The following is a 230,686-nucleotide window of genomic DNA, read 5'->3' on the forward strand; positions in this document are numbered from 1 at the left end:
TTGACCGATGACCCCGGTTCAGGCTTCACCACAGTGTGGAACGCGGTCGTCTCCGAACTTAACGGCGACCCTAAGGTTGACGACGGACCCAGCAGTGATGCTAATCTCAGCGCTCCGCTGACCCCTCAGCAAAGGGCTTGGCTCAATCTCGTCCAGCCATTGACCATCGTCGAGGGGTTTGCTCTGTTATCCGTGCCGAGCAGCTTTGTCCAAAACGAAATCGAGCGCCATCTGCGGGCCCCGATTACCGACGCTCTCAGCCGCCGACTCGGACATCAGATCCAACTCGGGGTCCGCATCGCTCCGCCGGCGACCGACGAAGCCGACGACACTACCGTGCCGCCTTCCGAAAATCCTGCTACCACATCGCCAGACACCACAACCGACAACGACGAGATTGATGACAGCGCTGCGGCACGGGGCGATAACCAGCACAGTTGGCCAAGTTACTTCACCGAGCGCCCGCACAATACCGATTCCGCTACCGCTGGCGTAACCAGCCTTAACCGTCGCTACACCTTTGATACGTTCGTTATCGGCGCCTCCAACCGGTTCGCGCACGCCGCCGCCTTGGCGATCGCAGAAGCACCCGCCCGCGCTTACAACCCCCTGTTCATCTGGGGCGAGTCCGGTCTCGGCAAGACACACCTGCTACACGCGGCAGGCAACTATGCCCAACGGTTGTTCCCGGGAATGCGGGTCAAATATGTCTCCACCGAGGAATTCACCAACGACTTCATTAACTCGCTCCGCGATGACCGCAAGGTCGCATTCAAACGCAGCTACCGCGACGTAGACGTGCTGTTGGTCGACGACATCCAATTCATTGAAGGCAAAGAGGGTATTCAAGAGGAGTTCTTCCACACCTTCAACACCTTGCACAATGCCAACAAGCAAATCGTCATCTCATCTGACCGCCCACCCAAGCAGCTCGCCACCCTCGAGGACCGGCTGAGAACCCGCTTTGAGTGGGGGCTGATCACTGACGTACAACCACCCGAGCTGGAGACCCGCATCGCCATCTTGCGCAAGAAAGCACAGATGGAACGGCTCGCGGTCCCCGACGATGTCCTCGAACTCATCGCCAGCAGTATCGAACGCAATATCCGTGAACTCGAGGGCGCGCTGATCCGGGTCACCGCGTTCGCCTCATTGAACAAAACACCAATCGACAAAGCGCTGGCCGAGATTGTGCTTCGCGATCTGATCGCCGACGCCAACACCATGCAAATCAGCGCGGCGACGATCATGGCTGCCACCGCCGAATACTTCGACACTACCGTCGAAGAGCTTCGCGGGCCCGGCAAGACCCGAGCACTGGCCCAGTCACGACAGATTGCGATGTACCTGTGTCGTGAGCTCACCGATCTTTCGTTGCCCAAAATCGGCCAAGCGTTCGGCCGTGATCACACAACCGTCATGTACGCCCAACGCAAGATCCTGTCCGAGATGGCCGAGCGCCGTGAGGTCTTTGATCACGTCAAAGAACTCACCACTCGCATCCGTCAGCGCTCCAAGCGCTAGCACGGCGTGTTCTTCCGACAACGTTCTTAAAAAAACTTCTCTCTCCCAGGTCACACCAGTCACAGAGATTGGCTGTGAGTGTCGCTGTGCACAAACCGCGCACAGACTCATACAGTCCCGGCGGTTCCGTTCACAACCCACGCCTCATCCCCACCGGCCCAACACACACCCCACAGTCATCGCCACCGTCATCCACAACTCCGACCGACGTCGACCTGCACCAAGACCAGACTGTCCCCAAACTGCACACCCTCTAATACTGTTACCGACATTTCTTCGTCGTTTGTTCTTGGAAAGACAGCGCTGGGGATCGTTCGCTGCATACCACCCGCATAACTGGCTCGTCGCGGTGGGTCAGAGGTCAATGATGAACTTTCAAGTTGACGTGAGAAGCTCTACGGTTGTTGTTCGACTGCCGTTGCGGCCGTCGTGGCGGTTCACGCGTCATGGGCGTTCGTGGTTGGCAGTCCCCACGCTAGCGGGGCGCTAGCCACGGCATCGAACTCATCGTGAGGTGAAAGGGCGCAATGGACGCGGCTACGACAAGAGTTGGCCTCACCGACTTGACGTTTCGTTTGCTACGAGAGTCTTTCGCCGATGCGGTGTCGTGGGTGGCTAAAAATCTGCCAGCCAGGCCCGCGGTGCCGGTGCTCTCCGGCGTGTTGTTGACCGGCTCGGACAACGGTCTGACGATTTCCGGATTCGACTACGAGGTTTCCGCCGAGGCCCAGGTTGGCGCTGAAATTGTTTCTCCTGGAAGCGTTTTGGTTTCTGGCCGATTGTTGTCCGATATTACCCGGGCGTTGCCGAACAAGCCCGTAGACGTTCATGTCGAAGGTAACCGGGTCGCATTGACTTGCGGTAACGCCAGGTTTTCGCTACCGACGATGCCAGTCGAGGATTATCCGACGCTGCCGACGCTGCCGGACGAGACCGGATTGTTGCCTGCGGAATTATTCGCCGAGGCAATCAGTCAGGTCGCTATCGCCGCCGGCCGGGACGACACGCTGCCTATGTTGACCGGCATCCGGGTCGAAATCTTCGGTGAGACGGTGGTTTTGGCCGCTACCGACAGGTTTCGCCTGGCTGTTCGAGAACTGAAGTGGTCGGCGTCGTCGCCAGATATCGAAGCGGCTGTGCTGGTCCCGGCCAAGACGCTGGCCGAGGCCGCCAAAGCGGGCATCGGCGGCTCTGACGTTCGTTTGTCGTTGGGTACTGGGCCGGGGGTGGGCAAGGATGGCCTGCTCGGTATCAGTGGGAACGGCAAGCGCAGCACCACGCGACTTCTTGATGCCGAGTTCCCGAAGTTTCGGCAGTTGCTACCAACCGAACACACCGCGGTGGCCACCATGGACGTGGCCGAGTTGATCGAAGCGATCAAGCTGGTTGCGTTGGTAGCTGATCGGGGCGCGCAGGTGCGCATGGAGTTCGCTGATGGCAGCGTGCGGCTTTCTGCGGGTGCCGATGATGTTGGACGAGCCGAGGAAGATCTTGTTGTTGACTATGCCGGTGAACCATTGACGATTGCGTTTAACCCAACCTATCTAACGGACGGTTTGAGTTCGTTGCGCTCGGAGCGAGTGTCTTTCGGGTTTACGACTGCGGGTAAGCCTGCCTTGCTACGTCCGGTGTCCGGGGACGATCGCCCTGTGGCGGGTCTGAATGGCAACGGTCCGTTCCCGGCGGTGTCGACGGACTATGTCTATCTGTTGATGCCGGTTCGGTTGCCGGGCTGAGCACTTGGCGCCCGGGTAGGTGTACGTCCGTCATTTGGGGCTGCGTGACTTCCGGTCCTGGGCATGTGTAGATCTGGAATTGCATCCAGGGCGGACGGTTTTTGTTGGGCCTAACGGTTATGGTAAGACGAATCTTATTGAGGCACTGTGGTATTCGACGACGTTAGGTTCGCACCGCGTTAGCGCCGATTTGCCGTTGATCCGGGTAGGTACCGATCGTGCGGTGATCTCCACGATCGTGGTGAACGACGGTAGAGAATGTGCCGTCGACCTCGAGATCGCCACGGGGCGAGTCAACAAAGCGCGATTGAATCGATCATCGGTCCGAAGTACACGTGATGTGGTCGGAGTGCTTCGAGCTGTGTTGTTTGCCCCTGAGGATCTGGGGTTGGTTCGTGGGGATCCCGCTGACCGGCGGCGCTATCTGGATGATCTGGCGATCGTGCGTAGGCCTGCGATCGCTGCGGTACGAGCCGAATATGAGAGGGTGTTGCGCCAGCGGACGGCGTTATTGAAGTCCGTACCTGGAGCACGGTATCGGGGTGACCGGGGTGTGTTTGACACTCTTGAGGTATGGGACAGTCGTTTGGCGGAGCACGGGGCTGAACTGGTGGCCGCCCGCATCGATTTGGTCAACCAGTTGGCACCGGAAGTGAAGAAGGCATACCAGCTGTTGGCGCCGGAATCGCGATCGGCGTCTATCGGTTATCGGGCCAGCATGGATGTAACCGGTCCCAGCGAGCAGTCAGATACCGATCGGCAATTGTTAGCAGCTCGGCTGTCGGCGGCGCTGGCGGCCCGTCGGGATGCCGAACTCGAGCGTGGGGTTTGTCTAGTTGGTCCGCACCGTGACGACCTAATACTGCGACTAGGCGATCAACCCGCGAAAGGATTTGCTAGCCATGGGGAGGCGTGGTCGTTGGCGGTGGCACTGCGGTTGGCGGCCTATCAACTGTTACGCGCCGATGGTGGTGAGCCGGTGTTGTTGCTCGACGACGTGTTCGCCGAACTGGATGTCATGCGCCGTCGAGCGTTGGCGACGGCGGCCGAGTCCGCCGAACAGGTGTTGGTGACTGCCGCGGTGCTCGAGGATATTCCCGCCGGCTGGGACGCCAGGCGGGTGCACATCGATGTGCGTGCCGATGACACCGGATCGATGTCGGTGGTTCTGCCATGACGGGTTCTGTTGACCGGCCCGACCAGAATCGCGGTGAGCGATCAATGAAGTCACCAGGGTTGGATTTGGTCAGGCGCACCCTGGACGAAGCTCGTGCTGCCGCCCGCGCGCGCGGACAAGACGCCGGTCGAGGGCGGGTCGCTTCCGTTGCGTCGGGTCGGGTGGCCGGACGGCGACGAAGCTGGTCGGGTCCGGGGCCCGACATTCGTGATCCACAACCGCTGGGTAAGGCCGCTCGTGAGCTGGCAAAGAAACGCGGCTGGTCGGTGCGGGTCGCCGAGGGTATGGTGCTCGGCCAGTGGTCTGCGGTGGTCGGCCACCAGATCGCCGAACATGCACGCCCGACTGCGCTAAACGACGGGGTGTTGAGCGTGATTGCGGAGTCGACGGCGTGGGCGACGCAGTTGAGGATCATGCAGGCCCAGCTTCTGGCCAAGATCGCCGCAGCGGTTGGAAACGATGTGGTGCGATCGCTAAAGATCACCGGGCCGGCGGCACCATCGTGGCGCAAGGGGCCTCGCCATATTGCCGGTAGGGGTCCGCGCGACACCTACGGATAACACGTCGATCGGCCCAGAACAAGGCGCTCCGGTCCCGGCCTGAGAGCCTCGAGGACGAAGCGGATCCGTATGCCGGACGTCGGGACGCACCAGGAAGAAAGATGTCCGACGCACGGCGCGGTTAGATGGGTAAAAACGAGGCCAGAAGATCGGCCCTGGCGCCCGATCACGGTACAGTGGTGTGCGACCCCCTGCGGCGACTCAACCGCATGCACGCAACCCCTGAGGAGAGTATTCGGATCGTGGCTGCCCAGAAAAAGAAGGCCCAAGACGAATACGGCGCTGCGTCTATCACCATTCTCGAAGGGCTGGAGGCCGTCCGCAAACGTCCCGGCATGTACATTGGCTCGACCGGTGAGCGCGGTTTACACCATCTCATTTGGGAGGTGGTCGACAACGCGGTCGACGAGGCGATGGCCGGTTATGCAACCACAGTGAACGTAGTGCTGCTTGAAGATGGCGGTGTCGAGGTCGCCGACGACGGCCGCGGCATTCCGGTCGCCACCCACGCCTCCGGCATACCGACCGTCGACGTGGTGATGACACAACTACATGCCGGCGGCAAGTTCGACTCGGACGCGTATGCGATATCTGGTGGTCTGCACGGCGTCGGCGTGTCGGTGGTTAACGCGCTATCCACCCGGCTCGAAGTCGAGATCAAGCGCGACGGGTACGAGTGGTCTCAGGTTTATGAGAAGTCGGAACCCCTGGGCCTCAAGCAAGGGGCGCCGACTAAGAAGACGGGGTCAACGGTGCGGTTCTGGGCCGACCCCGCTGTTTTCGAAACCACGGAATACGACTTCGAAACCGTCGCCCGCCGGCTGCAAGAGATGGCGTTCCTCAACAAGGGGCTGACCATCAACCTGACCGACGAGAGGGTGACCCAAGACGAGGTCGTCGACGAAGTGGTCAGCGACGTCGCCGAGGCGCCGAAGTCGGCAAGTGAACGCGCAGCCGAATCCACTGCACCGCACAAAGTTAAGAGCCGCACCTTTCACTATCCGGGTGGTCTGGTGGACTTCGTGAAACACATCAACCGCACCAAGAACGCGATTCATAGCAGCATCGTGGACTTTTCCGGCAAGGGCACCGGGCACGAGGTGGAGATCGCGATGCAATGGAACGCCGGGTATTCGGAGTCGGTGCACACCTTCGCCAACACCATCAACACCCACGAGGGCGGCACCCACGAAGAGGGCTTCCGCAGCGCGCTGACGTCGGTGGTGAACAAGTACGCCAAGGACCGCAAGCTACTGAAGGACAAGGACCCCAACCTCACCGGTGACGATATCCGGGAAGGCCTGGCCGCTGTGATCTCGGTGAAGGTCAGCGAACCGCAGTTCGAGGGCCAGACCAAGACCAAGTTGGGCAACACCGAGGTCAAATCGTTTGTGCAGAAGGTCTGTAACGAACAGCTGACCCACTGGTTTGAAGCCAACCCCACCGACGCGAAAGTTGTTGTGAACAAGGCTGTGTCCTCGGCGCAAGCCCGTATCGCGGCACGTAAGGCACGAGAGTTGGTGCGGCGTAAGAGCGCCACCGACATCGGTGGATTGCCCGGCAAGCTGGCCGATTGCCGTTCCACGGATCCGCGCAAGTCCGAACTGTATGTCGTAGAAGGTGACTCGGCCGGCGGTTCTGCAAAAAGCGGTCGCGATTCGATGTTCCAGGCGATACTTCCGCTGCGCGGCAAGATCATCAATGTGGAGAAAGCGCGCATCGATCGGGTGCTAAAGAACACCGAAGTTCAGGCGATCATCACGGCGCTGGGCACCGGGATCCACGACGAGTTCGATATCGGCAAGCTGCGCTACCACAAGATCGTGCTGATGGCCGACGCCGATGTTGACGGCCAACATATTTCCACGCTGTTGTTGACGTTGTTGTTCCGGTTCATGCGGCCGCTCATCGAGAACGGGCATGTGTTTTTGGCACAACCGCCGCTGTACAAACTCAAGTGGCAGCGCAGTGACCCGGAATTCGCATACTCCGACCGCGAGCGCGACGGTCTGCTGGAGGCGGGGCTGAAGGCCGGGAAGAAGATCAACAAGGAAGACGGCATTCAGCGGTACAAGGGTCTAGGTGAAATGGACGCCAAGGAGTTGTGGGAGACCACCATGGATCCCTCGGTTCGTGTGTTGCGTCAAGTGACGCTGGACGACGCCGCCGCCGCCGACGAGTTGTTCTCCATCCTGATGGGCGAGGACGTCGACGCGCGGCGCAGCTTTATCACCCGCAACGCCAAGGATGTTCGGTTCCTGGATGTCTAACGCAACCCTGCGTTCGATTGCAAACGAGGAATAGATGACAGACACGACGTTGCCGCCTGACGACTCGCTCGACCGGATCGAACCGGTTGACATCCAGCAGGAGATGCAGCGCAGCTACATCGACTATGCGATGAGCGTGATCGTCGGCCGCGCGCTGCCGGAGGTGCGCGACGGGCTCAAGCCCGTGCATCGCCGGGTGCTCTATGCAATGTTCGATTCCGGCTTCCGCCCGGACCGCAGCCACGCCAAGTCGGCCCGGTCGGTTGCCGAGACCATGGGCAACTACCACCCGCACGGCGACGCGTCGATCTACGACACCCTGGTGCGCATGGCCCAGCCCTGGTCGCTGCGCTACCCGCTGGTGGACGGCCAGGGCAACTTCGGCTCGCCAGGCAATGACCCACCGGCGGCGATGAGGTACACCGAAGCCCGGCTGACCCCGTTGGCGATGGAGATGCTGAGGGAAATCGACGAGGAGACAGTCGATTTCATCCCTAACTACGACGGCCGGGTGCAAGAGCCGACGGTGCTACCCAGCCGGTTCCCCAACCTGCTGGCCAACGGGTCGGGCGGCATCGCGGTCGGCATGGCAACCAATATCCCGCCGCACAACCTGCGTGAGCTGGCCGACGCGGTGTTCTGGGCGCTGGAGAATCACGACGCCGACGAAGAGGAGACCCTGGCCGCGGTCATGGGGCGGGTTAAAGGCCCGGACTTCCCCACCGCCGGACTGATCGTCGGATCCCAGGGCACCGCTGATGCCTACAAAACTGGCCGCGGCTCCATTCGAATGCGCGGAGTTGTTGAGGTAGAAGAGGATTCCCGCGGTCGTACCTCGCTGGTGATCACCGAGTTGCCGTATCAGGTCAACCACGACAACTTCATCACTTCGATCGCCGAACAGGTCCGAGACGGCAAGCTGGCCGGCATTTCCAACATTGAGGACCAGTCTAGCGATCGGGTCGGTTTACGCATCGTCATCGAGATCAAGCGCGATGCGGTGGCCAAGGTGGTGATCAATAACCTTTACAAGCACACCCAGCTGCAGACCAGCTTTGGCGCCAACATGCTAGCGATCGTCGACGGGGTGCCGCGCACGCTGCGGCTGGACCAGCTGATCCGCTATTACGTTGACCACCAACTCGACGTCATTGTGCGGCGCACCACCTACCGGCTGCGCAAGGCAAACGAGCGAGCCCACATTCTGCGCGGCCTGGTTAAAGCGCTCGACGCGCTGGACGAGGTCATTGCACTGATCCGGGCGTCGGAGACCGTCGATATCGCCCGGGCCGGACTGATCGAGCTGCTCGACATCGACGAGATCCAGGCCCAGGCAATCCTGGACATGCAGTTGCGGCGCCTGGCCGCACTGGAACGCCAGCGCATCATCGACGACCTGGCCAAAATCGAGGCCGAGATCGCCGATCTGGAAGACATCCTGGCAAAGCCCGAGCGGCAGCGTGGGATCGTGCGCGACGAACTCGCCGAAATCGTGGACAGGCACGGCGACGACCGGCGTACCCGGATCATCGCGGCCGACGGAGACGTCAGCGACGAGGATTTGATCGCCCGCGAGGACGTCGTTGTCACTATCACCGAAACGGGATACGCCAAGCGCACCAAGACCGATCTGTATCGCAGCCAGAAACGCGGCGGCAAGGGCGTGCAGGGTGCGGGGTTGAAGCAGGACGACATCGTCGCGCACTTCTTCGTGTGCTCCACCCACGATTTGATCCTGTTCTTCACCACCCAGGGACGGGTTTATCGGGCCAAGGCCTACGACTTGCCCGAGGCCTCCCGGACGGCGCGCGGGCAGCACGTGGCCAACCTGTTAGCCTTCCAGCCCGAGGAACGCATCGCCCAGGTCATCCAGATCCGCGGCTACACCGACGCCCCGTACCTGGTGCTGGCCACCCGCAACGGGCTGGTGAAAAAGTCCAAGCTGACCGACTTCGACTCCAATCGCTCGGGCGGAATCGTGGCGGTCAACCTGCGCGACAACGACGAGCTGGTCGGTGCGGTGCTGTGTTCGGCCGACGACGACCTGCTGCTGGTCTCGGCCAACGGGCAGTCCATCAGGTTCTCGGCGACCGACGAGGCGCTGCGGCCGATGGGTCGTGCCACCTCGGGTGTGCAGGGCATGCGGTTCAATATCGACGACCGGCTGCTGTCGCTGAACGTCGTGCGTGAAGGCACCTATCTGCTGGTGGCGACGTCAGGGGGCTATGCGAAACGTACCGCGATCGAGGAATACCCGGTACAGGGCCGCGGCGGTAAAGGTGTGCTGACGGTCATGTACGACCGCCGGCGCGGCAGGTTGGTTGGGGCGTTGATTGTCGACGACGACAGCGAGCTGTATGCCGTCACTTCCGGCGGTGGCGTGATCCGCACCGCGGCACGCCAGGTTCGCAAGGCGGGACGGCAGACCAAGGGTGTTCGGTTGATGAACCTGGGCGAGGGCGACACACTGTTAGCCATCGCGCGCAACGCCGAAGAAAGTGGCGACGACAATGCCGTGGACGCCAACGGCGCAGACCAGACGGGCAATTAGCCAGTCAGGCTCAGCGGCCGGGTACGAGTGTTAGGAGTCGGGGTGACTGCACCGAACGAGCCGGGGGCGCTTAGCAAGGGCGACGGCCCGAATGCGGATGGCTTGGTCGACCGTGGGGGTGCACATCGGGCAGCGACCGGGCCAGGCCGCATACCAGATGCTGGGGACCCGCCGCCGTGGCAGCGTGCTGCGACTCGGCAATCCCAAGCGGCGCAACGTCAGCCGCCGCCTGTATCACACCTTGAGGGGCGCCCGACCAACCCGCCCGCCGCCGCCGATGCTCGGCTGAATCGCTTCATCTCCGGTGCGTCTGCCCCGGTGACCGGCCCAGCCGCCGCGGTCAGGACCCCGCAGCCGGAGCCCGACGCTTCGCTGGGGAGTGGCGACGGTCCCCCCGCCGAGACCTATGCCAGCGAGCTGCCCGACCTATCCGGCCCGGCTCCGCGGGCCCCGCAACGCAACCCCGCGCCGGCGCGTCCCGCGGAGGCTGGCGCGGGATCGAGAGGGGATTCGGCCGCCGGTTCGAGCGGCGGTCGTTCGATTACCGCTGAGGGCAGAGAAGCCCGTGTCCAGCTGTCGGCGCGGCGAAGCCGCGGGCCGGTTCGAGCCAGCATGCAGATCCGACGGATTGATCCATGGAGCACGTTGAAGGTGTCGCTGTTGCTGTCGGTGGCGCTGTTCTTCGTCTGGATGATCACGGTCGCGTTCCTCTACCTGGTGCTCGGCGGTATGGGCGTATGGGCCAAGCTCAACAGCAACGTCGGTGACCTGTTGAACAACGCCAGCGGCAGCAGCGCGGAACTTGTCTCCAGCGGCACCATCTTCGGCGGCGCGTTCCTGATCGGCTTGGTCAACATCGTCCTGATGACCGCGCTGGCCACCATCGGTGCGTTCGTCTACAACCTGATCACCGATCTGATCGGCGGCATCGAAGTGACGCTGGCAGACCGGGACTAATGTTTTGAGAGTCGGGCGCCGGTTGCGGTAGTCTCGTCGCTCGGCCGTACGCGAGTACGGGCCTATAGCTCAGGCGGTTAGAGCGCTTCGCTGATAACGAAGAGGTCGGAGGTTCGAGTCCTCCTAGGCCCACGACCATGTGCCCGTCACGATGTTGGGTGAGGATCGCATTGCCACTGGCCGCGATCGCTGTGGCGGCTGTCGTCGTGCGGTTCCGACGCGGAGCCGATGTCTGGCATGTGGCCGGCGATCCACCTCCTGATCACATGACGGGTGACGAAGAGGGGCCTTAGCTCAGTTGGTAGAGCACCGCCTTTGCAAGGCGGGGGTCAGGGGTTCGAATCCCCTAGGCTCCACAAGTGAAAAGCGTAGCTCGGATACTTCGAATGACCACGTTTGATCACAATCGCGAGTGAAGAGGGCGTTGATGGCCACTCCGACGGCCTCGACACCCGACCCGTACAGGTGGCCGTAGCGGTCCAAGGTCAACCCGGCGGAGTCGTGTTCGAGCATGTTCTGAAGTGCCTTGAATTCGCCCCGGCCTGGATCGCCAACGACGCCGGGTGTGCCGAGCTCATGCAGTTTTGAACTCCTACACCACCGCCGGCTTCCCGGTAGCGTCCATCACAGTCTGAGGGAACAGCTGCGCCGCGGTCACCGCCTGCGACCACCACCGGCGCCGCACATGGCTGCCGCGCATGTAGCCGCCCGCCGAGTCCGGGAACGCTAGAAGCTCAGCAACCCATCGAACGCGGTCGGCCGGTTGTCGGCGTCCACGAGCACGCACCCTAGAGCGAAAGTCATGGATCCGCCGTTGGCGGGGTCTCCGGTATTGCCGGACTCGTCTATGTAAGCGACCAGCACGCGACGATGCTGGCACGATTCTTGGGCGATTGACCACAGTTACAGATAACTACTGTTAACCGCAGTTGTGTCCTTTCGCAGGTGGACTGAGTTGTAACCCATTGATCTGCATCATGATTCGCCTGTGCAAGGCGGGGGTCAGGGGTTCGAATCCCTAGGCCCCACCGTGTGACGACCGGCCTCAGGGGCGCGGTTGCACCTCGACGCTCGGTGGTCGGGGCGACGGCTCCGGTCGCGACGAGCGCCGGACGATGCTGAAGGCGACGGCACCGCCGGCGAGGATGGCCGCCGCGATCCCCGCGAAGATCCAGAGGTGGTGTTTGCTGCGACGTTGGGTCCGGGCGTCCTGTAGGGCCTGCGGTAGGTTGGCCACCACGTCCTGGGCAGCGGTCAGCTCTTGAGCGAGCGTCTCTTGGGCGGCAGCGACCTCGCGGGCCAATCGGCCTTCCCGGTAACGGCGGCGAAGCCCGGCCGCGGTCGACCGGGCGGACTGAAGCCCAAGTCCGACCCCGAGTTCGAGGAGGCCTCGGGTCACGTCCACCGGACCCACCGCAGAGTAGGCCAGACCCCGGGTCAGCCGCTCGCGTGGGGTCAACCGGGTTTCCACCTGCTCACTCATTTTGCCGCCTTTCTGTGTCCGGGCCGAGGCTTGCGCTCAATAACTCGGTCAAGTTCCTTCACAGACTGCCATCACTGGCCCGTCGGCGGGCTCGTTGCGGGTGCGCCGCGTGCGGGTTTGTGTTCCGGGCACCGGGTGGGGGCCCGCCCGGGCGTAATGGCAGACTGTGATTCCGTGACTAACAGCCCCCTTGCGACCGCCACCGCCACGCTGCACACTAACCGCGGCGACATCAAGATCGCCCTGTTCGGAAACCATGCGCCCAAGACCGTCGCCAATTTTGTGGGCCTTGCGCAGGGCACCAAGGACTATTCGACCCAAAACGCATCAGGTGGCCCGTCCGGCCCGTTCTACGACGGCGCGGTCTTTCACCGGGTGATCCAGGGCTTCATGATCCAGGGTGGCGATCCAACCGGGACGGGTCGCGGCGGACCCGGCTACAAGTTCGCCGACGAGTTCCACCCCGAGCTGCAATTCGACAAGCCCTATCTGCTCGCGATGGCCAACGCCGGTCCGGGCACCAACGGCTCACAGTTTTTCATCACCGTCGGCAAGACTCCGCACCTGAACCGGCGCCACACCATTTTCGGTGAAGTGATCGACGCGGAGTCACAGCGGGTTGTGGAGGCGATCTCCAAGACGGCCACCGACGGCAACGATCGGCCGACGGACCCGGTGGTGATCGAGTCGATCACCATCTCCTGACCCGAAGCTACGTCGGCTCGTCGCTCGAATACACCTTGCGGACCCGCCAGGGCACGTGGCGGTACACCGACACGCCGTTGGGGCCGTTCAACCGGACGCCCTCACGCCAAGTCCGCTCACCTTTGGCCGCGACCGGCGTAACCGGCAGCGGTAAGCGCATCGAGCACCTCCACTGGGTCGGTGCCGAGATCCCAGCGGGACAAAATCAGCAGCCCCCCGCTGACCGTTTCGATCTCGAGCAGGCGCACCAGGCGGCCGTAACGGCGAAACTCGTCGATTCGGATGATCTTGATATTGGAATGTCGTAATAGCTGCGTCCGGAACCAACCTCGGATCGCCAGGCCGTCGGGGGTAATTGCCAGCCTTGGACGTGCGCGCCAAGTGGCGCTCGCAAACAAGATCAGACCCAGCGCGGCAACTCCGGTCAACACCCGCCCGGGCGTGTCTGTGACTAAGGTCACAGACGCAATAGCCATCACGACTCCCCCGGCTCCGCAACCAGCGATTCCCGAGGTGCGAGGCGCCCATGCTGTTTGCTGCATGTATTCCTTAGACCCTCTCACCACTGCAGACAAAGTTATCCACAGACGCTATCAACAGTGGGGATGAATCACATGCGTGTGATTGAGTGACCAAAAGGTTGCTGGCACAGTAACGACCCGACCAGAATATGAATTCATTCTATCGGCGGCGTGGATCAATGCCAGCGCATCGTGAGCAACAAACCGGTGATCATGAAAGCGAACGCGATCGCATAGTTCCAGGGACCGAGTTGCGCCATCCAATTGAGCGCTGTGGGGGCTTGGCTGCCAATGGCTGCCAACTGAAACACCATTAACCAGATGAGTCCGATCAGCATCAGACCGATGAACAACGAGACGAACCATACGCTCGACGGTCCGACCTTCACCTTCATCGGCGTGCGGCTCACCGCGCTGACGGTGAAGTCGTTCTTCTTGCGGACCTTGGACTTGGGCATCACTTTCCTCGGGATCTGGCGGGACTACCTCGACAAGACGACGAATGGCCCGGGGTGCAACGATAGAAGTTGCAGCTGCAGGCATACCTTGTTATGAGACTAACCCACCCAACACCCTGCCCGGAAAACGGAGAGACCATGATTGATCGGCGCCGATCGGCGTGGCGTTTCAGTGTCCCGTTAGTGTGCTTGCTGGCGGGGCTGCTGCTGGCCGCCACGCATGGGGTGTCGGGCGGCACCGAGATCCGCCGCAGCGATGCGCCGCGACTGGTCGACCTTGTCCGTCGGGCGCAGGCATCGGTGAACCGTCTCGCCACCGAACGCGAAGCGCTGACCACCAGAATCGACTCGGTGCACGGCCGATCTGTCGATACCGCGTTGGCGGCCATGCAGCGGCGGTCCGCCGAGCTGGCCGGTGTGGCGGCTATGAATCCGGTCCATGGGCCGGGCCTGGTGGTTACCCTGCAAGACGCGCAACGCGACGCCAACGGCCGGTTTCCGCGCGACGCGTCCCCGGACGATCTGGTTGTGCATCAGCAAGACATCGAGGCTGTCCTCAACGCGTTGTGGAATGCCGGTGCTGAGGCGATCCAGATGCAGGACCAGCGCATCATCGCGATGTCGATAGCTCGTTGTGTCGGAAACACGTTGCTGCTCAACGGGCGTACCTATAGCCCGCCCTACACGATCGCCGCGATCGGAGACGCCGCCGCCATGCAGGCTGCTCTGGCTGCGGCTCCCCTGGTGACGCTCTACAAGCAGTACGTGGTCCGGTTCGGCCTCGGGTACCGCGAAGAAGTCCATCCTGACTTGCAGATAGTCGGCTATGCCGATCCCGTCCGGATGCACTTCGCGCAGCCTGCAGGCCCCTTGGACTACTGAACGACTGCCGGCAGGGTCAGGCGGTAGCCTGTCACGATGCGGATCCTGGTCGTTGACAACTACGACAGCTTCGTGTTCAACCTGGTGCAGTACCTCGGCCAGCTCGGCATCGAGGCCGAGGTGTGGCGCAACGACGACCACCGGCTATCCGATGAGGCCGCCGTCGCCGGCCAATTCGACGGTGTCCTGCTCAGTCCCGGTCCGGGTACCCCGGAGCGCGCGGGCGCGTCGGTGAGTATGGTGCACGCGTGTGCGGCAGCACACACCCCTTTACTGGGGGTCTGCCTTGGGCACCAAGCCATCGGCGTTGCGTTCGGCGCCACCGTGGACCGTGCGCCCGAGCTATTGCACGGCAAGACCAGCAGCGTATTCCACACCAATGTCGGTGTGCTACAAGGGCTTCCGGATCCCTTCACGGCCACTCGATACCATTCGTTGACAATTCTGCCTAAGTCGCTGCCAGCGGTGCTGAGGGTCACGGCCCGCACTAGCAGCGGTGTGATCATGGCCGTGCAGCACACCGGGCTGCCGATCCACGGTGTCCAGTTCCATCCGGAGTCGATTCTCACCGAGGGCGGGCACCGCATACTGGCCAACTGGCTCACCTGCTGCGGATGGACGCAAGACGACACCCTGGTACGTCGGCTGGAAAACGAAGTGCTCACCGCCATCTCACCGCACTTCCCAACTTCAACCGCTAGCGCGGGCGAAGCTACTGGCCGAACCTCAGCGTGATGATGCCGTCCCGGTTGACGCCGGTCCCCGCCGGCGGGTTTTGATAGACGACCCGGTTGTGTTGGGAGCCACCGGCGTCGACGTCGGCCCCTTTGTCGAGCATCCCGGTCCAGCCCAGCGCGCGCAATCGTGGTTCGGCGTCGACCCAGAACATGCCGGATAGGTCGGGCATGACGAATTGGTTGCCCTTGGACACCTGTAGTTCGATGACTGAATCGACCGGAACTGTGGTGCCTGCGGGTGGATTGGTGCCGGTCACCTCGCCGGCGGGACGGGGGCTGTCCACCGAGGCCTGACTGAATTTGGTGAAGCCGTAGACGTTGAGGTTCTTCTGCGCCACGTCGACGGTCTGGCCCGCGACATCGGGAATGTCTTTGGTCGCCGGACCAGAGCCAACGATGATGATGACCACATTGGTGATGGCCGACGTCTGGTTGGCTGGCGGGTTGGTCCCGATGACCTTGCCCACCAGTTCCGGGGTGGACGGCGAATTCGCTTGCTTGAAGCGGCCGAATCCGGCGGCAGTCAGTTTCTTGACCGCTTCGGCGTATGTCAGCGTGGAGACGTCGGGTATTTCGCGTTGCTCGGGTCCGGTGGACACGTTGACTGTGATCTCGTCGCCTGCACTCACCGACGTGTTGGCGGCCGGGTCGGTGCCGATAACGTGGTCCGGTGGGATTGTCGAGTCCGGCTTCTGCAAGGTGCGGATTTTGAAGCCCCGGTTTTGCAGTGTGGCGATGGCGTCGGCGGAGGATTGACCCCGAACGTCGGGAACTTGAACGTCGCGGGTGATGCCGCCGAACGTGTTGATGGCGATGGTTACCACGACGGTCAGCACAGCGAGCACGGCGACCACCGCAACCCAACGGCCCACCGAACCGATGCTGCGGTCACGGTCGGTGTCGTCTAAGTCCTGGCGTGGTAGCGGATCGGTGCGCGGACCGCTAAGGTTGCCGGCCGCAGACGACAGCAGCGAGGTCCGCTCGGCATCGGTGAGCACTTTGGGCGCCTCGGGCGGCTCACCGTTGTGCACGCGGACCAGGTCGGCGCGCATCTCCGCCGCTGTCTGATAGCGGTTTTCCGGATTTTTGGCCAGCGCCTTGAGAACGACGGCGTCCAGGTCGGCGGAGAGGCCTTCGTGCCGCGCCGAAGGTGGGATCGGGTCTTCGCGCACATGTTGGTAGGCAACCGAGACGGGTGAGTCGCCGGTGAAAGGTGGCTCCCCGGTGAGGACTTCATAAAGAACACAGCCCAAGGAATAGACATCGGATCGGGCGTCGACGGAATCACCCCGGGCCTGTTCGGGTGACAGGTACTGCGCCGTGCCGATCACTGCTGCGGTCTGGGTCACGCTGTTGCCGCTGTCGGCAATGGCGCGGGCGATGCCGAAATCCATCACCTTTACTGCATTGGTCGCGCTGATCATGATGTTCGCCGGCTTGACGTCACGGTGGATGATTCCGTTCTGATGACTGAAGTTCAGCGCTTGGCAGGCGTCGGCGATGACCTCGATGGCGCGTTTGGGCGTCATCGGCCCTTCGGTGTGGACAATGTCGCGCAGGGTAACGCCGTCGACGTATTCCATGACGATGTAGGGCAATGGCCCGGCGGGCGTTTCGGCTTCACCGGTGTCGTAGACCGCGACGATTGCAGGGTGGTTCAATGCCGCGGCGTTTTGCGCCTCACGCCGGAAGCGAAGGTAAAAACTGGGATCGCGGGCCAGATCAGCGCGCAGCACCTTGACCGCAACGTCGCGGTGCAACCGGAGGTCGCGGGCCAGGTGGACCTCGGACATGCCCCCAAATCCAAGGATTTCGCCAAGTTCGTAGCGGTCGGACAGGTGGGAAGGGGTGGTCATTGCGCTATCTCGTATCGGGCCAGCGACGCGCGCGAATGCGGTGTCGGCGGGACAACCCAGCTTTGCAGTCCAGAATGACGTGTTTCCCCGCGTTCCGTCCAATTGAGTCGCGGGCTAGCATCAGTCCCGCCAGTGTTGCTGGCCGGAGGGTTCCCGGTGGTGGTCACGGTCGGCGTCGGTGCCTGCTGCGGGCTGTTGTCCCCGGGCGCTTTGATGACGAGCAGCACGGCGATGATGATTGCCAGCGCCCCCAGCACCCCCGCGGCCCAGAGCAGCGCACGCTGACCGGACGAAAACGTGCGCCGCGGCGGCCGGTGACCACCCGTGGCCGGGCGGGATCGACGGGATGCCGCAGTCCGGCCAGCAGAGTTGGCCGCGACCCTGGCTGTCGTACCCGACGGAATGGCCGCCGGGGCGGCCCGGCCAGGGGGGGGTGTCTGGCTGGGCCGCGGGGGCCGGCGGCCGGCGCGCACCGCTGCCACCGCGTCGGCGAACGGTCCCCCACTGCGATAGCGCATCGCGGGGTTCTTCACCAGAGTTATCTCGATGAGTTCTCGCACATTGGGCGGCAGGTCGGGAGGCAGCGGCGGCGGCGGCTCCTTGATGTGCTTCATTGCCACGGTCAGGGCACCATCGCCGGCGAACGGCCGTTTACCCGAAACCGCTTCATACCCAACAACTCCCAGTGAATAGACGTCGCTGGCCGGGCTGGCGTCGTGACCGAGGGCCTGCTCCGGCGCGATGTATTGGGCGGTGCCCATCACCATGCCGGTCTGGGTCACGGGCGCTGCATCGACGGCTTTGGCGATGCCGAAGTCGGTGATCTTCACCTGCCCGGTGGGGGTGATCAAGATGTTGCCCGGTTTGACGTCGCGGTGCACCAGGCCAGCGGCATGCGCGATCTGCAGAGCGCGGCCGGTCTGCTCGAGCATGTCCAGTGCGTGCCGCAACGACAGCCGGCCGGTGCGTTTGAGCACCGAATTTAGTGGCTCGCCGTTGACCAGCTCCATCACCAGGTAGGCCGTGCGACCCTCCCCGTTCATCTGGCTTTCGCCGTAGTCGTGCACGCTGGCGATGCCCGGATGGTTCAGCATCGCGGTGGTGCGCGCTTCGGCCCGGAACCGTTCGATGAACTCCGGATCGGAGGAGAACTCGCTCTTGAGCACCTTCACCGCAACACGCCGGCCCAACCGGTTATCCACGGCCTCCCAGACTTGGCCCATACCACCGGTGGCGATGAGGCGCTGCAGGCGGTATCTGCCCGACAGCGTCACGCCAACTCGGGGGCTCATGGTTCCCCCTGCAGTGCGGCTTCGATCACCGCCCGCCCGATCGGTGCCGCGAGGGCACCTCCGGTGGCGGACAGCCGATCAGCCCCGTTCTCCACCAGCACGGCAACAGCCACCTTGGGCGCTTGTGCGGGCGCAAAGGCGATGTACCAAGCGTGCGGTGGAGTGTGACGAGGGTCGGTGCCATGTTCGGCGGTGCCCGTCTTGGATGCGATCTGCACGCCGGGGATTGCCCCTTTCTGCTGTGCGACTTTCTCGGCGCCGACCATCAGCTCTGTTAGCTTAGCGGCGACCTGCGGTGACACCGCGCGGCGCTGCTGGTATCCGACGGTGGTTGAGATATTGGCTAGGTCCGGTCCCTTGAGGCTGCCGACTAGATAAGGCCTCATCGTAATGCCGCCGTTTGCGATGGTCGCGGCTATTTCTGCGTTCGCTAGCGGGGTCAGCGCAACGTCCTTTTGGCCGATACTGGTCATCCCTAGTGCGGCGCTGTCCGGGATAGGCCCGACGGTTGATTCCGCCACTTGCAGCGGAGTTGGGCGCGGTGGGCTATCGAGACCGAACGCGCGCGCCATGCTGCGCAGGGCGTCGGCGCCGGTGCGGATGCCCAGCTGGACGAATGCGGTGTTGCATGATTTGACGAATGCCTCACGCAGCGACACGGTGGGTTCGTCCCCGCACGGCGCGCCGCCGTAGTTCTCTAGCTGGGCGGTGCTGCCTGGCAACGGAATTGTGGGCGCCGCAGTCAGCTGTTCGGTCTCGGTGGCCCCGGCGGCCAGCGCGGCCGCAGTGGTGATCACTTTGAAAGTCGAACCCGGTGGATACGTCTCAGAGATGGCACGGTTGGTCAGTGGAGAGGCGGGATTGTCGCCAAGCCGCTGCCAGGCTTGCGCCTGCACCTCGGGGTTATGCGACGCCAGCAGGTTGGGGTCGTAGGACGGAGAAGACACCAACGCCAAAATCTTGCCGGTTGATGGCTCAAGGGCGACCACCGCTCCCTTACAGGGCCCGTAGCAGCCTTGCTGCATCGCGTCCCAGCCGGCTTGCTGAATGCGCGGGTTGATCGTGGTATCGACATTACCGCCGCGTGGGTCGCGACCGGTGAAGAAGTCGGCCAGCCGGCGGCCGAACAGACGGCGGTCGGACCCGTTCAATATCGGGTCCTCGGCTCGTTCTAGGGCGGTGCTGGAATAGCGCAGGGAGTAGAAGCCGGTAACCGGCGCGTACACCTCAGGATTGGGATAGACCCGCAGGAAACGAAAGCGGCCGTCGGTGGCTACCGAGTACGCCAGCAGTTGGCCACCAGCGGTGATCTGGCCGCGCTGCCGTGAATACTCGTCGAGCAACACTCGCTGGTTGCGGGGATCGGCACGCAGCCCGTCGGCGGTGAAGACCTGCGTCATGGTCGCGTTGAGCAGTAGCAACACGATCAACGCCATCACGGTCACCGATATTCGGCGCAGAGAGGCGTTCATACGCGTTCGATGACCTCGGTGCCGGCCGCCGTAATCGGCGACTTATTTCGTGGGCGGGTGCGCAGTGGGCGGCGGGCTCCGTGCGAGATGCGTGCCAGGATGGCCAGCAATATGTAGTTGGCCAGCAGTGAAGACCCGCCGTAGGACATCCACGGTGTGGTCAACCCGGTCAGCGGAATGAGTCGGGTCACACCGCCGACGACGATGAACAGCTGAATGGCTAGCGTCGATGAGAGGCCGGCGGCCAGCAGCTTGCCGAAGCTATCGCGGGTGGCGATGGCCGTGCGCAAACCCCGGATGATCACGATGGTGTAGAGCATCAGGATGGCCGTCAAGCCCACCAACCCAAGCTCTTCGCCGAACGCGGCGATGATGAAATCGGTGGATGCCGCGGGCACGGTGTCGGGTTGACCATTACCGAGCCCGGTGCCGAAGATACCGCCGGTAGCGAAGCTGAAAAGCGACTGCACGATCTGATATCCGGTGCCGTCTGGATCTGCGAACGGATCCAGCCAGGTCTGTACGCGGAGCCGGACGTGCTCAAAAATGAAGTACGCCACCAAGGTTCCTGCCGCGAACAGAGTCAGGCCGATGACGACCCAACTGAACCGCTGGGTGGCGAGGTAAACCACCACCAGAAACGATGTGTACAGCAGCAGCGAAGCGCCGAGGTCTTTCTCGAAGACCATCACACCCACCGAGATGACCCAGGCTGCCAACAGTGGCGCGAGGTCTCGCGGGCGCGGCAGGGTCATTCCGAGCAAATGTTTGCCGGCGCTGGTGAACAGGCCGCGTTTGGCCACCAGTACCGCCGAAAAGAAGATCAGCAGCAGAATCTTTGAAAATTCGGCGGGTTGAATCGAGAAGCCGGGCAACCGGATCCAGATCTTGGCGCCGTTCTGTTCGGACAGTGCTGCCGGGAGCAGCGCGGGAACTGCCAAGAAAACCAGACCCGCGAGCCCGCAAATGTAGCCGTAGCGTGCGAGCTGTCGGTGGTCCTTGAGGAAGGTCACCACGAGCGCGAAGGCAGCTACGCCCACCAGCGTCCACAGCATCTGCTGGTTTGCGCTGGGGTGCCGATGCTCGCCGATCTCGTTGTCCACCAGATCGAGGCGGTGGATCATTACCAGGCCAAGTCCGTTGAGCAGTGCCACCACCGGGAGCAACAGCGGGTCAGTGTAGGGGGCGAAGCGCCGGATGGCCAGATGCGCGGATCCGAACAGGGTCAGGAAGGCCAGTCCGTAGCTAGTCAAGTCCCAGGGCACCCCCTGGTCTTGATTGGCCTGCACGATCAGCAGTGCGGCAAACGTGATTACGGCGGCAAAGCACAGCAGCAGCAGTTCAGCGTTGCGCCGAGTCGGCAACGGGGGCGTTACGGCCACCGGCGCTTGCAGTCGTGTCGTCATGCCGCCGCCCGGCAGTCGATGCCCGGCTGAGGCGGGGGTGGCGGAAGTGCGGCCATCGTCGGCGAGCTGGTGACGGGCCAAGGCGTCGGCGGCGACGCGGGCGCTGCCGGGGAGGCACTCGTGGGGATGGCAGGAGTAGTTCCGGTGGGGGCCGACGCGGAGGTGGTGGGTGATGGAGCGGCTGGCGAGGAGGTGACGTTTGGTTCGGTTGTCTCGCTGGTGGTGGGTGGGGCCGGGCGCCCGGGCGGGGACGTGGCACGCGGCGCCGGGCAAGGCGGCAGCAGGGAGTTGGCCGCCAGTTCGCGCAACTGCCCGATGGCGTCATCGAGAGTGCCGGCCGGGAGACCGGCCCGAACCTGTGCGCGCTCCGGCGGTCGCAGATCCTCCAGTTTCATCAGATGGCAGTCGAGAGGGCCCCCAGACTGTCCGTAGCTGATCTGCGACAGCTCGTTACGCGGGCTGAGGCAGCCCATCAGGTAAGGCTGGTGCAGGGACATGCCCAGTAGCGACCCTTGAATCCCCCGCATGATGGACACGCTGCCGGCGTAGTCCGCTACGTAGTAGTTGCTGCGGATGATCGCGCGACCAATGAGCAGGCCCGCAGTCATCAGCACGGTCACCAGTGCGACAACGAATGCTAGCCGTCGGCCCGACCACCGTGGCCGACTGAATGTATCGGCCTGTGGCGGAACGCGTTTAACGATCTCCTTGCGCTGGCTGATGGCAGAGGCCCGGCCGGCGGCGGTGTTGGGCAGGGTCAGTTGGTCGTCGTCGCCTGAGACCGCCCCGGCCAGAATCGGTTGGGTCTGGCCGTAGTCGTAGTCGACGACGTCGGCGACGACGACAGTGACGTTGTCGGGGCCGCCGCCGCGCAGCGCCAGTTCAATGAGGCGGTGAGCGCTCTCGGCAACCTCGGGGATCTGCAGGGCCTCGAGGATAGTTTCATCGCTAACCGGATCGGACAACCCGTCCGAGCACAGCAGGTAACGATCACCGGCGCGGGCTTCTCGCATGGTCAGCGTCGGTTCGACCTCATGGCCGGTCAACGCCCGCATGATCAACGAGCGTTGCGGGTGGCTGTGCGCCTCCTCCGGGGTGATCCGGCCTTCGTCGACCAGCGTTTGGACAAACGTGTCGTCCTTGGTGATCTGCGTCAGCTCACCGTCGCGCAGCAGGTAACCGCGCGAGTCACCGATATGCACCAGGCCGAGCCGGTTGCCCGCGAACAGGATTGCGGTGAGCGTGGTACCCATGCCTTCGAGATCGGGCTCCATCTCGACTTGCGCTGCGATAGCCGAGTTGCCGGCGCGCACCGCGGCATCCAGCTTGGCCAGCAGATCGCCACCGGGCTCGTCGTCATCGAGATGGGCCAATGCGGCAATCACCAACTGGGACGCCACCTCGCCGGCCGCATGCCCACCCATGCCGTCGGCCAGGGCCAATAGCCGTGCCCCAGCGTAGACTGAGTCTTCGTTGTTGGCGCGTACCAAGCCGCGATCGCTGCGCGCCGCGTATCGCAGGACCAGGGTCACGAGCGCCACTCTCCCCCGCAAGCGGGTGGGGGTACCCCCCACTTGTGGGGGCGCGCCCCCACCGCTTCTCTGCGCTCTGCATCGTCGCCAGCGCGGGTCACGGGCGCAACTCGATTGCAGTTTTGCCGATGCGAACCGGCGTTCCGATCGGAACTCGTACCGCAGTCGTCACCTTCGCCCTGTCCAGGTAAGTGCCGTTGGTCGATCCTAGATCTTCGACGTACCACTCGGAGCCGCGCATAGACAGCCGAGCGTGCCGCGTCGAGGCGTAGTCGTCGGTCAGCACCAGGGTCGAGTCGTCGGCGCGCCCGATCAACACCGGCTGTTCGCTCAGCGTGATACGCGCGCCAGTCAACGCACCTTCGGTCACCACCAGGTAGCGTGCAGCGTGCCGGCGCTGACGCGCGCCTAAGAGCGTCCCTCGCAGCGCCAGGCCGCGGCGCATCATGACCGCGCCGGTCGGCGCATAAATGTCGGTCTTCAAGATCCGTAGCACGGACCAGATGAATACCCACAACAACATCAAGAATCCGGCACGCGTCAGTTGCAGTACCAACCCCTGCATCTGGCGTCCTTTCCGTCCTGCACCGTCTGCTCCGGCCCCGCGCTGCCGAGCACGTCAGCAAAGTCACGATACTTTGACGGTGGTCGGCGCGGGTCAACCCCGGCAGCTTCGAGCCCAGTAGGTTCAGTGCATGCGGACGATGATCTCGGAGTGTCCCAAGCGGATCACATCACCGTCGGCCAACTGCCACTCTTGTACCGGTGCATTGTTAACAGTGGTGCCGTTGGTGGAGTTCAGGTCTGCGAGCAATGCGACCTGCCCGTCCCACCGGATCTCCAAGTGACGGCGTGACACACCGGTGTCGGGCAGCCGGAACTGGGCGTCCTGTCCGCGACCGATGATGTTGGAGCCCTCGCGGAGCTGGTAGGTGCGTCCGCTGCCGTCGTCGAGCTGCAGCGTAACCGACGTTCCGGCGGACCCATAGCCGCCCTGCCCGTAACCGCTGTAGCCACCGGGCGCTGGCTGACCGTAGTCCGGAGCGCCTGATTGGCCGTAGTCGTAGTCTCGGCCGGCGGGTTCGGCGTACCCGCCACCCTGAGGAGCGTATCCCGGGACCCGCGGGGATTCGGTGTAGCGGGTGTAGTCAGCGCCGCCGCCATAGTCTTGCCGGCCGTATGTCGTGGCGCCTTGCTGGTAGCCCTGGTCGTAACCGCCTTGGTCGGGGTAAGCCGGTCGTTGCTCGGGCGGGCCCGGAGGGCCAGAGGGCACATAGCTGCCCTCCTCGTGGCGAGCCGGGCCACGCCCGTACTCCCCGTACCCGCCGTAGCCGGGCTGGCCGCCACCGGGTGAAGGGCCGTAGCCGCCGCTTTGGCGATAGCCCTGGTCGTAGCCGGGAGCGCCGTAGCCGGCAGCCGGGCCGGGAGAAACAGGAGGGCGTTGCTCGTAGGGCGGCGGATAGCCCCCCTGCCCTTGGTCGGGGTAGCCTCGACCCTGGTCCTGGTACCCGCGCTGGTCGGGGTAGCCGCGTTGCTCGGGGTAACCGCCCTGGTCGGGGTACCCGATTTGCTCGGGGTAGTCGCCCTGGTCCGGGTGGCGCGGGCGTGGGTAGCCCGGCTGGGGCGGGTAGCCGCCCGTCTCGGGTGGATACCCCCCGCGGGGGTCAGGTCCGCCTTGCGGATCCGGGCCACCACGCGGATCCTCTTGCGGACGCGCATAGCGGTCGTCGTAATACTCGTCGGGACGCCCCTGCCCCTGACCGCCACGGTAGCTCGAATTGTCACTCATTGGTGCTACTCCTGGTTCTGCGCCAAACGCGTGGTTTGATTGTGGCCGGGCGCAATCGATGACCGGCGGGTGGGTCTCAACGTCGGGGTTAACAGTGCCGCGGGCGCGGAACTGGCCGGTATGCAGGTTCGACGACTGCTCGAATCGGACGACCACATCACCATACGTTTGCCACCCCTGTTCTTGGATATAGTCCGCCAAGTCCCGAGCAAAACCGGTTGACTTCAGCTCAGGATCAGCGCCCAACTTCTCAAAGTCGTGCACACCGAGGGTAATGATGTATTCGTTGGGCGCCAAAAGGCGATTTCCCTGCAGCGACTGGATGCCGTCGGCCGCCTCGCGGCGCAGCAGGGCTTCGACCTCTTGCGGGACGATCGAGCCTCCAAAGATGCGGGCAAACGCATCGCCAACCGTCTGCTCGAGTTTGCGCTCAACGCGCTGAACCAGCCTTTTCTGGCTACCCATCTTTCAGCGCTCGCCTCACTGTTCTGGTGCATCGTCGGCGCAAGGCAAACGACTCGCCTGTATGTCGTGTCAATCAATCATGGTATCGGGACAGTGTGAGCGAGCGGAAAGGGCCGGCCACGCCCACTGAGCCCGCCGGCGCCCCTGGCAGCGGATGGGGCCTGCGGCTACTACAGTGGTATGGTCCTCCGGTTGTTGCGGGCGAGTGGCGGAATGGCAGACGCGCTGGCTTCAGGTGCCAGTGTCCTTCGGGACGTGGGGGTTCAAGTCCCCCTTCGCCCACCGTACTGTGAGACGAGTCGTGACCGACATCGTCGTCGAAACGGCCGCCATGGGCGTGGTTGGAACGGCTAGCGCACGCCCACGGCCAGCCCAGGGCAACCCCGGTATCGACGTGACTATCGCCGGCGCTGTCCGGTTCAGCTCGGTCGCGGCCGCAGCCGGGTGGCGGGGCGCCTCGGTACCCTTTTACACGGCGCGCATCGCGGTCAGCGTCCTCGCCGCTTGTTGCGCCATACCGGTTATCACGTCGGCGGCTGGCAGGACGGCATTGACCAGGCCCGCGGCTTGACCGGCGGTGACATTGGCGATGCTGTAGTCACGCGCAGCAACGGCTCGCCAATATCTGGCCATGGCTTCTTCGCGATGGAGAATGTCGAGTTCAGTGTCCTCGAATTGGTCGGTGAGGGCGTTGCTTAGCACGCTCATCGTGTGTCCTTGCGGCCAGGGATAGCGCCGTAGCTGATCGTAGATAGTGGTGCGGCACATGTCGTCGCCAGTCGCCGCCAGCAGCCGGTCCCGCGCCTGCGGTGTGGATAACGCTTCGACCGTGGCGTAGAAGCGCGTACCGACCAATACCCCGGCGGCGCCCAACATCAACGCGGCGGCAAGGCCCCGGCCGTCGGCGATGCCCCCGGCGGCGATCACCGGGATATCAGTTCCCCGCGCGGTGACCAGGTCGACGATTTCGGGTACCAAGGTCAGGGTGGAACGTGGACCGTGGCCGTGCCCACCGGCCTCGGTGCCCTGAGCCACCAACACATCGGCGCCGACCTGCAGGGCTCGCTCGGCCTGGGTCCGGTTTTGGATCTGGCAGACCAACCGCGTTCCGGCGGACTTGATGGCGTCAGCGAAAACCGCGGGGTCCCCGAACGACAGCATCACCGCCACCGGCTCATACTGCAGCGCGAGGTCGAGCAGCTGCGGTTGGCGGGCCAAAGACCAGGTGATGAACCCGCAGCCCACCGGCGCTCCAGCGGCGAGATCGAACTGCCGGGCCAACCAATCCCGGTCCCCATAGCCGCCCCCGATGAGGCCGAGTCCCCCTGCGCCACTTACCGCGGCAGCCAGCTCACCGCCGGCGATCAAGTCCATTGGCGCGGACACTATCGGATAGTCGATTCCGAACATCTGGCTAAAGGCCGTCGATAGCACCACAACAACCTCCTTGGCGAGCGTCGTGATGACACGCAGATCCTGGCCGATGGTAGGTGATCAGGCGAGCCACTTCTTCGGCGAACTCGCGAGCCGAGCCTGATCACGCTGGGTTTGGCAACTGCCGGGCTTGCCGACCGGGCATCAAGCGGCCGGTTGTGGGCCAACCTGTGCGATCGGCAGGTGCACCACGACCCCGGGCACCGGGGTGACCTCGAGTCCTTCGTTGCGGGCCAGCAGAGCCGCATTGTCCGGGAGCTGCCTGGAATTGATCTCGCCGCCGGCAATCCGACGCAGCACGTCGTGGGCTGCCGCGAGCTGTTCGCGCTTTCGGTACTGGCCGCCGGGAAGCTTGATGCCGGCCCATACGCCGTACTCCACCCGATGCTCGACCGCGTGTTGAGCACACCGGCGCTGCTGTAGGAGCGGGCACCGGCGCAGGCATTGGATCCGCGCTTGGGTGGCCGACCGCTCATAGGCGCGTGCCTTAGCGGCGCCGTCGCTGCCGTCGTCATCGGGGTACCCGAACCATAGTTCCGGGTCGGTTGCGCAGGGGTGTGCCATGTGCCGGCCTCCTTGTTGAACGAAACGTAGGCAAAAGCGTATATGTCTGTGGCGGGCTCTGCAAGAGAATCGCGATAAAAACGTATATACATAAGGGGTGGCCGCGGCCGAGTCGTATCCGGGTAGTATCCGGCTTATGGCCGGAGCGTGCGGTGAGCCGTGAGTCGGCCGGCGCGGCCATTCGCGCACTTCGCGAGTCGCGTGACTGGTCCCTCGCGGACCTGGCGGCCGCCACTGGCGTAAGCACCATGGGCCTGAGCTATCTGGAGCGCGGTGCCCGCAAGCCACACAAAAGCACAGTTCAGAAGGTCGAAAATGGCCTCGGCCTGCCGCCTGGCACCTACTCGCGGCTGTTGGTCGCCGCTGATCCCGATGCGGAGCTGGCCCGACTGATCGCCGCACAGCCGTCCAACCCGACGGCTGTCCGCCGCGCCGGTGCGGTCGTGGTGGACCGCCACAGCGATACCGATGTGCTGGAGGGCTACGCCGAAGCACAGCTCGATGCCATCAAATCCGTCATCGACCGATTGCCTGCGACGACCTCAAACGAATATGAGACGTATATTCTCTCTGTGATCGCGCAATGTGTGAAGGCGGAGATGCTGGCCGCCAGTTCCTGGCGGGTGGCGGTGAACGCCGGCGCCGACTCGACCGGCCGGCTCATGGAGCATCTGCGGGCGCTGGAAGCCACGCGCGGCGCTCTCCTGGAGCGGATGCCGACAAGCTTGAGCGCCCGGTTCGATCGGGCATGTGCGCAGTCGTCGTTACCGGAGGCGGTCGTGGCCGCGCTAATCGGCGTCGGCGCCGACGATATGTGGGATATCCGCAATCGGGGCGTCATCCCTGCGGGCGCGCTCCCCCGCGTCCGAGCCTTCGTCGACGCAATCGAGGCAAGTCACGACGCGGATGAGGGGCAGCAGTGAATTACAGCGAGGTCGAGCTGTTGAGTCGCGCTCATCAACTGTTCGCCGGAGACAGTCGGCGACCGGGGTTGGATGCGGGCACCACACCCTACGGGGATCTGCTGTCTCGGGCTGCCGACCTGAATGTGGGTGCGGGCCAGCGCCGGTATCAACTCGCCGTGGACCACAGCCGGGCGGCCTTGCTGTCTGCTGCGCGAATCGATGCCGCGGCGGGGGTCGTCATCACCGGCGCTCAACGGGATCGGGCATGGGCCCGGCGGTCGACCGGAACCGTTCTCGACGAGGCTCGCTCGGATACCGCCGTTACTGCGGTTGCGCCGATGGCCCAGCGCGAAGCCATACGCCGTCGTGTGGCGCGGCTGCGTGCGCAACGAGCCCATGTGCTGACGGCGCGACGACGGGCACGACGGCACTTGGCGGCGCTGCGTGCGCTGCGGTACCGGGTGGCGCACTCCCCGGGGGTCGCGCTGGCCAAGCTTCGGCTGCCGTCGCCGAGCGGTCGCGCCGGCCTCGCGGTCCACGCCGCGCTGTCGCGACTTGGCCGTCCCTATGTCTGGGGCGCAACGGGGCCCAACCAGTTCGACTGTTCCGGTTTGGTCCAGTGGGCCTACGCCCAGGCGGGTGTTCACCTGGATCGCACCACCTATCAACAGATCAACGAGGGGATCCCGGTGCCGCGCTCACAGGTCCGGCCGGGCGATCTGGTCTTCCCGCACCCCGGGCACGTGCAGCTGGCGATCGGCAACAATCTGGTCGTCGAGGCGCCCCATGCGGGCGCGTCGGTTCGGGTCAGCTCGCTGGGCAACAACGTGCAGATTCGGCGACCGCTGAGTGGCAGATAATCGCCCAATCAGACGGGCAGGATGAGAAGGTTGAACCATGTCGGAGCAAGCCGGGTCTTTGGTAGCTGTCATCCAGGAGCGTCAGGCTTTGCTGGCAAGGCAACACGACGCCGTGGCCGAAGCCGACCGTGAGTTGGCCGACGTGCTAGCCAGCGCGCATGCGGCCATGCGGGAAAGCGTCCGTCGGCTGGATGCTATCGCGGCCGAACTCGACCGCGCGGTTCCGGATCAGGATCAGCTTGCCGTCGATACGCCCATGGGAGCGCGTGAGTTTCAAACGTTCCTGGTCGCCAAGCAGCGCGAGATCGTAGCGGTCGTCGCCGCCGCGCACGAGCTCGATCGCGCAAAAAGCGCTGTGCTAAAGCGCCTGCGGGCACAGTACACGGAACCGGCCCGTTAGCTGCGGACCGGATACGCGGGACCCGCAGGCGTTGGGTGAATTGTCGGCGACTACACACCTAGGTACTGTCACGCGGCATGGAAGCGCCGGGGACAGGGCCCGCAGTGGGTCGCAGTGGCGTTTGACGCGGCGATGTCCACGCACGAAGATCTCCTTGCCACGATCAGGTACGTCCGCGACCGAACCGGTGACCCGAACGCGTGGCAGACCGGGTTGACACCGACCGAGGTGACCGCGGTGGTCACGTCCACGACACGTTCCGAACAGCTCGATGCCATTTTGCGTAAGATCCGCCAGCGGCATTCGAACCTGTACTATCCAGCACTGCCCGATCGGGAACAAGGAGACGCCGCCCGTGCCATCGCGGATGCGGAAGCAGCTCTGGCACATCAGAATTCGGCTACCGCGCAGCTCGATCTGCAGGTCGTCTCGGCAATTCTGAACGCGCATCTGAAGACTGTCGAGGGTGGCGAATCGCTGCACGAGCTTCAGCAAGAGATCGAAGCCGCGGTACGCATTCGATCCGATCTGGACACTCCGGCCGGCGCGCGTGATTTCCAGCGTTTCTTGATCGGCAAGCTCAGGGATATCCGGGAGGTGGTTGCGACCGCGAGCCTGGACGCTGCGTCGAAATCCGCTCTGATGGCCGCCTGGACATCGCTGTATGACGCATCCAAGGGCGACCGTGGCGATGCCGATGACCGCGGACCGGCGTCGGTCGGCTCGGGCGGCGCGCCCGCACGTGGTGCCGGTCATCAGCCGGAGTTGCCGACAGGAGCCGAACCCGATTGCCTCCTCGACTCGCTGCTGCTCGAGGATCCGGGTTTGCTGGCCGATGACCTACAGGTGCCGGGCGGCACATCCGCGGCAATACCATCAGCGTCGTCGACGCCAAGCCTGCCCAATCTTGGCGGAGCAACGATGCCGGGTGGCGGAGCAACACCGGGCTTGGTCCCCGGTGTGAGCGCGCCGGGTGGGCTTCCGCTCTCCGGCCTGCTGCGCGGCGTGGGTGACGAACCGGAGTTGACGGGCTTCGACGAACGGGGACAAGAAGTCAGGGATCCGGCCGATTATGAGCGTTCCAACGAACCGGATGAGCGTCGCGCCGACGACCGAGAAGGCGCCGACGAGGACGCCGGGCTGGGCAAGTCAGAATCGCCACCGCAGGCTCCGACGACCGTGACGCTGCCCAACGGTGAGACGGTGACCGCGGCCAGTCCCCAGCTCGCCGCGGCGATCAAGGCGGCGGCCGGCGGCACACCGATCGCAGATGCGTTCCAACAACAGGGAATTGCCATCCCGCTACCGGGAACCGCGGTCGCCAACCCTGTCGACCCCGCCCGGATCTCAGCGGGAGACGTGGGTGTGTTCACCGATCGTCACGCCCTTGCCCTTGGCCCTAGCAAAGCTTTACTGGACGGCCAGATTCAACACATCTCGGCCGTGCGTGGGCCAAACTTTCTAGGCTGGATGCATCCAGCGGCGACCGCGACCGCGCCGGCGAGGACCGAAGGACCGACACCAACCAGGCCGGCGGCCGCTCGATAGGTACTGACCGCCCGGTCACAACAAGAGGAGAAAGCGGATGGCAGATCGAATTCACGTGCAGCCTGCACATTTACGTCAGGCCGCTGCCCATCACCAGCAGACCGCCGACTACCTGCGGACCGTGCCGTCGTCGCACGACGCGATCCGCGAAAGTCTGGACTCGCTGGGGCCGATTTTCAGTGAGCTCCGCGACACCGGGCGTGAGCTGCTCGAGCTCAGAAGGCAGTGCTACCAGCAGCAAGCCGACAACCACGCCGATATTGCCCAGAACCTGCGAACGTCGGCCGCGATGTGGGAGCAGCACGAGCGAGCGGCGTCGCGCAGCCTCGGCAACATCATTGACGGGAGCCGATGACAGGGCGATGACCGACGCCAATCCCGCTTTCGACACGGTCCACCCCAGCGGGCACATTCTTGTTCGGTCCTGCCGCGGTGGATACATGCATAGCGTCTCGCTGAGCGAGGCGGCGATGGAGACCGACGCAGAAACCCTGGCGGAAGCCATCCTGCTCACCGCCGACGTGTCCTGCCTTAAAGCGTTGCTGGAAGTACGCAACGAGATCGTGGCGGCGGGCCACACCCCGTCCGCTCAGGTTCCCACGACCGACGACCTGAACGTCGCGATCGAAAAGCTGCTGGCGCATCAACTGCGCCGCCGTAACCGTTGACGCGCTAGATGAGCCAGGTCTTGGTGCTGTCGGGATCGGGTGCGATGTCGGTGGGCGGCTCGATCGGATTGGGGCCGAACAATTCTCGCGCTCGAGTGAGCAGAGCCCGCACCTCGTCGAGTTGCTGCTGCAGCGCAGAATCAGCCATGACCCCACGCTACCCAGGCCCCGTCTGACACACAATTCACCACCCGCTCACCGCCTGCGCGGGCCAGATGATGCCGGTACGCTTACCCGGTGGCGATCTTCGGTCGATGGAGTGCGCGCCAGCGACTCCGGAGAGCGACCCGGGAATCCCTCACGATTCCGACGTTTAGCTCCTCGCTGGATTGCACCACACGGGTAATTGGCGGGCTTTGGCCCGCTGAGCTTTCGTCGAACACCGCCGAAACCGCCACGCTTGCAGAACATCTGAAAGCGGATCTGCATCGGATAGTTGGTTCTGCCAACGACGAGCTGATGGTCATCCGGCGTGCGGGGATGGCTGATTCGACGCGACGCGCAGAAGAAGACAGAGTGATCGACCGCGCCCGCGCGTCGGCGATGCGTCGCGTCGAGTCGGCGATGCGCGAGCTTCGGCAGATAACGGGGCGCGTTCCCGTGGAAATTCCGCGTATGCGCGGTGCCGGCGGCTCGGATCTGGACACGACACGACTCATGCCGGCCGTCACGGTGGTTCAGCCCGCTGACCAGGCCTGTACGGATTGGCCGGTTGCCGCCGCCGAGGATGACGAAGCCCGACTGCAGCGCCTCCTGGCGTTCGTGGCTCGTCAGGAGCCACGGCTGAACTGGGCGGTCGGCGTTCACGCGGACGGCACGACGGTCCTGGTCACCGACGTTGCCCATGGTTGGATACCTCCGGGCGTCGCCCTTCCCGAAGGCGTGCGATTGTTGGCACCGGCGCGACGCGCCGGCAGAGCCCCCGAGTTGGTCGGTATCACGACGTGTTGCAAGACGTACACCCCCGGTGACTCGCTGGGTCGGGTGGTCGATTCGACCGCGCCGACGTCCTCGGTGCAGCCGCGAGCGTTGCCAGCGATCGCCGGCCTGAGTGTGGAGCTGGGCATAGCGACCCAGCGGCGCGACGGCTTGCCGCGGATCGTGCACGCCCTGGCCACGGCGGCCGGCAACGGCGCCGCCGCCGAGGAAGTCGACCTGTTGCGGGTGCACGTCGATACCGCGCTCCACCACGTCTTGGCCCAGTATCCCCGGGTCGATCCGGCGTTACTGCTCAACTGTATGTTGTTGGCTGCCACCGAGGGCAGCGTCACGGGAGACCCGGTCGCGGCGAACTATCACTTCGCGTGGTTCCGGGAACTCGGTTCACGCCGATAGCTTTCTCGAATCCCCACGGCAAGCGTCCGGCGATGAATTGACGCTGGTGGGGGGCGTGGACATACTGTCATGGTGTCGGGGTCGGACAGTCGCAGCGAACCGAGCCAGCTGAGCGACCGAGACCTCGTCGAATCGGTTCTTCGTGACTTGAGCGAGGCGGCCGACAAGTGGGAGGCGCTTGTCACGCAGGCTGAAACTGTTACCTACAGCGTGGACTTGGGAGACGTTCGCGCTGTTGCCAATTCGGACGGGCGGTTGCTCGAGCTGACGTTGCATCCGGGCGTGATGACCGGCTACGCGCACGGGGAGCTGGCCGACCGAGTGAACCTGGCGATTACGGCCCTGCGCGACGAGGTTGAGGCCGAGAACCGGGCCCGGTACGGCGGCCGCCTGCAGTGACATCGGTATCTGCGAGGATCAAGCCCATTTGCTGGCAAGGCATTTCGGCGCGGGGCGCAAGGCCCACAGCCGGGCCGTGGCCACCCTGAAAGCCGATATCCAAGCCTGGCACCCGGCTGGCATCCAGACCCCGAAGCCGCGATGCGAATCGGATGTGTTTGCGCGAATCGGTCACACGAGCCACCCATCAACTCGGAAGAGCCGGGTGGGGCCGGGAGCATCCGAGGCACCGCTTGCCTGACATAACAGCGTAACCGCCCCGGCATTGTCGCTGTGATGGACATGCCCCAGCCATTTGTCGGCTAGCTATACAGCGAACGTCAATTTTTCGTGAATCAGTCGGAGGCTATTGATAATTCACGGCGGCACGTCCTACTCTTAGCGTCGCTATGCGACCCAATGCGCGTGCGATGTTGCGTTTGGTGCATTGTGGTGCCGGTGCTGGTGGGCCGGCGATAACGTCGAAAGGTGCGGTATTGGGTGATCGTGTCGGCGCGTTGTCACTGTGCCGATCGGCGGAGCGCTGAGTCGATTCGACTTTGCACCCCGTGACTTTGTTCCCACCGCCACCTTCGGTGGTGGATGCGCTTTCAGGTCAACCAAGATGGCTAGCTGTTTTCGATCGGTGTGTTTGCTTAGGGGGTGAATGTGGATACGGACAATGACAGGCCCACGCTGGCGAGGGTTTACCGCAGCTTGCGGGACATTTGTCCGGACAGCTGGAATCTTCCGGGCGGTCGGATGCCCACTGGCTTGGGCTATGACTTTCTGCGCCCTGTCGAGGAGTCGGGGATCAACGACCTGAAGCACTATTACTTCATGGCGGATTTGGCCGATGGGCACCCGCTAGGCCGGGCAAACCTCTATAGCGTCTGTTTCGACCTGGCCACCACCGACCGCAAGCTCACTCCGGCCTGGCGAACGACCATCAAACGGTGGTTTCCGGGGTTTATGACGTTCCGTTTCCTCGAGTGCGGGTTGCTCACCATGGTGAGCAACCCGCTGGCGTTGCGGTCCGACACCGACTTGGAGCGGGTATTGCCTGTGCTGGCCGGCCAGATGGACCAGTTGGCGCATGACGACGGGTCGGATTTCTTGATGATCCGGGACGTGGACCCGGAACACTACCAGCGATACCTTGACATCCTGCGCCCGTTGGGCTTTCGGCCTGCGCTGGGCTTTTCCCGGGTAGACACGACCATCAGCTGGTCGAGCGTGGAAGAGGCACTGGGCTGCCTGTCTCACAAAAGGCGCCTGCCGTTGAAGACGTCGCTGGAGTTTCGTGAGCGGTTCGGTATCGAGGTCGAGGAACTCGACGAGTATGCCGAGCATGCGCCGGTATTGGCCCGGCTTTGGCGCAACGTCAAGACGGAGGCAAAGGATTACCAGCGCGAGGACCTGAACCCTGAGTTCTTCGCGGCGTGTTCTCGGCATCTGCGTGGACGTAGCAGACTGTGGTTGTTCCGCTACCAGGGCACGCCAATTGCCTTCTTTTTGAACGTTTGGGGTGCGGATGAGAACTACATACTGCTTGAGTGGGGCATCGATCGTGATTTTGAACATTATAGGAAGGCGAATCTGTACCGGGCGGCGCTGATGCTCAGCCTAAAAGATGCGATCAGCCGAGATAAACGGCGAATGGAAATGGGTATTACGAACTATTTCACAAAACTTCGCATTCCGGGTGCCCGAGTCATACCGACCATCTATTTCCTGCGTCACAGCACGGATCCGGTGCATACGGCAACGTTAGCGCGAATGATGATGCACAATATTCAACGGCCAACGCTACCCGACGATATGTCGGAGGAATTCTGTCGCTGGGAAGAGCGAATACGTCTGGACCAGGACGGGCTGCCCGAACACGATATCTTTCGCAAGATCGATCGTCAGCACAAATACACGGGGCTCAAACTCGGCGGAGTCTACGGTTTTTATCCCCGATTCACCGGACCGCAGCGATCCACGGTCAAGGCCGCGGAGCTGGGCGAGATCGTGTTGCTGGGCACGAACTCGTATCTGGGCCTGGCCACCCATCCAGAGGTGGTGGAGGCCTCGGCGGAGGCCACGCGACGGTACGGCACCGGCTGCTCGGGTTCGCCGTTGCTGAACGGCACGTTGGACTTGCACGTCTCGCTTGAGCAGGAACTAGCCTGTTTTTTGGGCAAACCCGCCGCCGTGTTGTGCTCCACCGGATATCAGAGCAACCTGGCGGCGATCAGCGCGCTATGCGAATCCGGGGACATGATCATCCAAGACGCGCTGAACCACCGCAGCCTGTTCGACGCCGCCAGGTTGTCCGGGGCCGACTTCACCTTGTACCGGCACAACGACATGGACCACCTGGCGCGGGTGCTACGCCGCACCGAGGGGCGCCGCCGGATCATCGTCGTGGACGCGGTGTTCAGCATGGAAGGCACCGTCGCCGACCTGGCCACCATCGCCGAGCTTGCCGACCGGCACGGCTGCCGGGTCTATGTGGACGAGTCCCATGCGCTGGGCGTGCTGGGCCCCGACGGGCGAGGAGCTTCGGCCGCGTTGGGTGTCTTGGCGCGCATGGACGTGGTGATGGGCACGTTCAGCAAATCCTTTGCCTCCGTCGGCGGGTTCATCGCCGGGGATCGGCCCGTCGTGGACTACATCCGGCACAACGGTTCAGGTCATGTGTTTTCCGCCAGCCTGCCGCCGGCCGCCGCGGCTGCCACCCACGCGGCTCTGCGCGTCAGTCGGCGTGAACCCGACCGGCGGGCTCGGGTGCTGGCCGCGGCCGAGTACATGGCCACCGGCCTGGCACGGCAGGGCTATCAGGCCGAGTATCACGGCACCGCGATCGTGCCGGTGATTCTGGGCAACCCGACCGTGGCGCATGCGGGCTATCTGCGGCTGATGCGCTCCGGGGTGTATGTGAACCCGGTGGCCCCCCCAGCCGTGCCGGAGGAGCGTTCGGGATTCCGCACCAGCTACCTAGCCGACCACCGACAATCCGACCTCGACCGGGCCTTGCACGTGTTTGGCGGCCTTGCCGAGGACCTGACCCCGCAAGGAGCCGCGCTATGAAAGAGGCCATCAACGCCACCATCCAACGGATCTTGCGAACCGACCGCGGCATCACCGCGAACCAGGTACTCGTCGACGACCTGGGTTTTGACTCGCTCAAGCTGTTCCAGTTGATCACCGAGCTAGAAGACGAATTCGACATCGCCATCTCTTTCCGCGACGCACAGAACATCAAAACAGTGGGAGACGTCTACACCAGCGTCGCGGTCTGGTTCCCCGAAACCGCCAAGCCGGCCCCACTTGGGAAAGGAACAGCATGACCGACGACGCCGATCTTGATCTGGTCCGAAGAACTTTCGCCGCGTTTGCCCGCGGCGACCTCGCCGAGCTGACGCAATGCTTTGCGCCCGACGTGGAGCAGTTTGTCCCGGGCAAGCACGCCCTGGCTGGGGTGTTCCGCGGCGTGGACAACGTGGTTGCGTGCCTCGGCGACACCGCGGCCGCCGCCGACGGCACCATGACGGTGACGCTTGAAGACGTGTTAAGCAACACCGATGGCCAGGTGATCGCCGTGTATCGATTGCGGGCCAGCAGGGCCGGGAAGGTCCTCGACCAGCGCGAGGCGATCCTGGTTACCGTCGCCGGTGGTCGGATCACCCGACTTAGCGAGTTTTACGCCGACCCGGCGGCGACCGAAAGCTTCTGGGCATGACGGCGGCCTTGCTTTCACCAGCCATCGCCTGGCAGCAGATCTCGGCTTGCACGGACCGCACGCTGACGATCACTTGCGAGCATTCCGAGGTAATCAGCTATCAGGACCTCATCGCGCGCGCGGCGGCATGCATCCCCCCGCTACGGCGTCTTGACCTCAAACGCGGTGAACCCGTGCTGATCACCGCCCACACCAACCTGGAATTCCTGTCCTGCTTTTTGGGCCTCATGCTCCATGGCGCTGTGCCGGTACCCATCCCGCCGCGGGAGGCACTGAAGACCACCGAGCGTTTCATGACTCGGCTCGGCCCACTGCTGCGCCATCACCGCGTGCTGATCTGCACACCGGCCGAACACGACGAGATACGCGCTGCCGCCAGCACCGACTGCCAGATCAGCAGATTTACTGCCCTAGCCGAGGCTGGCGACGAGCAGTTCGGCCGCGCCACGGCCCAGCAACTCGCCGACACCGCCACCGCCGACTGGCCGCTATGCACCCTCGACGACGACGCCTACGTCCAATACACCTCTGGCAGCACCGCAGCACCACGCGGAGTGGTCATCACCTACCGCAACCTGCTGTCCAACATGCGCGCAATGGCCGTGGGCTCACAATTCCAGCACGGCGATGTCATGGGCAGCTGGCTGCCCTTGCACCATGACATGGGGCTGGTGGGCAGCCTATTCGCCGCACTCTTCAACAGTGTCAGCGCGGTATTCACCACGCCACACCGGTTTCTGTATGACCCGTTGGGATTCCTCAGACTGCTCACCAGCTCCGGGGCTACCCACACGTTCATGCCTAACTTCGCTCTGGAGTGGCTGATCAACGCCTACCACAGGCGCGGCGCCGACATCGAAGGCATCGACCTACACAAAATGCGCCGCTTGATCATCGCCTCCGAACCCGTCCATGCCGAGGGCATGCGGAGATTCGCCGCCACCTTCGCCGGCGTCGGACTTGCCCCCACGGCCCTGGGTTCGGGCTATGGCCTGGCCGAAGCGACCGTCGCCGTGTCGATGTCAGCGCCCAACACGGGATTCCGCACCGAAACCCACGCCGCCGCGGAGGTCGTCACCGGCGGCCGAGTGCTGCCTGGCTACGAGGTGCGCATTGACGCCGCACCAGGTGCCCGGGCCGGAACGATCAAACTGCGCGGCGACAGCGTGGCCGCCAAAGCCTATGTGGGCGGGAAGAAGCTGGACGCGCTCGACGAGGAAGGCTTCTGCGACACCCACGACTTGGGTTTTCTTGTAGACGACGAAATCGTCATCCTTGGCCGGCAGGACGAGGTGTTCATTGTTTACGGAGAAAACAGATTCCCCTACGACATCGAGTTCATCATTCGCAGGGAATCCGAGCAGCACCGGACCAAAGTCGCATGTTTCGGGGTCAACGAACGCGTCGTGGTTGTGTTGGAAAGCCAATTGGACAGCATCATCGACGAGGCCGAAGCCGACCGACTGAGATGTCAAGTCGTTGCCGCGACTGGGCTGCAGTTGGATGAACTGATCACGGTTCGGCGCGGCGCGATTCCCACCACCACCAGCGGCAAGCTCAAACGACGCGCCGTCGCGCAGGCTTATCGAGACGGCACACTGCCCCGTCTTGCCACCCACGCGTGGACGGCGGATCCCGATAGCGCTCCCAAAACGACCCGGTCCAGCCTGGAAGGCGCCCACTGATCTTCCACTGACGTCTCATCAAACCCCCGGGGCGCTCGCGCGCTGGGCGCGCTCATCGACCGGGGCTTGGGTTGATTGGGCCCCGGCTCTCTTCGCGCGCTGGGCGCGCTCATCGACCGGGGCTTGCGTTGATTGGCCCCGGCTCTCTTCGCGCGCTGGGCGCGCTCATCGACCGCGGCTTGGGTTGATTGGCCCCGGCTCTCTTCGCGCGCTGGGCGCGCTCATCGACCGCGGCCGGGTGGCCCGGCGAAAGCTTGGGCGATCGTCAGCCAGCGTTGTGCGTCCTCCCCTACTGCGTTGACGTCAAGAGTGCTCAGCGCGCGCCGCTGGGTGACCAGGAAGCAGAAGTCCTCGGCGGACCCGGTGACCCGCTGGGCCGCATCGGATGGCCCCCAAGACCAAGTGTCGCCGCTCGGTCCCCGCAGCTCGACCAGGAACGGCTCGGCCGGAGGGGTTAGGTTGTTGACGATGAACGCGTAGTCGCGGGTGCGGACACCGAGATGCGCAATAGACCGCAGTCGCTGGGTGGCGGGCCGGATGACGCCCAGGGCGTCGGCGACGTCCAGTCCATGTGCCCAGGTCTCCATCAACCGCGCTGTTGCCATCGACGCCGCGCTCATCGGTGGCCCGAACCAGGCCAATTTGCGGCCATCGGGAACCGCCAGCAGTTCCTCGTGCAGCCGCCCCCGAGTGACCCGCCAGTCTGTGAGCAGTTCGGCAGGTGAAACGGCCGCCAGTTCTGTCGCGGCGTCGTCGACGAAGCCGGCCGGATTGGCCGCGGCGGCGGTCATCAGCTCGGCGAACCCGGCCTCGTCGGTGACCGCCGTCAGCGCCACTCGATCGGTCCACAGCAGGTGGCCGATCTGGTGTGCGATGGTCCAACCCGGCGCAGGTGTCGGATCGGCCCAGCGATCCGCTGGCAGGTGCGCCACCAGCGCGTCGAGGTCGTCGCTTTCGGCACGCAGGTCTGCCACGAACGGCCCAGGATCCGCCATCACCACCTCCTGAGGTAACAGTTCGTCGGGAAAGGCATGTTTGTACCCTAGCGACCGATCACAGGCTGGCCGCGGCGCCCGACGATGGTGTGCACCACCAGCCCGGCTAGGTAGATCGCCGACCCGAACAGCACAAATACGGGCGCGTGCCCGTGCTCGGGAATCAAGGCTGCGGCCACGGTAATCGAGAGGATGTATGAGACCCAAAACAGTGCATCCTGCACGGCGAACACGTGCCCGCGCAATGCGTCGTCGACGTCCATCTGCATCGCCGAATCGGCGCACAGCTTGACCACCTGGCCGGCCACACCTAAAAGGAAGCCGCATACCACCATCACCGGGACCAGCAGCCCGGCGGCCACGACCTGGATAGTGGCGGCCGCAGCCAACGCGCCATTTGCCGTGGCGTAGCGTCCCCAGCGCCGGATCGCGGTCGGAGTCAAGACGTTGGCCAGGAAGGCTCCCAGCCCGGTGGCCGCGAAGAACAGCAGTGCGGTACCCAACCCCCCAACGGCCCGGGCGGTCACGTGGCGGACCAGGAGCAAGATCAGCAGTGAGTTGATACCGACCACCATCCGATGCGCTGCCAAACCGGACAGGCCGGCAGCGACGGTCGGAAGTTGCACCACGGTGCGCGCTCCATGTAGCCAACCGGTGACCACGGCGTAGACAGCAGATCCGTGGATCGCGCGTTCGGTGTCGTCCGGGCCGAGTACCCGCGGGCCGAACCGCAGCGACCAAAGCAACGCGATCGATACGGGGATCGCCACCAGGAAGACGATCGCGGAGGCCCCCTCGTCGCCGCTGCCGAGCAGCCAACGAGGCAACAGCATGAAGTTGGCGCCCAGGAACGCGGAGACCGCCCCCGACGCGATGGCCACCGAGTTCATCGTGACCACCTGTTCGCGCGGCACCACGTGGGGCAGTGCCGCCGACAGTCCCGAGGCGACGAATCGTGCCAAGCCGTTGGCGACCAGCGCTCCGACCAACAGCGGCACGTCGCCGGCTCCGACCGCGAGTATCGTGCCGACCCCGGCGATCAGGGCTAGCCGGCCGGTGTTGGCGCCAACCAGCACCCACCGCCGATCCCACCGGTCCATTAGGGCCCCGGCGAAGGGCCCCAGCAGCGAATAGGGCAGAAACAGCACCGCGAAGGCCCCCGCGATGGCCATCGGGTCGGCCGCCCGGTCCGGGTTGAACAGCAACGCTCCGGCCAGCCCCGCCTGAAACAACCCGTCGCCGAACTGACTCGCAACCCGCACCTGCAGCAGACGCCAGAAGTCGGGCAAGCTGCGCACCGACCGCCAAACGTCGACGGGTGCGCGTGCGTGCATCCGGGAGTGAATCACTAAACCCACTTCCACCCTGGGCACAGGCAAGGTTCGGTCCACCCCGTGCCGCCCCAACCACAGTACAAATATTCGCCGACCCTGCTTGTTCGCCCCGGGCGATGCGACGGTGGTGCGATGATGGTGTGGTGGCGCCGCACGAAGACCCCGAGGACCATGTCGCACCCGCCGCACAACGGGTGCGAGCGGGCACCTTATTGTTGGCCAACACCGATCTCCTTGAACCGACATTTCGCCGCAGTGTGATCTACATCGTGGAGCACAACGACGGCGGCACCCTCGGTGTGGTCCTCAATCGGCCCAGCGAAACCGCGGTCTACAACGTGTTGCCGCAGTGGGCCAAACTCGCGGCCAAGCCAAAGACAATGTTCATCGGTGGGCCGGTGAAGCGCGACGCGGCGCTGTGTCTGGCGGTATTGCGGGTTGGCGCTGACCCGGAAGGCGTGCCGGGCCTAAGGCATGTCGCGGGCAGGCTGGTGATGGTCGATCTGGATGCCGACCCCGAGGTGCTCGCAGCGGCGGTGGAAGGGGTGCGCATCTACGCCGGGTACTCCGGCTGGACCATCGGTCAGCTCGAAGGTGAAATCGAGCGCGACGACTGGATTGTGTTGTCGGCGTTGCCATCTGACGTTTTGGTGGGGCCGAGAGCCGACCTGTGGGGGCAGGTGCTGCGACGGCAGCCGCTGCCGCTGTCGCTGCTGGCCACCCACCCGATCGATCTGAGCCGGAACTAGGCTACTCCGCCGCCGAGCTTGCCAGAGCAGCGCGTCGCGTCGCCGCGGTCGAGCCAGGCGATCCGGCCCAGCCTAGTGGGCCACAGGCTGTTCAATGACAGGCCTGGGTGCAGACCGCGCAGCTGCCAACGCAGTTGGCGGTGGGGCTAGCGGTTTCACGGCGCAGCGCGTACTGGGCGCTCTGCCACGACCCCGCGGCCAGCGTGCCGACCGCGCCCGCAATGCAGACGATCACCACCATCAAGGCGGTGTGCCCGGGCGCGGCCACCGCCACCACTCCCCCGGCGGCCAGCATTACTGCGGCTGCCAACTGCGTGGGCGCCATCGCGCGCAGCGCCAGCGCCGTGGGGTCGGCAGTGGGCGTATGGAACAGCGACCAGCTCCCGAACAGGGCGGACGCCGCCGCCGCACACATGCACAGCACACCCGCGAGGAACATTCGTTCACCATACGAGGCCGCCGCCGAATCCGCTCACCGAGCTCCATGCGGGCCCGTGTTTCTGCTCGGCCTCATCGTGACCTAGCGCGGCGGGACTGGTGTCAGGGTGCCCGCGGGCGGATACCCAGGCGCCTGCCCGGGTAGTCCCACCGGTGCCGAACCGGGTGCCGGGGCAGGCGCCTGAGCGGGCGCCGCATGCGCAACCACTTGGAATCCGTTGACAATCGCATCGGTGGCCGGCCCGTCGGTGACCGCCTGCGACAGCGCGGTGGTCACCGACAGCGAAACCAGGTACTTGTCGGCTCCGGAGGTGGCGATGACGTGGCGCCGGGAGGTGTTGAGGGTCATGTCGTTTTCGCGGTAGGTGCCCTCGATGATTGATGACGGAAAGCCGTCGAAATTGGCCATCGAGGCGTTTGTGGTCTGCCATGCGAGCAATTTCTGGCTGTCAATGTAGCCGTGTGTAATGGCCTCAGCGGGATCGAAGTCACCGATCAGCTTGTACACCACCAGCTGCGCATTCGACGTGTAGACGCTGTTGCCCAACCGGTCGGCGATCACCACGAACGCGTCGGGCACGTTGGGGTCGGGCACCTGAGTCCAGCGCGGCGGCATCGGCAGTGTGATGTCGAGCGCCTTGAATCCGTGCGGTCGCTCTGCCTCCAGCTTGACGCCCTTCTCCCGGAGGTGGTCCCGAAGTGTGCCGCTGATCGCGGGAGTCACTGGCGGCGGCAGCGGGGGCACAGCGGTGGACCCCGGTGCTCCGACCGGAATCGGCGACGCGATCGGTGCGGGTGCTGGCGCCGGTGAGAACCTGTTGCTGCTCCCGCCCGGAAGCGCCGTGAGGTTCTGCACGGGCGGGACTGTTGCCGGCGCCGAGACTGGGGCAGGGATAGGCGGCGGTGGCAGCAGGGGATCCGCTGAGGCCTTCCCGGCGGTGACCAGCACCACGCCGATGAAACCGGTGGCCATGCCGCCTGCGAAGACCCGCCAGGTGCGCGCGATCTGGATCATTTGCGTCGGTCCCTCCGAATGGCCGGGCGACGGTGCCCGTCGTCGAGGCTGAATGTAACCAGCGCTCCATGGCAGTGCACAGGCTTGAAATGCAGCTGGAATGAACCTCTGATCGTGGTGCAACGGAACCGAGACCAACCCGTGGCCGGTAGCGCGGCCCCGGAGGTTCCCGGGCCACCCTTATACCCTGTTGGGCGTGACCGAATCGCCAACCGCTGGGCCTGGCGGCGTGCCCCGTGCCGACGACGCGGACTCCGACGTGCCACGGTACCGCTATACCGCCGAGCTCGCGGCTAGGCTGGAACGGACCTGGCAGGAAAACTGGGCCCGGCTAGGGACGTTCAACGTGCCCAACCCGGTCGGCTCGCTGGCCCCACCGGATGGTGCCGCGGTGCCTGACGACAAGCTCTTCGTGCAGGACATGTTCCCCTACCCCTCGGGTGAGGGACTCCACGTTGGTCATCCCCTCGGCTACATCGCGACCGACGTCTATGCCCGCTATTTCCGGATGGTGGGACGTAATGTGCTGCATGCGCTAGGGTTCGACGCGTTCGGGCTGCCCGCCGAGCAATACGCGGTGCAAACCGGCACCCATCCGCGTACCCGGACCGAAGCCAACGTCGTCAACTTTCGCCGCCAGTTGGGCCGGCTGGGCTTCGGCCACGACAGCCGACGAAGCTTCTCGACCACCGATGTCGACTTCTACAGGTGGACTCAGTGGATCTTCCTACAGATATACAACGCGTGGTTCGACACCACAGCCAACAAGGCGCGCCCGATATCAGAGCTGGTCGCCGAATTCGAGTCCGGTGCAAGGTGTCTCGATGGCGGCCGGGATTGGGCCAAGTTGACCGCGGGGGAGCGAGCCGATGTGATCGACGAGTACCGGCTGGTCTATCGGGCGGATTCGCTGGTGAACTGGTGCCCGGGGCTAGGTACGGTGCTTGCCAACGAAGAGGTGACCGCCGACGGCCGCAGCGACCGGGGCAATTTTCCGGTGTTCCGGAAGCGGTTGCGGCAATGGATGATGCGGATCACCGCCTATGCCGACCGGCTGCTCGACGACCTGGATGTGCTGGATTGGCCTGAGCAGGTCAAGACCATGCAGCGCAACTGGATCGGGCGTTCGACGGGTGCGGTGGCGCTGTTCTCGGCGAGAGCGGCCAGCGATGACGGGTTCGAAGTCGACATCGAGGTGTTCACCACGCGGCCCGACACCTTGTTCGGCGCCACGTATCTGGTGCTGGCTCCCGAGCACGACTTGGTCGACGAGTTGGTCGCCGCGTCCTGGCCGGCTGGGGTCAACCCCTTGTGGACATACGGCGGCGGCACACCTGGTGAGGCCATCGCCGCCTACCGGCGTGCGATCGCCGCCAAATCAGACCTCGAGCGCCAGGAGAGCAGGGAAAAGACCGGCGTCTTCTTGGGCAGCTACGCCATCAACCCGGCCAACGGTGAGCCGGTGCCGATCTTCATCGCCGACTACGTGCTGGCCGGGTACGGTACCGGGGCAATCATGGCGGTGCCGGGTCATGACCAGCGGGACTGGGACTTCGCTCGGGCATTTGGTCTACCGATCGTGGAAGTAATTGCCGGCGGCAATATTTCGGAATCCGCGTATACAGGCGATGGCATCCTGGTCAACTCGGATTACCTCAATGGAATGAGCGTGCCAGCAGCAAAGCGGGCCATCGTCGACCGGTTGGAGTCCGCGGGCCGCGGCCGGGCTCGAATCGAATTCAAATTGCGCGACTGGCTTTTTGCGCGGCAGCGGTATTGGGGTGAACCATTCCCGATCGTCTATGACAGCGACGGGCGTCCGCATGCGCTCGACGAAGCTGCACTGCCCGTCGAGCTGCCTGATGTCCCGGACTACTCGCCGGTTTTGTTCGACCCCGACGATGCGGACAGCGAGCCTTCGCCCCCACTGGCCAAGGCGACTGAGTGGGTACACGTCGACCTGGACCTCGGTGATGGCCTGAAGCCCTACAGCCGCGACACCAACGTGATGCCGCAGTGGGCGGGCAGCTCCTGGTATGAACTGCGCTACACCGATCCGCACAACTCAGAACGGTTCTGCGCCAAGGAAAACGAGGCCTATTGGATGGGACCGCGGCCGGCTGAGCACGGCCCGGACGACCCCGGTGGCGTCGACTTGTACGTCGGCGGTGCTGAACACGCGGTTTTGCACCTGCTGTATTCCAGGTTCTGGCACAAGGTCTTGTACGACCTGGGTCACGTCAGCTCTCGCGAGCCTTACCGCAGGCTGGTCAATCAGGGCTATATTCAAGCTTACGCTTACACCGATGCGCGCGGATCCTATGTCCCTGCCGAGCAGGTGATCGAACGCGGTGACAGATTTGTCTATCCTGGACCTGACGGTGAGGTCGAAGTCTTCCAGGAATTCGGCAAAATCGGTAAGAGCCTGAAGAATTCGGTATCGCCGGACGAAATCTGCGACGCATACGGGGCAGATACGCTTCGGGTTTACGAGATGTCGATGGGGCCGCTGGAGGCTTCACGTCCATGGGCCACAAAGGATGTTGTCGGCGCGTACCGTTTTCTGCAGCGGGTGTGGCGCTTGGTCGTCGACGAGCACACCGGCGAAACTCGGGTGGCTGACGGCGTGGAACTCGACATCGATACGCTACGGGCGTTGCACCGCACCATCGTCGGCGTGTCAGAAGACTTTGCGGCACTTCGCAATAACACCGCAACGGCTAAGTTGATCGAATACACGAACCACCTCACCAAGAAGCATCGTGATGCGGTGCCTCGGGCCGCCGTGGAGCCGCTTGTACAAATGCTGGCTCCGCTGGCCCCACATATTGCCGAGGAGCTGTGGCTGCGACTGGGCAACACCACCTCGTTGGCACATGGCCCGTTCCCGAAGGCCGATGCCGCCTACCTCGTCGACGAGACGGTCGAGTATCCGGTGCAGGTGAACGGCAAGGTACGTGGGCGGGTGGTGGTGGCCGCCGACACCGACGAGGAAACGCTGAAAGCCGCCGTTCTGACCGACGAAAAGGTCCAGGCATTCTTGGCTGGTGCCACCCCGCGCAAGGTTATCGTGGTCGCCGGCCGGCTGGTCAATCTCGTCATCTAGGTCGTGTCGGCGGTGCCGACGGTGGGCGAGGTAATCCGCGGGGTAGTTCGTTGTATGCGTTACTCCGCGAGAGCCGGCGGCGACCAGATTGGTTGATAGCGTGGTACTTTCACGCTCGTTTGCGAGCGGGGGAGTTGCTTGCAGGGCCACTGGCCGGTTCGCCCGAGGCGAGACGCTCCAGTGGCGCCAGGGCCTTCCTAAGGGTTTCCAAGTCGGAGCGGGGAAGTTGGCTGAGCAGCGCGGCCAGAGCCGCGCGCCGGTTGGCCAGTGACTCACCGTGAACCGCCCGCCCTTGCGGCGTGATGTCTACCAACACCGCCCGCAAGTCGGACGGGTCTCGCGAGCGTTTCACCAGTCCAATCTTCTCGAGCCGCCGGATCGCCACGGTGGTGGTGGGAGTTCGCACCCGTTCGTGAGCGGCCAGGTCGGTCATCCGGATGGGACCTTGATCGAGCAGGGTGACCAGGATCGACAGTTGCGCCAGCGTTAGGTCGCCGGCTGCAGCCCCGTTGGGATCCCCGCGGCGCAGCATTGAAATCAGCTTGGACAATGCGCGGTGCAGCCCCTCCGCCAGTTGGGTCACTTCCGGTGCGGTGAATTCGCTGTCCGCCATAAACCGGCAGTCTAACCTGACATGCGTGTGACCGTAGACTTGTGTCGGGCGACCTTTGACCGCCAATGCATTTGGTCCCGAAATCCGCTGCATTTTCTTGCCAATCGAGCGGACAACACTCATGTCATGGCTGACTACCTACATTGTCAGTTCTGCCGGATCCATGGTCAGTGATGTCGAATGCCACTGACCGCCAACGGAAACCGGCTCTCGCGTTAACGGGACAGTCAATATTGGAGACGCCGGCAGCCGCTGCTGGCTTCACCATCGGATCGGCGTAATTAGGGCACCGGTGAGGACGGCTGGTAGCTTCTGGCGAAGCCAGGGATCGGCGCCCCAAACGGGCCGGGACAAGCGCCCTCGGGCGGGACCAATACTCGGCGGCGGAACAGTTCGGCCAGCATCGTCTGGGCCATCAGCTCGGAACGGCCGATGCAGGCAGCCCTCGCAGCTTCAGGTTCGCGCCGATGGATTGCGGCGTTCTCTTCCTCGTAGAACGGCAACACGTCGTCGCGGCTGTTTTGGTATGTCATCCAGAACACTCGCGGAATCAGGTTCTGTGAGGCCCGGATGGTGGCGTGCAGCCGCGGTCCTGCGTACTCGTCGTTGACCGTGCGCCGGTACTCCCACACGCATTCGGCGAAGGCCCGCGACTCCTTGGAGTTGCGCAGCGATCGCATGACTGCGTCGAGCTGGCCCAGGATCCGAGGCGTGGGGTTGGCGGCTGCGCGGGCAGAGGCAATGCCGTTGAGCAAGCCGTCGAGTTCGTGATGTTCCAGGATGGTGGCGACGTCGAACCGCTCGATGAACGCGCCGCGGTGATAGCGAGTCGACACAATGCCGTCGTGTTCGAGTTGAACCAGCGCCTCTTGGATGGGAACCCGGCTGACCCCCAGGCCGTGCGCGATTTCATTGCGGTCGACGCGGTCCCCGCTGCGCAGTTTGCCGGTCAATAGCAGGTTGAGGATGTGGGCGACAACCTGGTCCTTTTCCTTAACCCCGTACTTTTTTGGCATCGGTATCTAGCATCTCTTTCAGCCCGCTGCAGCCATCCGGCGCTGGCAAGTTTCTCATGACTCGGCGTCTGCGTTGTGGTGTTTCCCAGATGAAGCCGGGGGTAACGCGATCTGACAGACGTCAACCGGAGTTCACCGGCCATCGCGCCACCTGCAAAGCGCGGCCGCAGCGCTCAGGTCGTAGTCGGGACCGTCACAGCCAACGGTCAACAGCGTGACACCGAGACCGGCGAGGGCTTCGGCGCTGGCGATCAGCCCGCCGCCGTCGACCGCGGCGGAGCGTTCGATAGTCGCTGGGTTTCGGCCGACGGTCGAGCAGTGCGTGCTCAGCACGGCCGACTTCGCTAGGTAGCTGTCCCCGGCGGTAAAGCTGTGCCAGATATCGGCATACTCGGCGACCAGTCGCAGGGTCTTACGCTCTCCGCCGCCGCCGATCAGCACCGGGATGTCCCGTGTCGGCGGCGGGTTCAGCTTGCCAAGCCGCGCCTTGATCCGGGGCAGCGCAGCCGCCAGGTCGTCGAGGCGGCTGCCCGCTGTGCCGAACCGGTAGCCGTACTCGTCGTAGTCCTTCTGTTTCCAGCCCGACCCGATACCCAGGATGAGCCGGCCGCCGGAGATGTGGTCGACGGTACGGGCCATGTCGGCAAGCAGCTCCGGATTGCGGTAGGAGTTGCACGTCACTAGAGCGCCGATTTCGATGTGCGACGTTTGCTCGGCCCAGGCTCCCAAGACGGTCCAGCATTCGAAGTGTGGGCCGTCAGGGTCGCCGTAGAGCGGAAAGAAGTGGTCCCAGGTAAAAGCGATGTCCACACCGATGTCCTCGCACCGGCGGACGGCGTCTCGGACGGCGCGGTAATGGGGGGCGTGCTGCGGCTGCAGTTGTACGCCGATACGAACGGGGAGATCGGGACGCACGAGTGAAGTCATGGGTCCACCGTAGGCTCAGCGTGTGTCGAGCACCCCGCGCACGATCTCGATCAGGGCGCGCGGTTGGTCACTTTGCACCGAGTGGCCTGACTTCTCGACGATGTGAACGCCACGGAAATGCGTTGCACGCCTGTGGAGTTCGGCGGTGTCCTGGTCGGTGACGAAGCCCGACGAGCCGCCGCGCACGAGTGTGATCGGCGCGGACAGGGCGTCGACGTCGTCCCAGAGCCCTGCGAAATCTCCGAACGTGCGGATCGCGTCATAGCGCCACACCCAGTTGCCGTTGTCCAGCCGGCGGGAGTTGTGGAACACGCCGCGGCGCAACGACTTGACATCGCGGTGCGGGGCCGCGGCGATCGTTAGGTCCAGCATGGCCTGAAAGCTGGGGAATTCCCGCTCGCCGTGCATCAGCGCCACCGTGCCGCGCTGCTCGGCGGTCAGCTCGGCGTGCCGTTGCAATGCCGACGGGGTGACGTCGACGAGAACGAGTTCGCCGACCAGGTCGGGTGCCATCGCGGCCAGCCGTATCGCAGTCAACCCGCCCAGCGACATGCCGACCACGAATTCGGCACCCGGCGCAAGCTCGCGTAGCACCGGCGCCAAGGTCTCGGAGTTGAGCTGCGGCGAGTAATTGCCGTCCTCCCGCCAAGCGGAATGGCCGTGCCCTGGAAGGTCCACCGCCAGCGCCGGCTCACCCAGGCCGACGATCACGGTGTCCCAGGTATGGGCGTTCTGTCCGCCGCCGTGCAGAAAGATCACCCGCGGCGCAGAGCCGCCCCAGCGCAGCGCGCTGATGGCTCCCGCTTGGACCCGCTCGACTTCAGGCAGTGGACCATTGACACCGGCCTGCTCAGCGTTCTCAGCCAGCAGGGCAAACTCGTCCAGTCCGGTCAGTTCGTCGTCAGATAGCACGCAGCGGACGTTACCCGCGTTTGACTCTGCGGATACCAGGCAATTGTGCGAGTGGCCCGCGTGGTGAGCGCAGAGTCAACGCTAACCGATGATGAACTCTTCGAGTTGCGCGCGCGCGATGTCGTCGGGCAGCTGCTCGGGCGGGCTCTTCATCAGGTAGGCCGACGCCGGGATCACCGGTCCGCCGATGCCGCGGTCCTTGGCGATCTTGGCCGCCCGCACCGCGTCGATGATGACGCCGGCCGAGTTTGGCGAGTCCCACACCTCGAGCTTGTACTCCAGGTTCAACGGCACATCTCCGAAGGCGCGGCCCTCTAGACGGACATAGGCCCATTTGCGATCGTCGAGCCATCCGACGTGGTCGGACGGGCCGATGTGCACGTCCTTGGTCTTGAACTCGCGCTTCAGATTCGAAGTGACGGCCTGGGTCTTGGAGATCTTCTTGGACTCCAGCCGTTCACGTTCGAGCATGTTGAGGAAGTCCATGTTGCCGCCCACGTTGAGCTGCATGGTGCGGTCGAGCTGCACGCCGCGGTCCTCGAACAGCTTGGCCAGCACCCGGTGGGTGATCGTCGCGCCGACCTGGCTCTTGATGTCATCACCGACGATGGGTACCCCGGCGTCGGTGAACTTCTTGGCCCACACCGGGTCGGAGGCGATGAACACCGGCAGCGCGTTGACGAACGCCACCCCGGCGTCGATAGCACACTGGGCGTAGAACTTGTCGGCTTCCTCCGAGCCCACCGGCAAATAGGAGACCAGCACGTCGACCTTGGCCTCCTTGAGCGCCTGGACGACGTCGACGGGCTCCGCGTCGGAGAGTTCGATGGTGTCGGCGTAGTACTTGCCGATGCCATCGAGGGTAGGCCCGCGCTGCACGATCACGTTGGTCGGCGCCACATCGGCGATCTTGATGGTGTTGTTCTCCGAGGCGAAGATGGCGTCGGACAGGTCGAAGCCGACCTTCTTGGCGTCCACGTCGAACGCCGCCACGAACTTGACGTCGCGAACGTGGTACGGGCCGAACCGCACGTGCATGAGGCCCGGTACGGTCGATGTGTCGTCGGCGTTGTAGTAGTACTCGACGCCCTGGACCAGCGAGGACGCGCAGTTGCCGACGCCGACAATGGCGACTCGAACCTCCGTCGACGCCTCCGGCGCCGGTAACGACTGGTGCTCACTCATTAAGGCGTTCTCCTAACCTCATAACCTCTGGGGTGTCTTGGGTGTTGGTTCGTGCTGGGTTTACGTCTGTTCGGCGGGGTTGGGTGCTGCCCGTTCCGCGGCGATGAGCTCGTTGAGCCACTTGACCTCGCGCTCGCTGGACTCGAGCCCGAGTTGATGCAATTGGCGGGTGTAGCGGTCGAAGGAACTGCTGGCCCGCGCCACCGCCTCGCGCAAGCCTTCCCGGCGTTCCTCGACCTGGCGGCGCCGGCCTTCCAGGATGCGCATCCGCGCTTCGGCCGGGGTGCGGTTGAAGAACGCCAGGTGCACCCCGAAACCGTCGTCGGTGTAGTTGTGTGGGCCGGTGTCGGCCACCAGCTCGCCGAATCGACGGCGACCCTTGTCGGTCAGTTGGTAAACGCGTCGTGCTCGCCGCACCGGGGTGCCCGCTGGGGCGGCATTCTCGGCGATCAACCCGTCGGCCTGCATGCGTCGCAGCGCCGGGTATAACGAACCGTACGAAAATGCCCGAAACGCGCCCAGCAGGCCGGTCAGCCTCTTGCGCAACTCGTAGCCATGCATCGGTGACTCGATCAACAGACCCAGGATGGCGAGCTCCAGCATCGAGTCACCTCCTTTTGTATGGCTTTTGAATGGCCGTTACGACGGTTCGACGCCTCGCGTCATCGTATCGCCTCGATATATTTGCGACAACATCACCGCGTCAAGACGGGTAGCTGACGTGCTTGATGGTGCCGTCACCTGCGAAAACGAGGTATCCACCGCCGTAGTCGCTAGAGACATACAACGACAACGACAACGCAGCCGGCGTGGTGGGGTCCTTGGCCGGTTCGACGATCAGGTACATGCTTTTGACGTCGGATTGTTTGAGGCCGAGGGTTTCCGGGGCGCCGCGCATGATGCCCACAGCGGTCTTCGCATCGAATTTGCTCAGGTCAACCACGGACACGTCGGCAATGCTCTTGGCGGAACTGGTCGCATCGCCCCAGCCGCCGCGGTAGGTATACGCCAGGACTCGGCGGTCGTCCGCCGGGTCGACGCGATCGAGCGACGCATACTCCGGGTAGATCACCAGCCGGTAGCCCATGGTGTCGCCGAACCGCTTGCGGGTCTGCTCCAGCAGGCCGGTGAGCCCGCCGAGGGAATGCAGCTGCCTGGGCGGGGTCAGCACCACGGGGGCGATCCCGTCGGGCTTTGCTCCGGGATCCGAGGTGAAGTCCAGCGGAGAGCGGGTGTTGCCGTACACGCCCCAGCCGATGCCGACGCCCAGCAGCACCGATGCGACAAACGCAGCGGCCAGCAAGCCCAACTCGGTGCGTTTCGCCCGCGATTTGAGCGCGGGCATTTGTGCGGGTGCGCTTTCGACCTGCAGGTCGGCCACCAGACGCTGCAGGTCACCTAGGGTCACAGCCTTGGTAGCTGCGCTGACGCGCTCCCGGTGTTCCTCCATCGAGAGCTCGCCGTCACGCAGGGCGTCGTCGAGAATCCGGCAGGCGTCCTGCCGGTCGCTGTCTTTGGCGCGGGTTGCCGTCGATACTCCGCGCGCAAGGGGTGCGCCCAGCCACTTCGCCACAGGGACGATAGTAGGAGTCTGGCTGGGAATCTGAACTCGATCCCGCCGTACACGCGCAACAACGGCGTCGGTTGCGTATCGGTGGTGTGGATGGCGTCGTACTCTGGTCAGCGTGCGACTGCAGCGACAGGTAGTGGACTACACGCTACGGCGACGCTCCCTGCTGGCCGAGGTGTATTCGGGACGCACCGGTGTGTCGGAGGTGTGCGACGCCAACCCCTACCTGCTGCGCGCCGCAAAGTTTCATGGGAAGCCCAGCCGGGTCATCTGCCCGATCTGCCGCAAGGAGCAGCTCACACTGGTGTCGTGGGTGTTCGGCGAGCACCTCGGTGCGGTATCAGGGTCCGCGCGCACCGCCGAAGAACTGATCCTGCTGGCGACCCGGTTCTCCGAGTTCGCGGTCCACGTGGTGGAGGTATGTCGAACCTGCAGTTGGAATCATCTGGTCAAGTCATACGTCCTGGGCGCCGCACGTCCGGCACGCCCCCCTAGGGGGTCTGGCGGGACGCGGACGGCGCGCAACGGGGCCCGCACGGCCAGTGAATAGCGACGGGCGTCACCATCAGTCGTCCAGCGGCGCCCCGCGCGGGCCGGCGAATCCCGGCCAGCGTGGTCAGGTTCCACCCGACGACAGACTGACCGCGATCCTCCCGCCGGTGACCGATGACCGATCGGCTCCGCACGCGGACTCCATCGAGGCGGTCAAGGCCGCGCTCGACGGCGCGCCGCCGATGCCCCCGCCGCGCGACCCGCTCGAGGAGGTCACGGCCGCGTTGGCCGCCCCGCCCGGTAAACCGCCGCGGGGGGATCAGCTTGGTGGCAGACGTCGCCCACCGGGGCCGCCCGGGCCCCCCGGTTCGTCCGGACAGCCTGCCGGCCGGCTGCCCCAACCGAGGGTGGACTTGCCCCAGGTCGGCCAGATCAACTGGAAATGGATACGGCGTTCGCTGTACCTCACCGCGGCGGTGGTGATCCTGTTGCCGATGGTCACCTTCACGATGGCCTACCTGATCGTCGACGTTCCCAAGCCAGGTGACATCCGTACCAACCAGGTCTCCACGATCCTTGCCAGCGACGGCTCGGAAATCGCCAAAATTGTTCCGCCCGAAGGTAATCGGGTCGACGTCAACCTCAGCCAGGTGCCGATGCATGTGCGCCAGGCGGTGATTGCGGCCGAAGACCGCAATTTCTATTCGAATCCGGGATTCTCGTTCACCGGCTTCGCGCGGGCAGTCAAGAACAACCTGTTCGGCGGCGATCTGCAGGGCGGATCGACGATTACCCAGCAGTACGTCAAGAACGCGCTGGTCGGTTCCGCACAGCACGGGTGGAGCGGTCTGATGCGCAAGGCGAAAGAATTGGTCATCGCGACGAAGATGTCGGGGGAGTGGTCTAAAGACGATGTGCTGCAGGCGTATCTGAACATCATCTACTTCGGCCGGGGCGCCTACGGCATTTCGGCGGCGTCCAAGGCTTATTTCGACAAGCCCGTCGAGCAGCTGACCGTTGCCGAAGGGGCGTTGTTGGCAGCGCTGATTCGGCGGCCTTCGACGCTGGACCCGGCGGTCGACCCCGAAGGGGCCCATGCCCGCTGGAATTGGGTACTCGACGGCATGGTGGAAACCAAGGCTCTCTCGCCGAATGACCGTGCGGCGCAGGTGTTTCCCGAGACAGTGGCGCCCGATCTGGCCCGGGCGGAGAATCAGACCAAAGGACCCAACGGGCTGATCGAGCGGCAGGTGACAAGGGAGTTGCTCGAGCTGTTCAACATCGACGAGCAGACCCTCAACACCCAGGGGCTGGTGGTCACCACCACGATTGATCCGCAGGCCCAACGGGCGGCGGAGAAGGCGGTTGCGAAATACCTGGACGGGCAGGACCCCGACATGCGTGCCGCCGTGGTTTCCATCGACCCGCACAACGGGGCGGTGCGTGCGTACTACGGTGGCGACAATGCCAATGGCTTTGACTTCGCTCAAGCGGGATTGCAGACTGGATCGTCGTTTAAGGTGTTTGCTCTGGTGGCCGCCCTTGAGCAGGGGATCGGCCTGGGCTACCAGGTAGACAGCTCTCCGTTGACGGTCGACGGCATCAAGATCACCAACGTCGAGGGCGAGGGTTGCGGGACGTGCAACATCGCCGAGGCGCTCAAAATGTCGCTGAACACCTCCTACTACCGGCTGATGCTCAAGCTCAACGGCGGCCCACAGGCTGTGGCCGATGCCGCGCACCAAGCCGGCATTGCCTCCAGCTTCCCGGGCGTTGCGCACACGCTGTCCGAAGATGGCAAGGGTGGACCGCCCAACAACGGGATCGTGTTGGGCCAGTACCAAACCCGGGTGATCGACATGGCATCGGCGTATGCCACGTTGGCCGCGTCCGGTATCTACCACCCGCCGCATTTCGTACAGAAGGTGGTCAGTGCCAACGGCCAGGTCCTCTTCGACGCCAGCACCGCGGACAACACCGGCGATCAGCGCATCCCCAAGGCGGTAGCCGACAACGTGACTGCGGCGATGGAGCCGATCGCAGGTTATTCGCGTGGCCACAACCTAGCGGGTGGGCGGGATTCGGCGGCCAAGACCGGCACTACGCAATTTGGTGACACCACCGCGAACAAAGACGCCTGGATGGTCGGGTACACGCCGTCGTTGTCTACGGCTGTGTGGGTGGGCACCGTCAAGGGTGACGAGCCACTGGTAACCGCTTCGGGTGCAGCGATTTACGGCTCGGGCCTGCCGTCGGACATCTGGAAGGCAACCATGGACGGCGCCTTGAAGGGCACGTCGAACGAGACTTTCCCCAAACCGACCGAGGTGGGTGGTTATGCCGGTGTGCCGCCGCCGCCTCCGCCGCCGCCGTCGGAGGTACCACCTTCGGAGACCGTCATCCAGCCCACGGTCGAAATTGCGCCGGGGATTACCATCCCGATCGGTCCCCCGACCACCATTACCCTGGCGCCACCGCCCCCGGCCCCGCCCGCTGCGACTCCCACGCCGCCGCCGTGACCGGCGCGCTGTCCCAAAGCAGCAACATCTCGCCACTTCCTTTGGCCGCCGATCTGCGGAGCGCCGATAACCGCGATTGCCCCAGCCGCACCGACGTATTGGGTGCCGCTCTGGCGAATGTCGTCGGTGGCCCGGTAGGCCGGCACGCGCTGATCGGCCGCACCCGGCTGATGACCCCGCTGCGGGTGATGTTTGCAATCGCGTTGGTGTTCCTGGCGCTCGGTTGGTCGACGAAAGCGGCCTGCTTGCAGTCCACCGGAACCGGTCCAGGTGATCAGCGGGTGGCCAACTGGGATAACCAGCGTGCTTACTACCAGTTGTGCTACTCCGATACGGTGCCGCTCTATGGCGCTGAGTTATTGAGCCAAGGCAAGTTTCCGTACAAGTCAAGCTGGATCGAAACCGACAGCAACGGCACACCGCAGCTGCGCTACGACGGACAGATCGCGGTGCGCTATATGGAGTATCCGGTGCTGACTGGGATCTATCAGTACCTGTCGATGGCGATAGCCAAGACCTACACCGCGTTAAGCAAGGTGGCTCCCCTCCCGGTGGTTGCCGAAGTGGTGATGTTCTTCAACGTCGCCGCGTTCGGTTTGGCGCTGGCGTGGCTGACAACCGTCTGGGCGACCTCGGGCCTGGCCGGCCGCCGGATATGGGATGCGGCGCTGGTGGCCGCCTCACCGCTGGTGATCTTTCAGATATTCACCAATTTCGATGCGCTGGCAACGGGTTTGGCGACGAGTGGGCTGCTGGCCTGGGCGCGGCGCAGACCGGTGCTTGCCGGTGTGCTGATCGGGTTGGGCTCCGCGGCGAAACTGTATCCGCTGTTGTTCTTGTACCCGTTGTTGCTGCTGGGCATCCGGGCCGGTCGCCTGAATGCTCTGGCCCGCACCATGGCGGCCGCGGCGGCGACCTGGTTGTTGGTGAATCTGCCGGTGATGCTGCTCTTTCCGCGCGGCTGGTCGGAGTTCTTCCGGCTCAACACCCGGCGCGGCGACGACATGGACTCGTTGTACAACGTCGTCAAGTCGTTCACCGGCTGGCGTGGCTTCGACCCCACCCTGGGCTTCTGGGAGCCGCCGCTGGTGCTGAACACGGTTGTCACGCTCTTGTTCGTGTTATGTTGTGCGGCAATTGCTTACATCGCGCTCACCGCACCCCACCGGCCGCGCGTGGCGCAGCTGACTTTCTTGACGGTGGCCAGCTTCCTGTTGGTCAACAAGGTGTGGAGTCCCCAGTTCTCGCTTTGGCTGGTGCCGCTGGCCGTGCTGGCTTTGCCGCACCGCCGGATCTTGCTGGCGTGGATGACGATCGACGCGTTGGTGTGGGTGCCGCGGATGTACTACCTATACGGCAACCCGAGCCGCTCGCTGCCCGAGCAGTGGTTCACCACGACGGTGTTGCTGCGTGACATCGCCGTGATGGTGCTGTGCGGACTGGTGGTCTGGCAGATCTACCGCCCCGGGCGCGACCTCGTGCGTACCGGCGGGCCAGGGGCACTGCCGGCTTGTGGGGGAGTCGACGACCCGGTGGGAGGGGTCTTTGCCAACGCCGCCGACGCCCCGCCAGGTCGGCTACCGTCGTGGCTGCGTCCCCGGCTGGGCGACGAGCATGCGCGAGAGAGGACGCCCGATGCAGGTCGCGATCGCACTTTTTCCGGGCAACACCGCGCTTGACGCGGTTGGCCCCTACGAGGTGCTGCAGCGGGTGCCGTCGTTCGACGTCGTGTTCGTCGGCCACCGCCGCGGGGAGGTTCGCAGCGACAACGCCATGCTGGGTCTGCTGTGTGACGCGGCATTCGACGAGCTAACCCGGCCCGATGTGGTGATCTTTCCGGGCGGCATCGGAACTCGGACCCTGATCCACGACCAGACCGTGCTCGACTGGGTGCGCGAAGCGCACCGGCACACCCTACTCACCACCTCGGTGTGCACCGGCGGGCTGGTGTTGGCGGCTGCCGGACTGCTCAACGGCTTGACCGCGACCACGCATTGGCGAGTACAGGATCTGTTCAACTCGCTGGGCGCCCGATACGTCCCCCAGCGTGTCGTCGAGCATCTGCCAGAGCGGGTCATCACCGCCGCCGGGGTGTCGAGCGGGATCGACATGGGATTGCGGCTGGTGGAGCTTTTGGTCAGCCGGGAAGCCGCCGAAGCGAGCCAGCTGATGATCGAGTATGACCCGCAGCCACCGGTGGATGCCGGCTCCCTGGCCAAGGCCTCGCCGGCTACCCATCGGCTCGCGTTGGAGTTCTATCAGCATCGTTTGTGATCTGTTCGCGATAGGCCTCGCCGTTCGCGACACTGACATTGCGCACACGACACGCCGCGGATCGTCGCACCGGGTTAAGCCTGGAGTGCGGTGGTGCCTGGTCGGCATTTTCGCAGTCGAGGGCTCTCGTGTAGCCTGGGCGAGTTGCCGACGCAGGCGACCCTCCTGCCACGGATCGACCGTGGCCGCACACGACCACAGGAGGTGATGAGGTTCCTATGCGTCCATACGAAATCATGGTCATCCTCGACCCGACCCTCGACGAACGCACCGTAGCCCCGTCCTTGGAGACGTTCCTCAACGTCGTCCGTAAGGACGGCGGAAAAGTCGAAAAGGTGGACATCTGGGGCAAGCGTCGGCTGGCGTACGAGATCGCCAAGCATGCCGAAGGCATCTACGTGGTGATCGACGTGAAAGCCGCCCCGGCGACGGTGTCCGAACTCGACCGCCAGCTCAGCCTCAACGAGTCGGTGTTGCGCACCAAGGTAATGCGCACCGACAAGCACTAATCGGCCTGCCAGGCACTGGCTGTTCGCTGTCGGTGCGGTTACGTAGGCTCGGCGAAGAAGAACACGACCAGCCGCCGAACCCAGGCGGACGCAGGAGGAAATTGTGGCTGGTGACACCACCATCACCATCGTCGGAAATCTGACCGCTGACCCCGAGCTGCGGTTCACCCCGTCCGGTGCGGCCGTGGCGAATTTCACCGTGGCGTCAACGCCCCGGATCTATGACCGTCAGACCGGCGAATGGAAAGACGGCGAAGCGCTGTTCCTCCGGTGCAATATCTGGCGGGAGGCGGCCGAGAACGTGGCCGAGAGCCTCACCCGGGGGGCACGAGTCATCGTTAGCGGGCGGCTTAAGCAGCGGTCGTTTGAAACCCGTGAGGGCGAGAAGCGCACCGTCATCGAGGTCGAGGTCGATGAGATTGGGCCTTCGCTTCGGTACGCCACCGCCAAGGTCAACAAGGCCAGCCGCAGCGGCGGGTTTGGCAGCGGATCCCGTCCGGCGCCGGCGCAGGCCAGCAGCGCCTCGGGAGATGACCCGTGGGGCAGCGCACCGGCGTCGGGTTCGTTCGGCGGCGGCGATGACGAACCGCCATTCTGACCCCAAGAACTGCAAATCAAGAAACGGAAAGATAGACACTCATGGCCAAGTCCAGCAAGCGGCGCCCGGCTCCGGAAAAGCCGGTCAAGACGCGTAAATGCGTGTTCTGCGCGAAGAAGGACCAAGCGATCGACTACAAGGACACCGCGCTGTTGCGCACCTACATCAGCGAGCGCGGCAAGATCCGCGCGCGTCGGGTCACGGGCAACTGCGTGCAGCACCAGCGAGACATCGCGCTCGCGGTGAAGAACGCCCGCGAGGTGGCGCTGCTGCCCTTTACGTCTTCGGTGCGGTAGCGCCGAATGTCCAACGGAGAGTGCAAAATACCATGAAGCTCATTCTCACGGCCGATGTCGATCACCTCGGGTCCATCGGCGACACTGTCGAGGTCAAGGACGGGTATGGCCGTAACTTTCTGCTCCCGCGCGGCCTGGCGATCGTCGCCTCGCGCGGAGCCCAGAAGCAGGCTGACGAGATCCGCCGGGCCCGCGAAACCAAAAGCGTACGCGACCTAGAGCACGCCAACGAGATCAAGGCGGCGATCGAGGCGCTCGGCCCGATAGCGCTGCCGGTGAAGACTTCAGCTGATTCTGGGAAGTTGTTCGGCTCGGTGACCGCCGCAGATGTGGTTGCTGCCATCAAGAAGGCCGGTGGACCAAACCTCGATAAGCGGATCGTTCGGCTGCCCAAGACGCACATCAAGGCCGTGGGCACGCATTTTGTGTCGGTGCACCTGCACCCGGAAATCGATGTCGAGGTATCGCTGGACGTCGTGGCGCAGAGCTAAGGCGAGCTGAGGCCACAACAGTTTGCGCATGCCGGTGGTGACCGCGGTCGGCCGCCGCCGGGGTTTCGCCATGCCCTGGGTGTCCACCGCACGGTCCGGTGCGGTGATGCTGGCGAACTATTCGGCCGGCGTTTGCGGGCGGGTGTCTTCACCGGGCCTTAACGTCAGGAAAATGTGTCTGAAAGCCAACACGCCCGGCGCGGTAACCTGGCTCGACACGCCGAAGAGATTCTTGTCCACACAAACGGCGTCGCGTTGTATGGCCGTTAACAGCAGTGATGTCGTAACGGGCCGTATTGATCCACAGGTTCTCCACACCCCGCTCAACACAGAGGTCGACGGATATGCACATGCGATGCACAGCTCCATAAACAGTGGCCCCTTGGAGTACTTGCCAGCAACGTTTAGCGTCTTCCCGGCGCTAGGCGATGTGGGTGACTTGGGCGGTGGTGTCGGTGCGGCGACTTACGCTCTGGATAGGTTGTCGAATATGCGTTCGGGTGCTTGTGTCGGAGGAGGTGAGAGCCCATGGCGGTCGTTGATGACCTAGCGCCCGGCATGGACTCCTCACCGCCCAGTGAAGATTACGGCCGTCAACCACCGCAGGATCTCGCCGCCGAGCAGTCCGTGCTGGGCGGGATGTTGCTGAGCAAGGACGCCATCGCCGATGTACTGGAACGGCTACGGCCCGGCGATTTTTATCGTCCGGCGCATCAGAACGTCTACGACGCCATTTTGGACCTGTATGGGCGGGGAGAACCGGCTGATGCGGTGACGGTGGCCGCCGAACTGGATCGCCGTGGGCTGCTGCGCCGCATCGGCGGTGCTCCCTACCTGCACACCCTGATCTCGACGGTGCCGACGGCCGCCAACGCGGGCTACTACGCGAGCATCGTTGCCGAAAAGGCGCTGCTGCGCCGGCTGGTAGAGGCCGGAACCCGGGTGGTGCAGTACGGCTATGCCGGCGCCGAAGGCGCGGATGTGGCCGAGGTGGTCGATCGCGCGCAGGCCGAAATCTACGACGTCGCGGATCGGCGGCTGTCGGAAGACTTTGTGGCGCTTGAGGACCTGCTGCAACCGACGATGGACGAGATCGATGCCATCGCTTCCAGTGGCGGCCTGGCGCGCGGGGTGGCTACCGGCTTCACCGAACTCGACGAGGTCACCAACGGCCTGCATCCGGGGCAGATGGTCATCGTGGCGGCGCGCCCGGGCGTGGGAAAGTCCACCCTTGGGCTGGACTTCATGCGGTCATGCTCGATCAGGCATCGGATGGCCAGCGTCATCTTCTCGCTGGAGATGAGCAAGTCCGAGATTGTCATGCGACTGCTGTCGGCGGAGGCCAAAATCAAGCTCTCCGACATGCGTTCGGGCCGGATGAGCGATGACGACTGGACCCGGCTGGCGCGGCGGATGAGCGAAATCAGCGAAGCGCCACTGTTTATCGACGACTCGCCCAACCTGACCATGATGGAGATCCGTGCCAAGGCGCGCCGCCTGCGGCAAAAGGCCAACCTGAAGTTGATCGTGGTCGACTACCTGCAACTGATGACCTCGGGCAAGAAGTATGAATCGCGGCAGGTGGAGGTGTCGGAGTTCTCGCGGCATCTGAAGCTGTTGGCAAAAGAGCTTGAGGTTCCCGTGGTCGCGATCAGCCAGCTCAACCGTGGGCCCGAGCAGCGTACCGATAAGAAACCGATGCTGGCCGACCTCAGGGAATCGGGCTGCCTGACCGCGTCCACCAGAATCTTGCGCGCCGATACCGGCGCTGAGGTCGCCTTCGGTGAGCTCATGCGAAGCGGTGAACGTCCCATGGTGTGGTCGCTGGACGAGCGGCTGCGCATGGTGGCCCGGCCGATGATCAACGTGTTCCCGAGCGGGCGCAAGGAAGTGTTTCGGCTTCGGCTGGCTTCCGGACGCGAAGTCGAGGCCACCGGCAGCCACCCCTTTATGAAGTTCGAAGGCTGGACTCCCTTGGCGCAGTTGAAGGTTGGTGACCGGATCGCAGCACCGCGCCGGGTACCTGAGCCCATCGACACTCAGCGGATGCCCGAGTCTGAGCTCATTTCGCTGGCTCGCATGATCGGTGACGGGTCGTGCCTGAAGAACCAGCCGATCCGCTACGAGCCGGTGGATGAGGCGAACCTGGCCGCGGTGACGGTCTCGGCGGCGCACTCGGATGGGGCTGCGATCCGCGACGACTACCTCGCAGCTCGAGTGCCGTCGTTGCGCCCGGCGCGGCAACGACTACCGCGCGGGCGGTGCACGCCGATTGCGGCGTGGCTGGCTGGCCTAGGGCTATTCACGAAACGCAGCCACGAAAAATGCGTACCGGAGGCTGTATTTCGCGCCCCCAATGACCAGGTGGCGTTGTTTCTGCGGCATCTGTGGAGCGCTGGTGGCTCTGTTCGGTGGGATGCCACGAATGGTCAAGGCCGGGTCTACTACGGCTCAACCAGTAGGCGTCTCATCGACGATGTGGCTCAATTGCTGCTTCGGGTTGGGATTTTTTCCTGGATCACACACGCCCCAAAGTTGGGCGGCCACGATTCGTGGCGGCTGCACATTCGTGGCGCGAAGGATCAGGTCAGGTTCCTTCGTCACGTCGGCGTTCACGGCGCCGAAGCGGTGGCGGCCCAAGAGATGCTGCGTCAGCTCAAAGGACCGGTTCGCAACCCGAACCTGGACAGCGCGCCGAAAAAAGTATGGGCGCAAGTCGGCAACCGACTGTCCGCCAAACAGATGATGGACATCCAGCTCCACGAACCGACGATGTGGAAGCATTCCCCGAGCCGGTCAAGGCCGCATCGCGCGGAGGCGCGGATCGAAGATCGAGCGATCCATGAGCTGGCGAGAGGCGACGCGTACTGGGACACCGTCGTGGAGATCACCAGCATTGGAGATCAACATGTTTTCGATGGGACTGTAAGCGGCACACACAATTTCGTCGCCAATGGCATTAGTTTGCACAATTCGCTGGAACAAGATGCCGACGTTGTCATCCTGCTGCATCGACCCGACGCCTTTGACCGCGACGATCCACGTGGGGGAGAAGCGGATTTCATTCTCGCCAAACACCGCAACGGTCCGACGAAGACGGTCACCGTAGCGCATCAACTGCACCTGTCACGCTTCGCCAATATGGCTCGGTGACATGCGGATGTGTGGGGTCTCACGGAGCGTGGCCGAATCTCACGAATGATGGGGCCATCAGGGCGGACCGGTCCACGCATCCGCGGCGGCGTTGAAGTCCCCGAGCAACACGCGTCGTGGTTGATGCGTGAGATGAGTCAGATCAGGGCGACAGGACGTCGAACCAGTGGGACTAATGCATGATCACCAGATACAAGCCTGAGTCGGGGTTTGTCGCCCGTAGCGGTGGTCCCGACCGGAAGCGTCCCCATGACTGGATCGTTTGGCACTTCACCCATGCCGACAATCTCCCTGGGATCATCACCGCTGGCCGTCTGCTGGCCGATTCAGCAGTCACCCCGACGACCGAGGTGGCATATAACCCAGTCAAGGAGTTGCGCCGCCACAAAGTCGTCGCCCCCGACAGCAGGTACCCGGCGTCGATGGCAAGCGATCATGTGCCGTTCTACATTGCGGCGCGGTCGCCCATGCTCTACGTCGTATGCAAGGGCCACTCCGGCTACTCCGGCGGTGCCGGCCCGCTGGTGCACCTCGGGGTGGCGCTTGGCGACATCATAGACGCGGATCTGACGTGGTGCGCCAGTGACGGCAATGCTGCAGCCAGCTACACCAAGTTCAGCCGCCAGGTCGACACGCTCGGCACCTTCGTCGACTTTGACCTGCTCTGCCAGCGGCAATGGCACAACACCGATGACGACCCCAACCGCCAGAGCCGCCGCGCCGCCGAGATCCTGGTATACGGCCATGTCCCGTTCGAGCTGGTCAGCTACGTGTGTTGCTATAACACCGAGACGATGACACGGGTACGAACTCTGCTCGATCCTGTCGGTGGGGTGCGAAAGTATGTCATCAAGCCCGGCATGTACTACTAAGGAAGGAGGAGGCCATATGATCACGTACGGCTCTGGCGACCTCCTTCGGGCTGACACCGAAGCGCTCGTCAACACCGTCAACTGTGTTGGGGTGATGGGCAAGGGAATTGCGCTGCAGTTCAAACGCCGCTACCCCGAGATGTTCACCGCCTACGAAAAGGCGTGCAAACGCGGCGAAGTTACCATCGGCAAGATGTTCGTCGTCGACACCGGACAGCTCGACGGACCGAAACACATCATCAACTTCCCCACCAAGAAACACTGGCGTGCACCGTCGAAGCTGGCCTATATCGACGCCGGCCTCATTGATCTCATCCGCGTGATCCGTGAACTCAACATTGCTTCTGTGGCAGTTCCCCCGCTGGGGGTGGGCAACGGAGGTCTGGATTGGGAAGATGTCGAGCAACGGCTCGTATCAGCATTCCAGCAGCTGCCCGACGTTGACGCCGTGATCTACCCCCCATCAGGTGGATCTCGCGCCATCGAGGGCGTCGAAGGACTTCGGATGACCTGGGGGCGCGCCGTCATACTCGAAGCGATGCGGCGATATCTCCAGCAGCGCCGCGCGATGGAGCCGTGGGAAGACCCTGCAGGGATCTCGCATCTGGAGATTCAGAAGCTCATGTACTTCGCCAACGAGGCCGATCCCGATCTTGCGCTAGATTTCACGCCCGGCCGATACGGGCCATACAGCGAACGTGTCCGTCACTTACTGCAAGGAATGGAGGGCGCATTCACAGTCGGCCTGGGTGACGGCACCGCAAGAGTTCTTGCGAACCAACCGATCTCGTTGACTACTAAGGGAACTGACGCCATAACGGACTATCTGGCCACCGATGCGGCAGCTGACCGGGTGAGCGCCGCAGTCGACACGGTGTTGCGCGTCATCGAAGGCTTTGAAGGCCCATACGGGGTTGAGCTGCTCGCCAGTACGCATTGGGTGGCCACACGTGAGGGCGCCAAGGAACCAGCCACGGCAGCGGCCGCGGTCCGAAAGTGGACAAAACGCAAGGGTCGGATCTACAGCGACGATCGCATCGGTGTTGCCCTCGACCGCATTCTTATGACTGCCTGAAAGCGACCGGCTCGTCGTTAAGGATGTGCGCCGACGCCCAGCCGTCAGGGAGCGTTGGGCTGCTCGGACGGAATTGCCCCACCGCAACCACCCGGTGGCGGCGGGCCGGGGAGGGGCTCACCGCCGCTGACACAATCGAAGTAAAACTGTGGGCCGGTAAACCACGTTTGCATCCACTGGTGCCAAAACGAGCCGTCGGGGTACTTCTCGCCGTCGCACACGGCCAAGTCGCCAAAACCCCATCGGCCACCCGGGCAATAGCCTTTCGTCATGTCCGGCTGATGCGGGTCAGGTGGATCTGCGCTGGCAACCGAGGCAGGAAACACAAGCGCCGCTGCACAACCCAGTATCGCAGTACTCAGGCGAGCAAACTTCAACTTCATTTCAAACTCCGTCAAACGTTGAATCGACTCGGCGGACTCCAAGCGATGGTCAGCGCTTGCGGATGAGCCGCGGCAATGAGTCGTAGTGGGCAGACATTCCCGAGAACAGCCTGAAATCCTGTTCGGTTGATGCCGTGCCGGCATCGACGTACCAGGACGAGGCACTGACTCGGGAAGGCACAGCCGCCGTGGCGATTGTATATGACGCGTCGGACTGGGCAGCGATGGCGCGGGACTCTGCCCGGGCGCCGGCCTTGGACACGGCCAGCGCCCGCCACCTGTCGTCGGCATTTGGCGTTTGTCGAATTGCGGCATTATTTTGCTCGGGTGATGTCATCAGCTATTGGTTCGGTCGCGCGGTGGATAGTCCCCCTCCTGGGGGTTGCAGCCGTTGCTTCCATCGGTGTTATCGCGGACCCGGTGCGGGTCGTTCGGGCCCCGGCGTTGATCCTGGTCGATGCGGCAAACCCGCTGGCCGGAAAGCCCTTCTACGTCGATCCCGCCTCGGCGGCCATGGTCGCCGCGCGCAACGCCAACCCGCCGAACGCCGAGCTGACCTCCGTCGCCAACACCCCGCAGTCCTACTGGCTCGACCAGGCATTCCCGGCGGCGACCGTCGGCGGCACGGTTGCCAGCTACACCGGCGCGGCGCAGGCTGCCGGCGCCATGCCGGTTCTGACGCTTTATGGAATCCCCCATCGCGACTGCGGTAGCTACGCATCCGGTGGGTTCGCGACGGGCGCTGACTACCGCGGGTGGATCGACGCCGTCGCATCCGGCCTGGGCTCATCGCCTGCAACGATCATCGTCGAACCCGATGCGCTGGCCATGGCCGACTGCCTGTCGCCTGACCAGCGCCAAGAACGTTTCGACTTGGTGCGCTACGCCGTCGACACGCTGACCCGCGACCCGGCCGCTGCCGTGTACGTCGATGCGGGGCATTCGCGCTGGCTGAGCGCCGAGGCAATGGCAGCCAGGCTCAACGACGTCGGTGTGGGCCGCGCGCGCGGGTTTAGCCTCAACGTCTCGAACTTCTACACCACCGATGAGGAAATCGGCTATGGCGAGGCGATTTCGGGGCTCACGAACGGTTCGCATTACGTGATCGACACGTCGCGCAACGGCGCCGGACCAGCACCCGACTCCCCGCTCAACTGGTGCAACCCCAGCGGCCGCGCCCTGGGCGCACCGCCCACCACGGCCACCGCGGGCGCGCACGCCGACGCTTACCTGTGGATCAAACGTCCCGGCGAATCCGACGGAACCTGCGGTCGCGGCGAGCCCCAGGCGGGTCGGTTCGTTAGCCAGTACGCCATCGATCTGGCCCACAACGCCGGCCAGTAGAGACCTCACGCGCAGACCGGCTGAGCGTGCGGCCGTTGGGCCGTCGGCGTCGGGTTCGGCCAGGTGGGGTAACGGTTCGGGCACGTTTCCACTACCTCGTGACACGTCATGCGGCACCGCGGTTCGGGTGGTCGACAATGCGGGACATGACCCAAAATTCGGGGTGCTGCCGGCCCGCAGCGTCGGGCTGCGCCGCGCTGGTGACCGTCGCGAGACGGGAGCCCGACGTTGGCGCGTGAGATCTCACGCCAGACGTTTCTGCGGGGTGCCGCCGGAGCGTTGGCCGCCGGCGCGGTCTTCGGCTCGGTCCGGGCTACCGCGGATCCGGCTGCCTCTGGCTGGGAGGCTCTTTCTTCCGCCCTCGGAGGGAAAGTGCTACAACCGGACGACGGTCCCCAATTCGCAACGGCCAAGCAGGTTTTCAACACCAACTACAACGGCTATACGCCGGCGGTGATCGTTACCCCGACATCGCAGCTGGACGTGCAGAAGGCGATGGCGTTCGCTGCCGCGAACAACCTCAAGGTGGCCCCACGCGGTGGCGGGCACTCCTACGTGGGGGCGTCCACGGCCAACGGCGCCATGGTGCTCGACCTACGTCAGCTACCTGGGGACATCAACTACGACGCCACCACCGGGCGGGTCACGGTGACGCCCGCCACCGGTTTGTACGCCATGCACCAGGTGTTGGCCGCGGCCGGCCGGGGCATCCCGACCGGCACCTGCCCGACGGTCGGTGTCGCGGGACACGCGCTGGGCGGCGGGCTGGGCGCCAATTCCCGGCACGCCGGCCTGCTCTGTGACCAATTGACGTCGGCGTCGGTGGTGCTGCCCAGCGGCCAGGCGGTCACCGCGTCCGCCACCGACCACCCCGACCTGTTCTGGGCGTTGCGCGGTGGCGGTGGCGGCAACTTCGGCGTGACAACCTCGCTGACCTTCGCGACGTTCCCCAGCGGGGACCTCGACGTCGTGAACCTCAATTTCCCACCGCAGTCGTTCGCGCAGGTTCTGGTCGGTTGGCAGAATTGGCTGCGAACCGCCGACCGAGGCAGCTGGGCACTGGCCGATGCCACCGTCGACCCGCTGGGCACGCATTGCCGCATCCTTGCGACCTGCCCGGCCGGGTCGGGCGGCAGCGTGGCGGCCGCCATCGTTTCGGCCGTCGGAACGCAACCGACCGGCACCGAAAACCACACGTTCAATTATCTGGACCTGGTCAGATATCTGGCCGTCGGGAACCTCAACCCGTCGCCGCTGGGATATGTCGGCGGATCCGATGTCTTCACGGCGATCACTCCGGCGGCCGCCCAGGGGATCGCCTCGGCGGTCGACGCCTTTCCGCGTGGAGCGGGCCGCATGTTGGCGATCATGCACGCCCTCGACGGCGCCCTCGCCGCTGTGGCACCGGGGGCCACGGCCTTCCCGTGGCGTCGGCAGTCGGCGCTGGTGCAGTGGTACGTCGAAACCTCCGGCCCCCCGTTGGAAGCGACCAGCTGGCTCAACACCGCGCATCAAGCGGTGCGAGCGTATTCGGTTGGCGGCTATGTGAACTATCTCGAGGTAAACCAACCGCCGGCACGTTACTTTGGCCCGAATCTGTCCCGGCTGAGCGCAGTACGTCAGAAGTATGACCCCAGCCGGGTCATGTTCTCCGGGCTGAACTTCTAGTAGCCCCGCATGAGTACTAGCCCACGAGCGCCTACTTACCGGTGCGCTCGCGGTGCTTGCACCCCGGCCAGCAGCAGGGCCGGCGCTGCCCTTGCTCCAGCTCCTCCTGGGTGCGACGAATGCGACGCTGTCGGGTCATCTCTTGCTTGGCATCCTCGACCCAGCAGATGAACTCGTTGCGCGCCAACGGTGTGATGTCCTGCCAAGCGGCAAGGGCCGTGGCGTTGGCGATCAGCGACTCGCGCAGGTCTGCGGGCAGCTTGTGCACGACGCCACCGGGTATTCGCTGGCTGCTCATTGGCCCAGGGTAACCGCAACAATGGGGCCAGGAATCAGCACGTCTGCGAATGTTCGCCCCGCGGGTAACAGACAAGCGAACCGTTTGACGCCACGAATGCTGGGTCCAGACGGAACGGGTGCCGTGTCAACTCGACGTGGCTCGAGCGTGCGGTTGTGACCTGGCCCGGGAGGTAGCCCCGCGTCTGGACGGAGGGGGCTGCGGTGTTGGTGGCGCTTTGTGCAGTCGGGGATTCTCGAGGACCGGGCAGATCGCGGCGTCGGCAGCGGTGTCGGCAGCGGGTGTGTCGCGTGCCGCTGTGAGCTTATCGCGAAGGGCGGACAGTTCGGCGACGACGTGGTCGATCTCGCTGATCCGTCGGTCGAGAAGCTGATTGGTGGTGGCGCACGGTCGTTGGCCGTCGTGGGCTGCGTTGAGGATCTCGGCGACTTGACCGATGTGCAGTCCGAGCTGGCGGGCAGCGGCGATAAATCGCAGCCGGGCGATGTCGGCTTCGGTGTAGAGGCGATAGCCGGCCGCGCTGCGCGCGGGGGCACGCAGTAGCCCGCATATCTCATAGAGCCGCACGGCTTTCCGACTGAGCCCCGCGGCCGCTGCGGCCCGGCCGATGGTCATTGCGACGGCGGGCGGGCGATCCTGGCGTTCGTGCTTGACCTTGCCCATGGGTCAAGGTTCTAACTTGGGCTGGCCGGATGCAACGTATCGAGAACGGGGACTCATCATGGCGTTCAAAGAGGGTCAGTTGTATCGGTGCCCGGACCCGGCGTGCGGCTGCGAGGTGACGGTGACCAAGGGTGCGCCACCGACCTGCCCAGGTACGCTGAACCCGGCGTGCTGCTGCGGCAAGATGATGGAATTGGTCAGCGGGTCGGGGAGTAGCGCACGCTGAAGCGGACGTGAACCGCCCGGTCACCGTTATCGAAATCGATCGCTGTTGGGCTGACCGTTGCGCCGTCGGGTCACCTCGCCCACAACGGTGGTCCCGCCGACTTCTTGCGGGACCGGCTACCGCGCCACCCGCATACCGTCGTCGGGAACCTCCCCATCCACCACATCACCGCCATGCTGCGCCGACTGTTGAACGCGTCGGGCTGGACCGACGCGATGCTGCTGATGCAGTGGGAGGTGGCGCGCCGGCGCGCCGGTGTTCGCGGTGCGACAATGATGACCGCTCAGGGCTGGCCCTGGCTTGATTTTGCACTGATGCAACGGATTCCGGCAACAACGTTTCGGCCTCGGCCCGACGTCGACGGTGACCTGCTGACCAACACCCGACGGACCGAGCCACTGGTCGACTCCCCGACCGGGCGGACTATCAAGCGCTGGTGCGCCGGGTGTTCACCGCGCGCGGGTGTGGGCTGGGTCAGATCTTGGGTAGGCAGTCGGTGCGACCGGGATGGCCGCGAGCCAACGGAATCCGTGCCGATGCGCTGCCGCGCGACTTCACCGCCGCACAGTGGGTAGCTCTGTTCGGCAACGCCCGAATTCCATGGCGAACCGCCAACAGGCGTTGTCGATGATGACCTGCCAGGCCTTCTCGTCGAGATCGCCGAGGTCGTCAGGCTCGCCTGGCGCGAGACCGGAAGCACGCTGGATGTCGGCGACCGACGCGCGGCATATCGTTGCTGGCGGAGACCTTGAGCGCTGCGGTGGGCACCGCTAGGCCGGTCGGAGCGACGATGGACGTGTTTCAGAAACGCGGCAGGGCCATCCTCGTCTACCCTGGGAAGTGATCATGGAACTTTCCGTGTCTGTTATCGCGGGGTTGGTCATCGCACTGCTGGCGGCCATCACCCCTGCTGCGGGCGAACGCCCGGAAAGCCGCCGCCAGGCGCTCGCAAATGCCGCCGAGGCCGGGGAGCATCCGGCCACATCACCGTTGCGACGGTAGCCGATTCGTCGCGATACGGCTGTGGAGTTAGGAGGCGCGGATGGAGACAGGTTCGCCGGGAAAACGTCCGGTCTTGCCCAAGCGTGCCCGCCTGCTGGTGACGGCAGGCATGGGCATGCTCGCGTTGCTGCTGTTTGGACCCCGGCTAGTCGATATTTACGTTGACTGGTTGTGGTTTGGTGAGGTCGGTTTCCGCAGCGTCTGGATCACGGTACTGCTGACCCGCCTGGCGATTGTCGCAGCGGTCGCACTTGTGGTGGCCGGCATTGTGCTTGCTGCCCTACTGCTGGCGTATCGCTCGCGGCCGTTCTTTGTACCCGACGAGCCGCAGCGGGACCCGGTCGCGCCACTTCGCAGCGCGGTGATGCGCCGGCCGCGCCTGTTCGGGTGGGGCATCGCCGTCACGCTCGGTGTGGTGTGCGGGCTGATCGCTTCGTTCGACTGGGTGAAGGTTCAGTTGTTCGTACACGGGGGCACCTTTGGCATCGTGGACCCCGAATTCGGCTATGACATTGGGTTTTTCGTCTTCGATCTGCCGTTCTACCGGTCGGTGCTGAACTGGCTGTTCGTGGCCGTGGTTCTGGCGTTTCTAGCGAGCCTGTTGACGCATTACCTGTTCGGCGGCCTTCGGCTGACAACCGGCAGAGGCATGCTGACCCAGGCAGCTCGCGTTCAACTCGCAGTGTTCGCCGGCGCGGTTGTACTGCTGAAGGCGGTTGCCTACTGGTTGGATCGCTATGAGCTGTTGTCGAGTGGACGTAAGGAGCCGACCTTCACCGGCGCCGGCTACACCGATATCCACGCCGAGCTGCCGGCCAAGCTTGTGCTGGTGGCGATCGCGGTATTGTGTGCGGTGTCATTCTTTACCGCGATCTTTTTGCGCGACTTGAGGATTCCGGCGATGGCCGCCGCACTGCTGGTGCTGTCGGCGATCCTGGTCGGTGGACTGTGGCCGCTGCTGATGGAGCAGTTCTCGGTGCGTCCCAACGCCGCCGATGTCGAACGCCCATATATCCAACGCAACATCGAAGCGACCCGCGAGGCGTATCGGATCGGTGGCGATTGGGTCCAGTACCGTAGCTATCCGGGCATCGGTACCAAACAGCCGCGCGACGTGCCCGTGGATGTCACCACGATTGCCAAGGTGCGGCTGTTGGACCCGCATATCCTGTCCCGAACCTTCACCCAGCAACAGCAGCTCAAGAATTTCTTTAGCTTCGCCGAGATACTCGACATCGATCGCTATCGCATCGACGGTGAGCTGCAGGACTACATCGTCGGCGTCCGGGAGCTCTCGCCGAAAAGCCTCACCGGCAATCAGACCGACTGGATCAACAAACACACCGTCTACACGCATGGCAACGGCTTCGTGGCCGCCCCGGCCAATCGGGTGAACGCGGCGGCCCGCGATGCCGAGAATATTTCCGACAGCAACAGCGGGTATCCGATATACGCCGTCAGTGACATCGCGTCGCTGGGTTCTGGGCGCCAGGTCATCCCGGTCGAGCAGCCACGGGTCTACTACGGCGAGGTGATCGCCCAGGCCGATCCGGACTACGCGATCGTGGGCGGAGCCCCGGGGTCCGCGCCGCGCGAGTATGACACCGACACGTCCAAGTACACCTATACCGGCGCCGGGGGTGTGTCGATCGGAAACTGGTTCAACCGCACGGTGTTTGCCACCAAGTTCGCCCAGCACAAGTTCCTGTTCTCCCGGGAGATCGGCTCGGAGTCGAAGGTGTTGATCCATCGCGACCCGAAGGAACGGGTGCAACGCGTGGCGCCGTGGTTGACCACCGACGACAACCCCTATCCGGTGGTGGTGAACGGGCGGATCGTCTGGATCGTCGACGCCTACACCACCTTGGACACCTATCCGTACGCACAACGCAGCTCGCTCGAGGGCCCGGTGACCAGCCCGACCGGCATTGTGCGGCAAGGCAAGCAGGTGTCGTACGTGCGTAACTCCGTCAAGGCAACCGTGGACGCCTACGACGGAACCGTAACGCTGTTTCAGTTCGATCGAGACGACCCGGTGCTGCGGACCTGGATGCGTGCCTTTCCCGGAACCGTCAAGTCCGAAGACCAGATTCCCGACGAGTTGCGTGCCCACTTCCGTTATCCGGAGGACCTTTTCGAGGTCCAACGTAGCTTGCTGGCCAAGTATCATGTCGACGAACCGCGAGAGTTCTTCACCACCAACGCCTTCTGGTCGGTGCCCAGCGACCCGACCAACGACGCTAACGCCACTCAACCGCCGTTCTACGTCCTCGTCGGCGACCAGCAGAGCGCCCAGCCGTCCTTCCGGTTGGCGTCGGCGATGGTTGGCTACAACCGCGAATTCCTCTCCGCGTACATCTCGGCGCACTCGGATCCGGCGAACTACGGCAAGCTGACCGTGCTGGAGTTACCCACCGACACCCTGACCCAAGGCCCGCAACAAATTCAGAACTCGATGATCTCCGACACTCGGGTCGCCTCCGAGCGCACCCTGCTGGAACGGTCAAACCGGATTCACTACGGCAACCTCTTGTCGCTGCCGATCGCCGACGGCGGCGTGCTCTATGTGGAACCGCTCTACACCGAGCGGATCTCGACAAGCCCGAGCAGTTCGACTTTCCCGCAACTTTCCCGGGTGCTGGTCAGCGTGCGTGAACCCCGCACCGAGGGCGGGGTCCGGGTCGGGTACGCACCGACCCTGGCCGAATCTTTGGATCAGGTATTTGGGCCCGGCACCGGTCGGGTGGCCACCGCTCCCGGCGGTGATGCCGCCAGCGTGCCACCGCCGGGAGCCGGCGGGCCGGCACCGCCGCAGGCCGTACCGCCACCGAGAACGACCCAACCGCCGGCCGCCCCGCCCCGGGGGCCGGACGTCCCCCCCGCGACGGTGGCCGAACTGCGGGAAACGCTGGCCGATCTGCGCGCGGTGCTCGACCGGTTAGAGAAGGCCATCGATGCCGCCGAAACGCCCGGTGGATAAGCCGGCATTCTTAGCCGGTGAACTCCGAGCGCTGTTCTGGCGCTAATCTGACGCTAGAATAGCGCTATGGCTACCATTCAAGTTCGGGATTTGCCCGAAGATGTCGCCGAAACCTATCGACGGCGCGCCACCGCAGCGGGGCAGTCGCTGCAGACGTATATGCGCACCAAGCTCATCGAAGGGGCGCGGGGCCGAGACAAGGCCGAGGCAATCGAGATCCTGGAACAGGCGCTCGCCAGCACTGCCAGCCCAGGCATCAGCCGGGAGACCATCGAGGCATCCCGGCGGGAGCTCAGGGGTGGATGAATGTGTAGTCGACGCGGCGGCCGCGGTTGACGCTCTCGCCGGCAAGGGCGCCAGCGCGATCGTTCTGCGCGGTTTGCTCAAGGAGTCGATTTCTAACGCGCCGCATTTGCTGGACGCAGAGGTCGGACATGCACTCCGCCGCGCCGTGCTCAGCGACGAAATCTCCGAAGAGCAGGCTCGCGCCGCGTTGGATGCCTTGCCTTATCTCATCGACAATCGTTACCCGCACAGCCCACGACTGATCGAATACACATGGCAGCTAAGGCACAATGTCACGTTCTACGACGCCCTTTACGTAGCACTGGCCACCGCACTGGATGTCCCGCTGCTCACGGGCGACTCGCGGCTTGCGGCCGCGCCGGGCCTTCCGTGCGAAATCAAACTCGTTCGGTGACATCCCTTTGCGGGACGCCAATGGCGCCGTCGTAGCCGGGCCAGCCCGTCGTCAGCCTTGGACAGCCTCCAGCGCTGCATTGAACGTCTTGCTGGGCCGCATCACCGCCGTAGTCATGTCGCTGTCCGGCGCGTAGTAGCCGCCGATGTCCACCGGTTCGCCTTGTACCTCGGTGAGCTCTCGCACGATGACGTCTTCGTTTTTGGTCAACACATCTGCCAGCGAGGCGAAGTGTTCGGCCAGCTGCTGGTCGTCGGTCTGCGCGGCCAGCTCTTGTGCCCAGTACATGGCGAGGTAGAACTGGCTGCCCCGGTTGTCGAGTTCACCGGTTTTGCGCGACGGACTCTTGTCGTTGTCCAGCAGCTTGCCGATGGCGGCATCCAGGGTCTTACCCAAGAGTTTGGCTCGCTCGTTACCGGTCTTGATGCCGATATCCTCGAAACCGGCGCCCAGCGCGAGGAACTCACCCAGCGAATCCCAGCGCAGGTGATTCTCCTCCACCAATTGCTTGACGTGCTTGGGTGCCGAACCGCCCGCCCCCGTCTCGTACATTCCGCCGCCGGCCATCAGCGGAACAACGGACAGCATCTTGGCGCTGGTGCCTAACTCCAGGATCGGGAACAGGTCGGTGAGGTAGTCGCGCAGGATGTTGCCGGTCGCGGCGATGGTGTCCAGTCCACGGACCAGGCGCTCGCAGGTGTAGCGCATGGATCGCACTTGCGACATGATCTGGATGTCCAGACCTTCGGTGTCGTGATCTTTCAGGTATGTCTTGACCTTCTTGATCAGCTCGTTCTCGTGCGGGCGGTACGGGTCCAGCCAGAACAGCACCGGCATCCCGGAGATGCGCGCGCGGGTGACAGCCAGCTTGACCCAGTCACGGATCGGTGCGTCCTTGACGATGCACATGCGCCAGATGTCGCCGGCTTCCACGTTCTCGGTCAGCAGCACCTCGCCGGTGGCGACATCGACGATGTTGGCGACGCCGTCCTCGGGAATCTCGAACGTCTTGTCGTGCGAGCCGTACTCCTCGGCCTGCTGGGCCATCAGACCCACATTGGGGACGGTGCCCATCGTCGTCGGATCGAACTGGCCATTTGTCTTGCAGAAGTTGATGATCTCCTGATAGATGCGCGAGAAGGTGGACTCCGGGTTGACCGCCTTGGTGTCCTTGAGCTTTCCGTCGGCGCCATACATCTTGCCGCCCGCGCGAATCATCGCGGGCATCGAGGCGTCCACGATCACATCGCTCGGCGAGTGGAAGTTGGAGATACCTCTGGCCGAATCGACCATCGCGAGCTCGGGGCGGTGTTCGTGGCAACGGTGTAGGTCCTCGATGATCTCGTCGCGTTGCGACGCCGGCAGCGACTCGATCTTGCTGTACAGATCGGACAAGCCATTGTTGACGTTGACGCCCAATTCGTCGAACAGCTCCTGGTGCTTGGCGAAGGCGTCCTTGTAGAAGATCCTGACCGCGTGGCCGAAGACGATGGGGTGGCTGACCTTCATCATGGTCGCCTTGACGTGCAAGGAGAACATCACGCCGGTCTCGAACGCATCCTGCATCTGCTCTTCGTAGAAGTCGCACAGCGCTTTCTTGCTCATGAACATGCTGTCGATGACGTCGCCGTCATCCAGCGGCACCTCGGGCTTGAGCACGATCGTCTTGCCGCTCTTGGCCAGCAGTTCCATCCTCACGTTGCGCGCGCGGTTCAGTGTCATCGACTTCTCGCCGGCGTAGAAGTCACCGTGCCGCATGTGCGCTACGTGGGTGCGTGAGGCCATCGACCACTCGCCCATGCTGTGCGGGTGCTTGCGCGCGTACTCCTTCACCGCCTTGGGCGCCCGACGGTCCGAATTGCCTTGGCGCAGTACCGGGTTCACCGCGCTGCCCAGGCATCTGGCGTAGCGCTCTTTGATGGCCTTCTCCTGGTCAGTCTTCGGGTCCGCCGGGTAGTCTGGGACCGCGTAACCCTTGTCTTGCAGTTCCTTGATGGCGGCTACCAGCTGTGGCACCGAGGCGCTGATGTTCGGCAGCTTGATGATGTTGGTGTCGGGTAGCTGAGTCAGCCGGCCCAGTTCGGCGAGGTTATCCGGTACCCGCTGCTCCTCGGTCAGGTAATCGGGGAATTCCGCCAGGATGCGTGCCGCTACAGAGATGTCGCTGGCCTCGATCTTGATGCCCGCCGGTTCGGCAAAGGCACGCACAATCGGCAGAAAGGCGTAGGTCGCCAGCAGCGGCGCCTCGTCGGTCAGCGTGTAAATGATGGTCGGCTGTTCGGCGCTCATGGTGTTCTCCCGGCGTCACTGTCGGTCAGATGCTGAATCACTCCGCGTTGTAGCGGCGGTTACCAGTATCGCGGATTGCGCCGCACATGATTCGGGCGGTGTTCTGCGCGACGACGATCACTTTCTGTTTGCCCGAAGGCCGTCGAGGGCGACGTCGGTCACCTTTGCGGCCAACTCAGCGTTGTAGCTCTGCATCGCTTGGCAGCCGACTAGGAGCGTCTTGACCTCAAGCACGTCTACGTCCGGCCGTACGGTGCCGGCGCGCTGGGCGGCGCGCAACAGGTCGGTGAGCAGGTCCAAGAAATCTGCCTCGGCTTCCGGGGCCGCGCTGCTGATTTCAATCCCGACGCCGGCCAGCGCCTCGACCAGGCCGCGATCGGTGGCGCCCCACTGCAATACCATCGACCGCAGGAATGCAAACAGCGCGTCGCCGGGATGCTTGGATTTGAGCAGGGCATGTCCCTTGTCGATGATGCGGTGCATCCGGTCGGCGATCACCGCCTGAAACAGCGCCTCCTTGGTCGGGAAATGCCGGTATACCGTGCCTGCGCCGACTCCGGCGCGCCGAGCGATCTCGTCAACGGGCACCGATAGACCGTCGGCCGCAAAGGTTTGGTAGGCAACCTCCAATACGCGTGCCCGGTTACGGGCCGCGTCGGCACGCACCCGCCGGTCAGTAGGAGCCAAGTCGTACCTCCGAAAGCCTTGACAAAGCGGGGCGCGCGTTCCGTATAGTTCGGCTAAGCGGAGCGCTCGCCCCGCTTAGTCAAAGCATAGCGAGGAGCCCTCATGACCAAATGGACTGCCGCCGACATTCCCGACCAGACCGGCCGGACCGCCGTCATCACGGGGGCCAACACCGGACTTGGATTCGAGACCGCCGCAGCGCTTGCCGCCCATGGTGCACACGTGGTGCTGGCTGTGCGCAACCTCGACAAGGGCAAGCAGGCGGCGGCACGCATCACCGAGGCCACCCCCGGCGCCGAAGTAGAGCTTCAGGAGCTTGACCTGACCTCGCTGGCGTCGGTGCGCGCCGCCGCGGCACAGCTGAAGTCTGACCACCAGCGCATCGACCTGCTGATCAACAACGCCGGGGTGATGTATACACCCCGACAGACCACAGCAGACGGCTTCGAGATGCAGTTCGGCACCAACCACTTGGGCCATTTCGCGTTGACCGGCCTGTTGATTGATCGACTGCTGCCCGTCGCCGGTTCACGAGTGGTCACCATCAGCAGCGTCGGCCATCGCATCCGTGCCGCAATCCATTTCGACGACCTCCAGTGGGAACGCCGGTACAGGCGGGTCGCCGCCTACGGCCAAGCCAAGCTCGCCAACCTGCTGTTCACTTATGAACTTCAGCGTCGGTTAGCACCGGGCGGAACCACCATCGCGGTCGCGTCGCACCCGGGAGTGTCCAACACCGAACTGGTCCGCAACATGCCACGGCCGCTCGTCGCGGTGGCGGCCATACTGGCGCCGCTGATGCAAGACGCCGAACTGGGGGCCCTGCCGACATTGCGTGCCGCCACCGATCCCGCGGTGCGCGGCGGCCAGTACTTCGGACCCGATGGCTTCGGTGAAATACGGGGCTACCCGAAGGTGGTGGCCTCCAGCGCCCAGTCTCACGACGAGCAGCTGCAGCGCCGCCTGTGGGCTGTGTCCGAAGAGCTCACCGGGGTCGTCTATCCCGTCGGATGAGCCGGACTCAACGGCAACGGTTGGTCAACACTCGACGATGTTGACTGCGACGTTGATGGCGAGCCCGCCGGCCGAGGTTTCCTTGTACTTGGTGTGCATGTCCGCGCCGGTGGCGCGCATGGTGTCGATGACCTGGTCGAGGGTGACGCGATGGATGCCGTCGCCGCGCAATGCCATCCGTGCGGCGTTGATGGCCTTGCCGGCGGAAATCGCGTTGCGTTCGATGCAGGGGATCTGCACCAGCCCGGCGATGGGGTCACAGGTCAGGCCGAGGCTGTGTTCCATGGCGATCTCGGCGGCGTTTTCCACTTGTCGCGGTGTGCCGCCGAGGATTTCAGCCAATCCGGCGGCGGCCATGGCGGCCGCGGAGCCGACCTCGCCCTGACAGCCGACCTCGGCTCCGGAGATCGATGCTCGCTCCTTGAACAACGATCCGATGGCTCCAGCAGTGAGCAGGAATCGCACGGTGACATCGTCGGGGTCCCCCGCGCCGGCCGACGTGTAGTGGATTGCGTAGTGCAGGACCGCCGGCACGATGCCGGCGGCACCGTTGGTCGGGGCGGTGACGACGCGCCCACCGGAGGCGTTCTCCTCGTTGACTGCCAGCGCGACCAGGTTGACCCAGTCCTCAGCGAATTCCGGCTTGCGAGTGGGGTCTTCGGCGTTCAAGCGGTCATACCACACCTTCGCTCGCCGGCGCACCCGGAGGCCGCCAGGAAGCAACCCTTCGCGAGCGATGCTCCGCTGTTCGCACTCAACCATGACGTCGCGCAGGTGCAGCAGCGCGGCGCGTACCTCGTTCTCGGTGCGGCAACATGTTTCGTTGCGCAGCGCCGCTTCGCTAATTGACACGTCGAGGCGGTCACAGATGTCCAGCAGTTCTTGGGCCGACACGTAGGGAAGGGCAACTGAGCATGGATGTTGGCCGCTGTTGCCGCTGGTCTGTTCCGTGACGATGAACCCTCCGCCCACCGAAAAATAAGTCTCGGTGGCCAAGACGCGGCCGTGTGGGCCCGCGGCAGTGAACGTCATTCCGTTGGGATGCGTTGGCAGAACGATGTCGGGATGCAGGTCGATATCACGCTCGGTCAGCGGGACCGGAATGACACCGCCGATTCGCGTCACGCCGGACGCTGCGATCTCGGCGAGCCGGCGTTCCTTGTGTTCGGTGGTAATCGTTTCTGGCTGGCAGCCTTCCAGCCCCAGCAATATCGCCGACATGGTGCCATGACCGGCTCCGGTGGCCGCGAGCGAGCCGAACAGATCCACTCGCATCGCCTCGAGGTCATCCAGGTGGCCCCGGCGGCGCAGCGCAACTACGAACTGGTTTGCCGCGCGCATCGGTCCCACGGTGTGGGAACTGGACGGCCCGATGCCGATGGTGAACAGGTCGAAGACGCTGATGGTCATGTCCGGTGCAGTTCCGGGTAGAGCGGATAGCGTGCGGCCAGCCGCTGGACCTGGGCGCGCAGCGGACCCAGCTGGTCGTCGTTGGTGGCCGTCAGTGCCGCCGCGATGAGGTCTGCCACGGCGCGGAAGTCGTTGTGGGAGAAGCCGCGTGCGGCCAGCGCCGGGGTGCCGATTCGCAGGCCCGAGGTGATCATCGGGGGACGAGGGTCGAAGGGTACCGCGTTGCGGTTGACGGTGATGTCCACGGCGGCCAACCGGTCTTCGGCTTGCTGGCCGTCGAGTTCGGCGTCGCGCAGGTCGACTAGGACGAGGTGCACATCGGTGCCGCCGGTTAGCACCGCGATGCCACGTTCGGCGACGTCGGGCTGGGTCAACCGGTCGGCAAGGATGCGCGCGCCGTCGAGGCAACGTTGTTGGCGCTGCGCGAATTCAGGTTGTGCTGCCATCTTGAATGCGGTGGCCTTGGCTGCGATGACATGCTCGAGCGGCCCGCCCTGCTGCCCAGGGAAGACCGCGGAATTGATCTTCTTGGCGATGGCCGGGTCATTGCACAAGATGATGCCGCCGCGGGGCCCGCCGAGCGTCTTGTGAGTGGTGGAGGTGACGACGTGGGCGTGCGGCACCGGGCTGGGGTGCACGCCAGCGGCGACCAGGCCGGCGAAATGCGCCATATCCACCATGAGCACGGCGTCGACTTCGTCGGCGATGGCGCGGAAGCGGGCGAAATCCAGCTGGCGTGGGTACGCCGACCAGCCGGCGATGATCATTTTGGGCCGGTGTGTGCGCGCTGCCTCGGCGACGGCATCCATGTCGACCAGGTAGTCCTCTTTGGACACCTCGTAGGCGGTGGCGTGGTAGAGCTTGCCGGAAAAGTTGATCCGCATCCCGTGGGTCAGGTGACCGCCATGAGCCAGCGACAACCCCAGGATGGTGTCGCCGGGGTTTAGCAGCGCATGCATGGTGGCGGCGTTGGCGGTGGCCCCCGAATGTGGTTGCACGTTGGCGTATTCGGCGCCAAAGAGCGCTTTGACGCGGTCGATAGCCAACTGCTCGACACCGTCGACGAATTCACAGCCACCGTAGTAGCGCCGGCCCGGGTAGCCTTCGGCGTACTTGTTGGTCAAGACCGAACCTTGGGCCTGCATCACGGCCAGCGGTGCATAGTTCTCCGAAGCGATCATCTCCAAGCCGGATTCTTGACGGCGCAGCTCGCCGTCGATCAGGGCGGCGATGTCCGGGTCGAAGGCGGTCAGGGAGTCGTTGAGGGTGTTCATCAGCTCAGTCCGGTCTGTTCGGCGTACTCGGGGGCGGTCAAGGGTGTTCCCGGAGCAATCGGCTGCCCGGCCAAATGGGCATCCGGCGGCCGCGACATCGTTTCGGCCACGGCGAGGTCGCCAACAGTTCGATCGTGCGGTTCAGACAAGGGCCAACTCCGGTTTCGACGAGCCCGGATCGCGCCGGGCTGGTTGCGCCCTCCCCGCTCTGTCCTGAAACCTGAGAGTCTGCGGCGTCGCATCATGGCGCCGCTCTACACCTTCGGTCAGGCACGGTCGGTGCGACCGTCCCTGTCTCCAGAGTTGCCTCGGCGGTGTGGTGCTTGGGCCTGAGAGATTCTCGGGGAGGAGATTGCTCCTACGGCGCCTCGACATGGAGGTTCTCCCACATCGCGTCAGCGGCTGTTCGATTGTGACGGAAAGCAACATACACACCACGCATGTGTTTTGTCACCCTGCGGTCGGTGGTAGTCGGACGGCCCAATCAGACAGCGCGGGTCATATCACGCGTTGGTGCACAGTTGGGTGTTTATCCACAGGGGTGCGTTTGTCGGCGGCTGGCGGGGCGTGGCGGCGATAGCATTCGAATATGAGTTCGATCACGGTGTCGGTGGACCCGGTGGACCCGGTGGACCCGGTGGACCCGGTGGACCCGGTGGACGCCGTGGTCGCCGCGGGATCAGACGGGCTCACTGTGGCCCGCATCGAGTCCGAGATCGGGGCCTTGGAGTTCCTGAACGAACTGCGCACTGAACTCAAGAGTGGACAGTTTCGACCTCAACCGGTGCGGGAACGCAAGATCCCCAAACCGGGCGGGTTGGGCAAGGTACGGCGGCTGGGGATTCCCACAGTGGCCGACCGGGTCGTTCAGGCGGCGTTGAAACTGGTGCTAGAACCCATCTTTGAGACCGACTTCGAGCCGGTCTCCTACGGGTTTCGGCCCGCGCGACGCGCGCACGACACGATCGCTGAGATTCACTTGTTCGGCACCCAGGAGTATCGCTGGGTGCTCGACGCTGATATCAAGGCGTGCTTTGACCGCATCGACCACGCGGACCTGATGGACCGGGTGCGTCACCGGATCAAAGACAAGCGGGTGTTGCGGCTGGTGAACTGGCAGCGCATTCGGCATCGCTGGAATTGGACCGACGTCCGCCGCTGGCTCACCGACCCCACCGGGCGGTGGCACCCCATCAGCGCGGACGGGATCACCCTGTTTAACCCCGCCGCGGTGCCCATTCGGCGATACCGCTATCGGGGCAACACGATCCCCACTCCCTGGACTCAGGCTGTCTGAACCACCCCATCGGCAGATTCCGTGAAGAGCCAGATACGGTGAAAGTCGCACGTCCGGTTCGAAGGGCGGCCACGGGAAACGGACCCGCAGCAACGCGGGCACCGCACCCATGGTCGACCCAACTGCCACGCACCCGGTGACCGGTGCGAAGTCCACCATATCGACCAGTGGGCAACCGGCGGCTCAACCGATATCGACAAACTCACCTTCACCTGCACACCCAACCACAAGCTAGTCGGGAAAGGCTGGCAGACAAGGAAACGGTCCGACGGCCAAACGGCATGGATCCCGCCACCCCACCTCGACCGCGGTGCCCGCACCAACGACTACCACCACCCCGAACGCCTCTTCGACCACTAGCGGGCCGCGCCCTGACCACAAAACGTCAAGACCAGGCCCCACAAGTGCGCCACGTTGGTAGCGTCTGGGAATGCTCTTCGCGGCCCTGCGTGACATGCAATGGAGAAAGCGCCGCCTGGTCATCACGATCATCAGCACCGGGCTGATCTTCGGGATGACGCTTGTTTTGACCGGACTCGCGAACGGCTTCCGGGTGGAGGCCCGGCACACCGTCGATTCCATGGGTGTCGATGTATTCGTCGTCAGATCCGGCGCTGCTGGACCTTTTCTGGGTTCAATACCGTTTCCCGATGTTGACCTGGCCCGAGTGGCCGCTGAACCCGGTGTCATGGCCGCGGCCCCGTTGGGCAGCGTGGGGACGATCATGAAAGAAGGCACGTCGACGCGAAACGTCACGGTCTTCGGCGCGCCCGAGCACGGACCTGGCATGCCACGGGTCTCAGAGGGTCGGTCACCGTCGAAACCGGACGAAGTCGCGGCATCGAGCACGATGGGCCGACACCTCGGTGACACTGTCGAGGTCGGCGCGCGCAGATTGCGGGTCGTCGGCATTGTGCCGAATTCCACCGCGCTGGCCAAGATCCCCAATGTCTTCCTCACGACCGAGGGCTTACAGAAATTGGCGTACAACGGGCAGCCGAATATCACGTCCATCGGGATCATAGGTATGCCCCGACAGCTGCCGGAGGGTTACCAGACTTTCGATCGGGTGGGCGCTGTCAATGATTTGGTGCGCCCATTGAAGGTCGCAGTGAATTCGATCTCGATCGTGGCTGTTTTGCTGTGGATTGTGGCGGTGCTGATCGTCGGCTCGGTGGTGTACCTTTCGGCTCTTGAGCGGCTACGTGACTTCGCGGTGTTCAAGGCGATTGGCACGCCAACGCGCTCGATTATGGCCGGGCTCGCATTACAGGCGCTGGTCATTGCGTTGCTTGCGGCGGTGGTGGGCGTCGTCCTGGCGCAGGTGTTGGCACCACTGTTTCCGATGATTGTCGCGGTACCCGTCGGTGCTTACCTGGCGCTACCGGTGGCCGCGATCGTCATCGGTCTGTTCGCTAGTGTTGCCGGATTGAAGCGCGTGGTGACGGTCGATCCCGCGCAGGCGTTCGGAGGTCCCTAGCGGTGGGCGATCTCAGCATTCAGAACCTCGTCGTTGAGTACTACAGCGGTGGATACGCGCTTAGGCCGATCAACGGTTTGAACCTCGACGTGGCAGCCGGGTCGTTGGTGATGCTGCTCGGACCCAGCGGCTGCGGCAAGACGACACTGCTTTCCTGTCTGGGCGGCATTCTGCGCCCGAAGTCTGGGGCGATCAAGTTCGACGAAGTCGACATCACGACGCTACAAGGCGCCGAGCTGGCGAACTACCGGCGTAACAAGGTCGGCATCGTGTTCCAGGCGTTCAATCTGGTGCCCAGCCTGACCGCTGTCGAGAACGTGATGGTGCCGTTACGCTCGGCCGGGATGTCACGCAGGGCGTCGCGTAGGCGTGCCGAAGAACTGCTGGCGCGCGTCAATCTCGCGGAACGAATGAATCATCGACCCGGTGATCTGAGCGGAGGTCAGCAGCAACGAGTCGCGGTGGCACGCGCGATTGCGCTGGATCCGCCACTGATCCTCGCTGACGAACCGACCGCACACCTGGATTTCATCCAGGTGGAGGAGGTGCTGCGGTTGATCCGCGAACTGGCCGATGGCGAGCGTGTGGTCGTGGTCGCAACCCACGACAGCAGGATGTTGCCGATGGCCGATCGCGTCGTTGAGCTGACACCCGATTTCGCGGAGACAAATCGGCCACCTGAAACCGTGCATCTTCAGGCCGGCGAGGTGCTGTTCGAGCAGAGCACGATGGGCGACCTGATCTACGTGGTGTCGGAGGGCGAGTTTGAGATTGTGCACGAATTGGCCGACGGCGGTGAGGAATTGGTCAAGGTTGCCGGGCCGGGGGATTACTTCGGCGAGATAGGCGTGCTGTTTCACCTGCCGCGCTCGGCGACCGTGCGTGCCCGCAGCGACGCGACGGCCGTCGGCTATACCGTGCAGGCGTTTCGTGAGCGGCTCGGCGTGGGGGGTCTGCGCGATCTGATCGAGCATCGTGCGCTTGCCAACGACTAACCCGGCTTGGCCGGAACTAGCCACTGCCGGGGCAGCGGTGGCGGTTCACACCGCGTGCGCGTTTGGAGGTCCCTGAGCGATGGGCGATCTGAGCATTAGCCAGGTGTCGGCGCGTCCGGGACGGATCGGGATTCGCGCTAGGCAAATGTTCGACGGATACCGGTTTCAGCGTGGTCCCGTGCTGGTCGTGGTCGAGGATGGTCGGATCAGCGCGGTCGATTTTGCTGGCTCCGCCTGCCCCGATATGAACCTGGTTGATCTGGGTGAATCGACTTTGTTGCCGGGTCTGGTGGATGCGCATGCGCATTTGTGCTGGGACCCCGACGGTAGGCCAGAGGATTTGGCCGGCGACCCCCATGCGGTGCTGGTGGGACGGGCGCGACGGCACGCCGCGGCCGCGTTGCGCTCCGGGATCACCACGATTCGCGATCTCGGCGACCGTGACTATGCGGCCTTGGCGCTGCGGGAGGAGTATCGGCAGAAAACGACGGTGGGGCCGGAACTGGTGGTTTCTGGGCCACCATTGACTCGCAGCGGCGGGCATTGCTGGTTCCTCGGCGGCGTGGCCGATAGCGTCGAGGAGCTGGTTGATGCGGTGCAGGAGCGGGCCGCGCGGGGAGCGGATTGGATCAAGGTGATGGCCACGGGCGGATTCGTTACCACAGCATCCGATCCGTGGCAGCCGCAGTACGGCAGCGGCCAACTGGCCGCGGTGGTGGCGGCCGCCGAGCAGGTAGGTCTACCGGTGACCGCACATGCACATGCCACCGCAGGGATCGCCGCGGCGGTCGCCGCGGGTGTTGACGGCATCGAGCACTGCACGTTCTTGAGCGAAGGCAGCGCCGCCGCCAGCCCGGATGTTGTTGAAGCGATTGTTGCCCAAGGTGTGTGGTGCGGTATGACGATTCCCCGGGTGTATCCGGAGATGCCGGAGAACCTTGTCGCGGTTGTGCAGGATGGATGGCGAAACATCCGCCGGCTCATCGACGCCGGTGCGCGTGTCGCCCTGTCCACCGACGCTGGAGTCGCCCCGGGCAGACGCCATGACGTGCTCCCCGACGATTTGGTGTATCTGTCTCGACACGGGTTCACCAGCACAGAGGTGCTGACCGGCGCCACCGCAGCGGCCGCTGCCAGCTGTGGGCTCGGCCACCGCAAGGGTCGCATCGCGCCGGGCTACGACGCTGATCTGCTGGCTGTTGCGGCAGGTGTGGACCATGACCCCGCCGGACTCTGCGACGTCAAAGCCGTCTGGCGCAGCGGAACCCAGGTACCGCTACAAGCATCCGCTGTGGGCTACAACACCCCGTCATAACCCCGTCATAAAATGCAGGACAGCATCTTCAATCTGTTGACCGAGGAACAGCTTCGGGGTCGCAACACGCTCAAGTGGAACTATTTCGGGCCCGATGTAGTGCCACTGTGGCTGGCGGAGATGGACTTTCCCACCGCACCGGCTGTGCTCGACGGGGTGCGGGCGTGCGTCGACAACGAGGAGTTCGGCTACCCGCCGTTGGGCGAGGACAGCCTGCCGAGGGCGACGGCCGATTGGTGCCGACAACGCTACGGTTGGTGCCCCCGACCGGACTGGGTCCGCGTCGTGCCGGATGTCCTGAAGGGGATGGAAGTCGTCGTCGAATTCCTTACCCGGCCGGAGAGTCCGGTCGCGTTGCCGGTTCCGGCTTACATGCCGTTTTTCGACGTCCTGCACGTCACCGGCCGCCAACGAGTGGAAGTCCCAATGGTGCAGCAAGACTCGGGACGCTACCTGCTGGACCTGGACGCTCTGCAGGCCGCGTTCGTCCGCGGTGCCGGATCGGTGATTATCTGCAATCCGAATAACCCACTGGGTACGGCGTTCACCGAAGCCGAGCTACGTGCGATCGTGGATATCGCGGCCCGCCACGGCGCCCGGGTGATCGCGGATGAGATCTGGGCACCGGTGGTCTACGGATCGCGCCATGTCGCCGCCGCTTCGGTGTCGGAGGCGGCGGCTGAAGTCGTGGTCACGTTGGTGTCGGCGTCCAAAGGCTGGAACTTGCCGGGTCTGATGTGCGCTCAGGTGATCCTGTCTAACCGCCGTGACGCCCACGACTGGGACCGGATCAACATGTTGCACCGCATGGGCGCATCAACGGTCGGTATCCGCGCGAACATCGCCGCCTACCATCATGGCGAATCTTGGTTGGACGAGCTGCTCCCTTATCTGCGGGCGAACCGTGATCATCTGGCACGGGCGCTGCCGGAGTTAGCTCCCGGGGTAGAGGTCAACGCTCCGGACGGTACCTACCTGTCGTGGGTGGATTTCCGTGCGCTGGCTCTGCCGTCTGAACCGGCGGAATACCTGCTCTCGAAGGCGAAGGTGGCGCTGTCGCCTGGCATTCCGTTCGGCGCCGCGGTGGGCTCGGGATTTGCGCGGCTGAACTTCGCCACCACCCGCGCAATACTGGATCGGGCGATCGAGGCTATCGCGGCCGCCCTGCGCGACATCATCGATTAAGCCAACCAGTAGATTCACAACGCTGCGGCGTGTTGGGTCAGGCTGAAGAAGATGTAGGCGAGGCAGATCAGGAAGTTCAGTGCGACGAGAACCAAACCCAGACAGATTAGTGAATGCGTGGCTCGGCGTTGTAGGCGGTGGAATTTCGCGACGCGCTTCTCATGGTTCAGCTGGGTCACGATCAGTGCGAACTTGACGTCGGTCCATTCTTCGTCGGCGGCGGGAGCGCCCAACAGCATTTCCTGAAGGCGCTTCGGCGGGGCTTCGACGCCGACCCGCGCGAAGTGCTGGCTCAGCCGCCGGGCTTGCCTGCGGCCAAGAATCTGACCCCGCACCGGTGGCTGATGCGAGAGCTTCCTTCGTTCGTCCCCCCAGTGGTTGGACGGGGTCGTCACAGCGGGCATTCTAAGTCCCGCGGGCCACAAAAGGCAGTGCCGCGGAACTTCTTGGCCCAAACGGGCACCCGGCTACGTGCGCACCGCGACCGTCGACAACTGGTCGGCGAGCCGGTCCGGGGAATCCACCATCGAGAACGTCCGTGCTCCCTCGATTACCTCGAAACGGGCGCGCGGGATGGTCGCGGCGAGCCGTTGACCGTCCTCGAGTGCGAAGAACACGTCATCCGCCGACCACGCGATGAGCGCCGGCTTGTCGAATTCAGGCAGCCGGGCGGCGACTGCGGTGGTGACTTCGGTGCGCAGCGATAGCGAGAGCTGACGCAGGTCTTCGGCGATGGCCGGGTTGGATAGCGCCGGACGAACCCAGGCCCGGGTGAGATGGTCGATGTTGTGGTGCGACAAACCGGCATACGCGCGGTTACGCGCGGCCGGTGCCCGCATCACCTGGATCGCGGCCCGGAACAGGGTGGCCGATTTCGCGGCCAGGATCACCGGTTTGAGGATCGGCGGCGGAAAGTGTTCGAACGCATCGCAACTAGTGAGGACCAGGGCACCGAGCCGTTCGGGATAGTGGACCGCGACGAGCTGGGTGACGACCCCGCCGGTGTCGTTGCCGACCAGCACCACGTCCTTGAGCTCGAGCGCGGCAAGGACGTCGGCGACGATGCCGGCAACCCCGCCGATGGTCTGGTCGGCGCCGGGGCGTAGCGGCTTAGGATGCGCACCCAGCGGCCAGGTGGGGGCGATGCAGCGCAGGCCACGACCGGCGAGTCGCTCACTGACCCGTCGCCATAGTTGACCGCCCATCATGTACCCGTGCACGAACACGACAGGCCTGCCAGTTTCGGGTCCGGTTGCTTCGTAATGAATAGTTCCGGCACTAATGTCGATCGTCGACATGGATGCCCACCCTTCGAGGTACATTTACAAGCAGACTGCCGGTAACTTACCAACAGATTGTATGGAAATCAAGAGACGCACCCAGGAGGAACGCTCCGCAGCGACCCGCGAGGCGCTGATCACCGGGGCCCGCAAGCTGTGGGGGTTACGGGGTTATGCGGAGGTGGGGACGCCGGAAATCGCGACCGAGGCGGGGGTCACGCGGGGGGCGATGTACCACCAATTCGCCGATAAAGCAGCACTATTCCGCGATGTGGTGGAGGTCGTGGAGCAAGACGTGATGGCCCGGATGGCCACCTTGGTCGCCGCCTCGGGGGCGGCGACGCCGGCCGATGCAATCCGGGCAGCGGTCGATGCCTGGCTCGAGGTATCTGGTGATCCGGAGGTGCGTCAGCTGATCCTGCTGGATGCGCCCGTCGTGCTGGGCTGGGCGGGTTTCCGCGACGTCGCCCAGCGATACAGCCTGGGCATGACCGAACAGTTGATCACCGAGGCGATCCGGGCCGGCCAGTTGGCTCGTCAACCGGTGCGGCCGCTGGCCCAGGTGCTCATTGGCGCGCTCGACGAGGCGGCGATGTTCATCGCCACCGCCGACGACCCCAAGCGCGCCCGTCGGGAGACCAGACAGGTGCTGCGCCGGCTCATCGACGGGATGCTTAACGGCTAGCGCTGGGCGCGGCCTCGGCAAAATGGCTTGCGGACCGGGATCTGAGTTCCAGAACTGGGCGCAGGATTGGCTGGTCACCACTTGGCGGCGAGGCGTGTCCATTCCGCTGCCAGGTCGCGGTCCCGGTGGAAGCCGCGCAGGGTAATCAGCTCGATAGCTTTGCGCGCATCTTGGATATCTTGAGGCGATGCGGCGTCCACGAGCGCACGTAGATCACTGCGATCCTGGGGTCGCCGATCATCATCTCTCGCAAGAAGTTTCATCGCGATCAGATGCGCCGTTGTGGCCACCGGAGCGACTAGATCGGGCAAGATCTCGATCTCCTCGGCAGCCTCCGCAATCTCCGGTTCGATGCCACAGCTCGCGAAAAGGAGGTCCACCACAACATTCGCGGCAGTGTCTGCGGTTGCTCCGAGACGGACCGCTGCCAACCGTCTGGCCGCGTCCTGCTCTACCGACGCCAGGAGATGGTACTGCTGGGTAAGAAGTTGACGGACTAAAGATTCCGCGGCATCGTCGTTTGCCACCGCGACAACAATGTCCACGTCACGGGTGAAACGTGGTTCGGATCGCGCAGACACCGCGAAACCACCAACCAGCGCCCACCGCTGACGCAATCCGGTCAGGTCCTTGGCGACCCTACGGAGTGTCGACTCCACAGCGTTCATGTGAACCGTGTGGACGTCGGGCCTGCGCTGTCACCCTCCTCCGCCCCGGGACGCGTCATCCTCCACGCGTCGATAGCTGCTTCAATTTCAACAACGTCCGCATTGGGCCGTTCACGACCCAGCCTCATGCGCTGCATCTGCTCGCCAACCTCGTACATGTCCAGAGCGAGCCTCAGCTTCTGCGCAGCGACGGAAACTGCCACACTCAAAGCCTACTGGGCGCACGTGTGGCAACGAGTCGATCCACACGAAATGCCGCCGTTGGGCCGCGGACTAGCCGAATTTTCCGGGTGGTGACACAGCCCACATTTGGCATGGGACTTTCGGCCCTGTCCGCGTCCGTGTCGGCCAGACAAGCTTTGGGCATTGGCCACAATCGGGCCACAATCGAAAGCCGAGCAGGTGGAACCGAAACGCAGTCGCCTCGTCGTATGTGCACCCGAGCCATCGCACGCGCGGGAATTCCCGGATGTCGCCGTATTCTCCGGCGGCCGGGCTAACGCATCCCAGGCCGAACGGTTGGCTCGTGCCGTGGGTCGCGTGTTGGCCGATCGGGGCGTCACCGGGGGTGCTCGGGTGCGGCTGACCATGGCGAACTGCGCCGATGGGCCGACGCTGGTGCAGATAAACCTGCAGGTAGGTGACACCCCATTAAGGGCGCAGGCCGCCACCGCGGGCATCGATGATCTGCGACCCGCACTGATCAGACTGGATCGACAGATCGTGCGGGCGTCGGCACAGTGGTGCCCCCGGCCTTGGCCGGATCGGCCCCGCCGGCGATTGACCACGCTGGCCGAGGCGCTAGTCACCCGCCGCAAACCGGTCGTGCTAAGGCGCGCAACCCCGTTGCAGGCGATTGCCGCTATGGACGCCATGGACTACGACGTGCATTTGTTCACCGACGCCGAGACGGGGGAGGACGCTGTGGTCTATCGGGCTGGACCGTCGGGGCTGCGGCTGGCCCGCCAGCACCACGTATTTCCCCCAGGATGGTCACGTTGTCGCGCCCCAGCCGGGCCGCCGGTGCCGCTGATTGTGAATTCGCGTCCGACACCGGTTCTCACGGAGGCCGCCGCGGTGGACCGGGCGCGCGAACATGGACTGCCATTCCTGTTTTTCACCGACCAGGCCACCGGCCGCGGCCAGCTGCTCTACTCCCGCTACGACGGCAACCTCGGGTTGATCACCCCGACCGGTGACGGCGTTGCCGACGGTCTGGCATGAGCCCGGGCTCGCGGCGCGCCAGCCCGCAAAGCGCCCGGGAGGTGGTCGAGCTCGACCGTGACGAGGCGATGCGGTTGCTGGCCAGCGTTGACCATGGGCGTGTGGTGTTCACCCGCGCGGCGCTGCCGGCGATCCGTCCAGTCAATCACCTCGTGGTCGACGGTCGGGTGATCGTGCGCACCCGCCTGACGGCCAAGGTGTCCGTTGCGGTGCGATCGAGCGCCGATGCCGGTGTCGTGGTCGCCTACGAAGCCGACGACCTTGATCCGCGGCGGCGGACGGGGTGGAGTGTGGTGGTGACCGGACTGGCGATCAAGGTCACCGATCCCCAGCAGGTTGCTCGCTACGAGCGGCTGCTACACCCGTGGGTGAACATGGCGATGGACACCGTGATCGCGATCGAACCTGAGATCGTCACCGGCATCCGCATCGTTGCTGACTCGCGTACGCCGTAGCTCATTGGCTGCGGGCGGCCAGCATGCATGCGCACTATCTGATAAATTCTTCAACTCGTCAACCGATGTAACGCTGAAGCTCTCAGGAGACGCGGTGGAGTCCGAACCGCTGTACAAGCTCAAGGCGGAGTTCTTCAAAACCCTTGCGCATCCGGCGCGGATCAGGATTTTGGAGCTGCTGGTCGAGCGGGACCGTTCGGTCGGTGAGTTGCTGTCCTCGGACGTCGGCCTGGAGTCGTCGAACCTGTCCCAGCAGCTGGGTGTGCTACGCCGGGCGGGTGTTGTCGCGGCACGTCGTGACGGCAACGCGATGATCTATTCGATTGCCGCACCCGATATCGCCGAGCTGCTGGCGGTGGCACGCAAGGTGCTGGCCAGGGTGCTCAGCGACCGGGTGGCGGTGCTAGAGGACCTCCGCGCCGGCGGCTCGGCCACGTAACGCCATGGGTTGGGTTGCCAAGATTTTCCGTGTTGGCCGGGTGGTCGAGCCCGCGGCCCCCTTACCGGCGGCGATAGCCGAACCACCCGCCGGGGTACGGGGTTCGCTGCAGATCCGACATGTTGACGCGGGTTCGTGCAACGGGTGTGAGGTGGAGATTTCGGGCGCCTTTGGCCCGGTGTATGACGCGGAGCGGTTCGGGGCGCGGCTGGTCGCCTCGCCCCGACACGCCGATGCGTTGTTGGTGACCGGCGTGGTCACGCACAACATGGCCGGCCCACTGCGCAAGACCCTTGAGGCCACGCCGCGCCCGCGGGTGGTGATCGCGTGCGGGGATTGCGCGCTGAACCGGGGGGTGTTCGCCGACGCCTACGGCGTGGTCGGCGCGGTCGGCGAGGTGGTGCCCGTTGACGTCGAGATCGCCGGATGCCCGCCGACACCCGCGGCCATCATGGCGGCGCTGCGATCGGTGACCGGGAAATGACCGCTGCACCGACGGCCGGCGGGGCGGTCACCTCGGGCGTGGGTGTTGTCGGGGTCGGCGTGGGTTTGCTCGGCATGTTCGGACCCACGCGGGCGGCACACATCGGCTGGCTGCTTCCGCTGTCCGGCATCCACATCGAGCTCGACCGGCTGGGCGGATTCTTCATGGCGCTCACGGGCGCGGTAGCGGTTCCGGTCGGTTGTTACCTGATCGGCTACGCGCGCCGTGAGCACTTGGGTCGGGTCGCGGTGGCGGTGGTGCCACTGTTCGTCGCGGCGATGCTGTTGGTGCCGGCCGCGGGCTCGGTGACGACGTTTCTGTTGGCGTGGGAGTTGATGGCGATCGCCTCGCTGATCCTGGTGCTCTCCGAGCACACCCGCCCGCAGGTGCGAGCGGCGGGGCTGTGGTACGCCGTGATGACTCAGCTGGGGTTCATCGCGCTGCTGGTCGGGCTCGTGGTGTTGGCGGCGGCCGGGGGTTCCGACCGGTTCGCCGGCCTCGGGGCAGTCTCCGACGGGGTCCGCACTGTCGTGTTTGTGCTGACGCTGGCCGGATTTGGGTCGAAGGCGGGTCTGGTGCCATTGCACGCCTGGCTGCCGCGGGCCCATCCGGAGGCGCCGAGCCCGGTGTCGGCGTTGATGAGCGCGGCGATGGTTAACCTGGGCTGCTACGGCATCGCTCGAATCGATCTGCAGCTGCTCGGGCCGGGCCCACGTTGGTGGGGGCTTGCGCTGCTGGCCGTCGGTGGCACGTCCGCGCTGTATGGGGTGCTGCAGGCTTCGGTGGCCACCGACCTCAAACGGCTGTTGGCCTATTCGACGACCGAGAACATGGGCCTGATCACGCTAGCGCTCGGTGCCGCAACGCTGTTCGCGGACGCAGGCGCTTACGGTCCGGCGTCGATCGCCGTCGCCGCGGCGATGCTGCATCTGATCGCGCACGCGGCGTTTAAGAGCCTGGCATTTCTGGCGGCCGGATCGGTGCTGGCCGCGACCGGGCTGCGCGACCTGGACCTGCTCGGCGGACTGGCCCGCCGGATGCCCGCGACCACCGCATTTTTCGGGGTCGCCGCACTAGGCGCCTGCGGGCTGCCGCTGGGCGCCGGCTTTGTCGGCGAGTGGCTGTTGGTCCAGTCGTTGGTCCACGCCGCCCCCGGACATGACCCCGTCGTGGCGCTAACGACGCCGCTGGCGGTCGGTGTGGTCGCACTGGCCACCGGGCTGAGCGTGGCGGCGATGACCAAAGCGTTCGGGATCGGGTTTCTCGCCCGCCCCCGCTCCCTCCACGCGGAAGCGGCGCGTGAGGCGCCGGTCAGCATGCGCGCCGGCATGGCGATGGTGGCGGCCGCGTGCCTGGCCCTGGCGGTGGCACCGCTGCTGGTCGCGCCCGCTGTGCGGGGAGCGGCCGCGACGCTGCCCGCCGCGCGGTCGGTCGAGTTCACCGATCTGGGTGCGGTGGTGCGGTTGCCCGGGATGTCCGGGTCGATCGCGCCCGGGGTGATCGCCGGCGGCGTGCTCGCCGCGGCATTGGTGGTTGCCGTGCTGGCGCGGTGGCGTTGCCGCCGACGCCCGGCATCGGCCATCTTGCCGCTGTGGGCATGCGGCGCAGCCGAACTCACCGCGCGCATGCAATACACGGCCACGGCGTTTGCTGAGCCGTTGCAGCGGGTTTTCGACGACGTGCTGCGCCCGGACACCGACGTCGAGGTCACCCACACCGCCGAGTCGCGCTATATGGCCGAGCGGATCACCTACCGGACCGCGATCACCGACGCGATTGAACGGCGCCTGTACCCACCGGTGGTCGGCGCGGTGGCCGCCGCCGCGGGGCTGCTGCGGCGCGCCCACCCCGGCAGCGTGCACCTGTATCTGGCCTACGGCGCGCTGGGCGTACTGATCGTGCTGGTGGTGGCGAGGTGAACGTGATGTCCTACCTAGCGGGCGCCGCGCAAATCGGCGGGGTCATGGTGGGTGCGCCGCTGGTCATCGGTATGACGCGGCAGGTACGGGGACGCTGGGAAGGCCGGGCCGGCGCCGGCCTGCTGCAACCGTGGCGCGACCTGCTCAAACAGCTTGGCAAGCAACAGATCACACCGGCGGGGACGACGATCGTGTTCGCCGCCGCGCCGGTGATCGTCGCCGGGACAACGCTTTTGATCGCCGCGATCGCACCGCTGGTGGCCACCGGGTCACCCCTGGACCCCAGCGCCGACTTGTTTGCCGTGGTCGGGCTGCTATTCCTGGGCACCGTCGCACTGACCCTGGCCGGCATCGACACCGGCACCTCTTTCGGCGGCATGGGCGCCAGCCGCGAGATCACCATCGCCGCACTGGTCGAACCAACGATCCTGCTGGCGGTGTTCGCGCTGTCCATCCCCGCCGGATCGGCCAATCTCGGTGCGCTGGTGGCCAGTACGATCGACCACCCTGGCCACGTGGTGTCGCTGGCCGGCGTACTGGCCTTCGTGGCGTTGGTGATTGTCATCGTCGCCGAGACCGGGCGGCTGCCGGTGGACAACCCGGCCACCCACCTGGAATTGACGATGGTGCACGAGGCCATGGTCCTCGAGTACGCCGGCCCACGGCTGGCGCTGGTCGAATGGGCGGCCGGGATGCGGCTCACGGTGCTGCTGGCACTGCTGGCGAATCTGTTCCTGCCGTGGGGGATCGCCGGCGCCGCGCCCACCGCGCTTGACGTGCTGATCGGCGTGGTGGCGGTGGCGGCCAAGGTCGCGATTCTCGCGGTGCTGCTGGCGACGTTCGAGGTGTTCCTCGCCAAGCTGCGATTGTTCCGGGTCCCCGAGCTGCTGGCCGGCTCGTTTCTGCTGGCTCTGCTCGCGGTCACCGCCGCCAACTTCTTCACGGTGCAGGCGTGAAAGGCCAGCGATGAGTAACGCCAACTTCTCGATCCTGGTCGACTTCGCCGCGGGTGGGCTGGTGTTGGCGTCGGTGCTGATTGTCTGGCGCCGCGACCTGCGGGCTATTGTGCGGCTGCTGGCCTGGCAGGGTGTTGCGCTGGCGGCGATCCCACTGCTGCGCGGCATCCGCGACCACGATCGTGCGCTGATCGGCGTCGGCATCGCCGTGGTGGCGCTGCGCGCGCTGGTGTTGCCGTGGCTGCTGGCCCGCGCGGTGGGCGCCGAATCGGCCACGCAGCGGGAGGCCACCCCGCTGGTCAACACCGCCAGCTCGCTGCTGATTACCGCCGGGCTGACCCTCACCGCGTTCGCGATCACCCAGCCGGTGGTCACCCTGGAACCCGGCGTCACCACCAACGCGGTGCCGGCCGCGTTCGCGGTGGTGCTGATCGCGCTGCTCGTGATGACCACACGGCTGCACGCGATCTCGCAAGCCGCCGGATTCCTGATGCTAGACAACGGCATTGCCGCAACCGCATTCCTGCTCACCGCCGGGGTGCCACTGATCGTCGAACTCGGTGCCTCGCTGGACGTGCTGTTCGCGGTCATCGTGATCGGTGTGCTGACCGGCCGGCTGCGGCGCACCTTCGGCGATGCCGACCTGGACAAGCTGCGGGAGCTGCGGGACTGATGACCGGTTTGCTGCTCGCCGCGATCCTCGCACCGCTGGCCGCGTCCATCGCCGGCATGGTCGCCGGGTGGCGGCACACGACGGCGACGCTGACCGTGCTGTCCGCCGCGACGGTGCTGGCCTGCGCTGTGGTGATGGCGTTTCGGACGGGATCTGGGGCGCAGTTCGGGCTGGGCGGGCTGCTGCGCGCCGACGCGCTGACGGTGATCATGCTCGTCGTTATCGGGATCGTCGGCACGCTGGCCACCGCAGCGAGTATCGGTTACATCGATGCCGAGCTGGCCCACGGCCACATCGATGAGCGTGGCGCTCGGCTGTATGGGGTGCTAACGCCAGCGTTTCTTTGCGCGATGGTTCTTGCGGTGTGTGCCAACAACATTGGCGTTATTTGGGTGGCGATCGAGGCGACCACGGTGATCACCGCGTTCCTGGTGGGGCATCGCCGCACCCGCACCGCACTGGAAGCGACCTGGAAATACGTCGTGATCTGTTCGGTCGGGATCGCGATTGCCTTCTTGGGCACCGTGCTGCTGTACTTCGCCGCGCGGGATGCCGGCGCCGCTGACGCCAGCGCGCTGAACCTCGACATCCTGGCCGAACACGCCGCCGGCCTAGACCCCGGGGTCGCCCGACTGGCCGGCGGGCTGCTGCTGATCGGTTATGGCGCCAAGGCGGGCCTCTTCCCGTTTCACACCTGGCTGGCGGACGCGCACAGCCAGGCCCCCGCACCGGTGTCCGCACTGATGAGCGGGGTGCTGCTGGCGGTGGCCCTCTCGGTGTTGATTCGATTGCGGCCGATCATCGACGCCGCCACCGGACCCACCTACCTGCGCAACGGGCTTGTCGTGGTTGGGTTGGCGACGCTGCTGGTGGCGGTGCTGATGCTGACCGTCACCGGCGACGTCAAGCGGATGCTGGCCTACTCGTCGATGGAGAACATGGGCTTGATCGCGATCGCCGCGGCCGCCGGCACGACATTGGCGATCGCCGCGCTGCTGCTGCACGTGCTGGCCCACGGGATCGGCAAGACCGTGCTGTTTCTAGCCGGAGGCCAGCTGCAGGCCGCGCACGACTGCACCGCCGTCGCCGACATCACCGGCGTGCTGCGCCGGTCACGGCTGATCGGCGTGTCGTTTGCCACCGGAGTAATCGTGTTGCTCGGTCTGCCCCCATTCGCGATGTTCGCCAGCGAGCTGGCCATCGCGCGGTCACTGGCCCACGCACGGCTGGCCTGGGTGCTGGGTGCGGCGCTGCTGCTGATCGCGATCGGGTTCGCGGCTCTGGCACGCAATTCCGGACGCATCCTGCTCGGCACCCCGGCGGCGGGCGCGCCGGCGATCACCGTGCCGGCCACCGCGGCGGCGGCGTTGATCGCGGGCATCGTCGTCTCGGCGGCCCTCGGCATCACCGCGGGCCCCCTCACCGACCTGCTTGGCATTGCCGCCAGCAACGTGGGTCTACCGCGATGAGTGCCAGCTGGCTGCGCCACCGGGTATCCGAGCGCGGCCTGATAGCGACGGCCGAACAACTCTGGGCCGATTCGTTTCGCCTTGCCCTGGTCGCCGCCCACGACGACGGCGACCGGCTGCGTGTCGTATACCTGTTCCTGGCGGGCCGGCCGGATCGCCGCGTCGAGCTGGAATACGTGGTACCCGCCGATAATCCAGAGATCAGATCGCTGGCGTATATGTCGTTTCCGGCCGGCCGGTTCGAGCGGGAAATGGCGGACCTGTACGGAATCCGCCCCGTCGGGCATCCCAAACCCCGTCGGCTGGTCCGCCACGGGCACTGGCCCGAGTGGCATCCGATGCGCACCGATGCCGGGCCCACGCCCGAATTCACCGGTACCGGGGCTTTCCCGTTCCTGACCGTCGAAGGGCGTGGGGTATACGAGATCCCGGTCGGCCCGGTACACGCCGGCCTTATCGAACCCGGTCACTTCCGGTTCTCCGTCGCGGGCGAGACGATCGTGCGGCTGAAGGCGCGGCTCTGGTTCGTGCACCGCGGCATCGAGAAACTCTTCCACGGCCGCCTCGCCACCGGTGCGGCCGATCTCGCCGAACGCATCAGCGGCGACACGTCGGCCGCGCACGCGCTCGCGCACAGCCTGGCGATCGAAGACGCTCTTGGCATCGAGCTGCCCGACGAGGTCCACCGGCTGCGGGCCCTGATCGTCGAACTGGAACGGCTCTACAACCACGCCGCCGACCTCGGCGCCTTGGCCAACGATGTCGGCTACTCGGTCGCCAACGCTCACGCCCAACGGATCCGCGAAAAGCTGCTGCGGCTTAACGCCGCCGTCACCGGGCACCGGCTACTGCGCGGCGCCATCCGCCCGGGCGGGATTGCGCTGCGTACGCTGCCCGACACCGACGAACTACAAGCGCTCGCCGGTGATCTCGCCGAGATCGCCGCGCTGACGCTGGCCAACTCGGTTGTCTACGACCGCTTCGCCGGCACGGCCGTGTTGCACCCCGACGACGCCAGCGCGCTCGGCTGCCTGGGTTACGTTGCCCGCGCCAGCGGACTGCACACCGATGCCCGGGTCGAACACCCCACCACAGTGCTGCCCATCACCGAGATCGGCGCGCCTGACGGTGACGTCTTGGCCCGCTACACCGTGCGGCGCGACGAATTCGCCGCCTCTGCCGCTCTTGCTCAACACATTGTCGAATCACACACCGGTCCAATGGAATACACCTCCACGGTCCACCCAGTGGGCGCGCCCAGCAGCGGTGTTGGCATCGTCGAAGGTTGGCGCGGCACCATCGTGCACCGCGTTGAAATTGACGCCGCCGGCCGCATCACCCGGGCGAAAGTCGTCGATCCGTCCTGGTTCAACTGGCCCGCGCTGCCGGTGTCGATGGCCGACACCATCGTCCCCGACTTCCCGTTGGCCAACAAAAGCTTCAACCAGTCCTACGCGGGCAACGACCTGTAGCGGGAGAAGGCTCTTGGGGGTACCGGGTGGTCAAATTGGGTACTCCTGGGATACAACCGAAGGGAGACATGATGACTGTGACCGTTGTCGATGCCGGACCCGGCCGGGTGAGCCGTTCGGTGGAGGTGGCCGCGCCGGCGGCCGAGTTGTTCGCCATCGTTGCTGATCCCCGGAGTCACCGCGAGCTGGACGGATCGGGCACGGTTCGCGGCAACATCAAGGTACCGGCGAAATTAGTTGTTGGGTCGAGGTTTTCGACGAAGATGAAGTTGTTCGGACTACCGTATCGCATCACCAGCAGGGTGACCGCGCTCAAACCGAACGAATTGGTCGAGTGGAGCCACCCGCTGGGCCACCGGTGGAGATGGGAATTCGAATCGTTGTCACCGACACTGACCCGCGTCACCGAGACATTCGACTATCACGGCGCCGGTGCGATCAAGAACTACCTGAAGTTCTACGAGGTGACGGGTTTCGCGAAGTCCAATGCGGCGGGAATCGAGGCCACGTTGGCCAAGCTGAGCGATCAGTACGCCCGCGGTAGGCCATGACGCCAGGGGGTTCCAGGCCACCACGCCCGATACCCCGTGGCTCAGTTCAGTCGCGGATATCGGCGATGCGGGGGAGGACTTCGTCGCCCAGCAGATGCACACTGGCCCAGCCGGCATCGATCGGAAGTCCGCCCACGAGCGGGTTCATGACCACCTCACGTCTGCCGCGACGGATCTGGTGGATCAACTGCTCGGGGGTAAGGATCTCTACCTTGTTGAGCCGGCGTAGATCCGCAATCGAGGCAGCGGCGATCTCGTTGGGCCGCGGCACGCCGGCACGCTGCCACGCGCTGTATTCGGAGGCTTCGTTCATGATGAATTCGCCGTAGCTCGACCATGCTTGGTCCGGGTCGGCGTGCAGCAAGGTCACGGTGCTGCCGTTCTCGGGGTGGTAGACGAAGCCCGTCTTGCCGTTGCGAGCCAGCTCCTGGTGATACACCGCCTCGATCTCAGGCATGGCCATGGGCGGCGAGAATGGTAGTCCGAAGCGCGCTGCTCGCCGAGCCGCCACCGGCGTCATGCCGCCGATGAAAACCATCGGATGAGGCCGCGTGAGCGGTTTCGGTGTGACATTGATCGATCGGCCGTCGTATTCAAAGGGTTGATCGCTCCACGCTTTGAGCATCACCGAGAGGCAGTGGTTCATCAGGGCGCCGCGCTGTGACCAGTCCTTGCCGGCAGCGTGGTACTCCTCGGGCCGGTAGCCCATACCGGCCACGAAGCTGAACCGCCCACCGGTGAGGTTGTCCAGTACGGCGATATCCTCCGCGAGCCGAACCGGATCGTAGAGCGGGACGATCAATGCGTTGATGCTGATTCGCACGCTGCGCGTTCGCCCGGCGATAGCGGCGGCCAGAATTAGCGGCGAGGGAAGCCAGCCCGTCGCGGCCAAATGATGTTCTTCTCCGCTGACGGCGGTAAAGCCGCACCGATCGGCATACTCGGCCATGTCCAGTGCGGCCTGATAGCGGCCCGCGTGGCGTGCCGTGGGATCGGCGATGTTGGTCATGTTCAGCCGCAGCGCGCTGACCAAACTCATTGCGGTACGACCATGCTGCGCTTGCCGCGTGCGAACAGCGTTTCGCCGAGGAGTCGCTTGACCGAATCCAGCGTGGCGTCGTAGGCCTGCGGCGACAGGCTGGCCGCCTGCTCCGAAAGACCGCGCGTCAGCGCACAGACGGCTTCCACTGCGGCCTCTGCGCCGGTGTCGGCGGACAGCAACCCCTCTGCCCGGGCGTCCTCGACGATCTCGGTGACGACATCGCGCAGTGCCTTGGAACCGGGGTATTTGGGGGGGATCTCTTGGATGCTCGATTGTGAGTACCCGACCTCAGCAACACAGCGCATGGCTGCCATGATGATCCGCTGGCGGGTCTGCTCACCGTTGGGGCCTACCGGCCGGCCCAATTGCGACCCTGTCCGCGACGACGTGACGGTCATATCGCGCGGTGCGCGACGTCGGTCTGTTCGTCATCCACCGCGCACCTCCGCGGACGCCGAAAATAGTTGATCACTCGAATGTATTCGACCATGCGGATCCCGTTGCGAGTGAGTGGTCTTTAGTGATCACGCGACTCGCACCCCATCTCGGGGTTGTTCGCCGGCCGGGTGGCCGGTTGCCTTCCGTGCTTGATCGCCACCTGCCCGGCCAGGCCGGGTCTTAGGGTCGGCTGCACGCTTAACGGCGGCCCCAACTGGGCCGACGACGCTAACGGGTTCCTCGTAGCGTGCGAGGTTGATCGCGGCGCAATCGTCGCGTTGATGGGTGACCCCGCAGCCACCATCAGTGGGGTCACAGATCCACTTTCCGTCCCACCCGATGTCTTGCACATGCCCGCAGCCATGGCAGGCTTTCGACGACGTGAACGATCAACCGTGGAACGCTAACATCCACTACGACGCTCTGCTGGATGCCATGGTGCGGCCCGGTGCCCAGTGCGTGCTCGACGTCGGGTGCGGCGACGGGTTGCTGGCTGCCCGGCTGGCTCGGCGCATACCCTACGTCACGGCGGTGGACATCGATGCGCCCGTCCTGCAACGAGCACAGACCCGGTTCGCCAACGCGCCGATCCGCTGGCTGCACGCCGACATCATGACGGCTGAGCTGCCCAACGCGGGCTTCGACGCCGTGGTCTCCAATGCCGCCCTGCACCACATCGAGGACACTCGGACGGCGCTGAGCCGGCTCGGCGGGCTGGTAACTCCCGGTGGGACGCTGGCCGTGGTCACCTTCGTGAAGCCCTCGCTGCGAAACGGCTTATGGCACTTGACCAGCTGGGTTGCCTGCGGCATGGCCAATCGCGTCAAGGGCAAGTGGGAACATTCCGCTCCGATCAAGTGGCCGCCCCCGCAGACGTTGTATGAGCTACGCAGCCACGTTCGCGCCCTGCTGCCCGGGGCGCGTATCCGTCGGCTGCTGTACGGCCGGGTGCTCGTTACGTGGCGCGCACCCGTCTAATCGGGAGAACCCAATGGCGGCGGCCGATATGACCAAGTGCGCGTTAGCTTGCGAGATTGGCTGCCCGCATCCAATGATCGGCGGATACGGGTCGCAAACCACCTCAGACCGGCAGCTAAGGAGCGCAAGTGGCCAAGAACCAAAACCGCATCCGCAACCGGTGGGAGTTGATCACCTGTGGTCTCGGGGGACACGTCACCTACGCGCCGGACGACGCGGCACTTGCTGCGCGGCTGCGCGCCAGCACCGGGCTGGGCGAAGTATGGCGCTGCTTGCGCTGCGGCGATTTCGCGCTCGGTGGGCCGCAGGGGCGTGGTGCTCCCGAGGATGCGCCGTTGATTATGCGCGGCAAGGCGTTACGTCAGGCCAGCATCATTCGCGCGCTCGGGGTCGAACGGCTAGTCCGGGCGTTGGTGGTGGCGCTGGCCGCGTGGGCGGTGTGGGAGTTTCGCGGTGCGCGCGGAGCCATCCAGGCGACCCTGGATAGGGACTTGCCGGTGCTGCGTGCGGCCGGATTCAAGGTCGACCAGATGACGGTGATCCACGCTCTGGAGAAAGCGTTGGCCGCCAAACCGTCGACGTTGGCCCTGATCACGGGCATGCTGGCGGCCTACGCAGTGCTACAGGCCGTCGAGGGGGTCGGTTTGTGGCTGCTGAAGCGCTGGGGCGAGTACTTCGCGGTGGTGGCCACCTCAATTTTCCTGCCGTTGGAGATTCACGACCTGGCCAAGGGCATCACGACGACTAGGGTGGTGACTTTCAGCATCAATGTCGCCGCCGTTGGCTACCTGCTGATTTCTAAGCGGCTGTTCGGTGTGCGCGGCGGGCGCAAGGCCTACGATGCCGAACGGCGCGGCGAGCAGCTGCTTGACCTCGAGCGCGCCGCGATGCTCACCTGACCAGCCGAAATCCCACCTGTGTCGGGCTTGAAGCCGTGTCAAAGGTCACAAACGACCTTTTTCGCACTGTTTACTTCTGCGCGGCGCGCCCGTAAAGCCGCCCGGGTGAACTTAGATCAGGTGGCGCAATGTCGCCGGACCGACGAAGGACCGACGCTGTGTCAACACTGCCAACCTGGGTCAGCCAGAGCTCTACCGACCGCGGCGTGGTCGCGCCAATCACAGCGCGTGCCCGCGACGCACTGCACGCCGTGCTGCGCGCCAGGCGCCGCGGCCAGGCCGCTGGCTTACGCCTTATGTGCCGAGGCGCGGAGCGTTGTTGAGGTCAGGTCGGCGGCGAGGGCGTCGACCTGCTCGATACAATCGCGCGCGGTGCGAGGGAAGCCAGTCGGCGGTGACCGGCGATCGGAGATTAAGTTGCGACCGGACGGATGGCGGTGACGGTCGGCGTCATTTGTGCGATCCCGCAAGAGCTGGCGTACCTGCGCGGCGTCCTGGGTGATACGAAACGCCAACAGGTCGCGCAGATTGCCTTCGATACCGGCCAACTCGACGCGCACCGAGTCGTGTTGGCCGCGGCCGGCATGGGCAAAGTCAACACTGGCCTGACCGCAACGCTACTTGCCGACCGATTCCGTTGCCGCACCATCGTTTTCACCGGAGTGGCTGGCGGACTGGACCCCGAGCTGTGCATCGGTGACATTGTCATCGCCGATCGGGTCGTCCAGCACGATTTCGGTGTGCTCACCGATGAGCGGCTGCGCCCCTATCAACCTGGACACATTCCTTTCATCGAACCGACCGAGCGGCTGGGATACCCGGTTGATCCCGCGGTCATCGATCGGGTCAAACACCGCCTCGACGGGTTCACGCTGGCGCCGCTGTCTACCGCCGCGGGCGGTGGTGGCCGGTCGCCACGCATCTACTACGGCACCATCCTGACCGGTGACCAATACCTTCACTGCGAGCGCACCCGCAGCCGGCTGCACCACGAACTCGGCGGTCTAGCAGTCGAAATGGAGGGCGGCGCGGTGGCGCAAATCTGTGGGTCCTTCGATATCCCATGGCTGGTTATTCGCGCGCTCTCCGATCTTGCCGGAGCAGACTCGCGGGTGGACTTCAATCGGTTTGTTAGCGAGGTGGCGGCCAGTTCGGCCCGTATTCTGCTGCGCTTGCTGCCGGTGTTGACGGCCTGTTGAAGACGACTATCCGCCGGTGCGGTCACCGCATCGCGCGAGGTGAGTAATTTGGTCATGCCGCCGCCGATGTTGAGCGGAGGCCACGGGTCGGCCGGAAGTGAGGAGCCACGATGTCGGCGACGACGGCCGTGACCGGTGAACACCACGGGAGTGTGCAGCGGGTACAACTCAGGATCAGCGGGATGTCGTGCTCTGCGTGCGCCCGCCGGGTCGAGTCGACCCTCAACAAGCTGCCGGGGGTTCGGGCAGCTGTGAACTTCGGCACCCGGGTGGCAACCATCGACACCAGCGAGGCGGTCGACGCCGCCGCGCTGTGCCAGGCGGTCCGCCGGGCGGGCTATCAGGCCGATCTGTGCACGGATGACGCTCGGGGCGCGAGTGATCCGGACGCCGACCACGCTCGACAGCTGCTGATCCGGCTAGCGGTCGCGGCGGTGCTGTTTGTGCCCGTGGCCGATCTGTCGGTGATGTTTGGGGTCGTGCCTGCCACGCGCTTCACCGGCTGGCAGTGGGTGCTAAGCGGGCTGGCACTGCCGGTCGTGACCTGGGCGGCGTGGCCGTTTCACCGCGTCGCGATGCGCAACGCGCGCCACCACGCCGCCTCCATGGAGACGCTAATCTCGGTCGGTATCACGGCCGCCACGATCTGGTCGCTGTACACCGTCTTCGGCAATCACTCGTCCATAGAGCGCAGCGGCATATGGCGGGCGCTGCTGGGAAGCGATGCTATTTATTTCGAGGTCGCGGCGGGTGTCACGGTGTTCGTGCTGGTGGGGCGGTATTTCGAGGCGCGCGCCAAGTCGCAGGCGGGCAGTGCGCTGAGAGCCTTGGCGGCGCTGAGCGCCAAGGAAGTAGCCGTGCTGCTACCGGATGGGTCGGAGATGGTCATCCCGGCCGACGAACTCAAAGAACAGCAGCGCTTCGTGGTGCGTCCAGGGCAGATAGTCGCCGCCGACGGCCTCGCCGTCGACGGGTCGGCTGCGGTCGATATGAGCGCGATGACCGGCGAGGCCAAACCGACCCGGGTGCGTCCAGGGAGGCAGGTCATCGGCGGCACCACAGTGCTTGACGGCCGGCTGATCGTGGAGGCGGCCGCGGTGGGCGCCGACACCCAGTTCGCCGGCATGGTCCGCCTCGTTGAGCAAGCGCAGGCGCAAAAGGCCGACGCACAGCGACTAGCCGACCGGATCTCCTCGGTGTTTGTTCCCGCTGTGTTGGTTATCGCGGCACTAACCACAGCCGGATGGCTAATCGCCGGGGGACAACCCGACCGTGCCGTCTCGGCCGCACTCGCCGTGCTTGTCATCGCCTGCCCGTGTGCCCTGGGGCTGGCGACTCCGACCGCGATGATGGTGGCCTCTGGTCGCGGTGCCCAGCTCGGAATATTTCTGAAGGGCTACAAATCGTTGGAGGCCACTCGCGCGGTGGACACCGTCGTCTTCGACAAGACCGGCACCCTGACGACGGGCCGGCTGCAGGTCAGTGCGGTGACCGCGGCACCGGGCTGGGAGGCCGACCAGGTGCTCGCCTTGGCCGCGACCGTGGAAGCCGCGTCCGAGCACTCGGTGGCGCTCGCGATCGCTGCGGCAACGACTCGGCGAGACGCGGTCACCGACTTTCGCGCCATACCCGGCCGCGGCGTCAGCGGCACCGTGTGCGGGCGGGCGGTACGGGTGGGCAAACCGTCATGGATCGGGTCCTCGTCGTGCCACCCCAACATGCGCGCGGCCCGGCGCCACGCCGAATCGCTGGGTGAGACGGCCGTATTCGTCGAGGTCGACGGCGAACCATGCGGGGTCATCGCGGTCGCCGACGCCGTCAAGGACTCGGCGCGAGACGCCGTGGCCGCCCTGGCCGATCGTGGCCTGCGCACCATGCTGTTGACCGGTGACAATCCCGAATCGGCGGCGGCCGTGGCTACTCGCGTCGGCATCGACGAGGTGATCGCCGACATCCTGCCGGAAGGCAAGGTCGATGTCATTGAGCAGCTACGCGACCGCGGACATGTCGTCGCCATGGTCGGTGACGGCATCAATGACGGACCCGCACTGGCCCGTGCCGATCTAGGCATGGCCATCGGGCGCGGCACGGACGTCGCGATCGGTGCCGCCGACATCATCTTGGTCCGCGACCACCTCGACGTTGTACCCCTTGCGCTTGACCTGGCAAGGGCCACGATGCGCACCGTCAAACTCAACATGGTCTGGGCATTCGGATACAACATCGCCGCGATTCCCGTCGCCGCTGCCGGACTGCTCAACCCCCTGGTGGCCGGTGCGGCCATGGCGTTCTCGTCGTTCTTCGTGGTCTCAAACAGCTTGCGGTTGCGTAAGTTTGGGCGATACCAGCTAGGCCGCCGAACCGTCGGTGGGCCACAAATGACCGCGCCGGCGTCCGCGTGATGCGTTGTCGGGCAACACGATATCGGGCTCAGCGGCGACCGCATCCGGTCCCGGCCGAGGACCAGAGGCGCTTCGCCACACCATGATTGCCAGGACCGCGCCGATCACCACCGGCAGATGAGTCAAAATCCGCGTGGTGCTGACCGCGGCGGACAGCGCATCCACAATCACATAGCCGGTCAGTATGGCGACGAACGCCGTCAGAACACCGGCCAGGCCGGCGGCGGCGCTCGGCCATAGCGCCGCGCCCACCATGATCGCACCGAGCGCAATCGACCACGACGTGGACTCGTTGAGCAAGTGGTTGCCGGCACCTGGTGCGTGCTGGTGGGTCAGGCCGACGTTTAGGCCAATCCCCTGCACGGTGCCCAGGGCGGCCTGCGCGATGCCCACGCACAGCAACGCCCAACGTCGCCAGGTCATCGGTGAATGTTGCTGCAGCGACGGCCGGCGGATCCCGAGGCGCCCAACAGGCGTGACAACCGGGCGGGATTCGGCGAGCCGACGCAGATCACCAGCCTGGCTGGCCACCTGGCTAAACCATGCGCGACAGGCGCTGCACTCGCCCAGGTGTTCATCGACTCTCGCCGAGGGCACCGGTGCACGCTCGCCGTCGAGTCGAGCCGACAGCGCTTCGCGCGCGACCTCGCAATCCATGCCTTTAATAGTCGCGCAATGCCGACGGATTGCTCCAGCGGGCTCGGACCACATCGCCGCGGGCACACCCTGCGGCATTGCAAAACGGTCGATGCGTGGTGGTGAAAGCTCCCGGCCGTTGTGGCTTGTGCGAGCATGGTGGCCCGGGTGGCGCGTGAGTGCCGCGGGGCTCGGGTTCAGGGGTCAATCGGGTTTGTCGTCGTCGTCGCGTAGCAGCTTCTCAGGGTGGTGGAAGGTGTTGGTGCGGGGTTGGCCGTGGTCGAGGTGCGCGGGTGGTAGCCATTCGGTGTCGCCTTTGGTGTTTTTGCGGGTGATCCAGCCTTTTTCGGCGAGTCGGTTGTCGGGGCCGCAGGCCAGGGTCAGGTCGGTGATGTCGGTGCGACGAGTGCTGGCCCAACCTTGCACGTGGTGGGCCTGGCTGTGGTAGGCCGGTGCATCGCAACCGGGTTTGGTGCAGCCCCGGTCCCTGGCGAACAGCATGATCCGCTGCGCGGGGGAGGCTAGTCGTTTGGTGTGATACAGCGCCAACGGTGTGCCGTGGTCGAAGATGGCGAGGTAGTGGTGGGCGTGGCTGGCCATACGAATCACATCGGCCATCGGCAATAGCGAGCCGCCGCCGGTGAAGCCCTTGCCCGCGGCGTTTTGCAGGTCGGTCAGGGTGGTGGTGACCACGATCGAGACGGGAAGCCCGTTGTGTTGGCCCAGTTTCCCGGAGGCGATCAGCGCGCGCAGCCCGGCCAGCAGCCCGTCGTGGTTGCGTTGGGCTTGGCTGCGGGTGTCGCGGTCGATGGCGGCCGCATCGGGGGTGGTGTCGATGACCGGGGTGTGGTCGTCGGGGTTGCACATCCCGGGGGCGGCCAGTTTGGCTAGCACGGCTTCAAAGGTGGCGCGCGCTTCGGGGGTCAGGTAGCCACTTAGCCGTGACATGCCGTCGTATTCCTGGTTGCCCAGGGTGATGCCGCGTTTGCGGGCGCGTTCGGTGTCGGTGAAGTCGCCGTCGGGGTGTAGCCAGTCCATGACCCGCTGGGCGTATTTGGCCAACTCGTCAGGACGATAGCCACGCGCCTTGCCGGCCAGGTCGGCTTCGGCGGCCTCTCGGGTGGACACATCCACCTCGGCGGGCAGGTGGGCGAAAAAGGCGCGGATCACTTTGATGTGCGCCTCGCCGATCAGGCCCTGGCGTTGGGCGGTGGCGGTGGCGGTCAACTGTGGGGCTAGCGGTTCACCGGTGAGTGCCCGACGAGGCCCGAGATCGGCGGCCTCGGCGATGCGCCGGGCGGCGTCGGGCTTGGTGATGCGTAACCGGTTGGCCAGCGCGCAGCACAGCGTGGCGCCCAGTTCTTCCTCGCCGGCTTGGGCGTCGAGTTGGTTGATCAACGCGTGCCCGACCGCCGGTAGCCGGCGCGCCAGGCGTTCCAGGCGTTCCAACATCGCTAGCCGTTCCGGGGTGGTCAGCACCTCAAAGGACACCTCGTCCAAGCGGTCCAGCTCGGCATCCAGCGCGTCGAAGACCTCGACAAGCTCCTCCCGGCTATTCGCTAACATGTTCGAATCATAACGCCGGGCACTGACAAAGAGCGCCCCGATGATAAGCGCGAAACTGAAGTGACACAAGGGATTTACCCAGATCCTACGAGTTGATACGGGAAGGTACCGCACCATTCCTGGGCACGATGGGAACTTTCTGCCCGTTATGGCCGACTAACACCGCGGGTAAGGCAAAGCGCTGCCTAGGTGAGGAGGTGAGTCCTGGCGGCCACGATATGGATGGCTATACCTCCGGAGGTGCACTCGGGCCTGTTGAGCGCCGGGTGCGGTCCGGGATCATTGCTTGTCGCCGCGCAGCAGTGGCAAGAACTTAGTGACCAATACGCACGCGCATGTGCCGAGTTGAGCCAGTTGATGGTCGAGGTTCAGGCCAGCAGCTGGCAGGGAACCGGCGCCACCCAGTACGTGGCTGCCCATGGCCCCTATCTGGCCTGGCTTGAGCAAACCGCGATCAATAGCGCCGTCACCGCCGCACAGCACGTAGCCGCCGCCGCTGCCTACTGCAGCGCCCTGGCCGCGATGCCCACCCCAGCAGAGCTGGCCGCCAACCACGCCATTCATGGCGTTCTGATCGCCACCAACTTCTTCGGGATCAACACCGTTCCGATCGCGCTCAACGAAGCCGATTACGTCCGCATGTGGCTGCAAGCCGCCGACACCATGGCGGCCTACCAGGCCGTCGCCGATGCGGCGACGGTGGCCGTACCGTCCACCCAACCGGCGCCACCTATCCGCGCGCCCGGCCGCGATGCCGCAGATACCCGGCTAAACGTATTGAGTTCAATTGGTCAGCTCATCCGGGATATCTTGGATTTTATTGCCAACCCGTACAAGTATTTTCTGGAGTTTTTCGAGCAATTCGGCTTCAGCCCGGCCATAACGGTTGTCCTTGCCCTTGTTGCCCTGCAGCTGTACGACTTTCTTTGGTATCCCTATTACGCCTCGTACGGCCTGCTCCTGCTTCCGTTCTTCACTCCCACCTTGAGCGCGTTGACCGCCCTAAGCGCGCTGATCCATTTGCTGAACCTGCCCCCGGCTGGACTGCTTCCTATCGCCGCAGCACTCGGTCCCGGCGACCAATGGGGCGCAAACTTGGCTGTGGCTGTCACGTCGGCCACGGCGGCCGTGCCCGGCGGAAGCCCGCCCACCAGCAACCCCGCGCCCGCCGCTCCCAGCTCGAACTCGGTTGGCAGCGCTTCGGCCCCACCCGGCATCAGCTATGCCGTGCCCGGCCTGGCGCCACCCGGGGTTAGCTCTGGCCCTAAAGCCGGCACCAAATCACCTGACTCCGCCGCCGACACCCTTGCAACCGCGGGCGCAGCACGACCGGGCCTCGCCCGAGCCCACCGAAGAAAGCGCAGCGAAAGCGGCGTCGGGATACGCGGTTACCGCGACGAATTCTTGGACGCGACCGCCACGGTGGACGCCGCTACGGATGTGCCCGCTCCCGCCAACGCGGCTGGCAGTCAAGGTGCCGGCACTCTCGGCTTTGCCGGTACCGCACCGACAACCAGCGGCGCCGCGGCCGGAATGGTTCAACTGTCGTCGCACAGCACAAGCACTACAGTCCCGTTGCTGCCCACTACCTGGACAACCGACACCGAACAATGAAGAAGGAGAAGAGAACCGATGACGCTTAAGGTCAAAGGCGAGGGACTCGGTGCGCAGGTCACAGGGGTCGATCCCAAGAATCTGGACGATATAACCACCGACGAGATCCGGGATATCGTTTACACGAACAAGCTCGTTGTGCTAAAAGACGTCCATCCGTCTCCGCGGGAGTTCATCAAACTCGGCAGGATAATTGGACAAATCGTTCCGTATTACGAACCCATGTACCATCACGAAGACCACCCGGAGATCTTTGTCTCCTCCACTGAGGAAGGTCAGGGGGTCCCAAAAACCGGCGCGTTCTGGCATATCGACTATATGTTTATGCCGGAACCTTTCGCGTTTTCCATGGTGCTGCCGCTGGCGGTGCCTGGACACGACCGCGGGACCTATTTCATCGATCTCGCCAGGGTCTGGCAGTCGCTGCCCGCCGCCAAGCGAGACCCGGCCCGCGGAACCGTCAGCACCCACGACCCTCGACGCCACATCAAGATCCGACCCAGCGACGTCTACCGGCCCATCGGAGAGGTATGGGACGAGATCAACCGGACCACGCCCCCAATAAAGTGGCCTACGGTCATCCGGCACCCAAAGACCGGCCAAGAGATCCTCTACATCTGCGCGACGGGCACCACCAAGATCGAGGACAAGGACGGCAATCCGGTTGATCCGGAGGTGCTGCAAGAACTCATGGCCGCGACTGGACAGCTCGATCCTGAGTACCAGTCGCCGTTCATACATACTCAGCACTACCAGGTTGGCGATATTATCTTGTGGGACAACCGGGTTCTCATGCACCGAGCGAAGCACGGCAGTGCCGCGGGCACTCTGACGACCTACCGCCTGACCATGCTTGATGGCCTCAAGACGCCGGGATACGCGGCATGAGCCACACCGACTTGACGCCCTGCACACGGGTGCTGGCATCCAGCGGCACGGTTCCGATCGCAGAGGAACTGCTGGCCAGAGTGCTCGAGCCCTACTCCTGCAAAGGATGTCGCTACCTCATCGACGCACAGTACAGCGCCACCGAGGATTCGGTTCTTGCCTATGGCAACTTCACGATCGGTGAGTCCGCCTACATTCGAAGCACGGGGCACTTCAACGCGGTCGAACTGATTCTGTGTTTCAATCAGCTCGCCTACAGCGCCTTCGCTCCGGCCGTCCTCAACGAGGAAATCCGGGTGCTTCGCGGCTGGTCGATCGACGACTACTGCCAACACCAGCTCTCTAGCATGCTGATCAGGAAGGCATCATCGCGGTTCAGAAAACCGCTGAACCCGCAAAAGTTCTCTGCCCGCCTCCTGTGTCGAGATCTGCGGGTCATCGAACGAACCTGGCGCTATCTCAAGGTCCCGTGCGTCATCGAGTTCTGGGACGAGAACGGCGGGGCGGCGTCCGGTGAGATCGAACTAGCGGCCCTCAACATTCCGTAATCCAATGGGAGGAAAGAAGTTTCAAGCTATGCCTCAGTTACCGTCTACCGTGCTGGACCGGGTGTTCGAGCAGGCACGGCAGCGGCCGGAAGCAATCGCCTTGCGTCGCTGCGACGGCACCAGCGCACTGCGGTACCGTGAACTCGTCGCCGAAGTTGGTGGCCTTGCCGCGGCTTTGCGTGCCCAGTCGGTTACCCGGGGTTCTAGGGTGCTGGTCATTTCGGACAATGGACCCGAGACGTACCTGTCGGTGCTGGCGTGTGCAAAGCTCGGGGCGATCGCCGTGATGGCCGACGGCAATCTTCCGATCGCAGCCATCGAACGATTCTGTCAGATCACCGACCCCGCAGCGGCTCTCGTCGCACCAGGGAGCAAGATGGCATCTTCCGCCGTTCCCGAGGCGCTGCACTCAATACCGGTGATCGCGGTCGACATAGCCGCTGTTACACGGGAATCCGAGCATTCCTTGGATGCAGCCAGCCTCGCCGGGAACGCGGACCAGGGGAGCGAGGATCCGCTGGCGATGATCTTCACCAGCGGTACCACGGGCGAGCCCAAGGCCGTGCTACTGGCCAACCGCACCTTCTTCGCCGTCCCGGACATCTTGCAGAAAGAGGGTTTGAACTGGATCACTTGGGTCGTTGGTGAAACCACCTACTCGCCGCTGCCGGCGACGCACATCGGTGGACTGTGGTGGATACTTACCTGCCTGATGCACGGCGGGTTGTGTGTCACCGGCGGCGAGAATACGACATCGCTGCTGGAGATTCTCACCACGAACGCAGTGGCGACGACGTGCCTAGTGCCAACGCTTCTTTCGAAGCTGGTTTCCGAACTGAAGTCCGCCAACGCGACGGTTCCCTCGCTGCGCCTAGTTGGATACGGTGGTTCGCGGGCGATCGCGGCCGATGTTCGGTTTATCGAAGCTACCGGCGTGCGCACCGCACAGGTCTACGGATTGAGCGAGACCGGTTGCACGGCTTTGTGTTTGCCGACCGATGACGGCTCGATCGCCAAGATCGAAGCAGGTGCTGTTGGCCGTCCGTACCCTGGCGTGGACGTATATCTGGCCGCTACCAATGGCATCGGCCCTACCGCCCCCGGCGCCGGCCCGTCCGCCTCGTTCGGCACGCTATGGATTAAGTCACCCGCCAACATGCTGGGCTACTGGAACAATCCGGAACGCACCGCAGAGGTGCTGATTGACGGCTGGGTGAACACCGGTGACCTGCTGGAGCGCCGCGAGGACGGCTACTTCTACATCAAGGGAAGATCCTCGGAGATGATCATCTGTGGTGGCGTGAACATTGCGCCCGACGAGGTCGATCGCATCGCGGAGGGCGTGCCGGGCGTCCGCGAGGCCGCGTGCTACGAGATTCCTGACGAGGAGTTCGGTGCGCTGGTGGGCCTGGCCGTGGTCGCATCGGCAGAGCTTGACGAGTCGGCAGCCCGGGCGCTCAAGCACACGATTTCGGCTCGTTTTCGACGGGAGTCCGAGCCGATGGCGCGGCCGTCGATAATCGAGATCGTCACCGACATTCCACGAACGCAGTCCGGCAAGGTCATGCGGGCCTCGCTTGCAGCGGCGACAACAGCAGACAAGGCCAGAGTGGTCGTTCGTGGCTGAGCCGGTGCGGGACCGAATCCTCGCCGCCGTCTGCGACGTGTTGTATATCGACGAGGCGGATCTCATTGACGGCGACGAAACGGATCTCCGCGACCTCGGGCTGGACTCTGTTCGGTTTGTTCTGCTGATGAAGCAGCTCGGCGTGAACCGACAATCCGAACTGCCGTCCCGATTGGCCGCGAACCCGTCGATTGCGGGTTGGCTTCGCGAGCTGGAGGCTGCGTGCACCGAGTTCGGTTAAGCCGCTCGCAGCGCAACCTCTACAACGGCGTGCGCCAGGATAACAATCCCGCGTTATATCTGATCGGCAAGAGCTATCGGTTCCGCCGGTTGGAGCTGGCGAGATTCCTGGCCGCTCTGCACGCAACGGTACTGGACAACCCCGTGCAACTTTGCGTCCTGGAGAATTCGGGGGCAGACTATCCGGATCTGGTGCCGCGGCTACGGTTCGGCGACATCGTGCGGGTGGGGTCAGCCGATGCGCACCTGCAGAGCACATGGTGTTCGGGCATCCTGGGCAAGCCACTGGTGCGGCATACGGTGCACACCGACCCGAACGGGTATGTGACCGGTCTGGACGTTCACACCCACCACATCCTGCTGGACGGCGGCGCGACCGGGACGATCGAAGCTGACCTGGCGCGTTACCTGACCACCGACCCGGCGGGCGAAACCCCCAGTGTCGGTGCGGGTCTAGCCAAGCTCAGGGAGGCGCACCGTCGTGAGACGGCCAAGGTGGAAGAATCGCGGGGGCGCCTCTCGGCTGTCGTGCAGCGTGAACTCGCCGACGAGGCATGCCACGGCGGGCACGGGCACAGCGTTAGCGACGCTCCCGGGACCGCGGCCAAGGGCGTCCTGCACGAATCGGCAACGATCTGCGGCAACGCGTTTGATGCCATCCTGACCCTTTCGGAAGCGCAGCGGGTCCCGCTTAATGTGCTGGTGGCTGCGGCGGCCGTCGCGGTGGACGCGAGCCTTCGGCAGAACACCGAAACCCTCTTGGTGCACACGGTGGACAACCGGTTCGGAGATTCTGATCTGAATGTCGCGACCTGTTTGGTCAATTCGGTTGCCCAGACCGTCCGGTTTCCCCCATTTGCGTCGGTGTGCGATGTCGTTCGAACGCTTGACCGCGGCTATGTCAAGGCGGTAAGACGCCGGTGGCTTCGTGAGGAGCATTACCGCCGAATGTATTTGGCGATCAACCGGACATCTCACGTGGAGGCGTTGACGCTAAATTTCATTCGCGAGCCATGCGCACCTGGCCTGCGCCCGTTCTTGTCGGAGGTCCCGATTGCCACGGATATCGGTCCGGTCGAGGGCATGACGGTGGCGTCTGTTCTGGACGAAGAACAGCGCACACTGAACCTAGCCATCTGGAACCGAGCCGATCTGCCCGCGTGCAAGACACACCCCAAGGTCGCGGAACGGATAGCGGCAGCGTTGGAATCGATGGCGGCGATGTGGGATCGGCCGATCGCCATGATCGTCAACGACTGGTTCGGGATCGGCCCGGACGGGACTCGCTGCCAAGGCGATTGGCCAGCCCGTCAGCCGTCGACGCCCGCGTGGTTTCTCGATTCCGCAAGGGGCGTCCACCAATTTCTCGGCAGGCGCCGCTTCGTCTACCCGTGGGTCGCGTGGTTGGTGCAACGCGGCGCCGCACCGGGTGATGTTCTGGTGTTCACCGACGACGACACCGACAAGACCATTGACCTGCTCATCGCGTGTCACCTTGCGGGTTGCGGGTACAGCGTCTGCGACACCGCTGACGAAATTTCCGTGCGGACCAATGCGATTACCGAGCACGGCGATGGCATCTTGGTGACAGTGGTCGATGTGGCCGCCACCCAGCTGACGGTTGTCGGCCATGACGAGCTGCGGAAGGTCGTTGACGAGCGCGTCACACAGGTGACACACGACGCACTGCTGGCCACCAAGACCGCCTACATCATGCCGACCTCGGGAACTACCGGACAACCCAAGCTGGTGCGAATCTCACACGGCTCGCTCGCGGTTTTCTGTGATGCGATCAGCCGCGCCTACGGTTGGGGAGCCCACGACACCGTTCTGCAGTGCGCTCCGTTGACGTCGGACATCAGCGTCGAGGAGATTTTCGGTGGCGCGGCCTGTGGCGCGCGACTGGTGCGATCCGCGGCTATGAAAACCGGCGACCTGGCGGCGCTGGTTGACGATCTCGTCGCCCGCGAGACGACAATCGTCGACCTGCCGACCGCCGTCTGGCAGCTGTTGTGCGCCGACGGCGACGCCATTGACGCGATCGGCCGCTCGCGCCTGCGGCAGATCGTAATCGGCGGTGAAGCCATCCGCTGTAGCGCCGTGGACAAGTGGCTTGAATCGGCTGCTTCACAAGGGATCTCGCTGCTCTCGAGCTATGGTCCAACAGAAGCCACGGTCGTCGCCACCTTCTTGCCGATCGTTTGCGACCAGACCACCGTGGACGGCGCACTGCTCAGGCTCGGCCGGCCGATCCTACCGAACACGGTGTTCCTCGCGTTCGGTGAAGTCGTCATTGTCGGGGATTTAGTCGCCGACGGCTACCTCGGGATCGACGGCGACGGCTTCGGCACCGTGACGGCCGCAGACGGTTCCCGACGCCGTGCCTTTGCCACTGGCGACCGGGTGACCGTCGACGCCGAAGGATTTCCGGTCTTCTCCGGACGCAAAGACGCCGTCGTCAAGATCTCCGGCAAGCGTGTCGATATCGCTGAGGTAACCAGGCGCATCGCCGAAGACCCCGCGGTGTCAGATGTCGCCGTCGAGTTGCACAGCGGAAGCCTCGGAGTGTGGTTCAAGAGCCAACGGACCCGCGAGGGCGAACAAGACGCTGCCGCGGCGACCCGGATCAGGCTCGTCCTCGTGAGTCTGGGAGTGTCGTCGTTTTTCGTTGTCGGCGTGCCGAATATCCCGAGGAAGCCCAACGGGAAGATCGACAGCGACAACCTGCCGAGGCTGCCTCAGTGGTCAGCTGCTGGGCTAAACACCGCCGAGACGGGTCAGCGAGCGGCCGGCCTCTCGCAGATCTGGAGCCGGCAGCTCGGCCGGGCAATCGGGCCGGACTCGTCGCTGCTTGGTGAGGGCATCGGCTCGTTGGATCTCATCAGAATACTGCCCGAGACGCGTAGGTATCTGGGGTGGCGCCTCTCGCTGCTGGATCTGATCGGTGCCGATACCGCCGCCAATCTGGCCGATTACGCGCCAACGCCCGACGCGCCGACGGGCGAAGATCGGTTTAGGCCGCTGGTGGCCGCGCAACGGCCCGCGGCGATTCCGTTGTCGTTTGCCCAGCGGCGACTATGGTTTCTCGACCAGTTACAGCGACCCGCTCCGGTCTACAACATGGCGGTGGCGTTGCGGCTGCGCGGGTATCTCGATACCGAGGCGTTGGGCGCGGCGGTCGCCGATGTCGTGGGCCGCCACGAAAGCCTACGGACGGTGTTTCCGGCGGTCGACGGGGTCCCTCGGCAGCTGGTCATCGAAGCGCGGCGGGCAGATCTTGGCTGCGACATCGTCGATGCCACCGCATGGCCGGCTGACCGGCTGCAACGGGCCATCGAGGAGGCGGCGCGCCACAGCTTCGATTTGGCAACCGAGATACCTTTGCGGACGTGGCTTTTCCGGATCGCCGACGACGAACATGTGCTGGTGGCGGTTGCACACCATATCGCCGCCGACGGCTGGTCGGTGGCTCCGCTGACGGCCGATCTGAGTGCGGCATATGCCAGCCGTTGTGCGGGTCGGGCACCGGACTGGGCGCCATTGCCAGTGCAGTATGTCGATTACACGCTGTGGCAGCGGGAAATCCTCGGTGATCTCGACGACAGCGACAGCCCGATCGCCGCGCAGCTGGCCTACTGGGAAAATGCGTTGGCCGGTATGCCGGAACGGCTGCGGCTGCCCACCGCTCGGCCCTATCCACCGGTTGCCGATCAGCGCGGCGCCAGTTTGGTGGTGGATTGGCCGGCGTCGGTGCAACAGCAGGTGCGTCGGATCGCCCGCCAGCACAACGCGACCAGCTTCATGGTGGTAGCTGCCGGGCTTGCCGTGCTGCTGTCGAAACTCAGCGGAAGCCCCGATGTGGCGGTCGGATTTCCCATCGCCGGCCGCAGCGATCCTGCGCTGGATAACTTGGTGGGCTTTTTTGTCAACACCTTGGTGTTGCGGGTCAACCTGGCCGGTGATCCCAGCTTCGCCGAACTGCTGGGGCAGGTGCGAGCGCGCAGCCTGGCCGCCTACGAAAATCAAGACGTACCTTTCGAGGTGCTCGTTGATCGCCTCAAACCCACTCGAGCCCTGACCCATCACCCGCTGATCCAGGTGATGTTGGCCTGGCAGGACAATCCGGTTGGACAGCTGAATTTGGGTGATCTGCAGGCCACCCCGATGCCGATCGACACCCGCACCGCCCGCATGGACTTGGTGTTTTCGTTAGCGGAACGCTTCAGCGAGGGTGGCGAACCTGCCGGGATCGGCGGAGCGGTGGAATACCGCACCGATGTGTTTGAAGCCCAAGCAATCGACGTGCTTATCGAGCGGTTGCGGAAGGTGTTGGTGGCGGTGGCCGCTGCTCCGGAACGGACGGTGTCGTCGATCGATGCGCTGGATGGGACCGAGCGTGCCCGGTTGGATGAGTGGGGTAACCGCGCTGTGCTGACTGCGCCCGCGCCCACGCCGGTGTCGATCCCGCAGATGTTGGCCGCCCAGGTGGCACGTATCCCCGAAGCGGAGGCGGTGTGTTGCGGGGACGCGTCGATGACGTATCGGGAACTCGACGAGGCGTCCAACCGGTTAGCGCATCGGCTGGCAGGTTGTGGGGCCGGCCCGGGCGAATGTGTGGCGCTGCTGTTCGAGCGGTGCGCGCCGGCGGTCGTGGCGATGGTGGCAGTGCTCAAAACCGGGGCGGCGTATCTGCCGATCGATCCGGCGAATCCTCCGCCGCGGGTGGCGTTCATGCTCGGCGACGCGGTGCCCGTGGCCGCGGTCACCACGGCTGGGCTGCGCTCCCGGTTGGCGGGACACGACTTGCCGATCATCGATGTCGCCGATGCTTTAGCGGCATATCCGGGCACGCCCCCACCCATGCCGGCCGCAGTGAACCTCGCCTACATCCTGTACACCTCGGGCACTACCGGCGAGCCCAAAGGCGTGGGGATCACCCATCGCAACGTCACCAGGCTGTTCGCATCACTGCCGGCACGCTTGTCGGCAGCGCAGGTGTGGTCGCAGTGTCATTCCTATGGCTTCGACGCCTCGGCGTGGGAGATCTGGGGCGCGTTGCTAGGTGGTGGGCGACTGGTGATCGTGCCCGAGTCGGTGGCGGCCTCGCCGAACGACTTTCATGGGCTGCTCGTGGCCGAACACGTCAGCGTGCTGACTCAGACTCCGGCTGCGGTGGCAATGTTGCCGACGCAGGGTTTGGAGTCGGTGGCGTTGGTGGTGGCCGGTGAGGCATGTCCGGCAGCGCTGGTGGATCGGTGGGCGCCCGGGCGGGTGATGCTAAATGCTTATGGCCCAACCGAGACCACGATCTGTGCGGCGATAAGTGCGCCGTTGCGACCGGGTTCGGGGATGCCGCCGATTGGTGTTCCGGTGTCGGGGGCGGCGTTGTTTGTGCTGGATAGCTGGTTGCGCCCGGTACCGGCCGGGGTGGCCGGAGAGTTGTACATTGCCGGTGCGGGCGTCGGTGTTGGGTATTGGCGTCGGGCGGGGCTGACCGCGTCACGGTTTGTGGCCTGCCCATTCGGCGGTTCCGGGGCACGCATGTATCGCACCGGGGATCTGGTGTGTTGGCGCGCCGATGGCCAGTTGGAGTTCCTGGGGCGCACCGACGATCAGGTCAAGATCCGCGGGTATCGCATCGAGCTCGGCGAGGTTGCGACCGCGCTGGCCGAGCTGGCTGGGGTAGGTCAAGCGGTTGTAATCGCCCGTGAAGACCGCCCTGGGGACAAGCGCCTAGTCGGGTATGCCACCGAAATTGCCCCCGGGGCAGTGGACCCGGCCGGGCTGCGGGCGCAACTAGCCCAGCGATTGCCCGGTTACCTGGTGCCAGCCGCGGTGGTAGTGATTGATGCGCTTCCGTTGACGGTCAACGGCAAACTTGATCATCGTGCGTTGCCGGCACCGGAATACGGTGATACCAACGGATATCGCGCTCCGGCCGGGCCGGTTGAGAAGACCGTGGCCGGCATCTTTGCCCGGGTGCTTGGGCTTGAGCGGGTCGGCGTCGACGACTCGTTCTTCGAGCTCGGCGGCGATTCGCTGGCGGCAATGCGGGTTATCGCCGCGATCAACACCACCCTAAACGCCGATCTGCCGGTGCGCGCGTTGCTGCACGCGTCGTCGACGAGAGGTTTAAGCCAGCTGTTGGGGCGAGATGCCCGACCGACCAGCGATCCGCGCTTGGTGTCTGTGCACGGCGACAACCCCACCGAGGTGCATGCCAGCGACCTCACGCTGGACCGGTTCATCGACGCCGACACGCTGGCCACCGCCGTCAACCTGCCGGGCCCGAGCCCCGAGCTACGGACGGTCCTGCTGACGGGCGCGACGGGTTTCCTCGGACGGTATCTGGTCCTTGAATTGCTGCGACGGCTGGACGTCGACGGCAGGCTGATCTGTTTGGTGCGGGCGGAGTCCGACGAGGATGCGCGGCGTCGTCTGGAGAAGACCTTCGATAGCGGTGACCCGGAATTGCTGCGGCACTTCAAGGAGCTTGCCGCCGACCGGCTGGAGGTCGTCGCAGGCGACAAGAGCGAACCCGACCTGGGCCTGGACCAACCGATGTGGCGGCGGCTGGCCGAAACCGTGGATTTGATCGTCGATTCCGCGGCGATGGTCAACGCGTTTCCCTACCACGAATTGTTCGGGCCCAACGTCGCGGGCACCGCCGAGCTGATCCGAATCGCGCTTACCACCAAGCTCAAACCCTTCACCTACGTGTCAACCGCCGACGTGGGTGCTGCGATCGAGCCGTCGGCGTTCACCGAGGACGCCGACATCCGGGTAATCAGCCCCACCCGCACCGTCGACGGCGGCTGGGCTGGCGGCTACGGCACCAGCAAGTGGGCCGGTGAGGTGCTGCTGCGCGAGGCCAACGACCTGTGCGCGCTGCCGGTCGCGGTGTTTCGCTGCGGGATGATCCTGGCCGACACCAGCTATGCCGGACAGCTCAACATGTCGGACTGGGTCACCCGGATGGTGTTGAGCTTGATGGCTACCGGCATCGCGCCTCGTTCGTTCTACGAACCGGACTCCGAGGGCAATCGGCAACGCGCGCACTTCGACGGGCTGCCAGTCACCTTCGTTGCCGAGGCGATCGCGGTGCTGGGCGCGCGGGTGGCCGGCTCATCGTTGGCGGGATTTGCGACCTATCACGTGATGAACCCGCACGACGACGGTATCGGGCTCGATGAGTATGTGGACTGGCTGATTGAGGCCGGCTACCCGATACGCCGCATCGATGACTTTGCGGAGTGGTTGCAGCGGTTTGAGGCCAGCCTGGGCGCTCTGCCGGATCGGCAACGCCGGCACTCGGTGCTGCCGATGCTGCTGGCGAGCAATTCCCAGCGATTGCAGCCGCTTAAGCCGACCAGGGGGTGCTCCGCGCCGACCGACCGATTCCGTGCCGCGGTGCGAGCGGCGAAAGTCGGCTCCGACAAGGACAATCCAGACATCCCGCACGTGTCGGCGCCGACCATCATCAATTACGTCACCAACCTACAACTGCTCGGACTGCTGTAGTTGCTCGGCGATAAAGAGCGCAGCCATGGTCGGGGGAGATCATGTGGTCACTTTCGGGTCGGCATCGATTCTGCGAGCAGAATATGTGGTTGATGGCCACTAGGCCGGTACCGGGGAACTGGCGGTTCCCGGCCGATGAGCATCGGCCCTGACGCGCGGCCGTAAGCTCCAGGAATGGGGACGCACGGGGCTACCAAGAGTGCGACGTCGGCTGTGCCAACGCCCCGGTCGAACTCCATGGCGATGGTACGGCTGGCAATTGGCCTGCTGGGTGTGTGCGCGGTGGTCGCGGCCTTCGGGCTGGTGTCGGGAGCGCGCCGCTACGCTGAGGCCGGCAATCCCTATCCGGGCGCCTTCGTCAGCGTCGCCGAGCCGGTCGGGTTCTTCGCCGCGTCGCTGGCCGGTGCGCTGTGTCTGGGCGCGCTGATCCACGTGGTCATGACGGCCAAACCCGAGCCGGATGGCTTAATCGACGCCGCGGCGTTCCGGATTCACCTGCTGGCAGAACGTGTTTCAGGTCTCTGGTTGGGGCTAGCCGCGACCATGGTGGTCATTCAGGCCGCCCACGATACTGGAGTGGGGCCCGCGAGACTGCTGGCTAGTGGGGCACTATCGGACTCCGTCGCCGCCTCCGAGATGGCACGCGGGTGGATTGTTGCGGCGATCTGCGCGCTGGTGGTTGCGACGGCGCTGCGGCTGTACACTCGCTGGCTCGGGCACGTTGTGCTGCTTGTCCCCACTGTGCTTGCCGTCGTCGCCACCGCGGTGACCGGTAACCCGGGACAGGGACCCGACCATGACTACGCGACCAGCGCCGCGATCGTGTTCGCGGTCGCGTTCGCCACCTTGACCGGGCTCAAGATCGCTGCGGCGTTGGCGGGAACGACGCCAAGCCGCGCTGTGCTGGTAACGCAGGTCACCTGTGGAGCGCTCGCGTTGGCATACGGAGCGATGCTGCTTTATCTCTTCATCCCGGGCTGGGCGGTCGATTCGGATTTTGCCCGCCTTGGTCTGCTTGCGGGGGTAATCCTGACGTCGGTGTGGTTGTTTGACTGCTGGCGGCTGTTGGTCAGGCCGCCACATGCGGGCCGTCGCCGCGGTGGTGGCTCCGGTGCCGCACTGGCCATGATGGCCGCCATGGCTTCGATAGCTGCCATGGCCGTTATGACCGCGCCGCGATTTCTCACCCACGCGTTCACGGCTTGGGATGTCTTCCTCGGCTATGAACTGCCGCAACCGCCGACCATAGCCCGGGTGCTCACCGTGTGGCGCTTCGATAGCCTGATCGGAGCCGCTGGTGTGGTTCTCGCGATCGGGTATGCGGCGGGCTTCGCCGCGCTGCGGCGCCGAGGTAACTCTTGGCCGGTGGGCAGATTGATCGCCTGGCTGACTGGTTGCGCCGCACTGGTATTCACCAGCGGCTCCGGTGTACGGGCCTATGGTTCGGCGATGTTCAGCGTCCACATGGCCGAACACATGACACTGAACATGTTCATCCCGGTCCTGTTGGTGCTCGGTGGCCCGGTCACGCTGGCGCTGCGGGTGCTGCCGGCAACGGGTGATGGACGGCCGCCGGGGGCTCGCGAATGGCTGACCTGGCTGCTGCACTCCCGGGTGACAACTTTCCTGTCGCACCCGATCACCGCATTCGTCCTCTTTGTGGCCTCGCCCTATATCGTCTATTTCACACCGCTGTTCGATACCTTCGTCCGCTATCACTGGGGCCACGAGTTCATGGCGATCCATTTCCTGGTGGTCGGGTACTTGTTCTACTGGGCGATCATCGGCATCGACCCAGGGCCGCGCCGACTGCCCTACCCGGGCCGGATCGGGCTGTTGTTCGCGGTGATGCCGTTCCACGCCTTCTTCGGGATCGCGCTGATGACGATGTCGTCTACGGTGGGCGCTACGTTCTATCGTTCCGTCAATCTGCCGTGGTTGTCGAGCATCATCGCCGACCAGCATCTCGGCGGTGGAATTGCTTGGAGCCTAACGGAATTGCCGGTCATCATGGTCATCGTGGCGCTGGTTACCCAATGGGCGCGCCAAGACCGCCGAGTCGCGTCCCGCGAAGACCGGCATGCCGACAGCGACTACGCCGACGACGAGCTGGAAGCCTACAACGCGATGCTTCGCGAGTTGTCGCGAATGCGGCGCTGAATGTGCAGATGATTTTGGAAGCGGTTGGCGTATCTGCCCGTGCTCGGCTACACCAGGACCGCGGGGCGCTGGCACGCGAACGATCCGGCGAGGAGGTGGGCCAGCCGGAGATTCCCTCCACAGGCTGCAGCAGAAGTCCTGGATCTGACCCCGACCTGAACCCTTGTCAGTGCGGTCCATCGACGGAAAATTGCTGTTCCGCCATGCTGGGCATGCTATTGAGCGCCAAAATTGCGTAGCCGCAAGCTGTTTGACACGACGAAAAATGACGAGAACGCCATGGCGGCACCGGCGATCAAAGGGTTGAGCAGTCCGGCGGCGGCAATCGGGATGGCTGCGACGTTGTACCCGAACGCCCAGATCATGTTCATCCGGATCGTCCGCATGGTTGCACGGGCCAGGTCCAGCGCCTGCGGAACAGTATTCAGATCATCGCGCACCAGAATGATGTCGGCCGCACCGAGCGCGACGTCGGTGCCACGCCCGATCGCCAACCCCAAGTCGGCACCCACCAACGCGGGACCGTCGTTGATGCCGTCACCGACCATGGCGACGGTATGTCCTTCCTCGCGGAGCCGTTGGATCACGTCGACCTTGCCTTCGGGCAGCATATCGGCGACAGCGGAGTCGATGCCGACCTGCGCCGCCACCGCGTCGGCGGCGGCCCGATTGTCGCCGGTGAGCAGAATCGTCCGCAGCCCGCGGCTGCGTAGCGCAGCGACGGCGGCAGCCGCTGAATCCTTGAGGGTGTCGGCGATTGTCAGGGCTGCGCGGACGACACCGTCGACCGACACAAAAACGACAGTCTCGCCTCGGGATTCGCCGTCCAGGCGCGCGGACACCAGAGCCGCGTCGTGGCAGGGCGTGGTCCGGGTAATCCAGGTTGGCTTGCCGACCTCAACGTGATGGCCGCCGACTTCCCCCGATACACCGCAGCCCGCGACGGCGACAAACCCGTTGACTGGACCCGGATCCGGCGAAGCGGCAACGATGGCCGCCGCCATCGCATGCTCGGAAGCCGATTCGACAGCGGCGGCGAGGCCAAGCACTTCCTCGCGATCTCGCTCGCTGGTGCCTGAACCTGCCATTGTTACGGTGCTCACCGCCAGCTGCCCAACCGTCAACGTGCCGGTCTTGTCGAACACCACGGTGTCGATGCTCCGGATGGTTTCCAGTGCCCGGTACCCCTTGATAAAGATCCCTAGCTGCGCTCCCCGTCCGGAAGCAACCATCATGGCGGTAGGTGTCGCGAGCCCAAGCGCACACGGGCACGCGATCACCAACACCCCTAGCGTGACCGAGAACGCGCGATCCGCGCCTGCGCCGCTGACGAGCCAGGCCGCACCTGCAAGTCCAGCAATGACGAAAACCACCGGCACGAACACGCCCGCGATGTGGTCGGCGAGGCGCTGGGCACGCGCTTTCTGCGTCTGGGCTTGCTCCACGAGGCGGACCATCGCGGCGAACTGGGTATCGGCCCCTACCGCGGTGGCCTCGATGACCAGGCGGCCGTCCATCACGACCGTGCCCCCCACGACCGAGGCCGCCGGATAGGCACGGACCGGCTTGGCCTCACCGGTCATGGCGCTCATATCGATCGCCGCGCTGCCGTCGACAACGACTCCGTCAGCTGCGATGGTTTCCCCCGGCCGCGTCACGAAGCGCTGGCGCTTCTTGAGTTCGCTCGCCGGTATCACCAGCTCCGCGCCGTCGGGCAGCAGCACCGCCACATTCTTGGCGCCTAGCTCCGCCAGCGCACGCAGCGCGCTGCCGGCCTTGGACTTGGCTCGTGCTTCAAAGTAACGACCGGCAAGAACGAAGACGGTCACACCGGCCGCGACCTCGAGGTAGATCGAGTCGCTGTTGAGAATGGCCCGCCAGATTCCCGAGCCTTCCCGTGGCGGCTGATCGCCGAAGACGGACGAAAGCGACCAGGCGGTGGCGGCCACGATCCCGACCGAGATCAGCGTTTCCATGGATGTCGTCCGGTGGCGCGCGTTTCGCAGCGCGACCGAGTGGAAGGGCCATGCGGCCCAGGTCACAACCGGAGCGGCCAGGGCCGTCAATATGTATCCCCAGCCGGGAACCCTGGCGCTGGGGACGATCGCGAACAACGTCGACAGGTCAGCCAGCGGCACGAACAACACCGCCGCGACTAGCAGCCGCCGCAGCAGTCTGCGGGCGTGGGCGCCGTCGGGATCCTTTGTCCGTTTGTCTAGGACGGTTGTCTCGGTGTGCGGTGCCGCGTGGTATCCGGCTTTCTCGACCACCCCGCACAGCTCATCGGCTGCCATGCCCACGGCATCGATGGTCGCGACGCGGGTTGCGAAGTTGACGGATGCGCGTACTCCGGGGATCTTGTTGAGCTTCGTCTCGACGCGGCTGGCACAGGCCGCACATGACATACCCGAAACATCGAGCCGGATCCGCCGCACCGACTGCAGGTCGGCATCTCCCACAACTGGAGCTGCCACGGCCCTCCTCGGATCGGCGTATTTGCACCCGTCAGCCTACAAGTCGTAAGCAGGCGGTAATCGGTTCCCTATGGCCCGCTGGATGCACTGGCGATGGATTCTTTTGGTCCGATTTCTGCGGTTGGCGTGCTAGGTTTCCGACTGTGACGCCCGTCACAACGTTTCCTCTCGTGGACGCGATCCTCGCTGGTCGCGACCGCAACCTTGACGGCGTTATCTTGATCGCCGCCCAACACCTGCTGCAAACAACGCACGCCATGCTGCGTTCGCTATTTCGGGTCGGCCTCGATCCGCGCAACGTCGCGGTGATCGGCAAGTGCTATTCCACTCACCCGGGAGTTGTCGACGCGATGCGGGCCGACGGCATCTATGTCGACGATTGCAGCGACGCCTACGCACCCCACGAATCATTCGACACCCAGTACACCCGCCACGTAGAACGGTTTTTCGCCGAATCCTGGGCGCGGCTTACGGCCGGGCGTACGGCTCGTGTCGTGCTCCTCGACGACGGCGGATCGCTGCTAGCCGTCGCCGGCGCCATGCTCGATGCGAGCGCCGACGTGATCGGAATCGAGCAGACGTCCGCCGGCTACGCCAAAATCGTCGGTTGTGCGCTGGGGTTTCCCGTCATCAACATCGCCCGCTCGTCGGCAAAGCTTCTATACGAGTCGCCGATCATCGCCGCACGCGTGACACAGACGGCATTCGAGCGCACCGCGGGCATCGACTCAAGCGCAGCGATCCTGATCACCGGCGCGGGCGCAATCGGCACTGCCCTGGCCGATGTGCTGCGTCCGCTGCATGACCGGGTGGACGTGTACGACACGCGCTCCGGCTGTATGACGCCCATCGATCTTCCGAATGCGATCGGCGGCTATGACGTGATCATCGGTGCCACCGGCGCCACCAGTGTGCCCGCCAGCATGCACGAATTGCTGCGCCCCGGCGTATTGCTGATGTCGGCGTCTTCGTCCGATCGCGAGTTCGATGCCGTCGCGTTGCGTCGGCGCACGACGCCCAATCCTGACTGCCATGCCGACCTCAGGGTAGCCGACGGCAGTGTCGACGCTACCTTGTTGAATTCGGGCTTCCCGGTCAACTTTGACGGTTCGCCCATGTGCGGCGATGCGTCGATGGCGCTCACGATGGCGTTGTTGGCGGCCGCGGTGTTGTATGCGTCGGTCGCGGTCGCCGACGAAATGTCATCCGATCATCCGCATCTCGGGCTGATCGACCAGGGCGACATCGTGGCATCGTTTCTGAACATCGACGTCCCGCTCCAAGCTCTCAGCCGGCTACCGTTGCTTTCGATCGATGGGTATCGCCGCCTTCAGGTGCGCTCCGGCCATACCTTGTTCCGCCAAGGTGAGCGGGCCGACCACTTCTTTGTCATCGAATCCGGCGAGCTTGAGGCGCTCGTCGACGGGAAGGTCATCCTTAGACTCGGTGCCGGAGACCACTTCGGCGAGGCGTGTTTGCTCGGTGGCATGCGGCGCATAGCGACGGTGCGGGCATGTGAGCCATCGGTCCTGTGGGAGCTCGACGGCAAGGCTTTCGGCGACGCGCTGCATGGGGACGCTGCAATGCGTGAGATCGCCTACGGTGTCGCTCGCACCCGGCTCATGCACGCCGGCGCGTCCGAGTCCTTGATGGTGTAACGGTCTTGCACTCGTGGGCTGTCGGCGGATCACGGGATCGTTATGCCGGTTCTTGCGAGTGACATAGGTGGACATACGTATAACCGGTCCCTGCGGTCGAACACGGCTTGACAATTGGACGAATCTCGTTGCGCGCCATCAGTTGTGCTCACAGGATCGCCGCCGTTCGGAGCGATGAGCCCGCTTGGCGCGCGAAGTGCGCCGGGGCGGATCCTGCCCGAGCCGCGCGACGACGGCCTCGATGCCCGTCGCGGTCGATGACCTTGATTCCTTGGGCGCTGACCCGCACCCTGATGCGGCGGTCCTCCGACGGTAAGTAGTAGGCCTTGAGCTGGATATTGGGCGGCCAACGTCGCCGAGTGCGGCGGTGTGAGTGCGACACAGCCTTACCGAAACCCACAGTGCGGCCGGTGATTTGGCAGCGGGCGGACATGGCGAACCTCCTCCCGGACAAGCCTGTTGAAAATAGTTTTCGACAACCGGTGCACGGCACGGTAGCGTGGGTGCAGTTTAATGGCAATCATTTTCAATAAGGTTGGCGATGCGTACTCCGGTGATATTGGTGGCAGGTCAGGATCACACCGACGAGGTGACGGGCGCCTTGTTGCGCCGGACCGGAACGGTGGTCGTGGAGCACCGGTTTGACTGCCATGTGGTGCGACGGATGACTGCCACGCTGAGCCGTGGCGAATTGATCACCACGGAGGACGCTTTGGAGTTAGCCCACGGCTGTGTGTCGTGCACAATCCGCAACGACCTGCTGGTGCTGTTACGCAGACTGCACCGCCGAGACAATGTCGGCCGGATCGTCGTGCACCTGGCGCCGTGGCTGGAGCCCCAGCCCATCTGCTGGGCGATCGACCACGTGCGGGTTTGCGTCGGACACGGATACCCAGACGGACCAGCCGCCCTCGACGTGCGGGTCGCGGCCGTGGTGACCTGTGTGGACTGCGTAAGGTGGCTGCCGCAGTCACTCGGCGAGGACGAACTGCCCGACGGGCGCACGGTGGCCCAAGTGACGGTCGGTCAGGCCGAGTTCGCCGACCTTCTGGTGCTGACCCACCCGGAACCGGTCGCCGTGGCGGTGCTGCGCCGACTGGCCCCTCGAGCGCGAATCACCGGCGGCGTCGACCGCGTCGAGCTGGCGCTGGCGCATCTGGACGACAACTCACGGAGGGGTCGTACCGATACCCCGCACACGCCATTGCTGGCGGGCCTGCCTCCGTTGGCAGCCGACGGTGAGGTTGCGATCGTGGAATTCAGTGCCCGCCGCCCGTTTCACCCGCAACGTCTGCATGCCGCGGTTGACCTGCTGCTCGATGGCGTGGTTCGCACTCGAGGTCGGCTGTGGCTGGCCAACCGGCCGGATCAGGTCATGTGGCTCGAATCAGCCGGTGGCGGTCTGCGGGTCGCATCGGCCGGAAAGTGGTTGGCGGCGATGGCGGCCTCGGAGGTGGCCTATGTCGACCTGGAGCGGCGGTTGTTCGCCGACCTGATGTGGGTCTACCCGTTCGGAGACCGGCACACCGCGATGACGGTACTGGTATGCGGCGCCGATCCGACCGACATCGTCAATGCCCTGAACGCGGCGCTGCTCAGCGACGACGAAATGGCATCTCCGCAACGCTGGCAGTCCTACGTCGACCCTTTCGGCGACTGGCATGACGACCCGTGCCACGAAATGCCCGATGCGGCTGGGGAATTCTCGGCACACCGCAACTCAGGAGAATCTCGATGAAACCCCGGTATCCATCCCGACTACCAGCCCGTGGTACAGACGCCGACACTACGGCTCAGCGCGCGCTGGATGCTACCGAGGGCGTCGATAGGTTCTATCCACCCGCGTCAGAGTCTTCCGCGTCGTCAGGGCGTTCATCAGGTTGCACGACACCGACTGTGCTTGCCAACCACTTCGGTGCCAGCGCTGAGACTGCGGTGGCTCCTGCCGTGGCGCTGAAGACGCCCGTCCAGGCGACCGGTCCCAGCGGGGTACACCCGAAAAAGTGGCTGATAACCGGGGTTTGAATGATGCCGACCAACACCCCGGCGCTGCCCAGTGCGGTGGCAATGACGAGCGGACTGTGCCGGCGCGTCAGCAGTGTCTGCGCTAGCTGGGTCATCACGAGTGCAGTCAAACCCATTGTCGCCGTGCGTCGTTCGGTTCCGGGAGTCCAGCGCCCGATGGCCCAGGCTGCCGTTGCGCCGGCGGCGGTGACGACGCCGCGGTTAACGATCTGACGCAGCAATGGCGCGTCCAGCGAGGGCGTAGGCCCGATCAGCACCGCACGTCGATGTTCGCGCTGCGCTCGCTCGGCCGCGTCATCGGTTGGGTATTCGGCGTCGTCGGGTTCGGCAAACTGCGAGGTGACTGCCACCGCAAGCGCGGGAAACATGTCGGTGAGCAGATTCACCAGCAGCAGTTGACGAGTCCCCACCGGCGCCCGCCCGGCCCCGAACGCCGTCCCGATGACGGTGAACAGAACTTCGCCCACATTGCCGCCGACCAGAATCGTCACCGCGTCACGAACACCGGCCCACATGCTGCGGCCCTCGACCAGCGCGTCGAGCAGCACGCCCAGGTCATCGTCGGTCAGCACGATATCGGCGGCCCCACGGGCGGCAGAGGAACCGCGCCCGCTCACTCCGATGCCCACGTCGGCCATCCGGATGGCCGCGGCGTCGTTGGCGCCGTCGCCGACCATCGCGGTCACTCGCCCGCAGCGCTGCAGCGCCGCCACAATCTGAACCTTTTGTTCCGGGCTGACCCGAGCAAAGACTTGCATGTCGGCGGCGAGTTTGGCATGCGCCTCCTCGTCCAGGACGGCAAGTTCGGCACCGGTCACGACTCGCGCGTCCGCCGGTAGTCCCAGCTGGCGGGCGATCGCCCGGGCGGTGATCGGATGGTCGCCGGTGATCAGCACCACGTTGCGCTCGGCGTCCAGCAAGGCTTCGATCAACGGACGCGAGGAAGGCCGGGCCGTATCCGCCAATCCGACATAGCCGATCAGCTCGAGATCGTGCGCGACGGCGTCGACAGCGTCGGCGTCGGTCTCGTCATCATGGGTGGTCCCGTTGTCCCAGGTGCGCTGCGCGACTGCCAGAACACGCAGGCCCTGCTCGGCGAGGTGGCGTACCACGGATTCGGCATGTTCGTGGTCGACGCCCGGGTCGGCGAGTCGGCAGCGCGGCAGGATCGTCTCCGGAGCGCCCTTGAGCATCAACATCGGTATCCCGTCGGTGCCCACTCTGCCGATCGCGGCGGCGTAGCCGCGACTGGACTCAAACGGTACTTCGGCCAGCACCACCCACTCCGAATCGCCTTGGCTACTAAGCGAACCGGCCAGCGCACTAGCCGCCGCGAGGATCGCCTCATCGGTGGCGTGCGCGTGCCCTTCCCCGTTATGGGGCTGCGTGGACGCGCGCGCGGCGGCCCGCAGCACCTCGGCGGAGGGCGCATCGGTGGTCTGCGGCAACGGATCCCGTTCGGCTGCGGTGCTGCTCGGTAGCGCGCATACCACCCGCAGGCGGTTCTCGGTGAGTGTGCCGGTCTTGTCGAAACATATGGTGTCGACACGGCCCAGCGCCTCGATGGTGCGAGGCGAGCGCACCAGCGCCCCACGTGCCGTCAGGCGCTGGGCGGCGGCAAGCTGGGAGAGGGTGGCCACCAACGGTAGACCCTCCGGGACCGCGGCCACCGCGATGGCGACGCCGTCGGCCACCGCTTGCCGCAGCGACGCCCGGCGCAGCAACGCCAGAGCTGTCACCGCGGCGCCGCCGGCCAACGTCATGGGCAGCACCTTGCTGGTCAGCTCGCGCAGCCGGGCCTGGACTCCGGCCGCCGTTTCGACATCGGCGACCGCCGAGATCGCGCGATGTGCGGCGGTGCCGACTCCGGTGGCTACCACGATCGCGCGGGCGTGTCCGGCGACGATGGTGCTGCCCTCAAACAGCATGCTGGCCCGGTCGGGGTCGTTGACGGCGACGGGGTCCACCTGCTTGTCCACCGGTAGCGACTCGCCGGTAAGAAAGGACTCGTCGACCTCGAGGTCTTCGGCCACCAGCAGGCGCGCATCCGCCGGGACCACCTCCGGCGCGGCCAGGTCGATGACATCGCCGACTCGCAGCGACTTCGCCGACACCGTGGCCGTCCGGGTGGCGTGCCGGGCCGCCTCTAGTCGACGTCGGGTAGTCGCTACCGCCGGCACCACCACCCGGCGCACCAGCTGGTCCTGCTCGGCGAATAGCTCGGCGGCCGCCGCCTCGGCTCGCAATCGTTGTACCCCACCGGTGATCGCGTTGACCGTCATCACGCCCGCTACCAGTAGCGCGTCGATATTGCTGCCGACAATCGCCGATGCTGCGGCGCCCACCGCCAGGATCGGAGTCAGCGGATCGGCCAGTTCATGGCGGGTGGCCACCGCCAGCTGCGCCAAGGTTCGTGCCGGGCCGCGCAGCGGCGCCATCACCGGTTCGTAGGACAGGTCGTCCAGAATGCGCCGCCAGGCCGGGATTCCGGGTTCGACGGCCAAGGGTCGGGAGCCGCCGGCTAGCCGCGAGTAGACGATCTCGGGGTCCAGCGCGTGCCAGGCGGTCAGCGGTTGCGGGGTGGGGTCGGGCATCCGCAGCACCTTGGCGGCCGACCACATTCCGGACACCAAAGCCGTTGCGGCAGCGGCATTGACCGGATTGAGCCAGCGACGGAAGCTGGCTGGGTTGGTGGTTTTGTCCTGCTCACCGGTGACCAACAACAGCCCGGCCAAGGTGGTGCCACCTTGGGCGAGGTGTACCGCGGATTCACTGGCCGCCCGGGCCACCGGAAGCGCTGACAGGATCCGCACCGCCGCGGCCAGATCGGTGCCGGTGATTAGGTCGGCAGTCCATGGTGTTGCCCCGCGGGGATCGTCGAGAGCCACACCGACGTCAGCGATGGCCAACGCGGCCAACGTATCGGTGGATGCGAAGTCCCGGTGCACCGCGGTGATCAGCAATACCGGTCCGCGATCCGCGCGCAACTCACGCACCAACTTCAGCAACGGCGTGCCAGGCGGATGCGTCGAACCGACGCTGGCCGATAGATCTTCGGTGCCCGCGACATGGCGCAAAACCACCCGCGCTCCGGTTCGGTGCGCGGTCTGCAGCAGCGGGATTGCGTATGGGTCGACTTCCCACCCCACGTCGACGCTGCCCACGCATTGGCCATCGACCACCAGGTCGGCATGCTCGAGGCCCTGAGCCGGCGTTGCCGACGGCCCTTGAGCCGGAGCCCATCTCAAGCGGGCACCGGTAGCCGGCAATTCATCGGGGTCGGGTTCGGGTGCCTGCTCGCCATGGAGCAAGGCGTCGGCGACCTCGTAGACGCGGTCGTCGTCCCAGCCGGGTTCGTCTCCCTGTGCATGCAATACGGCGCGGTTGTCACCGCGCAGCGCTGCGCCGTCGATAACGACCACCCGCACCCGATCCAGGCGGCGCAACGCGCCGGGGTCGAGGACTAGTTGCCCGGTGTTGGCGAGCCCGCGACCCAGCACCGCCGCGAACGCCTGTCGGCCCATGTGCGCGGCACGTGGTACTCCGGCCAGGATCGCGCCGGCCGCGTCCTCGGTACCACCGCCGGCCACCAGTGCACTGGCCGCGGCGATCAACGAACCGTTTGCGGCCTGGTTGACGTATTGCTCCACCGGCCCGGCCCTTGACCCTTTGGCGGTGTCGATCGCGGCGTCGATGGATCCGCCGACCACGACGTGCGAAGCCTCGCCTGCCGCCGCAGCCGCCCAACTGTGTCGCGGCTCCTGCGATTTGGCCCCGGCCGACGAGATGATGGGCACCACCGGAGCCTGCGGCCGTCTGGGGGAGGCCAGCGCGGGTTCGCGGTCACGCCATACGCGACGGTGCGCCGCCGCTTCGGAGATTTGCAGGCTGCGTTGCACCAGATCGAGCAGCGGTGTGCCCAGGGACTGGGTTAGCCCGTTGGCCGCCGCCGTCGTAGCGGCGAGCGCAATATCGGTGCCCACTCGACCCAACCGCGACTCCATAAGCGACACCATTCGCGGTTGATGGTTTATCAGAGCGGCCAGGGCTCTGGTGGTTTGCGGTGCGGCGGGCAGTCGGGCGACCCAGCCGGTGACCGTGGCACCCATCGCTACCAGATCCATTGCCGCAGCGGTCAACGGCACCAGGATCGCCAAGGGGTTACCTGGGTCGGCGAATGGTGCCGAGTTCGGCGACGACACCGACCCAGCCAGGAATATGTCGGCAGCCACCGCGGAAACCACATCACGTACCTCGTCCACGGCGATGTCGCTATCCGCATCAGGTTCAAGTTCGACCACCAGCCGACCCAATGAGCCCTCGACGTGGGCCTCGGCCACGCCCGGGATCCTGCGGACTGGCTCCTCCACCATGGCGGCATGCTCGTGCCAGCGAGGGAATGGCAGTAGCGGATCCAGGTCGAAATGCACGCGCCGTCCGCTGCGCCAACGCACCGGCGGTGTCATTCCGTCAGGCGATTCGTTGTGGGAACCGCGTACCCCGATTGCGCGACCAGTCGTTTGCACCACCGACTGCACCACCGGGCCGGTCAGCTCCAGCACCGGGCTGGCCAGCGTCTGCACCGCCGCGGCCGCACTCCCCGGCAAGCGGGCGCCGGCTCGCACTGTCTGTGCTACTCCGTTGGTCACACCACCGAGGACAGTGGCCACACCCGGGATCTTCACTGAGTCACCCTTCAACTACCGATACCGCGCCTAATCCTGATGGCGTATCAGCGCCATGTCTACCGACTTGCGCATACTTCGCCGGGTGAGGTCGCCGGTGAAGGCAGTCCGGACCCCTTTGGTCTGCGAGCGATGAATGCAGACGCCGTGTCGGATCTAGCTTGAGTACGGGCGGGCCCGTGACGCGCCGGTGGCGGGCACGTGAACCCGACCCAAACGATCCCAACGACGCGGCAACGCCTGGCTAACGGCTCACGGATCGAATCAGTGGATGCGGTGGGGTCCGTGAATCAGCCGGCAAGCGGCCAAGCGTTGCATTGTGCGGCCGACATTGGGGGGCCGACGAAATCGGCTCACAAAATGCGGTGGTGGGCCCTGCCGACGTGGTAACCCGCCGGGAAGGACTTCTCGATGACCTGCAGCTGGTGGTTCACTCTCGACTCCAGCTCGAGCACCACGCAGCTGTCACCGACGGTCTTCGACTCAAGGACGATGTACCGCTGACCGCCACCGTTGACATCGGTGATCGGGTCACCGGAGTGCAATGTTTCGACGGGCACCAAATCCGGATTTCCGTTTGACTCCACGCGAAACACAGTAAGGCAATTAAGCCGACTAGGGAACACTCTGCGTGGGTGCGCCACCTCGACGCCGAGGCACCAGCGGGTTGGCCGCGGCGGGCTCGCTCTTGGGTGGTCGCCAGTGATTGTGACCAGCTGCCGGAGCGGGAATGCGTGTTGGACAGCCGAATCCCCGCAATTGGCGCAACGTGCCCCGGAAGCCGCGCTACATTTGGCTCCTAGCCACCAGACAGCTTGCCCGAAAACGGCAGAGGTCCCTGATGTCGCTTTTGATCACATCACCGGCGACGGTGGCTGCGGCGGCAACACATCTGGCGGGTATCGGATCGGCGCTCAGCACAGCCAACGCGGCAGCGGCCGCTCCGACGACGGCGCTATCGGTCGCGGGTGCCGATGAGGTCTCGGTGCTGATCGCAGCGCTATTCGAGGCGTACGCCCAGGAGTATCAGGCGCTGAGTGCCCAGGCACTGGCGTTCCACGACCAGTTCGTGCAGGCGCTCAACATGGGTGCGGTTTGCTATGCGGCCGCAGAGACAGCCAACGCAACTCCGCTGCAGGCTCTGCAGACTGTGCAGCAGAACGTCCTCACCGTGGTCAACGCGCCCACCCAGGCATTGCTAGGTCGACCAATCATCGGCAACGGTGCCAACGGGTTACCGAACACCGGGCAAGACGGTGGGCCCGGCGGGTTGCTGTTCGGCAACGGTGGCAACGGCGGATCCGGCGGGGTGGATCAGGCCGGTGGTAACGGCGGTGCGGCCGGCCTGATCGGTAACGGCGGGTCCGGCGGCGTCGGCGGGCCGGGGATAGCTGGCAGTGCGGGCGGGGCGGGCGGCGCCGGTGGGCTGCTGTTCGGCAACGGCGGGCCCGGCGGGGCCGGTGGGATTGGCACCACCGGTGACGGTGGGCCTGGCGGTGCCGGCGGTAACGCCATCGGTCTGTTTGGCAGCGGAGGTACCGGCGGGATGGGCGGCGTCGGCGGCATGGGCGGTGTCGGCAACGGCGGCAACGCGGGTAACGGCGGCACCGCCGGACTGTTCGGTCACGGCGGGGCCGGCGGTGCCGGGGGCATCGGCAGCGCCGACGGCGGGCTCGGTGGTGGCGGCGGCAATGGCCGGTTCATGGGCAACGGTGGGGTCGGCGGTGCCGGCGGCTACGGCGCTAGCGGAGACGGCGGAAACGCCGGCAACGGCGGCTTGGGCGGCGTGTTCGGCGATGGCGGGGCCGGTGGTACCGGCGGTCTGGGTGACGTTAACGGCGGGCTTGCCGGTATTGGCGGTAACGCCGGGTTCGTCGGCAACGGCGGAGCCGGCGGCAATGGCCAGCTCGGCAGCGGCGCAGTCTCCTCGGCGGGTGGGATGGGCGGCAACGGGGGCTTGGTGTTCGGCAACGGCGGCCCCGGCGGTCTAGGCGGGCCGGGCACGTCGGCCGGCAACGGCGGTATGGGCGGCAACGCTGTCGGACTGTTCGGCCAGGGCGGGGCCGGCGGGGCCGGCGGGTCCGGATTCGGGGCCGGTATTCCAGGTGGCAGGGGCGGTGACGGCGGTAGCGGCGGGCTGATCGGCGACGGCGGCACCGGTGGGGGTGCAGGCGCGGGTGACGCTGCTGCATCGGCCGGTGGTAACGGTGGTAACGCCCGGTTGATCGGGAACGGCGGTGACGGTGGCCCGGGCATGTTCGGCGGGCCCGGCGGAGCTGGCGGCAGCGGCGGCACGATATTCGGCTTCGCCGGAACCCCCGGGCCGAGCTAGGCGTGTTGCATCCCGCCCAACGGCGCAGGCAACAATGGTGCGATGAGTGGCGCCAGCTCATCGGAGTCGCCCACCTGCTATCGCCATCCCGGGCGCCGGACCTACGTCCGCTGCACCCGATGTGATCGGTACATCTGTGGCGAATGTATGCGCGTGGGTCCCGTCGGCCACCAGTGCGCGGAGTGTGTGCGCGAAGGCGCCCGGGCGGTGCGGCAGCCTCGTACCCCATTCGGCGGGCGGCAGCGGTCGGCAACTCCGGTGGTTACATACACGCTGATCTCGCTGAATGCGCTGGTGTTCGTCATGCAAGTGACCGTGATGGGTCTGGAACGGCAGCTCGCTTTGTGGCCACCCGCGGTCGCCAGCGGTCAGACCTACCGGTTGGTGACCTCGGCGTTCCTGCACTACGGGGCGATGCACCTGCTGTTGAACATGTGGGCGCTGTATGTGGTGGGTCCGCCGTTGGAGATGTGGCTGGGCCGGTTGCGGTTCGGCGCGCTGTATGCGGTGAGCGCGCTGGGTGGCTCGGTGTTGGTCTATCTGATCGCACCGCTTAATACGGCGACGGCGGGGGCATCGGGGGCGGTGTTCGGTCTTTTCGGTGCCACGTTCATGGTGGCCAGGCGGCTCCACCTTGATGTTCGTTGGGTCGTCGCGCTCATCGTGATCAACTTGGCTTTCACGTTCCTCGCGCCGGCGATCAGCTGGCAGGGGCACGTCGGCGGGCTGGTAACGGGTGCGCTGGTGGCAGCGACCTACGTCTACGCGCCCAGGGAACGTCGGAACTTGATCCAGGCCACAGTGACGATCACCGTTTTGGTTGCGTTCGTCGTGCTGATCGGCTGGCGCACAGTCGATTTGCTCGCACTGTTCGGTGGGCGCCTCAACCTGAGCTGAACACATCAAAACCGATAGCCGCTTGTCTTCGCGTGTCTTCGGGGAATCCGACGCGGTCACATCTAAACTTGCCACGATCAAGAGGAGGGGCAGCGACGTATCGGCAGCAAGCACTGCGCCGGACGACGAAGTGGTCAGGGCGCGCTAACAGCGAGAGCTGAGCCGGGCGGGATTCACTCCGTGCCGGCACGTTCTGTTCCCCGGCCCCGTTGGGTGGCCCCGGTGCGCCGGGTCGGTCGGCTGGCCGTATGGGATCGGCCGGAGCGGCGCAGCGGAATTCCAGCGTTAGATGGCCTTCGTGCGATAGCGGTCGCGCTGGTACTCGCCAGCCATGGCGGCATCCCCGGTATGGGCGGCGGGTTCATCGGCGTCGACGCCTTCTTCGTCTTGAGCGGATTTCTCATCACCTCGCTGCTGCTCGACGAGCTGGGGCGCACCGGTCGTATCGATCTGAGCGGGTTCTGGATTCGCCGTGCGCGGCGGCTGCTGCCGGCGCTGGTGCTGATGGTTCTCACCGTGAGCGCCGCACGCGCACTATTTCCTGACCAAGCTCTCACCGGGCTACGGAGCGATGCGATCGCCGCGTTCCTATGGACGGCGAATTGGCGGTTTGTGGCCCAAAATACCGATTACTTCACCCAGGGCGCTCCACCCTCGCCCCTACAGCACACCTGGTCGTTGGGGGTGGAGGAGCAGTATTACGTTGTCTGGCCACTGTTGCTGATCGGGGCGACGCTACTGTTGGCGGCCCGGGCGAGGCGCCGTTGCAGACGGGCCACGGTGGGCGGGGTTCGGTTCGCCGCGTTCCTGATTGCCAGTCTCGGCACGATGGCTTCCGCCACCGCCGCGGTCGCATTTACCTCGGCGGCCACCCGCGACCGGATTTACTTCGGCACCGATACCCGTGCGCAGGCGTTGCTGATCGGCTCCGCGGCAGCGGCTCTGCTGGTGCGGGATTGGCCATCGCTGAACCGCGGGTGGTGCCTGATCCGGACTCGCTGGGGACGGCGGATTGCCCGTCTGTTGCCGTTCGTCGGGCTGGCTGGGCTGGCGGTGACGACTCACGTCGCAACGGGCAGTGTGGGCGAGTTCCGCCATGGTCTGCTGATCGTGGTGGCAGGTGCGGCCGTCATCGTGGTTGCCTCGGTAGCCATGGAGCAGCGCGGAGCGGTGGCCCGCATCCTGGCCTGGCGACCGTTGGTGTGGCTGGGCACCATATCGTATGGCGTCTATCTGTGGCACTGGCCAATCTTTCTGGCGCTCAACGGCCAACGCACGGGCTGGTCGGGCCCGGCCCTGTTTGCCGCTAGGTGTGCAGCCACGGTGGTGCTGGCCGGTGCGTCGTGGTGGCTGATCGAGCAACCTATTCGGCGCTGGCGACCGGCACGGGTTCCGCTGTTGCCGCTGGCAGCGGCGACCGTTGCCAGCGCTGCCGCCGTGACGATGCTCGTTGTTCCGGTCGGAGCCGGACCGGGGCTACGCGAGATCGGCCTTCCGCCCGGCGTTTCGGCGGTCGCCGCGGTCTCGCCGTCGCCGCCGGAAGCGAGTCAGCCCGCGCCCGGGCCACGAGATCCCAACCGGCCGTTCACCGTTTCGGTATTCGGTGATTCGATCGGGTGGACTTTGATGCATTACCTGCCGCCGACTCCCGGATTCCGGTTCATCGACCACACCGTCATCGGCTGCAGCCTGGTACGCGGCACACCGTATCGGTACATCGGTCAAACCCTGGAGCAGAGGGCGGAATGCGACGGCTGGCCGGCCAGATGGTCGGCGCAGGTCAACCGGGACCAACCGGACGTTGCGTTGCTGATCGTCGGCCGCTGGGAGACGGTAGACCGGGTCAATGAGGGGCGGTGGACACATATCGGCGACCCGACCTTCGATGCGTACCTCAACGCCGAGCTACAGCGAGCGCTCAGCATCGTTGGATCCACCGGGGTTCGAGTGATGGTCACCACCGTGCCCTACAGCCGCGGCGGCGAAAAGCCGGACGGCCGCTTGTATCCGGAGGATCAACCCGAGCGTGTGAACAAATGGAACGCCATGTTACATAACGCCATTAGCCAACACTCGAACGTCGGAATGATCGACCTCAACAAAAAGCTTTGTCCAGACGGCGTTTACACGGCCAAGGTCGACGGCATCAAGGTCCGCAGTGATGGTGTTCATCTCACCCAGGAAGGCGTGAAGTGGCTGATACCGTGGCTTGAGGATTCGGTGCGGGTCGCCAGTTAATCCGCCGTGTGCTCCGGATGAGCGCGACGGTAACCCTGGAATTGTGCTGTGTGCTGGCTGTGTCGTTGTGATGAGCCTGTCTAAGTGGTGCGTAACCGTTTGACGAGCCGCGGCCTCGCTGCAAACATTGAAGCCCGCACGTCTGGGTTTGTATTTACACAACGAGGGCGCTCCCCGATCTGGCGCGCGCAACGAGGTGCGCACTATCCATTCGAGGTGAACTGGACTCCTTGATGCTCAGGCCGGTGCGGTTTGTCGAGAAAGGCGAATAGGAACAGTCCATGAAAGTGTGGATCACTGGGGCTGGCGGAATGATGGGGTCACATCTCGCCGAAATGTTGCTGGCCGCCGGACACGATGTGTACGCTACCTACTGCAGGCCGACCATCGATCCGTCGGACCTGCAATTCAACGGAGCAGAAGTCGATATCACCGACTGGTGCTCGGTCTACGATTCGATAGCGACATTCCGCCCCGACGCGGTATTTCATCTCGCGGCCCAAAGCTATCCGGCGGTTTCGTGGGCCCGGCCGGTTGAGACGCTGACCACCAACATGGTTGGCACCGCCATCGTTTTCGAAGCACTACGTCGCGTGCGACCGCACGCAAAGATTATTGTTGCGGGCTCGTCGGCCGAATATGGATTTGTTGACCCATCCGAGGTTCCGATTAATGAGCGGCGAGAACTTCGCCCGCTCCATCCGTATGGTGTTTCTAAGGCGGCCACCGACATGCTGGCGTATCAATATCACAAGTCTTACGGCATGCACACCGTCGTCGCTCGTATCTTCAATTGCACCGGGCCACGCAAAGTCGGAGATGCACTTTCCGATTTCGTCCGCCGTTGTACATGGTTGGAGCACCATCCGGAACAAAGTGCCATCCGGGTGGGAAATCTTAAGACGAAACGGACTATCGTGGACGTCCGCGATCTCAATCGGGCGTTGATGCTGATGATGGATAAAGGCGAGGCCGGGGCTGACTACAATGTGGGAGGTTCGATCGCCTACGAGATGGGCGACGTTCTCAAACAAGTAATCGCGGCTTGTAAACGTGACGATATCGTGCCGGAAGTCGACCCCGCCCTTCTTCGGCCCACCGACGAAAAGATCATCTACGGAGATTGCAGCAAGCTGGCGGCCATAACAGGCTGGCAACAAGAAATCTGTTTGACTCAGACGATTGCCGACATGTTCGATTATTGGCGTAGCAAATCCGAGTCCGCCCTGATGGTGTGAACGAATGTCTTTGTCCTGCCAACCTGAGGAGCAGATAAGATTGACCGTAACGGACTCTCAGTATCGACAAAAGGTGTGCACCGCGAGAACTGCTGAGGAGATCTTTGTAGAGACAATCGCTGTCAAGACACGCATCCTCAATGACCGGGTCTTGCTGGAAGCCGCTCGCGCAATTGGGGACCGCTTGATTGCCGGCTATCGTGCGGGAGCACGCGTCTTCATGTGTGGCAACGGTGGTAGCGCTGCGGATGCGCAACATTTTGCCGCGGAGCTAACGGGTCACCTGATCTTTGATCGGCCACCGCTTGGCGCCGAGGCACTCCACGCCAATTCGTCGCACCTAACAGCGGTGGCCAACGACTATGACTACGACACCGTTTTTGCCAGGGCCCTCGAAGGATCTGCGCGTCCCGGCGACACGCTTTTTGCGATAAGTACCTCCGGCAATTCTATGAGTGTACTGCGGGCCGCGAAAACCGCAAGGGAGTTGGGTGTGACGGTTGTTGCAATGACGGGCGAATCCGGCGGCCAGCTGGCAGAATTCGCAGATTTCTTGATCAACGTCCCGTCACGCGACACCGGGCGAATCCAGGAATCTCACATCGTTTTTATTCATGCGATCTCCGAACATGTCGAACACGCGCTTTTCGCGCCTCGCCAATAGGAAAGCCGATCCTTACGCGGCCATTCGAAAGATGGTCGCGGAACGTGCGGGACACCAATGGTGTCTCTTCCTCGATAGAGACGGGGTCATCAATCGACAAGTGGTCGGCGACTACGTACGGAACTGGCGGCAGTTTGAATGGTTGCCCGGGGCGGCGCGGGCGTTGAAGAAGCTACGGGCATGGGCTCCGTACATCGTTGTCGTGACAAACCAGCAGGGCGTGGGTGCCGGATTGATGAGCGCCGTCGACGTGATGGTGATACATCGGCACCTCCAAATGCAGCTTGCATCCGATGGCGTGCTGATAGATGGATTTCAGGTTTGCCCGCACCACCGTTCGCAGCGGTGTGGCTGCCGTAAGCCGAGACCGGGTCTGGTCCTCGACTGGCTCGGACGACACCCCGACAGTGAGCCGTTGCTGAGCATCGTGGTTGGGGACAGCCTCAGCGATCTTGAATTGGCACACAACGTCGCCGCTGCTGCCGGTGCATGTGCCAGTGTCCAGATAGGGGGCGCCAGTTCTGGCGGTGTCGCTGACGCGTCATTTGACTCGCTCTGGGAGTTCGCTGTCGCAGTCGGACATGCGCGGGGGGAGCGGGGCTAATGGCGATCTTGCGCGGGCGAGCGCCGTTGCGGCTCGGACTCGGCGGTGGCGGGACAGACGTGGAACCGTACTCGAGCCAGTTTGGCGGACGAATTCTTAGCGTAACCATCGACAAATACGCCTACGCGTTCGCGGAGCGCGGAACAGGAGATGAGATCGCCTTTCGCTCGCCGGACCGCGACCGAGCCGGCCAGGCCTCGATCGACGATCTGGCGTCTCTCGAAGAAGACTTTCCGTTGCACGTCGCCGTCTACCGGCGGGTGATTGCGGAGTTCAACGGTGGTACACCGTTTCCGCTCCAGCTGGCGACGCAGGTGGACGCTCCTCCCGGGTCGGGGCTGGGCTCGTCGTCTGCTTTGGTGGTGGCGATGCTTCTCACGACATGTGCGCTCATCGGCTCGTCGCCGGGCCCATACGAGCTGGCGCGACTGGCCTGGGAAATCGAACGGGTTGATCTCGGCATGGCCGGTGGTTGGCAAGACCACTACGCCGCGGCTTTCGGCGGCTTCAACTTCATGGAGTCCCGCCCAAACGGAGAAGTCGTGGTGAATCCGCTTCGGATACGGCGGGAGGTGATCGCCGAACTGGAAGCTTCCCTTCTTCTGTACTTCGGCGGCGTCTCCAGGCTGTCGTCGGAAGTCATCGCCGATCAACAACGCAATGTCGTCGAGCGAGACGCGGACGCGCTTGCGGCCACTCACTCGATCTGCGCCGAGGCACTCGAAATGAAGGATCTTCTCGTGGTGGGTGACATACCCGGCTTCGCCGATTCACTGCTTCGCGGCTGGCAAGCGAAAAAGCGGACGTCAACCCGAATCTCGAACCCCGCAATCGAGCACGCTTACCAGGTCGCGCAGTCCAGCGGCATGGTCGCCGGGAAAGTCTCGGGTGCCGGTGGGGGTGGCTTCCTCATGATGATCGTGGACCCGCGTCGCCGTATCGAAGTCGCACGCAGCCTCGAACGAGAGTGCGGAGGATCGGTGGCTCCTTGCCTGTTTACCAAAGGCGGAGCGGTGACCTGGCATATCCCAGAGTCCACGGCACCCCGTAAGGCGTGGAGTTGCTGATGCCGTGGCTTCAGCGCTCGGAAACGCTGGAATCTTGCTGTGTGCTGGCTGTGTCCTTGCGACGAGCCACTCGACTTGGCGCGTACCGGTTTGACGATCGGGGAGCCCAGTGCAAGCATGAGACCCCGCAAGCACCGGGCGCTGACGCCTCTTCGTGAGGTGACTGAGACGACACCCCCGTGTGTCCTGGCCGTGAGGAGGTGAGGGCGAGATGAGTCCGAGCGACAGTCCCGATCCGACATTCGTCTTGTCCCGATCTGGCTCCGGCATTCTTTCTGCCTTCTGAGCTTTCGCGAGTTACTGCGCATGTCCGATGTGGCGCAGTTGTGGCGTTCTGAATGACGCACGCTGATCGGGCTTCCTGCAGGAGAAGAACATGACCACGATGATCATGACTTTTGTTGTTCCACAACGTGTTACCCGTGCGACGAAAGGGCGGGCACGGTCGCTGCTGCGGGTGAGTCGGCGTCTGACGGACACGTTTCGCGCACCGCTCGCCTGGACCCCGCAGGAGCGGGCCGACCGGTATGTGGCACGTATGCCGATCGCGGTGATTGCGGACTGAGCGGGCGTCGGCGCGTGGCGCGGTTACCCGTTGGACCGGCGCTAGCCCAACCCGCGCGCGCGTGTTGGTACACCGACACGCTGTCTGGGCCCTACAACTGCGCACGCTCGCGGCCAGTGCCGCTAGCCGACCACCTCAATGGGATCACCAACGGTGACGGCGTCGAAGTACCATGCCGCGTTGTCCGGGCTGAGGTTGATACAGCCGTGGCTGACGTTGGCGTATCCCTGCGAGTTGACCGACCAGGGGGCCGAGTGCACGTACACGCCGCTCCAGGTAACACGAACCGCGTAGTGGGCGGTGAGCAGATACCCGTCCGAGGAATTCAGCGGGATGCCGATGGTACGCGAGTCCATCACGACCGTGCGCTCCTTGGACATTGCGTGAAAGCTACCGATTGGTGTCGGGCGGCTGGGCTTGCCTAACGACGCGGGCATGGTGCGGAGGACTTCTCCGTTTCTGCTGACCGTGAAGGTATGTGCCGAGATGCTGGCAACCCCGATCAGTGCGTCACCGGTCTCGAATCCTTCGGTCAGTTCCTGCACACCCACCGAGACACGGGTGTGAGGTGGCCAATACCGGTTGGGCACCCACCGCACGACATTGCTAGCGACCCACTCGAAGTGTCCGGTCGTGTTGTGCGGTGTGCTGATGCGGATGGACCGCTCGACGGCGCGGCGATCGGTCACGGGCGTGGTGAATGTCACCACCACCGGGTGCGCCACCCCCACCACGGCACCATTAGCCGGCGACACCGACGCAACGCCTGGGATCGGTTGGAGTGGCGGGACCGCGGCGGTCGCTATGCTGACTGATTCCGCGGTGAGCATCAGCGTGATCGCGACCACAACGGATAGATAACGAACCGCTCGACACATGGCATCCACCCTCCCGAGATGGTGCGATCGACACACGACATTCTAGTGACCATCGACCCATTGCGGGCCGAGCAAGCAGTTTCTGGATAGCCCCGCCGCCCCGCGGGTGCGGATTGGCAGGCCGCGCGGCCTCGCGTTAGCCTCAGCGGAATCGGTGCCAAGGCCGAGGAGGTGCGGGTGCTCTTCCGTCAGCTGGAGTACTTCGTCGCGGTCGCCCAAGAGCGGCATTTCGCTCGGGCCGCTGAGAAGTGCTACGTGTCGCAACCTGCGCTGTCTTCGGCAATCGCCAAGCTCGAACGCGAACTCAACGTCACCCTGATCAATCGCGGACACAGTTTCGAAGGCCTTACTCGCGAGGGTGAGCGGTTGGTGGTATGGGCCAAGCGGATACTTGCCGAGCACGCTGCGTTCAAGGCCGAGGTGGATGCGGTGCGGTCCGGGATAACCGGGACGCTTCGGCTAGGCACGGTTCCCACCGCGTCAACGACGGCATCCCTGGTGCTGTCGGCGTTTTGCTCGGCGCACCCGTTGGCGAAGGTGCAAGTCTGTTCCCGGCTGGCTGCGACCGAGCTGTACCGACGGCTGCGCGAATTCGAGCTCGATGCCGTCATCGTGCACCCCGAGACCCAAGACAGTGATGATGTTGATCTGGTGCCGCTCTATGAGGAGCAGTACGTGCTGTTGTCGCCGGCGGATATGCTGCCGCCGGGGACATCGACGTTGGTGTGGCGGGATGCCGCGCAACTACCGTTGGCATTGCTCACTGCGGATATGCGGGACCGCCAGGTTATCGACGCCGCGTTCGCCGACCACGCGGTCTCGGCGATCCCGCAGGTCGAAACCGATTCCGTTGCTTCGCTGTTCGCACAGGTGGCAACCGGCAACTGGGCGTCCATCGTTCCGCACACCTGGCTATGGGCAATGCCAATGAGCGGGCCGACGGGTGGTGAGATCCGCGCGGTCGAATTGGTCGATCCGGTGCTGAAAGCCCAGATCGCCCTGGCTACCAACGCCTTGGGACCGGGATCTCCGGTTGCCCGAGCGCTCATAACATGCGCGCAGGCGCTGGCGCTGAACGAATTCTTTGACACGCAGCTGCGGGGGATCATCCGTCGCCGCTGATCGCGGGCGTCGCTGCGCTGGTAGTGTTCAGCTTCGCCAGGTGGCCGCTCTCCACCCCGTCCGCAGGGTCGAGTTCGCAGTCGATGAGTGACGGTCCGTTCGATGCCAGTGCATCGGTCAGCGCCGACTCCAGTTCGGTTGGGGTGCTTACGTGATATCCTTTGCCGCCGAACGCCTCTGCGATCAGTTCGTGACGTGCGTGAGCGTTCAGCACGGTGGGCGCTGGGTCGTGTCGCCACACCGGGGCGGCCGACCTAAAGATCGTTGCCTCGTCGCCGCGGTAGACGCCGCCGTTGTTGAGGATGACGACGGTGACCGGGAGTCGGTATCGGCAGATGGTCTCGAACTCCATGCCGCTGAAGCCAAATGCGCTGTCGCCCTCGATCGCCACGACAGGTCGCCCGGTCTCGACGGCGGCCGCGATGGCGTAGCCCATGCCGATGCCCATCACGCCCCAGGTTCCGCTGTCGAGCCGGTGCCGCGGTAGGTGCATGTCGATGATGTTGCGGGCGAGGTCCAGCGCGTTGGCGCCTTCGTTGACCACATAGACATCCGGGTTGCGTTGCAGCACAGACCTAATGGCACCAAGCGCGTTGTAGAACCGCATCGGATGATGATCGTCGGCCAACCGCCGACGCATCTTGGCACTGTTGCGGGCCTTGCGGTCGGCGAGCTCGCCGGTCCAATCCGCCGAGGCCACGCTCGAACGATCGGCCGCAGCTTCGAGGAGCGCCGACATTACCGAGCCGATGTCGCCGGTCAGCGGTGCCACGATCGGCCGGTTGCTGTCAAACTCCGACGCCTCGATATCGACCTGGATGAACTTGGCATCGGCCGACCATTGCGGCGACTCTCCGTTGCCTAGTAGCCAATTCAGCCGAGCGCCAACCAGCAGCACCACGTCGGCGCGGGCCATCGCCAGCGAACGAGCCGCAGCCGCCGACTGCGGGTGTGAGTCGGGCAGCAGCCCCTTGGCCATCGACATCGGCAGGAAGGGAATGCCGGTGTGCTCCACAAACTCCCGAATAACGTTGTCGGCCTGCGCATATGCCGCGCCCTTGCCGAGCACGAGCAGCGGTCGCTGCGCTTGGGCGAGCACGTCCAGCGCGCGATCAATCGCCTCCGGTGCCGGCAGTAGTCGGGGAGCCGGGTCCACCGGCCGCCAAATGGCGCCGGAAGCAGCCGATGCCTCAACGGCCTGGCCCAGCACATCGCCGGGGATATCGAGGTATACACCGCCGGGCCGCCCGGAGGTCGCGGTGCGAATGGCGCGCGCGACGCCGCGCCCGATGTCCTGGACTTGGCCGATCCGATACGCCGCCTTCACGAACGGTCGAGCGGCGTTGAGCTGGTCGAGGTCCTGATAGTCGCCGCGCTGCAGGTCGACCATCGGCCGGCTGCTCGATCCGGAGATCTGGATCATCGGGAAGCAGTTCGTGGTGGCGTTCGCCAGCGCGGGCAGGCCGTTGAGAAAGCCGGGGCCGGACGTCGTCAGACACACGCCGGGCCGTGCGGTGAGGAACCCCGCGGCGGCCGCCGCATTGCCCGCTGACGCTTCGTGGCGGAAACCGATATAGCGGATCCCCGAGGCTTGGGCGGCGCGAGCCAGGTCGGTGATCGGGATGCCGACAACGCCGTAGATGGTGTCGACGTCGTTGGCTTTGAGGGCGTCCACCACCAGGTGGCAGCCGTCGGTCAGCACTGTGCAGGGAGATGCCGATCGTGTGGTCATGGTGTTCACTGTTGTCCGGGGCGCCGGCCGTGTCCAAGACCGAGTCACTATGCAGCGATTTACGCGGTCTATCAACCGTTAGCGGATCGGTATTGGACGCCGGGCAGGCGAGCCCGGCACTGTGCTGATCGTGCCGAACCCGCATACCGAACACATGGAAGGAGCGTTCGCGATGGCATCCGACTTCGGCCCGCGCATCGCCGATCTTGTCGAGGTGGCGGCGACCCGGCTGCCCGAGGCTCCGGCGCTCGTCGTCACCGCGGATCGCATCGCGATCAGCCACCGCGACCTGGCCCGTCTGGTTGATGAGCTGGCCGGCCAGCTGACGCGGTCCGGCCTGCTGCCCGGTGACCGGGTCGCGCTGCGCATGGGCAGCAACGCCGAATTCGTCGTCGCCTTGCTGGCGGCGTCGCGTGCGGATCTCGTCGTCGTGCCGCTGGATCCGGCGCTGCCCATCACCGAGCAACGCGTCCGAAGCCAGGCCGCGGGAGCCCGGGTGGTGCTGATTGACGCGGATGGGCCGCACGACAGGGCAGAACCCACCACCTGGTGGTGGCCGCTCACGGTGAACGTCGGCGGTGACAGCGGCCCCTCGGGTGGCACCTTGTCGGTCCACCTGGACGCCGCCACCGAGCCGAACCCCGCAACCTCGACGCCCGAGGGACTGCGACCCGATGACGCCATGATCATGTTCACCGGCGGGACCACCGGCCTGCCGAAGATGGTCCCCTGGACGCACGCAAACATCGCCAGCTCGGTCCGCGCCATCATCACCGGGTACCGGCTGAGCCCGCGGGACGCCACCGTTGCGGTGATGCCGCTCTACCATGGCCACGGGCTGATCGCGTCGTTGCTTGCCACCCTGGCGTCCGGCGGCGCGGTGTCGCTGCCCGCACGCGGGCGATTCTCCGCGCACACCTTCTGGGACGACATCAAAGCCGTTGGAGCCACCTGGTATACGGCGGTTCCGACGATTCACCAAATCCTGCTGGAGCGATCGGCAACCGAACCGTCGGGGCGCAAAACTGCCGCACTGCGTTTCATCCGCAGCTGCAGCGCACCGCTCACTGCCCAAGCCGCGCTAGCACTGCAAACCGAGTTCGCGGCACCGGTCGTGTGTGCCTTCGGCATGACCGAAGCCACCCACCAGGTAACGACAACGCAAATTGAGGGTATCGACCAAACCGAAACTCCCGTCGTGTCAACCGGTCTGGTCGGCCGGTCGACGGGAGCGCAAATCCGGATCGTCGGGTCCGACGGGCTGCCACTGCCCGCGGGCGCGGTCGGGGAGATCTGGCTGCGGGGGACCACCGTGGTACGCGGGTATCTGGGTGACCCGACGATAACCGCCGCGAATTTCACCGACGGTTGGTTGCGTACCGGTGATCTCGGGTCCCTGTCGGCGGCCGGTGACCTGAGCATCCGCGGCCGCATCAAGGAACTCATCAACCGAGGTGGTGAAAAGATCTCGCCCGAGCGCGTCGAGGGCGTGCTGGCCAGCCATCCAAACGTCATGGAGGCAGCCGTATTCGGCGTCCCGCACCAGCTCTACGGCGAGGCGGTCGCGGCGGTGATTGTGCCTCGTGAGTCCGCCCCGCCGACTCGCGAGGAGCTTGTCCAGTTCTGCCGGGAACGGTTGGCGGCCTTCGAGATCCCGGCCTCCTTCCAGGAGGCCAGCGGGCTGCCGCACACCGCGAAGGGTTCGCTCGACCGCCGCGCTGTCGCCGAACGGTTCGGCCATTCGGTGTAGCTAGCCGGCCCCAGCCTTTACCCGGGCGGCGGCGGATTCCGGCATCGGTTCGTAGCGGGCAAACGAACGGGTGAAGGATGCGGCCCCATGCGCCAGCGAGCGCAAATCGATTGCGTAGCGGGTCAGCTCGACCTGAGGCACCTCGGCCTTGATCACCGTGCGGTCGTGCCCCGCGGTCTCGGTGCCGAGCACTCGGCCACGACGACTGGACAGGTCGCCCAACACCGCGCCGACGAAATCGTCGGGTACCAGCACCGAAATCTCATCGATTGGCTCGAGCAAGATCACCTTCGTCGCGGCCGCGGCCTCCCGCAATGCGAGCGCGCCGGCCATTTGGAAGGCGAAATCGGAAGAGTCGACACTGTGGGCTTTGCCGTCGAGCAACGTGACCCGGATATCGACCACCGGGTAGCCGGCGTGCACTCCCTTATCCATCTGTGCGCGGACACCTTTCTCCACACTGGGGATAAACTGCCGCGGCACCGCCCCGCCAACCACTTTGTCGAGGAACTCGAACCCGGAGCCCTCCGGCAGCGGCTCCACCTCGATGTCGCACACCCCGTACTGACCGTGACCACCGGACTGTTTGATGTGGCGGCCATGGCCTTTCGCATTGCCGGCGAAGGTTTCCCGCAGCGGCACCCGCAGCTCGATCGTGTCTACGCTGACGCCGTACCGGTTGGCCAGTGTATCCAGGACGACGCCGGCATGGGCCTCGCCCATACACCACAGCACGACCTGATGGGTCTCTTGATTTTGCTCGATCCGCAGTGTCGGGTCTTCGGCGGCCAACCGGCCCAACCCGACCGACAGCTTGTCTTCGTCGGTCTTGGCATGCGCCGCAATGGCGATCGGCAGCAGCGGCTCGGGCATGGTCCAGGGTTTCAGCACCAGGGGCTCGGCCTTATCCGAGAGTGTGTCCCCGGTCTCGGCCCGGCTCAGCTTGCCGATGGCGCAGATGTCGCCCGCGACCACGGCTGCTGCCGGGCGCTGTTGCTTGCCCAGCGGGAACGACAAGACTCCGATGCGCTCGTCTTCGTCGTGGTCGGGGTGCGTGTTACTAGTTCCGCCGCCGAAAAACGATGAGAAATGGCCCGACACATGGACCGTCGTGTCGGGCCTGATGGTTCCGGAGAACACCCGCACCAAGCTGACCCGGCCGACGTAGGGGTCCGACGTCGTCTTCACCACCTCGGCGAGCAACGGCGCGTCATTGTCACAGGCCAGCTCCGCATGCGGGACACCCTGCGGGGTAAAGACCTCCGGCAGTGGGTGCTCCATCGGAGACGGAAATCCGCGGGTGGCTACCTCAAGCAATTCCAGTGTGCCGACCCCGGTGCTGCTGCACACCGGAATCACCGGGAAGAACGAGCCTCGGGCGACGGCTTTCTCCAGATCCTGGATCAGCACCGACTCGTCGATCGTCTCGCCGCCGAGGTAGCGCTCCATCAAGGACTCATCCTCGGATTCCTCGATGATTCCTTCGATCAAGGCGCCGCGCGCCTCCTCGATTCGCTCGGTGTCCGACTCGGCCGGGGTTCGTGTCGTTCGCTTGCCGTCGGCGTACTCGTACAGTGCCTGCGAAAGCAATCCGATCAGGCCGTCACCGGACGGCAGGTAGAGCGGTAAGACCTTGTCGCCGAAGGCGTCTTGTGCCGCGGTCAGTGCTTCCCGGTAGTTCGCCCGGGCGTGGTCCAGCTTGGTGATGACCACCGCGCGGGGCATGCCGACCTGGCTGCATTCCTGCCACAGGGACTTGGTCGGTTCGTCGACGCCCTCGTTGGCCGCGATCACGAACAGTGCGCAATCGGCGGCCCGCAACCCGGCCCGCAGCTCACCCACGAAGTCGGCGTACCCAGGGGTGTCGACGAGGTTGACCTTGATGCCGTCGTAAGCCAGCGAGGCGACCGCAAGGCCCACCGAGCGTTGTTGCCGGATCTCCGCCTCGTCGAAGTCGCAGACCGTGGTGCCCTCGGTGACCGAGCCCGGCCTGGACAACACCTTGGCCGCCACCAGGAGAGCCTCGATGAGGGTGGTCTTGCCGCCCCCCGAGGGCCCCACCAGAACCACGTTGCGAACGCCGCCGGGCCCGTTTGCGGTGGGAGCGGCGGCCGCGCCCTGGGAAGCATTCACTCTGTCGGCCATGGCTTTCCTCCAGTTCTCCGGGGTCGGTTCCCGTGGTGTGGCCCAGCAGGACGTAGTAGGCAACTTTTCTCCCAACTGCCGCCCAGCACAAGGGTCGGGTCAGGTGAGTAGTAGGCAATCGGAGCCGTCGTTGTGGTCAGGCGTGCCAGCTGGCCCAGCGCTGGACTGCTATTGCGATTACCGGGCCGTTCAACGGAACCGATTGGTATTGAGCATATTTGGCGCGCAGCAGGCGGTATGCGGCGCGCATCACCTCGCCATCGCGATGAATCGCGGCGACCCCATCGGCCCGGACCCACCACAACTGGGTCCAATCATCGGCATAGCTGTCGACGAGCACGCTGGCCCGTGGATTGTGCTCGAGATTGGCGAGCCGGCGCAGCCGCTGCGTCGTTTTCCGCTTCGCGTCGACGGCGGTGTAGATAACGTCTGCACCGGTCGCCTCGGCCGGGCGCCTAGCGCCGAGCGCGAATACGACCGGCACCAGGTGGGGTGTGCCGTCGGGCGTGCTGGTGGCCAGTCGTGCGACGGGGGACTGGGCAAACCTGAGCTTTGGGTCGAATTCCCCCACGGCGCCAGCTTATGCTCAGCTGCCGCCCAACGTCGCGCAGTCTGGACGGCCAGACGTCGCGGCCGTGACAGCGGACATCTCGGGCAGCCCGGTCCATGGGGCGTGCGTGCTAATGGTGCCGGTGGTAATCCAGTGGCGCGCAAGGTAATTGGCCGGGTCGGTCTCGGCCGCCGCAGGAATCGGTTGGGTCGGTTTGAACGTGACAGAGACGAACAGAGACCAGTGCTATCGCGTCGAACGGACGACCGTTGACGCTTTGACACATCCCGAGTATCGAGTACATACTCGAGGCGTGCAGCGGGTCAGGGTCACGAGGAACGCCCGGAAGCACCGCGTGTCCAAGCACCGCATCGTCGCCGCTATGCGCCACTGCGGTGTTCCGGTCATTCAGGAAGATGGCTCGCTGTACTACCAGGGCCGCGATACGTCGGGCCGTCTTACCGAGGTCGTCGCCGTCGAAGCCGACGACGGTGACCTGATCATCACTCACGCAATGCCGAAGGAGTGGAAGCGATGACGAAGAAGCCACGTAACCCCGCCGACTACGTGATCGGCGACGATGTCGAGGTGTCTGACGTCGATCTCAAGCAAGAGGAGGTCTATGTCGATGGCGAGCGGCTAACGGACGAGCGCGTCGAGCAGATGGCTTCAGAGTCGCTGCGGCTGGCGCGCGAACGAGAAGCCAACCTGATTCCTGGCGGCAAGTCTCTGTCCGGCGGCTCTGCGCACTCGCCGGCTGTGCAGGTGGTCGTTTCGAAGGCTACCCACGCCAAGCTCAAGGAGCTGGCGCGCAGCCGGAAGATGAGCGTATCTAAGCTGCTGCGTCCCGTGCTCGACGAGTTCGTACAGCGAGAAACGGGTCGGATTCTCCCACGGCGTTAGCTTGTGCTCAGCCGCCGCTCGACGTCGCGAAGTCTGGACAGTCAGCTGTCGCAGCCGTGACCAGCGGACATCTCGGGCAGCTAGCCCGACAGGGTGCGCGTGCACCTGGCCCGGGTGGTAATCCATTGGCGCGCACGGTAATTGGCCGGGTCGGTCTCGGTCTGCGGATACCGCACTGAAGGGCGACAATTTTGGCGAAAAGGCCGTGTGCGGTGCCGGGTCGCGCTACGTTCAGATTCACCTAACAATGTCGTCCGCCAACGAGCGTGTTCGCCGGTGGTGGGGCGGGCGGGTTGGGGAGGTGTGTGATGTCGTTTGTCAGCGTAGCCCCGGAGATTGTGGTGGCCGCGGCAACAGACCTGGCGGGTATCGGATCGGCGATCAGCGCGGCCAATGCCGCCGCGGCTGCGCCGACCACCGCCGTGCTGGCCGCGGGTGCCGATGAGGTGTCGGCGGCGATCGCGGCGCTGTTTTCCGGCCACGCTCAGGCCTATCAGGCGCTCAGCGCCCAGGCGGCGGCGTTTCATCAGCAGTTCGTGCAGACGCTTGCCGGTGGCGCTGGAGCATATGCGGCCGCCGAGGCCCAGGTCGAGCAGCAGCTGCTGGCCGCGATCAACGCGCCCACCCAGGCGCTGCTGGGGCGCCCCTTGATCGGCAACGGTGCCGATGGGGCGCCGGGGACTGGGCAGGCCGGCGGGGCTGGGGGGATCTTGTACGGCAATGGCGGCAATGGCGGCTCCGGGGCGGCTGGGCAGGCCGGGGGTGCCGGCGGGCCGGCCGGGCTGATCGGCCATGGCGGGTCCGGCGGGGCCGGCGGCTCCGGCGCGGCCGGCGGGGCCGGCGGGCACGGCGGATGGCTGTGGGGCAACGGCGGCGCCGGCGGATCCGGCGGGGCGGGTGTCGGCGCAGGCGTGGCTGGCGGTCACGGCGGTGCGGGCGGTGCCGCCGGGCTGTGGGGCGCCGGCGGCGGCGGTGGCAATGGCGGGAACGGCGCCGATGCCAACATCGTCAGCGGTGGAGACGGTGGCCTCGGCGGTGCCGGTGGCGGTGGCGGATGGCTCTACGGCGACGGCGGGGCCGGCGGACACGGCGGACAAGGCGCAATCGGCCTCGGCGGCGGCGCCGGCGGCGACGGGGGCCAGGGCGGCGCCGGCCGCGGACTGTGGGGTACCGGCGGCGCCGGCGGACACGGCGGGCAAGGCGGTGGTACCGGGGGCCCACCGCCGCCCGGTCAGGCAGGCATGGGCGCCGCGGGTGGCGCCGGTGGGCTGATCGGCAACGGCGGGGCCGGCGGCGACGGCGGTGTCGGCGCGTCCGGCGGGGTCGCCGGAGTGGGCGGTGCCGGCGGGAACGCCATGCTGATCGGGCACGGCGGCGCCGGCGGCGCCGGCGGAGACAGCAGTTTCGCTAATGGCGCGGCCGGCGGCGCGGGCGGTGCCGGAGGGCACCTCTTCGGCAATGGCGGGTCCGGCGGCCACGGCGGAGCCGTCACGGCCGGCAACACCGGTATCGGTGGCGCCGGCGGCGTCGGTGGGGACGCCAGGCTGATCGGCCACGGTGGCGCCGGCGGTGCCGGCGGGGACCGCGCCGGAGCCTTGGTTGGCCGTGACGGCGGGCCCGGTGGGAACGGGGGCGCTGGCGGCCAGCTATACGGCAACGGCGGCGACGGCGGGCCCGGCGGTCAGGGCGGTCAGGCGTTCGGCGCTAACAATATCGGCGGCGCCGGCGGGGCCGGCGGCAACGGCGGGCCGGCCATCCTGAGTGGCAATGGTGGCAATGGCGGCGCCGGCGGCGCTGGCGGCGCCGGCGGCGCAGGTGGTGGGGCCGGTGGGGTCGGCGGTGCCGGCGGCGCCCCCGGCACCGGCGGAACACTGCAGGCGGCGGTGAGCGGATTGGTGACGGCTTTGTTCGGTGCACCCGGCCAACCCGGCGACACCGGCCAACCCGGCTAGCCCCGATCAACGAGGGTTTCGGTGCCGGTCCGGGGCATGGCCATCCGCTGAGCTGGCGATCTGGACTACGTTGGTGTAGAAAAATCCTGCCGCCCGGACCCTTAAGGCTGGGACAATTTCTGATAGCTACCCCGACACAGGAGGTTACGGGATGAGCAATTCGCGCCGCCGCGCACTCAGGTGGTCATGGTTGCTGAGCGTGCTGGCTGCCGTCGGGCTGGGCCTGGCCACGGCGCCGGCCCAGGCGGCCCCGCCGGCCTTGTCGCAGGACCGGTTCGCCGACTTCCCCGCGCTGCCCCTCGACCCGTCCGCGATGGTCGCCCAAGTGGGGCCGCAGGTGGTCAACATCAACACCAAACTGGGCTACAACAACGCCGTGGGCGCCGGGACCGGCATCGTCATCGATCCCAACGGTGTCGTGCTGACCAACAACCACGTGATCGCGGGCGCCACCGACATCAATGCGTTCAGCGTCGGCTCCGGCCAAACCTACGGCGTCGATGTGGTCGGGTATGACCGCACCCAGGATGTCGCGGTGCTGCAGCTGCGCGGTGCCGGTGGCCTGCCGTCGGCGGCGATCGGTGGCGGCGTCGCGGTTGGTGAGCCCGTCGTCGCGATGGGCAACAGCGGTGGGCAGGGCGGAACGCCCCGTGCGGTGCCTGGCAGGGTGGTCGCGCTCGGCCAAACCGTGCAGGCGTCGGATTCGCTGACCGGTGCCGAAGAGACATTGAACGGGTTGATCCAGTTCGATGCCGCGATCCAGCCCGGTGATTCGGGCGGGCCCGTCGTCAACGGCCTAGGACAGGTGGTCGGTATGAACACGGCCGCGTCCGATAACTTCCAGCTGTCCCAGGGTGGGCAGGGATTCGCCATTCCGATCGGGCAGGCGATGGCGATCGCGGGCCAGATCCGATCGGGTGGGGGGTCACCCACTGTGCACATCGGGCCTACCGCCTTCCTCGGCTTGGGTGTTGTCGACAACAACGGCAACGGCGCACGAGTCGAACGCGTGGTCGGGAGCGCTCCGGCGGCAAGTCTCGGCATCTCCACCGGCGACGTGATCACCGCGGTCGACGGCGCTCCGATCAACTCGGCCACCGCGATGGCGGACGCGCTTAACGGGCATCATCCCGGTGACGTCATCTCGGTGACCTGGCAAACCAAGTCGGGCGGCACGCGTACAGGGAACGTGACATTGGCCGAGGGACCCCCGGCCTGATTTCGTCGCGGATACCACCCGCCGGCCGGCCAATTGGATTGGCGCCAGCCGTGATTGCCGCGTGAGCCCCCGAGTTCCGTCTCCCGTGCGCGTGGCATCGTGGAAGCAATGAACGAGGCAGAACACAGCGTCGAGCACCCTCCCGTGCAGGGCAGTCACGTCGAAGGCGGTGTGGTCGAGCATCCGGATGCCAAGGACTTCGGCAGCGCCGCCGCCCTGCCCGCCGATCCGACCTGGTTTAAGCACGCCGTCTTCTACGAGGTGCTGGTCCGGGCGTTCTTCGACGCCAGCGCGGACGGTTCCGGCGATCTGCGTGGACTCATCGATCGCCTCGACTACCTGCAGTGGCTTGGCATCGACTGCATCTGGTTGCCGCCGTTCTACGACTCGCCGCTGCGCGACGGCGGTTACGACATTCGCGATTTCTACAAGGTGCTGCCCGAATTCGGCACCGTCGACGATTTCGTCGCCCTGGTCGACGCCGCTCACCGGCGAGGTATCCGCATCATCACCGACCTGGTGATGAATCACACCTCGGAGTCGCACCCCTGGTTTCAGGAGTCCCGCCGCGACCCAGACGGACCGTACGGTGACTATTACGTGTGGAGCGACACCAGCGAGCGCTACACCGACGCCCGGATCATCTTCGTCGACACCGAAGAGTCGAACTGGTCATTCGATCCTGTCCGCCGACAGTTCTACTGGCACCGATTCTTCTCCCACCAACCGGATCTGAACTACGACAACCCCGCCGTGCAAGAGGCGATGATCGACGTCATCCGCTTTTGGCTCGGCTTGGGCATCGACGGGTTTCGGTTGGACGCGGTGCCCTATCTCTTTGAACGTGAGGGCACCAACTGCGAGAACCTGCCGGAAACACACGCTTTTCTCAAGCGAGTCCGCAAGGTGGTGGACGACGAATTCCCCGGCCGGGTGCTGCTAGCCGAAGCCAATCAGTGGCCGGGCGATGTCGTGGAATATTTCGGTGATCCCAACACCGGTGGCGACGAGTGCCACATGGCCTTTCACTTCCCGCTGATGCCGCGCATCTTCATGGCCGTGCGCCGGGAGTCCCGTTTTCCGATCTCGGAGATCATCGCCCAGACCCCACCGATCCCTGACATGGCGCAATGGGGGATATTTCTGCGCAATCACGACGAGCTGACCCTAGAAATGGTCACCGACGAAGAGCGCGACTACATGTACGCCGAGTACGCCAAGGATCCACGGATGAAGGCGAATGTCGGAATCCGTCGTCGGCTTGCGCCGCTGCTCGACAACGACCGCAACCAGATCGAGCTGTTCACCGCGCTGCTGCTGTCGCTGCCCGGCTCGCCGGTCCTCTACTACGGCGACGAGATTGGGATGGGCGACGTGATCTGGTTGGGTGATCGCGACGGGGTGCGCATCCCGATGCAGTGGACACCGGACCGCAACGCGGGGTTCTCCACCGCCAACCCGGGTCGGCTGTACCTGCCGCCCAGCCAGGACCCGGTTTACGGGTATCAGGCCGTCAACGTCGAGGCGCAACGCGACACCTCGACGTCGCTGCTCAACTTCACTCGCACCATGCTGGCCGTGCGTCGCCGACACCCCGCGTTTGCGGTCGGCGCATTCCAGGAATTGGGCGGGTCCAACCCGTCGGTGCTGGCCTACGTGCGTCAGGTGGCCGGCGATGACGGCGACACCGTGCTCTGTGTCAACAACCTGTCGCGATTCCCGCAGCCCATCGAATTGGACTTGCAGCAATGGACCAACTACACGCCGGTCGAGCTGACCGGGCACGTGGAGTTTCCACGCATCGGCCAGGTGCCCTATCTGCTGACGCTGCCAGGACACGGGTTCTACTGGTTCCAGTTGACCACACATGAGGTGGGGGCACCTCCCACTTGCGGGGGAGAGCGGCGCCTATGACTCGCGCCGGCGACGATGCACAGCGAAGCGATGAGGAGGAGCGGCGCCTATGACTCGCGCCGGCGACGATGCACAGCGAAGCGATGAGGAGGAGCGGCGCCTATGACTCGCGCCAGCGACGATGCACAGCGAAGCGATGAGGAGGAGCGGCGCCTATGACTCGGTCGGACACGCTGGCAACCAAGCTGCCATGGTCCGATTGGCTTCCGCGGCAACGTTGGTATGCCGGACGCAACCGCGAGCTGGCCACGGTCAAGCCGGGCGTAGTCGTCGCCCTGCGACACAACCTCGACCTAGTCCTGGTCGACGTAACCTACACCGACGGTGCAACGGAGCGTTACCAGGTGCTCGTCGGATGGGATTTTGAGCCGGCGTCCGAGTACGGCACGAAAGCCGCCATCGGCGTCGCCGACGATCGCACGGGATTCGACGCTCTCTACGACGTCGCCGGGCCGCAATTCCTCCTGTCGCTAATCGTCTCGTCCGCCGTCTGTGGCACATCCACCGGCGAAGTAACGTTCACCAGGGAGCCAGACGTCGAGCTGCCCTTTGCCGCGCAGCCGCGGGTATGTGACGCCGAACAGAGCAACACCAGTGTGATCTTCGATCGGCGGGCGATCCTCAAGGTGTTCCGCCGGGTAAGCAGAGGGACTAACCCCGACATAGAGCTGAACCGCGTGCTTACCCGTGCCGGTAATCCACATGTGGCCCGCCTGCTGGGCGCTTACCAGTTTGGGCGGCCCAATCGTTCGCCAACCGATGCTCTGGCGTACGCCCTGGGCATGGTGACCGAGTATGAGGCGAACGCGGCCGAAGGCTGGGCGATGGCCACCGCCAGCGTGCGGGACCTCTTCGCCGAGGGAGACCTCTATGCCCACGAAGTCGGCGGCGATTTCGCCGGTGAATCCTACCGGCTCGGCGAGGCGGTCGCCTCGGTGCACGCCACGCTGGCTGACAGCCTCGGAACCGCGCAGGCAACGTTCCCGGTGGACCGGATGCTGGCGCGGCTGTCGTCGACGGTGGCGGTGGTGCCCGAACTGCGGGAGTACGCGCCAACGATCGAACAGCAATTCCAGAAGCTCGCGGCGGAGGCAATCACGGTCCAGCGGGTGCACGGTGACCTGCACTTGGGACAGGTGCTGCGTACCCCGGAAAGCTGGCTGTTGATCGACTTTGAAGGCGAGCCGGGCCAGCCGCTGGACGAACGGCGAGCGCCGGATTCGCCGCTGCGCGACGTGGCCGGTGTGTTGCGATCGTTCGAGTACGCCGCTTACGGGCCGCTGGTGGACCAGGCCACCGACAAACAACTTGCCGCTCGCGCCCGCGAATGGGTCGAGCGCAATCGCGCCGCCTTCTGCGACGGCTACGCGGTCGCGTCGGGAATCGACCCGCGAGATTCGGCGCTGCTGCTGGGCGCCTACGAACTCGACAAGGCGGTTTATGAGACCGGCTATGAGACACGGCACCGGCCGGGTTGGCTTCCGATTCCGCTGCGTTCGATCGCCCGCCTGACCGCTAGCTGATACCGGCCGGGGTGTCCGGCTTATTGCTTGGTGTGCGCGCGTCCTGGGCGTCTGGAAGCATGCTCGTGTGCAACGAGAGATTTATGACGGTGAGGCGCGGCTGTCATGGGTGTTGGCGGCGCTGGCCGGGATACTGGGGGCAACCGCGTTCACCCACTCCGCGGGATACTTCGTTACTTTCATGACCGGCAATTCGCAGCGCGCGGTGCTGGGATTGTTTGGGGACGACGCCTGGATGTCTGTCACCGCGTCGTTGCTGATTCTATTCTTCGTCGCCGGCGTGGTGATTGCGTCGGTGTGCCGGCGGCATTTCTGGGCGGCGCATCCCCACGGCCCGACCGTGCTGACCACCTTCAGTTTGATATTTGCCGCCGGAGTCGACATTATGCTGGGCGGCTGGCACGAGAGCATGCTCGATTTTGTGCCGATTCTGTTCGTGGTCTTCGGGATTGGCGCCTTGAACACATCGTTCGTCAAGGATGGCGAGGTATCGGTTCCGTTGAGCTATGTGACCGGCACATTGGTCAAGATGGGCCAGGGCATCGAACGTCACCTGGCCGGCGGAAAAGTGGAGGACTGGCTCGGCTACTTCCTGCTGCACGCCAGCTTCGTGCTAGGCGCCGCGGCCGGTGGCGCCATTAGTATGGTCGTCACCGGACCCCAGATGCTCGCGGTCGCGGCGGTAGTGTGCGCTGCGACAACCGGCTATACCTACCTGCACGCTGACCGGCGAGGGTTGGTCAATCAAAAGCGGCCCCAGCCGGGAAAGCGGCTCTTTCGAGCGCTCAGGCGAGGCGAATTAGATTCGGGAACCTCCACGCCCGCAACCAATTACGGGTCGAGTTAGCTTGGCTTCCAGTGGCGCTGGCGAAGGGGTGACCACGCCCACTTCACCCGGAAGGCCCGACCCAGTGCGGATGTTCCACACATCGGCAGCAGCGCTGGCCGTTGCGCTGCTGCCGATGCTGGCTTGCTGGCTCAGGCGGCCGGCGCGGCAGGGGCGGCCGGGGGTGTCGCGCCGTTGAGCACATGCTGGATATCGGCCTTCATGGCGACCAGCTGCTCGTTCCAGTAGGGCCACGAGTGTGTTCCGTTGGGCGGGAAGTTAAACACCCCGTTGCGTCCACCGTCGGCCGCGTAGGTGTCCCGGAAGGTCTGGTTGGTGCGCAGGGTGAGGCCTTCCAGGAACTTCGCCGGTATGTTGTCGCCGCCGAGGTCGCTGGGTGTGCCGTTACCGCAGTACACCCAGATCCGGGTGTTGTTGGCGACCAGGCGGGGAATCTGAACCATTGGGTCGTTGCGCTTCCAGGCCGGGTCGCTGGACGGACCCCACATGCTGTTGGCGTTGTAACCGCCCGAGTCGTTCATCGCCAGGCCGATCAGCGTCGGCCACCAGCCCTCGGACGGGTTGAGGAAGCCCGACAACGACGCGGCGTACGGGAACTGCTGCGGGTAGTACGCGGCCAGGATCAGCGCGGAACCGCCCGACATCGAAAGACCCACCGCCGCGTTGCCTGTCGGGGACACGCCCTTGTTGGCCTGTAGCCAGGCGGGCATCTCTCTGGTAAGGAAGGTCTCCCACTTGTAGGTGTAGTTCTGGCCGTTGCTCTGCGAGGGCTGATACCAGTCGGTGTAGAAACTGGATTGGCCGCCCACGGGCATGATCACCGACAACCCTGACTGGTAGTACTCCTCGAAGGCCGGGGTGTTGATGTCCCAGCCGTTGTAGTCATCCTGGGCCCGCAGACCGTCGAGCAGGTAGACCGCGTGCGGTCCGCCGCCCTGGAACTGGACCTTGATGTCGCGGCCCATCGACGCGGATGGCACCTGCAGATATTCCACTGGAAGACCGGGCCTAGAGAATGCGCCCGCGGTGGCCGGCCCGCCGAAGGTACCGACCAGACCGTAAACCAGGACAGCCCCCATAGCCGCGATAGCCAGCCGGCGCGGCAGGGTTGTCGCTGCGCTCCGCAACCTTCGCACCTGTTCGAAGAACGTCATAGCTACTACCAATCCCAACTCTCATCTGCCGCACGACGCGGTCGAATCTGTTCTGGGCGAGTGAAACACACCGAGGACGCTCAGTTCGAATGTCGTGGCCGCAGCGCGAGATCGCGGTTGGCTAACGATTCAGCGTCGGCCCGGACACCTTGGGCGATTGACACACCCGGGTCACGGCTGGCTCCCGAGCGGCGCAACGACCGCACGCACAACCCCTATGCTTACTGCCGACCAGAGGAGAGACCCATGCGCACCTTCGAGTCGGTCGCCGACCTGGCCGCCGCCGCGGGCGAAAAGGTCGGGCAGAGCGACTGGGTGACCATCACCCAGGAAGAGGTCAATCTGTTCGCCGACGCAACGGGTGATCACCAGTGGATCCACGTCGACCCGGAACGGGCCGCTGCGGGTCCCTTTGGCACCACCATCGCGCACGGATTCATGACCCTGGCGTTGCTCCCGCGCCTGCAACACCAGATGTACACCGTTAAGGGCGTCAAGCTGGCAATCAACTACGGCCTGAACAAGGTTCGCTTCCCGGCACCAGTACCCGTCGGCTCGCGGGTGCGTGCGACGAGCTCGCTGGTCGGTGTCGAGGATCTGGGCAACGGCACCGTGCAGGCGACGGTGTCGACGACCGTCGAGGTCGAGGGATCGGCCAAGCCGGCGTGTGTGGCCGAAAGCATCGTGCGCTACGTCGCCTGAGGCAACTCGCGGTCAGAATTCGGCGATCGCGTGCTCGAGGCGTTGGGCCAGCCAGGCCTCGGCGTGCGCGCGCCGGGTCGGAATGTGCTGTGACGGGAAAAGCGTTGTCACCGGCTGGTATTCGCGCAGCGTACGGCGGGCGACGGTCATCTTGTGCAGCTCAGTGGCGCCGTCGGCGATGCCCAGTGACTCGGCTGCCAGCATCATCTTGACGAACGGCATCTCGTCGGAGACCCCGAGCGCGCCGTGCAGGTGCATGGCCCGCTGCACGACGTCATGCAGCACCTGGGGCATCGCCACCTTGACCGCCGCGATGTCGCGGCGCACCTTTTGATAGTCGTGGTGTTTGTCGATAAGCCACGCGGTGCGCAGTACCAGCAGCCGGAACTGCTCGATCTGGATCCAACTATCGGCGATCTTCTCCTGGGTCATCTGCAGATCGGCGAGCCGCCCGTGTCTGGTCTGGCGCGACAGGGCACGCTCGCACATCATGTCGAATGCTCTGCGCGCCAGCGCGATTGTCCGCATCGCGTGATGTATTCGGCCGCCGCCCAATCGGGTCTGCGCGATCATGAACGCCTGGCCCTCGCCGCCGAGCACATGATCGGCCGGCACCCGGACGTCGTGGTAGCGGATGTAGCCGTGGCTGGCGTGCTGGGTGGACTCGGCTCCCACACCGACGTTGCGCACGATCTCGATGCCCGGGGTGTCGGCCGGGACGATGAACAGCGACATCTTCTCGTACGTACGGGCTTCCGGCTTGGTGACGGCCATGACGATAAAGAACGACGCATGCTTGGCGTTGGTGGAAAACCACTTCTCGCCGTTGATGATCCAGTCCCCGTTTCCCGCGGCATCGCGGGTCGCCGCGGTCACGAACAGCCCGGGATCGGAACCACCCTGCGGCTCGGTCATCGAATAGCAGGAGGTGATCTCGCCGTCGAGCAGCGGTCGTAGATAGCGGGCTTTCTGCTCGTCGGTGCCGAACAGCGCCAGGATCTCGGCGTTGCCGGAGTCCGGCGCCTGACAGCCGAACGCCGACGGCGCCCACCGGGAGCGGCCGATGATCTCGTTGAGCAGCGCCAGCTTGACCTGACCGAAGCCCTGTCCGCCGAGTTCGGGACGCAAATGCGCGGCCCACAACCCCTGGTCTTTCACCTGCCGCTGCAGCGGCCGCAGGATCGCCATCGTGTCGGCGTTCTTTTTGTCGTAAGGATCGAGGGCGACCAAATCGAGCGGTTCGAGTTCCTCGGCCATGAATTTTTCGACCCAATCCAGCTTGGACTGGTATTGCGGGTCGGTTTCGAAGTCCCACACCGTCGGCAACCGTTCCCCGGCGCGGCGTCGCACCGGCATCGTTGATAGAGCAAGACCATCGTAGGTGCGGTCTAGCGGCTTCAGCGCAGTTCCGGCAGGACGTTGGTGCGGTAGAAGTCGATGGCGGTGATCGGGTCGTCCTGGGGGAAATGCAGGAAGGGGACGGCGCCGGCGTCGAGAACCGCTTGCACCGCACCGATGTGGACGCCGGGATCGGTACCGACCGCCCAATTGGCCAGCACTTTCTCGATCGGGTTCGACTCGGCGGCACGCTGGATCTCGACCGGATTGGGCTGGTCGACGGCCCCGGCGGTGAATCGCCACAAGTCGGCGGCGCGGGCGGCCGCTTTGTCGTCGCCGACGACGGCGAACAGTTCGGCCCGCTTACCCAGGGTGGCGGGATCTCGTCCGGCCGCTTGAGCGCCCGCGGCGAACGCGGCGAGCAGCTTGGCGTCGTTGATGTCGCGGGCTTGGGCGATCCAACCATCACCGTATCGGCCGGCCAGGGTGGCGCTCTGGGGGCCGCTCGCGGCGACAAAGATCGGCGGCGGCATCGCCGGCGTGTCGTAGAGCTTGAGTTCGTCGGTCCGAAAATAGTGGCCCGTGAACGAGATCCGCTCACCGCTCCACAGCTGGCGGATCAGTACGATGGCCTCGATCAGCCGGTCGTGGCGCTCGCGGTAGTTGCCGAACGTGTCGGTGGCGGCTTGTTCGTTGAGCCGCTCGCCGGTGCCCAGCCCCAGAAACACCCGTCCGGGGTTCAGGATCGCCAGCGAGGCAAACGCCTGAGCGACGGTGGCCGGATGGTAGCGGTATATGGGACAGGTCACCCCGGTGCCGAACAAGATGCTGCTGGTGCTGTTGCCCACCAACGCCAGGGTCAGCCAGGGAAACATCGAATGGCCCTCGTTGTCTTGCCATGGCTGTAGGTGGTCGCTGGCCCACACATACCGGAAGCCAGCTTGCTCGGCGGCTTGGGCGTGCGCCACCAGCCGATCGGTGCGGAATTGTTCGTGGGATAAGACGACACCCACCCCGCGGCTTGCCGGCTCTGGGGTCGGCGTCGGACCGCTGCGCGTGCTGCAACCGCCGCCTAGCCCACCGGCGCCGATCGCGCCGAACCCGGCGGCCAGACCGAACGTCCGCCGTGAGATGCCGGTCATCGGGCTGCACTACCCGCGTCGCGCTGCAGCACACCTTCGAGAGTGCATCCTGACTCACCGTCGGCGCCACCGGTTAGCCTGGCGAGATGACCCCGCAGGCACGCCCAGCGCGCAGGGCCGATGTCCGCGAGCTGTCCCGCACCATGGCCCGGGCGTTCTATGACGATCCGGTCATGAGCTGGTTACTGTCGAACGACAACGCCCGCACCGCAAGGCTGACCCGGTTGTTCGCGACGATTGTCCGCCACCAGCATCTGGCCGGCGGTGGTGTGGAAGTGGCCCGCGGCGCGGCGGGCATCGGCGGGGCGGCGCTGTGGGATCCCCCGGATCGATGGCGGGAGTCGCGCCGCCAGCAACTGGCGATGACACCGGGGTTCCTGCGGGTGTTCGGCTTTCGGACGGCCAAGGCCCGCGCGGCGCTGGACGTGATGATGCGTGTGCATCCCGAAGAACCCCACTGGTATCTGGCCGCCATCGGCAGCGACCCGACGGTCCGCGGCCAGGGGTTCGGTCAGGTGCTGATGCGGTCACGGCTGGACCGTTGCGATGCCGAACACTGTCCGGCCTACCTCGAATCCACCAAACCCGAGAATGTGCCCTACTATCAACGGTTCGGTTTCCGGGTGACCCGTGAGATCGCTCTGCCCGACGCGGGGCCGCCGCTATGGGCGATGTGGCGGGAGCCTCGGTAGCGGTTCTTGGCAGCTGGATCGTTCGTCCGGCCGGGTGATCACTGCGCGACCGTGAATCTGGCGACGCCGCACCGGCGTGTCGCGTCGCCAGACTCACAGTCGCGGCAATCTCTGACCGCCGGTGCGCTGAGATAGCTCCCGAGGTGCAAAAGTGGTGCGCAGATCGTCAGGCTGAGCTTGCCGGGATCGCGTGGGTCGGCACCCGCAGCCGTCGTCTGCCACCCAATAGTGTGTGCGACCCGCCCGGTACACGCGGAATCAACGGGTATGCGGTTCTGGCATAGGCTTGTCAGGCAATGATCGCTCTGCCCGCCTTGGAAGGTGTCGAACATCGGCACGTGGATGTGGCGGAAGGCGTCAGGATCCACGTTGCGGACGCCGGGCCGGCCGATGGTCCGGCGGTAATGCTGGTGCACGGCTTCCCGCAGAACTGGTGGGAGTGGCGCGCCCTCATCGGCCCGCTGGCCGCCGACGGCAACCGGGTGCTGTGTCCCGACCTGCGCGGCGCGGGCTGGAGTTCGGCGCCCCGCTCGCGGTATACCAAGACCGAGATGGCTGACGATCTGGCTGCGGTTTTGGACGGCCTGGGTGTGGCCAAGGTCAAGCTGGTGGCCCACGATTGGGGTGGGCCGGTCGCGTTCATCATGATGTTGCGCCATCCCGAGAAGGTGACCGGGTTTTTCGGCGTGAACACCGTGGCACCCTGGGTGAAGCGCGATCTTGGCATGCTCCGCAATATGTGGCGGTTCTGGTATCAGATCCCCATGTCGCTGCCGGTGATCGGCCCGCGGGTGATCAGCGATCCTAAGGGCCGCTACTTCCGGCTGTTGACCGGGTGGGTCGGGGGCGGATTTCGGGTTCCCGATGACGACGTGCGCCTGTACTTGGACTGCATGCGCGAGCCGGGGCACGCCGAGGCCGGATCGCGGTGGTATCGCACCTTTCAGACCAGGGAAATGCTGCGCTGGCTGCGCGGCGAGTACAACGACGCTCGGGTCGATGTCCCGGTCCGATGGCTGCACGGCACCGGAGATCCGGTGATCACGCCCGACCTGCTGGACGGCTATGCCGAGCGGGCCAGCGATTTCGAGGTGGAGCTGGTCGACGGCGTGGGCCATTGGATCGTCGAGCAGCGACCCGAGCTGGTGCTCGACCGGGTGCGCGCGTTCCTAGCTGCGGGGACCGAGCAGCGCGATTGACGCATCCACCGCCGGCTCGACGATGTTCCGGATCGGCTGGCCGTCCTCGACGGTCAGCGCGGTCAGTTCACGCAAACCGCCCAGCAAGATTACGGCCAGTGGCACATTCAGTGGCGGTAGGTTAGCCCGCCGGAACCCAGGGCTGGCGCTGAGCTCGATCAGCAGGCTGGTTAGCTGCTCCATGCCGCGGCGCTGGACGGGGTAAGCGGCGGCACCGAGCGACGGGAATTCACGGATCCAACTCAACGTCACCGCCGGCCTGGATTCGATATGGGTGACGTAGGCCTCGACCGCCTGACGAATCTGGTCGTGCCAGTCGGCGTTTGGATCGACGGCCGCCCGGATGCTGTTGCCCAACGTCTCGTTGTCCGCTAGCAGGAGTTCCAAAAAGCACTGTTCCTTGCTGGTGAACCGGTCGTAGAACGTGCGCTTGGATGTGCGGGCGTGCCGGACGATGTCGGAGACGGTGGTGGAGCGATAACCCCGCTCACCGATCGAGGCGACCAGGCCGTCGAGCAACCGTAGCCGAAACGAGTCGGTCTCGACGACCAACGCGCCGGCGGCGACTGCTGTCACCCGCGCCTCCTCTGCCTATCCCTTGTCAGGTTTGGTACCAAAGAGTACCGTACTGGACAAGCCACGGTACACCACCGTACCACGCCCGATCCAGGGACGTTAGGAGCAACACCGCCATGAGCGAAGTCGTCACCGCCGCACCGGCACCGCCCGTAGTCCGACTTCCCCCGGCGGTCCGCGGGCCGAAGTTGTTCCAGGGATTGGCCTTCGTGGTGTCACGGCGACGGCTGCTGGGGCGGTTCGTGCGTCGCTACGGCAAGGCCTTCACCGCCAATATCCTGATGTACGGCCGGGTCGTGGTGGTCGCCGACCCGCAGCTAGCCAGGCAGGTCTTCACCAGCAGTCCTGAGGAGCTGGGCAACATCCAGCCCAACCTGAGTCGGATGTTCGGTTCCGGCTCGGTGTTCGCGCTGGACGGCGACGACCACCGGCGGCGGCGCCGGCTACTGGCGCCGCCTTTCCACGGCAAGAGCATGAAGAACTACGAGACCATCATCGAAGAGGAGACCCTGCGCGAGACCGCCAATTGGCCGCAAGGCCAGGCTTTCGCAACGCTGCCGTCAATGATGCATATCACGCTCAACGCCATCCTGCGTGCGATCTTCGGGGCCGGCGGCAGTGAACTAGACGAGCTGCGCCGCCTCATTCCGCCGTGGGTCACGCTGGGCTCGCGCCTGGCCGCGCTACCGAAACCCAAACGCGACTATGGCCGCCTTAGCCCGTGGGGCCGGCTGGCCGAGTGGCGGCGCCAGTACGACACTGTCATCGACAAGCTCATCGAAGCCGAGCGGGCCGACCCGAACTTCGCCGATCGGACCGACGTATTGGCGTTGATGCTGCGCAGCACTTACGACGACGGTTCCATCATGTCGCGCAAGGACATTGGCGACGAGCTGCTCACGCTGCTGGCCGCCGGGCACGAAACCACGGCGGCGACACTGGGCTGGGCGTTCGAGCGGCTCAGCCGGCACCCCGACGTGCTCGCGGCTCTGGTCGAGGAGGTCGACAACGGCGGTCACGAGCTGCGTCAAGCGGCGATCCTGGAGGTACAGCGGGCCAGGACCGTCATCGATTTTGCGGCTCGTCGCGTCAATCCACCCGTTTACCAGCTCGGCGAGTGGGTGATTCCCCGCGGGTATTCGATCATTATCAATATCGCCCAGATACATGGCGATCCCGACGTCTTCCCGCAGCCGGATCGCTTCGACCCGCAGCGCTACATCGGAAGTAAGCCATCCCCGTTTGCGTGGATCCCTTTTGGTGGCGGGACCCGCCGCTGTGTCGGGGCCGCATTCGCCAACATGGAGATGGATGTGGTGCTGCGAACGGTGCTGCGCCACTTCACCCTCGAGACCACCACGGCCGCGGGCGAGCGCAGCCACGGTCGAGGAGTTGCATTCACCCCGAAGGATGGCGGTCGGGTGGTGATGCGCCGACGCTGACGGCCAGCTCGGGCCCGCGTTCAGGTCCCGAGTTCGGGTGAAAGGCTGGCCCGCAGTGCAGATTCGGCGGTCCGTCGGGGTAGCCTCCAGCCGGGCCGGACGAAGTGGCACGTGTACCCGTTGGGGTAGCGCTGCAGGTAGTCCTGGTGCTCGGGTTCGGCTTCCCAGAAATCCCCGGCCGGGCTGACCTCGGTCACCACCTTGCCGGGCCACAGGCCGGATGCCTCGACATCGGCGATGGTGTCCAGCGCGATCCGCTTTTGCTGCTCATCGAAGTAGAAGATGGCCGACCGGTAGCTGGTCCCCCGGTCGTTACCTTGCCGGTCTTTGGTTGTCGGGTCGTGGATCTGGAAGAAGAATTCCAGCAGGGTGCGGTAATCGGTGACCGTGGGGTCGAAGATGATTTCGACGGCTTCGGCGTGCGTGCCGTGGTTACGGTAGGTTGCGTTGGGGATGTTCCCGCCGCTGTAGCCCACCCGCGTGGAGACCACACCGGGCTGGTTGCGGATCAGATCCTGCAGCCCCCAAAAGCAGCCGCCGGCGAGGATCGCTTTCTGATTGCTCGTCATTTCCGGACCTCCCGATCAGGCTACACTCCGGCGATGGAGTGTAACGGCGCGAAGACCGCACTGTGAGCGCTTCGGAGTTCTCCCGTGCTGAACTCGCCGCCGCCTTCGAGAAGTTCGAGAAGACCGTGGCCCGCGCCGCCGCGACGCGCGACTGGGATTGCTGGGTGCAGCACTACACCCCCGACGTCGAATACATCGAGCACGCGGCGGGCACCATGCGAGGCCGCCAGCGGGTACGTGCCTGGATTCAAGAAACGATGACGACCTTCCCGGGCAGTCACATGGTGGCCTTCCCGTCGCTGTGGTCGGTGATCGACGAGTCCACCGGGCGAATTATCTGCGAATTGGACAACCCCATGCTCGACCCCGGCGACGGCAGCGTGATCAGCGCGACGAACATTTCGATCATCACCTATGCCGGCAATGGCCAGTGGTGCCGTCAAGAAGACATCTACAACCCGTTGCGGTTCCTGCGGGCGGCGATGAAGTGGTGTCGCAAGGCGCAGGAGTTGGGCACCCTCGACGAGGACGCGGCGCGTTGGATGCGCCGGCATGGAGGTCCTTAAATGAACGCACCCAAGCTGGTCATTGGCGCGAACGGCTTCCTGGGTTCGCACGTGACTCGCCAGCTCGTCGCCGACTGCGCGCCGCAGAAAGGTGAGGTACGCGCGATGGTGCGACCCGCTGCCAACACCCGGAGCATCGACGATCTACCGCTCACCCGATTCCACGGCGACGTCTTCGACACCGCCACCGTGGCCGAGGCGATGGCCGGCTGCGACGACGTCTACTACTGTGTGGTCGACACCCGCGCCTGGTTGCGCGATCCCTCCCCGCTGTTTCGCACCAATGTGGCAGGCCTGCGCAACGTCCTCGATGTGGCCACAGACGCCAGCCTGCGCAGGTTCGTCTTCACCAGCAGTTATGCGACGGTGGGTCGTCGGCGTGGACACGTGGCGACCGAAGAAGACCGGGTGGATACCCGCAAGGTGACTCCTTACGTGCGGTCCCGGGTGGCGGCCGAGGATCTGGTGCTGCAATACGCGCACGACGCAGGTCTGCCCGCCGTCGCGATGTGTGTGTCGACAACCTACGGCGGCGGCGACTGGGGCCGCACCCCACACGGCGCCTTCATCGCGGGCGCGGTATTCGGCAGGCTGCCCTTCACGATGCGCGGCATCCGGCTGGAGGCGGTGGGTGTCGACGACGCTGCTAGGGCGCTGATCTTGGCGGCCGAACGCGGGCGCAACGGCGAACGGTACCTCATCTCCGAACGCATGATGCCGTTGCACCAAGTGGTGCGGATCGCCGCGGATGAGGCAGGTGTCCCGCCGCCACGATGGTCGATCTCGGTGCCGGTGCTTTACGCCCTGGGTGCGCTGGGCAGTTTGCGAGCCCGACTCACGGGCCAAGATACCGAACTCAGCCTGGCGTCGGTGCGCATGATGCGGTCCGAGGCCGACGTCGACCACGGCAAGGCCGTCCGCGAGTTGGGTTGGCAGCCACGTCCGGTGGAGGAGTCGATCCGGGAGGCCGCCCGGTTCTGGGCGGCGATGCGCACCGCAGGGAAGGACCCCGCGGCCTCGTAATCCGAAAAGGCCTAGGGACGCTGCCGGGAATGTTGATCGCCGGCACGTGTTGCACAGGTCATGAGCAACCGGATTGTGTTAGAACCCAGCGCCGATCACCCGATCACCATCGAGCCGACCAACCGACGGGTGCAGGTACGCGTCAATGGCGAGGTGGTCGCGGACACGGCCGCGGCACTGCGCTTGCAGGAAGCCAGTTACCCTGCAGTGCAATATATTCCGTTGGCCGACGTGGTACAGGATAGGCTGATTCGCACCGACACCAGCACCTATTGCCCGTTCAAGGGTGAAGCCAGCTATTACAGCGTGACCACCGACGCCGGCGACATCGTCGACGACGTGATGTGGACGTACGAAAGCCCTTATCCGGCGGTAGCGGCGATCGCGGGGCATGTCGCGTGCTATCCGGACAAAGCCGAAATCAGCATCTTCCCTGGGTAGCGCAGGCTACCGGGTACACCTCGGCCAACGACTGGGTGTCGCTGTATTCGCGCAGCGAGACGATCATCCCGTCACGGGTCTCGAAGATGCAGACGAACGGGCTGTCATATCGGGTCCGGTCGGCGCTCACACCCTCGCAATGCCCCTCGACCACCACCGTTTCACCCTCGTTGACGCAGCGGATGAGTTCGATGTTGACCTCGAAGACCTGCTTGCGCCGCTCGACTGCTCGCCGAAACGTTTTCTTGTCCAATTCCGTACGGGTGACGATGCTCCAGTAGGTGAAGTCGTTGCTGAGCAGCGCGAAGCCTTCGTCGAGATCTCCGCCCTCGCAGAGGCTTTGCAGGAACATCCAGGCCAGTTCGGCTTGCGGGTCGTCGAACGGCGTCATCACATCGTCATCTTGTCTCGGGAGACAGCGTGCGGTCAATTGACGTGGTCGTCGAAGCGGTGGTCACCTTCGCGGGGGCGGCCGGCTTCGCGCACACCTTGGCGCCGTTGCGTCGCGGTCAGCAGGATCCATGCTTTCGGGTCCCCGGTGACGGCACTATCTGGCGGACCAGCTTGCTGCCCACCGGGCCGGTCACCGCGCGGATCAGCCGTGCTGGGCGCGACGCCGCCCGTTGCGTGGCGTGGGGCAGCGGTGCCGAGGAGTTTGTCGACATGGCGCCCGCCATGCTGGGCGCCGCCGACGACGCTAGCGATTTCGTGCCGCGGCATCCGGCCGTGGCCGCCGCGCACCGCCGGCTGCCGAACTTGCGCCTGGGCCGCACCGGCCAGGTGCTGGAAGCCTTGATCCCGGCGGTCATCGAGCAGCGGGTACCCGGCGCCGACGCGTTTCGGTCGTGGCGGCTGTTGGTGTCCAAGTACGGAACGCAGGCCCCCGGTCCGGCGCCACCCGGCATGCGGGTGCCGCCGTCGGCCGAGGTGTGGCGTCACATCCCGTCCTGGGAGTTTCATCGCGCCAATGTCGACCCGGGGCGGGCTCGCGCGGTGGTGGGTTGCGCGCAGCGGGCGGCGTCGCTGGAGCGGCTGGTGTCGCTGCCCGCGGCTCGGGCGGCGGAGGCGCTGACATCGTTGCCTGGAGTCGGGGTATGGACCGCGGCCGAGACCACACAACGCGTGTTCGGTGACGCCGACGCCGTGTCGGTCGGCGACTACCACATTCCGAAGATGATCGGCTGGACGCTTGTGGGCCGGCCGGTCGACGACGCCGGCATGCTCGAGCTGCTGGAGCCGATGCGCCCGCATCGCCACCGGGTGGTCCGCTTGCTCGAAGCCAGCGGCTTGGCGCGTGAGCCGCGCCGCGGGCCCCGGCTGCCGGTACAGAACATCCGGGCGCTGTAGGGGAGTTTGACGGGGGTCTTGCTCGGTCCGGCGCCCCGATTCCCGCCAGATCGGCTGCCGGCGCCGCTAAGCCGTTGTCGGCCGATCACTGCCTCCGCGTTCGGCCTCGGCGGTCTGCCGGTTCAGTCGCTGCGTCTCGTAGATGGTGACGTTGGTGCGAGACAACAACAGTGCCGCGATACCGACGGCGATGATCGCTCCAGGCACCACCGAGAACGAGCCGGTCATCTCAGCGACCATGATCATGACGGCCAGCGGCGCGCGGGAGACACTGCCGAAGCACGCCATCATTGCGACCACGACGAAGATGCCCGGCTCGTGGGGAACCCCGGGCAGCTCGGTGAGCTCGCCTAGCCGCCAGATCGCCGCTCCGACGAAGGCGCCGATCACGATTCCCGGCCCGAATAGCCCGCCTGATCCGCCGGTGCCGATCGACAGCGACGTCGCGAGGATCTTGGCGATCGGCAAGACGATGACGATCCACAACGGGATGCTCAGCAGCGTCCCCCGATCGGCGGCTAGCTGCGCCCAGCCATAGCCGCTGCTCAGGATCTGGGGAATCGGCAGACCTAACAGCCCGACCAGCAGTCCGCCGATCGCCGGTTTGAGCACCGGGCCCCCGGGCAGCCGGCGCGTAATTGCCACCGACGCGTGAAAGACTCGGGCATACAAGTAGCCTACGGCGGCTGCAATCAGCCCGATCACCACGAACCACAGTAGTGGCCACGCCTTTTCGAAGCGATACTCGGCGTCGATGTAGCCGAACAGCGGGTCGAAGCCCAAGAAGGCGCCGAGCACGGCGTAGGCGGTTCCCGAGGCGATGAAACCCGGCAGCAGGTTGCGGTAGTCGAAGTCGTCGCGGTAGGGGATCGAGGCGCCCAACGCCGCTCCGCCCAGTGGCGCAGCGAAGATGGCGCCGATGCCGGCGCCGATACCCAGCGCTACCGCGGTCCGGCCGTCTTCGTTGGACAGGTTCAGCCGGCGGGTCAGCAGTGAGCAGAAGCCGGCCGAGATCTGCGCGGTCGGGCCTTCGCGGCCGCCTGAACCGCCCGAGCCGATGGTCAAGGCGCTGGCCACCATCTTCACCAGCACCGCCCGACCTCGGATGGCGCGCGGATCGCCGTGCACCGACTCGATCGCTTCGTCGGTGCCGTGACCGGTGGCCTCCGGGGCGAGCTTGGCCACGATCAATGCCGACAGCACCGCCCCGCCCGTCGTCACCAGCGGAATCGCCCACGGACGCGCGAAACCGGTGGACCCGCGGTGGCCGCCCTCCCCAACGGGAGTGGGAATCTGATAGTCCGCGAGGTAGCCGAGCAGAAACTCGCTGGTGTATTTCAGCGCGAGGTAGAAGACGACGGCGCCCAGGCCGGCAATGACACCGATCGTGATGCCTAGCAGGAACCATTTGCGCAGGTAGCCCGCGCTCCTGATCGATACGCCGAATCGTCCGCCGGCGGCCTCGTTCCCGATGTCTTCCGCCTCCGGCATGGTCGGGAGGTTAGCAGCATGCCAAGCGAACACCGACCAGTCGCCCGGCGCCATCCCAGAGTTGGCCAGCGCTATCCGACTTTACGATCAGCAGCGCAACCATGGCCCAGGTCTGGACGTACGCGATCACCGCCGCTGTGCGGCGAGGAGATCCGAAACTGTGCCGCACTCTTTGACCCCGACCTCTGTCATGACGCCGCCGCTCGTTGTGGCCGCGTTCAGGCCGGTCGGTCATTACCGACTCGCAACGGACAGAGCCGGTTGGCCCTGCTCGCCCCCGGCGACCGGAGCCAAGCTGACAAGTTCCGTAGCATCCCGCCCAACGGTAGGTACCAAGCCGCAGTGGTGGCACACTTTAGTGATGTCAATGTCGCTCACGGCCGGTCGCGGCCCGGGACGTCCCCCGGCGGCGAAAGCAGATGAGACTCGGAAGCGTATTCTGCACGCCGCCCGTCAAGTGTTCAGCGAACGTGGTTATGACGGCGCGACTTTTCAGGAGATCGCCGTCCGCGCCGACCTGACCCGACCGGCGATCAACCACTACTTCGCCAACAAGCGGGTGCTCTACCAAGAGGTGGTGGAGCAAACCCACGAACTCGTCATTGTGGCCGGCATCGAACGGGCACGCCGCGAGCCGACCTTGATGGGGCGGCTGGCGGTCGTCGTTGACTTCGCGATGGAGGCCGATGCCCAGTATCCCGCCTCGACCGCGTTCCTGGCCACCACCGTGCTCGAATCCCAGCGGCATCCAGAATTGAGTCGGACCGAAAACGATGCGGTGCGAGCAACCCGAGAATTCCTGGTTTGGGCTGTCAATGATGCGATCGAACGCGGTGAACTAGCCGCCGACGTCGATGTCTCTTCGTTGGCCGAGACGCTGTTGGTCGTGTTGTGTGGCGTGGGCTTCTATATCGGTTTTGTCGGGAGCTATCAGCGGATGGCGACCATCACCGATTCGTTCCAGCAGCTGTTGGCCGGCACGCTCTGGCGGCCTCCGACCTGACCGAGACCTAACCGGCGGCCCCGAAGCGTAGTGATGTGCCACACAAATCGTATAGGTTACCTAACTTACTTAGGTAGCATGGCATGCCGTGACCGAACTCGACGACGTGTCCTCGTTACCATCCTCGCGACGGACCGCTGGCGATACCTGGGCGATCACCGAAAGCGTTGGCGCCACCGCGTTGGGGGTCGCGGCGGCACGTGCCGTGGAAACGGCCGCGACCAATCCGCTGATCCGTGACGAGTTCGCCAAGGTGTTGGTGTCGTCGGCGGGTACCGCCTGGGCACGGCTGGCCGACGCCGATTTGGCCTGGCTCGACGGTGATCAGCTCGGCCGACGCGTGCATCGGGTTGCCTGCGACTACCAGGCGGTGCGCACCCACTTCTTCGACGAGTACTTCGGTGCCGCCGTCGACGCAGGTGTCCGGCAGGTGGTGATCCTCGCTGCCGGACTGGACGCTCGGGCCTACCGCCTGAACTGGCCGGCGGGCACTGTGGTTTACGAGATCGACCAGCCTTCGGTGTTGGAGTACAAGGGGGGGATTCTTCAATCGCATGGCGCGGTTCCAACGGCGAGACGGCATGCCGTCGCGGTGGACCTGCGCGACGACTGGCCGGCCGCGCTGATAGCTGCCGGATTCGATGGCACTCAACCGACTGCCTGGCTAGCCGAGGGCTTGCTGCCCTACCTGCCCGGCGACGCCGCGGACCGGCTATTCGACATGGTCACCGCGCTCAGCGCACCGGGCAGCCAGGTCGCTGTCGAGGCTTTCACCATGAACACAAAGGGCAACACGCAGCGCTGGAATCGGATGCGCGAGCGACTCGGTTTGGACATCGATGTCCAGGCGTTGACCTACCACGAGCCCGACCGGTCGGATGCCGCGCAATGGCTGGCTACGCATGGCTGGCAGGTGCACAGCGTGAGCAATCGCGAGGAGATGGCCCGACTGGGCCGGGCGATCCCGCAAGACCTGGTCGACGAGACCGTCCGCACCACGTTGCTGCGAGGGCGTCTGGTCACACCCGCTCAACCGGCGTGACACCGGCATCACGAGAACCAGAGGGAGCACAGGATGAGCGCCATGCGCACCCATGACGACACCTGGGATATCAAGACCAGCGTCGGCGCCACCGCAGTGATGGTGGCTGCTGCCCGGGCCGTCGAAACCGACCGGCCCGACCCGCTGATCCGCGATCCCTACGCCAGACTGCTCGTCACCAACGCCGGGGCCGGCGCCATCTGGGAAGCCATGCTCGACCCGACACTGGTAGCCAAGGCGGCTGCCATCGATGCCGAAACCGCGGCCATCGTCGCCTATCTGCGCAGCTACCAAGCGGTGCGGACCAACTTCTTCGATACCTACTTCGCCAGCGCTGTCGCCGCCGGAATCCGGCAGGTAGTGATTCTGGCGTCCGGACTGGATTCCCGCGCCTATCGCCTGGACTGGCCCGCCGGAACCATCGTGTATGAGATCGATCAACCCAAGGTGCTTTCCTACAAGTCCACGACGCTGGCGGAAAACGGGGTAACGCCGTCGGCTGGTCGCCGTGAGGTGCCCGCCGACCTGCGCCAGGACTGGCCCGCCGCGCTGCGTGATGCCGGGTTTGACCCGACGGCACGCACGGCGTGGTTGGCCGAGGGGCTGTTGATGTACCTACCGGCCGAGGCCCAGGACCGGCTGTTCACCCAGGTCGGCGCCGTGAGCGTGGCGGGCAGCCGGATCGCGGCCGAGACTGCGCCGGTGCACGGCGAAGAGCGGCGAGCAGAAATGCGGGCACGGTTCAAGAAAGTGGCCGATGTGCTCGGTATCGAGCAGACCATCGACGTGCAGGAACTGGTCTACCACGACCAGGATCGGGCGTCCGTTGCCGACTGGCTCACCGATCACGGTTGGCGGGCCCGATCCCAACGTGCGCCCGACGAGATGCGCCGCGTGGGTCGCTGGGTTGAGGGGGTGCCGATGGCGGACGACCCGACTGCGTTCGCCGAGTTTGTCACCGCAGAGCGGTTGTAGCGAGCGCATCCGACTGACCTTATATATCCGGATATATGGCTGGATCTTTTCTATTGCTGGTTCAACCGGGTGACTAGGATCGCGGTTATCACCGATGAGTGACCGCGTCAAGGCGGTCGCGCCGCCGGACGGAAGGACGATGATGACCACCGAATCGGTTGCCCGGAAGACCCAGAAATCTGAGACCGAGGCTCCGCGCGAACCGGCGCCCGTTTCGGATGAAAAGCAAACCGATGTCGCTAAAACGGTGGCTCGGCTGCGAAAGACCTTTGCCAGCGGGCGTACCCGCAGCGTCGAGTGGCGCAAGCAGCAGTTGCGCGCGCTACAGAAGTTGATGGACGAGAACGAGGACGCGATCGCCGCGGCACTCGCCGAGGATCTGGATCGCAATCCGTTCGAGGCATACCTCGCTGACATCGCGACGACCTCCGCCGAAGCGAAATACGCGGCCAAGCGGGTGCGCAGGTGGATGCGGCGCCGCTACCTGCTGCTCGAGGTGCCGCAGCTGCCCGGCCGCGGCTGGGTGGAGTACGAGCCATATGGCACCGTGCTAATCATCGGTGCCTGGAACTACCCGTTCTACCTGACCCTGGGTCCGGCGGTCGGAGCCATTGCCGCTGGAAACGCCGTCGTGCTCAAACCGTCGGAAATCGCCGCTGCATCGGCGCACTTGATGACCGAATTGGTGTATCGCTATCTCGACACCGAAGCGATCGCGGTCGTGCAGGGCGATGGTGCGGTGAGTCAGGAGCTGATCGCTCAGGGTTTCGACCGCGTGATGTTCACCGGTGGCACCGAGATCGGCCGCAAGGTCTACGAAGGCGCCGCGCCGCACCTGACCCCGGTCACCCTCGAGCTCGGCGGCAAGAGCCCGGTGATCGTCGCGGCCGATGCCGATGTAGATGTCGCGGCCAAGCGGATCGCCTGGATCAAACTGCTCAACGCCGGGCAGACATGCGTTGCACCCGACTATGTGCTGGCGGATGCCACCATCCGCGACGAGCTGGTCAGCAAGATCACCGCGGCCCTCACCAAGTTCCGCTCCGGTGCGCCGCAGGGCATGCGCATCGTCAACCAGCGTCAATTCGACCGGCTGAGTGGATACCTCGCCGCAGCGAAAACCGACGCTGCAGCCGACGGCGGCGGGGTCGTCGTGGGCGGCGACTGTGACGCATCGAACCTGCGCATCCAACCCACCGTGGTCGTCGATCCCGACCCGGACGGGCCGTTGATGAGCAACGAGATCTTCGGACCGATCCTGCCGGTGGTCACCGTCAAATCTCTGGACGACGCGATTCGCTTCGTGAACTCGCGGCCCAAGCCGCTATCGGCGTACCTGTTCACTAAGTCGCGTGCGGTTCGCGAGCGGGTGATCAGGGAGGTGCCGGCGGGCGGAATGATGGTTAACCATTTGGCTTTTCAGGTGTCGACGGCCAAACTGCCGTTCGGTGGTGTCGGCGCATCGGGCATGGGTGCCTACCACGGCCGTTGGGGTTTCGAGGAGTTCAGCCACCGTAAGTCGGTGTTGACCAAACCAACCCGACCCGACCTGTCCAGCTTTATCTACCCGCCGTACACCGAGCGCGCCATCAAGGTGGCTCGCCGGCTGTTCTGACCTGGGCGCGGGTTGTCGCCCCGTTGACACCCGACTCGCTATAACCCCGAATTGTGATTGCGGAGAGGAGCCTGATGCCCGGAGTGCAAGATCGCGTCATCGTCGTTACTGGAGCCGGCGGTGGCTTGGGCCGCGAATACGCCCTTACGCTCGCCGGGGAGGGCGCCAGCGTCGTGGTCAACGACCTCGGTGGCGCCCGCGACGGCACGGGCGCCGGTTCGGCGATGGCCGATGAGGTCGTCGCCGAGATTCGCGACAAGGGGGGCCGGGCGGTCGCCAACTACGACAGCGTCGCCACCGAGGACGGCGCAGCGAACATCATCAAGACCGCGCTTGACGAATTCGGCGCCGTGCACGGTGTGGTGAGCAACGCCGGGATCTTGCGCGACGGCACCTTCCACAAGATGTCGTTCGAGAATTGGGACGCCGTGCTTAAGGTGCACCTTTATGGCGGATACCACGTGCTACGCGCGGCCTGGCCGCATTTCCGTGAGCAGAGTTACGGCCGGGTCGTGGTGGCGACCTCCACCAGCGGGCTGTTCGGCAACTTCGGCCAGACCAACTATGGGGCGGCCAAGCTTGGTCTGGTCGGCCTGATCAATACGCTGGCGCTGGAGGGAGCCAAGTACAACATCCACGCCAATGCTCTTGCCCCGATCGCGGCGACCAGGATGACCCAGGACATCCTGCCGCCCGAAGTACTGGAAAAGCTCACACCCGAGTTCGTCGCACCGGTGGTGGCCTACCTGTGCACCGAGGAGTGTGCCGACAACGCATCGGTGTACGTCGTCGGTGGTGGCAAGGTGCAGCGAGTTGCGCTGTTTGGCAACGACGGCGCCAACTTCGACAAACCGCCGTCGGTACAAGATGTTGCGGCGCGGTGGGCCGAGATCACCGATCTGTCCGGTGCGAAAATTGCTGGATTCAAGTTGTAGAAGTAAATGAAGGCTTGTGTCGTAAAAGAACTTTCCGGCCCGTCCGGCATGGTGTACACCGACATCGACGAGGTATCCGGTGACGGCGGAAAGGTTGTTATCGACGTACGGGCCGCCGGCGTCTGCTTTCCGGACCTGCTGCTGACCAAGGGCGAGTATCAACTGAAGCTAACGCCGCCGTTCGTGCCCGGCATGGAAACGGCGGGTGTGGTGCGTTCAGCGCCGTCGGATGCGGGTTTCCATGTGGGCGAACGTGTTTCAGCATTCGGAGTGCTCGGCGGCTACGCCGAACAAATAGCCGTACCGGTGGCCAATGTGGTTCGCAGCCCCGTCGAGCTCGATGACGCCGGGGCGGTGTCGCTGTTGGTGAACTACAACACCATGTACTTCGCCCTGGCTCGGCGTGCCGCGCTGCGACCGGGAGACACCGTGCTGGTGCTCGGCGCCGCCGGCGGAGTGGGCACGGCCGCCGTCCAGATCGCGAAGGCGATGCAGGCTGGCAAGGTGATAGCCATGGTGCACCGCGAAGGTGCGATCGACTATGTCGCTTCGCTCGGTGCCGACGTGGTGCTTCCGCTGACCGAGGGCTGGGCTCAGCAGGTGCGTGACCACACCTACGGTCAGGGGGTGGACATCGTCGTCGATCCCATCGGCGGACCTACATTCGACGACGCGCTCAGCGTGCTGGCGATCGACGGCAAGTTATTGTTGATCGGCTTTGCCGCGGGTGCTGTACCGACCCTCAAGGTCAACCGGCTGCTGGTGCGCAATATCAGCGTGGTGGGCGTCGGGTGGGGCGAGTATCTCAACGCGGTTCCCGGTTCGGCCGCCTTGTTCGCCTGGGGGCTAAACCAGCTGGTCTTTCTGGGGCTCAGACCGCCTCCGCCGCAACGCTATCCGTTGTCGGAAGCACAGGCCGCGTTGCAGAGTCTGGACGACGGCGGTGTGCTAGGCAAGGTTGTGCTCGAGCCCTAAGCGCATGCTCGCGATTCGGCGATACGGTGATGCTGTCACTGATCAGCCGGCCAACACGAGGAATTCGCACCCGCTGCCGGCGTGACCAACGCCACGCTGGCAGCAATCGGGTATCCGATCGCGTTGGCCAGCAAGCTGTTGGCGATATCGGCCGTCGAAAGCACAACCGCGTAGCCGTCCGCAACCACAGTGGAAATGGTGCTGGCGATCTTGGTGTGCGCGAGCGCTTCGATGCCAGGGTCAGGGAGCCCGGTGGGCGCCCGGTCGTCGGGCAACGTCAGCATCGACGAGCCGCCGGTCTGTGACAAGTTCGCCAACAACGGATTGGGCAGCCACGCCGGTACCTGGCGCGGATGTGGTGCACGAACGCGTTGACATATTGGGGGCTCTTCGCAGATGAGGGTGTAGGGCGGGTCGGCGCGTCGTTGCCGGGTAGGGGTCGAGGTCTTTCGATGATGGGCGGTTCCACGCTGCCGAAAAGGAAGACCTCGGCGTGTCTGCCCGACGCACTAGGTCGCAAGGGTACCCGAGGGTGCACGTTGACGGGGTGAGGCCAAGCGGGCGCCGAGCGTGAACTGAGGGCGAGATTTCGGCCGATTTTCCGCCCTCAGTTCACGCTGGGCGACGGCGCCAACGAGCTGCCCCTGGCCGGTCGCACCAAGACGCCGCATACGTACCAAACTTCCCATACTCACCCATCGCGGTGAACCCCAAACCCAATGCCGGCCACCATTGGCCTTCCGGATGGATTGGTGCCAGCAGCAACCGCCATCATCGAAAACTGTCGGCGGCCACGTCAGACTGCCCAGTGATGGCCATATAAGTGCCCGCTGGCGGTCATGAAAACTGCCCGCTGGCGGTCACGAGATCTGCCCAGTTGATTTGTTCGTCCCGCGTGCCTGCGAGGTGCGGGGGCCCCTCCTCGGGTGCGCTGAACGGTGCCAACCGTTGTTCAGCTCCCGAGGAGGGGTGAAGTGAAGTCTGCCGAGGAGATCATGGAAATTCTGGAAGCCTACGATTTGACCGGTTCGTTGCGTGATGCGGCGGAACTGGCGGGGTGCTCGCATCACACGGTCGCCGAGTATGTGGCCGCGCGGGAGCGGGGCGAGTTGACGCCCGGGCGCGCGGCGCGGCGGGAGATGCTGGTGGATCCGTATCTGGACAAGCTCGAGGAGTGGGTCGACCGCTCGCGGGGCAAGGTCCGCGGCGATGTCGCCCACGAGAAGCTGGTCGCGTTGGGGTATGCGGGTTCGCAGCGTACGACACGGCGGGCGGTCGCCGAGGTCAAGGCAGCGTATCGGGCGGGGCGACGGCGGGTGCACCGTCCGTGGATCACCGAGCCGGGGATGTGGTTTCAGTACGACTTCGGGGATGGCCCGCGCGTGAGAGGTGTTGGCACGCAATTGTTTTGCGCGTGGCTGGCGTGGTGCCGGTTTAGGGTGGTGCTGGCGCTTTTGGATAAGACACTGCCATCGGTGATGGCCGCGATCGATACAACGCTACGCGTCTTCGGTGGGGTGCCCACCTACGCGTTGACCGATAACGAGAAGACCGTGACCAGCGAGCATGTCGCGGGGATACCGGTGCGCAACGCCAAGATGCTGGACTTCGCCCGCCATTACGGGCTCACGATCGCCACCTGCGTGCCGGCCGATCCGGCCAGCAAGGGCGGCTCGGAAAACGCGGTCAAGATCGCCAAGGCCGATCTGGTGCCCTGTGAGGCCAACCTGCTACCGGAATACCACAGTTTCGCCGAGCTGCAAGCGGCGTGCGCGACGTTTTGCCAGCAGGTCAACAATCGCCCGCATCGGGTCACGCGGCGCATCCCGGCGGAGATGCTGGCCGAGGAACGCGCCCGGTTACACCCGTTACCCGCCCATCCCTACACCGCGGCGTTCGGGGTGACCCGCACGGTGCCGCCCAACACCGCGATGATCACCTTTGAGCACGGGTCGTATTCGGTGCCGCACACCTTGTGCGGGCAGACGGTGTGGGTGCGGGCCCACGACCAGCAGGTAGTGGTCGTGCACCTCGGCCATGCCGGCCCAGTCGAAGTCGCCCGCCACCAGCGCACCACGCCGGGTAACCCGCGGGTGGATGACGCGCATTTCCCACCCCGGCCCAAGGGGCCGCTGGGCCGAACACCACGCGCGAAAACTGTTGCTGAGGCGCAGTTTTTGGCTCTCGGTGACGGGGCAGCATTGTGGTTGACCGAGGCCGCCGCCGCGGGATGCTCGCGGATTCGGGCCAAGATGGCCGGGGCGGTCGATTTGGCCGCACTGCACGATCGGGGCAGCGTGGACCGCGCCTTGGGCCAAGCCGCGACCGCGGGCCGGTTCGGCCACGGCGATCTGGCCGCCATCGTGGCCCATCAGGCCGGCGACCCCGACCACCACAGCGCCTCGCAGCCCGCCCACGCGGGCGAGTACAACAGCCTGGCCCAAGGCACCGGTGGCTGGGCGAAGCTCGGTGAGCAGGAGGCCAACTAACGATGGCCTACCTCGACATCTCCTTTAAGACCACATCGATCCTGCTCAACACCTGCGGCGCCGACGATCCCGACCAACTGGTCGGCGTGGCCGCCGCAGAACTGTTCCAGTGGGCGTGGCTGATCGGCGAGCTCGCCAGCTGGCTCGCCGACGCTGACGAGCACACCCACGCCGACTTCGACCGGTTCTTCAGCAGCTACCGCGGCGTCGACAAGACCGCAGGGTTGGCCACCCACATCGCGCAGCGCATCGCCGCGCTGCTCGACGGGGACCGGAGCCAGCCATGAGCACAACAACACCGCCACCACCACCGCTAGACGACGAGCTGATGCGGCTGCTCAAGCGGATGCGGCTGCCTTACATCCGCAACGCCGCACCCGAGCTGCTGGCCACCGCCAAGGCGCAACGCTGGGACCCTGCCGAGGTGCTCAAAGCGCTTCTGACCGAAGAGGTCAACGGGCGAGACCGCTCCGCGCTGGCCATCCGCCGCACGCGGGCCGGTTTTCCCACCGGTAAGACCTTCGCCGCGTGGGACCCCGCACTGTCGTCCATCCCCGCACCCACCCAGGCCGCGTTGCGCACCCTGGAATGGATCCACCGACGCGAAAACCTGGTGGTCTGCGGGCCGTCGGGCACCGGCAAGACGTTCCTGCTCGAAGCCCTCGGCCAACAAGCCGTCGAAACCGGGCTCCACGTCGCGTGGTTTAGCCTCGAACAACTCGGCGCCCTGGTGCGCCGGCACCGCGCCGACGACACCGTCACCAAAGCCATCAGCCGTATCCTGCGTGCCGATCTGGTCGCGGTTGATGACATCGGCCTGCTGCCGGTCGGCACCGACGCCGCCGAAGGGCTCTACCGGCTTGTCGACGCCGCTTACGAGAAACGCTCCATCGCACTATCAAGCAATCTTCACCCGGCAGGATTCGACGAGTTGATGCCCAAGACACTGGCCACCGCCACCGTCGACCGGCTCCTGCACCACGCCCACGTCTGCCAGACCAGTGGCGACAGCATCCGACTTACCCAAGCCATGGCCGGCAAGGGGGTGAACGCCTTGACCTAACCCCCAGCCACGTCTGGTGGCCGCCAGCAGGCAGATCTCGTGGCCGCCAGCGGGCAGTTCTCATGACCGCCACTGGGCAGTTCCCCATGTCCCTTGACAGAAAACCGGCTCTTCATGATCGAGGGCCGGCAGCGGCTCGAGCAGCGGCAGGCCGGGGTGATCACGTAGTAGTGCTGAATGACCCGAGCACGGGGTCGATCAGATGCTGAAGCTTTGCAGTTGCTGAATAATGTCGGCCAATGTCACCACGATCGCGATGAATTCAATCATGCCGCCCAGCGCGGCCAACCCAATGGTGGCCGCGAGCGGCAGCTCGATCGCCGCGCGCAGGTTGCCGGCCGCCAGTTGATTCACGAACAGGGTGAGGTCATAGGCGGGCAGGATAGTGACGAAGGCAAGACCCAGATCTGCCGTCGGAAGAAGAATCGAGTAGCCGGTCGACACAACGGAAGCGAAAGTGTCCGCGATGTTGATGAGCGTCGCCGGTTGTGGCGGCGGTGGCGGCGGTAGCACCGTCGGCACATACGGCGGGAACGCGGGCATCGGAGTCTGGGGCAGGGTGTTCAGGGCGGCTGGCAACTCGACCATGAAGTCGTTGACGCCCTGTTGCGTTCCGGCAACCAGGGCGTCGGCGACAACGCTCGCCGGGACATCCGGGAAGAGCCCGAATGGGGTAGGCACGTTCGCCGGGCTCGTCGAATAGCCGAACCTCGGGTCGCCGTAACCTAGATTGACGATTACTTCCAAGTTCGGTTCGACCAGCGCCGCCAGCGGTGGACCAATGACCGGGATTGCCCGCAACGGGGCCAGCAGCGGCAGATGCTCGGTTTCAATGATGTAGTACGTGTTCGACGTCGTACCCTGTGTCGGCAACTGCGTGGCCGACGCGATCTGTGCCGGTGTGAGGTCCGCATACGTGGTGTGCACCGTGAGTATCCCGAACACCGCGTTGATATCGGACAGGACATTGAGCGGATACCGCGGGAAGTCGGCGAAACCGTCGTACTCGAGGGTGTAGGTCGTCGTCGGATAGGGATTGTCCGGGGTCGCCCCGTAGAACGGTAGGCCGAGGGTGGTGACATTCAGACCGGGTATGCGCGCAAGTATCCCGCCATTGGGATTCATCTCGTTGCCGATCAAGATGAAATTGAGCTGGCTGGGGCTGGGAGCGTTGGGACCCAGCGAGATGAGGTGCTGCATTTCCAGGGACGCGATGACGGCGCTCTGCGAATAGCCGAACACGGTGACGTGGTTTCCGGCGTTGATTTGCTCCCAAATCGCGCCGTCGAGAATCTGCAGGCCCAACTGCACCGAGGTTTGGAAGGGCAGGGATTTGACGCCGGTGATCGGATATAGCTCTTCGGGCGTCACCAGCGCTTTGATGACCGGATTCGAGACGACGGGGTCGATGAACAAGGTCGTGATGGCGTTGAGGTAACTCGGCGTGGGTATCGGTGACCCGGTGCCGCCCATGATGATCGCCGTATTTTGGTTGAACATTGGCGGTAGCACCGGGGGTGAGGTTGGCCTAAAGAGTCCGGCCGTCGCCTCATGCACCAGCGCGGTCGTGTTGGTGGCCTCGGCATTGACGAAGGCGTTTGCGGCCGCCGCCAACCTCTGGGTGAATTCGTTGTGAAACGCCGCAACCTGTGCGCTGATCGCCTGGAATTGTTGGCCGTACGCGCCGAACAGCGTGGCAAGGGCCGTGGACACTTCGTCCGCGGCGGCCGCCGCCAGGCCGGTTGTCGGGGCCGCGGCGGCCGCCGTAGCCTGGTTGATCGCCGAGCCGATCCCGGCCAAATCGGTCGCCGCCGCTGCCAATACCGACGGCTGCGCGAATACGTACGACAAACCCGATCCCTCCTTGCCGACGGGGCCCATAACCCACCCGTCGAGCCGATACGTTGAGCGTAAAGCGACTCCGCGGTTGTGTCTGGCCTTTGGACTGAACCCAGATGGGGGCATGCTGCCTCGTCATTGGCGAGGTCGGCGAACGGTAGTCGGTGGACGTCGATGCCGTCGGGAATCCGTCAGGTGACGAGGCCCTCGATGTTTCGAACGGTGTCCGAGGCCGCCGCGAGGAGGGTGAGCAATTCCACGCCGCCCGCTATCGTGCCTAAACCTACGGTGGCCGCCAGGGGATAGCCGATCGCGTTGATCAGATTGCCCGCAGCGAGTTGGCTGACGAACAGTTGGGTGGTGTAGAGCGGCAGGGTGGTGACCAGGGCGAGGGCGATGTCCGCGGTGGGCAGCAGGACGGCGTAGTTGGTTGAGATGATCCTGGCGAGCGTGTTCACCACCTCCTCCGGCCTCGGTGCGGCGGCCACCGCGGCCACCAGATCGGCGGGTTGCGGCAGCTGGATCTGCGGGAGCGTGAGCGGTTGCGCGGACAGTGCCTGCAGGTCGGCCGTGAAGTCAAGGATGCCTTGTTGTGTTCCGGCGGCCAGGGCATCGGCGATGACCTGAGGCGGCACGTCGGGCCACAGCCCGAACGGCGTTCGCACGTCGGCGTAGCTCGTCGAGTAGCCGTAGTTCGGGTCGCCGTAGCCCAGGTTGACGATCACCTTCAGGTTCGGCTGGATCAGGTCGGCCAGCGGATCCCCGATGACGGGCACCGCCCGCAGCGGTTGCAGCAGCGGCAGATTCTCGGTGCGGATGATGTAGTAGTCGGTGACCCCTGTATAGCCCGGCGAGGTCGGCAATTTGGTAGCGCCGTCGACCTGCGCGGGCGTGAGGTCCAAATACTTGGTGTGTACGAATGTGATGCCTGCAACCGCGTTGAGGTCGGAAATGATATTGAGCGGGTATCGCGGGAAGTCGGCGAACCCGTCGTACTCGAGCGTGTAGATGGCCGTCGGATAGATCGTGTCCGAGGGCGTTGCGCCGTAGAACGTCAGGCCCAGACTCGGCAGCGTCAGATCCGGGAACCGCGCGAGCATACCGCCATTGGGGTTCATTTCATTGCCGACAAGCACAAAATTGAGGTCGCTCGCCGGAGGTGCGGCCGGACCCATCGCCGCGAGCCTGTGCATCTCCAGCGACGCGATAATGGCGCTTTGCGACCAGCCGAAAACGGTGACCGTGTTTCCGGGGATCGCCAGCTCTCCCATGATCGCGTCGTGCATGATGGTCAAGCCCTCTTCCACCGACGTGTTGAGCACCAAACTTCTGACACCGGTGAGTGGGTACAACTCTTCGGGTGTGAAGACGGCTTGTAAGGCGCCCGCCGAACGGACGTACAGCATGTTGGCGGCGTCAACATAGGACGGCGGTGGTAGTGGAATTCCGGTGGGCCCAAAGAACAAGGTGGTCAAGTTCGCCGGGAATGGCGGAACCATCGCGGCCGCCGCGGGGGTTGGCGCGGCGGCGGGCACAGCCAGCTGATTTTGCAGGGTGCTGGCGATGGCGGCCTCGGCATCTGCGTAGGTGTGCGCCGCGGCGGCCAACGTCTGGTGGAACCTACTGTGAAACGCCTCGACTTGAGCGAGCACGGCCTGGTATTCCTGGCCGTATGCGCCGAACAGTTTCGCGATGGCGGCCGACACCTCATCGCCGGCCGCCGCGGCCAGTGCGGACGTCGGGCCTGCCGCGGCCGCGCTGGCCGTACTCACGGCCGAACCGATTCCTGCCACCTCGGCGGCGGCCGCCGCTACGATCCGCGGCTCAGCGATCAGATACGACATCGTCTCACTCCCTTAGCACCAGGTGCCGGTCAACCCGGGGTTTTGGTCAGCCTAGAGCGATCCCGCTGCCCTGGTGGTCGCTTACGCGAATCGGATTCGAGCGAAAGCGTTTCCCCTTATCCGAGCAGCACCCCGCGCATCCGGTTGACTGTGGCCTGGCTGATACCGGCGTCGCGCAGGTAGCCGCCCAGCGATCCGTAGGTCTCGTCAATGGTCTGGCGTGCGGCGGCCAGGTACTCCGCGCGGACACCCAGGACCCCGTCGGACAGCCGGGCCTTGGTGAACGTCACCACCTCGGGTGCCAGTTCGGTGTCGGAGCGCTGTTGGATCATCTCAGAGATCCGGGCCCGCAGTTGTGGCACGGAGTCGTTGCTGCGCAGGTAGTCGGCGACGATGACGTCGCGGTCCAGGCCGACCGCTTCAAGCACCAGCGCGACTACGAAGCCGGTGCGATCCTTGCCCGCGAAGCAGTGGGTGAGTACCGGGCGTCCGGCGGCAAGCAGTGTGACGACACGATGTAGCGCGCGCTGTGCTCCACTGCGCGTTGGGAATTGGCGATACTCGTCGGTCATGTAGCGGGTGGCGGCGTCATTTATCGACTGGCTGGATTCGCCGTACTCGCCGTTGGACCCGTCATTGGTTAGCAGCCTCTTGAATGCGGTTTCGTGCGGCGCTGAGTCGTCGGCTTCATCATCGGCGAGGTCGGGGAACGGCAGCAGGTGGACGTCGATGCCGTCCGGAACCCGTCCTGGACCGCGGCGGGCCACCTCCCGGGACGAGCGCAGGTCGGCCACGTCGGTGATCCCCAGCCGGCGCAGCGTTGCCCGGCCGGCGTCGTCGAGGCGGCTCAGCTCGCTGGACCGGAACAGCCGCCCCGGCTGCAACGCGGTTGCGGTGTCGGCGACGTCACGAAAGTTCCACGCGCCCGGAAGTTCACGGACAGCCATCTCAGGTGACCGCCGCGGCAAAGGTGGACTTCTCCCGCGACAGCTCGGCGCGGGCGATGGAGCGCAGGTGCACCTCGTCGGGACCGTCAAAGATGCGCATGGCGCGGTGCCAGCCGTACAGCCGGGCCAGCGGGGTGTCGTCGCTGACACCGGCGGCCCCGTGGACCTGGATTGCGCGGTCGATAACATCGCAGGCCACCCGCGGGGCCACCGCCTTGATCATGGCGACCAGGTGGCGCGCCTCTTTGTTGCCGTGTTGGTCGATTGTCCACGCCGCCTTTTCGCACAGCAGCCTGGCCTGGTCGATTTCGTTGCGGGACTGAGCAATCGCCTGCTGCACGACGCCCTGTTCGGCCAGCGGACGGCCGAACGCCACCCGGTTGCGGACCCGATTCACCATGAGCGCCAACGCGCGTTCGGCCGCGCCCAGCGCACGCATGCAGTGGTGGATACGGCCCGGTCCCAGCCGGGCCTGGGCTATGGCGAAGCCGCTGCCCTCTTCGCCGAGCAGGTTGGTGGCCGGGATCCGGACGTTGTGGTAGTCGATCTCGCAGTGGCCGTGCCGGTCCTGCCAGCCGAACACCGGTGTGGAGCGAACGATCGTCACCCCGGGGGTGTCGATCGGGACGAGGACCATCGACTGCTGTTGGTGGGTGGCCGCGTCCGGGTTGGTGCGGCCCATCACGATGAGGATCTTGCAGCGCGGGTCCGCCGCTCCCGACGTCCACCATTTACGGCCGTTGATGACGTAGTCGGCACCGTCCCGGGAGATGGTGGTTTCGATGTTGCGGGCGTCGCTGCTGGCCACCGCCGGCTCGGTCATCGAGAAGGCGCTGCGGATCTTGCCGTCGAGCAGCGGCCGCAGCCATTGCGCCCGTTGCTGCTCGGTGCCGAACATGTGCAGGATCTCCATGTTGCCGGTGTCCGGCGCGGCGCAGTTGAGTGCCTCGGGCGCGATTTCCATGCTCCATCCGGTCATTTCGGCCAGCGGCGCGTACTCCAGGTTGGTCAATCCCGACTCGGCCGGCAGGAATAGGTTCCACAGGCCGCGGTCTTTGGCCTTGGTTTTCAGTTCCTCGATGATCGGCGGCACGGTATGGTCGGCCGGTCCGGCCGTGCGGCGATAGTCGTCGTAATCGGCCTCAGCCGGAAACACGTACTCGGTCATGAAGTCGGACAACCGCGTGCGGTAGTCGATGGCCATGGCCGACATCGCGAAGTCCATTCCGCCACGATATCTACCGGCGCGAGCAGACGCATAAGTCCCTCGACACGCCGACGGGAAGGGGGTTTTGCGTCTGCTCGCCGTCGTTTCGTGCCACCGTTCAACTGACCCGCAAGTGGCAGCGCGAGCTCGACTATTCGCTACGCAAGAGTTTGTGGAGCTTCCACGACAACCGCATTGCGGTGCGGTTCCAGTACGAATCCCGTGACCGCAACGGCCAGTGGTATCGCAGCTACGGCACCGAACTGTGGCGAAGCCAGCATCAACGACGTGCCGATCGCCGAATCCGAGCGTCGCTACTTCGGTGCGCGCTCGGCATCCGAGTATGGCCAGGAAATACCGCTCTGGTAGCCCGGTAGGGTGTCTGAGCAAATCTATCGGCGTTCAGTAAGGAAAGTGGATGTACGCGCCATGACAGATCCGCAGACGCAGATCACCAGGGTCGGGGTGGTTGCCGAGTCGGGGCCCGACGAACGACGGGTCGCGCTGGTTCCCAAGGCGGTCGCGTCGCTGGTGAACCGTGGTGTGGCGGTCGTGGTCGAGGCCGGTGCGGGCGAGCGCGCGCTGCTTCCCGATGAGCTCTACACCGCTGTCGGTGCCAGCATCGGGGATGCTTGGGCCGCCGACGTCGTTGTCAAGGTCGCGCCGCCGACGGCGGCGGAGGTCGGCCGGTTGCGCGGTGGGCAGACACTGATCGGCTTTCTAGCGCCCCGTAATGCTGACAACTCGATCGGCGCGCTGACCCAGGCCGGGGTGCAGGCGTTCGCGCTCGAGGCCATCCCGCGCATCTCGCGGGCGCAGGTTATGGACGCGCTGTCGTCGCAAGCCAACGTGTCTGGGTATAAGGCTGTGCTGCTCGCGGCCTCGGAATCGACCCGGTTCTTTCCGATGCTGACGACGGCGGCCGGAACGGTGAAGCCGGCCACCGTGCTGGTGCTCGGCGTCGGCGTGGCCGGCCTGCAGGCGCTGGCGACGGCCAAACGGCTAGGCGCGCGCACCACGGGCTACGATGTGCGTCCCGAGGTGGCCGACCAGGTCCGATCGGTGGGCGCTCAATGGCTTGATTTGGGCATCTCAGCGTCCGGTGAGGGCGGTTACGCCCGCGAACTGACCGACGACGAGCGCGCCCAGCAGCAAAAGGCATTGGAAGAAGCGATCAGTGGCTTCGACGTGGTGATCACCACCGCGCTGGTGCCGGGCCGCCCGGCGCCAACGTTGGTGACCGCCGCTGCGGTGGAAGCGATGAAGCCTGGCAGCGTGGTGGTGGATCTCGCCGGCGAGACGGGCGGCAACTGCGAATTGACCGAGCCCGGCCGGACAGTCGTCAAGCACGACGTCACCATTGCCGCACCGCTGAACCTGCCGGCCACGATGCCCGAGCACGCCAGCGAGCTCTACAGCAAGAACATCACCGCGCTACTCGACTTGTTGATCAAGGACGGCAGGCTGGCCCCGGACTTCGACGACGAGGTGATTGCCCAGTCGTGTGTCACCCGCGGGAAGGACTCCTAGATGTACAACGAATTGTTGGAGAACGTGGCGATCCTGGTGCTGTCCGGATTCGTCGGGTTCGCGGTGATCTCGAAAGTGCCCAACACGTTGCACACCCCGCTGATGTCAGGAACCAACGCCATCCACGGCATTGTCGTTCTCGGCGCGCTGGTGGTCTTCGGCGAAATTGAGCACCCATCGCTCGTGTTGCAGGTCATCCTGTTCGTCGCGGTGGTGTTCGGCACGCTGAACGTCATCGGCGGATTCATCGTCACCGACCGAATGCTCGGCATGTTCAAGGCCAAGAAGCCCGCCGTGCCAGCCAAGCCTGACCGCGACGAGGCGCTCCGATGAACCTGCACTACCTGGTCGAGATTCTCTACATCATCTCCTTTTCACTCTTCATCTACGGGTTGATGGGGCTCACCGGCCCCAAGACCGCGGTGCGCGGGAACCTGATCGCCGCGGCCGGCATGACCATCGCCGTGGCGGCCACGTTGGTCATGATCCGACACACCAGCCAATGGCCGCTGATCATCGCCGGTCTGGTGGTGGGTGTTGTGCTCGGTGTGCCGCCGGCGCGACTGACCAAGATGACCGCCATGCCGCAGCTGGTGGCATTCTTCAACGGCGTGGGCGGAGGAACGGTCGCACTCATCGCGCTGTCGGAGTTCATCGATACCACCGGCTTTTCCGCATTCCAGCACGGCGAGTCGCCGACCGTGCACATCGTGGTGGCCTCATTGTTCGCCGCGATCATCGGGTCGATCTCGTTCTGGGGGTCTATCGTCGCGTTCGGCAAGTTGCAGGAGATCATCTCCGGGCGGCCGATTGGACTCGGCAAGGCGCAGCAGCCGATCAACCTGTTGCTGCTGGCCGTGGCCGTGGCCGCCGCGGTGGTGATCGGACTGCACGCGCATCCCGGGAGCGGTGGGGCCGCATTGTGGTGGATGATCGGCCTGCTGGTCGCCGCCGGCGTGCTGGGTCTGATGGTGGTGTTGCCGATCGGTGGCGCCGACATGCCGGTGGTCATCTCGATGCTCAACGCCATGACCGGCCTGTCGGCCGCGGCGGCGGGTCTGGCGTTGAACAACACCGCGATGATCGTGGCCGGCATGATCGTCGGCGCGTCCGGCTCGATCCTGACCAACCTGATGGCTAAGGCGATGAACCGCTCCATTCCGGCGATCGTCGCGGGCGGTTTCGGCGGCGGCGGTGTGGCGCCCAGTGGTGGCGGCGACGACAAACACGTCAAGGCCACTTCGGCCGCCGATGCCGCGATCCAGATGGCATACGCCAATCAGGTGATCGTGGTGCCCGGCTACGGGTTGGCCGTCGCGCAGGCGCAGCATGCGGTGAAGGACCTGGCAACCTTGCTGGAGGACAGGGGTGTGCCGGTCAAGTACGCGATTCACCCGGTCGCCGGCCGGATGCCCGGGCATATGAACGTGCTGCTGGCCGAGGCCGAAGTCGACTACGACGCGATGAAGGACATGGACGACATCAACGACGAGTTCGCCCGCACCGACGTCACCATCGTGATCGGCGCCAACGACGTCACCAACCCGGCGGCCCGCAACGAGACGTCCAGCCCGATCTACGGCATGCCGATCCTCAACGTGGACAAGTCGAGGTCGGTGATCGTGCTCAAGCGGTCGATGAATTCCGGGTTCGCCGGCATCGACAACCCGCTGTTCTACGCGGACGGCACCACTATGTTGTTCGGTGATGCGAAGAAATCGGTGACCGAAGTCTCCGAGGAACTCAAGGCGTTGTAGCGCGCGAGCGCTGGCTCAGACGGGCGGATACGCCGGCGGCGGGTATCCGTCGCCGGTTTCGACCCCGCGTAGACCCCAGGTGAGGTACCGGAAGAAGAACTCGATTTCGTCGCTCACGTCGTAGTCAGGACTCGGATCCATCACTTCAACCTCTCGACTCGCGACTTGGTTCGCAACGGAGTTTAGTCACATCCGCGCCGGTGCGACAGGTTGTCGCTGCCTTGCCTAAACTGAACAACCAGTTGATTGATACAGCTTCGGCCGGGGCCCATGGGCTCCACCGGCAGCGACGATAGCGAGTAGCGATGCCATCCGACACCAGCCCCAACGGGCTAAGCCGCCGTGAGGAGTTGCTGGCTGTTGCCACCAAACTATTCGCGGCGCGCGGTTATCACGGCACCCGGATGGACGACGTCGCCGATGTGATCGGGCTCAACAAAGCAACGGTCTATCACTACTACGCCAGCAAGTCGCTGATCCTGTTCGACATTTACCGTCAGGCGGCCGAGGGCACCCTGGCCGCCGTGCACGACGATCCGTCCTGGACGGCCCGTGAAGCGCTGTACCAGTACACGGTCCGGCTGCTCACTGCCATCGCGAGCAACCCCGAGCGGGCCGCGGTGTACTTCCAGGAGCAGCCCTACATCACCGAGTGGTTCACCAGCGAGCAGGTCGCCGAGGTCCGCGAGAAGGAGCAGCAAGTCTACGAGCACGTACACGGCCTGATCGACCGCGGGATTGCCAGCGGCGAGTTCTATGAGTGCGACTCGCATGTGGTGGCGCTGGGGTACATCGGGATGACGCTGGGCAGCTACCGCTGGCTGCGGCCGAGCGGGCGCCGAACGGCCAAGGAGATCGCGGCGGAGTTCAGCACGGCACTGTTGCGCGGGCTGATCCGCGACGAATCGATCCGCAACCAGTCTCCGCTTGGAACTCGGAAGGAAACGTGAAGCTCACGCGATCGGTGGAATCAATCTCGCTACGGACCCGAGGGCGCCACTGAGCACCGACAACTCCGTCACACTGGATTGACCGAAGTTGATCATCAGGCCCGGATTCGCCGACGGAAGATACGGATACGTATTGGGTAGCGCGGACTGCGGTAACAATCCGATGCTTACTAGGGCGGCTTGGGGGCCTTGCACGGTCCCGGTCGCCAGGGCCGAGGCCACCGCGATCGGGTTGATTGGCGCGAACAGGCTGGCCGGGGTGGGTACGTCGGCGTAGCCGTAGCCATAGCCCAAGTCGACTAGCACCCGTAGGTCGGGCTGAATCAGCTCGGCTATTGGGGTCCCTACGAAGGGGATGGCGCGAATCGGCTGCAACAGCGGCAGGTCCTGGGTCAGAAACATGTAGTAATGGGTGTTGCCGGTGTAGCCCGGAGACGTGGGCAACGGCACGGCATTGGCAACCTCGGCCGCGGTGAAGGGGTACGCGTTGTGCACCCATCTGATGCCCATGAAGGCGTTGAGGTCCGACAAGATATTGAGCGGGTACTGCGGGTTGTGGGCGTAGCCGTCGTATTGGCCGGTGTACATGTAGGTCTGGTAGGGGGAATTCGGTGGAGTCGCACCGTTGAACGACATATCCAAGAACGGGAGGTAAAGGCCCACGTAACGCTCGAGGACGCCGCCGTTGGGGTTATTGATATTACCGATCAACGTGAAAGCCAGCCGGCTTGGATCTGGGGCTTGGCCCGGTGGTAACGCCATAAGAGCGCGTATTTCATTGGTGGCTACCGCGGCGCTTTGCGAGTAGCCGAAAACGACGACGTCATGCCCATTTTGTAGTTCCGCGTTGATGCCGTTGTTCAGCAGCGTGACACCCTGGGCGATGGACTGGTCCAGTGACAGGTTCCCGATAAACGGCCACCACTGCTCGGGCGTGTACTGGGCGACCGGGTTGTTGGGCCCGAAAATGGGCCGAATGTATGCGCTGTCAATGATCGCCAAGACGCGGTCACTAAGGATCGGTTCCCCGGTGCCGCCCATCATCAACGCGGTTAGCGGGTTGCCTGACAGCATCCCGACAGAACCGAGGGCGCCGCTGGACCCGGCGGTGCCCGACATAGCAGCGGTGTTGCTGGCTTCAGCCTGGGCGTAGGCGGCTCCGGCGGCAGCCAGCGCCCGGGTGAACTCGCCATGGAACGCCGCAGCCTGCTTTAGGACCTCTTGACATTCGCGCGCGTATTCGCTGAACAGCGCTGCAGCTGCCGACGACACCTCATCGGCGGCCGCGGCCAGCAGTCCGGTCGTTGGACCCGCAGCGGACGCGCTGGCCGCTCGGATCGCCGAACCGATCCCGTCCACGTCCGCGGCCGCCGTTGCCAACATCTCCGGGGCCGCGATGACGTAGGACATCTGGTCTCCTGTTCGACGCTGGGGCCCTTAGAGCCTAGAGCGCGCCCGCCGGGAAGCCCGGCGTTTTCGGCCAATCGTTATCGCGGCCGCGTCAGGTGAAGACCGGTGGCGGGATCAGGTGCAGGATGTTGCCGAGACCGCCACTCATCAGGGATAGCAGTGTCACCTGTGGCTGGCCGAAGTAGAAATTCAGGCCCGGGTTTATCGACGGGACCCACGGATAGCTGTCCGGGAACCACTCCGGCCCAATCAATCCGGCTTCCACCCCAATCTCCACGACGGCGCCATAGGGCGCCTGCAGGCTCCCTTTGATCAGGTAATACGTGACAGCGAACGGGTTGGGGATCGAGAACAGCCCGGCCGGGGTGGGGATATCCGCGTAATTGCCGCCCGGCCCGTAGTCGGCGTAGCCCAAGTCGACGAGCACCCGCAGCTGCGGCTGGAACAGGTCGGCGATCGGGGGACCGGCGTAGGGGATGTCACGGATCGGCTGGAGCAGTGGCAGATCCTGAGTCAGGAACATGTAGTACTGGGTGTTGCCGGTATAGCCCGGGGAGGTCGGCAACGGCACCGCGTTATCCACCTGGGTGGCCATGAGTTCCGGGTACGTGTTGTGCACGTAGAAGTAGCCCATGAAGGCGTTGATGTCCGACAGGATGCGCAGCGGGAATTGCGGCGCGTGGGCGATGCCGTCGTACTGGGCCGTGTAAATGTGTGTCGGGTAGGGACTATTCGCCGGGGTTGCGCCATTGAACGGCACGTCCAGGAACGGGATGTAGAAGCCGGGGAAGCGCGCCAGGAGCCCGCCGACGGGATTGTTGCCACTACCAATCATGACGAAGGAGATATCGTCCGGATTCGGCGAACCCATCGCCATCAGCGAATTGATGTAGTTGTTGATTATCGTGGCGCTCTGCGAGTAGCCGAACGCGACAACCTTGTTACCAAGGGCCAGTTGGTTGTTGACGGCGGTATTCAGCAGCGCCACGCCTTCGGTCACGGACTGGTTGAACGTTAGATTGCCGAGGTCGGGGGTAACCGGCCAGAACTGCTCGGGTGTGAACAGGCCTTGCGAGACAGCGCCCGGGAAGAGGGTCTGGATGAAAGCCTTGTTGATGTCCGTCACGTATTCGGGGTCGGGTAGCGGGTTATTGGTGCCGCCCATAATCAACGCCGTTATCGGACTCTCCGCAGCCAGCTGCGCGATCGACGGCAGCCCGCCGGCCCCGCTGGATCCGTTGGGGCTCAACGGCGCAAGGCCCAACAGCGTCCGGATCGGTGCGTTGATAGTGTCCAGCGCGTGCGATACCCAGGCCGCATTGGCCGCTTCGGCGTGTGCGTAGGCGTTGCCGGCGGCCGCCAACGTCCGGGTGAACTCGCTGTGGAACGCCGCGGCCTGCTTGACGACCGCCTGATACTCCCGCCCGTATGCGCTGAACAGGGCCGCCGTTGCCGCCGAAACCTCATCGCCGGCCGCGGCCAGCAGGTTACATGTCGGGCCTGCCGCAGCCGCGTTGGCGGCCCGCAGCGTGGAAGCGATCTCATCCACATGGGCAGCTGCCGTCGCCAGCATGTCAGGGGCTGTGACCAGGTACGACATCTCCCCGTCCTTCCCAACGGACCGGCGCCCGTACCGGTCACTTGGGACTGACCCGCTACCGCGGGTATTAGGTACTTAACGAGAGTAAGGCGGTCCTGCCGCTACGTCCGGCGTTTGGACAAACCTCGATGACTGCCTGACCTATGGCGGCTGCTATAACCGCGACCATGCTAACCAGCTTGGTGAGTGCGGTCGGATCGCATCACGTCAGCACCGACCCTGACGTGCTGGCCGGCCGCAGCGTCGACCACACCGGCCGCTATCGGGGCCGGGCCAGCGCGCTGGTGCGGCCCGGCTCGGCTGAAGAGGTCGCCGAAGTGCTGCGAGTGTGCCGGGACGCCGGAGCCTATGTCACCGTTCAAGGCGGCCGCACCTCACTGGTGGCGGGCACCGTTCCCGAACACGACGACGTGCTGCTGTCTACCGAACGGCTTTGCGCGCTCAGCGATGTCGATACCGTTGAGCGCCGAATCGAGGTGGGCGCCGGGGTCACACTGGCCGCGGTGCAGCACGCCGCGTCAACGGCTGGGCTGGTGTTCGGCGTGGATTTGTCGGCCCGGGATACCGCGACCGTCGGTGGCATGGCCTCGACGAACGCCGGCGGATTGCGCACGGTCCGTTACGGCAACATGGGCGAGCAGGTTGTCGGGCTAGACGTCGCGCTGCCCGACGGTTCGGTGCTGCGCCGGCACAGCCGGGTGCGCCGCGACAACACCGGCTACGACCTGCCCGCGCTGTTCGTCGGCGCCGAAGGCACCCTGGGGGTTATCACCGCGCTGGATCTGCGGCTGCACCCCACCCCGTCGCATCGGGTGACAGCCGTGTGCGGGTTTGCCGAGCTGGCAGCGCTGGTCGATGCCGGCCGAATGTTCCGCGACGTGGAGGGCATCGCGGCGCTGGAATTGATTGACGGTCGGGCCGCCGCGCTATCCCGTGAACATCTTGGCGTTCGGCCCCCCGTCGAGGCTGACTGGTTGCTATTGGTGGAACTGGCCGCCGACCACGATCAAACCGACCGGCTCGCCGACCTGCTCGACGGTGCACGGTTATGCGGGGAGCCCGCGGTCGGTGTGGATGCCGCTGCGCGGCAACGATTGTGGCGCACCCGTGAATCGCTGGCCGAGGTGCTCGGGGTGTACGGCCCGCCGCTGAAGTTCGACGTTTCGCTGCCGTTGGCGGCGATCAGCGGCTTCGCCCGAGATGCGGTCGCGTTGGTTCACCGACACGTCCCGGATTCTCCGGAGGCGTTGCCGCTGTTGTTCGGTCACATCGGTGAGGGCAACCTGCACCTGAACGTGCTGCGTTGCCCGCCTGATCGGGAACCGGCGTTGTACGCAGAGATGATGGGCCTCATCGCCGAATGCGGCGGTAACGTCAGTTCAGAGCATGGGGTGGGCAGCCGCAAGCGTGCCTACCTGGGAATGTCCCGGCAGGCCAACGACGTCGCCGCGATGCGGAGGGTCAAGGCGGCGTTGGACCCGACCGGGTACCTTAACGCCGCGGTCTTGTTCGACTGACCGGTGCTGCGCAAGCATTCAGCGCCTTTAGAGATCACCGGTGAAACTGATGAGCTGACGCACCGCGATGCCATCGGCGAGGTGGTCCATCGCCTCGTTGATATCGTCCAACCGAATCGTTGACGTCACCAGCGACTCCACCGGCAGACGGCCCGAATGCCACAACGACACGAAGCGGGGAATGTCGCGGCTGGGCACCGCCGAACCCAGATAGCTGCCGATCAGTGACCGGCCTTCGGCGACAAAATCCAACGGCGACAAGCTAATCCGGACATCCGGTGGCGGCAACCCGACGGTGATGGTGCGCCCTCCGGGCGCGGTAAGCCCGATCGCGGTGTGCAGCGCGGCAGGATGACCGACGGCTTCGACAACCACGGCGGCTTTGACCCCGCCGGCCGCGGCCTGCTGCGGTGTGTAGATCTCATGGGCGCCCAAGGCCTTTGCGGCCGACAGCTTTTCGGGTAGCTGATCGACGGCGACCACACGAACGTCTGTATACGTCAAAGCGGTGAGCACCGCTGCCATACCGACGCCCCCGAGGCCGACGACGGCGACCGACTGGCCGGGCCGCGGATCACCGACGTTGAGTACCGCACCCCCGCCGGTGAGCACCGCGCACCCGAGTAGGGCAGCGACGGTGGGCGGCACCTCGTGCGGCACCGGAACCACGCTGGCCCGGTTGACGACGACATGGGTCGCGAAACCCGAGACGCCGAGGTGGTGGTACACCGGGCGGCCGCCCCGGCTGAGCCGGATACCGCCACCGAGCAGTGTGCCGGCCTTGTTGGCCGCGCTGCCCGGTTCGCACGGCGTCCGACCCTCGGTCGCGCACGCCGCGCACTGGCCGCAACGCGGAAGGAACACCAGCACGACTCGCTGACCGACCGCGACCCCGTCGACGCCGTCGCCGACCTGCTCGACGATCCCAGCGGCTTCATGACCGAGCAAGATCGGCACCGGCCGTACCCGGGTGCCGTCCACCACCGACAGGTCGGAGTGGCACACGCCCGCAGCCTCGATTCGGACAAGGACCTCACCGCGGTCGGGGGGGTCCAGGTGCAGCTCGACGACGCTGATTGGTTTCGACCGCCAATAGGGCCGCGGCACACCGATCTGGTCTAGCACCGCGCCCCGGATGGCAGGCATGTTGGAATACAACCATGGCTGCACCGCCGGCACCGGAGAAGCTCCTGCGCAGCGACTTTCCGGTGCTGTGGCCGGTGGGAACTCGATGGGCCGACAACGACATGTTCGGCCACCTCAACAACGCCGTCTACTACCAGCTGTTTGACACCGCGATAAACGCCTGGATCAACACGAGCACCGGGGTTGACCCGCTCGCGATGCCTGTGCTGGGCATTGTCGCGGAGTCGGGCTGCCGTTATTTCTCGGAACTGCGTTTCCCGGAGAGCCTCATGGTGGGCCTGGCTGTGACGCGGTTGGGGCGCAGCAGCGTCACCTACCGGCTGGGTGTGTTCAAGGAGCCCGACCATGCGGGGGCGATCACCGCACTCGGGCACTGGGTGCACGTCTATGTCGATCGGACTAGCCGCAGGCCGGTTCCGATTCCCGAGGTCATCCGGTCGCTGCTGTCGACGGCTTGCGTAAGCGGATAAGCCGCGCCCAGATTGCGCTCAGGGCTGTGATTTTCGCCGCTCCAACCGCAGCCATGACGGCAATCTTGTGCTCACCGCGACCCAGGTATGCTTCCCGAATGCCAGTTTTGAGCAAGACCGTCGAGGTCACCGCCGACGCCGCATCGATCATGGCCATCGTTGCCGATATCGAGCGCTACCCAGAGTGGAATGAAGGGGTCAAGGGCGCATGGGTGCTCGCTCGCTACGATGACGGGCGTCCCAGCCAGGTGCGGCTCGACACCGCTGTTCAAGGCATCGAGGGCACCTATATCCACGCCGTGTACTACCCAGGCGAAAACCAGATTCAAACCGTCATGCAGCAGGGTGAACTGTTTGCCAAGCAGGAGCAGCTGTTCAGTGTGGTGGCAACCGGCGCCGCGAGCTTGCTCACGGTGGACATGGACGTCCAGGTCACCATGCCGGTGCCCGAGCCGATGGTGAAGATGCTGCTCAACAACGTCCTGGAGCATCTCGCCGAAAATCTCAAGCAGCGCGCCGAGCAGCTGGCGGCCAGCTAAGGCATGTGCGGGCTCAGCCGAAGACTTCGGTCTCAGCCAGGGCCTCCGTCAGCCTGCGTGCCCCATCGGTGAACTGCCAGACGGTGTGCTCGATTACGGCGGCTGTGTCGCGGCGGCGCAGCGCGGCGATCAGCTGCCGATGACTGTTCACCGCGTCCGCGCCCCATCGCGGGTCGGCCGCGAACACCTGCGCCGGCATATAGCGCGCGGCATTAAGCAGGAACCAGGCCAACTTGATCCGGCGGCTCGCTTTGTTGAAGACGCGGTGGAACGCGAACTCGATCGACGCGATGGTTTTGGCATCACCGGACCCGATAGCACCGGCCAGCGCATTGTTGATGCGGTCCAGCTCGTCGATCTCAACGTCGGTGATGTGAGCGGTGGCCGATGTGGCAAGTTCTTGGGCAATGGTGGCCTGCAGCCAGAAAATGTCGTCGATGTCTTGGCGGGTCAACGGCAGCACCACGTGGCCGCGATGTGGCTCCAGCCCGACCATCCCCTCACCGCGCAGTTTCAGCAGCGCCTCCCGCACCGGCGTGATGCTGACTCCGAGCTCGGCTGCCGTCTCGTCCAGACGGATGAACGTTCCAGAGCGCAGCGCGCCCGACATGATGGCGGCCCGCAGGTGGCCCGCGACCTCGTCGGACAATTGTGCCCGGCGCAGGGGAAGCTGGCTCCGCGGCTTCGCCGATAGAGGTGCGTTCACGTGGCTTGCCAGGACTTTCAGGGTCGGGCCGGGATTGCCGGGGACTTGCCGGGGGCTTGGCGGGGGCTTGTTGTTGGGCCGCTCAGGCCATAGTGTGACCCAGACAACACCAACCTTTATCAAATATCAACCTGGCGCAAGGGATGCGCAAGTGAAAGGAAGGGAAGGAAGGGATAGTTGACCGCGCAACTGGCCAGTCACCTGACGCGGGCGCCAACACTAGCCCAACAGCAGCCCTACCTTGCTCGCCGGCAGAACTGGGTCAACCAGCTCGAACGGCACGCGATGATGCAGCCAGACGCGCCGGCGCTGAGGTTTGTGGGCAACACCATGACGTGGGCTGACCTGAGGCGCCGGGTTGCGGCGCTGGCGGGCGCCTTGAGCGGTCGCGGGGTCGGTTTCGGCGATCGGGTCATGATCCTGATGCTTAACCGCACCGAGTTCGTCGAGTCGGTGCTGGCCGCCAACATGATCGGGGCCATCGCCGTACCACTGAATTTCCGGCTCACCCCAACCGAAATCGCCGTCCTGGTCGAAGACTGTGCCGCACACGTGATGCTGACCGAAGCTGCGCTGGCTCCGGTGGCCATCGGTGTCCGCGACATCCAGCCCTTGCTGAGCGTGATCGTGGTCGCCGGCGGATCCAGCGAGGACAGCGTGTTCGGCTATGAGGACCTACTCAACGAGGCCGGCGATGTCGTCGAACCGGTGGACATCCCGAACGACTCGCCGGCCTTGATCATGTACACCTCGGGCACCACCGGGCGCCCGAAGGGCGCCGTGCTGACTCACGCGAACCTCACCGGTCAGGCGATGACCGCGCTCTACACCAGTGGCGCCAACATCAACAGCGACGTCGGTTTCGTCGGCGTCCCGCTGTTTCATATCGCCGGAATCGGCAACATGCTGACCGGGCTGCTGCTCGGCTTGCCCACGGTGATCTATCCGCTGGGCGCGTTCGACCCGGGACAGCTGCTCGACGTGCTGGAGGCAGAGAAGGTCACCGGCATCTTTCTGGTTCCCGCGCAGTGGCAGGCGGTCTGTACCGAACAGCAAGCACGACCACGTGACCTGAGGTTACGGGTGTTGTCGTGGGGAGCTGCGCCGGCGCCGGATGCGTTGCTGCGGCAGATGTCGGCAACCTTTCCCGAAACGCAGATACTGGCCGCATTCGGCCAGACCGAGATGTCGCCGGTCACCTGCATGCTGCTCGGCGAAGATGCGATCGCTAAGCGCGGATCGGTCGGCAGGGTGATTCCGACCGTCGCCGCAAGGGTGGTCGATCAGAACATGAACGATGTCCCCGTCGGCGAAGTGGGCGAAATTGTCTACCGGGCACCAACATTGATGAGCTGCTACTGGAACAACCCGGAGGCCACCGCGGAGGCGTTCGCAGGCGGCTGGTTCCATTCTGGGGATCTGGTTCGCATGGACTCCGACGGTTACGTCTGGGTGGTGGACCGCAAGAAGGACATGATTATCTCCGGCGGTGAAAACATTTACTGCGCCGAGCTGGAAAACGTTCTGGCCAGCCATCCCGACATCGCCGAAGTCGCGGTCATCGGCCGGGCCGACGAGAAGTGGGGAGAGGTGCCGATCGCGGTCGCGGCCGTAACGAACGACGACCTTCGGATCGAAGACCTAGGTGAGTTCCTGACCGACCGGCTTGCGCGCTACAAGCACCCCAAGGCGCTCGAGATCGTGGACGCTCTGCCCCGCAACCCCGCGGGGAAGGTGCTCAAGACTGAACTGCGATTGCGCTATGGCGCCTGTGTGAATGTTGAAAGACGTTCTGTATCAGCTGATTTTACGGATAGAAGGGAAAATCGACAGAGATTGTAACGTTTGCCCGCTATTGACGAAGGGTTAAATGTGCGGATGCCTTACACTCCTGGCTGGCCATCGGGTAGATTCCTGTGGTCTCCGTTACTCCCTGTGAGTAACGAGCTGGCGGTCACACACCAAGGGTCGGGGCAAGGAGGAGGCGTGCGACATGATGCGCCGCGGTGCCGCGATACCCAGGTCGGCGGCATGAGGGGGCCGCGGTGACGACGTCGACAACGCTTGGTGGTTACGTCCGCGACCAACTGCAAACCCCGCTGACCCTCGTCGGTGGCTTCTTTCGCATGTGTGTGCTGACTGGAAAGGCGCTGTTTCGCTGGCCGTTCCAGTGGCGCGAGTTCATTCTGCAGTGCTGGTTCATCATGCGGGTCGGATTTTTACCGACGATCATGGTCTCGATACCGCTGACGGTGCTGTTGATCTTCACGCTCAATATTCTGCTGGCCCAGTTCGGCGCGGCAGACATCTCCGGTTCCGGCGCGGCGATCGGCGCCGTCACCCAGCTTGGCCCGCTGACAACGGTGCTGGTGGTCGCCGGCGCCGGGTCCACGGCCATCTGCGCCGACCTGGGCGCCCGCACCATCCGCGAGGAAATCGACGCGATGGAGGTGCTGGGCATCGATCCCATCCACCGTCTGGTGGTGCCGCGGGTGCTCGCCTCGATGCTGGTCGCCACGCTGCTCAACGGTTTGGTGATCACCGTCGGCCTGGTCGGTGGCTTTCTCTTCGGTGTCTACCTGCAGAACGTTTCGGGCGGCGCCTACCTTGCCACGCTGACCTTGATCACCGGTCTGCCCGAGGTGGTCATCGCCACCATCAAAGCCGCAACGTTCGGCCTGATCGCGGGCCTTGTCGGCTGCTATCGGGGGCTGACCGTCCGTGGCGGTTCCAAGGGTCTTGGCACCGCCGTCAACGAGACCGTGGTGCTGTGTGTGATCGCCCTGTTCGCCGTCAACGTGATCTTGACGACCATCGGTGTGCGATTCGGGACGGGGCGCTGACATGTCGACCACTGCTGTGCTGCGCGCCCGCTTCCCGCGGGCGGTCGCCAACCTGCGCCAATACGGCGGTGCGGCGGCTCGTGGATTGGACGAGGCCGGCCAGCTCACCTGGTTCGCCCTGACCAGCATCGGGCAGATCACGCACGCGCTGCGCTACTACCGCAAGGAGACGCTGCGGCTGATCGCCCAGATCGGCATGGGCACCGGTGCGATGGCCGTTGTCGGTGGCACAGTCGCGATCGTTGGCTTTGTGACGCTGTCCGGCAGCTCGCTGGTCGCGATCCAGGGCTTCGCGTCGCTGGGCAACATCGGTGTCGAGGCATTCACCGGTTTCTTTGCCGCACTGATCAACGTGCGCATCGCCGGCCCAGTTGTCACCGGTGTCGCCCTGGCGGCCACGGTCGGTGCGGGTGCTACCGCAGAGCTGGGGGCGATGCGGATCAGCGAGGAGATCGACGCCCTGGAAGTGATGGGCATCAAGTCGATTTCGTTCCTGGCGTCCACCCGGATCATGGCCGGGCTCGTGGTGATCATTCCGCTGTACGCGTTAGCGATGATCATGTCGTTCCTGTCCCCGCAGATCACCACCACGGTGCTCTACGGGCAGTCGAACGGCACCTACGAGCATTACTTTCAAACGTTCCTGCGTCCCGACGACGTCTTTTGGTCCTTCTTGGAGGCCCTCATCATCACTGCGATCGTCATGGTTAGCCACTGCTACTACGGGTACGCCGCCGGCGGAGGCCCCGTCGGCGTTGGCGAGGCCGTCGGCCGATCGATGCGTTTCTCGTTGGTCTCGGTGCAGGTCGTTGTCCTGTTTGCAGCGTTGGCGCTCTACGGTGTCGACCCGAACTTCAATCTCACGGTGTAGCCGCCATGACGACGCCGGGGAAGCTGAACAAGCCGCGAGTGCCGCCCTACAAGACGGCGGGTATGGGTCTAGTGCTGGTCTTCGCGCTCGTAGTTGCCTTGGTATACCTGCAGTTTCGCGGGGAGTTCACGCCCAAGACGCAGTTGACGATGCTGTCCGCTCGTGCGGGCTTGGTGATGGATCCCGGGTCGAAGGTCACCTATAACGGGGTGGAGATCGGGCGGGTGGACACCATCTCGGAGGTCACGCGTGACGGCGAGTCGGCGGCCAAGTTCATCTTGGATGTGGATCCGCGCTACATCCACCTGATTCCGGCAAATGTGAACGCCGACATCAAGGCGACCACGGTGTTCGGCGGTAAGTATGTGTCGTTGACTACGCCGAAAAACCCGACAAAGAGGCGGATAACGCCCAAAGACGTCATCGACGTGCGGTCGGTAACCACCGAGATCAACACGTTGTTCCAGACGCTCACCTCGATCGCCGAGAAGGTGGATCCGGTCAAGCTGAATCTGACCCTGAGCGCGGCCGCGGAGGCGTTGACCGGGCTGGGCGACAAGTTCGGCGAGTCGATCGTCAACGCCAACACCGTTCTGGATGACCTCAATGCGCGGATGCCGCAATCGCGCCACGACATTCAGCAATTGGCGGCGCTGGGCGACGTCTACTCCGACGCGGCACCGGACCTGTTCGACTTTCTCGATAGTTCGGTGACCACCGCCCGCACCATCAATGCCCAGCAAGCGGAACTGGATTCGGCGCTGTTGGCGGCGGCCGGGTTCGGCAACACCACAGCCGATGTCTTCGACCGCGGCGGGCCGTATCTGCAGCGGGGGGTCGCCGATCTGGTCCCCACCGCCACCCTGCTTGACACTTATAGCCCGGAACTGTTCTGCACGATCCGCAACTTCTACGATGCCGATCCGCTCGCTAAGGCGGCGGCCGGTGGCGGTAACGGCTACTCGCTGAGGACGAACTCAGAGATCCTCTCCGGGATAGGTATCTCCTTGTTGTCTCCCCTGGCGTTAGCCACCAATGGGGCGGCAATCGGAATCGGACTGGTAGCCGGATTGATAGCGCCGCCCCTCGCGGTGGCCGCAAATCTAGCGGGAGCCCTACCCGGAATCGTTGGCGGCGCGCCCAATCCCTATACCTATCCGGAGAATCTGCCGCGGGTGAACGCTCGCGGTGGCCCGGGGGGCGCCCCCGGTTGCTGGCAGCCGATCACCCGGGATCTGTGGCCAGCGCCGTATCTGGTCATGGACACCGGTGCCAGCCTCGCCCCGTACAACCACATGGAGGTTGGCTCGCCTTATGCAGTCGAGTACGTCTGGGGCCGTCAGGTAGGGGATAACACGATCAACCCATGAAAATCACTGGAACCGTCGTCAAACTCGGCATCGTCTCGGTGGTGCTGCTGTTCTTCACGGTGATGATCATCGTGATTTTCGGTCAGATGCGCTTCGACCGGACCAATGGCTATACCGCGGAGTTCAGCAATGTCAGCGGGCTGCGCCAAGGCCAGTTTGTCCGTGCTTCGGGGGTAGAGATCGGCAAGGTCAAAGCACTACACCTGGTCGATGGTGGCCGTCGGGTTCGGGTGGAGTTCAATATCGATCGTTCGGTGCCGTTGTATCAGTCCACGACCGCCCAGATCCGCTATTCCGACCTGATCGGCAACCGGTACGTGGAGCTCAAACGGGGTGAGGGCAAGGGGGCCAACGATCTGCTGCCGCCAGGTGGACTCATCCCATTGTCCCGCACGTCACCGGCCTTGGATTTGGATGCGTTGATCGGTGGTTTCAAGCCGGTGTTTCGGGCGTTGGATCCCGCGAAGGTGAACAACATCGCCAACGCGCTCATCACCGTCTTCCAGGGGCAAGGTGGCACCATCAACGACATCCTCGACCAGACCGCGCAACTGACCAGCCAGATCGCGGAGCGCGATCAGGCGATCGGTGAGGTTGTCAAGAACCTGAACATCGTGCTGGACACCACGGTCAAGCATCGAAAAGAGTTCGACGAGACCGTCAATAACTTGGAGAATCTGATCACTGGGCTGCAGAACCACTCCGACCAGTTGGCCGGCGGCCTCGCGCACATCAGCAACGGCGCCGGCACGGTGGCCGACCTGCTTGCCGAGAATCGCACGCTGGTGCGCAAGACCATCAGCTACCTGGACGCTATTCAGCAACCGGTCATCGACCAGCGCGTCGAGTTGAACGACCTGCTCCACAAGACGCCGACCGCGTTGACGGCGCTCGGACGCGCCAACGGAACCTACGGCGATTTCCAGAACTTCTACCTCTGCGACCTGCAGATCAAGTGGAACGGATTCCAAGCCGGAGGGCCGGTCCGCACGGTGAAGCTCTTTAGCCAGCCGACGGGTAGGTGCACGCCGCAATGAGAACGCTGGAACCACCCAACCGAATGCGAATTGGGCTCATGGGCATCGTCGTTGCGCTGCTCGTTGTCGCTGTGGGCCAAAGCTTTACCAGTGTTCCCATGTTATTCGCAAAGCCGAGCTACTACGGCCAGTTCACCGACTCCGGCGGACTGCACAAGGGCGACAGGGTACGCATCGCCGGCTTGGGAGTGGGCACCGTGGAGGGGCTCAAGATCGACGGCGACCACATCGTGATCAAGTTCTCCATCGGCACCAACACCATCGGCACCGAGAGCCGCCTAGCCATCCGCACCGACACCATCCTGGGTAAGAAAGTGCTCGAGATCGAGCCGCGCGGCGCCCAAGCGTTGCCGCCCGGGGGCGTTTTGCCGGTTGGGCAAAGCACCACCCCGTACCAGATTTACGACGCGTTCTTCGACGTCACCAAGGCCGCATCCGGCTGGGACATCGAGACGGTCAAGCGGTCGCTGAATGTGTTGTCGGAGACCGTTGATCAGACCTATCCGCACCTGAGCGCCGCCCTCGACGGGGTGGCTAAGTTCTCCGACACCATCGGCAAGCGCGACGAGCAGATCACGCACCTACTAGCCCAGGCCAACCAGGTGGCCAGCGTCCTGGGTGATCGCAGCGAGCAGGTCGACCGCCTGTTGGTCAACGCTAAGACCCTGATCGCCGCGTTCAACGAGCGTGGCCGCGCGGTCGACGCCCTGCTGGGGAACATCTCCGCTTTCTCGGCCCAGGTGCAAAACCTTATCAACGACAACCCGAACCTGAACCATGTGCTCGAGCAGCTGCGTATCCTCACCGACCTGTTGGTCGACCGCAAGGAGGATTTGGCTGAAACCCTGACGATCTTGGGCAGATTCAGCGCGTCGTTCGGTGAGACGTTTGCCTCTGGGCCCTACTTCAAAGTGCTGCTGGCCAACCTGGTGCCGGGTCAGATCTTGCAGCCGTTTGTCGATGCGGCATTCAAGAAGCGTGGTATTAGCCCGGAGGACTTCTGGCGCAGCGCCGGGCTGCCGGCATACCGGTGGCCCGACCCCAATGGCACCCGGTTCCCCAACGGTGCGCCGCCGCCACCGCCGCCGGTGTTGGAGGGCACGCCCGAGCATCCCGGGCCGGCGGTGCCGCCGGGATCGCCGTGCTCCTACACCCCGCCGGCGGACGGTCTGCCGCGGCCGTGGGATCCGCTGCCCTGCGCCAACCTCACTCAAGGTCCATTCGGTGGCCCCGATTTCCCGGCGCCGCTGGATGTCGCGACGTCGCCGCCGAACCCGGACGGTCCACCGCCCGCCCCGGGCCTACCAATCGCGGGACGTCCGGGTGAGGTGCCGCCGAACGTTCCCGGCACGCCGGTGCCGATTCCGCAGGAGGCTCCCCCAGGGGCACGCACGCTGCCCCTCGGGCCGGCGCCTGGTCCGGCTCCGCCCCCGGCGGCGCCAGGCCCGCCGGCACCACCGGGCCCCGGGCCGCAGTTGCCGGCCCCGTTCATCAATCCCGGCGGCACCGGCGGTAGTGGCGTGACGGGAGGTAGCGAGAATTGAGCACCATCTTTGATATCCGCAACCTGCGGTTGCCACAGCTGTCGCGGGCCTCGGTTGTCATCGGATCGTTGGTGGTGGTGCTGGCGCTGGCCGCCGGAATTGTTGGTGTGCGGCTCTACCAAAAACTGACGAACAACACGGTGGTCGCCTACTTCACCCAAGCCAATGCGCTGTATGTCGGAGACAAGGTCCAGATTATGGGCCTCCCGGTCGGTTCGATCGACAAGATCGAACCAGCCGGCGACAAAATGAAGGTGACTTTCCACTACCAGAACAAGTACAAGGTGCCTGCCAATGCCTCCGCGGTGATACTCAACCCCACCTTGGTGGCGTCGCGGAACATTCAGTTGGAGCCACCCTACAGAGGTGGTCCAGTGCTGGCCGATAATGCGGTGATCCCGGTCGAGCGCACCCAGGTACCGACGGAGTGGGACGAGCTGCGGGACAGTGTCTCGCATATTATCGACGAGCTCGGCCCGACACCTGAGCAGCCCAAGGGGCCGTTCGGCGAAGTCATCGAGGCATTCGCCGACGGGCTGGCCGGCAAGGGTAAGCAAATCAACACCACGCTGAACAGCCTGTCGCAGGCGTTGAACGCCTTGAATGAGGGCCGCGGCGACTTCTTCGCGGTGGTACGCAGCCTGGCGCTATTCGTCAATGCGCTACATCAGGACGACCAACAGTTCGTCGCGTTGAACAAGAACCTTGCGGAGTTCACCGACAGGTTGACCCACTCCGATGCGGACCTATCGAACGCCATCCAGCAATTCGACAGCTTGCTCACCGTCGCGCGCCCGTTTTTCGCCAAGAACCGCGAGGTGCTGACGCATGACGTCAATAATCTCGCGACCGTGACCACCACGTTGCTGCAGCCCGATCCGTTGGATGGGTTGGAGACCGTCCTGCACATCTTCCCGACGCTGGCGGCGAACATTAACCAGCTTTACCATCCGACACACGGTGGCGTGGTGTCGCTTTCGGCGTTCACGAATTTCGCCAACCCGATGGAGTTCATCTGCAGTTCGATTCAGGCGGGTAGCCGGCTCGGTTATCAAGAGTCGGCCGAACTCTGTGCGCAGTATCTGGCGCCAGTCCTCGATGCGATCAAGTTCAACTACTTTCCGTTCGGCCTGAACGTGGCCAGCACCGCCTCGACACTGCCTAAAGAGATCGCTTATTCCGAGCCCCGTTTGCAGCCGCCCAACGGGTACAAGGACACCACGGTGCCCGGTATCTGGGTGCCGGATACGCCGTTGTCACACCGCAACACGCAGCCCGGTTGGGTGGTGGCACCCGGGATGCAAGGGGTTCAGGTGGGACCGATCACGCAGGGCTTGCTGACGCCGGAGTCCCTGGCCGAACTCATGGGTGGTCCCGATATCGCACCTCCGTCGTCAGGGCTGCAAACCCCTCCCGGACCCCCGAATGCGTACGACGAGTACCCCGTGTTGCCGCCGATTGGTTTACAGGCCCCGCAGGTGCCGATACCACCGCCGCCTCCTGGGCCCGACGTGATCCCGGGTCCGGTGCCACCGACGCCGGCGCCGGTGGGGGCGCCGTTGCCCGCTGAGGCAGGAGGGGGTCAATGATGAGCGTGCTGGCGCGGATGCGGGTGATGCGCCACCGAGCCTGGCAGGGGCTGGTGTTGCTGGTGCTCGCACTCTTGCTGAGTTCGTGCGGCTGGCGCGGCATCTCCAATGTGGCGATCCCCGGCGGCCCGGGCACCGGCCCGGGCTCCTACACCATCTACGTGCAGATGCCGGACACGTTGGCGATCAACGGCAACAGCCGGGTCATGGTGGCCGACGTCTGGGTCGGATCGATCCGCGCGATCAAGTTGAAGAACTGGGTGGCCACGCTGACGCTGAGCCTGAAGAAGGACGTCAAGCTACCGAAAAATGCCACCGCCAAGATCGGGCAGACCAGCCTGCTGGGTTCGCAGCACGTCGAGCTGGCCGCGCCGCCAGATCCGTCGCCGGTGCCGCTGAAGGATGGTGACACCATCCCGCTGAAGCGCTCCTCGGCCTATCCCACCACCGAGCAGACGCTGGCCAGCATCGCCACCTTGTTGCGCGGCGGCGGCTTGGTGAACCTCGAATCGATTCAGCAAGAGATCAACGCCATCGTGACGGGCCGGGCGGACCAGATCCGGGCTTTCCTTGGCAAGCTCGACACCTTCACCGACGAGCTCAACCAGCAACGCGATGACATTACCCGCGCCATTGATTCCACCAATCGGTTGTTGGCTTATGTGGGCGGTCGGTCGGAAGTCCTGAATCGGGTGCTCACCGACCTACCGCCGTTGATCAAGCACTTTGCGGATAAGCAGGAACTGTTGATCAACGCTTCCGATGCGGTAGGCCGGCTCAGCCAGTCCGCCGACCAGTATCTTTCGGCTGCCCGGGGCGATCTGCACCAGGATCTGCAGGCGCTGCAATGCCCGCTCAAGGAACTGAGTCGAGCCGCTCCGTATCTGGTGGGTGCGCTCAAATTGATCCTCACCCAGCCCTTTGACGTCGACACCGTGCCGCAGCTGGTACGGGGCGACTACATGAACTTGTCGCTGACGCTGGACCTGACCTACAGCGCCATCGACAATGCGTTCCTTACCGGGACCGGATTCTCCGGTGCGTTGCGCGCCCTCGAGCAGTCTTTTGGCCGCGATCCCGAGACAATGATTCCCGACATTCGGTACACACCGAACCCCAACGATGCGCCGGGCGGCCCGCTGGTAGAAAGGGGAAATCGCCAGTGCTGACTCGCTTCATCCGACGCCAGTTGATCCTTTTTGCGATCGTCTCCGTAGTCGCCATCGTCGTATTGGGCTGGTACTACCTGCGAATTCCGAGTCTGGTGGGTATCGGGCAGTACACCTTGAAGGCCGACTTGCCCGCATCGGGTGGTCTGTATCCGACGGCCAATGTGACCTACCGCGGTATCACCATTGGCAAGGTCACCGCCGTCGAGCCCACCGACCGGGGCGCACAAGTGACGATGAGCATCGCTAGCAACTACAAAATCCCCGTCGATGCCTCGGCGAACGTGCATTCGGTGTCAGCGGTCGGCGAGCAGTACATCGACCTGGTGTCCACCGGTGCTCCGGGTAAATACTTCTCCTCTGGACAGACCATCACCAAGGGTACGGTTCCCAGTGAGATTGGGCCTGCGCTGGACAATTCCAATCGCGGGCTGGCCGCATTGCCCACGGAGAAGATCGGCTTACTGCTCGACGAGACCGCGCAAGCGGTGGGTGGGCTGGGACCCGCTTTGCAACGGTTGGTTGACTCCACTCAGGCGATCGTCGGTGACTTCGAGACCAACATTGGCGACGTCAACGACATCATCGAGAACTCCGGGCCGATTTTGGACAGCCAGGTCAACACGGGTGATCAGATTGAGCGCTGGGCGCGCAAATTGAACAATCTGGCCGCACAAACCGCAGCCAGGGACCAGAACGTGCGAAGCATCCTGTCCCAGGCGGCCCCCACCGCCGATGAGGTCAACGCGGTATTCAGCGGTGTTCGCGAGTCGCTGCCACAGACGCTGGCCAATCTTGAGGTTGTGTTCGATATGCTCAAGCGCTACCACGCCGGCGTGGAGCAATTGTTGGTGTTCCTCCCGCAGGGTGCCGCGATCGCACAGACCGTACTCACGCCAACTCCGGGTGCTGCCCAGCTGCCGCTTGCGCCGGCGATCAACTATCCGCCGCCGTGCTTGACGGGTTTTCTTCCTGCATCGGAGTGGCGGTCTCCGGCCGATACCAGTCCCAGGCCGTTGCCGTCGGGAACCTATTGCAAGATTCCCCAGGATGCCCAGCTGCAAGTCCGGGGGGCGCGCAACATTCCCTGTGTCGATGTCCCGGGCAAACGAGCGGCGACGCCGAAGGAGTGCCGCAGTAAGGACCCGTACGTTCCGCTGGGTACCAACCCGTGGTTTGGTGACCCGAACCAGATACTCACCTGCCCGGCACCTGGGGCGCGCTGCGATCAGCCGGTGAAGCCGGGTTTGGTGATTCCGGCGCCCTCGATCAACACCGGTTTGAATCCGGCGCCCGCCGATCAGGTGCAAGGAACGCCCCCGCCGGTCAGTGACCCATTGCAAAGACCGGGTTCGGGTACTGTGCAGTGCAACGGGCAGCAGCCTAACCCGTGCGTCTACACTCCAACATCGGGCCCGTCGGCGGTCTATAGCCCGGCCAGCGGTGAACTGGTGGGGCCGGATGGTGTCAAGTACGCCGTCGCAAACTCGAGCACAACAGGAGACGACGGATGGAAGGAGATGCTGGCGCCGGCCAGCTGAACCCTGCCGACGCGAATAAGTCGTCTACGGAGGTGAAGGCGGCGGATTCGGCGGAATCTGACGCCGGAGCCGACCAGACTAGCCCGCAGGTGAAGGCGGCGGATTCGGCGGAATCTGACGCCGGAGCCGACCAGACTAGCCCGCAGGTGAAGGCGGCGGATTCGGCGGTATCTGACGCCGGAGAGCTCGGCGAGGACGCGTGCCCAGAACAGGCCCTCGTCGAGCGGCGCCCGTCGCGGTTGCGGCGAGGCTGGCTTGTTGGCATTGCGGCGACGCTGCTCGCGTTGGCCGGTGGCCTTGGCGCAGCGGGCTATTTTGCGTTGCGCTCACACCAGGAAAGCCAATCAATCGCGCGCGAAGACCTTGCGGCCATTGAGGCCGCTAAGGATTGCGTTGCGGCCACGCAGGCACCCGATGCTGGGGCGATGTCGGCTAGCATGCAGAAGATCATCGAGTGTGGCACCGGTGATTTCGGTGCCCAGGCGTCGTTGTACACCAGCATGCTCGTCGAGGCGTATCAAGCGGCCAGCGTCCACGTGCAAGTGACCGATATGCGCGCGGCGGTCGAGCGCAACAACAATGACGGGTCGGTCGATGTTCTGGTAGCGCTCCGGGTCAAGGTGTCCAACACCGACTCGGATGCCCATGAAGTCGGCTACCGTCTTCGGGTCCGGATGGCACTCGATGAGGGCCGCTATAAGATCGCCAAACTCGACCAGGTGACGAAGTGACGGTGGTGGTCGAGAAGACGCCGACCACCCTGCCCCAGGCGACACCGAACGGTGCAGCGCCCTGGCGTGTTCGGGCGGGCGCCTTCGCCATCGACGTGCTGCCCGGGCTCGCCGTGGTGGCGACCATGGCGTTGACGGCTTTAACGGTGCCGCCGGGCAGCGCGTGGCGGTGGTTATGCGCTTGTCTGCTCGGATTGACCATTCTCCTTCTGGCCGTCAACCGGTTGGTGTTGCCGACGGTTACCGGATGGAGTCTTGGCCGCGCTCTTACCGGCATCCGGGTGGTTCGGCGTGACGGTTCGGCCATCGGTCCGTGGCGGTTGCTGGTCCGGGATTTGGCGCACTTGGTGGACACCCTCTCGCTGTTTGTGGGTTGGCTGTGGCCGCTGTGGGATTCGCGGCGACGCACCTTCGCCGACCTGTTGTTGCGCACTGAGGTGCGACGTGTCGAACCGGTGCAGCGGCCCGCGGTGATACGGCGACTGACGGCGGCGGTGGCATTGGCGGCGGCGGGCGCGTGCGCGAGCGCAACCGCGGTGGGCGCTGCGGTGGTGTACGTCAATGAATGGCAAACCGATCACACTCGCGCGCAGCTCGCAACGCGGGGCCCGAAGCTCGTGGTCGACGTCCTGAGCTACGACCCGGAAACGGTGCAGCGTGATTTCGAACGGGCCCGATCGCTGGCCACCGACAGGTACCGCCCGCAGCTGAGCATCCAACAGGATTCGGTGCGCGAGTCGGGACCTGTTCGTAACCAGTACTGGGTTACCGACAGCGCGGTGCTGTCGGCGACACCGGCTCAGGCAACCATGCTGTTGTTCATGCAGGGTGAACGCGGTACACCACCCAATCAGCGGTACATCAGCGCAACTGTGCGGGCGATCTTCCAAAAATCGCGCGGGCAATGGCGCCTCGACGATCTGGCAGTCGTGATGAAACCCCGACAACCCACCGGCGAAAAATGAGCCCCCGTCGTAAGTTTGAACCCGGCGAGGGGGCGCTGCTGGCCCCGCAGCCAATCGAACCGTCGCGGCGATGGGGTTTGCCGCTGGCTCTGACCGCTTCCGCTGTGGTTATGGCCGCGGCGATCTCAGCCTGTGCGCTCATGCGGATCTCCCATGAATCGCACCAGCGAGCAGCGCACAAGGATATCGTGATGCTCAGTGATGTCCGGTCTTTCATGACCATGTTCACGTCACCGGATCCGTTCCACGCCAACGAATATGCGCAGCGGGTGCTGTCCCACGCCACGGGTGACTTCGCCAAGCAATACCACGAAAGGGCAAACGATATCCTGATTCGCATCTCCGGGGTGGAACCGACCACAGGAACGGTTCTAGACGCGGGCGTACAGAGGTGGAACGAGGATGGTAGTGCCAACGTGCTGGTGGTCACCCAGATCACCTCGAAATCCGCGGACGGCAAGCGGGTGGTCTCGAACGCCAATCGTTGGCTGGTAACGGCTAAGCAGGAAGGTAACGAGTGGAAGATCAGCAGTCTGCTTCCGGTGATCTGACCCAAAAGTCCGTTGCCAACGGAGAGTCCACCGACACGGCATCGGAAGCCACCGAGGGCGACCGGGGCGAGATCGACGCCGCGGGAGAGCCGGACGAAGGCGGTGCCGCCGTGGCTGACAGCCAAGCTGACGAGGATGATTCGGCCGTGACGACTGCCAGGGGCGGCAAGACACGGGCAAGACGATCGGGTGGCAGGCGGTTAGCGATCACGGTCGGCGTGGCCGCTGCGTTGTTCGTGGGCTCGGCAGCTTTCGCTGGTGCGACGGTGCAGCCCTACCTCTCCGAGCGCGCCGTGGTGGCCACCAAGCTCATGGTCGCGCGGACGGCCGCCAATGCGATCACGACGTTGTGGACCTACACGCCGGAGAACATGGACACCCTGGCCGATCGGGCCGCGAATTACCTCAGCGGTGATTTCGCGGCTCAGTACCGCAGATTCGTCGACCAGATCGCCGCAGCAAACAAACAGGCCAAGATTACCAACGATACCGAGGTCACCGGTGCTGCCGTGGAATCGCTGAGCGGCCGGGATGCCGTGGCCATCGTCTACACCAACACCACGACCACCAGTCCGGTGACCAAGAACATCCCAGCATTGAAGTATCTGTCCTACCGGCTGTTCATGAAGCGTTATGACGCGCGCTGGTTGGTGACCAGGATGACGACCATCACCTCGCTGGATTTGACGCCGCAGGTGTAGCGCGACCGAGCCCGCCGGCGCTGCGAAGCCTTAGTTGAACGCCAGCCAGCTGGGCAGCGCCCGCTCATGGGAGTCACAGAGCACCTGACGGGTGTCGCACGATCCTTTCGGCGACCCAGCGCCGGCCCACATGCCCCCGGTATCACGGCGCAGAACGATCGCCGATGACCCCCCGCCGTCGAGCAGAATCGCGGTGTCACTACCCAGGCCGCGGAACAGGTCTTGGATGTTGTCCGGGGTGTAGTTGCCACCCTGGAAGATGTACATTTCGTCCTTCTGCTTCGCATAGGCAAGCGCCGTTCGCGCGGCGTTGGGACCGCCGTCGTGGAGCTGGCCGGTATTGCCGGGGGATAACAGCCCGATTCCGGCCACGGCGACGAACCGTGCGTTCTTGTTGAGCAAGTCCTCGATCACCGGAGTGGCGAGATCGTAGTCCTGTCTGCTTTTGGGCCGCAAAACATACGGTGCACCACCGACCGGAAGGATCATCGTCGTCAGTGAGCTCCACAACTCATTTCCTCCGGAAAGGCCCTGCTTTCCGGCGTAGGCGACGGTGCCGGTGACCGCCTGGTTGGCGCGTCCTTGTCCGCGGGTGTTGTCCACGTAGGCGCCCAGCGGTGAGCTGCAGCCGGTCGACCGCCAGCTGCCCCCCTTTTGTCCGCGAACGTCGAAGAAGTTGGCGTTGACTGCAATGGTGGGTCGCCCCATACGCTGCCACGCCTTAAGCGGCGGGTAGATCTCGGAGGCTTGCCACAAGCCTTCACCGGTGCGAGCACCTGGGTTGTGTTCGCAGCGCGCCTGGTCTCCGGTGTGGGTGTCTACCAGTAGATGTGGTGAAAGCCGTTGGGAGGCATTCTTGATGATCATCAGATGGCCGCCGTTGTTCATCTCGTACCAGTGACCACCTGCGTTGAGCAGCGGCATGGGATGACCGCCGCCGAAGTTGTACACCAGGTATGAGCCCCTGGTGGTGGCTATCGCTTGGGCGAGCATCTCGCGCCCGTCGGCGGCGCGGGCGGCCGGCTGCCCGGTGGTGCAGGCGAGGGCGGCGCACACCGCCAACGCGGCGCAGCAAGCCGTCAATCGGCGCAGGCTGGCAGTCGGTGTCAGCACAGCAACCCTCTCGGCCCGAATCCACATGCAACCATCCCAGCATTAGGCACACTGATCACACTGTCAACTTCAGTAACAGGTGCGTGACGGTTCGGCCGCGTTCGAATTACGGTTGTTTGCTTGCGCTTTCGCGTGCGCTGTGGCGCGCTTGGTATTGAGCTTGGTGCTCCGCGGCGATCGCCATCTCGACCGCTCCCGGAATTCGGTGGAAGCTGCTGCGGTCGTACAGGTGCGTGATGAATCCACCCAGCAACAGCCCGATGATCAGCCCGATCGACGTCATGGTCAGGGCCTGGGACAGGCCGGCGTCGGCGTTTCCGTTCAGATACAGCAGCGACCGCACACCTAGGAACACCTGGTGCATCGGCTCGAATTCGGCCAGCCAGCCGAAGAACGGTGGTACGGCCTCCAGCGGGACGGTCGCGCCCGCCGACGGCAATCCGAGGATGACGAAGATCAACATGCTGACCAGCAGGCCCATCGAGCCCAGCACCGCGATCAGCGAGCTGGACGTGACGCCGACCGCCATGATCGCGAATACCCCGTAGAGCCATACTTCCCCCCCGAGCGGAATCGGCATGCCCAGGCCGTGGGCGATCGCCAGGTAGACACCCGAGGTGAGCAACGCCAGCACCACCATCACCGCCCACTTGACCAACAGCGTCCGGAAGCGAGAGATGTTGACCTGCTCGGCGAAACGATAGACGGGGCCGAATTCGGCTGGTACATAGCCAAGCATCGAGTCCACCAGGGTGCTCACCACGATGCTGCCGGTAAAGCCCGCCAATAGCAGCAAGAGGGCGTAGTAAAACGCCGACAGCCCGTTGCCGGTGCCGTTGGGCAGTGGGTTATAGGCGGTGGATTTGACATCGATGGGACTGGCCAGCCCGGTCGCCGCCGCCCCGGCCAGTGCCACACCGCCGGTCTGGGCCGCTACCTCCGCGGTAAGTCGTTCGCCCACTTTGCCGTTGACCACGGTCAGTGCCCGGGTCAGCGTCTGGCCGGCGATGCTAGCTGCCAGCGTGCCCGCCCGCGGATTCGTTGAGATGGTGATCGTGGGCCGGTCCGTGCGGGTTGGAGTCACCGCACTCGCCCCGAAGTCCCGTAGCTGCGACGAGAAGGTCGGCGGTATCAGCGCCGAGCCGTACACCGCCGCGGTGTCGAGCAGCCGCCTGGCCTCGTCCGGCGAAACGACTCGGATGTCGAACTTGTTCTTGTCCAAGCCGGAAACCAGACCGTCGACAATCTGCTGGCCCGCGGGCCCGGCGTCCTCGTTCACCAACGCGATTGGGAAATGCCGCAAATTGGTCATGGGGTTTAAGATGCCGCCCAGATAAAGCGCGGCCAGCGCCGACATCAGGGCCAACGTGATGGCGATCGGTGCCATCCAGAACCGCACCGTCCGAATCGCTTTGACGTTCCGCTTGGGGTTGGGTGCGGCGGGGCGCGGCTGCGCTTGAGACATGCGGGCTCCTGTCTGTCGTGGCCACTCTATGTTGCCGAATCGCCCAGCTTCGCGTGCATCTCCCAGATCAGCACTTCCGACGGCTCATTGGCGGTCAGGCCGCGGGCGTCAGCGTCGGTGAACCGCACCGCGTCCCCGTCGGCAAGCTCGCCGCCACCTTCCAGAGTGAGGCTCCCGTAGGCGACGAACAGATGCAGGAAGGGTGCGCAGGGCAGGCTGACCGTAGCGCCGGGCTGCAGCCGCGCGCCGTGCAACGAGGCGCTGCTGTTATGCAGGGTGAGCGCTGCGTCTTGCCCGGGTATGCCCGACGCGATGGTTACCAGGCCGGCGCGCAACAGTTCGTCGTCTATCTGCTGCTGTTGGTAGCTGGCAGTGATGCCGGTTGCATCGGGTATTATCCACATCTGCACGAAATGCACCGGCTCGGTAGCAGAATCGTTCATTTCCGAATGCAAGATTCCGGTGCCGGCCGACATGCGTTGGGCTAGGCCGGGATAGATCACTCCGCTATTGCCGGCGGAATCCTGGTGTCTGAGCGCTCCCCGCAGCACCCAGGTCACGATTTCCATGTCACGGTGTGGATGGGGATCAAAACCCGAAGCCGGTTCCATTTGGTCGTCGTTGTTCACCAACAGGAGCCCGTGGTGGGTGTTGTCGGGATCGTAGTGGTCGCCGAATGAGAACGAATGCCGGGATTTCAGCCAGGACGTCGTGGTGACCGCCCGGTCGGCCGCACGCCTTATCTCGACGGTGGCGGTCATGACGTCACGTTCGCCATCACAGCGAATCGGGCAGGCCGAATTTCGGGAACAAGGTGGTGTCGAGGAAGGCCACCACGTGTGACACGCGGTCGGCGGCCATGTCCAGCACGTGTAGCTGAAAAGGCAGGTGCACGTCACCGGCACGCATGTACATGGCCGCGGCGGGCTGGCCGTTGGCGATCAACGAAATCAGGCGCATATCGCCAGGCGAATCGGCGGGGCACTGTTGGTGAATGAGGGTGACGATGGCCTGTGCGCCCTGGTACCAGCCGATATACGGCGGCATTTCCCAGATCGCCTCGGCGGTGAACAGCTCGACCAACCGGTCGATGTCATAAGCCTCGAACGCGGCGATGTAGCGGGCCAACAGGTCTTGCGCCTCGGGTGAATCCGGCGCGGACAACCGGTCGGCGGCGCTGGGCCGGACCGTCTGCAGCTGAGAGCGGGCCCGCTGCAGCAGGCTATTGACGGCGACGGTGCTGGTACCGATCGCGTCGGCCACCTCGGCCGATTTCCACTGCAGCACGTCGCGCAGCAGCAGTACGGCTCGCTGCCGGGGTGAGAGGTGCTGCAGAGCCGCCACAAAGGCCAACCGCACCGATTCCCGGTTCCCGACGATCGTTGAGGGATCAGCAGGGTCATCCGTCACGTCCGGCAGCGGCTCCAGCCAGGACACCTCTCGACGTTCCACCAACTCCCCGGACGGATCGGCACTCGGCCGCCCGAGCCCCGTCGGCAACGGCCGGCGTCGACGGCCCTCCAACGCCGTCAGGCAGGTGTTGGTGGCGATCCGATGCAGCCAGGTGCGTAGCGAGGACTTGCCCGCGAAGCCCTCATAGGCCTTCCAGGCCCGCAGCAGCGTCTCCTGAACAAGGTCTTCCGCGTCGTGCAGCGAGCCAGTCATGCGATAGCAGTGTGCGAGCAGTGCACGCCGGTAGGGCTCGGTATGGGCGGAGAAGTCCCCGCGCCGTTCGTCGGCGGGCTCGCGGCCAGAGTTTTCTGCGAGCACACTCACGTCAATGAGCCTACGCAGAGTCTCCGACACTCTCACCGGAGCAGCCGTTACGCTCCCGGTAATGACTACCACCCGGACTGAACGGAATTTCGCGGGCATCGGCGATGTGCGCATCGTCTACGACGTCTGGACGCCGGACACCGCGCCGCGAGCGGTGGTCGTGCTGGCCCATGGTCTGGGCGAGCATGCCCGCCGCTACGACCATGTCGCGCAGCGGCTCGGCGCGGCCGGCCTGGTCACCTATGCGCTTGACCACCGCGGGCATGGCCGCTCGGGTGGCAAACGGGTGCTAGTGAAAGACATCTCCGAGTACACCGCTGACTTCGACACCCTCGTTGGGATCGCCACCCGGGAATATCCCGGGTGCAAGCGCATCGTGCTCGGGCACAGCATGGGCGGCGGCATTGTGTTCGCCTACGGTGTCGAACGTCCAGACAACTACGACCTGATGGTGCTTTCGGCGCCGGCGGTGGCGGCACAGGACCTGGTGAGCCCGGTAGTGGCGGTTGCCGCCAAGCTTCTGGGCGTCGTGGTGCCCGGCCTGCCGGTGCAGGAACTGGATTTTACTGCCATCTCTCGCGACCCCGAGGTGGTCCAGGCTTACAACACCGACCCACTCGTGCACCACGGACGGGTTCCGGCCGGGATTGGCCGCGCGCTGCTGCAGGTGGGCGAGACCATGCCGCGGCGAGCACCGGCATTGACCGCGCCGCTGCTAGTGCTGCACGGCACCGATGACCGGCTGATCCCCATCGAGGGCAGCCGTCGCCTGGTCGAATGTGTGGGATCGGCCGACGTGCAGCTGAAGGAGTATCCCGGGCTGTACCACGAGGTGTTCAACGAGCCGGAGCGCAACCAGGTGCTCGACGATGTGGTCGCCTGGCTCACCGAGCGGTTGTAGGCCGAGCCGACCTGTCGCAGCCCTCCATTAGTTTTGGCGCCATGACCAACGACAAGATGCTGGCCCGCATCGCAGCCCTGCTGCGCCAGGCCGAAGGCACCGACAACCCCCACGAGGCCGACGCGTTCATGAGCACCGCACAACGGTTGGCCACGGCGGCATCGATCGACCTGGCGGTGGCCCGGTCGCACGCGGGCGACCGTTCGCCCGCGCAAGCCCCGACGCAGCGCACCATCACTATCGGGGCGGCGGGCACCCGCGGATTGCGGACCTATGTGCAGCTCTTCGTGCTCATCGCGGCGGCCAACGACGTGCGCTGCGACGTGGCATCGAATTCGACGTTCGTGTACGCCTACGGGTTCGCCGAGGACATCGACACCAGCCACGCCCTATACGCCAGCCTGGTGGTCCAGATGGTCCGGGCATCCGACGCCTACCTCGCCTCGGGAGCGCACCGGCCCACGCCGACGATCACCGCCCGACTCAACTTCCAGCTGGCGTTCGGCGCCCGGGTCGGCCAGCGCCTGGCCGATGCCCGAGAGCAGACTCGGCAGGAAGCCACCAAGGACCGTGATCGTCCGCCTGGTACCGCAATTGCCCTGCGGGACAAGGATATCGAGCTGCATGAGTACTACCGTCGCTCGTCTAAGGCGCGCGGCGCCTGGCGAGCCAGCCGGGCCACCGCCGGATACTCGTCGTCCGCACGGCGCGCCGGTGATCGAGCGGGACGGCAAGCACGACTCGGGAACAACCCCGAGCTGCCCGGGGCACGGGCCGCGCTGGGCCGGTGATCGGCGCGGACGTTCCGCGGGATTCCCAGCGTGCCAGGGTGTACGCGGCCGAGGCGTTCGTCCGGACCTTGTTCGACCGCGTCACCGCACACGGCTCACCGACGGTGGAGTTCTTCGGTACCCAGTTGACGCTGCCCCCAGAAGGTCGGTTCGGTTCGGTGGCATCGGTGCAGCGTTATGTGGACGACGTGCTTGCGCTACCGGCGGTAGGGCAGAACTGGCCGACGGTGTCGCCGGTGCGCGTGCGGGCGCGCCGGGCGGCCACCGCGGCGCACTATGAAAACCATGGCGGCACAGGCACTATCGCGGTACCCGACCGGCACACCGCCGGTTGGGCGATGCGCGAGTTGGTCGTGCTACACGAAGTGGCGCATCATTTGTGCCAGGTGCCACCGCCACACGGACCCGAGTTTGTGGCGACGGTGTGCACCCTGACAGAGCTGGTGATGGGACCCGAAGTTGGTCACGTGTTTCGCGTCGTCTACGCGCAGGAGGGCGTGCGCTGAACGAGCTAGACGCCGACCTGCGGGCACGTGAGGTCGAGGCCCAGATGACCGACGACGAGCGATTCTCACTGTTGGTCGGCCTGACCGGGGCCAGCGATCTGTGGCCGGTGCGCGATGAACGCATCCCACGGGGCGTGCCGATGTGTGCCGGGTATGTGCCGGGGATTCCCCGGCTCGGGGTCCCGGCCTTGTTGATGAGCGATGCCGGTCTGGGCGTCACCAACCCGGGCTACCGCCCCGGTGACACCGCTACGGCGCTGCCCGCCGGCCTTGCCCTAGCGGCCAGCTTTAACCCGGTGCTGGCCCGGTCCTCGGGCGAAGCGATCGGCCGGGAGGCGCGCAGTCGCGGGTTCAACGTGCAACTGGCCGGCGCGATCAATCTGGCGCGCGACCCGCGTAACGGCCGCAACTTCGAGTACCTTTCCGAGGACCCGTTGTTGAGTGCCACGATGGCCGCGGAGTCGATCATCGGGATTCAGCAGCAGGGTGTCATTGCGACGACGAAACACTTCTCGCTGAACTGCAACGAAACCAATCGGCACTGGCTGGACGCGGTCATCGATCCCGACGCGCACCGCGAGTCGGACTTGTTGGCGTTCGAGATCGTCATCGAGCGGTCGCAGCCCGGCGCCGTGATGGCGGCGTACAACAAGGTCAACGGAGATTACGCTGCCGGCAACGACCACTTGCTCAACGACGTGCTGAAAGGTGCTTGGGGATACCGCGGTTGGGTGATGTCGGATTGGGGCGGAACACCCAGCTGGGAGTGCGCGCTGGCCGGCCTGGACCAAGAGTGCGGTGCTCAGATCGATGCAGTGCTGTGGCAGTCGGAAGCATTCACCGACCGCCTGCGTGCCGCCTACGCCGACGGCAATCTACCCAAGGGGCGCCTGTCGGACATGGTACGGCGGGTCCTGCGGTCGATGTTTGCCGTCGGAATCGACCGATGGAAACCAGCGTCGGCGCCGGACATGAACGCGCACAACGAGATTGCCGCACAGATGGCGCGGCAGGGAATCGTGCTGCTGCAAAACCGAGGGCTGCTGCCGCTCGCTCCCGAATCGGCCGGGCGTATTGCCGTCATCGGCGGCTATGCACACCTCGGTGTGCCAGCCGGTTACGGTTCGAGCGCCGTCACCCCGCCGGGGGGCTATGCGGGCGTGATACCGATCGGTGGGTCTGGCTTGGCAGCCGGGTTGCGTAATCTCTACCTGCTGCCGTCAAGCCCGCTGAGTGAGTTGCGAAAGCGGTTGCCCAACGCGCAGTTCGAGTTCGATCCTGGCATCAACCCGGCGGAAGCGGTGCTGGCTGCGCGGCGAGCAGACATCGCGATCGTGTTCGCGATCCGTGCCGAAGGAGAGGGCTTCGACAGTGCCGATCTGTCGCTGCCATGGGGTCAGGATGCGCTGATCGCCGCAGTCGCGTCCGCCAACGCGAATACCGTTGTGGTGCTTGAGACGGGCAACCCGGTGACCATGCCCTGGCGCGACTCGGTGAACGCCATCATGCAGGCCTGGTATCCGGGCCAGGCGGGTGGCCAGGCCGTTGCGGAGATTGTGACCGGGCAGGTGAATCCTTCGGGCCGGCTGCCGATCACCTTCCCGGTCGATCTCGGTCAGACGCCACGCTCGCAACCGCCCGAGCTCGGTGCCCCGTGGGGGACATCGACCACGATCCACTACACCGAGGGCGCCGATGTTGGCTACCGCTGGTTTGCCAGCACAAATCAGACCCCGATGTTCGCGTTCGGTCACGGCTTGTCCTATACCAGTTTCGAGTATCGTGACCTGGTGGTGACGGGCGGCCACACCGTGCACGCCAGTTTCAGCGTTACCAACACGGGCGACCGCAGCGGGGCGGATGTCCCGCAGCTGTATTTGACCGCAGCTCCCGGCGAATCGCGGTTGCGGTTGCTGGGATTCGAGCGGGTCGAGCTCGAACCCGGCCAGACTCGGCGGGTAAGGATCGAGGCGGACCCGCGACTGCTCGCCCGCTATGACGGCGAGGCCAGAAGCTGGCGCATCGAGCCGGGCGGTTACACGGTGGCGGTGGGCGCTTCGGCGGTAGCGCTGAAGCTGGCAGCCAAGGTCAAGCTGGCCGGCCGTGGGTTCGGGCGGTGACGGGCGGGCCCAGCGAGGCCCGTACCCACGACCGGCATGATAGGTCTACTTGACCGGGGCCAATTCGTCGCCGCAGGTGCAGCGGTAGGCGTCACCGGCGCCAGCACAGTGGCATGGGACTTCGATGCGAACCCGACAGCCACAGCCCTCGTGGCTGCAGGTCAGCAAGGTCCCAGCCTCGTAGTTCGTCATTCGTATCACCCTCATCCGTGTCGGGGATCCCCGAGGAATCCCAGGTGGTCAGCTGTCGGTAATCCAGAACAGCCACTTCAATATATACCCTATACGGGTATCTGGTAAACCCCCAGGCCGGTGGTCGGTTGCCTGCTGGCGCGCGACGGCCGGTGGTCGCGCTAGCGTTTGGGCATGGACCAGCAACCCAACCCGCCCGACGTCGACGCATTCTTGGACAGCACACTGGTCGGCGACGATCCGGCGTTAGCCGCGGCATTGGCGGCCAGCGACGCGGCCGAGTTACCCCGCATCGCGGTGTCGGCACAGCAGGGCAAGTTCCTGTGCCTGCTGGCCGGTGCCATCCAGGCGCGCCGCGTCCTCGAGATCGGCACACTCGGTGGCTTCAGCACCATTTGGCTGGCGCGTGGCGCGGGCCCACAGGGACGGGTGGTCACACTGGAATACCAGCCCAAGCACGCTGAGGTCGCCCGGGCGAACCTGCAGCGAGCGGGCGTCGCCGATCGGGTGGAGGTGGTCGTCGGTCCGGCGCTGGACACGTTGCCGACGTTGGCCGGTGGCCCGTTCGACCTGGTGTTCATCGACGCCGACAAAGAGAACAACGTCGCATATATTCAGTGGGCGATCCGGTTGGCCCGGCGCGGCGCAGTGATCGTGGTGGACAACGTTATTCGTGGCGGCGGGATTCTTGCTGAGTCCGACGATGCCGACGCAGTGGCGGCACGTCGGACGCTGCAAATGATGGGTGAGCACCCCGGCCTAGACGCCACGGCGATCCAGACCGTCGGGCTCAAGGGCTGGGACGGTTTCGCCCTCGCTTTGGTGCGGTAGCCGCTGGTCCGGCGCCCAATTTTCGTTGCTGGCATCCCGAAAACGGGCGTAATCTTGGAGCAGATGGATGGGTGGCAGCGAGCCCAAAAGTTTTGCTGCATAACAGAAAGGTTGCAAAATGAGTACAGTCCATTCATCAATTGATCAACACCCTGATTTGTTGGCTCTGCGTGCCAGCTTCGACCGCGCCGCCGAGTCGACGATCGCGCATTTCACATTCGGTCTGGCCCTGCTGGCGGGCCTGTATGTGGCTGCATCGCCGTGGATCGTCGGCTTCAGCGCCACCAGAGGGTTGCCAACGTGTGACCTTATCGTGGGGATCGCGGTCGCGTACTTGGCGTATGGGTTCGCGTCGGCCCTGGATCGCACACACGGCATGACCTGGACGCTACCCGTGCTCGGTGTGTGGGTCATTTTCTCGCCGTGGGTGCTACCAGGGGTCGCGGTGACGGCTGGCATGATGTGGTCGCACATCATCGCAGGTGCGGTGGTAGCCGTCCTGGGCTTCTACTTCGGGATGCGCACGCGGGCCGCGGCTAACCAAGGATAGTTCGAAGTTCGCGAGCCAGAGGGCAACTCGGGAATGTCCTGGCCGGGGCGGTCCCGGCCAGGCAGCGGCTAGTTGCGGCTAGCCGCAGACCGCGCCGACCGCGGCAGAGCTGACCAGCTTGACGTACTTGGCCAGTACGCCAGTAGTGTAGCGCGGCGGTGGAGGACTGAAATCCTGTTGTCGGGACACGAATTCGGCCGGATCGGCCAACACATCGAGAACGCGGCCGGCCACGTCGAGCCGGATCCGGTCGCCGTTGCGCAGAAGTGCGATCGGTCCGCCGTCGACCGCCTCCGGTGCGATGTGGCCAACGCACAGGCCGGTGGTTCCACCGGAGAACCGGCCGTCGGTCAGCAGTAGAACATCTTTACCGAGTCCTGCGCCTTTGATCGCGCCTGTGATGGCGAGCATTTCGCGCATCCCGGGGCCGCCCTTGGGTCCTTCGTACCGGATTACCACGGCGTCGCCCACGGTAATGGTGCCATCCTCAAGGGCGTCCAGCGCAGCGCGCTCGCCGTCGAAAACTCTTGCGGTGCCTTCGAATACGTCGGAATCGAATCCGGCGGTCTTGACCACCGCACCTTCGGGTGCCAGCGATCCGTGCAGGATGGTGATACCACCGCTCGGGTGGATCGGGTTTGCCAACGCACGTAGCACCTTGCCATCTGGATCCGGCGGGGTGATGGCAGCTAGATTCTCGGCCATGGTGTGACCGGTAACCGTCAGGCAGTCGCCGTGTAGCAGACCGGCGTCCAGCAGCGCCTTCATAACCACCGGCACACCGCCGATGTGATCGACGTCGGACATCACATGGCGGCCGAACGGCTTGACATCGGCCAAATGCGGCACCCCCGACCCGATCCGGCTGAAGTCCTGAAGCGATAGTGCGACGTTGGCCTCGTGGGCGATGGCCAGCAGATGCAGCACCGCGTTGGTCGAGCCGCCGAACGCCATTACCACCGCAATGGCGTTCTCGAACGCCTCCTTGGTGAGGATGTCGCGGGCGGTGATGCCGCGGCGCAGCAGCTCGACGACGGCCTGACCGCTGCGACGCGCGAACCCGTCGCGCCGGCGGTCGGTCGCCGGCGGTGCCGCGCTGCCCGGCAACGACATGCCGAGCGCCTCGGCGGCGCTGGCCATGGTGTTAGCGGTGTACATGCCGCCGCATGCCCCTTCGCCGGGGCAGATTGCCCGCTCGATGGCATCGACGTCGGCGCGACTCATCAAACCGCGAGAGCACGCTCCGACCGCCTCGAAGGCGTCAATGATGGTGACGTCGCGTTCGCTACCGTCGGAGAGCTTGGCCCGGCCGGGCAAAATAGAGCCCGCGTAGAGGAACACCGCCGCCAGATCCAGTCGTGCGGCGGCCATCAGCATTCCAGGCAGCGATTTGTCGCATCCGGCCAGCAGCACCGAACCGTCGAGTCGCTCGGCCTGCATCACGACTTCGACGCTGTCGGCGATCACCTCACGGGAAACCAGCGAGAAGTGCATCCCCTCATGACCCATGGAGATGCCGTCCGAAACCGAGATCGTGCCGAACTCAAGCGGATAGCCGCCGGCCGAAAACACCCCCTCCTTGACCGCGTTGGCCAGCCGGTCCAATGAGAGATTGCACGGCGTGATTTCGTTCCACGACGATGCGACCCCGATCTGTGGCTTCGCGAAGTCTTCGTCGTCCATGCCCACCGCCCTCAACATGCCCCGGGCAGCGGCCTTCTCCAGGCCGTCGGTGACGTCTCGACTGCGGGGCTTGATGTCGGCGACCGTCGAGACGGAAGCGGCTTCGTCGGTGGTTTGCGGCATTGTCCAAGTATGCGGCCCAAGGATGCGCTCGCCGCGGCACGGTTGCCAAATTCTAGGTCCGATACCCCGCTGGGGTACAAGATATGATGGGTAGCATGCCTGGGCCCTGCTTTCGGGTTGGCGAGTATCTCTGGAGATGGCGAGTAAATGACAGCAGCACACGGCTACACGCAGCAAAAGGACAACTACGCCAAGCGGTTGCGTCGCGTCGAGGGGCAAGTGCGCGGCATCGCGCGAATGATCGAGGAAGACAAGTACTGCATTGACGTTCTGACCCAGATCAGCGCCGTCACCAGTGCGTTGCGGTCGGTGGCGCTGAACCTGCTGGACGAGCACCTGAGCCACTGCGTCACCCGTGCCGTGGCCGAGGGCGGTCCTGGGGCTGACGGCAAGCTGGCAGAGGCCTCGGCAGCAATCGCGCGCCTGGTTCGTTCCTGATCGCCGCGTGTTGAAGCGCAAACCTGCCCACCACCCGTTGGTGCGGTGCGTACGGTAGGGGCAGCGTAATCGTGCCCTGAACGACCCCGAACCACCGAACTTCGCGGCCGATTCCGCGCAGGACGCGATGACTGCCCCAACCGGAACCTCCGCCACTACGACGCGACCGTGGACGCCACGGATCGCCACGCAACTGTCCGTGCTGGCTTGCGCGGCCTTTATCTATGTCACCGCCGAAATCCTGCCGGTGGGCGCGCTGTCGGCGATAGCGCGGAACTTGCGCGTCAGCGTGGTCCTAGTTGGGACCTTGCTGTCCTGGTATGCCCTTGTCGCGGCCGTGACAACGGTTCCGCTGGTGCGTTGGACCGCACACTGGCCGCGCCGCCGGGCCCTGGTGGTCAGCCTGGTCTGCCTGACCGTCTCGCAACTCGTCTCGGCGCTGGCGCCCAACTTCGCGGTGCTGGCCGCCGGGCGGGTGCTCTGCGCGGTCACCCATGGCCTGCTGTGGGCGGTCATCGCGCCGATCGCCACCCGGCTGGTGCCGCCCAGTCACGCCGGGCGCGCCACGACGTCGATCTACATCGGAACCAGTCTGGCGCTGGTCGTCGGTAGCCCACTCACGGCTGCCATGAGCCTGATGTGGGGTTGGCGGCTGGCGGCGGTGTGCGTGACCGGCGCGGCGGCCGCGGTCGCCCTGGCCGCCCGGCTGGCGTTGCCGGAGATGGTGCTGCGCGCCGACCAGCTCGAGCACGTTGGCCGACGGGCTCGTCACCACCGTAATCCTCGCCTGGTCAAGGTCAGTGTGCTCACGATGATCGCGGTAACCGGCCATTTCGTGTCCTACACCTACATCGTGGTGATCATCCGCGACGTCGTCGGTGTACGTGGGCCGAATCTGGCCTGGCTGCTCGCCGCCTATGGGGTCGCCGGCCTGGTGTCTGTGCCGCTGGTGGCGCGGCCGTTGGACCGTTGGCCCAAGGGCGCCGTCATCGTCGGTATGACCGGACTGACGGCGGCGTTCACCTTGCTGACCGCGCTGGCATTCGGTGAACGCCACACCGCGGCGACGGCACTGCTGGGCACCGGTGCGATTGTGCTGTGGGGAGCCTTGGCCACCGCCGTGTCACCGATGCTGCAATCTGCGGCGATGCGTAGCGGCGGCGACGACCCGGACGGGGCCTCAGGTTTGTATGTGACGGCGTTTCAGATCGGCATCATGGCCGGCGCTCTGCTGGGTGGGCTGCTCTACGAGCGCAGCTTGGCGATGATGCTGACCGCGTCGGCGGGTTTGATGGGTGTTGCGTTGTTCGGGATGACGGTTAGCCAGCACTTGTTCGAGAATCCGACTCTGAGTCCCGGCGACGGCTAACACAGCAGGTCAGCGGGACCAGTTGGTGCCGCTATGCCACACTGGGCTGAAGAACGTCACCGGAGGGAAAGCAATTATGTCGCGCTGGAAGCAGGGCTGGACGAGGGGGAGTCTATTCGCCGCTCTGAACATAGCCGCAGTGGTTGCGGTGCTGATGCTGGGCGCTGGCGTTGCTCTGGCGGACCCGGACGCGGCTCCCGGCGATCCCGGGGGTCCCGGGGGCCCCGGGGGCGCAGCGGGACCCGTCGACCCGCCGGCAGTTGACCTGTTGGCGCCGCCACCCGACCCGTTGGCGCTGCCGCCGGCACTTGACCCGTTGGCGCCGCCGCCACCTGACCCGCTCGCGCCGCCCCCGCCTGACCCGCTGGCAGTGCCGGTAGCAGCGGGCCCCGTTGCCGGGCAGGATCCGACACCGTTTGTTGGCCCGCCGC

205 protein-coding genes, 3 tRNA genes, 7 pseudogenes and 1 riboswitch (1 of these 216 cut by a window edge) are annotated in these 230,686 nt (G+C 65.0%); of the genes and pseudogenes, 141 read left to right on the forward strand and 74 right to left on the reverse strand.

The annotated features are described in order from the left end of the window. From dnaA to MCAN_RS00045, 9 genes are all read left to right on the forward strand, one after another. Entirely contained in the window at positions 1–1,524 is a 1,524-nt protein-coding gene (gene dnaA / locus MCAN_RS00005; RefSeq protein WP_003400253.1) for a chromosomal replication initiator protein DnaA, read from the forward strand. Positions 1,525–2,051: 527 nt separating this feature from the next. After that, on the forward strand, positions 2,052–3,260 hold the full coding sequence (dnaN, locus tag MCAN_RS00010; RefSeq protein WP_013999993.1) for a DNA polymerase III subunit beta: 1,209 nt from the start codon (positions 2,052–2,054) through the stop codon (positions 3,258–3,260). Positions 3,261–3,279: 19 nt separating this feature from the next. After that, entirely contained in the window at positions 3,280–4,437 is a 1,158-nt protein-coding gene (recF, locus tag MCAN_RS00015) for a DNA replication/repair protein RecF (protein ID WP_013999994.1), read from the forward strand. Further along, a complete protein-coding gene (locus MCAN_RS00020) occupies positions 4,434–4,997 on the forward strand; it encodes a DNA replication protein DciA (RefSeq protein WP_003899769.1) in 564 nt (187 codons plus the stop codon). Before recF ends, MCAN_RS00020 begins: the two co-directional genes overlap by 4 nt. 242 nt (positions 4,998–5,239) lie before the next feature. Continuing rightward, positions 5,240–7,267: a DNA topoisomerase (ATP-hydrolyzing) subunit B gene (gyrB, locus tag MCAN_RS00025; RefSeq protein ID WP_003917863.1), complete on the forward strand. Its 2,028-nt coding sequence runs from the start codon at positions 5,240–5,242 to the stop codon at positions 7,265–7,267. A 34-nt stretch (positions 7,268–7,301) separates the two neighbouring features. Beyond that, a complete protein-coding gene (gene gyrA / locus MCAN_RS00030) occupies positions 7,302–9,818 on the forward strand; it encodes a DNA topoisomerase (ATP-hydrolyzing) subunit A (protein ID WP_003400286.1) in 2,517 nt (838 codons plus the stop codon). Between the two features lie 42 nt (positions 9,819–9,860). Then, positions 9,861–10,775: a DUF3566 domain-containing protein gene (locus MCAN_RS00035; protein WP_013999995.1), complete on the forward strand. Its 915-nt coding sequence runs from the start codon at positions 9,861–9,863 to the stop codon at positions 10,773–10,775. Positions 10,776–10,833: 58 nt separating this feature from the next. Beyond that, a tRNA-Ile gene (locus MCAN_RS00040) sits at positions 10,834–10,907 on the forward strand. Between the two features lie 151 nt (positions 10,908–11,058). After that, a tRNA-Ala gene (locus MCAN_RS00045) sits at positions 11,059–11,131 on the forward strand. Between the two features lie 370 nt (positions 11,132–11,501). On the opposite strand, the gene MCAN_RS22240 is transcribed toward MCAN_RS00045, so the two are convergent. Together MCAN_RS22240 and cwsA are read right to left on the reverse strand one after the other, a co-directional pair. After that, positions 11,502–11,639 (reverse strand): hypothetical protein, encoded by a 138-nt coding sequence (locus MCAN_RS22240; protein WP_003400297.1) that lies wholly within the window; start codon positions 11,637–11,639, stop codon positions 11,502–11,504. Positions 11,640–11,820: 181 nt separating this feature from the next. Then, entirely contained in the window at positions 11,821–12,258 is a 438-nt protein-coding gene (gene cwsA / locus MCAN_RS00055) for a cell wall synthesis protein CwsA (RefSeq protein ID WP_003400307.1), read from the reverse strand. Between the two features lie 156 nt (positions 12,259–12,414). Between cwsA and ppiA the strand changes: the two genes are divergently transcribed. Next, the gene (ppiA, locus tag MCAN_RS00060) at positions 12,415–12,963 is read left to right on the forward strand and encodes a peptidylprolyl isomerase PpiA (protein WP_003400321.1); all 549 of its coding nucleotides are present in this window, start codon (positions 12,415–12,417) and stop codon (positions 12,961–12,963) included. Between the two features lie 116 nt (positions 12,964–13,079). On the opposite strand, the gene MCAN_RS00065 is transcribed toward ppiA, so the two are convergent. Then, entirely contained in the window at positions 13,080–13,505 is a 426-nt protein-coding gene (locus MCAN_RS00065; protein ID WP_003899772.1) for a PH domain-containing protein, read from the reverse strand. A gap of 155 nt (positions 13,506–13,660) precedes the next feature. After that, positions 13,661–13,942: a cell division protein CrgA gene (gene crgA / locus MCAN_RS00070; RefSeq protein WP_003400344.1), complete on the reverse strand. Its 282-nt coding sequence runs from the start codon at positions 13,940–13,942 to the stop codon at positions 13,661–13,663. A 138-nt stretch (positions 13,943–14,080) separates the two neighbouring features. On the opposite strand from crgA, the gene MCAN_RS00075 reads away from it, so the two are divergent. Together MCAN_RS00075 and MCAN_RS00080 are read left to right on the forward strand one after the other, a co-directional pair. Next, entirely contained in the window at positions 14,081–14,824 is a 744-nt protein-coding gene (locus MCAN_RS00075) for a DUF881 domain-containing protein (protein ID WP_015291828.1), read from the forward strand. Between the two features lie 36 nt (positions 14,825–14,860). After that, positions 14,861–15,559, forward strand: coding sequence for an aminodeoxychorismate/anthranilate synthase component II (locus MCAN_RS00080; protein WP_003400352.1), 699 nt, complete (start codon positions 14,861–14,863; stop codon positions 15,557–15,559). On the opposite strand, the gene pknB is transcribed toward MCAN_RS00080, so the two are convergent. The 7 genes from pknB to fhaA all read right to left on the reverse strand — a co-directional run bounded on the left by pknB (position 15,537) and on the right by fhaA (position 25,373). Beyond that, positions 15,537–17,417 carry a Stk1 family PASTA domain-containing Ser/Thr kinase gene (pknB, locus tag MCAN_RS00085; RefSeq protein ID WP_003400356.1) on the reverse strand — a complete coding sequence of 627 codons (1,881 nt, stop codon included), beginning with the start codon at positions 17,415–17,417 and terminating at the stop codon, positions 15,537–15,539. The genes MCAN_RS00080 and pknB overlap by 23 nt on opposite strands. Next, a complete protein-coding gene (gene pknA / locus MCAN_RS00090) occupies positions 17,414–18,709 on the reverse strand; it encodes a serine/threonine protein kinase PknA (protein WP_003400358.1) in 1,296 nt (431 codons plus the stop codon). Before pknA ends, pknB begins: the two co-directional genes overlap by 4 nt. Then, positions 18,706–20,181 (reverse strand): D,D-transpeptidase PbpA, encoded by a 1,476-nt coding sequence (pbpA, locus tag MCAN_RS00095; RefSeq protein ID WP_003899775.1) that lies wholly within the window; start codon positions 20,179–20,181, stop codon positions 18,706–18,708. The genes pknA and pbpA overlap by 4 nt, the downstream gene beginning before the upstream one ends. After that, the gene (rodA, locus tag MCAN_RS00100; protein WP_013999996.1) at positions 20,178–21,587 is read right to left on the reverse strand and encodes a cell shape-determining peptidoglycan glycosyltransferase RodA; all 1,410 of its coding nucleotides are present in this window, start codon (positions 21,585–21,587) and stop codon (positions 20,178–20,180) included. The genes pbpA and rodA overlap by 4 nt, the downstream gene beginning before the upstream one ends. After that, entirely contained in the window at positions 21,584–23,119 is a 1,536-nt protein-coding gene (pstP, locus tag MCAN_RS00105; protein WP_015385224.1) for a serine/threonine phosphatase PstP, read from the reverse strand. Before pstP ends, rodA begins: the two co-directional genes overlap by 4 nt. 97 nt (positions 23,120–23,216) lie before the next feature. Beyond that, positions 23,217–23,684 carry an FHA domain-containing protein FhaB/FipA gene (locus MCAN_RS00110; RefSeq protein ID WP_003400373.1) on the reverse strand — a complete coding sequence of 156 codons (468 nt, stop codon included), beginning with the start codon at positions 23,682–23,684 and terminating at the stop codon, positions 23,217–23,219. Between the two features lie 123 nt (positions 23,685–23,807). Next, the gene (gene fhaA / locus MCAN_RS00115; protein WP_013999997.1) at positions 23,808–25,373 is read right to left on the reverse strand and encodes a cell division-associated protein FhaA; all 1,566 of its coding nucleotides are present in this window, start codon (positions 25,371–25,373) and stop codon (positions 23,808–23,810) included. A 199-nt stretch (positions 25,374–25,572) separates the two neighbouring features. On the opposite strand from fhaA, the gene MCAN_RS00120 reads away from it, so the two are divergent. After that, positions 25,573–25,655, forward strand: a tRNA-Leu gene (locus tag MCAN_RS00120). Positions 25,656–25,841: 186 nt separating this feature from the next. Here the strand turns inward: MCAN_RS00120 and MCAN_RS00125 are convergent. Next, positions 25,842–26,810: an NAD(P)H-dependent flavin oxidoreductase gene (locus tag MCAN_RS00125; protein ID WP_013999998.1), complete on the reverse strand. Its 969-nt coding sequence runs from the start codon at positions 26,808–26,810 to the stop codon at positions 25,842–25,844. A 141-nt stretch (positions 26,811–26,951) separates the two neighbouring features. Further along, positions 26,952–27,371, reverse strand: coding sequence for a transcriptional regulator WhiB5 (whiB5, locus tag MCAN_RS00130; RefSeq protein ID WP_003400388.1), 420 nt, complete (start codon positions 27,369–27,371; stop codon positions 26,952–26,954). Positions 27,372–27,523: 152 nt separating this feature from the next. Between whiB5 and MCAN_RS00135 the strand changes: the two genes are divergently transcribed. From MCAN_RS00135 to MCAN_RS00160, 6 genes are all read left to right on the forward strand, one after another. Further along, positions 27,524–28,294, forward strand: a complete 771-nt coding sequence (locus MCAN_RS00135; RefSeq protein ID WP_013999999.1) for a helix-turn-helix domain-containing protein — start codon at positions 27,524–27,526, stop codon at positions 28,292–28,294. Next, positions 28,291–29,136 (forward strand): C40 family peptidase, encoded by an 846-nt coding sequence (locus tag MCAN_RS00140; RefSeq protein WP_014000000.1) that lies wholly within the window; start codon positions 28,291–28,293, stop codon positions 29,134–29,136. The genes MCAN_RS00135 and MCAN_RS00140 overlap by 4 nt, the downstream gene beginning before the upstream one ends. Before the next feature lie 37 nt (positions 29,137–29,173). Further along, a complete protein-coding gene (locus tag MCAN_RS00145) occupies positions 29,174–29,536 on the forward strand; it encodes a DUF4226 domain-containing protein (protein ID WP_014000001.1) in 363 nt (120 codons plus the stop codon). A 132-nt stretch (positions 29,537–29,668) separates the two neighbouring features. Further along, positions 29,669–31,084 carry a DUF4226 domain-containing protein gene (locus MCAN_RS00150; RefSeq protein ID WP_015287743.1) on the forward strand — a complete coding sequence of 472 codons (1,416 nt, stop codon included), beginning with the start codon at positions 29,669–29,671 and terminating at the stop codon, positions 31,082–31,084. A gap of 37 nt (positions 31,085–31,121) precedes the next feature. Beyond that, positions 31,122–31,439: an ESX-1 secretion-associated protein gene (locus MCAN_RS00155; RefSeq protein WP_014000003.1), complete on the forward strand. Its 318-nt coding sequence runs from the start codon at positions 31,122–31,124 to the stop codon at positions 31,437–31,439. Positions 31,440–31,446: 7 nt separating this feature from the next. Continuing rightward, positions 31,447–31,752 (forward strand): DUF2694 domain-containing protein, encoded by a 306-nt coding sequence (locus MCAN_RS00160; RefSeq protein WP_003400405.1) that lies wholly within the window; start codon positions 31,447–31,449, stop codon positions 31,750–31,752. Positions 31,753–31,756: 4 nt separating this feature from the next. Here MCAN_RS00160 and MCAN_RS22885 read toward each other — a convergent pair whose 3' ends face one another. Further along, on the reverse strand, positions 31,757–31,900 hold the full coding sequence (locus MCAN_RS22885; protein WP_003400408.1) for a hypothetical protein: 144 nt from the start codon (positions 31,898–31,900) through the stop codon (positions 31,757–31,759). 89 nt (positions 31,901–31,989) lie between these two features. On the opposite strand from MCAN_RS22885, the gene MCAN_RS00165 reads away from it, so the two are divergent. From MCAN_RS00165 to fadD34, 7 genes and pseudogenes are all read left to right on the forward strand, one after another. Next, positions 31,990–33,087, forward strand: coding sequence for a DUF5631 domain-containing protein (locus MCAN_RS00165; protein WP_014000004.1), 1,098 nt, complete (start codon positions 31,990–31,992; stop codon positions 33,085–33,087). 69 nt (positions 33,088–33,156) lie between these two features. Then, on the forward strand, positions 33,157–33,486 hold the full coding sequence (locus tag MCAN_RS00170; protein WP_003400413.1) for a DUF2710 domain-containing protein: 330 nt from the start codon (positions 33,157–33,159) through the stop codon (positions 33,484–33,486). Between the two features lie 13 nt (positions 33,487–33,499). Next, positions 33,500–33,625, forward strand: a pseudogene (locus tag MCAN_RS24010) (hypothetical protein); the annotation flags it as partial. A 602-nt stretch (positions 33,626–34,227) separates the two neighbouring features. Next, positions 34,228–36,543 (forward strand): aminotransferase class I/II-fold pyridoxal phosphate-dependent enzyme, encoded by a 2,316-nt coding sequence (locus MCAN_RS00180; protein ID WP_014000005.1) that lies wholly within the window; start codon positions 34,228–34,230, stop codon positions 36,541–36,543. Continuing rightward, positions 36,540–36,803, forward strand: coding sequence for an acyl carrier protein (locus MCAN_RS00185; protein ID WP_003400418.1), 264 nt, complete (start codon positions 36,540–36,542; stop codon positions 36,801–36,803). Before MCAN_RS00180 ends, MCAN_RS00185 begins: the two co-directional genes overlap by 4 nt. After that, complete coding sequence (locus tag MCAN_RS00190) at positions 36,800–37,195, forward strand: nuclear transport factor 2 family protein (protein WP_003400421.1); 396 nt, start codon at positions 36,800–36,802, stop codon at positions 37,193–37,195. Before MCAN_RS00185 ends, MCAN_RS00190 begins: the two co-directional genes overlap by 4 nt. After that, positions 37,192–38,880 carry a fatty acyl-AMP ligase FadD34 gene (gene fadD34, locus MCAN_RS00195; protein WP_014000006.1) on the forward strand — a complete coding sequence of 563 codons (1,689 nt, stop codon included), beginning with the start codon at positions 37,192–37,194 and terminating at the stop codon, positions 38,878–38,880. Before MCAN_RS00190 ends, fadD34 begins: the two co-directional genes overlap by 4 nt. A 221-nt stretch (positions 38,881–39,101) precedes the next feature. Here fadD34 and MCAN_RS00200 read toward each other — a convergent pair whose 3' ends face one another. Continuing rightward, the gene (locus tag MCAN_RS00200) at positions 39,102–39,875 is read right to left on the reverse strand and encodes a TIGR03084 family metal-binding protein (RefSeq protein ID WP_003400427.1); all 774 of its coding nucleotides are present in this window, start codon (positions 39,873–39,875) and stop codon (positions 39,102–39,104) included. 47 nt (positions 39,876–39,922) lie between these two features. After that, positions 39,923–41,248 (reverse strand): MFS transporter, encoded by a 1,326-nt coding sequence (locus MCAN_RS00205; RefSeq protein ID WP_014000007.1) that lies wholly within the window; start codon positions 41,246–41,248, stop codon positions 39,923–39,925. Positions 41,249–41,349: 101 nt separating this feature from the next. Between MCAN_RS00205 and MCAN_RS00210 the strand changes: the two genes are divergently transcribed. Then, the gene (locus MCAN_RS00210) at positions 41,350–41,958 is read left to right on the forward strand and encodes a YqgE/AlgH family protein (RefSeq protein ID WP_003400460.1); all 609 of its coding nucleotides are present in this window, start codon (positions 41,350–41,352) and stop codon (positions 41,956–41,958) included. Positions 41,959–42,049: 91 nt separating this feature from the next. On the opposite strand, the gene MCAN_RS00215 is transcribed toward MCAN_RS00210, so the two are convergent. Both MCAN_RS00215 and MCAN_RS00220 read right to left on the reverse strand, forming a co-directional pair. After that, a complete protein-coding gene (locus MCAN_RS00215; protein WP_003400465.1) occupies positions 42,050–42,397 on the reverse strand; it encodes a membrane protein in 348 nt (115 codons plus the stop codon). A gap of 81 nt (positions 42,398–42,478) precedes the next feature. After that, complete coding sequence (locus MCAN_RS00220) at positions 42,479–43,411, reverse strand: LpqN/LpqT family lipoprotein (RefSeq protein WP_014000008.1); 933 nt, start codon at positions 43,409–43,411, stop codon at positions 42,479–42,481. 196 nt (positions 43,412–43,607) lie between these two features. Here MCAN_RS00220 and leuS point away from each other — a divergent pair, with 196 nt between their 5' ends. Then, positions 43,608–46,517 carry a leucine--tRNA ligase gene (leuS, locus tag MCAN_RS00225; protein ID WP_003900794.1) on the forward strand — a complete coding sequence of 970 codons (2,910 nt, stop codon included), beginning with the start codon at positions 43,608–43,610 and terminating at the stop codon, positions 46,515–46,517. Between the two features lie 109 nt (positions 46,518–46,626). On the opposite strand, the gene MCAN_RS00230 is transcribed toward leuS, so the two are convergent. The 7 genes from MCAN_RS00230 to MCAN_RS00260 all read right to left on the reverse strand — a co-directional run bounded on the left by MCAN_RS00230 (position 46,627) and on the right by MCAN_RS00260 (position 52,743). After that, a complete protein-coding gene (locus MCAN_RS00230; RefSeq protein ID WP_003912416.1) occupies positions 46,627–47,130 on the reverse strand; it encodes a MarR family winged helix-turn-helix transcriptional regulator in 504 nt (167 codons plus the stop codon). A 281-nt stretch (positions 47,131–47,411) separates the two neighbouring features. Next, positions 47,412–48,146 (reverse strand): GntR family transcriptional regulator, encoded by a 735-nt coding sequence (locus MCAN_RS00235; RefSeq protein WP_003899786.1) that lies wholly within the window; start codon positions 48,144–48,146, stop codon positions 47,412–47,414. 132 nt (positions 48,147–48,278) lie between these two features. Beyond that, positions 48,279–49,073, reverse strand: a complete 795-nt coding sequence (locus MCAN_RS00240) for an LLM class F420-dependent oxidoreductase (protein WP_003400486.1) — start codon at positions 49,071–49,073, stop codon at positions 48,279–48,281. 15 nt (positions 49,074–49,088) lie between these two features. Further along, on the reverse strand, positions 49,089–49,985 hold the full coding sequence (locus MCAN_RS00245) for an alpha/beta fold hydrolase (RefSeq protein ID WP_003400489.1): 897 nt from the start codon (positions 49,983–49,985) through the stop codon (positions 49,089–49,091). 81 nt (positions 49,986–50,066) lie between these two features. Continuing rightward, on the reverse strand, positions 50,067–51,170 hold the full coding sequence (locus tag MCAN_RS00250; RefSeq protein WP_003400492.1) for an inositol-3-phosphate synthase: 1,104 nt from the start codon (positions 51,168–51,170) through the stop codon (positions 50,067–50,069). 60 nt (positions 51,171–51,230) lie between these two features. Then, on the reverse strand, positions 51,231–51,773 hold the full coding sequence (locus tag MCAN_RS00255; RefSeq protein WP_003899787.1) for a PadR family transcriptional regulator: 543 nt from the start codon (positions 51,771–51,773) through the stop codon (positions 51,231–51,233). Between the two features lie 100 nt (positions 51,774–51,873). Next, positions 51,874–52,743 (reverse strand): DUF1707 SHOCT-like domain-containing protein, encoded by an 870-nt coding sequence (locus MCAN_RS00260; RefSeq protein ID WP_003400498.1) that lies wholly within the window; start codon positions 52,741–52,743, stop codon positions 51,874–51,876. Positions 52,744–52,855: 112 nt separating this feature from the next. Here MCAN_RS00260 and MCAN_RS00265 point away from each other — a divergent pair, with 112 nt between their 5' ends. The 11 genes from MCAN_RS00265 (at position 52,856) to darG (ending at position 65,019) form a co-directional block, all read left to right on the forward strand. Beyond that, a complete protein-coding gene (locus MCAN_RS00265; protein ID WP_003899789.1) occupies positions 52,856–53,290 on the forward strand; it encodes a DUF5318 family protein in 435 nt (144 codons plus the stop codon). Then, positions 53,283–55,751 (forward strand): transglycosylase/D,D-transpeptidase PonA1, encoded by a 2,469-nt coding sequence (gene ponA1 / locus MCAN_RS00270; RefSeq protein ID WP_041179993.1) that lies wholly within the window; start codon positions 53,283–53,285, stop codon positions 55,749–55,751. The genes MCAN_RS00265 and ponA1 overlap by 8 nt, the downstream gene beginning before the upstream one ends. Beyond that, entirely contained in the window at positions 55,748–57,430 is a 1,683-nt protein-coding gene (locus tag MCAN_RS00275) for a glycosyltransferase family 87 protein (RefSeq protein WP_003400514.1), read from the forward strand. The genes ponA1 and MCAN_RS00275 overlap by 4 nt, the downstream gene beginning before the upstream one ends. Further along, entirely contained in the window at positions 57,387–58,025 is a 639-nt protein-coding gene (locus tag MCAN_RS00280; RefSeq protein ID WP_003912418.1) for a DJ-1/PfpI family protein, read from the forward strand. The genes MCAN_RS00275 and MCAN_RS00280 overlap by 44 nt, the downstream gene beginning before the upstream one ends. A gap of 218 nt (positions 58,026–58,243) precedes the next feature. Next, the gene (rpsF, locus tag MCAN_RS00285) at positions 58,244–58,534 is read left to right on the forward strand and encodes a 30S ribosomal protein S6 (protein ID WP_003400520.1); all 291 of its coding nucleotides are present in this window, start codon (positions 58,244–58,246) and stop codon (positions 58,532–58,534) included. 103 nt (positions 58,535–58,637) lie between these two features. Next, entirely contained in the window at positions 58,638–59,132 is a 495-nt protein-coding gene (locus MCAN_RS00290) for a single-stranded DNA-binding protein (RefSeq protein ID WP_014000010.1), read from the forward strand. Between the two features lie 41 nt (positions 59,133–59,173). After that, positions 59,174–59,428, forward strand: a complete 255-nt coding sequence (gene rpsR, locus MCAN_RS00295) for a 30S ribosomal protein S18 (protein ID WP_003400540.1) — start codon at positions 59,174–59,176, stop codon at positions 59,426–59,428. A gap of 32 nt (positions 59,429–59,460) precedes the next feature. Continuing rightward, positions 59,461–59,919 (forward strand): 50S ribosomal protein L9, encoded by a 459-nt coding sequence (gene rplI / locus MCAN_RS00300; RefSeq protein WP_003400543.1) that lies wholly within the window; start codon positions 59,461–59,463, stop codon positions 59,917–59,919. 528 nt (positions 59,920–60,447) lie between these two features. After that, complete coding sequence (locus MCAN_RS00310; protein ID WP_014000012.1) at positions 60,448–63,072, forward strand: replicative DNA helicase; 2,625 nt, start codon at positions 60,448–60,450, stop codon at positions 63,070–63,072. A gap of 179 nt (positions 63,073–63,251) precedes the next feature. Then, on the forward strand, positions 63,252–63,944 hold the full coding sequence (gene darT, locus MCAN_RS00315) for a toxin-antitoxin system toxin DarT (protein ID WP_003400548.1): 693 nt from the start codon (positions 63,252–63,254) through the stop codon (positions 63,942–63,944). 16 nt (positions 63,945–63,960) lie between these two features. Continuing rightward, on the forward strand, positions 63,961–65,019 hold the full coding sequence (gene darG, locus MCAN_RS00320) for a toxin-antitoxin system antitoxin DNA ADP-ribosyl glycohydrolase DarG (RefSeq protein ID WP_003400551.1): 1,059 nt from the start codon (positions 63,961–63,963) through the stop codon (positions 65,017–65,019). Between the two features lie 44 nt (positions 65,020–65,063). Here the strand turns inward: darG and MCAN_RS20845 are convergent, their stop codons facing one another. Together MCAN_RS20845 and MCAN_RS00330 are read right to left on the reverse strand one after the other, a co-directional pair. Further along, positions 65,064–65,402 carry a hypothetical protein gene (locus tag MCAN_RS20845; protein WP_003899794.1) on the reverse strand — a complete coding sequence of 113 codons (339 nt, stop codon included), beginning with the start codon at positions 65,400–65,402 and terminating at the stop codon, positions 65,064–65,066. 49 nt (positions 65,403–65,451) lie between these two features. Next, the gene (locus tag MCAN_RS00330; protein ID WP_224994150.1) at positions 65,452–65,709 is read right to left on the reverse strand and encodes a hypothetical protein; all 258 of its coding nucleotides are present in this window, start codon (positions 65,707–65,709) and stop codon (positions 65,452–65,454) included. On the opposite strand from MCAN_RS00330, the gene MCAN_RS00335 reads away from it, so the two are divergent. Then, the gene (locus tag MCAN_RS00335; protein ID WP_014000013.1) at positions 65,604–66,746 is read left to right on the forward strand and encodes a glycoside hydrolase family 6 protein; all 1,143 of its coding nucleotides are present in this window, start codon (positions 65,604–65,606) and stop codon (positions 66,744–66,746) included. The two genes, MCAN_RS00330 and MCAN_RS00335, sit on opposite strands and share 106 nt — an antisense overlap. A 228-nt stretch (positions 66,747–66,974) precedes the next feature. Beyond that, positions 66,975–68,414, forward strand: a complete 1,440-nt coding sequence (locus tag MCAN_RS00340; protein WP_014000014.1) for an FAD-binding oxidoreductase — start codon at positions 66,975–66,977, stop codon at positions 68,412–68,414. Positions 68,415–68,445: 31 nt separating this feature from the next. Here MCAN_RS00340 and MCAN_RS00345 read toward each other — a convergent pair whose 3' ends face one another. Both MCAN_RS00345 and MCAN_RS20850 read right to left on the reverse strand, forming a co-directional pair. Continuing rightward, positions 68,446–68,712, reverse strand: a complete 267-nt coding sequence (locus MCAN_RS00345) for a YdeI/OmpD-associated family protein (RefSeq protein WP_015287748.1) — start codon at positions 68,710–68,712, stop codon at positions 68,446–68,448. A 126-nt stretch (positions 68,713–68,838) separates the two neighbouring features. Beyond that, positions 68,839–69,375 carry a MerR family transcriptional regulator gene (locus MCAN_RS20850; RefSeq protein WP_014000015.1) on the reverse strand — a complete coding sequence of 179 codons (537 nt, stop codon included), beginning with the start codon at positions 69,373–69,375 and terminating at the stop codon, positions 68,839–68,841. A 324-nt stretch (positions 69,376–69,699) separates the two neighbouring features. Between MCAN_RS20850 and MCAN_RS00355 the strand changes: the two are divergent. From MCAN_RS00355 to vapC1, 5 genes and pseudogenes are all read left to right on the forward strand, one after another. Continuing rightward, positions 69,700–70,232, forward strand: a pseudogene (locus MCAN_RS00355) (rRNA adenine N-6-methyltransferase family protein); the annotation flags it as partial. Between the two features lie 209 nt (positions 70,233–70,441). Further along, complete coding sequence (locus MCAN_RS20860; RefSeq protein WP_003899796.1) at positions 70,442–70,603, forward strand: hypothetical protein; 162 nt, start codon at positions 70,442–70,444, stop codon at positions 70,601–70,603. Positions 70,604–70,643: 40 nt separating this feature from the next. Continuing rightward, the gene (locus MCAN_RS00360) at positions 70,644–73,583 is read left to right on the forward strand and encodes a UPF0182 family protein (protein ID WP_014000016.1); all 2,940 of its coding nucleotides are present in this window, start codon (positions 70,644–70,646) and stop codon (positions 73,581–73,583) included. A 66-nt stretch (positions 73,584–73,649) separates the two neighbouring features. Then, complete coding sequence (locus tag MCAN_RS00365) at positions 73,650–73,889, forward strand: FitA-like ribbon-helix-helix domain-containing protein (protein ID WP_015287750.1); 240 nt, start codon at positions 73,650–73,652, stop codon at positions 73,887–73,889. Beyond that, positions 73,882–74,283 (forward strand): type II toxin-antitoxin system ribonuclease VapC1, encoded by a 402-nt coding sequence (gene vapC1, locus MCAN_RS00370; RefSeq protein WP_014000017.1) that lies wholly within the window; start codon positions 73,882–73,884, stop codon positions 74,281–74,283. The genes MCAN_RS00365 and vapC1 overlap by 8 nt, the downstream gene beginning before the upstream one ends. 51 nt (positions 74,284–74,334) lie before the next feature. On the opposite strand, the gene MCAN_RS00375 is transcribed toward vapC1, so the two are convergent. Further along, the gene (locus MCAN_RS00375; RefSeq protein ID WP_014000018.1) at positions 74,335–76,572 is read right to left on the reverse strand and encodes an NADP-dependent isocitrate dehydrogenase; all 2,238 of its coding nucleotides are present in this window, start codon (positions 76,570–76,572) and stop codon (positions 74,335–74,337) included. A gap of 117 nt (positions 76,573–76,689) precedes the next feature. Further along, positions 76,690–77,259 carry a TetR/AcrR family transcriptional regulator gene (locus MCAN_RS00380; protein WP_003400591.1) on the reverse strand — a complete coding sequence of 190 codons (570 nt, stop codon included), beginning with the start codon at positions 77,257–77,259 and terminating at the stop codon, positions 76,690–76,692. 102 nt (positions 77,260–77,361) lie between these two features. Here MCAN_RS00380 and MCAN_RS00385 point away from each other — a divergent pair, with 102 nt between their 5' ends. Then, positions 77,362–78,273, forward strand: a complete 912-nt coding sequence (locus tag MCAN_RS00385) for an SDR family NAD(P)-dependent oxidoreductase (RefSeq protein WP_003899798.1) — start codon at positions 77,362–77,364, stop codon at positions 78,271–78,273. 24 nt (positions 78,274–78,297) lie between these two features. Here MCAN_RS00385 and MCAN_RS00390 read toward each other — a convergent pair whose 3' ends face one another. Next, positions 78,298–79,683: an L-serine ammonia-lyase gene (locus MCAN_RS00390; RefSeq protein WP_003400600.1), complete on the reverse strand. Its 1,386-nt coding sequence runs from the start codon at positions 79,681–79,683 to the stop codon at positions 78,298–78,300. After that, a complete protein-coding gene (gene glyA / locus MCAN_RS00395) occupies positions 79,680–80,957 on the reverse strand; it encodes a serine hydroxymethyltransferase (RefSeq protein WP_014000019.1) in 1,278 nt (425 codons plus the stop codon). Before glyA ends, MCAN_RS00390 begins: the two co-directional genes overlap by 4 nt. A 307-nt stretch (positions 80,958–81,264) precedes the next feature. Continuing rightward, a riboswitch (glycine riboswitch) is annotated at positions 81,265–81,355 on the reverse strand. 191 nt (positions 81,356–81,546) lie between these two features. Between glyA and MCAN_RS00400 the strand changes: the two genes are divergently transcribed. From MCAN_RS00400 to MCAN_RS00420, 6 genes and pseudogenes are all read left to right on the forward strand, one after another. After that, positions 81,547–82,254, forward strand: coding sequence for a reverse transcriptase domain-containing protein (locus MCAN_RS00400; protein ID WP_003913073.1), 708 nt, complete (start codon positions 81,547–81,549; stop codon positions 82,252–82,254). Between the two features lie 87 nt (positions 82,255–82,341). Then, positions 82,342–82,614 (forward strand): annotated as a pseudogene (locus tag MCAN_RS22250) (HNH endonuclease); the annotation flags it as partial. A gap of 70 nt (positions 82,615–82,684) precedes the next feature. Further along, a complete protein-coding gene (locus MCAN_RS00405; protein ID WP_003400616.1) occupies positions 82,685–83,734 on the forward strand; it encodes an ABC transporter permease in 1,050 nt (349 codons plus the stop codon). Positions 83,735–83,736: 2 nt separating this feature from the next. Continuing rightward, a complete protein-coding gene (locus MCAN_RS00410) occupies positions 83,737–84,729 on the forward strand; it encodes an ABC transporter ATP-binding protein (RefSeq protein WP_003899801.1) in 993 nt (330 codons plus the stop codon). Positions 84,730–84,808: 79 nt separating this feature from the next. Next, the gene (locus MCAN_RS00415) at positions 84,809–86,044 is read left to right on the forward strand and encodes a metal-dependent hydrolase family protein (RefSeq protein ID WP_003400620.1); all 1,236 of its coding nucleotides are present in this window, start codon (positions 84,809–84,811) and stop codon (positions 86,042–86,044) included. A gap of 12 nt (positions 86,045–86,056) precedes the next feature. Beyond that, complete coding sequence (locus MCAN_RS00420; RefSeq protein WP_003400622.1) at positions 86,057–87,229, forward strand: MalY/PatB family protein; 1,173 nt, start codon at positions 86,057–86,059, stop codon at positions 87,227–87,229. Positions 87,230–87,243: 14 nt separating this feature from the next. Here the strand turns inward: MCAN_RS00420 and MCAN_RS00425 are convergent, their stop codons facing one another. Then, positions 87,244–87,624: a hypothetical protein gene (locus tag MCAN_RS00425; protein WP_003913085.1), complete on the reverse strand. Its 381-nt coding sequence runs from the start codon at positions 87,622–87,624 to the stop codon at positions 87,244–87,246. Positions 87,625–87,696: 72 nt separating this feature from the next. Then, positions 87,697–88,527 carry an alpha/beta fold hydrolase gene (locus tag MCAN_RS00430; RefSeq protein ID WP_014000020.1) on the reverse strand — a complete coding sequence of 277 codons (831 nt, stop codon included), beginning with the start codon at positions 88,525–88,527 and terminating at the stop codon, positions 87,697–87,699. A gap of 61 nt (positions 88,528–88,588) precedes the next feature. On the opposite strand from MCAN_RS00430, the gene MCAN_RS00435 reads away from it, so the two are divergent. Next, positions 88,589–89,194, forward strand: a complete 606-nt coding sequence (locus tag MCAN_RS00435) for a TetR/AcrR family transcriptional regulator (protein WP_003899803.1) — start codon at positions 88,589–88,591, stop codon at positions 89,192–89,194. Between the two features lie 74 nt (positions 89,195–89,268). Here the strand turns inward: MCAN_RS00435 and MCAN_RS00440 are convergent, their stop codons facing one another. Together MCAN_RS00440 and MCAN_RS00445 are read right to left on the reverse strand one after the other, a co-directional pair. Beyond that, a complete protein-coding gene (locus MCAN_RS00440) occupies positions 89,269–89,862 on the reverse strand; it encodes a nucleotidyl transferase AbiEii/AbiGii toxin family protein (protein WP_003400645.1) in 594 nt (197 codons plus the stop codon). Continuing rightward, the gene (locus tag MCAN_RS00445; RefSeq protein WP_003400649.1) at positions 89,859–90,065 is read right to left on the reverse strand and encodes a hypothetical protein; all 207 of its coding nucleotides are present in this window, start codon (positions 90,063–90,065) and stop codon (positions 89,859–89,861) included. The genes MCAN_RS00440 and MCAN_RS00445 overlap by 4 nt, the downstream gene beginning before the upstream one ends. Before the next feature lie 199 nt (positions 90,066–90,264). Here MCAN_RS00445 and MCAN_RS00450 point away from each other — a divergent pair, with 199 nt between their 5' ends. From MCAN_RS00450 to MCAN_RS00495, 10 genes are all read left to right on the forward strand, one after another. After that, positions 90,265–91,086: a dormancy-associated translation inhibitor gene (locus MCAN_RS00450; protein WP_014000021.1), complete on the forward strand. Its 822-nt coding sequence runs from the start codon at positions 90,265–90,267 to the stop codon at positions 91,084–91,086. Next, positions 91,083–91,541: a pyridoxamine 5'-phosphate oxidase family protein gene (locus tag MCAN_RS00455; RefSeq protein ID WP_014000022.1), complete on the forward strand. Its 459-nt coding sequence runs from the start codon at positions 91,083–91,085 to the stop codon at positions 91,539–91,541. The genes MCAN_RS00450 and MCAN_RS00455 overlap by 4 nt, the downstream gene beginning before the upstream one ends. A gap of 94 nt (positions 91,542–91,635) precedes the next feature. Beyond that, entirely contained in the window at positions 91,636–91,980 is a 345-nt protein-coding gene (locus tag MCAN_RS00460; RefSeq protein ID WP_003400657.1) for a lsr2/espR transcriptional regulator, read from the forward strand. Positions 91,981–91,984: 4 nt separating this feature from the next. Beyond that, positions 91,985–92,464, forward strand: coding sequence for an NADH-quinone oxidoreductase subunit B family protein (locus tag MCAN_RS00465; protein WP_003400658.1), 480 nt, complete (start codon positions 91,985–91,987; stop codon positions 92,462–92,464). Then, positions 92,461–94,383, forward strand: a complete 1,923-nt coding sequence (locus MCAN_RS00470) for a proton-conducting transporter transmembrane domain-containing protein (protein WP_014000023.1) — start codon at positions 92,461–92,463, stop codon at positions 94,381–94,383. The genes MCAN_RS00465 and MCAN_RS00470 overlap by 4 nt, the downstream gene beginning before the upstream one ends. Before the next feature lie 5 nt (positions 94,384–94,388). Continuing rightward, complete coding sequence (locus tag MCAN_RS00475) at positions 94,389–95,339, forward strand: respiratory chain complex I subunit 1 family protein (protein WP_014000024.1); 951 nt, start codon at positions 94,389–94,391, stop codon at positions 95,337–95,339. Between the two features lie 10 nt (positions 95,340–95,349). Continuing rightward, positions 95,350–96,012 carry a hypothetical protein gene (locus MCAN_RS00480; protein WP_014000025.1) on the forward strand — a complete coding sequence of 221 codons (663 nt, stop codon included), beginning with the start codon at positions 95,350–95,352 and terminating at the stop codon, positions 96,010–96,012. Next, positions 96,012–97,481 carry a proton-conducting transporter transmembrane domain-containing protein gene (locus tag MCAN_RS00485; protein WP_014000026.1) on the forward strand — a complete coding sequence of 490 codons (1,470 nt, stop codon included), beginning with the start codon at positions 96,012–96,014 and terminating at the stop codon, positions 97,479–97,481. The genes MCAN_RS00480 and MCAN_RS00485 overlap by 1 nt, the downstream gene beginning before the upstream one ends. Then, on the forward strand, positions 97,478–98,953 hold the full coding sequence (locus MCAN_RS00490; RefSeq protein WP_014000027.1) for a hydrogenase large subunit: 1,476 nt from the start codon (positions 97,478–97,480) through the stop codon (positions 98,951–98,953). The genes MCAN_RS00485 and MCAN_RS00490 overlap by 4 nt, the downstream gene beginning before the upstream one ends. A gap of 71 nt (positions 98,954–99,024) precedes the next feature. Further along, entirely contained in the window at positions 99,025–99,504 is a 480-nt protein-coding gene (locus MCAN_RS00495; RefSeq protein WP_015287755.1) for an SRPBCC family protein, read from the forward strand. 46 nt (positions 99,505–99,550) lie between these two features. On the opposite strand, the gene MCAN_RS00500 is transcribed toward MCAN_RS00495, so the two are convergent. From MCAN_RS00500 to MCAN_RS20865, 3 genes and pseudogenes are all read right to left on the reverse strand, one after another. Then, on the reverse strand, positions 99,551–100,543 hold the full coding sequence (locus MCAN_RS00500) for an LLM class flavin-dependent oxidoreductase (protein ID WP_014000028.1): 993 nt from the start codon (positions 100,541–100,543) through the stop codon (positions 99,551–99,553). Then, a complete protein-coding gene (locus tag MCAN_RS00505) occupies positions 100,540–100,944 on the reverse strand; it encodes a hypothetical protein (protein WP_014000029.1) in 405 nt (134 codons plus the stop codon). The genes MCAN_RS00500 and MCAN_RS00505 overlap by 4 nt, the downstream gene beginning before the upstream one ends. 126 nt (positions 100,945–101,070) lie before the next feature. Further along, a pseudogene (locus tag MCAN_RS20865) lies at positions 101,071–101,370 on the reverse strand (IS607 family element RNA-guided endonuclease TnpB); the annotation flags it as partial. On the opposite strand from MCAN_RS20865, the gene MCAN_RS00510 reads away from it, so the two are divergent. The 4 genes from MCAN_RS00510 to MCAN_RS00525 all read left to right on the forward strand — a co-directional run bounded on the left by MCAN_RS00510 (position 101,324) and on the right by MCAN_RS00525 (position 106,462). Next, positions 101,324–101,962 carry a class I SAM-dependent methyltransferase gene (locus MCAN_RS00510; protein ID WP_044079622.1) on the forward strand — a complete coding sequence of 213 codons (639 nt, stop codon included), beginning with the start codon at positions 101,324–101,326 and terminating at the stop codon, positions 101,960–101,962. The pseudogene MCAN_RS20865 and the gene MCAN_RS00510 overlap by 47 nt on opposite strands. 128 nt (positions 101,963–102,090) lie before the next feature. After that, positions 102,091–102,861: a DUF2127 domain-containing protein gene (locus MCAN_RS00515; protein WP_014000032.1), complete on the forward strand. Its 771-nt coding sequence runs from the start codon at positions 102,091–102,093 to the stop codon at positions 102,859–102,861. Positions 102,862–103,292: 431 nt separating this feature from the next. Next, on the forward strand, positions 103,293–104,060 hold the full coding sequence (locus MCAN_RS00520) for a 5'-methylthioadenosine/adenosylhomocysteine nucleosidase (RefSeq protein WP_014000033.1): 768 nt from the start codon (positions 103,293–103,295) through the stop codon (positions 104,058–104,060). Between the two features lie 110 nt (positions 104,061–104,170). Further along, positions 104,171–106,462: a heavy metal translocating P-type ATPase gene (locus MCAN_RS00525; RefSeq protein WP_014000034.1), complete on the forward strand. Its 2,292-nt coding sequence runs from the start codon at positions 104,171–104,173 to the stop codon at positions 106,460–106,462. Here MCAN_RS00525 and MCAN_RS00530 read toward each other — a convergent pair. Then, positions 106,409–107,119, reverse strand: a complete 711-nt coding sequence (locus MCAN_RS00530; protein ID WP_015287759.1) for a zf-HC2 domain-containing protein — start codon at positions 107,117–107,119, stop codon at positions 106,409–106,411. The genes MCAN_RS00525 and MCAN_RS00530 overlap by 54 nt on opposite strands. A 183-nt stretch (positions 107,120–107,302) precedes the next feature. Continuing rightward, entirely contained in the window at positions 107,303–108,664 is a 1,362-nt protein-coding gene (locus MCAN_RS00535) for an HNH endonuclease signature motif containing protein (protein WP_041180200.1), read from the reverse strand. Between the two features lie 222 nt (positions 108,665–108,886). Here MCAN_RS00535 and MCAN_RS00540 point away from each other — a divergent pair, with 222 nt between their 5' ends. The 7 genes from MCAN_RS00540 (at position 108,887) to MCAN_RS00570 (ending at position 123,262) form a co-directional block, all read left to right on the forward strand. Continuing rightward, positions 108,887–110,278 (forward strand): PPE family protein, encoded by a 1,392-nt coding sequence (locus MCAN_RS00540; protein WP_014000037.1) that lies wholly within the window; start codon positions 108,887–108,889, stop codon positions 110,276–110,278. Positions 110,279–110,296: 18 nt separating this feature from the next. After that, positions 110,297–111,166 (forward strand): (3R)-3-[(carboxymethyl)amino]fatty acid oxygenase/decarboxylase, encoded by an 870-nt coding sequence (scoE, locus tag MCAN_RS00545; protein WP_003400786.1) that lies wholly within the window; start codon positions 110,297–110,299, stop codon positions 111,164–111,166. After that, positions 111,163–111,714 (forward strand): fatty acyl CoA thioesterase FcoT, encoded by a 552-nt coding sequence (fcoT, locus tag MCAN_RS00550; protein ID WP_014000038.1) that lies wholly within the window; start codon positions 111,163–111,165, stop codon positions 111,712–111,714. The genes scoE and fcoT overlap by 4 nt, the downstream gene beginning before the upstream one ends. 28 nt (positions 111,715–111,742) lie before the next feature. Continuing rightward, positions 111,743–113,341: a fatty acid--CoA ligase FadD10 gene (fadD10, locus tag MCAN_RS00555; protein WP_041179996.1), complete on the forward strand. Its 1,599-nt coding sequence runs from the start codon at positions 111,743–111,745 to the stop codon at positions 113,339–113,341. A 4-nt stretch (positions 113,342–113,345) separates the two neighbouring features. Further along, positions 113,346–113,582: an acyl carrier protein gene (locus MCAN_RS00560; protein ID WP_014000040.1), complete on the forward strand. Its 237-nt coding sequence runs from the start codon at positions 113,346–113,348 to the stop codon at positions 113,580–113,582. Continuing rightward, the gene (nrp, locus tag MCAN_RS00565) at positions 113,564–121,102 is read left to right on the forward strand and encodes a non-ribosomal peptide synthetase Nrp (protein ID WP_014000041.1); all 7,539 of its coding nucleotides are present in this window, start codon (positions 113,564–113,566) and stop codon (positions 121,100–121,102) included. Before MCAN_RS00560 ends, nrp begins: the two co-directional genes overlap by 19 nt. Before the next feature lie 174 nt (positions 121,103–121,276). Next, positions 121,277–123,262 (forward strand): cytochrome c oxidase assembly protein, encoded by a 1,986-nt coding sequence (locus MCAN_RS00570; RefSeq protein WP_014000042.1) that lies wholly within the window; start codon positions 121,277–121,279, stop codon positions 123,260–123,262. A 215-nt stretch (positions 123,263–123,477) separates the two neighbouring features. Here MCAN_RS00570 and MCAN_RS00575 read toward each other — a convergent pair whose 3' ends face one another. Beyond that, positions 123,478–125,736, reverse strand: coding sequence for a heavy metal translocating P-type ATPase (locus MCAN_RS00575; protein WP_014000043.1), 2,259 nt, complete (start codon positions 125,734–125,736; stop codon positions 123,478–123,480). A gap of 143 nt (positions 125,737–125,879) precedes the next feature. On the opposite strand from MCAN_RS00575, the gene MCAN_RS00580 reads away from it, so the two are divergent. After that, positions 125,880–127,394 carry a cyclic nucleotide-binding domain-containing protein gene (locus tag MCAN_RS00580; RefSeq protein ID WP_003400799.1) on the forward strand — a complete coding sequence of 505 codons (1,515 nt, stop codon included), beginning with the start codon at positions 125,880–125,882 and terminating at the stop codon, positions 127,392–127,394. A gap of 33 nt (positions 127,395–127,427) precedes the next feature. On the opposite strand, the pseudogene MCAN_RS22255 reads toward MCAN_RS00580, so the two are convergent. Together MCAN_RS22255 and rpmB are read right to left on the reverse strand one after the other, a co-directional pair. Next, positions 127,428–127,533, reverse strand: a pseudogene (locus MCAN_RS22255) (50S ribosomal protein L33); the annotation flags it as partial. Positions 127,534–127,542: 9 nt separating this feature from the next. Further along, complete coding sequence (gene rpmB / locus MCAN_RS00585; RefSeq protein ID WP_014000044.1) at positions 127,543–127,827, reverse strand: 50S ribosomal protein L28; 285 nt, start codon at positions 127,825–127,827, stop codon at positions 127,543–127,545. 108 nt (positions 127,828–127,935) lie between these two features. Here rpmB and mrf point away from each other — a divergent pair, with 108 nt between their 5' ends. Next, positions 127,936–129,132, forward strand: coding sequence for a ribosome hibernation factor-recruiting GTPase MRF (gene mrf, locus MCAN_RS00590; RefSeq protein WP_014000045.1), 1,197 nt, complete (start codon positions 127,936–127,938; stop codon positions 129,130–129,132). Between the two features lie 94 nt (positions 129,133–129,226). On the opposite strand, the gene MCAN_RS00595 is transcribed toward mrf, so the two are convergent. Continuing rightward, a complete protein-coding gene (locus MCAN_RS00595) occupies positions 129,227–134,104 on the reverse strand; it encodes a cation-translocating P-type ATPase (protein ID WP_003905234.1) in 4,878 nt (1,625 codons plus the stop codon). Between the two features lie 353 nt (positions 134,105–134,457). Next, complete coding sequence (locus MCAN_RS00600) at positions 134,458–134,691, reverse strand: hypothetical protein (protein WP_003899816.1); 234 nt, start codon at positions 134,689–134,691, stop codon at positions 134,458–134,460. Positions 134,692–134,945: 254 nt separating this feature from the next. Between MCAN_RS00600 and MCAN_RS00605 the strand changes: the two genes are divergently transcribed. From MCAN_RS00605 to MCAN_RS00640, 8 genes and pseudogenes are all read left to right on the forward strand, one after another. Continuing rightward, complete coding sequence (locus MCAN_RS00605) at positions 134,946–136,436, forward strand: PE family protein (RefSeq protein ID WP_003909149.1); 1,491 nt, start codon at positions 134,946–134,948, stop codon at positions 136,434–136,436. Between the two features lie 42 nt (positions 136,437–136,478). After that, entirely contained in the window at positions 136,479–137,333 is an 855-nt protein-coding gene (locus MCAN_RS00610; protein ID WP_003899818.1) for a rhomboid family intramembrane serine protease, read from the forward strand. Positions 137,334–137,513: 180 nt separating this feature from the next. Next, a complete protein-coding gene (locus MCAN_RS00615; RefSeq protein WP_003900811.1) occupies positions 137,514–139,571 on the forward strand; it encodes an acyltransferase family protein in 2,058 nt (685 codons plus the stop codon). Between the two features lie 281 nt (positions 139,572–139,852). Further along, positions 139,853–140,809 carry a GDP-mannose 4,6-dehydratase gene (locus MCAN_RS00620; protein ID WP_014000046.1) on the forward strand — a complete coding sequence of 319 codons (957 nt, stop codon included), beginning with the start codon at positions 139,853–139,855 and terminating at the stop codon, positions 140,807–140,809. A 73-nt stretch (positions 140,810–140,882) separates the two neighbouring features. Next, entirely contained in the window at positions 140,883–141,473 is a 591-nt protein-coding gene (locus MCAN_RS00625; RefSeq protein WP_003400839.1) for a D-sedoheptulose 7-phosphate isomerase, read from the forward strand. 31 nt (positions 141,474–141,504) lie between these two features. Next, positions 141,505–142,077: a D-glycero-alpha-D-manno-heptose-1,7-bisphosphate 7-phosphatase gene (gene gmhB, locus MCAN_RS00630; protein ID WP_003400840.1), complete on the forward strand. Its 573-nt coding sequence runs from the start codon at positions 141,505–141,507 to the stop codon at positions 142,075–142,077. Further along, a pseudogene (locus MCAN_RS00635) lies at positions 142,077–143,238 on the forward strand (D-alpha-D-heptose-7-phosphate kinase HddA). The gene gmhB and the pseudogene MCAN_RS00635 overlap by 1 nt, the downstream one beginning before the upstream one ends. Before the next feature lie 282 nt (positions 143,239–143,520). Next, positions 143,521–143,709 (forward strand): hypothetical protein, encoded by a 189-nt coding sequence (locus tag MCAN_RS00640; RefSeq protein WP_003400850.1) that lies wholly within the window; start codon positions 143,521–143,523, stop codon positions 143,707–143,709. A gap of 122 nt (positions 143,710–143,831) precedes the next feature. On the opposite strand, the gene ldtMt1 is transcribed toward MCAN_RS00640, so the two are convergent. Beyond that, positions 143,832–144,587: a L,D-transpeptidase LdtMt1 gene (ldtMt1, locus tag MCAN_RS00645; RefSeq protein ID WP_014000047.1), complete on the reverse strand. Its 756-nt coding sequence runs from the start codon at positions 144,585–144,587 to the stop codon at positions 143,832–143,834. A gap of 177 nt (positions 144,588–144,764) precedes the next feature. Between ldtMt1 and oxyS the strand changes: the two genes are divergently transcribed. Continuing rightward, entirely contained in the window at positions 144,765–145,709 is a 945-nt protein-coding gene (gene oxyS / locus MCAN_RS00650) for a LysR family transcriptional regulator OxyS (RefSeq protein ID WP_014000048.1), read from the forward strand. On the opposite strand, the gene oxc is transcribed toward oxyS, so the two are convergent. Beyond that, positions 145,693–147,441: an oxalyl-CoA decarboxylase gene (gene oxc / locus MCAN_RS00655; protein WP_014000049.1), complete on the reverse strand. Its 1,749-nt coding sequence runs from the start codon at positions 147,439–147,441 to the stop codon at positions 145,693–145,695. The genes oxyS and oxc overlap by 17 nt on opposite strands. 172 nt (positions 147,442–147,613) lie before the next feature. Here oxc and MCAN_RS00660 point away from each other — a divergent pair, with 172 nt between their 5' ends. Next, positions 147,614–149,191, forward strand: a complete 1,578-nt coding sequence (locus tag MCAN_RS00660) for a FadD7 family fatty acid--CoA ligase (RefSeq protein WP_014000050.1) — start codon at positions 147,614–147,616, stop codon at positions 149,189–149,191. Here MCAN_RS00660 and MCAN_RS00665 read toward each other — a convergent pair whose 3' ends face one another. Beyond that, positions 149,192–151,336: an elongation factor G-like protein EF-G2 gene (locus MCAN_RS00665; RefSeq protein ID WP_003400860.1), complete on the reverse strand. Its 2,145-nt coding sequence runs from the start codon at positions 151,334–151,336 to the stop codon at positions 149,192–149,194. Between the two features lie 136 nt (positions 151,337–151,472). Then, positions 151,473–151,907, reverse strand: coding sequence for a TIGR03668 family PPOX class F420-dependent oxidoreductase (locus tag MCAN_RS00670; protein ID WP_003400864.1), 435 nt, complete (start codon positions 151,905–151,907; stop codon positions 151,473–151,475). A 148-nt stretch (positions 151,908–152,055) separates the two neighbouring features. On the opposite strand from MCAN_RS00670, the gene MCAN_RS00675 reads away from it, so the two are divergent. From MCAN_RS00675 to MCAN_RS00705, 7 genes are all read left to right on the forward strand, one after another. Continuing rightward, positions 152,056–152,424, forward strand: coding sequence for a hypothetical protein (locus MCAN_RS00675; protein ID WP_003400865.1), 369 nt, complete (start codon positions 152,056–152,058; stop codon positions 152,422–152,424). Then, on the forward strand, positions 152,421–152,789 hold the full coding sequence (locus tag MCAN_RS00680; RefSeq protein WP_003400878.1) for a hypothetical protein: 369 nt from the start codon (positions 152,421–152,423) through the stop codon (positions 152,787–152,789). Before MCAN_RS00675 ends, MCAN_RS00680 begins: the two co-directional genes overlap by 4 nt. A gap of 308 nt (positions 152,790–153,097) precedes the next feature. After that, positions 153,098–154,741, forward strand: coding sequence for a PE family protein (locus MCAN_RS00685; RefSeq protein WP_014000051.1), 1,644 nt, complete (start codon positions 153,098–153,100; stop codon positions 154,739–154,741). A 151-nt stretch (positions 154,742–154,892) separates the two neighbouring features. Beyond that, a complete protein-coding gene (locus MCAN_RS00690) occupies positions 154,893–155,960 on the forward strand; it encodes a S1C family serine protease (protein ID WP_014000052.1) in 1,068 nt (355 codons plus the stop codon). Between the two features lie 108 nt (positions 155,961–156,068). Further along, on the forward strand, positions 156,069–157,874 hold the full coding sequence (treS, locus tag MCAN_RS00695) for a maltose alpha-D-glucosyltransferase (protein WP_003400893.1): 1,806 nt from the start codon (positions 156,069–156,071) through the stop codon (positions 157,872–157,874). Between the two features lie 155 nt (positions 157,875–158,029). Further along, entirely contained in the window at positions 158,030–159,397 is a 1,368-nt protein-coding gene (gene mak, locus MCAN_RS00700) for a maltokinase (RefSeq protein ID WP_014000053.1), read from the forward strand. Positions 159,398–159,464: 67 nt separating this feature from the next. Continuing rightward, complete coding sequence (locus MCAN_RS00705) at positions 159,465–160,244, forward strand: YoaK family protein (RefSeq protein WP_003899825.1); 780 nt, start codon at positions 159,465–159,467, stop codon at positions 160,242–160,244. A gap of 131 nt (positions 160,245–160,375) precedes the next feature. Here MCAN_RS00705 and ag85C read toward each other — a convergent pair whose 3' ends face one another. Continuing rightward, complete coding sequence (gene ag85C, locus MCAN_RS00710; RefSeq protein WP_003400908.1) at positions 160,376–161,398, reverse strand: diacylglycerol acyltransferase/mycolyltransferase Ag85C; 1,023 nt, start codon at positions 161,396–161,398, stop codon at positions 160,376–160,378. 246 nt (positions 161,399–161,644) lie between these two features. Here ag85C and htdZ point away from each other — a divergent pair, with 246 nt between their 5' ends. Continuing rightward, positions 161,645–162,100, forward strand: a complete 456-nt coding sequence (htdZ, locus tag MCAN_RS00715; protein WP_003400912.1) for a 3-hydroxyacyl-thioester dehydratase HtdZ — start codon at positions 161,645–161,647, stop codon at positions 162,098–162,100. Between the two features lie 12 nt (positions 162,101–162,112). Here the strand turns inward: htdZ and MCAN_RS00720 are convergent, their stop codons facing one another. Then, complete coding sequence (locus MCAN_RS00720; RefSeq protein ID WP_014000054.1) at positions 162,113–163,456, reverse strand: acyl-CoA dehydrogenase family protein; 1,344 nt, start codon at positions 163,454–163,456, stop codon at positions 162,113–162,115. Positions 163,457–163,497: 41 nt separating this feature from the next. Beyond that, positions 163,498–164,580, reverse strand: coding sequence for a F420-dependent hydroxymycolic acid dehydrogenase (locus MCAN_RS00725; RefSeq protein ID WP_014000055.1), 1,083 nt, complete (start codon positions 164,578–164,580; stop codon positions 163,498–163,500). Between the two features lie 86 nt (positions 164,581–164,666). Here MCAN_RS00725 and MCAN_RS00730 point away from each other — a divergent pair, with 86 nt between their 5' ends. Both MCAN_RS00730 and MCAN_RS00735 read left to right on the forward strand, forming a co-directional pair. Further along, positions 164,667–165,272, forward strand: coding sequence for a GNAT family N-acetyltransferase (locus tag MCAN_RS00730; RefSeq protein WP_003400924.1), 606 nt, complete (start codon positions 164,667–164,669; stop codon positions 165,270–165,272). A gap of 296 nt (positions 165,273–165,568) precedes the next feature. Continuing rightward, complete coding sequence (locus tag MCAN_RS00735; RefSeq protein ID WP_014000056.1) at positions 165,569–166,471, forward strand: alpha/beta fold hydrolase; 903 nt, start codon at positions 165,569–165,571, stop codon at positions 166,469–166,471. Here MCAN_RS00735 and MCAN_RS00740 read toward each other — a convergent pair. Continuing rightward, complete coding sequence (locus MCAN_RS00740; RefSeq protein ID WP_014000057.1) at positions 166,442–167,047, reverse strand: TetR/AcrR family transcriptional regulator; 606 nt, start codon at positions 167,045–167,047, stop codon at positions 166,442–166,444. The two genes, MCAN_RS00735 and MCAN_RS00740, sit on opposite strands and share 30 nt — an antisense overlap. 116 nt (positions 167,048–167,163) lie before the next feature. Between MCAN_RS00740 and MCAN_RS00745 the strand changes: the two genes are divergently transcribed. Then, positions 167,164–168,489: a cytochrome P450 gene (locus tag MCAN_RS00745; protein WP_003400938.1), complete on the forward strand. Its 1,326-nt coding sequence runs from the start codon at positions 167,164–167,166 to the stop codon at positions 168,487–168,489. Positions 168,490–168,509: 20 nt separating this feature from the next. Here MCAN_RS00745 and msrA read toward each other — a convergent pair whose 3' ends face one another. Continuing rightward, positions 168,510–169,058, reverse strand: a complete 549-nt coding sequence (gene msrA, locus MCAN_RS00750) for a peptide-methionine (S)-S-oxide reductase MsrA (RefSeq protein ID WP_003400942.1) — start codon at positions 169,056–169,058, stop codon at positions 168,510–168,512. Between the two features lie 62 nt (positions 169,059–169,120). On the opposite strand from msrA, the gene MCAN_RS00755 reads away from it, so the two are divergent. From MCAN_RS00755 to MCAN_RS00765, 3 genes are read left to right on the forward strand one after another with little or no spacing between them, the layout of a single operon-like run. Beyond that, positions 169,121–169,624 carry a nuclear transport factor 2 family protein gene (locus tag MCAN_RS00755; RefSeq protein ID WP_014000058.1) on the forward strand — a complete coding sequence of 168 codons (504 nt, stop codon included), beginning with the start codon at positions 169,121–169,123 and terminating at the stop codon, positions 169,622–169,624. Further along, positions 169,625–170,647 (forward strand): NAD-dependent epimerase/dehydratase family protein, encoded by a 1,023-nt coding sequence (locus MCAN_RS00760; protein WP_014000059.1) that lies wholly within the window; start codon positions 169,625–169,627, stop codon positions 170,645–170,647. It abuts the gene before it with no gap. Positions 170,648–170,707: 60 nt separating this feature from the next. Beyond that, on the forward strand, positions 170,708–171,088 hold the full coding sequence (locus tag MCAN_RS00765; protein ID WP_014000060.1) for a DUF427 domain-containing protein: 381 nt from the start codon (positions 170,708–170,710) through the stop codon (positions 171,086–171,088). Here MCAN_RS00765 and MCAN_RS00770 read toward each other — a convergent pair. Beyond that, on the reverse strand, positions 171,069–171,479 hold the full coding sequence (locus MCAN_RS00770) for a nuclear transport factor 2 family protein (protein WP_014000061.1): 411 nt from the start codon (positions 171,477–171,479) through the stop codon (positions 171,069–171,071). The genes MCAN_RS00765 and MCAN_RS00770 overlap by 20 nt on opposite strands. A gap of 29 nt (positions 171,480–171,508) precedes the next feature. Between MCAN_RS00770 and MCAN_RS00775 the strand changes: the two genes are divergently transcribed. Further along, positions 171,509–172,435 carry a DNA-3-methyladenine glycosylase family protein gene (locus tag MCAN_RS00775; protein ID WP_014000062.1) on the forward strand — a complete coding sequence of 309 codons (927 nt, stop codon included), beginning with the start codon at positions 171,509–171,511 and terminating at the stop codon, positions 172,433–172,435. Between the two features lie 66 nt (positions 172,436–172,501). On the opposite strand, the gene MCAN_RS00780 is transcribed toward MCAN_RS00775, so the two are convergent. Next, positions 172,502–173,980, reverse strand: a complete 1,479-nt coding sequence (locus tag MCAN_RS00780) for a chloride channel protein (protein ID WP_003899828.1) — start codon at positions 173,978–173,980, stop codon at positions 172,502–172,504. Between the two features lie 313 nt (positions 173,981–174,293). On the opposite strand from MCAN_RS00780, the gene MCAN_RS00785 reads away from it, so the two are divergent. From MCAN_RS00785 to MCAN_RS00810, 6 genes are all read left to right on the forward strand, one after another. Further along, a complete protein-coding gene (locus tag MCAN_RS00785; protein ID WP_003911117.1) occupies positions 174,294–174,929 on the forward strand; it encodes a TetR/AcrR family transcriptional regulator in 636 nt (211 codons plus the stop codon). Between the two features lie 88 nt (positions 174,930–175,017). Then, a complete protein-coding gene (locus MCAN_RS00790) occupies positions 175,018–175,971 on the forward strand; it encodes an SAM-dependent methyltransferase (RefSeq protein ID WP_014000064.1) in 954 nt (317 codons plus the stop codon). A gap of 42 nt (positions 175,972–176,013) precedes the next feature. Further along, positions 176,014–176,946 (forward strand): class I SAM-dependent methyltransferase, encoded by a 933-nt coding sequence (locus MCAN_RS00795; RefSeq protein WP_003900814.1) that lies wholly within the window; start codon positions 176,014–176,016, stop codon positions 176,944–176,946. A 139-nt stretch (positions 176,947–177,085) separates the two neighbouring features. Then, positions 177,086–178,561 (forward strand): aldehyde dehydrogenase family protein, encoded by a 1,476-nt coding sequence (locus MCAN_RS00800; protein ID WP_041179805.1) that lies wholly within the window; start codon positions 177,086–177,088, stop codon positions 178,559–178,561. Positions 178,562–178,635: 74 nt separating this feature from the next. Continuing rightward, positions 178,636–179,496 carry an SDR family oxidoreductase gene (locus tag MCAN_RS00805; RefSeq protein ID WP_003400979.1) on the forward strand — a complete coding sequence of 287 codons (861 nt, stop codon included), beginning with the start codon at positions 178,636–178,638 and terminating at the stop codon, positions 179,494–179,496. A gap of 6 nt (positions 179,497–179,502) precedes the next feature. After that, the gene (locus MCAN_RS00810) at positions 179,503–180,471 is read left to right on the forward strand and encodes an NADPH:quinone oxidoreductase family protein (RefSeq protein ID WP_014000066.1); all 969 of its coding nucleotides are present in this window, start codon (positions 179,503–179,505) and stop codon (positions 180,469–180,471) included. A 35-nt stretch (positions 180,472–180,506) separates the two neighbouring features. On the opposite strand, the gene MCAN_RS00815 is transcribed toward MCAN_RS00810, so the two are convergent. Continuing rightward, positions 180,507–180,755, reverse strand: a complete 249-nt coding sequence (locus tag MCAN_RS00815; RefSeq protein ID WP_015287769.1) for a hypothetical protein — start codon at positions 180,753–180,755, stop codon at positions 180,507–180,509. 690 nt (positions 180,756–181,445) lie between these two features. Between MCAN_RS00815 and istA the strand changes: the two genes are divergently transcribed. From istA to istB, 3 genes are read left to right on the forward strand one after another with little or no spacing between them, the layout of a single operon-like run. Further along, the gene (gene istA / locus MCAN_RS00820) at positions 181,446–182,960 is read left to right on the forward strand and encodes an IS21 family transposase (protein WP_014000067.1); all 1,515 of its coding nucleotides are present in this window, start codon (positions 181,446–181,448) and stop codon (positions 182,958–182,960) included. A 2-nt stretch (positions 182,961–182,962) separates the two neighbouring features. Further along, complete coding sequence (locus MCAN_RS00825; protein ID WP_014001192.1) at positions 182,963–183,247, forward strand: hypothetical protein; 285 nt, start codon at positions 182,963–182,965, stop codon at positions 183,245–183,247. After that, positions 183,244–184,023 carry an IS21-like element helper ATPase IstB gene (gene istB, locus MCAN_RS00830; protein WP_014000068.1) on the forward strand — a complete coding sequence of 260 codons (780 nt, stop codon included), beginning with the start codon at positions 183,244–183,246 and terminating at the stop codon, positions 184,021–184,023. The genes MCAN_RS00825 and istB overlap by 4 nt, the downstream gene beginning before the upstream one ends. Positions 184,024–184,221: 198 nt before the next feature. Here the strand turns inward: istB and MCAN_RS00835 are convergent, their stop codons facing one another. The 4 genes from MCAN_RS00835 to MCAN_RS00850 form a co-directional block, all read right to left on the reverse strand. Beyond that, complete coding sequence (locus tag MCAN_RS00835) at positions 184,222–185,874, reverse strand: PE family protein (protein WP_041179806.1); 1,653 nt, start codon at positions 185,872–185,874, stop codon at positions 184,222–184,224. 179 nt (positions 185,875–186,053) lie between these two features. After that, positions 186,054–187,706: a PE family protein gene (locus tag MCAN_RS00840; protein WP_014000070.1), complete on the reverse strand. Its 1,653-nt coding sequence runs from the start codon at positions 187,704–187,706 to the stop codon at positions 186,054–186,056. 116 nt (positions 187,707–187,822) lie between these two features. Then, complete coding sequence (gene ptbB, locus MCAN_RS00845; RefSeq protein WP_014000071.1) at positions 187,823–188,653, reverse strand: tyrosine-protein phosphatase PtbB; 831 nt, start codon at positions 188,651–188,653, stop codon at positions 187,823–187,825. A gap of 1 nt (position 188,654) precedes the next feature. Further along, the gene (locus MCAN_RS00850) at positions 188,655–189,866 is read right to left on the reverse strand and encodes an acyl-CoA dehydrogenase (RefSeq protein ID WP_014000072.1); all 1,212 of its coding nucleotides are present in this window, start codon (positions 189,864–189,866) and stop codon (positions 188,655–188,657) included. Positions 189,867–189,982: 116 nt separating this feature from the next. Between MCAN_RS00850 and MCAN_RS20880 the strand changes: the two are divergent. The 4 genes and pseudogenes from MCAN_RS20880 to MCAN_RS00870 form a co-directional block, all read left to right on the forward strand. Beyond that, a pseudogene (locus MCAN_RS20880) lies at positions 189,983–190,229 on the forward strand (DUF1348 family protein); the annotation flags it as partial. A 60-nt stretch (positions 190,230–190,289) separates the two neighbouring features. Further along, a complete protein-coding gene (locus MCAN_RS00860; protein WP_014000073.1) occupies positions 190,290–191,390 on the forward strand; it encodes a Re/Si-specific NAD(P)(+) transhydrogenase subunit alpha in 1,101 nt (366 codons plus the stop codon). Next, the gene (locus MCAN_RS00865) at positions 191,391–191,723 is read left to right on the forward strand and encodes an NAD(P) transhydrogenase subunit alpha (protein WP_014000074.1); all 333 of its coding nucleotides are present in this window, start codon (positions 191,391–191,393) and stop codon (positions 191,721–191,723) included. Then, positions 191,720–193,147 (forward strand): NAD(P)(+) transhydrogenase (Re/Si-specific) subunit beta, encoded by a 1,428-nt coding sequence (locus tag MCAN_RS00870; protein ID WP_014000075.1) that lies wholly within the window; start codon positions 191,720–191,722, stop codon positions 193,145–193,147. The genes MCAN_RS00865 and MCAN_RS00870 overlap by 4 nt, the downstream gene beginning before the upstream one ends. A gap of 15 nt (positions 193,148–193,162) precedes the next feature. Here the strand turns inward: MCAN_RS00870 and MCAN_RS00875 are convergent, their stop codons facing one another. After that, on the reverse strand, positions 193,163–193,291 hold the full coding sequence (locus MCAN_RS00875) for a hypothetical protein (RefSeq protein ID WP_003910049.1): 129 nt from the start codon (positions 193,289–193,291) through the stop codon (positions 193,163–193,165). A gap of 161 nt (positions 193,292–193,452) precedes the next feature. Here MCAN_RS00875 and MCAN_RS00880 point away from each other — a divergent pair, with 161 nt between their 5' ends. Next, on the forward strand, positions 193,453–194,097 hold the full coding sequence (locus MCAN_RS00880; RefSeq protein ID WP_003401044.1) for a TetR/AcrR family transcriptional regulator: 645 nt from the start codon (positions 193,453–193,455) through the stop codon (positions 194,095–194,097). Positions 194,098–194,100: 3 nt separating this feature from the next. On the opposite strand, the gene MCAN_RS00885 is transcribed toward MCAN_RS00880, so the two are convergent. Continuing rightward, positions 194,101–195,507: a PE family protein gene (locus MCAN_RS00885; protein WP_014000076.1), complete on the reverse strand. Its 1,407-nt coding sequence runs from the start codon at positions 195,505–195,507 to the stop codon at positions 194,101–194,103. Positions 195,508–195,598: 91 nt separating this feature from the next. Next, positions 195,599–197,107: a PE family protein gene (locus MCAN_RS00890; protein WP_014000077.1), complete on the reverse strand. Its 1,509-nt coding sequence runs from the start codon at positions 197,105–197,107 to the stop codon at positions 195,599–195,601. A gap of 167 nt (positions 197,108–197,274) precedes the next feature. Here MCAN_RS00890 and MCAN_RS00895 point away from each other — a divergent pair, with 167 nt between their 5' ends. Beyond that, positions 197,275–198,624 carry an FAD-binding oxidoreductase gene (locus tag MCAN_RS00895; protein WP_014000078.1) on the forward strand — a complete coding sequence of 450 codons (1,350 nt, stop codon included), beginning with the start codon at positions 197,275–197,277 and terminating at the stop codon, positions 198,622–198,624. Between the two features lie 27 nt (positions 198,625–198,651). Here the strand turns inward: MCAN_RS00895 and MCAN_RS00900 are convergent, their stop codons facing one another. After that, positions 198,652–199,770: an alcohol dehydrogenase catalytic domain-containing protein gene (locus tag MCAN_RS00900; protein ID WP_041179808.1), complete on the reverse strand. Its 1,119-nt coding sequence runs from the start codon at positions 199,768–199,770 to the stop codon at positions 198,652–198,654. A 14-nt stretch (positions 199,771–199,784) separates the two neighbouring features. Here MCAN_RS00900 and MCAN_RS00905 point away from each other — a divergent pair, with 14 nt between their 5' ends. Together MCAN_RS00905 and MCAN_RS00910 are read left to right on the forward strand one after the other, a co-directional pair. Continuing rightward, positions 199,785–200,240 carry an acyl-CoA thioesterase gene (locus MCAN_RS00905; protein ID WP_014000080.1) on the forward strand — a complete coding sequence of 152 codons (456 nt, stop codon included), beginning with the start codon at positions 199,785–199,787 and terminating at the stop codon, positions 200,238–200,240. Positions 200,241–200,338: 98 nt separating this feature from the next. After that, complete coding sequence (locus MCAN_RS00910; protein ID WP_003917895.1) at positions 200,339–200,779, forward strand: SRPBCC family protein; 441 nt, start codon at positions 200,339–200,341, stop codon at positions 200,777–200,779. Between the two features lie 13 nt (positions 200,780–200,792). Here the strand turns inward: MCAN_RS00910 and MCAN_RS00915 are convergent, their stop codons facing one another. After that, positions 200,793–201,485, reverse strand: a complete 693-nt coding sequence (locus MCAN_RS00915; RefSeq protein ID WP_041179536.1) for a GntR family transcriptional regulator — start codon at positions 201,483–201,485, stop codon at positions 200,793–200,795. Positions 201,486–201,662: 177 nt separating this feature from the next. Between MCAN_RS00915 and fadD5 the strand changes: the two genes are divergently transcribed. From fadD5 to MCAN_RS00980, 13 genes are all read left to right on the forward strand, one after another. Continuing rightward, positions 201,663–203,327, forward strand: coding sequence for a fatty-acid--CoA ligase FadD5 (fadD5, locus tag MCAN_RS00920; RefSeq protein WP_014000083.1), 1,665 nt, complete (start codon positions 201,663–201,665; stop codon positions 203,325–203,327). Positions 203,328–203,530: 203 nt separating this feature from the next. Beyond that, entirely contained in the window at positions 203,531–204,328 is a 798-nt protein-coding gene (locus MCAN_RS00925; RefSeq protein WP_003401074.1) for an MlaE family ABC transporter permease, read from the forward strand. A 1-nt stretch (position 204,329) separates the two neighbouring features. Then, positions 204,330–205,199: an MlaE family ABC transporter permease gene (locus MCAN_RS00930; RefSeq protein ID WP_014000084.1), complete on the forward strand. Its 870-nt coding sequence runs from the start codon at positions 204,330–204,332 to the stop codon at positions 205,197–205,199. Positions 205,200–205,204: 5 nt separating this feature from the next. After that, a complete protein-coding gene (locus MCAN_RS00935) occupies positions 205,205–206,569 on the forward strand; it encodes an MCE family protein (protein WP_014000085.1) in 1,365 nt (454 codons plus the stop codon). After that, a complete protein-coding gene (locus MCAN_RS00940; protein ID WP_014000086.1) occupies positions 206,566–207,606 on the forward strand; it encodes a virulence factor Mce family protein in 1,041 nt (346 codons plus the stop codon). The genes MCAN_RS00935 and MCAN_RS00940 overlap by 4 nt, the downstream gene beginning before the upstream one ends. Further along, entirely contained in the window at positions 207,603–209,150 is a 1,548-nt protein-coding gene (locus MCAN_RS00945; RefSeq protein ID WP_014000087.1) for a virulence factor Mce family protein, read from the forward strand. The genes MCAN_RS00940 and MCAN_RS00945 overlap by 4 nt, the downstream gene beginning before the upstream one ends. Beyond that, positions 209,147–210,739: a virulence factor Mce family protein gene (locus MCAN_RS00950; RefSeq protein ID WP_014000088.1), complete on the forward strand. Its 1,593-nt coding sequence runs from the start codon at positions 209,147–209,149 to the stop codon at positions 210,737–210,739. Before MCAN_RS00945 ends, MCAN_RS00950 begins: the two co-directional genes overlap by 4 nt. Beyond that, positions 210,736–211,908: a virulence factor Mce family protein gene (locus MCAN_RS00955; RefSeq protein ID WP_014000089.1), complete on the forward strand. Its 1,173-nt coding sequence runs from the start codon at positions 210,736–210,738 to the stop codon at positions 211,906–211,908. Before MCAN_RS00950 ends, MCAN_RS00955 begins: the two co-directional genes overlap by 4 nt. Then, positions 211,902–213,449, forward strand: a complete 1,548-nt coding sequence (locus MCAN_RS00960) for a virulence factor Mce family protein (protein ID WP_014000090.1) — start codon at positions 211,902–211,904, stop codon at positions 213,447–213,449. The genes MCAN_RS00955 and MCAN_RS00960 overlap by 7 nt, the downstream gene beginning before the upstream one ends. Positions 213,450–213,538: 89 nt before the next feature. Beyond that, positions 213,539–214,180 carry a hypothetical protein gene (locus MCAN_RS00965; protein ID WP_014000091.1) on the forward strand — a complete coding sequence of 214 codons (642 nt, stop codon included), beginning with the start codon at positions 213,539–213,541 and terminating at the stop codon, positions 214,178–214,180. Further along, positions 214,177–215,145 (forward strand): RDD family protein, encoded by a 969-nt coding sequence (locus MCAN_RS00970; RefSeq protein WP_014000092.1) that lies wholly within the window; start codon positions 214,177–214,179, stop codon positions 215,143–215,145. Before MCAN_RS00965 ends, MCAN_RS00970 begins: the two co-directional genes overlap by 4 nt. After that, entirely contained in the window at positions 215,142–215,696 is a 555-nt protein-coding gene (locus MCAN_RS00975) for a mce1 operon protein (RefSeq protein WP_014000093.1), read from the forward strand. Before MCAN_RS00970 ends, MCAN_RS00975 begins: the two co-directional genes overlap by 4 nt. After that, entirely contained in the window at positions 215,663–216,397 is a 735-nt protein-coding gene (locus tag MCAN_RS00980) for a hypothetical protein (RefSeq protein WP_014000094.1), read from the forward strand. Before MCAN_RS00975 ends, MCAN_RS00980 begins: the two co-directional genes overlap by 34 nt. Before the next feature lie 30 nt (positions 216,398–216,427). Here the strand turns inward: MCAN_RS00980 and MCAN_RS00985 are convergent, their stop codons facing one another. The 4 genes from MCAN_RS00985 to sigG form a co-directional block, all read right to left on the reverse strand. Continuing rightward, positions 216,428–217,537: a phosphodiester glycosidase family protein gene (locus MCAN_RS00985; protein WP_014000095.1), complete on the reverse strand. Its 1,110-nt coding sequence runs from the start codon at positions 217,535–217,537 to the stop codon at positions 216,428–216,430. Positions 217,538–217,616: 79 nt separating this feature from the next. Continuing rightward, positions 217,617–218,975 (reverse strand): YhgE/Pip domain-containing protein, encoded by a 1,359-nt coding sequence (locus MCAN_RS00990; protein ID WP_014000096.1) that lies wholly within the window; start codon positions 218,973–218,975, stop codon positions 217,617–217,619. A gap of 26 nt (positions 218,976–219,001) precedes the next feature. Beyond that, positions 219,002–219,736, reverse strand: a complete 735-nt coding sequence (locus tag MCAN_RS00995) for a pirin family protein (RefSeq protein WP_014000097.1) — start codon at positions 219,734–219,736, stop codon at positions 219,002–219,004. Between the two features lie 16 nt (positions 219,737–219,752). Then, entirely contained in the window at positions 219,753–220,865 is a 1,113-nt protein-coding gene (gene sigG / locus MCAN_RS01000; protein ID WP_014000098.1) for a sigma-70 family RNA polymerase sigma factor SigG, read from the reverse strand. Here sigG and MCAN_RS01005 point away from each other — a divergent pair. The 4 genes from MCAN_RS01005 to MCAN_RS01020 are packed head-to-tail and all read left to right on the forward strand — an operon-like array spanning position 220,813 to position 225,069. Continuing rightward, a complete protein-coding gene (locus MCAN_RS01005) occupies positions 220,813–221,652 on the forward strand; it encodes a monoacylglycerol lipase (protein ID WP_014000099.1) in 840 nt (279 codons plus the stop codon). The two genes, sigG and MCAN_RS01005, sit on opposite strands and share 53 nt — an antisense overlap. 41 nt (positions 221,653–221,693) lie before the next feature. After that, complete coding sequence (locus MCAN_RS01010) at positions 221,694–222,443, forward strand: DUF2786 domain-containing protein (protein ID WP_014000100.1); 750 nt, start codon at positions 221,694–221,696, stop codon at positions 222,441–222,443. Next, positions 222,440–222,949, forward strand: a complete 510-nt coding sequence (locus tag MCAN_RS01015; protein ID WP_003401120.1) for a TIGR04338 family metallohydrolase — start codon at positions 222,440–222,442, stop codon at positions 222,947–222,949. The genes MCAN_RS01010 and MCAN_RS01015 overlap by 4 nt, the downstream gene beginning before the upstream one ends. A 44-nt stretch (positions 222,950–222,993) precedes the next feature. Then, positions 222,994–225,069 (forward strand): beta-glucosidase, encoded by a 2,076-nt coding sequence (locus MCAN_RS01020; protein ID WP_014000101.1) that lies wholly within the window; start codon positions 222,994–222,996, stop codon positions 225,067–225,069. 45 nt (positions 225,070–225,114) lie between these two features. Here the strand turns inward: MCAN_RS01020 and mymT are convergent, their stop codons facing one another. Continuing rightward, positions 225,115–225,276: a copper-binding metallothionein MymT gene (gene mymT / locus MCAN_RS01025; RefSeq protein ID WP_010886068.1), complete on the reverse strand. Its 162-nt coding sequence runs from the start codon at positions 225,274–225,276 to the stop codon at positions 225,115–225,117. Between the two features lie 153 nt (positions 225,277–225,429). Here mymT and MCAN_RS01030 point away from each other — a divergent pair, with 153 nt between their 5' ends. Then, a complete protein-coding gene (locus tag MCAN_RS01030) occupies positions 225,430–226,092 on the forward strand; it encodes an O-methyltransferase (RefSeq protein WP_014000102.1) in 663 nt (220 codons plus the stop codon). Between the two features lie 118 nt (positions 226,093–226,210). Next, positions 226,211–226,642 (forward strand): SPW repeat protein, encoded by a 432-nt coding sequence (locus MCAN_RS01035; protein ID WP_003401141.1) that lies wholly within the window; start codon positions 226,211–226,213, stop codon positions 226,640–226,642. A 78-nt stretch (positions 226,643–226,720) separates the two neighbouring features. On the opposite strand, the gene ilvD is transcribed toward MCAN_RS01035, so the two are convergent. After that, positions 226,721–228,448 carry a dihydroxy-acid dehydratase gene (gene ilvD / locus MCAN_RS01040; protein WP_014000103.1) on the reverse strand — a complete coding sequence of 576 codons (1,728 nt, stop codon included), beginning with the start codon at positions 228,446–228,448 and terminating at the stop codon, positions 226,721–226,723. Between the two features lie 147 nt (positions 228,449–228,595). On the opposite strand from ilvD, the gene ricR reads away from it, so the two are divergent. The 3 genes from ricR to MCAN_RS01055 form a co-directional block, all read left to right on the forward strand. Next, positions 228,596–228,886, forward strand: coding sequence for a copper-sensing transcriptional repressor RicR (gene ricR, locus MCAN_RS01045; RefSeq protein ID WP_003401147.1), 291 nt, complete (start codon positions 228,596–228,598; stop codon positions 228,884–228,886). Between the two features lie 127 nt (positions 228,887–229,013). Continuing rightward, positions 229,014–230,255 carry an Rv0191 family MFS efflux transporter gene (locus MCAN_RS01050; RefSeq protein ID WP_003401149.1) on the forward strand — a complete coding sequence of 414 codons (1,242 nt, stop codon included), beginning with the start codon at positions 229,014–229,016 and terminating at the stop codon, positions 230,253–230,255. Between the two features lie 76 nt (positions 230,256–230,331). Then, positions 230,332–230,686 carry the 5' portion of a L,D-transpeptidase gene (locus MCAN_RS01055; RefSeq protein ID WP_015287775.1) on the forward strand. The gene runs 704 nt beyond the window's last position, so 355 of the gene's 1,059 nt are visible here — the first part of the coding sequence; its start codon is at positions 230,332–230,334; its stop codon lies off the right edge, out of view.

Source organism: Mycobacterium canetti CIPT 140010059, from assembly GCF_000253375.1.
GTDB lineage: Bacteria > Actinomycetota > Actinomycetes > Mycobacteriales > Mycobacteriaceae > Mycobacterium > Mycobacterium tuberculosis.

Coding starts and splice junctions, on each gene's coding strand:
- dnaN (WP_013999993.1), top strand. CDS start 2,052: ATGGACGCGGCTACGACAAGAGTTGGCCTCACCGACTTGACGTTTCGT.
- MCAN_RS00020 (WP_003899769.1), top strand. CDS start 4,434: ATGACGGGTTCTGTTGACCGGCCCGACCAGAATCGCGGTGAGCGATCA.
- gyrA (WP_003400286.1), top strand. CDS start 7,302: ATGACAGACACGACGTTGCCGCCTGACGACTCGCTCGACCGGATCGAA.
- cwsA (WP_003400307.1), bottom strand. CDS start 12,258: ATGAGTGAGCAGGTGGAAACCCGGTTGACCCCACGCGAGCGGCTGACC.
- ppiA (WP_003400321.1), top strand. CDS start 12,415: ATGGCAGACTGTGATTCCGTGACTAACAGCCCCCTTGCGACCGCCACC.
- MCAN_RS00065 (WP_003899772.1), bottom strand. CDS start 13,505: ATGCAGCAAACAGCATGGGCGCCTCGCACCTCGGGAATCGCTGGTTGC.
- crgA (WP_003400344.1), bottom strand. CDS start 13,942: ATGCCCAAGTCCAAGGTCCGCAAGAAGAACGACTTCACCGTCAGCGCG.
- MCAN_RS00075 (WP_015291828.1), top strand. CDS start 14,081: ATGATTGATCGGCGCCGATCGGCGTGGCGTTTCAGTGTCCCGTTAGTG.
- MCAN_RS00080 (WP_003400352.1), top strand. CDS start 14,861: ATGCGGATCCTGGTCGTTGACAACTACGACAGCTTCGTGTTCAACCTG.
- pknB (WP_003400356.1), bottom strand. CDS start 17,417: ATGACCACCCCTTCCCACCTGTCCGACCGCTACGAACTTGGCGAAATC.
- pknA (WP_003400358.1), bottom strand. CDS start 18,709: ATGAGCCCCCGAGTTGGCGTGACGCTGTCGGGCAGATACCGCCTGCAG.
- pbpA (WP_003899775.1), bottom strand. CDS start 20,181: ATGAACGCCTCTCTGCGCCGAATATCGGTGACCGTGATGGCGTTGATC.
- rodA (WP_013999996.1), bottom strand. CDS start 21,587: ATGACGACACGACTGCAAGCGCCGGTGGCCGTAACGCCCCCGTTGCCG.
- MCAN_RS00110 (WP_003400373.1), bottom strand. CDS start 23,684: ATGCAGGGGTTGGTACTGCAACTGACGCGTGCCGGATTCTTGATGTTG.
- fhaA (WP_013999997.1), bottom strand. CDS start 25,373: ATGGGTAGCCAGAAAAGGCTGGTTCAGCGCGTTGAGCGCAAACTCGAG.
- whiB5 (WP_003400388.1), bottom strand. CDS start 27,371: ATGGCACACCCCTGCGCAACCGACCCGGAACTATGGTTCGGGTACCCC.
- MCAN_RS00145 (WP_014000001.1), top strand. CDS start 29,174: ATGTCGGAGCAAGCCGGGTCTTTGGTAGCTGTCATCCAGGAGCGTCAG.
- MCAN_RS00150 (WP_015287743.1), top strand. CDS start 29,669: ATGTCCACGCACGAAGATCTCCTTGCCACGATCAGGTACGTCCGCGAC.
- MCAN_RS00155 (WP_014000003.1), top strand. CDS start 31,122: ATGGCAGATCGAATTCACGTGCAGCCTGCACATTTACGTCAGGCCGCT.
- MCAN_RS00160 (WP_003400405.1), top strand. CDS start 31,447: ATGACCGACGCCAATCCCGCTTTCGACACGGTCCACCCCAGCGGGCAC.
- MCAN_RS22885 (WP_003400408.1), bottom strand. CDS start 31,900: ATGGCTGATTCTGCGCTGCAGCAGCAACTCGACGAGGTGCGGGCTCTG.
- MCAN_RS00170 (WP_003400413.1), top strand. CDS start 33,157: ATGGTGTCGGGGTCGGACAGTCGCAGCGAACCGAGCCAGCTGAGCGAC.
- MCAN_RS00180 (WP_014000005.1), top strand. CDS start 34,228: ATGCCCACTGGCTTGGGCTATGACTTTCTGCGCCCTGTCGAGGAGTCG.
- MCAN_RS00185 (WP_003400418.1), top strand. CDS start 36,540: ATGAAAGAGGCCATCAACGCCACCATCCAACGGATCTTGCGAACCGAC.
- MCAN_RS00190 (WP_003400421.1), top strand. CDS start 36,800: ATGACCGACGACGCCGATCTTGATCTGGTCCGAAGAACTTTCGCCGCG.
- fadD34 (WP_014000006.1), top strand. CDS start 37,192: ATGACGGCGGCCTTGCTTTCACCAGCCATCGCCTGGCAGCAGATCTCG.
- MCAN_RS00200 (WP_003400427.1), bottom strand. CDS start 39,875: ATGGCGGATCCTGGGCCGTTCGTGGCAGACCTGCGTGCCGAAAGCGAC.
- MCAN_RS00215 (WP_003400465.1), bottom strand. CDS start 42,397: ATGTTCCTCGCGGGTGTGCTGTGCATGTGTGCGGCGGCGGCGTCCGCC.
- MCAN_RS00220 (WP_014000008.1), bottom strand. CDS start 43,411: ATGATCCAGATCGCGCGCACCTGGCGGGTCTTCGCAGGCGGCATGGCC.
- MCAN_RS00230 (WP_003912416.1), bottom strand. CDS start 47,130: ATGGCGGACAGCGAATTCACCGCACCGGAAGTGACCCAACTGGCGGAG.
- MCAN_RS00235 (WP_003899786.1), bottom strand. CDS start 48,146: ATGCCAAAAAAGTACGGGGTTAAGGAAAAGGACCAGGTTGTCGCCCAC.
- MCAN_RS00240 (WP_003400486.1), bottom strand. CDS start 49,073: ATGACTTCACTCGTGCGTCCCGATCTCCCCGTTCGTATCGGCGTACAA.
- MCAN_RS00250 (WP_003400492.1), bottom strand. CDS start 51,170: ATGAGTGAGCACCAGTCGTTACCGGCGCCGGAGGCGTCGACGGAGGTT.
- MCAN_RS00255 (WP_003899787.1), bottom strand. CDS start 51,773: ATGCTGGAGCTCGCCATCCTGGGTCTGTTGATCGAGTCACCGATGCAT.
- MCAN_RS00280 (WP_003912418.1), top strand. CDS start 57,387: ATGCAGGTCGCGATCGCACTTTTTCCGGGCAACACCGCGCTTGACGCG.
- rpsF (WP_003400520.1), top strand. CDS start 58,244: ATGCGTCCATACGAAATCATGGTCATCCTCGACCCGACCCTCGACGAA.
- rpsR (WP_003400540.1), top strand. CDS start 59,174: ATGGCCAAGTCCAGCAAGCGGCGCCCGGCTCCGGAAAAGCCGGTCAAG.
- rplI (WP_003400543.1), top strand. CDS start 59,461: ATGAAGCTCATTCTCACGGCCGATGTCGATCACCTCGGGTCCATCGGC.
- MCAN_RS00310 (WP_014000012.1), top strand. CDS start 60,448: ATGGCGGTCGTTGATGACCTAGCGCCCGGCATGGACTCCTCACCGCCC.
- darT (WP_003400548.1), top strand. CDS start 63,252: ATGATCACCAGATACAAGCCTGAGTCGGGGTTTGTCGCCCGTAGCGGT.
- darG (WP_003400551.1), top strand. CDS start 63,961: ATGATCACGTACGGCTCTGGCGACCTCCTTCGGGCTGACACCGAAGCG.
- MCAN_RS20845 (WP_003899794.1), bottom strand. CDS start 65,402: ATGAAGTTGAAGTTTGCTCGCCTGAGTACTGCGATACTGGGTTGTGCA.
- MCAN_RS00335 (WP_014000013.1), top strand. CDS start 65,604: ATGACGCGTCGGACTGGGCAGCGATGGCGCGGGACTCTGCCCGGGCGC.
- MCAN_RS00345 (WP_015287748.1), bottom strand. CDS start 68,712: ATGAGCAGCCAGCGAATACCCGGTGGCGTCGTGCACAAGCTGCCCGCA.
- MCAN_RS20850 (WP_014000015.1), bottom strand. CDS start 69,375: ATGGGCAAGGTCAAGCACGAACGCCAGGATCGCCCGCCCGCCGTCGCA.
- MCAN_RS00360 (WP_014000016.1), top strand. CDS start 70,644: ATGGAGACAGGTTCGCCGGGAAAACGTCCGGTCTTGCCCAAGCGTGCC.
- MCAN_RS00365 (WP_015287750.1), top strand. CDS start 73,650: ATGGCTACCATTCAAGTTCGGGATTTGCCCGAAGATGTCGCCGAAACC.
- MCAN_RS00375 (WP_014000018.1), bottom strand. CDS start 76,572: ATGAGCGCCGAACAGCCGACCATCATTTACACGCTGACCGACGAGGCG.
- MCAN_RS00385 (WP_003899798.1), top strand. CDS start 77,362: ATGACCAAATGGACTGCCGCCGACATTCCCGACCAGACCGGCCGGACC.
- MCAN_RS00390 (WP_003400600.1), bottom strand. CDS start 79,683: ATGACCATCAGCGTCTTCGACCTGTTCACCATCGGCATCGGGCCGTCC.
- glyA (WP_014000019.1), bottom strand. CDS start 80,957: ATGAACACCCTCAACGACTCCCTGACCGCCTTCGACCCGGACATCGCC.
- MCAN_RS00400 (WP_003913073.1), top strand. CDS start 81,547: ATGAGTTCGATCACGGTGTCGGTGGACCCGGTGGACCCGGTGGACCCG.
- MCAN_RS00405 (WP_003400616.1), top strand. CDS start 82,685: ATGCTCTTCGCGGCCCTGCGTGACATGCAATGGAGAAAGCGCCGCCTG.
- MCAN_RS00415 (WP_003400620.1), top strand. CDS start 84,809: ATGGGCGATCTGAGCATTAGCCAGGTGTCGGCGCGTCCGGGACGGATC.
- MCAN_RS00420 (WP_003400622.1), top strand. CDS start 86,057: ATGCAGGACAGCATCTTCAATCTGTTGACCGAGGAACAGCTTCGGGGT.
- MCAN_RS00430 (WP_014000020.1), bottom strand. CDS start 88,527: ATGTCGACGATCGACATTAGTGCCGGAACTATTCATTACGAAGCAACC.
- MCAN_RS00435 (WP_003899803.1), top strand. CDS start 88,589: ATGGAAATCAAGAGACGCACCCAGGAGGAACGCTCCGCAGCGACCCGC.
- MCAN_RS00440 (WP_003400645.1), bottom strand. CDS start 89,862: ATGAACGCTGTGGAGTCGACACTCCGTAGGGTCGCCAAGGACCTGACC.
- MCAN_RS00455 (WP_014000022.1), top strand. CDS start 91,083: ATGAGCCCGGGCTCGCGGCGCGCCAGCCCGCAAAGCGCCCGGGAGGTG.
- MCAN_RS00465 (WP_003400658.1), top strand. CDS start 91,985: ATGGGTTGGGTTGCCAAGATTTTCCGTGTTGGCCGGGTGGTCGAGCCC.
- MCAN_RS00470 (WP_014000023.1), top strand. CDS start 92,461: ATGACCGCTGCACCGACGGCCGGCGGGGCGGTCACCTCGGGCGTGGGT.
- MCAN_RS00475 (WP_014000024.1), top strand. CDS start 94,389: ATGTCCTACCTAGCGGGCGCCGCGCAAATCGGCGGGGTCATGGTGGGT.
- MCAN_RS00480 (WP_014000025.1), top strand. CDS start 95,350: ATGAGTAACGCCAACTTCTCGATCCTGGTCGACTTCGCCGCGGGTGGG.
- MCAN_RS00485 (WP_014000026.1), top strand. CDS start 96,012: ATGACCGGTTTGCTGCTCGCCGCGATCCTCGCACCGCTGGCCGCGTCC.
- MCAN_RS00490 (WP_014000027.1), top strand. CDS start 97,478: ATGAGTGCCAGCTGGCTGCGCCACCGGGTATCCGAGCGCGGCCTGATA.
- MCAN_RS00495 (WP_015287755.1), top strand. CDS start 99,025: ATGACTGTGACCGTTGTCGATGCCGGACCCGGCCGGGTGAGCCGTTCG.
- MCAN_RS00500 (WP_014000028.1), bottom strand. CDS start 100,543: ATGAGTTTGGTCAGCGCGCTGCGGCTGAACATGACCAACATCGCCGAT.
- MCAN_RS00505 (WP_014000029.1), bottom strand. CDS start 100,944: ATGACCGTCACGTCGTCGCGGACAGGGTCGCAATTGGGCCGGCCGGTA.
- MCAN_RS00510 (WP_044079622.1), top strand. CDS start 101,324: ATGTCTTGCACATGCCCGCAGCCATGGCAGGCTTTCGACGACGTGAAC.
- MCAN_RS00520 (WP_014000033.1), top strand. CDS start 103,293: ATGGCGGTGACGGTCGGCGTCATTTGTGCGATCCCGCAAGAGCTGGCG.
- MCAN_RS00525 (WP_014000034.1), top strand. CDS start 104,171: ATGTCGGCGACGACGGCCGTGACCGGTGAACACCACGGGAGTGTGCAG.
- MCAN_RS00530 (WP_015287759.1), bottom strand. CDS start 107,119: ATGGATTGCGAGGTCGCGCGCGAAGCGCTGTCGGCTCGACTCGACGGC.
- MCAN_RS00535 (WP_041180200.1), bottom strand. CDS start 108,664: ATGTTAGCGAATAGCCGGGAGGAGCTTGTCGAGGTCTTCGACGCGCTG.
- MCAN_RS00540 (WP_014000037.1), top strand. CDS start 108,887: ATGGCTATACCTCCGGAGGTGCACTCGGGCCTGTTGAGCGCCGGGTGC.
- scoE (WP_003400786.1), top strand. CDS start 110,297: ATGACGCTTAAGGTCAAAGGCGAGGGACTCGGTGCGCAGGTCACAGGG.
- fcoT (WP_014000038.1), top strand. CDS start 111,163: ATGAGCCACACCGACTTGACGCCCTGCACACGGGTGCTGGCATCCAGC.
- fadD10 (WP_041179996.1), top strand. CDS start 111,743: ATGCCTCAGTTACCGTCTACCGTGCTGGACCGGGTGTTCGAGCAGGCA.
- MCAN_RS00570 (WP_014000042.1), top strand. CDS start 121,277: ATGGGGACGCACGGGGCTACCAAGAGTGCGACGTCGGCTGTGCCAACG.
- rpmB (WP_014000044.1), bottom strand. CDS start 127,827: ATGTCCGCCCGCTGCCAAATCACCGGCCGCACTGTGGGTTTCGGTAAG.
- mrf (WP_014000045.1), top strand. CDS start 127,936: ATGCGTACTCCGGTGATATTGGTGGCAGGTCAGGATCACACCGACGAG.
- MCAN_RS00605 (WP_003909149.1), top strand. CDS start 134,946: ATGTCGCTTTTGATCACATCACCGGCGACGGTGGCTGCGGCGGCAACA.
- MCAN_RS00610 (WP_003899818.1), top strand. CDS start 136,479: ATGAGTGGCGCCAGCTCATCGGAGTCGCCCACCTGCTATCGCCATCCC.
- MCAN_RS00620 (WP_014000046.1), top strand. CDS start 139,853: ATGAAAGTGTGGATCACTGGGGCTGGCGGAATGATGGGGTCACATCTC.
- gmhB (WP_003400840.1), top strand. CDS start 141,505: ATGGTCGCGGAACGTGCGGGACACCAATGGTGTCTCTTCCTCGATAGA.
- MCAN_RS00640 (WP_003400850.1), top strand. CDS start 143,521: ATGACCACGATGATCATGACTTTTGTTGTTCCACAACGTGTTACCCGT.
- ldtMt1 (WP_014000047.1), bottom strand. CDS start 144,587: ATGTGTCGAGCGGTTCGTTATCTATCCGTTGTGGTCGCGATCACGCTG.
- oxc (WP_014000049.1), bottom strand. CDS start 147,441: ATGACCACACGATCGGCATCTCCCTGCACAGTGCTGACCGACGGCTGC.
- MCAN_RS00660 (WP_014000050.1), top strand. CDS start 147,614: ATGGCATCCGACTTCGGCCCGCGCATCGCCGATCTTGTCGAGGTGGCG.
- MCAN_RS00665 (WP_003400860.1), bottom strand. CDS start 151,336: ATGGCCGACAGAGTGAATGCTTCCCAGGGCGCGGCCGCCGCTCCCACC.
- MCAN_RS00680 (WP_003400878.1), top strand. CDS start 152,421: ATGACGAAGAAGCCACGTAACCCCGCCGACTACGTGATCGGCGACGAT.
- MCAN_RS00685 (WP_014000051.1), top strand. CDS start 153,098: ATGTCGTTTGTCAGCGTAGCCCCGGAGATTGTGGTGGCCGCGGCAACA.
- MCAN_RS00690 (WP_014000052.1), top strand. CDS start 154,893: ATGAGCAATTCGCGCCGCCGCGCACTCAGGTGGTCATGGTTGCTGAGC.
- treS (WP_003400893.1), top strand. CDS start 156,069: ATGAACGAGGCAGAACACAGCGTCGAGCACCCTCCCGTGCAGGGCAGT.
- mak (WP_014000053.1), top strand. CDS start 158,030: ATGACTCGGTCGGACACGCTGGCAACCAAGCTGCCATGGTCCGATTGG.
- ag85C (WP_003400908.1), bottom strand. CDS start 161,398: ATGACGTTCTTCGAACAGGTGCGAAGGTTGCGGAGCGCAGCGACAACC.
- htdZ (WP_003400912.1), top strand. CDS start 161,645: ATGCGCACCTTCGAGTCGGTCGCCGACCTGGCCGCCGCCGCGGGCGAA.
- MCAN_RS00720 (WP_014000054.1), bottom strand. CDS start 163,456: ATGCCGGTGCGACGCCGCGCCGGGGAACGGTTGCCGACGGTGTGGGAC.
- MCAN_RS00725 (WP_014000055.1), bottom strand. CDS start 164,580: ATGACCGGCATCTCACGGCGGACGTTCGGTCTGGCCGCCGGGTTCGGC.
- MCAN_RS00730 (WP_003400924.1), top strand. CDS start 164,667: ATGACCCCGCAGGCACGCCCAGCGCGCAGGGCCGATGTCCGCGAGCTG.
- MCAN_RS00735 (WP_014000056.1), top strand. CDS start 165,569: ATGATCGCTCTGCCCGCCTTGGAAGGTGTCGAACATCGGCACGTGGAT.
- MCAN_RS00745 (WP_003400938.1), top strand. CDS start 167,164: ATGAGCGAAGTCGTCACCGCCGCACCGGCACCGCCCGTAGTCCGACTT.
- msrA (WP_003400942.1), bottom strand. CDS start 169,058: ATGACGAGCAATCAGAAAGCGATCCTCGCCGGCGGCTGCTTTTGGGGG.
- MCAN_RS00760 (WP_014000059.1), top strand. CDS start 169,625: ATGAACGCACCCAAGCTGGTCATTGGCGCGAACGGCTTCCTGGGTTCG.
- MCAN_RS00765 (WP_014000060.1), top strand. CDS start 170,708: ATGAGCAACCGGATTGTGTTAGAACCCAGCGCCGATCACCCGATCACC.
- MCAN_RS00770 (WP_014000061.1), bottom strand. CDS start 171,479: ATGACGCCGTTCGACGACCCGCAAGCCGAACTGGCCTGGATGTTCCTG.
- MCAN_RS00780 (WP_003899828.1), bottom strand. CDS start 173,980: ATGGCGCCGGGCGACTGGTCGGTGTTCGCTTGGCATGCTGCTAACCTC.
- MCAN_RS00785 (WP_003911117.1), top strand. CDS start 174,294: ATGTCGCTCACGGCCGGTCGCGGCCCGGGACGTCCCCCGGCGGCGAAA.
- MCAN_RS00795 (WP_003900814.1), top strand. CDS start 176,014: ATGCGCACCCATGACGACACCTGGGATATCAAGACCAGCGTCGGCGCC.
- MCAN_RS00800 (WP_041179805.1), top strand. CDS start 177,086: ATGATGACCACCGAATCGGTTGCCCGGAAGACCCAGAAATCTGAGACC.
- MCAN_RS00805 (WP_003400979.1), top strand. CDS start 178,636: ATGCCCGGAGTGCAAGATCGCGTCATCGTCGTTACTGGAGCCGGCGGT.
- MCAN_RS00810 (WP_014000066.1), top strand. CDS start 179,503: ATGAAGGCTTGTGTCGTAAAAGAACTTTCCGGCCCGTCCGGCATGGTG.
- MCAN_RS00815 (WP_015287769.1), bottom strand. CDS start 180,755: ATGCTGACGTTGCCCGACGACCGGGCGCCCACCGGGCTCCCTGACCCT.
- MCAN_RS00825 (WP_014001192.1), top strand. CDS start 182,963: ATGGCCTACCTCGACATCTCCTTTAAGACCACATCGATCCTGCTCAAC.
- istB (WP_014000068.1), top strand. CDS start 183,244: ATGAGCACAACAACACCGCCACCACCACCGCTAGACGACGAGCTGATG.
- MCAN_RS00840 (WP_014000070.1), bottom strand. CDS start 187,706: ATGTCGTATCTGATCGCTGAGCCGCGGATCGTAGCGGCGGCCGCCGCC.
- ptbB (WP_014000071.1), bottom strand. CDS start 188,653: ATGGCTGTCCGTGAACTTCCGGGCGCGTGGAACTTTCGTGACGTCGCC.
- MCAN_RS00850 (WP_014000072.1), bottom strand. CDS start 189,866: ATGTCGGCCATGGCCATCGACTACCGCACGCGGTTGTCCGACTTCATG.
- MCAN_RS00860 (WP_014000073.1), top strand. CDS start 190,290: ATGACAGATCCGCAGACGCAGATCACCAGGGTCGGGGTGGTTGCCGAG.
- MCAN_RS00865 (WP_014000074.1), top strand. CDS start 191,391: ATGTACAACGAATTGTTGGAGAACGTGGCGATCCTGGTGCTGTCCGGA.
- MCAN_RS00870 (WP_014000075.1), top strand. CDS start 191,720: ATGAACCTGCACTACCTGGTCGAGATTCTCTACATCATCTCCTTTTCA.
- MCAN_RS00880 (WP_003401044.1), top strand. CDS start 193,453: ATGCCATCCGACACCAGCCCCAACGGGCTAAGCCGCCGTGAGGAGTTG.
- MCAN_RS00885 (WP_014000076.1), bottom strand. CDS start 195,507: ATGTCCTACGTCATCGCGGCCCCGGAGATGTTGGCAACGGCGGCCGCG.
- MCAN_RS00890 (WP_014000077.1), bottom strand. CDS start 197,107: ATGTCGTACCTGGTCACAGCCCCTGACATGCTGGCGACGGCAGCTGCC.
- MCAN_RS00895 (WP_014000078.1), top strand. CDS start 197,275: ATGCTAACCAGCTTGGTGAGTGCGGTCGGATCGCATCACGTCAGCACC.
- MCAN_RS00900 (WP_041179808.1), bottom strand. CDS start 199,770: ATGCCTGCCATCCGGGGCGCGGTGCTAGACCAGATCGGTGTGCCGCGG.
- MCAN_RS00905 (WP_014000080.1), top strand. CDS start 199,785: ATGGCTGCACCGCCGGCACCGGAGAAGCTCCTGCGCAGCGACTTTCCG.
- MCAN_RS00910 (WP_003917895.1), top strand. CDS start 200,339: ATGCCAGTTTTGAGCAAGACCGTCGAGGTCACCGCCGACGCCGCATCG.
- MCAN_RS00930 (WP_014000084.1), top strand. CDS start 204,330: ATGTCGACCACTGCTGTGCTGCGCGCCCGCTTCCCGCGGGCGGTCGCC.
- MCAN_RS00935 (WP_014000085.1), top strand. CDS start 205,205: ATGACGACGCCGGGGAAGCTGAACAAGCCGCGAGTGCCGCCCTACAAG.
- MCAN_RS00940 (WP_014000086.1), top strand. CDS start 206,566: ATGAAAATCACTGGAACCGTCGTCAAACTCGGCATCGTCTCGGTGGTG.
- MCAN_RS00945 (WP_014000087.1), top strand. CDS start 207,603: ATGAGAACGCTGGAACCACCCAACCGAATGCGAATTGGGCTCATGGGC.
- MCAN_RS00955 (WP_014000089.1), top strand. CDS start 210,736: ATGATGAGCGTGCTGGCGCGGATGCGGGTGATGCGCCACCGAGCCTGG.
- MCAN_RS00975 (WP_014000093.1), top strand. CDS start 215,142: ATGAGCCCCCGTCGTAAGTTTGAACCCGGCGAGGGGGCGCTGCTGGCC.
- MCAN_RS00985 (WP_014000095.1), bottom strand. CDS start 217,537: ATGTGGATTCGGGCCGAGAGGGTTGCTGTGCTGACACCGACTGCCAGC.
- MCAN_RS00990 (WP_014000096.1), bottom strand. CDS start 218,975: ATGTCTCAAGCGCAGCCGCGCCCCGCCGCACCCAACCCCAAGCGGAAC.
- MCAN_RS00995 (WP_014000097.1), bottom strand. CDS start 219,736: ATGACCGCCACCGTCGAGATAAGGCGTGCGGCCGACCGGGCGGTCACC.
- MCAN_RS01005 (WP_014000099.1), top strand. CDS start 220,813: ATGACTACCACCCGGACTGAACGGAATTTCGCGGGCATCGGCGATGTG.
- sigG (WP_014000098.1), bottom strand. CDS start 220,865: ATGCGCACATCGCCGATGCCCGCGAAATTCCGTTCAGTCCGGGTGGTA.
- MCAN_RS01010 (WP_014000100.1), top strand. CDS start 221,694: ATGACCAACGACAAGATGCTGGCCCGCATCGCAGCCCTGCTGCGCCAG.
- MCAN_RS01020 (WP_014000101.1), top strand. CDS start 222,994: ATGACCGACGACGAGCGATTCTCACTGTTGGTCGGCCTGACCGGGGCC.
- mymT (WP_010886068.1), bottom strand. CDS start 225,276: ATGAGGGTGATACGAATGACGAACTACGAGGCTGGGACCTTGCTGACC.
- MCAN_RS01035 (WP_003401141.1), top strand. CDS start 226,211: ATGAGTACAGTCCATTCATCAATTGATCAACACCCTGATTTGTTGGCT.
- ilvD (WP_014000103.1), bottom strand. CDS start 228,448: ATGCCGCAAACCACCGACGAAGCCGCTTCCGTCTCGACGGTCGCCGAC.
- ricR (WP_003401147.1), top strand. CDS start 228,596: ATGACAGCAGCACACGGCTACACGCAGCAAAAGGACAACTACGCCAAG.
- MCAN_RS01050 (WP_003401149.1), top strand. CDS start 229,014: ATGACTGCCCCAACCGGAACCTCCGCCACTACGACGCGACCGTGGACG.